The organism is Nocardioides sp. Leaf307, from assembly GCF_001423135.1.
Classification (GTDB): Bacteria; Actinomycetota; Actinomycetes; order Propionibacteriales; family Nocardioidaceae; genus Nocardioides; species Nocardioides kribbensis.
In genome coordinates this window covers 228,112-458,797 of record NZ_LMNY01000002.1, presented here as the reverse complement: position 1 = coordinate 458,797, position 230,686 = coordinate 228,112, and the positions used below count along the sequence as shown (strand labels likewise).

Annotated in this window: 208 protein-coding genes, 1 tRNA gene and 1 pseudogene (2 of these 210 running past the window's edge); 145 read left to right on the top strand and 65 right to left on the bottom strand. The window is 74.6% G+C overall.

Features of this window, described 5'->3' with window-relative positions; all coding sequences use genetic code 11:
* The 3 genes in view from ASF50_RS11405 to ASF50_RS11395 are tightly spaced (at most 1 nt apart) and all read left to right on the top strand, a layout consistent with a single transcriptional unit that may run on beyond the window.
* On the top strand, positions 1-314 hold the end of the coding sequence (locus ASF50_RS11405) for a hypothetical protein (protein WP_056904544.1). 400 nt of this gene lie to the left of the window's left edge; the window shows 314 of its 714 coding nt (coding positions 401-714); its start codon lies beyond the left edge, outside the window; its stop codon occupies positions 312-314.
* The gene (locus ASF50_RS11400) at positions 311-1,252 is read left to right on the top strand and encodes an ROK family glucokinase (protein WP_056862474.1); all 942 of its coding nucleotides are present in this window, start codon (positions 311-313) and stop codon (positions 1,250-1,252) included. Before ASF50_RS11405 ends, ASF50_RS11400 begins: the two co-directional genes overlap by 4 nt.
* A gap of 1 nt (position 1,253) precedes the next feature.
* Positions 1,254-2,240 (top strand): ROK family protein, encoded by a 987-nt coding sequence (locus ASF50_RS11395; protein WP_235557645.1) that lies wholly within the window; start codon positions 1,254-1,256, stop codon positions 2,238-2,240.
* Positions 2,241-2,273: 33 nt separating this feature from the next.
* Here ASF50_RS11395 and ASF50_RS11390 read toward each other — a convergent pair whose 3' ends face one another.
* Positions 2,274-2,783 carry a hypothetical protein gene (locus tag ASF50_RS11390; RefSeq protein WP_056904543.1) on the bottom strand — a complete coding sequence of 170 codons (510 nt, stop codon included), beginning with the start codon at positions 2,781-2,783 and terminating at the stop codon, positions 2,274-2,276.
* Between the two features lie 18 nt (positions 2,784-2,801).
* Positions 2,802-3,596 carry an alpha/beta hydrolase gene (locus ASF50_RS11385; RefSeq protein WP_082503221.1) on the bottom strand — a complete coding sequence of 265 codons (795 nt, stop codon included), beginning with the start codon at positions 3,594-3,596 and terminating at the stop codon, positions 2,802-2,804.
* A gap of 113 nt (positions 3,597-3,709) precedes the next feature.
* Between ASF50_RS11385 and ASF50_RS11380 the strand changes: the two genes are divergently transcribed.
* The 5 genes from ASF50_RS11380 to ASF50_RS11360 all read left to right on the top strand — a co-directional run bounded on the left by ASF50_RS11380 (position 3,710) and on the right by ASF50_RS11360 (position 7,912).
* A complete protein-coding gene (locus ASF50_RS11380; RefSeq protein ID WP_056904542.1) occupies positions 3,710-4,471 on the top strand; it encodes a lysophospholipid acyltransferase family protein in 762 nt (253 codons plus the stop codon).
* 19 nt (positions 4,472-4,490) lie between these two features.
* Positions 4,491-5,675, top strand: a complete 1,185-nt coding sequence (macS, locus tag ASF50_RS11375) for a MacS family sensor histidine kinase (RefSeq protein WP_056904541.1) — start codon at positions 4,491-4,493, stop codon at positions 5,673-5,675.
* Complete coding sequence (locus tag ASF50_RS11370) at positions 5,672-6,178, top strand: flavin reductase family protein (RefSeq protein ID WP_056904540.1); 507 nt, start codon at positions 5,672-5,674, stop codon at positions 6,176-6,178. Before macS ends, ASF50_RS11370 begins: the two co-directional genes overlap by 4 nt.
* A gap of 69 nt (positions 6,179-6,247) precedes the next feature.
* Complete coding sequence (locus tag ASF50_RS11365) at positions 6,248-6,910, top strand: response regulator (protein WP_056904539.1); 663 nt, start codon at positions 6,248-6,250, stop codon at positions 6,908-6,910.
* Between the two features lie 102 nt (positions 6,911-7,012).
* A complete protein-coding gene (locus tag ASF50_RS11360) occupies positions 7,013-7,912 on the top strand; it encodes a hypothetical protein (protein ID WP_056904538.1) in 900 nt (299 codons plus the stop codon).
* On the opposite strand, the gene ASF50_RS11355 is transcribed toward ASF50_RS11360, so the two are convergent.
* Positions 7,890-8,705 carry an FGGY family carbohydrate kinase gene (locus ASF50_RS11355; protein ID WP_056904537.1) on the bottom strand — a complete coding sequence of 272 codons (816 nt, stop codon included), beginning with the start codon at positions 8,703-8,705 and terminating at the stop codon, positions 7,890-7,892. The genes ASF50_RS11360 and ASF50_RS11355 overlap by 23 nt on opposite strands.
* Positions 8,706-8,753: 48 nt before the next feature.
* Entirely contained in the window at positions 8,754-9,575 is an 822-nt protein-coding gene (locus ASF50_RS11350; RefSeq protein WP_056904536.1) for a DUF1028 domain-containing protein, read from the bottom strand.
* A gap of 338 nt (positions 9,576-9,913) precedes the next feature.
* Between ASF50_RS11350 and ASF50_RS11345 the strand changes: the two genes are divergently transcribed.
* The 4 genes from ASF50_RS11345 (at position 9,914) to ASF50_RS11330 (ending at position 15,031) form a co-directional block, all read left to right on the top strand.
* Positions 9,914-10,942: a 6-phosphofructokinase gene (locus ASF50_RS11345; protein WP_056904535.1), complete on the top strand. Its 1,029-nt coding sequence runs from the start codon at positions 9,914-9,916 to the stop codon at positions 10,940-10,942.
* 106 nt (positions 10,943-11,048) lie between these two features.
* The gene (locus tag ASF50_RS11340; protein ID WP_156697698.1) at positions 11,049-12,503 is read left to right on the top strand and encodes an APC family permease; all 1,455 of its coding nucleotides are present in this window, start codon (positions 11,049-11,051) and stop codon (positions 12,501-12,503) included.
* 104 nt (positions 12,504-12,607) lie between these two features.
* On the top strand, positions 12,608-13,945 hold the full coding sequence (locus ASF50_RS11335) for a class II 3-deoxy-7-phosphoheptulonate synthase (RefSeq protein WP_056862484.1): 1,338 nt from the start codon (positions 12,608-12,610) through the stop codon (positions 13,943-13,945).
* 93 nt (positions 13,946-14,038) lie between these two features.
* Complete coding sequence (locus tag ASF50_RS11330) at positions 14,039-15,031, top strand: threonine aldolase family protein (protein ID WP_056862485.1); 993 nt, start codon at positions 14,039-14,041, stop codon at positions 15,029-15,031.
* A 68-nt stretch (positions 15,032-15,099) separates the two neighbouring features.
* On the opposite strand, the gene ASF50_RS11325 is transcribed toward ASF50_RS11330, so the two are convergent.
* The 5 genes from ASF50_RS11325 to ASF50_RS11305 form a co-directional block, all read right to left on the bottom strand.
* Positions 15,100-15,948: a discoidin domain-containing protein gene (locus tag ASF50_RS11325; RefSeq protein WP_056904534.1), complete on the bottom strand. Its 849-nt coding sequence runs from the start codon at positions 15,946-15,948 to the stop codon at positions 15,100-15,102.
* On the bottom strand, positions 15,945-16,982 hold the full coding sequence (gene aroF, locus ASF50_RS11320) for a 3-deoxy-7-phosphoheptulonate synthase (RefSeq protein WP_227489285.1): 1,038 nt from the start codon (positions 16,980-16,982) through the stop codon (positions 15,945-15,947). Before aroF ends, ASF50_RS11325 begins: the two co-directional genes overlap by 4 nt.
* Before the next feature lie 163 nt (positions 16,983-17,145).
* Positions 17,146-18,078 carry a DMT family transporter gene (locus ASF50_RS11315; RefSeq protein ID WP_228942142.1) on the bottom strand — a complete coding sequence of 311 codons (933 nt, stop codon included), beginning with the start codon at positions 18,076-18,078 and terminating at the stop codon, positions 17,146-17,148.
* Positions 18,075-18,998, bottom strand: a complete 924-nt coding sequence (locus ASF50_RS11310; RefSeq protein ID WP_056904532.1) for a deoxyribonuclease IV — start codon at positions 18,996-18,998, stop codon at positions 18,075-18,077. Before ASF50_RS11310 ends, ASF50_RS11315 begins: the two co-directional genes overlap by 4 nt.
* 128 nt (positions 18,999-19,126) lie before the next feature.
* The gene (locus ASF50_RS11305; protein WP_082503128.1) at positions 19,127-21,292 is read right to left on the bottom strand and encodes a PASTA domain-containing protein; all 2,166 of its coding nucleotides are present in this window, start codon (positions 21,290-21,292) and stop codon (positions 19,127-19,129) included.
* A gap of 265 nt (positions 21,293-21,557) precedes the next feature.
* Between ASF50_RS11305 and ASF50_RS11300 the strand changes: the two genes are divergently transcribed.
* Together ASF50_RS11300 and ASF50_RS11295 are read left to right on the top strand one after the other, a co-directional pair.
* A complete protein-coding gene (locus tag ASF50_RS11300) occupies positions 21,558-21,953 on the top strand; it encodes an Rv2175c family DNA-binding protein (RefSeq protein WP_162242256.1) in 396 nt (131 codons plus the stop codon).
* Between the two features lie 18 nt (positions 21,954-21,971).
* Complete coding sequence (locus ASF50_RS11295; RefSeq protein ID WP_056862489.1) at positions 21,972-22,454, top strand: ribonuclease domain-containing protein; 483 nt, start codon at positions 21,972-21,974, stop codon at positions 22,452-22,454.
* 133 nt (positions 22,455-22,587) lie between these two features.
* On the opposite strand, the gene ASF50_RS11290 is transcribed toward ASF50_RS11295, so the two are convergent.
* Entirely contained in the window at positions 22,588-23,781 is a 1,194-nt protein-coding gene (locus ASF50_RS11290) for a polyprenyl synthetase family protein (protein WP_228943487.1), read from the bottom strand.
* 184 nt (positions 23,782-23,965) lie between these two features.
* On the opposite strand from ASF50_RS11290, the gene metF reads away from it, so the two are divergent.
* On the top strand, positions 23,966-24,856 hold the full coding sequence (metF, locus tag ASF50_RS11285) for a methylenetetrahydrofolate reductase [NAD(P)H] (protein ID WP_056904531.1): 891 nt from the start codon (positions 23,966-23,968) through the stop codon (positions 24,854-24,856).
* Here the strand turns inward: metF and ASF50_RS11280 are convergent.
* Genes ASF50_RS11280 through ASF50_RS11270 form a run of 3 tightly spaced genes read right to left on the bottom strand, consistent with a single transcriptional unit; the run spans position 24,846 to position 27,241 of the window.
* On the bottom strand, positions 24,846-26,171 hold the full coding sequence (locus tag ASF50_RS11280) for a phytoene desaturase family protein (protein WP_056904530.1): 1,326 nt from the start codon (positions 26,169-26,171) through the stop codon (positions 24,846-24,848). The two genes, metF and ASF50_RS11280, sit on opposite strands and share 11 nt — an antisense overlap.
* A gap of 9 nt (positions 26,172-26,180) precedes the next feature.
* Positions 26,181-26,762 (bottom strand): MOSC domain-containing protein, encoded by a 582-nt coding sequence (locus ASF50_RS19475; protein WP_200920122.1) that lies wholly within the window; start codon positions 26,760-26,762, stop codon positions 26,181-26,183.
* A complete protein-coding gene (locus ASF50_RS11270) occupies positions 26,759-27,241 on the bottom strand; it encodes a YbaK/EbsC family protein (RefSeq protein ID WP_056904529.1) in 483 nt (160 codons plus the stop codon). The genes ASF50_RS19475 and ASF50_RS11270 overlap by 4 nt, the downstream gene beginning before the upstream one ends.
* 202 nt (positions 27,242-27,443) lie before the next feature.
* On the opposite strand from ASF50_RS11270, the gene ASF50_RS11265 reads away from it, so the two are divergent.
* The 6 genes from ASF50_RS11265 (at position 27,444) to ASF50_RS11240 (ending at position 33,576) form a co-directional block, all read left to right on the top strand.
* On the top strand, positions 27,444-27,938 hold the full coding sequence (locus ASF50_RS11265; RefSeq protein WP_156697700.1) for a hypothetical protein: 495 nt from the start codon (positions 27,444-27,446) through the stop codon (positions 27,936-27,938).
* 621 nt (positions 27,939-28,559) lie between these two features.
* Positions 28,560-29,015: an SAV_6107 family HEPN domain-containing protein gene (locus tag ASF50_RS11260; protein ID WP_056862494.1), complete on the top strand. Its 456-nt coding sequence runs from the start codon at positions 28,560-28,562 to the stop codon at positions 29,013-29,015.
* 228 nt (positions 29,016-29,243) lie between these two features.
* Positions 29,244-30,500, top strand: a complete 1,257-nt coding sequence (locus ASF50_RS11255) for an endonuclease (RefSeq protein WP_082503127.1) — start codon at positions 29,244-29,246, stop codon at positions 30,498-30,500.
* A 311-nt stretch (positions 30,501-30,811) separates the two neighbouring features.
* A complete protein-coding gene (locus ASF50_RS11250) occupies positions 30,812-31,597 on the top strand; it encodes a methyltransferase (protein WP_082499929.1) in 786 nt (261 codons plus the stop codon).
* Between the two features lie 165 nt (positions 31,598-31,762).
* Positions 31,763-32,938 (top strand): DNA polymerase IV, encoded by a 1,176-nt coding sequence (dinB, locus tag ASF50_RS11245; RefSeq protein ID WP_228942901.1) that lies wholly within the window; start codon positions 31,763-31,765, stop codon positions 32,936-32,938.
* A 125-nt stretch (positions 32,939-33,063) separates the two neighbouring features.
* Positions 33,064-33,576, top strand: a complete 513-nt coding sequence (locus ASF50_RS11240) for a DUF3040 domain-containing protein (RefSeq protein ID WP_228942900.1) — start codon at positions 33,064-33,066, stop codon at positions 33,574-33,576.
* Between the two features lie 635 nt (positions 33,577-34,211).
* Here ASF50_RS11240 and ASF50_RS11235 read toward each other — a convergent pair.
* From ASF50_RS11235 to ASF50_RS11225, 3 genes are all read right to left on the bottom strand, one after another.
* The gene (locus tag ASF50_RS11235) at positions 34,212-36,725 is read right to left on the bottom strand and encodes a transglutaminaseTgpA domain-containing protein (protein WP_056904527.1); all 2,514 of its coding nucleotides are present in this window, start codon (positions 36,723-36,725) and stop codon (positions 34,212-34,214) included.
* Positions 36,722-38,053, bottom strand: a complete 1,332-nt coding sequence (locus ASF50_RS11230; protein WP_082503125.1) for a DUF58 domain-containing protein — start codon at positions 38,051-38,053, stop codon at positions 36,722-36,724. Before ASF50_RS11230 ends, ASF50_RS11235 begins: the two co-directional genes overlap by 4 nt.
* Before the next feature lie 98 nt (positions 38,054-38,151).
* Entirely contained in the window at positions 38,152-39,129 is a 978-nt protein-coding gene (locus ASF50_RS11225) for an AAA family ATPase (protein WP_056862497.1), read from the bottom strand.
* Positions 39,130-39,670: 541 nt separating this feature from the next.
* On the opposite strand from ASF50_RS11225, the gene mraZ reads away from it, so the two are divergent.
* The 6 genes from mraZ to ASF50_RS11200 all read left to right on the top strand — a co-directional run bounded on the left by mraZ (position 39,671) and on the right by ASF50_RS11200 (position 45,804).
* Positions 39,671-40,096, top strand: coding sequence for a division/cell wall cluster transcriptional repressor MraZ (gene mraZ / locus ASF50_RS11220; RefSeq protein ID WP_200918925.1), 426 nt, complete (start codon positions 39,671-39,673; stop codon positions 40,094-40,096).
* Positions 40,097-40,370: 274 nt separating this feature from the next.
* Positions 40,371-40,508 carry a hypothetical protein gene (locus tag ASF50_RS19025; protein ID WP_156697701.1) on the top strand — a complete coding sequence of 46 codons (138 nt, stop codon included), beginning with the start codon at positions 40,371-40,373 and terminating at the stop codon, positions 40,506-40,508.
* A 10-nt stretch (positions 40,509-40,518) separates the two neighbouring features.
* Positions 40,519-41,580 carry a 16S rRNA (cytosine(1402)-N(4))-methyltransferase RsmH gene (rsmH, locus tag ASF50_RS11215; protein WP_056904526.1) on the top strand — a complete coding sequence of 354 codons (1,062 nt, stop codon included), beginning with the start codon at positions 40,519-40,521 and terminating at the stop codon, positions 41,578-41,580.
* Entirely contained in the window at positions 41,577-42,299 is a 723-nt protein-coding gene (locus ASF50_RS11210; RefSeq protein ID WP_056904525.1) for a hypothetical protein, read from the top strand. Before rsmH ends, ASF50_RS11210 begins: the two co-directional genes overlap by 4 nt.
* Positions 42,300-42,400: 101 nt before the next feature.
* Positions 42,401-44,197: a peptidoglycan D,D-transpeptidase FtsI family protein gene (locus ASF50_RS11205; protein ID WP_056862500.1), complete on the top strand. Its 1,797-nt coding sequence runs from the start codon at positions 42,401-42,403 to the stop codon at positions 44,195-44,197.
* A 110-nt stretch (positions 44,198-44,307) separates the two neighbouring features.
* Positions 44,308-45,804 carry a UDP-N-acetylmuramoyl-L-alanyl-D-glutamate--2,6-diaminopimelate ligase gene (locus ASF50_RS11200; protein WP_156718312.1) on the top strand — a complete coding sequence of 499 codons (1,497 nt, stop codon included), beginning with the start codon at positions 44,308-44,310 and terminating at the stop codon, positions 45,802-45,804.
* A 63-nt stretch (positions 45,805-45,867) separates the two neighbouring features.
* Here ASF50_RS11200 and ASF50_RS11195 read toward each other — a convergent pair whose 3' ends face one another.
* On the bottom strand, positions 45,868-47,208 hold the full coding sequence (locus ASF50_RS11195; protein WP_056862502.1) for an LLM class flavin-dependent oxidoreductase: 1,341 nt from the start codon (positions 47,206-47,208) through the stop codon (positions 45,868-45,870).
* Between the two features lie 323 nt (positions 47,209-47,531).
* On the opposite strand from ASF50_RS11195, the gene mraY reads away from it, so the two are divergent.
* From mraY to ASF50_RS11095, 19 genes are all read left to right on the top strand, one after another.
* Complete coding sequence (gene mraY, locus ASF50_RS11185; RefSeq protein WP_056904523.1) at positions 47,532-48,620, top strand: phospho-N-acetylmuramoyl-pentapeptide-transferase; 1,089 nt, start codon at positions 47,532-47,534, stop codon at positions 48,618-48,620.
* Positions 48,602-50,122: a UDP-N-acetylmuramoyl-L-alanine--D-glutamate ligase gene (murD, locus tag ASF50_RS11180; protein WP_414855738.1), complete on the top strand. Its 1,521-nt coding sequence runs from the start codon at positions 48,602-48,604 to the stop codon at positions 50,120-50,122. Before mraY ends, murD begins: the two co-directional genes overlap by 19 nt.
* A 42-nt stretch (positions 50,123-50,164) precedes the next feature.
* Entirely contained in the window at positions 50,165-51,523 is a 1,359-nt protein-coding gene (ftsW, locus tag ASF50_RS11175) for a putative lipid II flippase FtsW (protein WP_228942895.1), read from the top strand.
* Between the two features lie 10 nt (positions 51,524-51,533).
* On the top strand, positions 51,534-52,634 hold the full coding sequence (gene murG, locus ASF50_RS11170) for an undecaprenyldiphospho-muramoylpentapeptide beta-N-acetylglucosaminyltransferase (RefSeq protein WP_056904521.1): 1,101 nt from the start codon (positions 51,534-51,536) through the stop codon (positions 52,632-52,634).
* A complete protein-coding gene (gene murC / locus ASF50_RS11165) occupies positions 52,631-54,073 on the top strand; it encodes a UDP-N-acetylmuramate--L-alanine ligase (protein ID WP_056904520.1) in 1,443 nt (480 codons plus the stop codon). The genes murG and murC overlap by 4 nt, the downstream gene beginning before the upstream one ends.
* Complete coding sequence (locus tag ASF50_RS11160; protein ID WP_056904519.1) at positions 54,070-54,819, top strand: cell division protein FtsQ/DivIB; 750 nt, start codon at positions 54,070-54,072, stop codon at positions 54,817-54,819. The genes murC and ASF50_RS11160 overlap by 4 nt, the downstream gene beginning before the upstream one ends.
* Positions 54,820-55,114: 295 nt before the next feature.
* Complete coding sequence (gene ftsZ / locus ASF50_RS11155) at positions 55,115-56,431, top strand: cell division protein FtsZ (protein WP_056904518.1); 1,317 nt, start codon at positions 55,115-55,117, stop codon at positions 56,429-56,431.
* Between the two features lie 11 nt (positions 56,432-56,442).
* Complete coding sequence (gene pgeF / locus ASF50_RS11150; protein WP_056904517.1) at positions 56,443-57,174, top strand: peptidoglycan editing factor PgeF; 732 nt, start codon at positions 56,443-56,445, stop codon at positions 57,172-57,174.
* Positions 57,171-57,932 carry a YggS family pyridoxal phosphate-dependent enzyme gene (locus tag ASF50_RS11145; protein WP_082503124.1) on the top strand — a complete coding sequence of 254 codons (762 nt, stop codon included), beginning with the start codon at positions 57,171-57,173 and terminating at the stop codon, positions 57,930-57,932. Before pgeF ends, ASF50_RS11145 begins: the two co-directional genes overlap by 4 nt.
* Before the next feature lie 76 nt (positions 57,933-58,008).
* The gene (locus ASF50_RS11140; RefSeq protein WP_056904516.1) at positions 58,009-58,518 is read left to right on the top strand and encodes a cell division protein SepF; all 510 of its coding nucleotides are present in this window, start codon (positions 58,009-58,011) and stop codon (positions 58,516-58,518) included.
* A 52-nt stretch (positions 58,519-58,570) separates the two neighbouring features.
* Positions 58,571-58,867, top strand: a complete 297-nt coding sequence (locus ASF50_RS11135; RefSeq protein WP_056862511.1) for a YggT family protein — start codon at positions 58,571-58,573, stop codon at positions 58,865-58,867.
* 160 nt (positions 58,868-59,027) lie between these two features.
* Positions 59,028-59,831, top strand: coding sequence for a DivIVA domain-containing protein (locus ASF50_RS11130; RefSeq protein ID WP_056904967.1), 804 nt, complete (start codon positions 59,028-59,030; stop codon positions 59,829-59,831).
* Positions 59,832-60,044: 213 nt separating this feature from the next.
* Positions 60,045-60,485 carry a TraR/DksA family transcriptional regulator gene (locus ASF50_RS11125; protein ID WP_056862512.1) on the top strand — a complete coding sequence of 147 codons (441 nt, stop codon included), beginning with the start codon at positions 60,045-60,047 and terminating at the stop codon, positions 60,483-60,485.
* Positions 60,458-61,108 (top strand): signal peptidase II, encoded by a 651-nt coding sequence (gene lspA / locus ASF50_RS11120; protein WP_082503122.1) that lies wholly within the window; start codon positions 60,458-60,460, stop codon positions 61,106-61,108. Before ASF50_RS11125 ends, lspA begins: the two co-directional genes overlap by 28 nt.
* On the top strand, positions 61,105-62,043 hold the full coding sequence (locus ASF50_RS11115) for an RluA family pseudouridine synthase (RefSeq protein WP_056904515.1): 939 nt from the start codon (positions 61,105-61,107) through the stop codon (positions 62,041-62,043). The genes lspA and ASF50_RS11115 overlap by 4 nt, the downstream gene beginning before the upstream one ends.
* Positions 62,030-62,758 (top strand): GNAT family N-acetyltransferase, encoded by a 729-nt coding sequence (locus tag ASF50_RS18485; protein WP_156718248.1) that lies wholly within the window; start codon positions 62,030-62,032, stop codon positions 62,756-62,758. The genes ASF50_RS11115 and ASF50_RS18485 overlap by 14 nt, the downstream gene beginning before the upstream one ends.
* A 178-nt stretch (positions 62,759-62,936) precedes the next feature.
* Positions 62,937-66,488, top strand: a complete 3,552-nt coding sequence (gene dnaE, locus ASF50_RS11105; RefSeq protein WP_056904514.1) for a DNA polymerase III subunit alpha — start codon at positions 62,937-62,939, stop codon at positions 66,486-66,488.
* The gene (locus tag ASF50_RS11100) at positions 66,473-67,087 is read left to right on the top strand and encodes a hypothetical protein (RefSeq protein ID WP_056904513.1); all 615 of its coding nucleotides are present in this window, start codon (positions 66,473-66,475) and stop codon (positions 67,085-67,087) included. Before dnaE ends, ASF50_RS11100 begins: the two co-directional genes overlap by 16 nt.
* A gap of 120 nt (positions 67,088-67,207) precedes the next feature.
* Complete coding sequence (locus tag ASF50_RS11095) at positions 67,208-68,986, top strand: hypothetical protein (protein WP_056904512.1); 1,779 nt, start codon at positions 67,208-67,210, stop codon at positions 68,984-68,986.
* Between the two features lie 77 nt (positions 68,987-69,063).
* On the opposite strand, the gene ybaK is transcribed toward ASF50_RS11095, so the two are convergent.
* Together ybaK and ASF50_RS11085 are read right to left on the bottom strand one after the other, a co-directional pair.
* Complete coding sequence (gene ybaK / locus ASF50_RS11090; RefSeq protein ID WP_056862517.1) at positions 69,064-69,552, bottom strand: Cys-tRNA(Pro) deacylase; 489 nt, start codon at positions 69,550-69,552, stop codon at positions 69,064-69,066.
* Between the two features lie 23 nt (positions 69,553-69,575).
* Positions 69,576-70,241, bottom strand: coding sequence for an LON peptidase substrate-binding domain-containing protein (locus ASF50_RS11085; RefSeq protein WP_056862518.1), 666 nt, complete (start codon positions 70,239-70,241; stop codon positions 69,576-69,578).
* A gap of 116 nt (positions 70,242-70,357) precedes the next feature.
* Between ASF50_RS11085 and hisD the strand changes: the two genes are divergently transcribed.
* The 6 genes from hisD (at position 70,358) to hisF (ending at position 75,703) form a co-directional block, all read left to right on the top strand.
* A complete protein-coding gene (gene hisD / locus ASF50_RS11080) occupies positions 70,358-71,683 on the top strand; it encodes a histidinol dehydrogenase (RefSeq protein WP_056904511.1) in 1,326 nt (441 codons plus the stop codon).
* A 6-nt stretch (positions 71,684-71,689) separates the two neighbouring features.
* Entirely contained in the window at positions 71,690-72,805 is a 1,116-nt protein-coding gene (locus tag ASF50_RS11075) for a histidinol-phosphate transaminase (RefSeq protein ID WP_056904510.1), read from the top strand.
* Positions 72,802-73,410: an imidazoleglycerol-phosphate dehydratase HisB gene (gene hisB / locus ASF50_RS11070; RefSeq protein WP_056862521.1), complete on the top strand. Its 609-nt coding sequence runs from the start codon at positions 72,802-72,804 to the stop codon at positions 73,408-73,410. Before ASF50_RS11075 ends, hisB begins: the two co-directional genes overlap by 4 nt.
* Positions 73,411-73,466: 56 nt before the next feature.
* Positions 73,467-74,096 carry an imidazole glycerol phosphate synthase subunit HisH gene (gene hisH / locus ASF50_RS11065; RefSeq protein ID WP_056904509.1) on the top strand — a complete coding sequence of 210 codons (630 nt, stop codon included), beginning with the start codon at positions 73,467-73,469 and terminating at the stop codon, positions 74,094-74,096.
* 108 nt (positions 74,097-74,204) lie between these two features.
* The gene (priA, locus tag ASF50_RS11060; RefSeq protein ID WP_056862522.1) at positions 74,205-74,945 is read left to right on the top strand and encodes a bifunctional 1-(5-phosphoribosyl)-5-((5-phosphoribosylamino)methylideneamino)imidazole-4-carboxamide isomerase/phosphoribosylanthranilate isomerase PriA; all 741 of its coding nucleotides are present in this window, start codon (positions 74,205-74,207) and stop codon (positions 74,943-74,945) included.
* On the top strand, positions 74,942-75,703 hold the full coding sequence (hisF, locus tag ASF50_RS11055) for an imidazole glycerol phosphate synthase subunit HisF (protein WP_056862523.1): 762 nt from the start codon (positions 74,942-74,944) through the stop codon (positions 75,701-75,703). The genes priA and hisF overlap by 4 nt, the downstream gene beginning before the upstream one ends.
* 259 nt (positions 75,704-75,962) lie before the next feature.
* On the opposite strand, the gene ASF50_RS11050 is transcribed toward hisF, so the two are convergent.
* A complete protein-coding gene (locus ASF50_RS11050) occupies positions 75,963-76,598 on the bottom strand; it encodes a TIGR03085 family metal-binding protein (protein WP_056904508.1) in 636 nt (211 codons plus the stop codon).
* Positions 76,599-76,783: 185 nt separating this feature from the next.
* Here ASF50_RS11050 and ASF50_RS11045 point away from each other — a divergent pair, with 185 nt between their 5' ends.
* The 13 genes from ASF50_RS11045 (at position 76,784) to pyk (ending at position 94,567) form a co-directional block, all read left to right on the top strand.
* Complete coding sequence (locus ASF50_RS11045) at positions 76,784-78,679, top strand: ABC transporter transmembrane domain-containing protein (RefSeq protein WP_321163139.1); 1,896 nt, start codon at positions 76,784-76,786, stop codon at positions 78,677-78,679.
* Positions 78,676-80,568, top strand: a complete 1,893-nt coding sequence (locus ASF50_RS11040) for an ABC transporter ATP-binding protein (protein ID WP_082503120.1) — start codon at positions 78,676-78,678, stop codon at positions 80,566-80,568. Before ASF50_RS11045 ends, ASF50_RS11040 begins: the two co-directional genes overlap by 4 nt.
* A gap of 65 nt (positions 80,569-80,633) precedes the next feature.
* Complete coding sequence (hisI, locus tag ASF50_RS11035) at positions 80,634-80,996, top strand: phosphoribosyl-AMP cyclohydrolase (RefSeq protein ID WP_056904964.1); 363 nt, start codon at positions 80,634-80,636, stop codon at positions 80,994-80,996.
* On the top strand, positions 80,989-81,654 hold the full coding sequence (locus ASF50_RS11030) for a Trp biosynthesis-associated membrane protein (RefSeq protein WP_056904507.1): 666 nt from the start codon (positions 80,989-80,991) through the stop codon (positions 81,652-81,654). Before hisI ends, ASF50_RS11030 begins: the two co-directional genes overlap by 8 nt.
* Before the next feature lie 205 nt (positions 81,655-81,859).
* Positions 81,860-82,060 carry an HGxxPAAW family protein gene (locus ASF50_RS11025; protein WP_056862526.1) on the top strand — a complete coding sequence of 67 codons (201 nt, stop codon included), beginning with the start codon at positions 81,860-81,862 and terminating at the stop codon, positions 82,058-82,060.
* A 116-nt stretch (positions 82,061-82,176) separates the two neighbouring features.
* A complete protein-coding gene (locus ASF50_RS11020; protein ID WP_200920120.1) occupies positions 82,177-82,500 on the top strand; it encodes a DUF2752 domain-containing protein in 324 nt (107 codons plus the stop codon).
* 188 nt (positions 82,501-82,688) lie between these two features.
* A complete protein-coding gene (gene trpC / locus ASF50_RS11015) occupies positions 82,689-83,471 on the top strand; it encodes an indole-3-glycerol phosphate synthase TrpC (RefSeq protein ID WP_056904505.1) in 783 nt (260 codons plus the stop codon).
* A complete protein-coding gene (trpB, locus tag ASF50_RS11010) occupies positions 83,468-84,790 on the top strand; it encodes a tryptophan synthase subunit beta (RefSeq protein WP_082503118.1) in 1,323 nt (440 codons plus the stop codon). Before trpC ends, trpB begins: the two co-directional genes overlap by 4 nt.
* Positions 84,787-85,722, top strand: a complete 936-nt coding sequence (gene trpA, locus ASF50_RS11005) for a tryptophan synthase subunit alpha (protein ID WP_082503117.1) — start codon at positions 84,787-84,789, stop codon at positions 85,720-85,722. The genes trpB and trpA overlap by 4 nt, the downstream gene beginning before the upstream one ends.
* Positions 85,712-86,710, top strand: a complete 999-nt coding sequence (gene lgt, locus ASF50_RS11000; RefSeq protein WP_235557644.1) for a prolipoprotein diacylglyceryl transferase — start codon at positions 85,712-85,714, stop codon at positions 86,708-86,710. Before trpA ends, lgt begins: the two co-directional genes overlap by 11 nt.
* Positions 86,711-86,987: 277 nt before the next feature.
* Positions 86,988-91,532: a glutamate synthase large subunit gene (gene gltB, locus ASF50_RS10995; protein ID WP_056904504.1), complete on the top strand. Its 4,545-nt coding sequence runs from the start codon at positions 86,988-86,990 to the stop codon at positions 91,530-91,532.
* Positions 91,525-92,988: a glutamate synthase subunit beta gene (locus ASF50_RS10990; RefSeq protein WP_056904503.1), complete on the top strand. Its 1,464-nt coding sequence runs from the start codon at positions 91,525-91,527 to the stop codon at positions 92,986-92,988. The genes gltB and ASF50_RS10990 overlap by 8 nt, the downstream gene beginning before the upstream one ends.
* A 112-nt stretch (positions 92,989-93,100) precedes the next feature.
* Positions 93,101-94,567: a pyruvate kinase gene (gene pyk / locus ASF50_RS10985; RefSeq protein ID WP_056862531.1), complete on the top strand. Its 1,467-nt coding sequence runs from the start codon at positions 93,101-93,103 to the stop codon at positions 94,565-94,567.
* Between the two features lie 31 nt (positions 94,568-94,598).
* Here the strand turns inward: pyk and ASF50_RS10980 are convergent, their stop codons facing one another.
* Positions 94,599-95,360, bottom strand: coding sequence for a helix-turn-helix domain-containing protein (locus ASF50_RS10980; protein WP_056904502.1), 762 nt, complete (start codon positions 95,358-95,360; stop codon positions 94,599-94,601).
* A 48-nt stretch (positions 95,361-95,408) separates the two neighbouring features.
* Positions 95,409-95,481, bottom strand: a tRNA-Leu gene (locus tag ASF50_RS10975).
* An 81-nt stretch (positions 95,482-95,562) separates the two neighbouring features.
* Between ASF50_RS10975 and ASF50_RS10970 the strand changes: the two genes are divergently transcribed.
* The 7 genes from ASF50_RS10970 (at position 95,563) to ASF50_RS10940 (ending at position 101,739) form a co-directional block, all read left to right on the top strand.
* On the top strand, positions 95,563-95,754 hold the full coding sequence (locus ASF50_RS10970) for a hypothetical protein (protein ID WP_156718247.1): 192 nt from the start codon (positions 95,563-95,565) through the stop codon (positions 95,752-95,754).
* Between the two features lie 127 nt (positions 95,755-95,881).
* Positions 95,882-96,505, top strand: coding sequence for an ANTAR domain-containing response regulator (locus ASF50_RS10965; RefSeq protein ID WP_056862534.1), 624 nt, complete (start codon positions 95,882-95,884; stop codon positions 96,503-96,505).
* Between the two features lie 204 nt (positions 96,506-96,709).
* Positions 96,710-98,116, top strand: coding sequence for an ABC transporter permease subunit (locus ASF50_RS10960; protein ID WP_156697704.1), 1,407 nt, complete (start codon positions 96,710-96,712; stop codon positions 98,114-98,116).
* A gap of 10 nt (positions 98,117-98,126) precedes the next feature.
* Complete coding sequence (locus tag ASF50_RS10955; protein WP_056904500.1) at positions 98,127-99,122, top strand: branched-chain amino acid ABC transporter permease; 996 nt, start codon at positions 98,127-98,129, stop codon at positions 99,120-99,122.
* Positions 99,112-100,014, top strand: coding sequence for an ABC transporter ATP-binding protein (locus ASF50_RS10950; protein ID WP_056904499.1), 903 nt, complete (start codon positions 99,112-99,114; stop codon positions 100,012-100,014). The genes ASF50_RS10955 and ASF50_RS10950 overlap by 11 nt, the downstream gene beginning before the upstream one ends.
* Positions 100,011-100,796, top strand: a complete 786-nt coding sequence (locus ASF50_RS10945) for an ABC transporter ATP-binding protein (protein ID WP_056862538.1) — start codon at positions 100,011-100,013, stop codon at positions 100,794-100,796. Before ASF50_RS10950 ends, ASF50_RS10945 begins: the two co-directional genes overlap by 4 nt.
* A gap of 133 nt (positions 100,797-100,929) precedes the next feature.
* On the top strand, positions 100,930-101,739 hold the full coding sequence (locus tag ASF50_RS10940) for a DUF1963 domain-containing protein (RefSeq protein ID WP_056904498.1): 810 nt from the start codon (positions 100,930-100,932) through the stop codon (positions 101,737-101,739).
* Here ASF50_RS10940 and ASF50_RS10935 read toward each other — a convergent pair.
* A complete protein-coding gene (locus ASF50_RS10935) occupies positions 101,720-102,739 on the bottom strand; it encodes a beta-carotene 15,15'-dioxygenase, Brp/Blh family (protein ID WP_056904497.1) in 1,020 nt (339 codons plus the stop codon). The genes ASF50_RS10940 and ASF50_RS10935 overlap by 20 nt on opposite strands.
* Before the next feature lie 215 nt (positions 102,740-102,954).
* Between ASF50_RS10935 and ASF50_RS10930 the strand changes: the two genes are divergently transcribed.
* Positions 102,955-103,806, top strand: a complete 852-nt coding sequence (locus ASF50_RS10930; RefSeq protein WP_082503114.1) for a bacteriorhodopsin-like — start codon at positions 102,955-102,957, stop codon at positions 103,804-103,806.
* 131 nt (positions 103,807-103,937) lie between these two features.
* Here ASF50_RS10930 and ASF50_RS10925 read toward each other — a convergent pair whose 3' ends face one another.
* A complete protein-coding gene (locus ASF50_RS10925; RefSeq protein WP_056904496.1) occupies positions 103,938-105,233 on the bottom strand; it encodes an ABC transporter substrate-binding protein in 1,296 nt (431 codons plus the stop codon).
* Positions 105,234-105,397: 164 nt separating this feature from the next.
* A complete protein-coding gene (locus tag ASF50_RS10920; protein WP_200920119.1) occupies positions 105,398-106,204 on the bottom strand; it encodes a DUF554 domain-containing protein in 807 nt (268 codons plus the stop codon).
* Between the two features lie 128 nt (positions 106,205-106,332).
* Here ASF50_RS10920 and ASF50_RS10915 point away from each other — a divergent pair, with 128 nt between their 5' ends.
* Positions 106,333-106,911, top strand: a complete 579-nt coding sequence (locus tag ASF50_RS10915; protein WP_056904495.1) for a GNAT family N-acetyltransferase — start codon at positions 106,333-106,335, stop codon at positions 106,909-106,911.
* Between the two features lie 54 nt (positions 106,912-106,965).
* Here ASF50_RS10915 and ASF50_RS10910 read toward each other — a convergent pair whose 3' ends face one another.
* Complete coding sequence (locus ASF50_RS10910) at positions 106,966-107,409, bottom strand: PaaI family thioesterase (RefSeq protein ID WP_056904494.1); 444 nt, start codon at positions 107,407-107,409, stop codon at positions 106,966-106,968.
* 87 nt (positions 107,410-107,496) lie between these two features.
* On the opposite strand from ASF50_RS10910, the gene polA reads away from it, so the two are divergent.
* A complete protein-coding gene (gene polA, locus ASF50_RS10905; protein WP_056862544.1) occupies positions 107,497-110,202 on the top strand; it encodes a DNA polymerase I in 2,706 nt (901 codons plus the stop codon).
* 58 nt (positions 110,203-110,260) lie between these two features.
* Here the strand turns inward: polA and ASF50_RS10900 are convergent, their stop codons facing one another.
* A complete protein-coding gene (locus ASF50_RS10900) occupies positions 110,261-111,514 on the bottom strand; it encodes an oligosaccharide flippase family protein (RefSeq protein WP_235557643.1) in 1,254 nt (417 codons plus the stop codon).
* Between the two features lie 128 nt (positions 111,515-111,642).
* Between ASF50_RS10900 and ASF50_RS10895 the strand changes: the two genes are divergently transcribed.
* Complete coding sequence (locus tag ASF50_RS10895; RefSeq protein ID WP_056904492.1) at positions 111,643-113,409, top strand: hypothetical protein; 1,767 nt, start codon at positions 111,643-111,645, stop codon at positions 113,407-113,409.
* 61 nt (positions 113,410-113,470) lie between these two features.
* Positions 113,471-113,632 (top strand): hypothetical protein, encoded by a 162-nt coding sequence (locus tag ASF50_RS19020; protein ID WP_156697706.1) that lies wholly within the window; start codon positions 113,471-113,473, stop codon positions 113,630-113,632.
* Positions 113,633-113,682: 50 nt separating this feature from the next.
* On the opposite strand, the gene ASF50_RS10890 is transcribed toward ASF50_RS19020, so the two are convergent.
* Entirely contained in the window at positions 113,683-115,008 is a 1,326-nt protein-coding gene (locus ASF50_RS10890; RefSeq protein WP_082503113.1) for a glycosyltransferase family 4 protein, read from the bottom strand.
* 46 nt (positions 115,009-115,054) lie between these two features.
* Between ASF50_RS10890 and ASF50_RS10885 the strand changes: the two genes are divergently transcribed.
* Together ASF50_RS10885 and ASF50_RS19665 are read left to right on the top strand one after the other, a co-directional pair.
* The gene (locus ASF50_RS10885; protein WP_228942400.1) at positions 115,055-115,879 is read left to right on the top strand and encodes a class I SAM-dependent methyltransferase; all 825 of its coding nucleotides are present in this window, start codon (positions 115,055-115,057) and stop codon (positions 115,877-115,879) included.
* A pseudogene (locus tag ASF50_RS19665) lies at positions 115,876-117,963 on the top strand (alpha-(1->3)-arabinofuranosyltransferase family protein); the annotation flags it as partial. The gene ASF50_RS10885 and the pseudogene ASF50_RS19665, both read left to right, overlap by 4 nt.
* A 2,048-nt stretch (positions 117,964-120,011) precedes the next feature.
* Here the strand turns inward: ASF50_RS19665 and ASF50_RS19660 are convergent.
* Together ASF50_RS19660 and ASF50_RS19270 are read right to left on the bottom strand one after the other, a co-directional pair.
* Complete coding sequence (locus ASF50_RS19660; protein WP_162242383.1) at positions 120,012-121,388, bottom strand: acyltransferase family protein; 1,377 nt, start codon at positions 121,386-121,388, stop codon at positions 120,012-120,014.
* Positions 121,385-123,271, bottom strand: a complete 1,887-nt coding sequence (locus tag ASF50_RS19270; RefSeq protein ID WP_162242382.1) for a hypothetical protein — start codon at positions 123,269-123,271, stop codon at positions 121,385-121,387. Before ASF50_RS19270 ends, ASF50_RS19660 begins: the two co-directional genes overlap by 4 nt.
* A gap of 132 nt (positions 123,272-123,403) precedes the next feature.
* Between ASF50_RS19270 and ASF50_RS10865 the strand changes: the two genes are divergently transcribed.
* On the top strand, positions 123,404-124,336 hold the full coding sequence (locus ASF50_RS10865) for a DUF3068 domain-containing protein (protein ID WP_082503112.1): 933 nt from the start codon (positions 123,404-123,406) through the stop codon (positions 124,334-124,336).
* 111 nt (positions 124,337-124,447) lie between these two features.
* On the opposite strand, the gene ASF50_RS10860 is transcribed toward ASF50_RS10865, so the two are convergent.
* Entirely contained in the window at positions 124,448-125,305 is an 858-nt protein-coding gene (locus ASF50_RS10860; RefSeq protein ID WP_321163138.1) for a class I SAM-dependent methyltransferase, read from the bottom strand.
* A complete protein-coding gene (locus ASF50_RS10855; protein WP_056904488.1) occupies positions 125,302-126,219 on the bottom strand; it encodes a hypothetical protein in 918 nt (305 codons plus the stop codon). The genes ASF50_RS10860 and ASF50_RS10855 overlap by 4 nt, the downstream gene beginning before the upstream one ends.
* A gap of 55 nt (positions 126,220-126,274) precedes the next feature.
* Here ASF50_RS10855 and ASF50_RS10850 point away from each other — a divergent pair, with 55 nt between their 5' ends.
* The 5 genes from ASF50_RS10850 to ASF50_RS10830 all read left to right on the top strand — a co-directional run bounded on the left by ASF50_RS10850 (position 126,275) and on the right by ASF50_RS10830 (position 130,755).
* Entirely contained in the window at positions 126,275-127,312 is a 1,038-nt protein-coding gene (locus tag ASF50_RS10850; protein WP_056904487.1) for a phosphotransferase, read from the top strand.
* A 241-nt stretch (positions 127,313-127,553) separates the two neighbouring features.
* A complete protein-coding gene (gene rpsA, locus ASF50_RS10845; RefSeq protein ID WP_056862554.1) occupies positions 127,554-129,029 on the top strand; it encodes a 30S ribosomal protein S1 in 1,476 nt (491 codons plus the stop codon).
* Positions 129,030-129,148: 119 nt separating this feature from the next.
* Entirely contained in the window at positions 129,149-129,778 is a 630-nt protein-coding gene (locus tag ASF50_RS10840) for a sulfotransferase family 2 domain-containing protein (protein WP_056862555.1), read from the top strand.
* A gap of 1 nt (position 129,779) precedes the next feature.
* The gene (gene coaE, locus ASF50_RS10835; protein WP_056904486.1) at positions 129,780-130,367 is read left to right on the top strand and encodes a dephospho-CoA kinase; all 588 of its coding nucleotides are present in this window, start codon (positions 129,780-129,782) and stop codon (positions 130,365-130,367) included.
* Positions 130,368-130,434: 67 nt separating this feature from the next.
* Entirely contained in the window at positions 130,435-130,755 is a 321-nt protein-coding gene (locus tag ASF50_RS10830) for a hypothetical protein (RefSeq protein ID WP_056904485.1), read from the top strand.
* Positions 130,756-130,830: 75 nt separating this feature from the next.
* Here the strand turns inward: ASF50_RS10830 and ASF50_RS10825 are convergent, their stop codons facing one another.
* On the bottom strand, positions 130,831-131,823 hold the full coding sequence (locus ASF50_RS10825; protein WP_056862558.1) for an RNA polymerase sigma factor RpoD/SigA: 993 nt from the start codon (positions 131,821-131,823) through the stop codon (positions 130,831-130,833).
* 249 nt (positions 131,824-132,072) lie between these two features.
* Entirely contained in the window at positions 132,073-134,301 is a 2,229-nt protein-coding gene (locus ASF50_RS10820) for a S9 family peptidase (RefSeq protein WP_056904484.1), read from the bottom strand.
* Between the two features lie 61 nt (positions 134,302-134,362).
* Here ASF50_RS10820 and pxpA point away from each other — a divergent pair, with 61 nt between their 5' ends.
* From pxpA to ASF50_RS10805, 3 genes are all read left to right on the top strand, one after another.
* Positions 134,363-135,127, top strand: a complete 765-nt coding sequence (pxpA, locus tag ASF50_RS10815) for a 5-oxoprolinase subunit PxpA (RefSeq protein WP_056904483.1) — start codon at positions 134,363-134,365, stop codon at positions 135,125-135,127.
* 83 nt (positions 135,128-135,210) lie between these two features.
* Positions 135,211-135,855: a 5-oxoprolinase subunit B family protein gene (locus ASF50_RS10810; RefSeq protein ID WP_082503111.1), complete on the top strand. Its 645-nt coding sequence runs from the start codon at positions 135,211-135,213 to the stop codon at positions 135,853-135,855.
* Between the two features lie 403 nt (positions 135,856-136,258).
* Positions 136,259-137,149, top strand: coding sequence for a biotin-dependent carboxyltransferase family protein (locus ASF50_RS10805; RefSeq protein WP_056904958.1), 891 nt, complete (start codon positions 136,259-136,261; stop codon positions 137,147-137,149).
* Here ASF50_RS10805 and ASF50_RS10800 read toward each other — a convergent pair.
* Positions 137,112-138,614: a DNA polymerase IV gene (locus ASF50_RS10800; protein WP_082503110.1), complete on the bottom strand. Its 1,503-nt coding sequence runs from the start codon at positions 138,612-138,614 to the stop codon at positions 137,112-137,114. The two genes, ASF50_RS10805 and ASF50_RS10800, sit on opposite strands and share 38 nt — an antisense overlap.
* A gap of 245 nt (positions 138,615-138,859) precedes the next feature.
* Here ASF50_RS10800 and ASF50_RS10795 point away from each other — a divergent pair, with 245 nt between their 5' ends.
* Together ASF50_RS10795 and ASF50_RS10790 are read left to right on the top strand one after the other, a co-directional pair.
* Positions 138,860-140,011, top strand: coding sequence for a DUF4192 domain-containing protein (locus ASF50_RS10795; RefSeq protein ID WP_082503109.1), 1,152 nt, complete (start codon positions 138,860-138,862; stop codon positions 140,009-140,011).
* Positions 140,012-140,158: 147 nt separating this feature from the next.
* A complete protein-coding gene (locus ASF50_RS10790; protein ID WP_056904481.1) occupies positions 140,159-141,625 on the top strand; it encodes a hypothetical protein in 1,467 nt (488 codons plus the stop codon).
* 34 nt (positions 141,626-141,659) lie between these two features.
* Here the strand turns inward: ASF50_RS10790 and ASF50_RS10785 are convergent, their stop codons facing one another.
* Positions 141,660-142,178: a hypothetical protein gene (locus tag ASF50_RS10785; RefSeq protein ID WP_235557642.1), complete on the bottom strand. Its 519-nt coding sequence runs from the start codon at positions 142,176-142,178 to the stop codon at positions 141,660-141,662.
* A gap of 137 nt (positions 142,179-142,315) precedes the next feature.
* On the opposite strand from ASF50_RS10785, the gene ASF50_RS10780 reads away from it, so the two are divergent.
* The 8 genes from ASF50_RS10780 (at position 142,316) to egtD (ending at position 151,222) form a co-directional block, all read left to right on the top strand.
* A complete protein-coding gene (locus ASF50_RS10780) occupies positions 142,316-142,717 on the top strand; it encodes a universal stress protein (protein WP_056862564.1) in 402 nt (133 codons plus the stop codon).
* 57 nt (positions 142,718-142,774) lie between these two features.
* Positions 142,775-143,347 carry an HhH-GPD-type base excision DNA repair protein gene (locus ASF50_RS10775; RefSeq protein WP_056904480.1) on the top strand — a complete coding sequence of 191 codons (573 nt, stop codon included), beginning with the start codon at positions 142,775-142,777 and terminating at the stop codon, positions 143,345-143,347.
* Between the two features lie 202 nt (positions 143,348-143,549).
* Positions 143,550-145,058 (top strand): RNA polymerase sigma factor, encoded by a 1,509-nt coding sequence (locus ASF50_RS10770; RefSeq protein ID WP_056904479.1) that lies wholly within the window; start codon positions 143,550-143,552, stop codon positions 145,056-145,058.
* Positions 145,059-145,253: 195 nt separating this feature from the next.
* Positions 145,254-146,501, top strand: coding sequence for an MFS transporter (locus ASF50_RS10765; protein WP_200920118.1), 1,248 nt, complete (start codon positions 145,254-145,256; stop codon positions 146,499-146,501).
* Positions 146,502-146,905: 404 nt separating this feature from the next.
* Positions 146,906-148,192 (top strand): ergothioneine biosynthesis glutamate--cysteine ligase EgtA, encoded by a 1,287-nt coding sequence (egtA, locus tag ASF50_RS10760; RefSeq protein WP_056904478.1) that lies wholly within the window; start codon positions 146,906-146,908, stop codon positions 148,190-148,192.
* Positions 148,185-149,552 carry an ergothioneine biosynthesis protein EgtB gene (gene egtB / locus ASF50_RS10755; protein ID WP_235557641.1) on the top strand — a complete coding sequence of 456 codons (1,368 nt, stop codon included), beginning with the start codon at positions 148,185-148,187 and terminating at the stop codon, positions 149,550-149,552. The genes egtA and egtB overlap by 8 nt, the downstream gene beginning before the upstream one ends.
* Positions 149,553-149,583: 31 nt before the next feature.
* Complete coding sequence (egtC, locus tag ASF50_RS10750; RefSeq protein WP_200918930.1) at positions 149,584-150,237, top strand: ergothioneine biosynthesis protein EgtC; 654 nt, start codon at positions 149,584-149,586, stop codon at positions 150,235-150,237.
* A gap of 1 nt (position 150,238) precedes the next feature.
* The gene (egtD, locus tag ASF50_RS10745; RefSeq protein ID WP_235557640.1) at positions 150,239-151,222 is read left to right on the top strand and encodes an L-histidine N(alpha)-methyltransferase; all 984 of its coding nucleotides are present in this window, start codon (positions 150,239-150,241) and stop codon (positions 151,220-151,222) included.
* 84 nt (positions 151,223-151,306) lie between these two features.
* On the opposite strand, the gene ASF50_RS10740 is transcribed toward egtD, so the two are convergent.
* Complete coding sequence (locus ASF50_RS10740) at positions 151,307-151,525, bottom strand: hypothetical protein (RefSeq protein ID WP_056862569.1); 219 nt, start codon at positions 151,523-151,525, stop codon at positions 151,307-151,309.
* A gap of 347 nt (positions 151,526-151,872) precedes the next feature.
* Between ASF50_RS10740 and ASF50_RS10735 the strand changes: the two genes are divergently transcribed.
* The 4 genes from ASF50_RS10735 (at position 151,873) to ASF50_RS10720 (ending at position 156,170) form a co-directional block, all read left to right on the top strand.
* The gene (locus tag ASF50_RS10735) at positions 151,873-154,059 is read left to right on the top strand and encodes a DNA topoisomerase IV subunit B (protein WP_082503107.1); all 2,187 of its coding nucleotides are present in this window, start codon (positions 151,873-151,875) and stop codon (positions 154,057-154,059) included.
* On the top strand, positions 154,056-154,484 hold the full coding sequence (locus ASF50_RS10730; RefSeq protein WP_056904477.1) for a hypothetical protein: 429 nt from the start codon (positions 154,056-154,058) through the stop codon (positions 154,482-154,484). Before ASF50_RS10735 ends, ASF50_RS10730 begins: the two co-directional genes overlap by 4 nt.
* A gap of 121 nt (positions 154,485-154,605) precedes the next feature.
* Complete coding sequence (locus tag ASF50_RS10725) at positions 154,606-155,073, top strand: hypothetical protein (protein ID WP_056862571.1); 468 nt, start codon at positions 154,606-154,608, stop codon at positions 155,071-155,073.
* A 71-nt stretch (positions 155,074-155,144) separates the two neighbouring features.
* Positions 155,145-156,170, top strand: coding sequence for a GNAT family N-acetyltransferase (locus ASF50_RS10720; RefSeq protein ID WP_056904476.1), 1,026 nt, complete (start codon positions 155,145-155,147; stop codon positions 156,168-156,170).
* A 28-nt stretch (positions 156,171-156,198) separates the two neighbouring features.
* Here ASF50_RS10720 and ASF50_RS10715 read toward each other — a convergent pair whose 3' ends face one another.
* Entirely contained in the window at positions 156,199-156,411 is a 213-nt protein-coding gene (locus ASF50_RS10715; RefSeq protein ID WP_056904475.1) for a hypothetical protein, read from the bottom strand.
* Positions 156,412-156,607: 196 nt separating this feature from the next.
* Positions 156,608-157,102 carry a beta-class carbonic anhydrase gene (locus ASF50_RS10710; RefSeq protein WP_228942381.1) on the bottom strand — a complete coding sequence of 165 codons (495 nt, stop codon included), beginning with the start codon at positions 157,100-157,102 and terminating at the stop codon, positions 156,608-156,610.
* A 113-nt stretch (positions 157,103-157,215) separates the two neighbouring features.
* On the opposite strand from ASF50_RS10710, the gene ASF50_RS10705 reads away from it, so the two are divergent.
* Positions 157,216-158,139, top strand: a complete 924-nt coding sequence (locus ASF50_RS10705) for a class I SAM-dependent methyltransferase (RefSeq protein ID WP_056904474.1) — start codon at positions 157,216-157,218, stop codon at positions 158,137-158,139.
* Between the two features lie 89 nt (positions 158,140-158,228).
* On the opposite strand, the gene ASF50_RS10700 is transcribed toward ASF50_RS10705, so the two are convergent.
* The 3 genes from ASF50_RS10700 to ASF50_RS10690 form a co-directional block, all read right to left on the bottom strand.
* Positions 158,229-159,995, bottom strand: coding sequence for an MFS transporter (locus tag ASF50_RS10700; protein ID WP_056904473.1), 1,767 nt, complete (start codon positions 159,993-159,995; stop codon positions 158,229-158,231).
* Between the two features lie 115 nt (positions 159,996-160,110).
* A complete protein-coding gene (locus ASF50_RS10695) occupies positions 160,111-160,887 on the bottom strand; it encodes an LppX_LprAFG lipoprotein (protein WP_056904472.1) in 777 nt (258 codons plus the stop codon).
* A gap of 4 nt (positions 160,888-160,891) precedes the next feature.
* Positions 160,892-163,453: a DNA topoisomerase (ATP-hydrolyzing) subunit A gene (locus ASF50_RS10690; protein ID WP_082503105.1), complete on the bottom strand. Its 2,562-nt coding sequence runs from the start codon at positions 163,451-163,453 to the stop codon at positions 160,892-160,894.
* 250 nt (positions 163,454-163,703) lie between these two features.
* Between ASF50_RS10690 and ASF50_RS10685 the strand changes: the two genes are divergently transcribed.
* From ASF50_RS10685 to ASF50_RS10665, 5 genes are all read left to right on the top strand, one after another.
* Entirely contained in the window at positions 163,704-163,988 is a 285-nt protein-coding gene (locus ASF50_RS10685) for a GIY-YIG nuclease family protein (RefSeq protein ID WP_056904471.1), read from the top strand.
* Positions 163,989-164,121: 133 nt separating this feature from the next.
* Positions 164,122-166,824, top strand: coding sequence for a GNAT family N-acetyltransferase (locus tag ASF50_RS10680; protein WP_056904470.1), 2,703 nt, complete (start codon positions 164,122-164,124; stop codon positions 166,822-166,824).
* A 60-nt stretch (positions 166,825-166,884) separates the two neighbouring features.
* Positions 166,885-167,499 (top strand): sulfotransferase family 2 domain-containing protein, encoded by a 615-nt coding sequence (locus tag ASF50_RS10675; RefSeq protein WP_056862578.1) that lies wholly within the window; start codon positions 166,885-166,887, stop codon positions 167,497-167,499.
* A 145-nt stretch (positions 167,500-167,644) separates the two neighbouring features.
* A complete protein-coding gene (locus tag ASF50_RS10670) occupies positions 167,645-168,232 on the top strand; it encodes a DUF5998 family protein (RefSeq protein WP_056862957.1) in 588 nt (195 codons plus the stop codon).
* Positions 168,233-168,240: 8 nt separating this feature from the next.
* A complete protein-coding gene (locus ASF50_RS10665) occupies positions 168,241-169,413 on the top strand; it encodes an alkaline phosphatase family protein (RefSeq protein WP_056862579.1) in 1,173 nt (390 codons plus the stop codon).
* Between the two features lie 66 nt (positions 169,414-169,479).
* On the opposite strand, the gene ASF50_RS10660 is transcribed toward ASF50_RS10665, so the two are convergent.
* Complete coding sequence (locus ASF50_RS10660) at positions 169,480-170,166, bottom strand: thymidine kinase (RefSeq protein WP_056904469.1); 687 nt, start codon at positions 170,164-170,166, stop codon at positions 169,480-169,482.
* Between the two features lie 53 nt (positions 170,167-170,219).
* On the opposite strand from ASF50_RS10660, the gene ASF50_RS10655 reads away from it, so the two are divergent.
* The gene (locus ASF50_RS10655) at positions 170,220-171,125 is read left to right on the top strand and encodes a sulfurtransferase (RefSeq protein WP_082503104.1); all 906 of its coding nucleotides are present in this window, start codon (positions 170,220-170,222) and stop codon (positions 171,123-171,125) included.
* Between the two features lie 31 nt (positions 171,126-171,156).
* Here the strand turns inward: ASF50_RS10655 and ASF50_RS10650 are convergent, their stop codons facing one another.
* Both ASF50_RS10650 and sepH read right to left on the bottom strand, forming a co-directional pair.
* Positions 171,157-173,157 (bottom strand): SDR family oxidoreductase, encoded by a 2,001-nt coding sequence (locus ASF50_RS10650; RefSeq protein WP_056904468.1) that lies wholly within the window; start codon positions 173,155-173,157, stop codon positions 171,157-171,159.
* 130 nt (positions 173,158-173,287) lie between these two features.
* Complete coding sequence (sepH, locus tag ASF50_RS10645) at positions 173,288-174,394, bottom strand: septation protein SepH (RefSeq protein ID WP_056904467.1); 1,107 nt, start codon at positions 174,392-174,394, stop codon at positions 173,288-173,290.
* A gap of 231 nt (positions 174,395-174,625) precedes the next feature.
* Here sepH and ASF50_RS10640 point away from each other — a divergent pair, with 231 nt between their 5' ends.
* A complete protein-coding gene (locus ASF50_RS10640) occupies positions 174,626-175,273 on the top strand; it encodes a trimeric intracellular cation channel family protein (protein ID WP_228942373.1) in 648 nt (215 codons plus the stop codon).
* Positions 175,274-176,131: 858 nt separating this feature from the next.
* Here the strand turns inward: ASF50_RS10640 and ASF50_RS10635 are convergent.
* Complete coding sequence (locus tag ASF50_RS10635) at positions 176,132-177,469, bottom strand: MFS transporter (protein WP_156718243.1); 1,338 nt, start codon at positions 177,467-177,469, stop codon at positions 176,132-176,134.
* Between the two features lie 132 nt (positions 177,470-177,601).
* On the opposite strand from ASF50_RS10635, the gene ASF50_RS10630 reads away from it, so the two are divergent.
* The 3 genes from ASF50_RS10630 (at position 177,602) to ASF50_RS10615 (ending at position 180,154) form a co-directional block, all read left to right on the top strand.
* Entirely contained in the window at positions 177,602-178,777 is a 1,176-nt protein-coding gene (locus tag ASF50_RS10630) for a ferrochelatase (protein WP_228942371.1), read from the top strand.
* Positions 178,774-179,667, top strand: a complete 894-nt coding sequence (locus ASF50_RS10625) for an inositol monophosphatase family protein (RefSeq protein ID WP_056904465.1) — start codon at positions 178,774-178,776, stop codon at positions 179,665-179,667. The genes ASF50_RS10630 and ASF50_RS10625 overlap by 4 nt, the downstream gene beginning before the upstream one ends.
* A 196-nt stretch (positions 179,668-179,863) precedes the next feature.
* Positions 179,864-180,154 (top strand): DUF4193 domain-containing protein, encoded by a 291-nt coding sequence (locus ASF50_RS10615; protein WP_056862587.1) that lies wholly within the window; start codon positions 179,864-179,866, stop codon positions 180,152-180,154.
* Between the two features lie 114 nt (positions 180,155-180,268).
* Here ASF50_RS10615 and ASF50_RS10610 read toward each other — a convergent pair whose 3' ends face one another.
* Both ASF50_RS10610 and ASF50_RS10605 read right to left on the bottom strand, forming a co-directional pair.
* Complete coding sequence (locus ASF50_RS10610; RefSeq protein WP_056862588.1) at positions 180,269-180,592, bottom strand: DUF4235 domain-containing protein; 324 nt, start codon at positions 180,590-180,592, stop codon at positions 180,269-180,271.
* Between the two features lie 20 nt (positions 180,593-180,612).
* Complete coding sequence (locus ASF50_RS10605; RefSeq protein ID WP_056904463.1) at positions 180,613-181,122, bottom strand: DUF3093 domain-containing protein; 510 nt, start codon at positions 181,120-181,122, stop codon at positions 180,613-180,615.
* A 125-nt stretch (positions 181,123-181,247) separates the two neighbouring features.
* Between ASF50_RS10605 and dut the strand changes: the two genes are divergently transcribed.
* From dut to ASF50_RS10585, 4 genes are all read left to right on the top strand, one after another.
* A complete protein-coding gene (gene dut, locus ASF50_RS10600) occupies positions 181,248-181,700 on the top strand; it encodes a dUTP diphosphatase (RefSeq protein WP_056862590.1) in 453 nt (150 codons plus the stop codon).
* Between the two features lie 102 nt (positions 181,701-181,802).
* A complete protein-coding gene (locus tag ASF50_RS10595; RefSeq protein ID WP_056904462.1) occupies positions 181,803-182,474 on the top strand; it encodes a DUF3710 domain-containing protein in 672 nt (223 codons plus the stop codon).
* 7 nt (positions 182,475-182,481) lie between these two features.
* Positions 182,482-182,844: an OB-fold nucleic acid binding domain-containing protein gene (locus ASF50_RS10590; protein ID WP_056904461.1), complete on the top strand. Its 363-nt coding sequence runs from the start codon at positions 182,482-182,484 to the stop codon at positions 182,842-182,844.
* The gene (locus tag ASF50_RS10585) at positions 182,841-183,611 is read left to right on the top strand and encodes a DUF3159 domain-containing protein (RefSeq protein WP_200920116.1); all 771 of its coding nucleotides are present in this window, start codon (positions 182,841-182,843) and stop codon (positions 183,609-183,611) included. Before ASF50_RS10590 ends, ASF50_RS10585 begins: the two co-directional genes overlap by 4 nt.
* A 51-nt stretch (positions 183,612-183,662) precedes the next feature.
* Here the strand turns inward: ASF50_RS10585 and ASF50_RS10580 are convergent, their stop codons facing one another.
* Entirely contained in the window at positions 183,663-184,334 is a 672-nt protein-coding gene (locus tag ASF50_RS10580) for a potassium channel family protein (RefSeq protein WP_056862593.1), read from the bottom strand.
* 1 nt (position 184,335) lies between these two features.
* Entirely contained in the window at positions 184,336-184,983 is a 648-nt protein-coding gene (locus ASF50_RS10575) for a potassium channel family protein (protein WP_227489238.1), read from the bottom strand.
* Between the two features lie 70 nt (positions 184,984-185,053).
* Here ASF50_RS10575 and ASF50_RS10570 point away from each other — a divergent pair, with 70 nt between their 5' ends.
* The 3 genes from ASF50_RS10570 (at position 185,054) to heR (ending at position 189,216) form a co-directional block, all read left to right on the top strand.
* A complete protein-coding gene (locus tag ASF50_RS10570) occupies positions 185,054-187,096 on the top strand; it encodes an APC family permease (RefSeq protein WP_056862595.1) in 2,043 nt (680 codons plus the stop codon).
* Positions 187,093-188,319, top strand: a complete 1,227-nt coding sequence (locus ASF50_RS10565) for a class I SAM-dependent RNA methyltransferase (RefSeq protein WP_056904460.1) — start codon at positions 187,093-187,095, stop codon at positions 188,317-188,319. The genes ASF50_RS10570 and ASF50_RS10565 overlap by 4 nt, the downstream gene beginning before the upstream one ends.
* A gap of 99 nt (positions 188,320-188,418) precedes the next feature.
* Positions 188,419-189,216, top strand: a complete 798-nt coding sequence (heR, locus tag ASF50_RS10560; RefSeq protein ID WP_162242381.1) for a heliorhodopsin HeR — start codon at positions 188,419-188,421, stop codon at positions 189,214-189,216.
* A 107-nt stretch (positions 189,217-189,323) separates the two neighbouring features.
* Here heR and ASF50_RS10555 read toward each other — a convergent pair whose 3' ends face one another.
* Genes ASF50_RS10555 through ASF50_RS10545 form a run of 3 tightly spaced genes read right to left on the bottom strand, consistent with a single transcriptional unit; the run spans position 189,324 to position 192,038 of the window.
* Positions 189,324-190,325 carry an ATP-binding cassette domain-containing protein gene (locus ASF50_RS10555; RefSeq protein ID WP_056904459.1) on the bottom strand — a complete coding sequence of 334 codons (1,002 nt, stop codon included), beginning with the start codon at positions 190,323-190,325 and terminating at the stop codon, positions 189,324-189,326.
* Positions 190,322-191,239, bottom strand: a complete 918-nt coding sequence (locus ASF50_RS10550; RefSeq protein ID WP_082503102.1) for an ABC transporter permease — start codon at positions 191,237-191,239, stop codon at positions 190,322-190,324. The genes ASF50_RS10555 and ASF50_RS10550 overlap by 4 nt, the downstream gene beginning before the upstream one ends.
* Complete coding sequence (locus tag ASF50_RS10545; RefSeq protein ID WP_056862606.1) at positions 191,232-192,038, bottom strand: ABC transporter permease; 807 nt, start codon at positions 192,036-192,038, stop codon at positions 191,232-191,234. Before ASF50_RS10545 ends, ASF50_RS10550 begins: the two co-directional genes overlap by 8 nt.
* Before the next feature lie 237 nt (positions 192,039-192,275).
* Between ASF50_RS10545 and ASF50_RS10540 the strand changes: the two genes are divergently transcribed.
* On the top strand, positions 192,276-195,122 hold the full coding sequence (locus ASF50_RS10540; RefSeq protein ID WP_056904458.1) for an aconitate hydratase: 2,847 nt from the start codon (positions 192,276-192,278) through the stop codon (positions 195,120-195,122).
* Between the two features lie 144 nt (positions 195,123-195,266).
* Here the strand turns inward: ASF50_RS10540 and ASF50_RS10535 are convergent, their stop codons facing one another.
* Complete coding sequence (locus ASF50_RS10535; protein WP_056904457.1) at positions 195,267-196,517, bottom strand: alpha/beta fold hydrolase; 1,251 nt, start codon at positions 196,515-196,517, stop codon at positions 195,267-195,269.
* Positions 196,518-196,619: 102 nt separating this feature from the next.
* On the opposite strand from ASF50_RS10535, the gene ASF50_RS10530 reads away from it, so the two are divergent.
* The 16 genes from ASF50_RS10530 to ASF50_RS10455 all read left to right on the top strand — a co-directional run bounded on the left by ASF50_RS10530 (position 196,620) and on the right by ASF50_RS10455 (position 210,312).
* Positions 196,620-197,351, top strand: coding sequence for a phosphatase PAP2 family protein (locus ASF50_RS10530; protein ID WP_056904456.1), 732 nt, complete (start codon positions 196,620-196,622; stop codon positions 197,349-197,351).
* Positions 197,352-197,463: 112 nt separating this feature from the next.
* Positions 197,464-198,831: a hypothetical protein gene (locus ASF50_RS10525; protein WP_056904455.1), complete on the top strand. Its 1,368-nt coding sequence runs from the start codon at positions 197,464-197,466 to the stop codon at positions 198,829-198,831.
* Complete coding sequence (locus ASF50_RS10520; RefSeq protein ID WP_056904454.1) at positions 198,818-199,300, top strand: SigE family RNA polymerase sigma factor; 483 nt, start codon at positions 198,818-198,820, stop codon at positions 199,298-199,300. The genes ASF50_RS10525 and ASF50_RS10520 overlap by 14 nt, the downstream gene beginning before the upstream one ends.
* Positions 199,301-199,529: 229 nt before the next feature.
* Positions 199,530-199,826 (top strand): hypothetical protein, encoded by a 297-nt coding sequence (locus ASF50_RS10515; protein ID WP_056904453.1) that lies wholly within the window; start codon positions 199,530-199,532, stop codon positions 199,824-199,826.
* An 81-nt stretch (positions 199,827-199,907) separates the two neighbouring features.
* Positions 199,908-200,207: an MTH1187 family thiamine-binding protein gene (locus tag ASF50_RS10510; RefSeq protein ID WP_056904452.1), complete on the top strand. Its 300-nt coding sequence runs from the start codon at positions 199,908-199,910 to the stop codon at positions 200,205-200,207.
* On the top strand, positions 200,207-200,923 hold the full coding sequence (locus tag ASF50_RS10505) for a DUF3105 domain-containing protein (protein WP_056904451.1): 717 nt from the start codon (positions 200,207-200,209) through the stop codon (positions 200,921-200,923). Before ASF50_RS10510 ends, ASF50_RS10505 begins: the two co-directional genes overlap by 1 nt.
* A gap of 106 nt (positions 200,924-201,029) precedes the next feature.
* The gene (locus ASF50_RS10500) at positions 201,030-202,955 is read left to right on the top strand and encodes a M3 family metallopeptidase (protein ID WP_056904947.1); all 1,926 of its coding nucleotides are present in this window, start codon (positions 201,030-201,032) and stop codon (positions 202,953-202,955) included.
* Between the two features lie 69 nt (positions 202,956-203,024).
* Positions 203,025-203,432: a secondary thiamine-phosphate synthase enzyme YjbQ gene (locus ASF50_RS10495; RefSeq protein WP_056904450.1), complete on the top strand. Its 408-nt coding sequence runs from the start codon at positions 203,025-203,027 to the stop codon at positions 203,430-203,432.
* Positions 203,429-204,040 (top strand): GNAT family N-acetyltransferase, encoded by a 612-nt coding sequence (locus ASF50_RS10490; protein WP_200920115.1) that lies wholly within the window; start codon positions 203,429-203,431, stop codon positions 204,038-204,040. The genes ASF50_RS10495 and ASF50_RS10490 overlap by 4 nt, the downstream gene beginning before the upstream one ends.
* A 96-nt stretch (positions 204,041-204,136) precedes the next feature.
* Entirely contained in the window at positions 204,137-204,544 is a 408-nt protein-coding gene (locus ASF50_RS10485; RefSeq protein WP_056904449.1) for a hypothetical protein, read from the top strand.
* A 105-nt stretch (positions 204,545-204,649) separates the two neighbouring features.
* Entirely contained in the window at positions 204,650-205,021 is a 372-nt protein-coding gene (locus ASF50_RS10480; RefSeq protein ID WP_056904448.1) for a hypothetical protein, read from the top strand.
* 588 nt (positions 205,022-205,609) lie between these two features.
* Positions 205,610-206,359 carry a hypothetical protein gene (locus ASF50_RS10475; RefSeq protein WP_056904447.1) on the top strand — a complete coding sequence of 250 codons (750 nt, stop codon included), beginning with the start codon at positions 205,610-205,612 and terminating at the stop codon, positions 206,357-206,359.
* A 191-nt stretch (positions 206,360-206,550) separates the two neighbouring features.
* Positions 206,551-208,092, top strand: coding sequence for a PepSY-associated TM helix domain-containing protein (locus tag ASF50_RS10470; RefSeq protein ID WP_235557639.1), 1,542 nt, complete (start codon positions 206,551-206,553; stop codon positions 208,090-208,092).
* A 281-nt stretch (positions 208,093-208,373) separates the two neighbouring features.
* Positions 208,374-209,012: a TasA family protein gene (locus ASF50_RS10465; protein WP_056862619.1), complete on the top strand. Its 639-nt coding sequence runs from the start codon at positions 208,374-208,376 to the stop codon at positions 209,010-209,012.
* A 212-nt stretch (positions 209,013-209,224) separates the two neighbouring features.
* Complete coding sequence (locus ASF50_RS10460) at positions 209,225-209,923, top strand: signal peptidase I (protein WP_082503101.1); 699 nt, start codon at positions 209,225-209,227, stop codon at positions 209,921-209,923.
* On the top strand, positions 209,920-210,312 hold the full coding sequence (locus tag ASF50_RS10455; protein WP_056862620.1) for a hypothetical protein: 393 nt from the start codon (positions 209,920-209,922) through the stop codon (positions 210,310-210,312). Before ASF50_RS10460 ends, ASF50_RS10455 begins: the two co-directional genes overlap by 4 nt.
* Positions 210,313-210,424: 112 nt before the next feature.
* Here the strand turns inward: ASF50_RS10455 and ASF50_RS10450 are convergent, their stop codons facing one another.
* Entirely contained in the window at positions 210,425-211,231 is an 807-nt protein-coding gene (locus ASF50_RS10450) for a response regulator transcription factor (RefSeq protein WP_235557638.1), read from the bottom strand.
* Positions 211,232-211,392: 161 nt separating this feature from the next.
* Here ASF50_RS10450 and ASF50_RS10445 point away from each other — a divergent pair, with 161 nt between their 5' ends.
* Together ASF50_RS10445 and ASF50_RS10440 are read left to right on the top strand one after the other, a co-directional pair.
* Entirely contained in the window at positions 211,393-211,860 is a 468-nt protein-coding gene (locus tag ASF50_RS10445) for a hypothetical protein (RefSeq protein ID WP_056862622.1), read from the top strand.
* Positions 211,861-212,287: 427 nt separating this feature from the next.
* On the top strand, positions 212,288-214,465 hold the full coding sequence (locus tag ASF50_RS10440; protein ID WP_056904445.1) for a glutamine synthetase III: 2,178 nt from the start codon (positions 212,288-212,290) through the stop codon (positions 214,463-214,465).
* On the opposite strand, the gene ASF50_RS10435 is transcribed toward ASF50_RS10440, so the two are convergent.
* Complete coding sequence (locus ASF50_RS10435; RefSeq protein ID WP_162242380.1) at positions 214,453-215,514, bottom strand: LysR family transcriptional regulator; 1,062 nt, start codon at positions 215,512-215,514, stop codon at positions 214,453-214,455. The genes ASF50_RS10440 and ASF50_RS10435 overlap by 13 nt on opposite strands.
* A gap of 64 nt (positions 215,515-215,578) precedes the next feature.
* On the opposite strand from ASF50_RS10435, the gene ASF50_RS10430 reads away from it, so the two are divergent.
* From ASF50_RS10430 to ASF50_RS10420, 3 genes are all read left to right on the top strand, one after another.
* The gene (locus ASF50_RS10430; RefSeq protein WP_056862625.1) at positions 215,579-216,859 is read left to right on the top strand and encodes an MFS transporter; all 1,281 of its coding nucleotides are present in this window, start codon (positions 215,579-215,581) and stop codon (positions 216,857-216,859) included.
* A 162-nt stretch (positions 216,860-217,021) separates the two neighbouring features.
* Entirely contained in the window at positions 217,022-217,687 is a 666-nt protein-coding gene (locus tag ASF50_RS10425; RefSeq protein WP_056862626.1) for an ANTAR domain-containing protein, read from the top strand.
* Between the two features lie 73 nt (positions 217,688-217,760).
* Positions 217,761-218,444 carry a response regulator transcription factor gene (locus ASF50_RS10420; protein WP_056904443.1) on the top strand — a complete coding sequence of 228 codons (684 nt, stop codon included), beginning with the start codon at positions 217,761-217,763 and terminating at the stop codon, positions 218,442-218,444.
* A 188-nt stretch (positions 218,445-218,632) separates the two neighbouring features.
* Here the strand turns inward: ASF50_RS10420 and ASF50_RS10415 are convergent, their stop codons facing one another.
* Positions 218,633-218,857, bottom strand: coding sequence for a hypothetical protein (locus tag ASF50_RS10415; protein WP_056862628.1), 225 nt, complete (start codon positions 218,855-218,857; stop codon positions 218,633-218,635).
* An 8-nt stretch (positions 218,858-218,865) separates the two neighbouring features.
* Complete coding sequence (locus ASF50_RS10410) at positions 218,866-219,081, bottom strand: DUF6458 family protein (RefSeq protein WP_056862629.1); 216 nt, start codon at positions 219,079-219,081, stop codon at positions 218,866-218,868.
* A gap of 220 nt (positions 219,082-219,301) precedes the next feature.
* Here ASF50_RS10410 and ASF50_RS10405 point away from each other — a divergent pair, with 220 nt between their 5' ends.
* Positions 219,302-220,030 (top strand): vitamin K epoxide reductase family protein, encoded by a 729-nt coding sequence (locus ASF50_RS10405; RefSeq protein WP_235557637.1) that lies wholly within the window; start codon positions 219,302-219,304, stop codon positions 220,028-220,030.
* Here the strand turns inward: ASF50_RS10405 and ASF50_RS10400 are convergent.
* On the bottom strand, positions 220,009-220,767 hold the full coding sequence (locus tag ASF50_RS10400) for a TetR/AcrR family transcriptional regulator (RefSeq protein ID WP_056904442.1): 759 nt from the start codon (positions 220,765-220,767) through the stop codon (positions 220,009-220,011). The genes ASF50_RS10405 and ASF50_RS10400 overlap by 22 nt on opposite strands.
* 81 nt (positions 220,768-220,848) lie before the next feature.
* On the opposite strand from ASF50_RS10400, the gene ASF50_RS10395 reads away from it, so the two are divergent.
* The gene (locus tag ASF50_RS10395) at positions 220,849-222,183 is read left to right on the top strand and encodes a cytochrome P450 (RefSeq protein WP_056904441.1); all 1,335 of its coding nucleotides are present in this window, start codon (positions 220,849-220,851) and stop codon (positions 222,181-222,183) included.
* A gap of 25 nt (positions 222,184-222,208) precedes the next feature.
* Here the strand turns inward: ASF50_RS10395 and ASF50_RS10390 are convergent, their stop codons facing one another.
* Both ASF50_RS10390 and ASF50_RS10385 read right to left on the bottom strand, forming a co-directional pair.
* Positions 222,209-223,219 (bottom strand): alpha/beta hydrolase, encoded by a 1,011-nt coding sequence (locus ASF50_RS10390; RefSeq protein WP_056862632.1) that lies wholly within the window; start codon positions 223,217-223,219, stop codon positions 222,209-222,211.
* Positions 223,220-223,332: 113 nt separating this feature from the next.
* Positions 223,333-224,457, bottom strand: a complete 1,125-nt coding sequence (locus ASF50_RS10385; protein ID WP_056904440.1) for an alcohol dehydrogenase catalytic domain-containing protein — start codon at positions 224,455-224,457, stop codon at positions 223,333-223,335.
* Between the two features lie 178 nt (positions 224,458-224,635).
* Between ASF50_RS10385 and ASF50_RS10380 the strand changes: the two genes are divergently transcribed.
* Positions 224,636-225,112 (top strand): DUF2231 domain-containing protein, encoded by a 477-nt coding sequence (locus tag ASF50_RS10380; protein WP_056862634.1) that lies wholly within the window; start codon positions 224,636-224,638, stop codon positions 225,110-225,112.
* Between the two features lie 448 nt (positions 225,113-225,560).
* Here ASF50_RS10380 and ASF50_RS10375 read toward each other — a convergent pair whose 3' ends face one another.
* The 4 genes from ASF50_RS10375 to ASF50_RS10360 form a co-directional block, all read right to left on the bottom strand.
* Positions 225,561-226,634, bottom strand: coding sequence for a 5'-3' exonuclease (locus tag ASF50_RS10375; RefSeq protein ID WP_082503100.1), 1,074 nt, complete (start codon positions 226,632-226,634; stop codon positions 225,561-225,563).
* Between the two features lie 69 nt (positions 226,635-226,703).
* Complete coding sequence (locus tag ASF50_RS10370; RefSeq protein ID WP_156718242.1) at positions 226,704-227,231, bottom strand: hypothetical protein; 528 nt, start codon at positions 227,229-227,231, stop codon at positions 226,704-226,706.
* Between the two features lie 113 nt (positions 227,232-227,344).
* The gene (locus ASF50_RS10365) at positions 227,345-229,723 is read right to left on the bottom strand and encodes an ATP-binding cassette domain-containing protein (protein ID WP_056904438.1); all 2,379 of its coding nucleotides are present in this window, start codon (positions 229,721-229,723) and stop codon (positions 227,345-227,347) included.
* Positions 229,724-229,776: 53 nt separating this feature from the next.
* On the bottom strand, positions 229,777-230,686 hold the 3' portion of the coding sequence (locus ASF50_RS10360) for a sensor histidine kinase (RefSeq protein ID WP_056904437.1). It continues 1,343 nt past the right edge of the window; the window shows 910 of its 2,253 coding nt (coding positions 1,344-2,253); its start codon lies off the right edge, out of view; the stop codon is at positions 229,777-229,779.

Genomic DNA, 230,686 nt, shown 5'->3' with positions numbered 1-230,686 from the left:
CCTCCCTCGTGCAGGCCGCCGCCGGGGTCCTGGCCACCCAGGTGCCCGACGACGCCGGCCCCCGCACCACGGGGGCCGACCGCTCGGAGGCCGACCCGACCGGGGCCGCGGCCGAGCGGCGCACGTCCCGGGTGCAGCACATCGACCTCGACGACGACCCGCCCGACCCGCCCGACCCGGCCCGGCCCCCGCGGGCCGAGCAGCAGCAGGACCAGAACCCGCACAACCAGACCCCGCACGACCAGACCCCGCACGACCAGACCCCGCACGACCAGACCCGGCACCAGACCCAGCACCTCCAGGAGGACCAGTGACGCTCACGTGCGGCATCGACGTCGGCGGCACCAAGATCGCGGGAGGCGTGGTCGACGAGGACGGCAGCATCCTGGAGGAGCTGCGCGTGGTCTCCCCGGCCTCCGACGAGGAGGCCATCGAGCTGGCCATCGCCGGGCTGGTGACCGAGCTGCGCAGCCGCCACGACATCACCCGCGTGGGCGTCGGCGCCGCGGGCTACGTCGACAAGTCGCGCGCGGTGGTGATGTTCGCGCCGAACATCGCCTGGCGCCACGTCGACCTCAAGGCGGAGCTGGAGGCGCGCGTGGACCTGCCGGTGGTGATCGAGAACGACGCCAACGCCGCGGCCTGGGGCGAGTTCCGCTTCGGTGCGGGCCACGACGTCGACGACCTGCTGCTCGTCACCGTCGGCACCGGCGTCGGCGGCGGGCTGGTGCTCGACGGCCACCTGCGGCGCGGTGCCTTCGGTGTCGGCGCCGAGATCGGCCACATGCGGGTCGTGCCGGGCGGGCACCTGTGCGGCTGCGGCAACTACGGCTGCTTCGAGCAGTACGCCAGCGGCTCGGCGCTGGTGCGCGAGACCCGCGGCGCCGCCGCGGGGGGCTCGCTGCTGGCGCGCACCCTGCTCGACCGCGCCGGCGGGGCGGCCGAGGCGATCACCGGCCCCCTCATCACCGAGGCCGCGCGCGAGGGCGACCCCTTCGCCGTGGAGCAGCTGGCCGACCTCGGTCGCTGGCTCGGGGAGGGCATCGCCTCGCTCACCGCCGTGCTCGACCCGGCCGTGGTGGTGATCGGCGGCGGGGTCAGCGAGGCCGGCGAGCTGTTGCTGGGCCCGATCCGCCAGGCCTTCGCGGCCAACCTCACCGGGCGCGGGCACCGCCCCAGCCTGGAGATCCGCAAGGCCCGCCTGGGCAACCGCGCGGGCCTCATCGGCGCCGCCGACCTCGCGCGCTACTGACGTGGCCCCGCCCCACGAGACGGTGTCGCGCGACGGCGCCGGGCTGTTCATCGGCGTCGACGTCGGCGGCACCAAGGTGCTCGCCGCCGAGGTCGCCCCCGACGACTCCCTGCCGCGCATCGCCCGCCGCTCCACCCCGGGCCGCCGCGTCGAGGTGGGTCTGGTGGAGACCGCCCTGGACGAGGCCGTGCGCGAGGTGGCCGACGGACGACCGGTCGCGGGGGTGGGCCTGGCCGCGGCCGGCTTCGTCGACGCGGCGGGGGAGCGGGTGATGTTCGCCCCGCACCTGCCCTGGCGCGGCGAGGACGTGCGCGCCCGGCTGGCCGCGCGCTGGGAGACCGTGGTCGCCCTCGACAACGACGCCAACTGCGCCGCGCTGGCCGAGTGCGTGGCCGGCTCCGCCCGGGGCGCCTCGGAGGCCCTGGTGGTCACGATGGGCACCGGGATCGGGGGTGCGGTCGTGCTGGGCGGGCGGGTGCACCGCGGCACCAACGGCATGGCCGGCGAGTTCGGCCACGCGCAGGTCGTGCCCGACGGTGCGCCGTGCGAGTGCGGGGGCCGGGGCTGCTGGGAGCAGTACTCCAGCGGCAATGCCCTGGTCCGCTTCGCCCGCGACCGCCTCGGCCACGAGCCCACGGTGCTCGAGGAGATGTGCGGCGGCGTGCCGGAGCGGCTGCTCGGCCCGATGGTCACCGAGGCCGCCGAGCACGGCGACCTGCTGGCCCGGCAGGCCTTCGCGTCGGTCGGCGACTGGCTCGGTGTCGGCCTGGCCAACCTCGTGGCCGCCTTCGACCCCGAGGTCGTCGTGGTCGGCGGCGGGGTCTCGGCCGCGGGCGACCGGCTGCTCGAGCCGGCCCGCTCCGCGCTGGCCCGGTCGCTGGTCGGCGCCGCCCACCGCCGCGTGCCTCCGGTGCTGCGGGCCCGCTTCGGCCCCGAGGCCGGTGTCGTCGGTGCGGCGTACCTGGCGCGCGGGGCCGCCGGAGGCTGAGGCCGTCCGGGTGCCGGCGCCCGCGGGTGGGGCTCAGACCTGGGCGCCGTCGTCCCAGGGGTCGCGGGGCTCGCGGGGCATGCGGGCCACGAGGTAGAGGAACCCGCCGATGAAGGCGGCCACCAGCAGCAGCAGCACCCAGCCGGGGAACCCGACGCCGAGCACGGTGGAGAGCAGGAGCAGGGCCACCACGACCACGGGGGCGCCGAGCACACCGACCCACGCCGCCAGGCGGTCGAGCGGCGGGCGGTCCACCGGCGGGGGCTCCGGCGGCACGAAGCGGTCCTCCGGGGTCAGCGCGAACGGGTCGCGGGGTCCCTCGACGGGGGTCTCGGGCTCCAGGCGCCACCGGCCCACGCGCTCGGCGGGAGGCTCCGGTGCGTCACCGGGGCCGGCCGCGGCGTGGTCGTGGCGCGGCCCCGCCCCCGGGAGGTCGTCGGGGTCGAGCTCGGGGCGGTCGCCGTAGTTGTCGACGATCGCGCGCCAGGCGGCGTCGTGGGGGTCGGTCGACCCGTCCTCGGCGTCGTGGGGTTCACGCTGCACCCGGCCCACGGTACGCGGTCAGCGGGCGGGCGCGGTCACCCGCTCGAGGAAGCGCAGCGTCTCCTCCACGATCCGCTGGGCGTCGTTGTCGAGCGTGGCGACGTGGTAGCTGTCCTCGAGCCGGACCAGCGTGCGGTCGGGCGAGGAGATCCGGTCCATCACGAGCGGCTCGGTGGAGTCGTCGACGACGTGGTCGACGGTGGAGCGCAGGTAGAGCAGCGGGACCGAGATGCGGGGCAGGTCGGCCACGACCCCCGGCCAGGCGCGCATCATCGAGTGGGCCGCCTTGAGCGGCGTGCGGTGGTAGCCGTGCTCGTCGGTGCCGGGTCGCTTGATGTCGTTGACGATGCCGGGGAAGGACGGCACGACGTGCTTGAGCACGGGCAGCAGCCTGACGTCGAGACGCTTCGTCGCCAGCGCGGGGTTGACCACGACGACGCCGGCCACCCGGGGGTCGTCGGCGTGGTCGGCGGCCAGGCGCAGCACCAGCGCCCCGCCCATGGAGAGCCCGGCGAGCATGACGGCGTCGCAGCGCGCGGCCAGCTCCTCCAGGGTCTCCTCGAGCGCGTCGCGCCACTGCGACCAGCCGACGGTGTTGAGGTCCTGCCACGACGTGCCGTGCCCGGGCAGGCGCGGCACCTCGACGGCGTAGCCGCGGGCTGCGAGCCGCTCGCCCCACGGTCGCATCGAGGCGGGGGAGCCGGTGAACCCGTGGCTGAGCAGCACCCCCACCCGGCGCCCGCCGGTGAGCTCCGGTCGCGCGGGGATCGAGAGCGGCTGCGCCTGCGGGTGGACCTGCGGCTGGGTCTCCATGGCGGCGATCATGCCCTAGTCTTCGCCTGGCGACCCGGGCCGACGGCCCCTCCAGCTGATCGGCGCTGGCGGTCGTGGTGTGACAGGCGTGCGAGGTCGGGGAGGGTGTCTCGGTGTTCTACTGGTTCCTCAAGTGGGTCGCGATCGGCCCCCTGCTCCGGGTCGTCTTCCGCCCCCAGACCTTCGGCGCCGACAACGTGCCCCCCGAGGGCCCGGCCATCCTGGCCAGCAACCACCTCTCCTACGCCGACTGGCTCTTCATGCCGCTGACCCTGCCGCGGCGGGTGACCTTCGTGGCCAAGGCGGAGTACTTCACCGGCACCGGCCTCAAGGGCTGGCTGCAGAAGACGTTCTTCTCCGGATCCGGCCAGGTCCCCATCGACCGCACCAGCGGCGACGCGGCGGCGGGCGCGCTGGCGTCGGCCAAGCGGGTGCTCGGCGAGGGCGGGCTCTTCGGGATCTACCCCGAGGGCACGCGCTCCCACGACGGCCGGCTCTACCGCGGCAAGACCGGTGTGGCCCGCCTCGCGCTCGAGACCGGGGTGCCGGTGGTCCCGGTCGCCGTCGTCGGCACCGACGTCGTGGCGCCGCCGGGCAAGAAGTTCGGCTCGTTCACCCGACCGATCGTGCGCTTCGGCCGCCCCCTGGACTTCTCGCGCTACGAGGGCCTCGAGAACGACCGCTACATCCTGCGCTCGGTCACCGACGAGATCATGTACGAGATCATGCGGCTCTCCGAGAAGGAGTACGTCGACATGTACGCCACCCGCGCCAAGGACCTGGCCAAGGAGCAGGCCAAGGACCTGGCCAAGGAGCAGGCGAGGGCGCGCGCGGAGGAGAAGGCCGCCGAGGACTCCCGGCGCCAGGCCTCCTGAGACCGGTGGGCTGAGACCGGTGGGTCCTGCGAGCGCGGCCGCGCGGGCGGTCGAGGACCGGCTGTTCCGGGCGCTCGCCGTGCTGCGGGTGGTGGTGCTGGCCAACGCGGTCGGGCTCAACCTCTACCGCGCGGAGAACTTCCAGCACCCGCGGTGGGCCGCGGCGGCGGTCGTCGCCATGGTCGTGTGGACCGGCGTGGCGCTCGCGGCGTACGCCGTGGTCCGGCGGCGCACGGCGCTGCTGCTCGTGGCCGACCTCGGGCTCGCGGTGGGCTCGCTGGCGGTGACGCCGCTGCTCAAGGGCGACGGGTTCAGCGCGTCGCTGCCCGGCTTCTGGGTGATGGGTGCCCTGCTGGCCTGGGCGGTCCACTGGCGCTGGGCCGGCGGCCTGGTCGCCGGGCTGGTGCTGGGCGGCACCGACCTGCTGGTGCGCGAGGACCTCACGCAGAACAACTACGGCAACGTCTTCCTGCTCGTCATCGGCGGCCCGATCGTGGGCTACATGTGCGGCTCGCTGCAGGAGATGGCCACCGAGCGCGACCTCGCCCAGCGCGCGGCCGCGGCCGCGGCCGAGCGCGTGCGCCTGGCGCGCGCCGTGCACGACGGCGTGCTCCAGGTGCTCGCGCTCGTGCAGCGCCGCGGTCGCGAGCTGGGGGGCGACGGCGCGCAGCTGGCCCGGCTCGCCGGGGAGCAGGAGGCGGCGCTGCGCCGGCTCGTGCAGGAGGAGGCCTCCCTGGGGCGCGGTGGTGACGGGAGCGACGGGGCCGACGGGGCGGTGCCGGGCTCCGCTGGCCCCGTGACCGTCGACCTCGCGGTCGCCCTGGCCCGCTTCGAGCAGCGGGCGGGTGTGACCGTGGTGGTGCCGGCCGAGCCGGTGCTGCTGCCCGGTCACGTCGCCGGTGAGGTCGCCGCGGCGGTGGGAGCCTGCCTCGACAACGTGGCGCGCCACGTCGGCGAGGGGGCCCCGGCCTGGGTGCTGCTCGACGACCTCGGCACCCGGGTGGAGGTCTCGGTGCGCGACGAGGGCCCGGGCATCGCCCCCGGCCGGCTGGCGAGCGCCGAGGCCGAGGGCAGGATGGGGGTGAGCGGCTCCGTCGTCGGCCGGATGGTCGACCTGGGCGGCACCGCCACGCTCAGCACCGGCGCGCACGGCACCGAGTGGGAGCTCGTCGTACGTCGCGACGCGGCGCAGGAGAACGCATGACCATCCACGACACCCATCCCTTCGCCGACCCCGATCCCGACCCCGTACGCCGCCTCCGCGGCCGCACCGGCGGCGCGGTCTCGCTGTGGACCACGGGCGCCGGGCCCGCGCGCGCCGGGCTCACCGTCAGCTCGTTCCTGGTGGCCGGGGGCGAGCCCGCCCGCGTGCTCGGGCTGGTCGACCCCGACTCCGACCTCGCCGACTCCGTCGACGTGGGCGACGCCCTCGTGGTGCAGCTGCTGGCCTGGGGCCACCGCGACCTGGCCGACCAGTTCGCCGGCACGGCGCCCGCGCCCGGAGGGCCCTTCCGGCAGGCGGCCTTCACCGAGACCGCCTGGGGGCCGCGGCTGGCCGACGTCACCACGTGGGCCGGGGTGCGGCTGGTCGCGGCGGAGCCGGCCGGCTGGTCGCGGCTGCTGACCTGCCTGGTCGAGCACGTCGAGGTGGGCGACGACGTCGAGCCGCTCGGCCACCGCCGGGGGCGCTACTCGCGGCTGGGCTGACCCTCGCGGCCCGGGGGACCCGCGGCCGACCACGCGTCAGGGCCCGCCGACCTGGGTAGGGTCCGGGCCATGGCGGAGCGAGCGGTGCGGGTGATGGTGGTCGACGACCACCCGATGTGGCGCGACGCGGTCGAGCGCGACCTGCAGGCGGCTGGCTTCGACGTGGTCGCGGTGGCCGGCACCGGGGCGGAGGCGATCGCCCGCTTCCCGGCCGCGCGCCCGCAGGTCGTGGTGCTCGACCTGCGCATCCCGGAGCCCGACGGGGTGGAGGTCACCGCCCGGGTGCTGCGCCACGACCCGTCGGCGCGCGTGCTGATCCTCTCGGCCTCCGGCGAGCAGGCCGACGTGCTCGAGGCGGTGAAGGCGGGGGCCACCGGCTACCTCGTGAAGTCGGCGTCGCGCGAGGAGCTGCTCGAGGCCGTTCGTCGGGTGGCGCGCGGCGACTCGGTCTTCACCCCCGGCCTGGCCGGACTGGTGCTGGGGGAGTTCCGGCGCATGGCCGAGGGGCCCGCCGCGCCCGACCCCTCCCGCGACGCGCTGACCGACCGCGAGACCGAGGTGCTGCGCATGGTCGCCAAGGGGCTGTCCTACAAGCAGATCGCCGAGCGCCTCGTCCTCAGCCACCGCACGGTGCAGAACCACGTGCAGAACACCCTGCGCAAGCTGCAGATGCACAACCGGGTCGAGCTGACCCGCTACGCCATCGAGCAGGGCCTCGACGACGACGGCTGAGCGACCCGTCCGCCGCGGGCCCGCGCCCCGGGCCGCACGCCGGCGACGTCGCGGCCCCGGTGCCCGTGGGAGCCCCCGCGGGCCCCGCCCTATGCTCGCCGGATGGCAGACCCGGTGCTCGAGCTCGCCGACGAGCTCTACGCGCTGCCGCCCGGTGACTTCACCGCCGCGCGGGACGCCCGGGCCAGGGCCCACAAGGGCACCGACCTCGCCGCCGCGCTCAAGGCGCTGCGCAAGCCGTCGACGGCGGCCTGGGTGGTCAACCTCCTGGTGCGTCGCGAGGCCGCCCAGGTCGACCAGGTGCTCAGCGTGGGCTCGGCCCTGCGCGAGGCCCAGGCCGGCATGTCGGCCGACCAGCTGCGGGCCCTCACGCGTCAGCGCCGCCAGCTCACGGCGGCGGTGACCCAGCAGGCGCGGTCCCTGGCCGCCGAGGCGGGGGTGCGGGTGACGCAGGCCGTGGCCGACCAGGTGGAGGCCACGCTCACCGCCGCCGTGCTCGACGAGCGCTGCGGGGCCGCCGTGCGCAGCGGCCTGCTCGTGGGCCCGCTCGCCAGCACCGGCGTCGACGAGGTCGACGTGGCCGCGGCCCTCGCACTGCCGGCGGCGCTCGGCCACGCGGCCGCACCGCGCAAGGCCGCGCCGACGCCGCGACCCGAGCTGCGCGTCGTGCCCGACCCGGAGGCCGACGCGAAGGCCCTGGCCTCGGCCCAGGAGAGCCTCGAGGCGGCCGAGGAGGCGCTGGCGGCGGCGACCGGCGAGCACGAGCAGGCGCAGGCCCACGTGCAGGAGCTCGAGGCCCGCTCGATGCAGCTGCAGGCCGACCTCGACGAGCTGCGTCGCCGCGTGGCCGAGACCGAGGCGCGCGCCGAGCAGGTCGACGACGAGCTCGACGACGCCGAGGACGCCCGCGGCGAGGCGGCCGGCGCCCTCGAGGCCGCACGTGCCGAGCGCGACGCGGCCGCGGCCGCCCGCGACCGGCTCAGGCCGGCGCGAGCGCGCTGACCGGCACGGCCAGCCCGGCGAACGTGCGGGGGTCGGTGCGACCCCAGGCGCCGACCCGCAGGTCGGGTCGGTGGTCGGGCCGGGCGTCGGTCCGGGGAGTCGGCGCGTGCGCGGGCGACGTGGCCTCGACCAGCTCGGGCAGCGCGTCGAGCGGCACGCCGAAGAGGGCGCACAGCTCCTCCGACCAGCCCTCGGCACCCAGCAGCAGCGTCGGCCGGGCGTGGGCGGCGTCGGTGACGTGCTCGAGCCCGCGCGTCATCCGGGCGACGAGGTAGGACTCCACCCCGCCGACGGCGTAGCGGCCGTCCTCCACCAGCGCCCACGTGTGCGGCTCGTGCTCGGCCAGCCAGCGCAGGCGCGGGCCGGCGACCCGGTGGTCCAGCGGCTGGTCGGCGAGCAGCTCGACGTGCGCCGCGGCCCCTTCCGCGCGCAGCTGCTCGCACAGCCCCGTCGTACGACGGTCGCCTGCGGTGATCGCGGGCCGGGGCGCGCCGAGAGTCTCGCGGTCCCAGACCAGCAGCGTGTGGGGGTCGCCGCCGACGGCGACCTCGCCGACCGTCCAGCCCTCGGGCAGCGCCGCGCCCACCTCGGCGACGGCGCTCAGCGTGCCCTGCCAGACCTCCTCGGGGGAGGTCTCGACCTGGTCGGGCGCCGGCCGGTGGTGGCGCAGGGTGAGCGCGGAGGTGGCGATGGTCGCGCCGTTGGGCGCGAGGCCGGCCACGTGGACGGCGGTGGAGGTCACCCGCACGGCCAGCCGCACGCCCGCGCCCTCCGCGGTGGTCGGGCCGCTCATGCCCGGGTCACGGGCCCGGCGCCCACGCGCCCGGGCCGCCGGCGGCGCTCACGCGCCGGTCGAGCGCACGATGTCGAGCACCCGCCGGTCGATCCAGGCCAGCTCGGGGTCGACCCGCATCTCGTAGTTTTCGGTGCCGACCCAGGCGTGGAAGTCGCGCTGGCCCTGGGCCGCGGCGAAGGCGGCGAGCTCGGCCTCGAGCTCGGGCGTGACCGGCACCTTCTCCTCCTCGGTCGAGGCGGTGAGGTAGAGGTCGTTGAGGTCGAGCAGCCGGGCCAGCTCGGCCAGCGGGTCGACGTGGTCGTCGACGCGCAGGTCCACGGCGATGTCGTCGAGCCCGCCGTAGCCGGCGCCGTCGCTCACCACGAGCAGCGCCGCCGACTGCCGGCCGCGCTTGTCGCCGCCCGCGTCGTCGCCGGCCGCGAGGGCGGCGAGCAGGCGCCGCGCCAGGGGAGCCTCGGCGGGGGAGCCCTCCCAGGCCGTGCGCATGGCCTCGACCACGTGCTCCCCGGCGAGCACGTTGCCCTGGATCGCGAAGCCCTCGCCCGTCGCGCCGCCGGCCCAGTCGAGGCACGCGGGGCCGGTGTGGCTGGCCGCGCCGCCGTCGACGTCGACGATGCCGACCTGGCGGTGGTCGCGGCCCGGGTCCTCCTCGAGCAGCCGCTGCAGGGCGACCTCCGCGGTGGCGCCGTCGTCGAGGTGGGAGAGGGCCATGCCCTTGTAGGCGACGTTGGCGTCGGCCTGGGTCGCGAGGGCGCCGACCTGGGCCACGGCGGCCGGCACGGCCGCACCGACCGCGAGGAACTTGGAGGCCACCGCCACGCCCCAGGACTCACCGTCGGCGGAGCGGGCCACGATCGAGAAGGTCATGGCGCGACCCTAGGACACGCCCGCCCCGCCCCGGCCCACCCCGGCGGCTCCACCCCGGCCCACCCGCCCGCCACCCGCCCGCCACCCGCCCGCCACCCGCCCGCCACCCAGCCCGCCACCCAGCCCGCCACCCAGCCCGCCACCCGGCCCGCCACCCGGCCCGCCACCCGGCCCGCCACCCCGGCGGCCCGACGCCGACCCGCTCGGGCGGTGGACAGCACCTGGCCCGACCGTGTGACCGCCACTACAGTCGGGCCCGCCCGCTTCGAACGATCCAAGCCGTCGGCCGGGCCGACCACCGACCACGGCCCTCCCGGGTCACGAGGACAGGAGCGCAGATGCGCGTCGGAGTACTCACCGGAGGCGGGGACTGCCCCGGTCTCAACGCCGTCATCCGCGCGGTCGTGCGGCGCGGCACGCGCGACCACGGCTTCGAGTTCGTCGGCTACCGCGACGGGTGGAAGGGCCCGCTCGAGGGGCTGACCATGCCGCTGGGCGTCGAGCAGTGCCGCGGCATCCTGCCCCGCGGCGGCACCATCCTGGGCTCCAGCCGCACCAACCCGTTCTCGATCGAGGGCGGCGTGGAGCGGATCAAGGACAACCTCGCCGCCGACGGCGTCGACGCCCTCGTCGCGATCGGTGGCGAGGACACCCTCGGGGTCGCCACCAAGCTGGCCGACCTGGGCGTCAAGGTCGTGGGGGTGCCCAAGACGATCGACAACGACCTCTCGGGCACCGACTTCACCTTCGGGTTCGACACCGCGGTCAACATCGCCACCGAGGCCATCGACCGCCTCCACACCACCGCGGAGTCCCACCACCGCGTGCTCGTCGTCGAGGTCATGGGCCGCCACGCCGGCTGGATCGCGCTGCACGCCGGCATCGCCGGCGGTGCCAGCGCCGTGCTCATCCCCGAGCAGCCCTTCGACATCGCCGCGGTCTGCGCCCACGTCGAGACCCGCTTCGAGAGCGAGTACGCCCCCATCGTGGTCGTCTCCGAGGGAGCGGTGCCCGCCGACGGCTCGGGCATGACCCTGGCCTCGGGGGAGAAGGACGCCTTCGGCCACGTTCGCCTCGGCGGCATCGGCGACCGGCTGGCCTCCGAGATCGAGCACCGCACCGGCAAGGAGGCCCGCGCGGTGGTGCTCGGCCACGTGCAGCGCGGCGGCACGCCCACGGCCTTCGACCGCTGGCTGGCCACCCGCTTCGGCCTCCAGGCCGTCGACGCGGTCGCCGACGGCGACTTCGGCACGATGATGGCCCTGCGCGGCACCCGCATCGACCGGGTGCCGCTGGCCGAGGGCACCGCCGAGCTCAAGCTGGTCTCTGCGGAGGAGTACGCCGAGGCCGAGGTGTTCTTCGGCTGAGCCCCGGGCCCGCCGGGAAGGCCTCCTGCCGCGGGGCGAGTAGCCAACGACCCCCCGCCTGGGGTTGGGTAGGCCCACTCGCACGCATCCACCAGGAGGCACCCTGATGAGCACCCACGAGACCGCCGCGGTGGAGACACCCGGGTCCGAGCCCACCCTGAAGCGGGTGATGGGCCCCAAGCTGCTGCTGCTGTTCATCGTCGGCGACATCCTCGGCGCCGGCGTCTACGCCGTGACCGGCCAGATGGCCGGCATCGTCGGCGGCGTCGTCTGGCTGCCGTTCCTGGTCGCGTTCGTCGTCGCGACGCTCACGGCGCTGTCCTACCTCGAGCTGGTCACGAAGTACCCCCAGGCCGCCGGCGCCGCGCTCTACACGCACAAGGCCTTCGGCATCCACTTCGTCACCTTCCTCGTGGCCTTCGCGGTGATCTGCTCGGGCATCACCAGCGCCTCCACCTCGGCCAACGTCCTGGCCCAGAACCTCCTGGCCGGGCTCGACGGCATCGGGCTGGAGACCGGGCTCTCGACCACCGGCACCACGATCATCGCCATGCTCTTCATGGGCCTGCTGGCCGCGATCAACCTGCGCGGGGTCGGCGAGAGCGTGAAGTTCAACGTCGTGCTCACGCTGGTGGAGATGACCGCGCTGGCCATCGTCATCGGCGTCGGCTTCTACGCCATGGCCCAGGGCGAGGGCGACATCAGCCAGATCACGACCTTCGAGTCGCCCGAGGACAAGGGCCTCTTCCTCGCCGTCACCGCGGCCACCTCGGTGGCCTTCTTCGCGATGGTCGGCTTCGAGGACTCCGTCAACATGGTCGAGGAGACCAAGGAGCCCGAGCGGATCTTCCCGAAGATGATGCTCACCGGCCTCGGCATCGCGGTCATCTTCTACATGCTGGTGGCCATCGCGGTGGTCACGGTGCTCACCCCCGACGAGCTCGCGGTCATCAACGAGTCCGAGGGCCGCGCGCTGCTCGAGGTGGTCGGCAAGGGCGCCCCCGACTTCCCGATCGACAAGGTCTTCCCGTTCCTGGCCGTCTTCGCCGTCGCCAACACCGCGCTCATCAACATGCTCATGGCCAGCCGCCTGGTCTACGGCATGGCCCGTCAGGACGTCCTGCCCCGCAGCCTCGGCAAGGTCTCCCCGAACCGCCGCTCGCCCTACGTCGGCATCATCTTCACCACGCTCATCGCCGTGGCCCTGATCTGGTACGTCGCGACGCAGTCGGACTCGAGCATCGTCGCCGCGCTGTCCGGCACGACCTCGCTGCTGCTGCTCGGCGTCTTCACCATCGTCAACGTGGCCTGCCTGATCCTGCGCCGCGACGACAAGCAGGGCACGGGCTTCTTCCGCTCCCCGGGCGTCACCCCGGCCGTGGCCGCGGTGCTCTGCGCCTTCCTCATCGGCCCGTGGGTCGACCGCGACGTCCTGCAGTACCAGATCGCGCTCGTGCTGCTGCTCATCGGCGTGGCGCTGTGGCTGCTCACCTGGTTCGTCAACCGCGGGGTGCGCGCCAAGCGCACCGGCTTCCGCGACATCGAGCACCTCGAGGACTAGAGGCTCCGCCGCGTCGCGCGCACCGTCCGGCACGACCCCGTCCGCATCGCGGGCGGGGTCGCGCTGTTTCGGGGCGCGAGCGGACCCGGCCGTACCCTTGGCCGGTGAGCACCATCCCCGACCTCGCCACCCTGCACGCCCTCGGCCCGGCCCAGCAGCCGACCTACCCCGACCAGGCGGCCGTTGACTCCGCCGTCGCGCAGCTGCGCACGATGCCGCCGCTGGTCTTCGCCGGCGAGTGCGACGAGCTGAAGGGCAAGCTGGCCGCGGTCGCGCGCGGCGAGGCCTTCCTGCTCCAGGGCGGCGACTGCGCCGAGACCCTCGCCGGGGTCACCGCCGACAACGTGCGCAACAAGCTGCGCGTGCTGCTGCAGATGGCGGTCGTGCTCACCTACGCGGCCTCGGTGCCGGTCGTGAAGGTCGGCCGCCTGGCCGGTCAGTACGCCAAGCCGCGCTCCTCCGACCTCGAGACCCGCGAGGGCGTGACCCTGCCGGCCTACCGCGGCGACGCGGTCAACGGCTTCGAGTTCACCCCCGAGGCCCGCGTGCCCGACCCGCAGCGCCTGGTCGACGTCTACAACGCCTCCGCCGCGACCCTCAACCTCGTGCGCGCCTTCACCACCGGCGGCTACGCCGACCTGCGCCAGGTCCACACCTGGAACACCGACTTCGTGCGCGAGTCGCCGGTCGGCCAGCGCTACGAGGAGATGGCCGGCGAGATCGAGCGCGCGCTCACCTTCATGCAGGCCATCGGGGCCGACCCCGACGAGTTCCACCGCGTCGACTTCCACTCCAGCCACGAGGCGCTGGTGCTGGAGTACGAGCACGCGATGACGCGCATCGACTCGCGCACCGACGCGCCGTACGACGTCTCGGGCCACTTCGTCTGGATCGGCGAGCGCACCCGCCAGCTCGACAACGCCCACGTGGAGCTGCTCAGCCGCATCCGCAACCCCATCGGCGTCAAGCTCGGCCCCACCACCACCCCCGACGACGCGATCGCCCTGGCCGCCAAGCTCAACCCCCACAACGAGGCCGGCCGGCTCACCTTCATCACCCGCTTCGGCGCGGGGAGGATCCGCGACGGTCTGCCGCCGCTGGTGGAGAAGGTCAAGGCCGCGGGCCTGGAGGTCGCCTGGGTCTGCGACCCGATGCACGGCAACACCTTCGAGGCCTCCTCGGGCTACAAGACCCGCCGTTTCGACGACGTCATCGACGAGGTCCAGGGCTTCTTCGACGTGCACCGCTCGCTCGGCACCTGGCCCGGCGGCGTCCACGTCGAGCTCACCGGCGACGACGTCACCGAGTGCGTCGGCGGCGGCGAGGAGCTCACCGACATGGACCTCTCCTCGCGCTACGAGTCGGTCTGCGACCCGCGCCTCAACCGCGTGCAGTCCCTCGAGCTGGCCTTCCTCGTCGCCGAGATGCTGCGCAAGGCCTGATCAAGACACGAGGGCGCCCGGGCACGTCGCCGGGCCGCTGTCGTTGCTCGCCCCGCGACCGGCCGGCGGGAGCCGGTGCGGGAGGATGGCCGCGTGATCGACCTGCGCAGTGACACCGTGACCCGCCCGACCGACGCGATGCGCCAGGCCATGGCCCGGGCCGAGGTCGGCGACGACGTCTACGGCGAGGACCCCACCGTCCTGGCGCTCGAGGAGCGGGTGGCCGACCTGCTGGGCCACGAGGCCGCGCTCTTCTGCCCCACGGGGTCGATGGCCAACGTCCTGGCCGTGCGCGCGGTCGTGAAGCCGGGCGAGGAGGTGCTCTGCGAGGCCTCGGCCCACATCGTGCGCGCCGAGCTGGGGGCCCACGGCGCCTACTCCGGCATCACCTCCCGCACCTGGATCCACCCGCGCGGCCAGGTGGACCTGCCGACCGTGCGCTCCATCCTGGCTCCCGACATGGGTCCGTTCTTCGTGCGCACCGCGGCGATCTCGGTGGAGAACACCCACAACTTCGCCGGCGGCACCGTGCTGCCCCTGGCCGACCTGCGCGACCTGCGCGAGCTGGCCACCGGCGCCGGCGTGGCGGTGCACATGGACGGGGCGCGGCTGTGGAACGCCCACGTGGCCACCGGCACCGCGCTGAGCGAGTACGGCGCGATCGCCGACGTCATGGCGGTCTGCCTGTCCAAGGGGCTGGGCGCCCCCGTCGGCTCCCTGGTGGTCGGCTCGGCCGACGTCATCGCCGAGGCCCGCGTGTGGCGCAAGCGCATGGGCGGCGGCATGCGGCAGGTCGGCATCCTCGCCGCGGCCGGCCTGCACGCCCTCGAGCACCACGTGGAGCGGCTGGCCGAGGACCACGAGCACGCCCGGCTGCTCGCCGAGGCCTGCGGCGTCGACCCGGCCGGCGTCGACACCAACATCGTCGCCGTGCCGCGCGGCGACGCCGCCGAGGTCGTCGCGCGCGCCCGGGAGGCCGGCGTGCTCGTCTCGGCGGTCGGCCCCGCCGTCGTGCGGCTGGTCACCCACCTCGGCGTCGGCCGTGCCGACGTCGAGCGGGCCGCCGGGGTGCTCGCGGCCCTCTGACACCACGGCTCCGGGACCACGCCCCCCGCCGCGACCCCCGCGCGCGGGGAGGTGCCGGGCCCCGCGGGTCAGCCGGCGGCCACGGGCGCGCCGAGGAGGGAGACCTCGCTCAGCGCGGTGTAGTCCTTGGCGTCGGGGCCGTCACCGGGCGCCGAGACCGCCACGATGCGCAGCCGCACGCTGCTCGTGACGGCGCCGCCGGCGTCGAGGGTCTGCAGCTCGCGGCTCTCGCCCAGGTCCTGGCGCAGGGTCGTGCCGTCGTCGAGCACCCACTCCACGGCGAGGACGCGGCGGTTGAGGGAGTACCAGTCGTAGGTCGTGCCGCGCGGGTCGGTCGCGGTCTTGGCGTAGCCGTTGACCAGGCCGACCCGGGACAGCGCCACGGGCTCGGCGAGGTCGAGGACGATCTCGGAGCCGCCGGCGTCGCCGCTCGTGCGCCAGCAGGTGGTGGGGTCGCCGTCGACGAGCCGGGTGTCGTCGTAGGAGGTCGTGCTGCCGTCGGCGACGTCGACGCTGCTGGGCGCGGTGGCGGGCACGGTGATCGACGCGGCGGCGGCGACCTCGACCGGGGCGCCGGTCGGGGTCGGGGCGATCTCCTCGCCGGGGGACCCGGAGGGCGACGCCGCGGAGGTGGGGGCCCGGTCGGGGGCGCGACCTGCGCCGCCGCGCGGCACGTCGACCGCCGCGGGCTCCTCGGGGCCCTCGCGCAGCACCAGCAGCGCGCCGCCAGCGGCCAGCAGCACCACGACGAGCGCGCCCACGACCCAGGGCAGCACCCGGGCGGTGCGGCCGGCGCTGGCGCCGGACGGACTCGCGGATCCGGGACCGGCGGCGGGTGAGGCGGCGACCGGGGCACCGCACTCGGCGCAGAAGCGCCCGGTGGGGGTCGCGGCTCCGCAGCGGTGGCAGCTGCTCACGGGTCTCTCCGGGTCGGGGTCGCAGGCACGCGGCCGACCAGGGGCGGGAAGCGGCGTACGGCCTGGGCCAGCTCGCGCAGCTCGGTGTCGACCAGGGCCTGCGGGCCGTCGCACAGTGCGGTCTCGGGGTCGGGGTGCACGTCGACGACGAGCCCGTCGGCGCCGACCGCGACGGCCGCGCGCGACAGCGGCACCACCAGCTCCTTGCGGCCCACGGCGTGGGAGGGGTCGACGACCACGGGGAGGTGGCTGCACGCCTGCACGACCGGCACGGCGGAGAGGTCGAGGGTGCGGCGGGTGGCGCTCTCGAAGGTGCGGATGCCGCCCTCGCACAGCACGATGTCGAGGTTGCCGCGCTGGGCGACGTGCTCGGCGGCCATCAGCCACTCCTCGACCGTGGCGGTGGCGCCGCGCTCCAGGAGCACCGGGAGCCCGGCGTCGCCCACGGCCTGCAGCAGGCCGACGTCGCTCATGTGGCGGGTGCCGACCTGGAGCATGTCGGCGTGCTCGGCGACCACGTCGACGTCTCGGACGTCGACCACCTCGGTGACCACCGGCAGGCCGGTGGCCTCGCCGACGTCGGCGAGGATCCGCAGGGCGGGCACGCCGAGGCCGGCGAAGGCGTAGGGCGAGGTGCGCGGCTTGAAGGCCCCGCCGCGCAGCAGCGTGGCGCCCGCCGAGCGGGCCATCCGCGCCGCCTCCAGGGTCTGGGCGGCGGTCTCGACCGCGCACGGCCCGGCGACGAGGGTGAAGGTGCCGGGCCCCACCGGGACCTGCCGGCCGGGACGCCCGACCCAGACCGTGGAGCGCTCGGGGTGGTGCTGGCGGTTGACCAGCTTGAAGGGGTCGGAGATGCGGTGCACGTCGGCGACGCCGCGCAGCGTGCGCAGGTTGAGGTGGTGGAAGGACGTGATGTCGCCGACCAGCCCGATGACGGTGCGCTCGAGGCCCTTGCTCACGTTGGCGCGGCCGCCCACGCCCTCGACGCGGGCCACGACGGCGGCGACGTCCTCGTCGGTCGCCTCGGGTGACATGACGACGACCATGACGTGCTCCCTCCTCGCCGGCGCGGGACGGTGCCGGTGGTGTGTCGCCGCACCGTGCCGACCCGCGTCGTGCTGACCCGGGCCCGGGCCCGACCCTAGGGCGGTGACGGCGCGCGTCGGGGGCGTTCCCGGCCCCCGAGACACCACCGGGTCACACCACGAGGTGCTGGACCTCGCCCTCGACCGTGCGCCGTGGCACCAGCTCCACGACGAGCATCGCCGCCAGCACCATCGCGCCGCCGCCGAGCATGCGCAGCGTCAGACCCTCGCCGCCGAGGAGCACCGCGAAGAAGGCGGCGAAGACCGGCTCCATGCTCATGATGATCGCGCTGCGCGTGGGCGCGAGGTGGGCCTGCGCCCAGGTCTGGCCGAGCAGGGCGAGGGCGCCGGCGAAGAGGGCCATGTAGACCACCGAGACCCAGTCGCCGGTGGTCGCGGGCAGCACGACGCCGTCGGGCGCGGTGGCGACCAGGCACACCGCCGCGATGACGAGCAGCTGCACGATCGACATGCCGAGCGCCTGACGGGCGTCGGACCAGGCGCCCAGGCCCACGATGTGCAGGGCGTAGAGCACCGCGCTCACCAGGGTGATGGACTCGCCGTAGCCGATGGACAGCCCGTCGAGGGTCAGCACGCCGAGGCCGGCGGTGGCGAGGGCGACCGCGGCCCAGGTGACCGGGGAGGTGCGGGTGCGCAGCAGCAGGGCGGCCAGCACGGGGGTGAGCACGACGTACATGCCGGTGATGAAGCCCGAGACGCTCGCCGGGGTGTGGGCCAGGCCGGCGGTCTGGAGGATCTGGGCCGCGCCGTAGACCAGGCCGAGCACGGCGGCGTGGCGACGCGACTCCGCGCTGAGGCGCGCCACGGCGCGCGGTGCGACCAGCAGCATCACCAGCCCGGCGATCGTGAACCGCACGGCGAGGAAGTCGAGGGTCGGCACCCGCTCGAGCAGGTCCTTGATGAGGAAGAACGTGCTGCCCCAGCAGGCCGTCATGGCCAGCAGCGCGGCCGTCGCGAGCAGGGTCGTACGCCGGTCGACGCCGCTCGCGTCGTGGGCGGGCGTCGCCGGGGCCGGGGCGCTCACCGGGCCTGCTCGGACCCGACGCGGGCCCGCAGCCGCTTGAGCAGCGCGAGGTCGGGGTCGCCCTCCTCGCGCGAGCCCGGGGTCTCGAGCACGAAGGGGACCCCCGCGGTGGCGGGGTGGGCCAGCAGCTCGGCGAAGGCGGTCTCGCCGATGTGGCCCTGGCCGATCTTCTGGTGGCGGTCCTTCAGGGCGCCCCGCACGTCCATGGAGTCGTTGGCGTGCACCAGCCGCAGCCGGCCCGGCCCGCCGATCTCGACGACCCGGTCGAGGGTGGCAGCGGCGCCGCCGGGCTCGTCGAGCGGGGCGCCGGCGGCGAAGACGTGGCAGGTGTCGAGGCAGATGCCGGCCTTGGGGTGGTGGTCGAGGGCGTCGAGGTAGGCGGTGAGGTCCTCCACGCCTGCGCACAGCGAGCGGCCCTGGCCGGCGGTGGGCTCGAGCAGCAGCCACGGCGCGGCGTCGTCCTCGAGGGTCTCCAGCAACGGCAGCAGACCCTCGCGGACCTGCCGCAGGGCGGCGGCGTGCCGCGCGGACCGGGCGGCCTCGGCCTCGGGGCCGTCGACCCCGGCGGGCGTGCCGGTCTCGACGTAGGAGCCGGTGTGCACGACGACGCCCTCGGCGCCGATCTCGACCGCGCGGCGCAGGTTGTGGGCGACCACGGCGACGCTGTTGTCGTAGGTGCTGGCCGTCGGGGAGCCGAGGTTGACCAGGTAGGGGGTGTGGATGAAGGTGCGGATGCCGCGCTCGGCGGTGGCGGTGCGGAAGGCTGCGTCGTCGGCGGGCCTGCCCGGCGAGAGCCGCCAGCCGCGGGGGTTGCCCACGAACACCTGGAGGGTCTCGCAGCCGAGCCGCTCGGCGTCGGCCAGCGCACCGGCCGCGAGGCCCTTGCCGACGAGGACGTGGGTGCCGACGGGGTTGCGCATGGCGCGAGGCTAGGGCGGCGCCCGTCCGCCGGCGAAATCAGGCCAGGACGTCAGGCCAAGGTGTCGGACCAGGGCGTCAGGCCAGGACGTCGGACCAGGACGTCGGACCAGGACGTCGGACCAGGCCGTCAGACCAGGAAGAGGGTGACCGTGCTGCCCTTGGGCACCATGTCGCCGGGGTCGGGGTCGGTGGACAGCACGTAGCCCAGCCCGATGTAGGTGGAGGAGTTCTCGACCCTCACCTCGAAGCCGAGGTCCTCCAGCCGCTCGCGGGCCGCGTCGACGCCGCTGGCGGTCAGACGCGGCATCTCGACGAGCTCGGGGCCCTTCGAGACCACGAAGGTGACGGTCTCGCCGGCGAAGAGCGTGCCGCCGTCGGGGCTCTGGCTGACCACGTCGCCCGCGGCGACCTCGTCGTCGAAGACCTCCTGGTCGCGCACGACGACCAGGCCGCGCTCGGTGAGGGTCTGCTCGGCCTGGTCGGCCGACCGCCCGACCCAGTCGCCCACCTGGAGGGGGCGTCGGCCCTTGCTGACCACGAGGTCGACGGTGGCGCCGGGGCGGCGCACGGCGCCGGTGCCGGGGGTGCTGCGGATCACGACGCCCTCGGGCACGCGCTCGGAGAAGCGCTCGCGCACGCGGCCGGGCACGAGCGTGAGGTCGCGCAGCGCGTCCTCGGCCTCGGCGCGGGTGCGACCGGCCAGGCGCGGCACCTCGTACTCCTCGACGCCGAGGGAGGTGACGAGGGTGACCTCGCGGCCGCTGACCAGCCGCGAGCCGGGATCGGGGTCGGTGGAGACCACGCGGCCCTCGGCCACGTCGTCGCTGTAGACCGGGTCACCCACGACGACCTCGAAGCCGGCCGCCTCGAGCTCGGTGACCGCGCTGGCGCCGGTCTGGTCGAGCACGGCCGGCACGGTGGAGTAGCGGGCCCAGCCGAACCAGTAGGCGCCGCCGCCGACGCCCACGGCGAGCACGAGCGCCACCACCAGGAGCAGCAGGCCACGGCGCGAGCGGCGCGGGCGGGCGCCCGGGGGCGCGCTGCGTGCGCCGGGGTGCCCGGGGGTGCCGACGGTGCCGCCCGGGCCGCCCGTGCCGCCCGCCGGTGCGTCGCGGTCGAGCACCGGCACGGCCACCGTGTCGGGGGAGGCGGTGGGACCGGCGCCCGGGTCGTGGGCGGCCAGGGCCAGGGCGGTCGGGCCGGTGAGACGCACCGGACCGGCCGGTCGCGGGGCCTGCGCGTCGTCGCCCTCGCCCTGCCGGGGCAGCCAGGAGGTGGGCTCGGGCACGGGGCGCGAGCGGTCGGGACCGAGCAGGGCCTCGATCTCCTCGGGGTCCCACACCTCGGGAGCCGTGTCGCCGGGTGCGGCGACGGCGGCCGACGCGACGCCGGGGGCGGGCCGCACGGGGGAGAGGTCCTCGGTCAGGTCGGCGTCGTCGGCGACACCGGCGGCCAGCGCGTGCTGCACGCGGTGCAGCTGGTGCAGCAGGACGCCCGCGTCGGCCGGTCGCTGGCTGCGGTCGCGCGCCGTGGCGCGGGCGACCAGCGCGTCGACGTACGGCGGGATGCCCGGCACCTGGCGCGAGGGGGCGGGCACGTCGGCGTGGACGTGCTTGTAGGCCACCTGGATCGGGGTCTCGCCCTCGTGGGGCTTGCGACCGGTGAGCAGCTCGTGGAGCACCACGCCCACGGCGTAGACGTCGGCGCGCGTGTCGGAGCGGCCGTCGACCACCAGCTCGGGGGCGAGGTAGGACACCGTGCCGATGAGCACCCCGCCGGTGGCGGTGTGCTGGGTGTCGGCGCTGACCGCGCGGGCCAGGCCGAAGTCGGCGACCTTGACGACCTCGGCGCCGGTGTGGGGGTCCTCGGCGATGAGGACGTTCTCCGGCTTGACGTCGCGGTGGATGATCCCGGCGCGGTGGGCCGCGGCGAGGGCCGAGACCACCGGCTCCAGCAGCGCCAGCGCGCGCCCCGGCGGCATCGGGCTCTCCTTGGCGACGGTGTCGCGCAGGGTGTGGCCGGCCACCAGCTCCATGGCCAGGAAGACCACGCCGTCGTCGTCGCCCTGGTCGTGCACGGCCACCACGTGGGGGTGCGAGAGCCGGGCCGCGGCCCGCGCCTCGCGCACGAAGCGGGCGGCGAACTCCTCGTCGTCGCCCAGCCCGGCGTGCATGATCTTGATCGCCACCGTGCGGTCCAGGCGCAGGTCGAGCGCCTCGTAGACGCTGGCCATGCCGCCCCGCGCGATCCGGGCGCCGATGCGGTAGCGACCGTCGAGGACACGGCCGCCCATGGGGTCGCCCGTCGACGCTGACGACGCCGTCGAGCCCGTGGGCACGGGCGCGGCGTCGTGCTGCGGCTGCCGTCGTGTCGGCACAGGCGACCCTCCTGCGGTCCGGACGGGGAAGGATCCGGGCTCCTCATCGTACGGTCTGCCCCGCCGGGGGCCCGGGTGCGCGCCCGGTGCGGCGTGGCGCGACCGCCGGTTCCGGCCCGGTCGTGGCGCGGCGGCGCACGGCGTTTCGCCTCCCCAGGACCCAGGTGGAACCATGGTGGCCATGAGCGAGAGTGCGGGCCCGACCCCGGGCGAGCTGAGGCTGGCCGACCACGACCTGTCGGTGCTGGTGCCCACGTGGTGGGACTGGGCGACCGCCGCCCGCGAGCTGGGCGTCACGGTGGCCAAGGTGCGCACGATGATCCGCGACCACGAGCTGGCCGCCGCGGTGCCCTACCCCGGCGCGGGCCAGCAGGTGCCGGCCGACCTCGTGCAGGACGGCTTCCCCGTCAAGGGCGTGCCCGGCCTGCTCACCGTGCTCCACGACGGTGGCTACGACGACCGCGAGATCATCGCCTGGCTCTTCCTCGACGCCGACCTGCCCGGCCGCCCGATCGACGCGCTGCGTGAGAACCGCGGCTCCGAGGTCAAGCGGCGCGCGCAGGCGATGGCCTTCTAGGGCCGGTCGACCGCCGCCGTGGTCTACCGCATCCCGAAGGTCGAGGAGCACCGCCGGCCCCACCCCACGGGCCTGGCGGCGATGGTGGCCGTCGTGGCGCTCGCCGTCGGCATCTGGCTGCTGGCCGGTCGCGACCCCGGCACCTCCACCGGCGCGGGTCCCGAGACCACCGACCCCGCCAGCGGCCTGCCCTACGTCGACCTCGACCGGCTCCCCGACGAGGCCATCGACACCCTGCGGCTCATCGACGCCGGTGGGCCCTACCCCACGCCCGGCGACGGTCGCACCTACCGCAACCTCGAGGGCCTGCTGCCGCTCGAGGTCGAGGGGTACTACTCCGAGTACGCCGTGCCGCTGCCCGCCGACTCGCCTGAGGTCACGGCCGACGCCGCCGACGGGACGGCCGACGGGGCCAGCCCGCGCCGCATCGTCGTCGGCGAGGGCGGCGAGGAGTACTGGACCCCCGACGGCTTCGAGTCGCTGGCCCGGATCCGCACCTGAGCCGCCGCCGGTCCCGCCGGCGGCCGCGTCCTACTGACCGTTGGGACGACTACCCGACCGTCACGACGGTCAGGCAGTGGGCGCAACGGTCAGTAGGACGCGCCGCCGGGCCGCGCAGCAGGTGCGGTCGGCCTCAGGTGCGCCGCTGGGTCGCGGCCACCGCGAGGTCGCGGAGCACCTCCTGGGCGCGCGGGTCGAGCCCGGAGGCGGCCAACGCGCCGGTCGCACGCTCGGTCAGGTGGCCGATGACCTCCTCGACCTGGTCGTGCGCGCCGGAGTCGGTGATGACCTCGCGCAGCCGCTCGACGGCCGCCGCGTCGAGCGGACGGCCCAGCGAGCGGTCGAGCAGCGCGGCCTCCTCGGGCGCGGCGGCGTCGAGGGCCAGGGCCACGAGCACGGTGCGCTTGCCCTCGACGAGGTCGTCGCCGGCGGGCTTGCCGGTGGTGGCGGGGTCGCCGAAGACCCCGAGCAGGTCGTCGCGCAGCTGGAAGGCCTCGCCCAGCGGCAGCCCGTACGCCGTGAGCGCCGCCAGCTCCTCGGGGCCGGCGCCGGCCAGCGCGGCCCCGACGTGCAGCGGCCGCTCGATGGAGTACTTGGCCGACTTGTAGCGCAGCACGGTCATGGCCGCGTCGACGTCGGCGCGCCCGCGGGCCTGCACCGAGACGTCGAGGAACTGCCCCGCGATGACCTCGGAGCGGCACAGGTCGAAGACCTCGAGGGCCGGCACGACGCGCTCCAGCGGCAGGCCGCAGCGGCGCAGCAGCTCGTCGGCCCAGGTGAGCAGCAGGTCGCCGAGCAGGATCGCGGCGGCGGCGCCGTACTGCTCGGGGTCGCCGGTCCAGCCGGCGCGGCGGTGCTCGGCCTCGAAGGCGCGGTGCGTGGCCGGGCGCCCGCGACGGGTGTCGGAGGCGTCCATGAGGTCGTCGTGGACCAGGGCGCTGGCGTGCAGGAGCTCCAGCGCGGCGCAGGCCCGCAGCACGGCCCGCTCGGTCTCGGGCGAGGGGTCGGGCTCGAGGGCGCGGAAGCCCCACCAGCAGAAGGCCGCGCGCAGCCGCTTGCCGCCGGCGACGAGGGCGCGGGCCTCGTCGAGCAGCCGGGTGGCGTCGGGTCCGACGGGTGCGAGGCGGGTCACCTGCTCCTCGACGTGGGCGTCGAGCGCAGCCTGCACACGGGCCCGGAAGCCGCTGCCGTCCCACGGTGCGCTCTCCAGCGCTGCCTCGGCACCGTCCGTCGACCCGTCGTCGGCCTGGTCGGGGAGCCGGTCGGGTCCCTGGTCGGGTCGCTGGTCGGGTCGGTCGTCGGTCGGGCTGGCCTCGCGCGCGCTCACGCCACGACCCTAGGCGGTGGGTCCAGGTCGCGCGCGCCGGCCCGGCGCGGGGGCCGCAGGGGGTCCGACGGGGCCCTCCACCGGCCCGTCGGGCGGCCGTCCGCCGCCCGTCCGCCGCCTGTCCTGGTCCCGTGGAGGTGGACAGCGCCGGGTCCGCAGACGGGGCGAACCTAGACTGGGCGGCATGACCGACGGCCGTGGACGCTCCCTCGCAGACCTCATCCAGCGGGGCGAGCGGTCGTTCTCCTTCGAGTTCTTCCCGCCCAAGGACGCCGCCGGCGAGGAGCAGCTGTGGCAGGCGGTGGCGACCCTCGAGGCCTACCGTCCCACCTTCGTCTCGGTGACATACGGCGCCGGCGGGGGCACCCGTGACTCCACGGTGCGCATCACCGGCCGCATCGCGCGCGAGACCTCCCTGCTGCCCATGGCCCACCTCACCTGCGTCGGGCACACCCGCGGCGAGCTCGAGTCGATCCTCGACGAGTACGCCGCGGCCGGCGTGCACCACGTCATGGCCCTGCGCGGCGACCCCAGCGACGGGCCCCGGGCGCCGTGGACCCCGACCGAGGGCGGCCTGACCTACGCCACGGAGCTGGTGGAGCTGGCCCGCGCGCGCGGCGACTTCCGCGTCGGCGTGGCGGCCTTCCCCGAGGGCCACCCCTCGGCGGAGTCGCTCGACCACGACGCCGACGTGCTCGTCGCGAAGGCCCGGGCGGGCGCGGAGTTCGCGGTCACGCAGATGTTCTTCCGTGCCGCCGACTACTTCGCGCTGGTGGAGCGGGTCCGCGACCGCGGCGTCGACCTGCCGATCCTGCCCGGCATCATGCCGATCCTGAACCTCAAGGCCATCCGTCGCCAGGGCGAGCTCATCGGCACCGAGGTGCCCGAAGAGGTCGTGGCCCGCATCGCCGCCCACGACGGTGACGCGGTCTCGATGCGCGCCGAGGGCATCGCCGCCGCGGCCGAGCTGTGCGAGGAGCTGCTCGAGGGCGGCGCGCCGGGGCTGCACTTCTACACGTTGAACCGCTCGCGGGCCACGCTGGAGATCTTCGAGAAGCTCGACGTCAGCGTCTGACCCTGACCCCGTCGGCGGGCCCGACCACCTGGGCCACCAGCGCCGCCGAGAGTCCCACGAAGGGCAGCCCCGCGCCCGGTGTGGCGTGGGCGCCCGCGGTGACGAGCCCGGCGACGGGGGTGTCGGGGCCCAGGCGGCGGCGTACGGTCGAGCGGCCCTGCCAGAGCACGCCGAGCGGCGAGCCGCCCCACTCCTGCACCAGCTCGCGGGGTGTGAGGTCGATCCGCGTGACGACGTGGGGCCGGACGTCGATGCCGGCCCGCGCCAGCGCGACGAGCACGTCCTCGGCGAGCCGGCCGCGACCGTGGATCGTCCAGGCGGCGCCACCGTCCGGGGCCGTGCCTCCCGGCCTGACCACGATGACGGGGTCGCCGTGGAGCACGACCTCGTGCGGGAGGTCGGGCAGGTCCGCCGCGGCCCGCAGGCCGACGTGGCACACGGTCGGGGGGATGGCCGGCATGGTGCGCTCGACCAACCGGGCGAGGGCGGGCATGCGCCGTGGGTCGACGGCGAGCACGACGACGTCGGCGTCGACCTCGCCCTGGTCGGTGCGGACCGCGACGGCGCGGCCCCCGCGCACCACCACGTCGCGCACCTCGCAGCCCAGGTCGACCTCGACCCGACGGGTGGCCAGCCGCGCGGTCAGCGCCGTCGTGACCTGGTGCAGGCCGCCGGGCACGGTCCAGGCGCCGAAGCGCTGCTCGAGGTAGGACACCAGCCCGGCCCAGGCCGGCACGTTGCGCAGGTCGTGCCCGTCGGCCGTGAAGGGGTGGCCCGCGACCAGGCGCAGCCGCTCGTCGCGGAAGGTGCGGCGCAGGCGCTTGTGGAGGGTCTCGCGGGAGTCGAGCCGTGCGGCGACCTCGCGGGGCAGGGCCCCACGCTGCCAGGGCACCTCGAGGTAGCCGCGGCGCAGCACCTCCCAGTCATCGGTGAACGACGCCGTCCAGTCGGCCCACTGCCGACCCAGCCCGGGGGAGAGCGCGTCGAAGGCCGCGACCTGGGGCGCGCGGGTGGCGGGGAGCCGCAGCACGGTGCGGTCCTCGAAGCGGTGCTCGCGCACGAGGTCGAGCGGCGCCAGGTCGAGCTCGCGCTCCAGCGGACGGCCCGACTTGCGGAAGAGGTCGCGCAGCACCGCCGGCACGAGGGTGGAGGTGGGCCCGGCGTCCCAGGTGAAGCCGTCCTGCTCGCGGGCCGCGAGGGCGCCGCCGAGGGCGGTCGAGCGCTCGAGGAGCCGCACCTCGTGGCCCAGCTTGGCCAGCCGGACGGCGGCGGCCATCCCGCCGAAGCCCCCACCGACCACCACCACCCGCGACATGCCCGGAGCCTAGGGCGTCGAGGGGCCGGGCCGGCGCGCAGGACCCGCGCCGCGGGAGGGCGTCGGTGCCGTGAGCAGACCCTCCACCGGGTCGCCGACCGCGATGGGACCCGAGGACAGCGCCCGCAGCACCGACCCGCCCCGGCGACGCAGCGCCGCGGCACCGCCCGGGCCCATGCTGCGCTCCATCAGGGCGCACGGGGCCGCCACCCGCACCACCTCCAGCTCGACCCCGCCCACGCTGACCCGCGCGCCCGGGTCGGTCGGCACCACGCCGTGGCTCACGGTGACGGTGCGTCGCGTCGCCGAGGCCGGCACCGGGGAGCCCAGGGCCTCGGCGGCCTCGAGCAGGGCGTCGGCGGACTGGAGGGTGACGTGGCGGTGACGGGTGCCGTGCCAGCGGTCGCCGACCACGCCTGCGCCCGCCTCGACCTCGACGCACCGGCGGGGCTCCATCGGGGCGTGCCGCTCCGGCGCGACCCAGAGCTCGGTGACGCGGGGCACGGTGGTGGCGTCGGCGTCGGAGGTCGTGGAGCCCGGGGCGGTCGGGGCGGTGCTCGGCGACCCCGGGGACGGGTCGGGAGAGGTCACGGCGCCGGCTCGACCTCGACCGGGGTGCCGCCGGTGAGGCGCAGCAGCTCGTCGTGGGTGGTGCTGAAGACCGCCGCGGGGTGGCCGGCGGCCGCCCACACCACCGGGTGGCGGCGCAGCCAGGAGTCGACGTACGTCGGCACCGGCGCGGGGTGCCCGACCGGGGAGACCCCGCCGATCACCTGGCCGGTGTGGGCCCGCACGAACTCCGGGGTGGCCCGGCGCAGGGCGGCGACGCCCACGACGGCGGCGACGTGGGCGGTGTCGACGCGGTGCGCCCCCGAGGTGAGCACCAGCACCGGGGAGCCGCCGGCGTCGAAGAGCAGGCTGTTGGCGATGGCGCCCACCTCGCAGCCCAGCGCCTCGGCGGCCATGGCCGCGGTGTGGACGGCGTCGGGCAGCACGACGACCTCGCCCGTGCCGCCCCGCTCGCGGTGGGCCGCCCGGAAGCGGGCGATGCCGGGGTGCTCCTCGCTCATGGTGCGACCCTAGGCGGTGACGCCGACAGCCGTGGTGCGGTCGCCCGGTCGGGGCGGGTCGTGCCGGCGGCGCGCCGCGCGCAGGGAGCGGTGTGGTGCGCGTCGCCCCCGCGGCGCCCGCCCCGCGTGGTGGTGCGGGACGTCCTCCACCTCGTCTGGGACCATGGCCCGGACAGGACGGCTCGAGACGGAGGAACACAGCATGATGCGGCAGCAGCCCAGGTCGTTGACGGTGGCGATGGCGCTGCTCGGGCTGCTGGTGGCCGTGGGTGCCGTCACCGTCGCGCTCACCGCCCTCATGCGCGACACGCTGATCCTGAACTGGGCCGAGGGGCACCGCTCGGCGCGGGAGATCCTGGAGACCCGGGGCCTGGACTACCTCAAGTCCAACGAGCCGATCGTGATCCCGCAGTTCTTCCCCGTGGCCGCCGTGCTCTTCGTGGTGCTCGCCATGCTCATCGCCGTGCTCGTCGTCTTCCTGCGCGACTCCCACAACTGGGCGCGGGTCAGCCTGACCGTGCTGGTCGTGATGATCGCGGTGGCCACCATCGGTGGCATCCGGATCGACCCGCCCGCCGTCTTCGTGGCCATCTCCTACCTCGCCCTCGCCCTCGACATCGGTCTGCTCGTGGCCCTGTGGCACCGCGACACCAACACCTACATGCGCGGCGTCGAAGAGGCCCCCGCGGCCCTCTGAGCCGCCCGGCCCACCCCGCCCGCTCGTCTGGCTCCCGGTCCCACCCGCCCGGCCCGCCCCGCCCGGCCCCGCCAGGCCCGCCGCGGTCGGGCCCGCTCCGCCCAGCCCGGCCCGGCCCGGCCTGGCTCCCGGTCCCACCCCGCCCGGCCCCGCCAGGCCCGCCGCGGTCGGGCCTGCTCCGCCCAGCCCGGCCCAGCCTGGCCCGGCCCAGTCCCGCAGGCCTCGTCGGCCCCTTGGGCCCCAGCTGTCGGCCCGGACCCGCACCTGTCGGCCTGCGCGCGGGCCGACAGGTGCGGGTGTCACCAGCCGACCGGTGACTCCCGCCAGGGCGGGCCGCAGCCCCTCCGCGACCAGGCGGCCCCGGGGGCGCTCGGGCGACCCTTGACGCACTGTCCGTGGCGGGCGGTATGGTTCACCCGTGTTCGAATACATGTTCGAACGCTGCCGACGGGGGCGACCTCGACCCCCGTCCCCGTCGGCGTTCGATCCCGGGTGGCTCCGCCGGAGCAGGGCCTCGTCGGGAGCAGGTCAGGGGGTCGCACGTGGGGTCGACGACCAGGTGAGGTGGACCATGACAGACGACATCCAGCAGCACGCCCCGCACGGGGCCGAGGTGGAGGCGTGAGCGCGCCGCGGGCGTCGGTGGCCCCGCCCAACCCCTACGCCCTCCCGGCGACCACCCACTCCTACCTCCTGCGGGCCGCGGAGTCGCTCCAGGAGGCCGTCGTGGCCACCGAGGTGCCGGCGCGCTACGCGCTGGCCCACGTCGCCGCGCTCCGCTCGGCGGCCGCGTTGCTCTCGGCGCGGGCCCAGCCGGCGCCGGCGCGGCGTCGACCGCAGAAGAACGCCTGGGTGCTGCTGGCCGAGGTGGCGCCGGAGCTGGCGGAGTGGGCGACCTTCTTCGCAGCGGGGGCCTCGAAGCGCGCCGCCGCGGAGGCGGGGTCGCGGCGCGCGGTCAGCGAGCGCGAGGCCGACGACCTCGTCCGCGACGCCGACCGGTTCCTGGGTGTGGTGGAGCAGGCCCTGGGCCTGGTCCCGCACGCGCCCTCGGCCGAGCGCATCAGCCGCGCCGGCTGAGCCCTCCGCCCCCCTTCGACCGGCCGCCCGGCCGCGCGGCGAGGGCGGTGACACGGCTCGGGGCGGGGCCTCGTCGGTCCGGGTGGCTGGATGGTCGGGGTTGAGTCCATGACGAGGGGTTCCCCGGTCGCGCCGGGCGGTGAGGATCGCCCAGGCTCGACCGGGGGCCGCTGTGGCCCCGCCCGCCCCGACGCCCGCACGGGTGTCCCAGTGATCGGAGTCCCGCGCATGCGGCTTCTCGGGCCGCGCCGCACGGCGCAGCTGGTGTCCCTCCTCCTCGTCCCGGCCACCCTCACGGTGGCCCCCGCCCTCGCGCCCGCCGCCCTCCTCGGCGCGCCCGAGGGATCGACGACCGGCTCGACGACCGGCTCGATGGTGGGCTCGATGGTCGGGTCGGTCCTGCCGGGGGCGGCCACCGCGGCGGCGCCGGTGAGCGTCGCCACCGCGCGCACCGTGCAGGACGGCTCCACGGCCACGGTGCGTGGCTACGTCGTGGGTCAGCCCACCGCCACCAGCACCGTGGTGACCTCGGGGTTCCCCGACGACTACGCCCTCGCCCTGGCCGACGCGCCGGGGGAGACCGCCACGTCGCGGATGGTCTACGTGCAGGTGCCGAGCGCCTTCCGTGCGTCCTGGGGGCTGCGGTCCAACCCCGCGCTGATGGGGCGCCGCATCGACGTGACCGGCACGCTCGGCGCCTACTTCTCGGCACCCGGCGTGCGCAACGCCACCGCCTTCGCCCTCGCCGACGGCGGCGGGGGCGCCACCCCGCCCCCGAGCGGGGGCACCGACGACTACGACAGCACCTACTACGCCGGTGCCGTCGGCAAGACGGGCTCGGCGCTGGAGACGTCGCTGCACACGATCGTCTCGCGCGGTGTCGCGCGGCTCACCTACGACGAGGTCTGGGCCGCCCTGCGCGAGACCGACCAGGATCCCGCCGACGCGAGCCGCGTGATCGAGCTCTACACCGGCGAGAGCCGCCCCGAGACCGACAACGGTGGCGGCGTCGAGCAGTGGAACCGCGAGCACGTCTGGGCCAAGAGCCACGGCGACTTCGGCACGGCCACGGGCCCCGGCACCGACCTGCACCACCTGCGCCCCGCCGACGTGACGGTCAACTCCGCTCGCGGCAACCTCGACTTCGACGAGGGCGGCTCGCAGAACGCCGAGGCTCCGGGCAACTACGCCGACGGCGACTCCTGGGAGCCGCGCGACGCCGACAAGGGCGACGTGGCGCGGATGATCTTCTTCATGTCCGTGCGCTACGAGGGCGGCGACGGCTTCCCCGACCTCGAGGTCAACGACCGGGTCGCCAACGGCACCGCCCCGCTGCACGGCAAGCTGTCGACGCTCCTGCGGTGGAACGCCGAGGACCCGCCGTCGGCCTTCGAGATGCGCCGCAACGACGTCATCTACGAGCGCTTCCAGTTCAACCGCAACCCCTTCATCGACCACCCGGAGTGGGCCGACGCCATCTGGTGACCCGCGCCGGCGGCCGCGGTCGGTGGCGGTGACGAGCGGCCACGGTGCCTGGCGGGTGGCGGTGCGCGACGGGTGGCGGTGACCTGCGACGCGTCGTAGGGTGCAGGGTGTCGAACAGACGTTCGACACACGACGTCCCCGGCGGCCGCAGCACCTGCCACCGGGTCGAGCCCCAGGGAGTCCGCCCCCGTGCCAGGTGATCGACCCCAGCGCGTCCCCACCGCCGCCCCCGTCGCCGCGTCCCTCGCCGGGGGCGGCCCGGCGACGCGGGCGCGGGCCCGACCGCTCGTCGGTCCCCTAGGGTGGGCGCCATGGCAGCAAGCGAGCGCCCTCCCGCCCGGCCCGACGAGCGGTCCCAGGAGCGGCCCAGCGAGCGGCGGGCGGCGGCGCGCACGGCCGTCGTCTGGGCGGCCCTGCAGGAAGCGCTCGGCGCGGGAGGGGCGGGCCGACCGCTCGACGTGCTCGACATCGGCGGCGGCACGGGCGGCCTGGCCGTGCGGGTCGCCGAGCTCGGCCACCGGGTGTCCGTCGTCGACCCCAGCCCCGATGCCCTCGCCTCGCTGGCGCGGCGCGCGCGGGAGCGGGGCGTCGAGGTGTCGGGCCAGCAGGGCGACCTGTCGACCCTGGCCGAGGTGGTGGGCCCCGCCAGCGCCGACGTCGTGCTGTGCCACGGGGTGCTCGAGGTGGTCGACGACCCGGCGGCCGCGCTGGCCAGCCTGCGAGCGGCGATGCGCCCCGAGGCCACCCTCAGCCTGCTCGTCGCCCAGCACCACGCCGCCGTCGTCGCCCGGGCCATGGCCGGACACTTCGGGCAGGCGCTGGCGATGCTCGACGCGCCGAGCGGCGCACCGGTCGCCGGCGGACGCGCCCGCTCGGGGCGACGCTTCACCCGTGACGAGCTCGAGGGGCTGCTGGGCGGCGCGGGGCTCGAGGTGCTCTCGGTGGACGGCGTGCGCGTCTTCGCCGACCTCGTGCCCGGGTCGCTGCTCGACCTCGAGCCCGGCGCCAGTGCCGCGCTGGTCGAGCTCGAGCGGGCCGTCGCACGCCGCTCGGAGTACCTCCCCCTCGCGACGCAGCTGCACGTGCTCGCCCGCTAGCGACCGGCCGGCTCCCGCCGACCGACGCCCTCGCGCCCCTGGGCCGCGGGGGGACCGGTGGTGACCGACCGGGGGGTGGCGGGCCCCGACGACGCCGCGTTCCCGGACGCGGGCCGGAGCGTCGCGCCACGCGCCGATCGGCGACCGGAGGGCACGCCCCGACCGGTGACGCCGATCCTGCACGTCGACATGGACGCGTTCTACGCCTCGGTGGCCCTGCGGGAGCGGCCCGACCTGCGTGACGTGCCCGTCGCCGTCGGCGGCGCCCACCGCGGCGTGGTGCTCGCCGCCAGCTACCCCGCCCGGGCGCACGGCGTGCGCTCGGCGATGCCGATGTCGCGGGCGCGACGGCTCTGCCCCCAGCTGGTCGTGCTGGCCCCCGACTTCGAGCTCATCGGCAGCGTCTCCCGCGCGGTCCACGAGTGCTTCCGCCGGGTCACTCCGCTGGTGGAGGTGCTGTCGGCCGACGAGGCCTTCCTCGACGTCGGCGGCGCCGGGCGGCGGCTCGGGCCGCCCGAGGTCGTCGCCGAGCTGGTCCGCGCCACCGTCCACGACGAGCAGGGCATCACCTGCTCGGTGGGGGTGGCCGCGACGGTGTCGGTGGCCAAGCTGGCCAGCCGGCTGGCCAAACCGGACGGCGTGGTCGTCGTCGCTCCCGAGGACGTCCCCCGCATGCTCCACCCCCTCGACGTCGGCCTGCTCTACGGCGTGGGGGACAAGACCCGCGCCCGCCTCCAGCGACTGGGTCTGCGCACCGTCGGCGACGTCGCCCGCACCCCCCGCGCCGCTCTCCACGAGCTGGTGGGCGCCCGCCAGGCCGACCACCTGCTCGCGCTGGCGTGGGGCACCGACCGCGGCGAGCTCGTCGTGGGGCGTGCCCCCGGCTTCGGCGGCGGCGAGCCCGACTCCTCGATGGGCGCCCAGCACACCTTCGGGCGCGACGTCGTCGACCGCGACGGCGTGCTGCGCGAGCTGCTGCGGCTCACCACCTCGGTGACGGGCCGGATGAGGGGGCGCGACCTGGTCGGACGCACGGTGGCGATCACGGTGCGCTCGACCGACTTCACCACCGTGAGCCGCTCCCGGACGCTCGCGGAGCCCACCGACGTGACGCGCGAGGTCTACGAGACGGCCGTGGCGCTCTTCGACGCGCTGGGTCCGCAGCGGCGCGCCGTACGCCTGGTGGGGGTGCGGGTGGAGGGCCTCGGCCCCCGCGGTGCGGTGCACCACCAGCACGTGCTCGGCGAGAGGGAGCGTGGCTGGTCGGAGGCCGACCGCGCGGTCGACCGCGCCACCCGTCGCTTCGGGGGCGCCGCGGTGCGTCCGGCCAGCCTGCTCTGAGGACCGGCGGCGCGCGACAGAGGTCGTCGTGCCGCCGCCGAGCACGTCCCTCGACCCCCGCCGCGCGAGTAATTTCCCGACGCGCCTACCGTGACGTCGATCGCCTGCCTAGAATTGGCGCGACGGTGAGCCCGCCGATCCGCGTGACCCTGGAGGACCCTGTGCCACTCTCCGAAGAGGAGCTGCGACTGCTCGAGCAGATGGAGCGCGCCCTCTCTGAAGAGGATCCCAAGTTCGCCTCCACCCTGCGCGGCACCTCGCTGCGCCGGGCTGCACGGCGCCGCGCGATCCTGGCCGGCGTCGTCTTCGTCGTCGGCATCTGCGTCCTCATGGGCGGCGTGATCAGCAAGGTCTACGCCGTCGGCATCGTCGGGTTCGTGATCATGCTCGCCTCGGCGACCATCGGTCTCAACGCCCTCAAGGGCCAGCAGGCCGCCGCGGCCGCCGAGACCCAGGGCGCCGCGGCGCACCCGTCGTCGGGCTTCACCGTCATCGACGGCGGCCGCGCAGGTCGCTCCGCGCGCGCCGGCAAGAGCCGCGGCGGGCGGCCGTCGCGTCGCCCCCGCAAGTCCGGCACGTTCATGGAGCGCGCCGAGGAGCGCTGGCGCCGGCGCCGCGAGCAGAACGGCGGCTTCTGAACCCTCGCTCGGCGCTGTCCTCACGCGTGATCGATGGCGGCTCGGACCCGTGCCCGGCGTGCGCGCCTGAGGTGACCGCTGCTCGGTCCTGACCGCTCGGCCTCCGGCGGCCGGCCCTCGACGAGCCGGACGACGGTCCCGGTCGACGGTCCTGGTCGACGGCTCGGTCCGAGGCCTCCGGTCGACGGCACTCGTCGACGGCGGCAGCCGACGGCTACTCGGGCCCGCACCGACCGACATGCCGGCCCCGGTCGGCAGGTCGGTGCGAGGGGCTCGTCGTCCGCGGGGTCCAGCGGCCACCTCGGCCTGCGCCGGCCGATGTGCCCGGCCCCGGTCGTCGGACCGGCGAGGTCGTCGGAGCGGGAGCCGGTGGAGCCACGGGGCGGAGCCCCCGACCGCCCCCACCGGAGCCCGCCGGGAGCGGTGGCACCCGGCCCGCCCGGCGGCCCCGCTCAGCGGCGGCGGCCCCGCTCAGCGGTCGGGCCAGGGCGGCGGCCCGTGCTCAGCCGGTCGGTCGACACCCGGCCCGCCCGGCGGCCCCGCTCAGCGGTCGTCGGGCCAGGGYGGCGGCSCGTGCTCAGCCGATCGGTCGATCCGGTCGCACCGGTGAGGTCACCCGGCCGGAGCCGCAGAGGTCAGCCGACCTCGTCGACCGTCGCGGCGCCGGTGCGCGTGGCACGCACCTCGGCCCGTCGCGCCTGGGCGCCCGACGGTCGCCGGCCGGCGGTGAGCACCGATCGCGGCCACCACCGCGCCGCGCGGCGCTGTCGCGGCGTGACGCCGGCCAGCAGGGCCGCGACGCAGACGCGCCCGTCGTCGCCCACCTGCTCGCTGGCGGCGGGGGAGTCGGGCGCCCCGGCCGGGGCGTAGCGCCGCCGCTCGAGGGCGGTGACGAGCCGACGGGTCGCGGCGGCCGCCTCCGGGGCGGCCGCGGCGCCGCGCTCGGGTCGCTCGACCGGCTCGGCCGCGGGGTCGGCGTACCAGTCGAGGAGCGCGGCGCCGGCGGTGCGCACCGAGCGCTGCTCGGGCCAGGGGTGGCCGAGGTCGAGGGCGGTGGCGCGCAGCTCCTGCCAGACACCCTCGGGACCCGCGGCGAGCCAGCGCTCACGCCGGCGGCCCCGCAGCAGGCGCGGCAGGAGCAGCAGCGCCCCGAGCGCCAGCAGGCCGCCGACGCCCCCAGCGACGGGGGCCCACGGGAAGGTCGTCGCCGTCGTGTCGGTGTCGTCGGGGCCCTGCGCCTGCGGCACCTCGGGCTCCGCGCTCGGCGCCGGCCGGTCGGGCTGCACCGGGGCCTGCGACTGCTCGCTCGGCTGGGCCGAGGGCTGGTCGGGCTCGGAGTCGAGCTGGCCACGGGTGTAGTCGGGCACGGCGGCCGCCCGGTCGGCGGGCGTGGGCTCGAAGCGCACCCACCCGGCGCCGGCGATGAAGAGCTCGGGCCAGGCGTGGAGGTCGTAGGCGCTGAACTGGTACCGGTCGGGACCGATCTCGTCGGGGCGCAGGAAGCCGACGGCGACCCGGGCCGGGATGTCGAGCTCGCGGGCCATCACCGCCATGGCCGAGGCGAACTGCTCGCAGTAGCCGACCCGACCGCCCTCGTCGTCGCGCAGGAAGGCCTCGAGCTTGCTCACGCCGTTGCCCTCCTCGGCACGCGCGAGGTCGTAGGTGAACTCCGAGCGGAACCAGTTCTGCAGGGCCACGGCCTTGGCGTAGCGGGTCGGTGCCTCGGCGGTGACCTCGATGGCCAGGTCGCGCACCAGGTCGGGCAGCGGGGGCAGGTCGACCATCTCCGCGCTGACGGCGCCGGCGGCCGAGGGCGCCGCGGCGAGCTGGGCGGCGGAGAGGTCCAGCTCGACGCCGGTCATCGAGTAGTCGAGCCCGGCGGTGTCGAGGTCGTCCGCGCTGGCCAGGAAGTCCATGGTCGACTCGTCGTAGCGCCAGTCGCCCTCGGCGCGGATGGCGCGGATCGGTGCCCAGGTGGGCAGCCAGCGCGACTGGAAGTCCTCACCGACGCTCACGTCGTAGTCGTAGGAGCGTCGCGCGACGTCGCCCGCGACGCCCTGCAGAGCCGGCACCGCGCCGTCGGGCAGGTTGTCGGTGGGGATCTCGCGGTCCCCGGAGCTCCACGCCTCGCTGGAGAAGCGGTTGAGCACGGCGATGCGCAGGTACGACGGGTCGGGGTCGTCGGTCTGCACCTCGAGCAGGGGGATGTCGCTGCCACGGCGCAGGTCGCGCTGGAGGTCGGTCATGGGGTTGACGATCTGCACGGCGTCGTCGCCGCCCGCACCCCCCGCGCCGAGGGAGAAGACGTCGACGTCGAGGGTCGGCACCCCGAGGGGCACGAGCACGGCCAGCGCCGTCGCCGCGGCACCGACGCTCGCGGCGCCCACCCGCGAGGTCGAGCTGCGGGGGCCCAGGGCGGCCGAGGCGCGCAGGTCGGTGTCGCTGGCCTCGGTCGGGCGGCCGCGCTCGTCGAGCGGACGGCCCCACCGGGCGACCTGCTCGTCCTCCTGGAGGAAGAGCATGACCAGGAAGCCCGCCGCGGTGAGTGCGAAGACCCACCAGGAGAGCCCGGAGTCGACGATGCTCACCGGCACCGCGTAGACCGTGAGGAGGGGCAGGCCCGCCAGCGGCACGCGGCGCACGCCGTTGGCGAGCAGGTCGACCAGGAGCATGCAGGCCAGCCCGCCGCCGACGAGCAGCGGGTCGAGCGGGGCGGCCTCGGGCGGCACGGGGGCGGCGTACTGGCGTGAGGTCGCCACGGCGGCCTCGACGGCGCGCACCAGCTCGCTCCAGCCGGCACCGAGCGGCACCGGGGTGTCGATGAGCAGCTCGGAGGCCAGGGCGACCCCGACCACCGTCTGCGCGAGCAGCACCACGAGGGCGGGGAGGCGGGCGAGGCGGGCCAGGGCACCCGTGCCGGCGACGACCAGGGCCAGCAGCAGCAGGGGCCGCAGGAATCCGCCCGGGGTCTCGGTCAGCCCCCGCCAGGACACCACCGCGGCCCAGGTGGTGAGGGTGGCGGCCAGGGCCGAGAGCAGCAGGCGCCCGGCGCCCCGGGCGCGAGGGTCCTTCGACGCCGACGCTCGCGCGCGGCCGGTGCTCGGGCGGGCCGGGGACCCGGCCGGTGGCACGAGGGTGGGTGCGCTCACGAGGGTCCTCCACGGGTGGTCGCGCCGGTGCCGCCGCCGGTCCTGATCCCGGTGCCGGGCCCGCTGGTCGCCCCGTGCGGTCGGGGGGCGGTGGCGCGGCTGCGGCCGAGGTCCTGCCAGGCGGCGTCGAGGCGGTCGCGCGGGCCGAGCCCGACGCTGCGCCAGCCCTGGCGGGAGAGCACCGCGGCGCCGGAGGCGCCCGGGGCGGTCGGCACGCCGGTGCCCCAGGCGGCCACGTCGAGGGCGACCGCGAGACCGGCGTCGGCGCCGTGGTGCATGCGGCGCAGCACCGGCAGGTCGGCCTGGGTGAGGTCGCCGAGCACGGCGATGACGAGCCCGCCCTGGCCCTGCTCGCGCAGCCAGCCGGTGTCGAGGTGGGTGGCCCGCAGCGGCTGCAGGACGGCGAGGGACTCCAGGATCGGCCCGGTGTCGAGGGTGGCGTCACGCACGTGCCAGGCCGCGGCGGCGTCCTCGCCCGCAGCGGTGACCAGACGTACGGCGAACCCGCGCCGACTCAGGTGCGTGGCGATGGAGGCGGCGGCCACGACGGCGGTCTCCAGCGAGGAGGCGACGCCCTGGCCGCGGTGGCTGCCGGCGCGGTTGTCGATGAAGAGCGTCGCGCGGGCCTGCCACGGCTGCTCCTCGCGGCGCACCATCAGCTCCCCGGTGCGGGCCGAGCTCAGCCAGTGCACGCGCCGCAGGTCGTCGCCGCGGCGGTACTCGCGCACGGTGACGTCCTCGGCGCTTCCGTGGGCGAAGGCGCGGGGCCGGTTGTCGCCCGACCCGGAGGAGCCGCCGCCGATGTTGATGGGCGGCAGCGGCACGACCCGGGGGGTGACGGTCAGCGGCACGCTGGTCTGGAAGGCCCGGCCGAGCTCGACGAGTCCGAAGGGGTCGCTGACCCGCACCGTCATCGGCCCGACGTCGTAGCGCCCCCGGACGTCGCTGCGCACCTGGTAGCTCACCTCGCGGCGCCAGCCCTGGCCGATGCCGTCGAGCACGAAGCGCGGGCGGGTGCCGAGCACGTAGGGCAGCTGGTCCTCCACCAGGAGCACGGCGTGGGGGGTGCGGCCCTGGTTGGTCATGGTGAGCCCGACCCGGGCGGGCTGGCCGGCGGTGACCAGCTGGGGGCTCACCGTGCGCACCAGGGCGAGTCGGTAGCGGTTGCGGCCGACGTAGGCGGCGGTGAGCAGCGGCAGGGCCAGCACCAGCACGCCGACGCGGGTGAGCGCGGGCTGGCCGAGCAGCACGGCGCAGACGACGGCGGTGACGCCCGCGGCGACGAAGGCGCGACCGCGCAGGGTGAGCCCGGCGAGGGCCTCGCGCATCGGTCCTCCCAGGGTCGTCCGGCGGTGTCGGTGAGGTCGGTGGTGTCGGCGTGGGGCGGTGTGGCGCGGCGCGGGGTACCGCGGTGGGGGAGTGGGGCTCAGGCCCGGTCGGGCTCCGGCACCGGCACCCCGGCGAGGATGCGGTCGAGCACGGCCTCGGTGGTGCGACCGTTCATCGCGGCCTCCACGCTGGGCAGCAGCCGGTGGGCCAGCACGGTGCGCGCCAGCAGCTGCAGGTCGTCGGGCACGACGTAGTCGCGGCCCTCGATGGCGGCGTAGGCCTTCGCGGCGCGCACGAGGTGGAGCGTCGCGCGGGGGGAGGCGCCGAGGGTGAGGTCCTCGGTGGTGCGGGTGGCGCTGGTCAGCGCGACGGCGTAGCGCTGCACCGCGTGGGCGACGTGCACCTGCGCCACGATCCCGGTGATCTTGCGCAGCTCGGAGGCGTCGGTGACGGCCTCGAGGTCGTCGAGGGGGTTGGAGCGGGTGTGGGAGTCGAGCATGGCGATCTCCGCGGAGGCGACGGGGTAGCCCATCGAGACCCGGGCCATGAAGCGGTCGCGCTGGGCCTCGGGCAGCGCGTAGGTGCCCTCCATCTCGACGGGGTTCTGGGTCGCGATGACCATGAACGGCGCCTCGAGGTGGTAGGTCGCGTTGTCGACGGTCACCTGGCGCTCCTCCATCGCCTCCAGCAGCGCCGACTGGGTCTTGGGGGAGGCCCGGTTGATCTCGTCGCCGACGACGACGTTGGCGAAGATCCCGCCGGGGCGGAACTCGAACTCGCGGGTGTTCTGGTTGAACACCGAGACCCCGGTGACGTCGGAGGGCAGCAGGTCGGGGGTGAACTGGATGCGGCTCACCGAGCAGTCGATGCTGCGTGCCAGGGCCTTGCTGAGCATGGTCTTGCCGACCCCGGGCACGTCCTCGATGAGCAGGTGGCCCTCGGCGAGCAGCACCACGAGGGCCGCGGAGACGACGTCGGGCTTGCCCTCGATGACCCGCTCGACGTTGCCCCGCACCCGGGAGACGACCCGGGCCACGGTCTCGAGGTCGGCGCCTCCAGGGATCGGAGCAACCACGTCGGGTCCTTTCGGTCGTGCACTCGGCGCCGGCGGGCACGGCGCCCGGGGATGACATCACGGTAGGGCGTCGGTGCAACTCGCGTCGCCTGCCGGCGCGCTCGCGTCAGGTCCGGCCCCGGCGGTCACGGTGGTCGGCTGCGCCCCACCACGCACCCCCGGGGCGCGCCGGGTGCCCCACGCTCCTCCACCCGCGCTCCACCTCCGCGCGGGCCCGCTCCACCGGCCCCCACCGTGCGCCCCGCAGCAGGTCCGCGTCGCCTCGTCGTACGCCGGGAGCGCCCGGCCGATCTCGGTGCCGCAGGCCGCTGACCTGCGACGACAACGGTTCGGCGGGGTGCTCGGCCGCCGCGGCGCGCCGCGCCGGCGCAGGGTCTGCCCCCGCAGGTCGGACGGACAGGGCGACGAGCGGCCGCGGCCCGGTGGAGCGCTCGCGGGCGCAGAACACCGCCCCGGAGTGGTCGGATGTGGTTGACGGTGGAGGAAGGTGGAGTAAGGTGGTGCGAAGTGGAGGAGGCTCCCGGATCAGTGGAGGTGCGACGTGTTCTTCATGGGCACGTACACGCCGAAGCTGGACGAGAAGGGACGTCTCTTCCTGCCGGCCAAGTTCAGGGACCGACTCGCAGAGGGGCTCGTCGTGACACAGGGACAGGAGAAGTGCCTGGTCGTGTGGCCCGAGGACGTCTTCATGCAGGAGGCCCAGCGCGCACAGAGCACGCCGATGACCAACCGCGACGCCCGTGACTACGCCCGCGTGCTCTTCGCGGGCGCCGAGCAGGGCACACCCGACAAGCAGGGGCGCATCGGCATCCCGTCGGTGCTGCGCCAGTACGCCTCGCTCGAGCGCGACGTCGTCGTCATCGGCGTGATGGACCGCATCGAGATCTGGGATCCCGCCCGCTGGCAGGAGTACTCCTCGGGGGCCCAGGAGAAGTTCGCCGAGCTCGACGAGCAGCCGCCCGTCTGACCCGGCACCCCCCGGCTCCACCCCGCACCACCGCAGACGGCTCCACCCGCACCACCGCAGACGGCTCCACCCGCACCACCAGCAGCACCACCCGCACGTCCACCACGGATCCGCCGGTCTCGGTACCGGCCCGCTCCCTCGGCCCTGGGGCACCTTCCCCGGCACCAGGACCGAACGCCACCTCGAGTCTTCTCACGGAGCGGGCCGGGACCCGGCTCGGCGGATCTGCCCTTTCCCCCGCACCGCCCGCACACCACCCGATCTGGGGTCGACGATGAGCATCACCCACGAGCCCGCGCCGCCGCGGGTGCGCCACCAGGCGCGCGACGCGGTGGTGCTGATGGCGTTCTCCGCCGCGGTCTCCCTCGGCGGCGCCGCGACCCTCCTGCTGCTCTCGAGCCTGGGACGCTGAGGTCGCCTCCATGGCTTCCCCCCGCCACGTCCCGGTCCTGCTCGACCGGGTCGTCGACCTGCTGGCGCCCGCGCTCGGCGAGTCCGCCGCCGCCCGGCTGGGCGCGGCTCCCGTGCTCGTCGACTGCACCCTGGGCCTCGGTGGCCACAGCGAGGCCGTCCTCGAGCGGCTGCCCGGCGCCCGCGTCGTGGGCATCGACCGCGACCCCGCCGCGCTCGCGCTTGCCGGCGAGCGCCTGGCGGCCCACGGCGAGCGCTTCACCGGCGTGCACGCCACCTACGACGAGATCGGCGAGGTCGTCGCCGACCTCGGTCTGGGCGAGGTCGCGGGCGTCCTCTTCGACCTCGGGGTCTCCTCCATGCAGCTCGACGTGCGCGAGCGCGGCTTCGCCTACGCCGAGGACGCCCCGCTCGACATGCGCATGGACTCCTCGACCGGGCCGACCGCCGCCGACGTCCTCAACACCTACTCCGCCGCCGACCTGACGCGCGTCCTGCGCGACTACGGCGAGGAGAAGTTCGCCCGCAAGATCGCCGCCGCCGTCGTGCGCCGCCGCGAGAGCGAGCCCTTCACGACGTCCGGGCCGCTCGTCGAGCTGTTGTACGCCGAGATCCCCGCGCCGGCCCGGCGCACCGGCGGCCACCCCGCCAAGCGCACCTTCCAGGCGCTGCGCATGGAGGTCAACGACGAGCTGGCCGTCCTGCGCCGCGCGCTGCCGGCCGCCATCGACGTCCTCGGCGTCGGCGGGAGGGTCGTGGTGGAGTCCTACCACTCGCTGGAGGACCGGCTGGTCAAGCAGGCCTTCACCGCCGCGACCCGCTCGGTCGTGCCCGACGACCTCCCCTTCGTGCCCGAGGGCAGCGAGCCGGCCCTGCGCCTGGTCACCCGCGGCTCGGAGAAGGCCGACGCGGGCGAGATCGAGGCCAACCCGCGCGCCGCCTCCGTGCGCCTGCGCGCCGTCGAGCGGGTCCGACCCTCCGACGGGCCCCAGGACCGGCCCCAGGGCCGGTCGGCCGCCCGCACGCCCCGCACCACCCACCGTCCCGACACCCGAGGGGGAGCAGCCCGATGAGCAGCACGGCACGAGCGATCCAGACCAGACTGCCCCGCCTCGCCGAGGCCGCCGTCGAGCGCGCCCGGCTGACCGTCGTGCCCCGGGGCCGCACGAGGGCGGCCAAGGTGCCGTTCGTGACCCTGCTCAGCCTGCTGATGCTCGGCGGCGTCGTGGGCCTGCTGCTGTTCAACACCTCGATGCAGCAGTCGGCCTTCGCCGCCACCGAGCTCCAGGACCGCGCCACCGTGCTCACCGCGCGCCAGGCCTCGCTGTCGATGCAGCTCGAGCGCCTGCGCGACCCGCAGAACGTCGCGCGCCGGGCCCAGGCCCAGGGCCTGGTGCTCCCGGCCGCACCGCAGTTCCTCGACCTCTCCGACGGCACCGTCACCGGCACCACCGACGCCGCCCTGGCCCCCGGGACGCTCGCGCTCGACCCGCCCCCGGCGCCGCTGCCGGCCGAGCTCCGCCCGCCGGCGCCGACCCAGGCCCCGCCCGAGGGCACCCTCCCCGGCGACCGCGACCGCTCGGGCGACCGTGACGGCTCGGGCGACGGTGACCGCTCGGGCGACCGCGACGGCTCGGCCGACCGCGACGGCTCGGACGCCGGCGACCGGTCCGGCGACCGCGACGGCAGTGGTCGTGAGCGCCAGCAGGACCAGACCGGCGACGACACCGGCGAGGACGCCCCGCGCGGCAACCGCGACGGCGACGCCGGTGGGGGTAGGAACGACCGGTAACACCTGCACCACCCGCACCACGTGCACCACCCGCACCACGGACCGAACCGCCCAGCACCAGCACCACCCGGAGGACGAGCGTGCGACAGACCCGCCAGCCGATGCGCAGGACCGCAGCCCGTGGCCCGGCCCGCCCCGCCGGCGAGCTGAGGGGCTCCCCGCAGCTGCGGCTGCGGATCGGCTTCCTGGTCATCGCGATGGTGCTGTCGGTCTTCGTGGGCCGCCTCGTGCAGCTCCAGGGTCTCGACCCCGCCTCCTACGCCTCGATGGCCGCGGCCGAGGGCCTGGAGGAGATCGTGCTCCCCGCCGAGCGCGGCGACATCCTCGACCGCAACGGCGAGCCGCTGGCGGAGTCGGTCGACGGGCTGATGGTCGTGGCCGACCCGGCGCTGACCGCCGACGACGCCCCGGAGCTCGCGCGCTTCCTCGCCAACCGCCTCGACGTCGACTACTTCACGATCCTGCCCCGCCTGCGGGCCGAGGACAGCCGCTTCCAGTACATCGCCCGCAGCGTGCCCGCCGCCCTCGCCACCTCAGTGGTCGCCAAGGCGCGCGCGCTGGGCTACGACGGTCTCGTGACCGAGCGCGACCCGGTGCGGGAGTACCCCGCGGGCGACGTCGCCGCCAACCTCGTCGGCTTCGTCGGCACCCCCCGCAAGAACGGCACGACCAAGCCGCTGGCCGGCTTCGAGCGCACCTTCGACGACCTCCTCGACGGCGTCGACGGCGAGGCGCGCTACTCCGTGGCCGCCGGCAACCGCGTCCCGCTGGGGGAGAACACCACCGTGCCGGCCGTCGACGGCGAGGACCTGCGCACCACCCTCGACCGCGACCTGCAGTTCTACTCCCAGCGCGTGCTGCGCCAGGCCGTGCGCGACTCCGGAGGCGAGTCGGGCTCGGTCGTCGTGCTCGACAGCCGCACCGGCGACGTGCTGACGCTGGCCGACTACCCCACCTTCGACGCCAACCACCCGCTGGAGTCCGACGAGGCCGACCTCGGCTCGCGCGCGGTCAGCGACGTCTACGAGCCCGGGTCGGTCGAGAAGGTCCTCACCGTCGCGGGCCTGGTCGACGCCGGCAAGGTCACCGCCCGCACGCGGCTCACGGTGCCCGGCGTGCTGCAGCGCGAGGGGGACAACCCGATCAGCGACTGGTTCGACCACGGCACCATCCGGCTCACGCTGGCCGGCGTCATCGCCCAGTCCTCCAACATCGGCACCGTGATGGCCACGGAGAAGTACGACGACGGCGAGCTGCGCTCCTACCTCGACGCCTTCGGCCTCGGGCGCACCACCGGCACGGGCATCCGCGGCGAGTCGGCCGGCATCCTGCCCGACGAGAGCATCTGGTCCGACGCGCTGCAGGACCGCATCGCCTTCGGTCAGTCGGTCTCGGTCAACGCGCTGCAGATGGCGGCCGCGGTCAACACCATCGCCAACGGCGGGGTGCGCATCGACCCCAGCGTCGTGCTCGGCTCGGCCACCACCGACTCCGGCGAGCAGGTCGGCACCGACCACGCCACGGAGCGGCGCGTCATCAGCGAGGACGCGGCGCGCCAGACGACCCACATGATGGAGCGCGTGGTCGACCCCGAGGTCGGCGTCGCCCCGGGCGCGGCCGTCCCGGGCTACCGCGTCGCCGGCAAGACCGGCACGGCGCAGCGGGCCAGCAGCGAGTGCCAGTGCTACGACGGCAGCTACACCGTCTCCTTCGCCGGGTTCGCGCCCGCCGACGACCCCCGCTTCACCATCTACGTCGTGGTGCAGAACCCCACCAACGGCGGCGGGGGCGGCTCGGTCGGCGGTCCGGCCTTCTCCAAGATCATGGGCTACGCGCTGCGCCGCTACGCCGTGCCTCCCACCGGCACCGAGCCCTCGCGCCTGCCCGTCGAGTGGTGAGCCCGGCCGCGCGCTCCTAGGCTGACCCGATCGTGACCTCGACACCTGGCACTCCCGGCACGTCCGGCGACACCCGCCCCTCAGACCCGCCCCGCACGCCCCTCTCGGAGCTGACGGCGTGGGTGCGCCGCGAGCTGGCGCCGGCCCACCGCACCGCGCCCTCGACCGACCCGACGCTGACCGGCATCACGCTGAGCTCCCAGCGCGTCCGGCCGGGCGACCTCTACGCCGCGCTCCCCGGCGCGCGCGCCCACGGCGTCGACTACGCCGCGGCGGCGGTCGGGGCCGGAGCCGTGGCGGTGCTCACCGACCCCGCGGGCGCCGACCGTGTGCCCCCCGGTGTGCCCGCCCTCGTGGTCGACGACCCCCGCCGTGTGCTCGGGCGGGTCAGCGCCCACCTCTACGGCCACCCCGCCGAGCGGCTGACGATGATCGGAGTCACGGGCACCCAGGGCAAGACCACCACCACGCGGCTCCTCGAGGGCGGCCTGGCCGGCGCGGGGGTGCGCTCCGCGGTCATCGGCACGGTCGGCACCCGCATCGCCGGGGTCGACGTACGCACGGCGCTGACGACGCCAGAGGCGCCCGACCTCCACGGTCTCTTCGCGGTCATGGTGGAGCGCGGCGTCGAGGTGTGCGCCATGGAGGTCTCCAGCCACGCGCTCGTGCTGGGCCGCGTCGACGGCGTGGTCTTCGACGTGGCCGTCTTCCTCAACCTGGGGCGCGACCACCTCGACTTCCACGACACCGTGGAGGAGTACTTCCAGGCCAAGGCCGCACTCTTCGGCCCCGACCGCGCGCGTCGCGCGCTGGTCAACCGCGACGACGAGCACGGCCGGCGCCTGGCCCGGGAGACGCCGCTGCCGGTCGCGACCTTCTCCACCACCGGCGGGGGCGCCGACTGGGAGGCGCTCGACCTGCGCCCGGCCCCGAGCCGCACCTCCTTCGAGGTGCGCGGCCCGGCAGGCCCGCCGTTCCCGGCCGAGGTGCCCCTGGCCGGTGCCTTCAACGTCTCCAACGCCCTCGCGGCCGTGGCCGCCGCGGGCGAGGCCGGGCTCGACGCCTCCGGCGTTGCCGACGGGATCGCCGCTCTGGCCGGCGTGCCGGGCCGGCTCGAGAGCGTCGACGCGGGGCAGGACTTCGAGGTCGTCGTCGACTACGCCCACAAGCCCGACGCCGTCGAGGCGGCCGTGGCCGCCCTGCGCCCGCTCACCGCGGGCCGGGTGGTGGTGGTGCTGGGCGCCGGGGGTGACCGCGACACCGGCAAGCGCCCGGTGATGGGGGAGATCGCCGCCCGGCTCGCCGACGTGCTCGTCGTCACCGACGACAACCCCCGCAGCGAGGACCCGGCCGCCATCCGCGCCGCCGTCCTGGCCGGCGCCGCCGCGGTGTCCGAGGCCGAGCGCGCCGAGGTGCGCGAGGTCGGCGACCGGCGTACGGCGATCGCCGCGGCCCTCGCCGTGGCCCGGTCGGGCGACATCGTGCTCGTGGCCGGCAAGGGCCACGAGACCGGCCAGGAGGTCGACGGTGTCGTGCACCCCTTCGACGACCGGCTCGTCGCCCGTGAGCTGCTGCTCGCCCCCCGGGCCGAGCAGCCCGACGCCTGAGGTCCTCCCGCACCCCGCGGGCACCGGCGGCGTGGCACGAGGGCGCCGCCGGTGCCTCGCGGCTCAGCCCGGCACGCGCTCGCGCCGCCCGAGGTCGAGACCGAGGTGCTCGCGCAGGGTGCGACCGGCGTACTCCCGGCGGAAGAGCCCGCGCCGGCGCAGCTCGGGCACGACCTGGTCGACGAAGTCCTCGAAGGTGCCGGGGCTCTGCGCCGCCGAGAGGATGAAGCCGTCGGCCTCGCCCCCGCGGAAGCTCTCCTCGATCTGGTCGGCGACCTCGGAGGCGGTGCCGACGAGCTGCGGCAGCAGGACGCCCTGGGCGTAGAGCCGGCCGATGTCGCGCAGCGTCAGGCTGTCGCGCTCGCTCAGACGGCGGGCGAGGTCGAAGAGTCCCTGCGTGCCCGAGACCTCGACGTGCTCGAGCGGGGCGTCGAGGTCGTAGGCGGAGAAGTCGTGGTCGGTGTGGACCGAGAGGGTCATCAGGCCCGAGACCGGGTCGGCCAGCTCGTTGTGGAAGGCCTGCTTCTCCTCCGCGATCGACCGCGTCTCGCCGACGAAGGGCACGAAGGAGGGGAAGACCTTGACCTGGTCGGGGTCGCGGCCCGCGTCGCTGGCGCGGCTCTTGATGTCGTCGTAGTAGGCGCGCCGCCCCTCCGGCGTCGGGTCGATCTCGAAGATGGCCTCGGCCCACCTCGCGGCGAAGTCGCGCCCCTTGCTCGAGGAGCCGGCCTGGATGAGCACGGGCCGGCCCTGGGGGGAGCGGGGGGTCGTGAGAGGTCCCCTCGTCTTGTAGAAGAGCCCGTCGAAGTGCGCCGGCCGCACCTTGTCGGGGTCGGCGAAGACGCCGGTCGCCTTGTCCTGCACCAGCGCGTCGGCGTCCCAGGTGTCCCACAGGGCCACCGCGGCCTCGACGAACTCCTGGGCGCGGTCGTAGCGCAGGTCGTGGTCGAGGGCCTCGGTGAGGCCGAAGTTCTGGGCCTCGGAGCGGCTGAGCGACGTGACGATGTTCCAGGCCGCGCGACCGCCGCTGAGGTGGTCGAGGCTCGCGAAGGCCCGCGCCACCTCGAAGGGGTGGAAGTAGGTGGTGCTCCTGGTGACCGCGACGCCGAGGTGGCGTGTGACCGCGGCGATGCTGGCCGCCACGAGCGACGGGTCGAGGGTGGCGCTGGCCTGCGTGCCGCGCCGCAGCGCCTCGCGCTCGTCGCCGCCGTAGTTGGTGGGCACGGCCAGCAGGTCGGCGAAGAAGACGAAGTCGAAGGTGCCCCGCTCCAGGGTGCGCCCCACACGGTGCCAGTAGTCGGGGGTCAGGAACGCCGGGTCGGAGCCGGGGTGGCGCCAGGCGGCGTGGGAGTGCGTGACGTGGGAGGCGATCTGGAATCCGCCGAGGTGCAGCTGCCGGCTCATGGAGGTCTGCCTTTCAGGAGTAACTGGAGTCAGTTACTAGAGAATAGATTGCGCCGTGGTCCGTCCGCCCTCGCCGTCCGGCTGCCGGTCGGCGCGGGCCGGGGTGGGCCGGGGTGGGGCCGGGGTGGGTCGGGCGGGCCCGGGGGTCGGCGGCGCACGTGAGGATCGCCACCGGGCGGCGGGGCGCGGAGGCGCCGGCGGCCCTCGTGGGCCAAGATGTCCTGGTTGCCCCGGCGACGTCGGGGATCACCCCGGCGGCGACGCGGGGCGAGGGACGGCGCGGCGACGCGCAGTGACGGCACCGAGGGAGCGGACGTAGTCGGATGAGAGCGATCCTCATGGGAGGTGGCCTGGCGCTGCTGATCTCGCTGCTCGGCACCCGCGTCGCGATCCGGCGCTTCACCGAGTGGGGCTACGGCCAGGAGATCCGCGACGACGGACCCACCAGCCACCACACCAAGCGCGGCACCCCGACGATGGGCGGCGTCGTCATCATCGGCGCGACCGTGGTGGGCTACTTCGTCGCCAAGCTCGTCACCCGCGACCTGCCCAGCGCCTCGGCGCTGCTGCTGCTCTTCCTCTTCGTCGGCACCGGGCTGGTCGGCTTCCTCGACGACTTCATCAAGATCTACAAGCAGCGCAGCCTCGGCCTGCGCAGCAAGGCCAAGATCGTCGGTCAGACCATCGTCGGCCTCACCTTCGCGGTCCTGGCGCTGAGCCCCTGGTTCGCCGACGACCGCGGCCAGCGGCCCGCGTCGTTCTCGCTGTCCTTCATCCGCGACTTCGACAGCTTCGTGCTGCCCGCCGTGGTGGCGGTGGTGCTGATCCTGCTGATCGTCATCGCCACCAGCAACGCGGTCAACCTCACCGACGGCGCCGACGGCCTGGCCACCGGGGCGAGCGTGATGGTGTTCGGCGCCTACACCCTGGTCAACATCTGGCAGAACAACCAGTGGTGCGGCCAGGACGACATCGCCTACGGCAAGTGCTACGAGGTGCGCGACCCCCTCGACCTGGCGATCATCGCCGCGGCCATCACCGGCGCCTGCTTCGGCTTCCTGTGGTGGAACGCCTCGCCGGCCCAGATCTTCATGGGCGACACGGGCTCCCTGGCGCTGGGCGCGGCGCTGGCCGGCTTCGCGGTGCTCAGCCGCACCGAGCTGCTCCTCATCGTGCTCGGCGGCGTCTTCGTCATGGAGACCGTCTCGGTGATGCTCCAGGTGACCTGGTTCAAGGCCACGCGACGCATCACCGGCACGGGCAAGCGGCTCTTCCGCATCGCGCCCATCCACCACCACTTCGAGATGGTCTGGGACGAGATCACGGTGGTCATCCGGTTCTGGATCATCACCGGGCTGTGCGTCGCCGGCGGCCTGGGCATCTTCTACGCCGAGTGGGTGGCCGGCACATGAACGCGCCCCGCGACCTCGACTCCCTGGGCCGGCACACGCCCTGGGACGGCGTGAAGGCCGTCGTCGCCGGCTTCGGCGTCTCCGGCTTCGCCGCCGCTGACAACCTCAACCACCTCGGCGCCGACGTCACCGCCCTCGACGAGTCGGCGGCGGGCAAGGAGGAGAAGGCCGAGCTGCTGGAGGTGCTCGGTGCCTCGATCCGCCTGGGGGAGGGTGCCACGGCGACCCTGCCCCACGACGTCGACGTCCTCGTCACCTCGCCGGGCTGGCGCCCCGACGCGCCGCTGCTCGCGCAGGCGCGGGCCCGCGGGATCCCGGTCTGGGGCGAGGTGGAGCTGGCCTGGCGCCTGCGCGACCCGGCCCACGCCACGCCGTGGCTGGCGGTGACCGGCACCAACGGCAAGACCACCACCGTGCAGATGCTCGACGCGATCCTGCGTGCGGCGGGTCTGCGCAGCGTCGCCGTCGGCAACGTGGGCCTGCCCATCGTCGAGGCCGTCATGGACCCCGAGCCCTACGACGTGCTGGCCGTGGAGCTCTCCAGCTTCCAGCTGCACTACACCGACTCGATGAGCGCCCAGTCGGCGGCGGTGCTCAACCTCGCCGAGGACCACCTCGACTGGTACGCCTCGATGGCCGACTACGCCGCCGACAAGGGGCGCATCTACGAGCGCGTCCAGCGCGCGTGCGTCTACAACGTCGCCGACCCCGAGACCGAGCGCCTGGTGCGTGAGGCCGACGTCGTCGAGGGGGCCCGCGCGGTCGGCTTCACCCTCGGCGTCCCGGGCGTGGGCATGCTCGGCCTGGTCGAGGACATCCTCGTCGACCGCGCCTTCATCGAGCAGCGCGGCACGAGCGCCGCCGAGCTGTGCCACCTCGCCGACCTCGAGGTCGACGGCCACCCGGCCGCACCCCACCAGGTCGCCAACGCCCTGGCCGCCGCGGCCCTGGCCCGCTCGCACGGGGTCTCCCAGCAGGCGGTGCGCGACGGGCTGCGCGGCTTCCGGCCCGACGGCCACCGCATCGCCGTGGTGGCCACCCACGAGGGCGTGACCTGGGTCGACGACTCCAAGGCCACCAACCCCCACGCGGCCGGGGCGTCGCTGCAGGCCTACGACCCCGTGGTCTGGGTCGCCGGCGGCCTGGCCAAGGGCGCCGACTTCGACGACCTCGTGCGCTCCGCCGCACCCCGGCTCCGCGGTGTCGTGCTGCTGGGCCGTGACCGCGACGTGATCGCCCGCGCTCTTGCCCGACACGCGCCCGATGTGCCCGTCAAAGTCGTCGGCGGCGACCAGACTGGCGCCACACACGCACCAGCAGTCACACGCACACCAGACACACCAGAACAGGTCATGCGGCAGGTCGTCGACGCGGCGGCCGGGCTCGCCCGGCCGGGGGACACCGTCCTCCTCGCGCCGGGATGCGCCTCCATGGACATGTTCGCCAGCTACGCCGCTCGTGGTGACGCCTTCACCGCAGCGGTCCGGGAGAGGACCGGCTAGCGGTCCGACCGGGCCCGCAGGGCCCACGCAGGAAGGGACGCCGTGACCACCACCGCCGAGCGGGGCCCCAGCCCCACCCGCACCGCCCGCCCCGCGCCGCAGGGCCTCGACGACACCCGGTCGATGCCCGCCCCCGGCGGCGCCGCCTCGGCGTGGTGGACCCTGCGCGAGCGCGTGCGCACGACCACGGCGACGGTGCACGACGCGCTCGACCGCCCGCTCACGTCGTACTACCTGCTGCTGGGGGCCTCGACCCTGCTGCTGACCATCGGCCTGATCATGGTCCTCAGCGCCTCGAGCGTGTACTCCTTCACCCAGAACGACGGCGACTCCTACGCCATCGTGCGCCGCCAGCTGATGTGGGTGGTGCTCGGGCTGCCGCTCGCCTTCGTGGCCAGCCGGCTGCCCCACCGGCTGCTGCGAGCCCTGGCCTACCCGGGCTACCTCGTCTCGCTGGCGCTGCTGCTGCTCACCGCCTTCATCGGCGTCGCGGTCAACGGCAACCAGAACTGGCTGGCGATCGGGCCGCTGCAGATCCAGCCCTCCGAGATCGCCAAGCTCGCGCTCATCCTGTGGGCCGCGCACATCTACGCCAACAAGGAGCGCCGCCTCGCGAGCCTGCACCAGGTGATGGTGCCGGTGGTCCCCGGCCTGCTGCTGGCCACCGGCCTGGTCGTCTTCGGCCGCGACCTCGGCACGGCGCTCGTGCTGTTCGCGATCATGCTCGGCATGCTGTGGGTGGTCGGCGCGCCGCTGCGCTTCTTCGCCGTCTGCCTCTCGCTGGTGGGCGTCGCCGCCATCGGCCTGGCCGCCAGCGACCCCGAGCGGGTCTCGCGGCTGACCACCTTCGCCGACCCCTTCAAGGACTTCCACGACTCCGGCTGGCAGCCCGCCCACGGGCTCTACGCCCTGTCCAGCGGCGGTTGGTTCGGCCAGGGGATCGGCGCCTCCCAGCAGAAGTGGGGGGACCTGCCCGAGGCCCACACCGACTTCATCTTCGCCGTGCTCGGCGAGGAGCTGGGCCTGGTCGGCACGGTGCTGGTCGTCGCGCTCTTCCTCACCATCGCCTTCGCCGCCCTGCGGGTCGCGCGCCACACCGCCGACCCCTTCGTGCGCTACGCCTCCTTCGGCATCGTGGTCTGGCTGGTCGGGCAGATGGTGATCAACGTCGGCATGGTGCTCGCCCTGCTGCCCGTCATCGGCATCCCGCTGCCCCTGGTCTCCTACGGCGGGTCGGCGCTGCTGCCGTCGCTGATCGCGCTGGGCCTGCTCATCGGCTTCGCCCGCCGCGAGCCCGAGGCGGCCCGGGCCCTCGCCCTGCGCCGGCGCGGACGCTCCAGCGGCGTGGCGGCCGGCCCGCTGGCGGGCCTCACCTCCGGGCGCGGCCGGTCCGATCGCTAGGTTGGTCCGGATGCGCGTACTCCTCGCCGGCGGTGGCACCGCCGGTCACACCTCGCCCCTGCTCGCCACCGCCGACGCCCTGCGTCGGCTCGACCCCGCCACCGAGGTGACCTGCCTCGGCACCCCCCGCGGGCTCGAGACCCGGGTCGTGCCCGAGGCCGGCTACCCCCTCGAGCTGGTGCCGCCGGTGCCGCTGCCGCGGCGCCCCGGCGCCGACCTGCTGCGGGTGCCGGGCCGCCTGCGCGGTGCGGTCACCGAGACCCTCGCCGTGCTCGACCGCGTCCGCCCCGACGTCGTGGTCGGCTACGGCGGCTACGTCTCGGTGCCGGCCTACCTCGCCGCCCGGCGTCGTCACCTCCCGATCGCGCTGCACGAGCAGAACGCCCTGCCCGGCGTCGCCAACCGCCTCGGCGCCCGCCTCGCCGCGCGCGTGGCCGTGAGCTTCCCCGACACCCCGCTGCGCGGCGCCGAGTACGTCGGCCTGCCGATCCGCCGCATGATCTCCCAGCTCGACCGGGCCGCCAGCCGCGCCGAGGCCTGCGCAGCCTTCGGCCTCGACCCCGCACGGCCGACCCTGCTGGTGACCGGGGGGTCGCAGGGCGCGACCCGCCTCAACCAGGCCGTCTCCGCCGCGGCGCCCGCCCTCGCGGCCGCCGGCGTGCAGGTGCTGCACGTGCAGGGCAAGCACGGCGGGGCCGACCCGGCCGCGGCGGGCTCCTCCTACGTCATCGTCGACTACGTCGACCGCATGGACCTCGCCTACGCCGCCGCCGACCTCGTGCTCTGCCGCGCGGGGGCCAACAGCGTCGTGGAGGCGGCCGCCACCGGCCTGCCCGCCATCCTCGTGCCGCTGCCGATCGGCAACGGCGAGCAGGCGCAGAACGCGCGACCCGTGGTCGACGCCGGGGGCGCGCTCCTGGTCGACGACGCCGCGGTCACCCCCGACTGGGTCGCGGCGACCGTGCCGGGCCTGGCCACCGATGCACCCCGGCTGCAGCGGATGAGCGCGGCGGCCGTGGCCCTCGTGCCCCGCGACGCCGACGAGCGCCTGGCACGCCTGGTGCTCGAGCTGGGTGCCACGCGCCGCGACCGCACGGGGGGTGCTCGATGAGGGTGCCCGTGCCGTCGACCCTCCTGCCCGCCGACCGGCTCGGCCGGGTCCACCTCGTCGGGATCGGCGGCGCCGGGCTCTCCGGGATCGCGCGCATCCTCCTCGCCCGCGGCATCACCGTGTCGGGCAGCGACGGCACCGACTCCCCGACGCTGCAGCGGCTGCGCGAGCTGGGCGCCACGGTCCACGTCGGCCACGCCGCCGACCAGCTCGGCGACGCCGACACCGTGGTCGTCTCGACCGCTGTGCGCGAGGACAACCCCGAGGTCGTGGCCGCGCAGGAGCGGGGGCTGCGGCTGCTGCCGCGCTCGGCCGCGCTGGCAGCGGTGATGGCGGGGCGCCGCGTCGTGGCCGTCGCCGGCACCCACGGCAAGACCACCACGACCTCGCTGCTCACGGTCGCCCTCCAGGCGGCCGGCGCCGACCCGACGTACGCCGTCGGGGGCGACCTCGCCCAGACCGGCACCAACGCCGCCGAGGGCGCGGGCGACCTCTTCGTCGCCGAGGCCGACGAGAGCGACGGCGCCTTCCTGGTCTACGAGCCCACCGTCGCGGTCGTCACCAACGTCGAGGCCGACCACCTCGACAACTGGGGCACCGAGGAGGCCTACGCCGCCGCCTTCGAGGAGTTCGTCGGCCGCATCCGCCCCGGCGGCCTCCTGGTGGCTTGTGTCGACGACGACGGCGCGGCCGCCCTGCGCGCCGTCGCGGCCTCCCGCGACCTCGCCTTCGTGGGCGTCGGCGAGGGCGAGGGCGCCGACCTGCGCGCCGTCGACATCGTCTTCGCCGGCACCACCTCCTCCTTCACCGTCGTCGACCGCGGGGTCGAGCTGGGTCGGGTCACCCTGCAGATCCCCGGGCGCCACTACGTGCTCGACGCCCTGGCGGCGCTCGGCGCGGCGCTGCGCCTGGGCCACGACTTCGAGGCCCTCAAGCGGGGCCTGGAGTCCTTCGGCGGCACCCGGCGCCGCATGGAGCGCAAGGGCGAGGCCGCCGGGGTGCGGGTCTACGACTCCTACGCCCACCACCCCGTCGAGATCGCCGGCGACCTCCAGGCCGCCCGCTCGGTGGCGGGGGAGGGGCGCGTCGTCGTGGCCTTCCAGCCCCACCTGGTCTCGCGCACGCGCATCTTCGGCGTGGCCATGGGCCAGGCGCTCGGCGCCGCCGACGAGGTCGTCGTGCTCGACGTCTACCTGGCCCGCGAGGACGCCGACCCCGAGGTGACCGGCGCGCTGGTCGCCGACGCGGTGCCGCTGCCCGACGACCGGGTGGCCTTCGTGCCCGACCTCGCCGACGCCCCGGCCGCCCTCGTCGACCGGGCCCGCGCGGGCGACCTCGTGCTGACCCTCGGCGCCGGCACCGTGACCACCGTCGGCCCGCGCGTGCTCGACCTGCTCGAGCAGCGCGCCGACGGGGTCGAGGCGGGGCCCCGGCCGTGAGCGACCCGGTCGACCCGCGGACCCGGCGCACCCGTCGCCGCTTCGTGCGGCGTCGCTGGGCCCGGCGCTGGTCGACGCTGCGCTACGCCGTCGTGGGCCTCGTGCTGCTCGCGCTCGGAGCCGCTGCGGTGTGGACCGTGTGGTTCTCCGCGATGCTCGACGTCGAGGAGGTCGAGGTCACCGGCGTCGGGCCGCTGGCCGCCGACCAGGTGCGGGCGGCCGCGCAGGTGCCCGACGGCGAGCCGCTGGCCCGGGTCGACCTCGCCGCCGTGCGCGCCCGCGTCGAGTCGCTCTCGCAGGTGGCCTCCGCCGACGTCACCCGGTCGTGGCCCGACGCGGTGACGATCTCGGTCGAGGAGCGGGTGGCCGTGGCCGTGGTCGAGCTCGGCGGCACGCTGCGCGGCCTCGACGCCGAGGGCGTGGCCTTCCGCACCTACACCGCCGCACCGCAGGGTCTCCCGCGCGTCGAGAGCCAGGTCGACACCACCGCGGAGGCGCTGCGCGAGGCGGCCCAGGTCGTCGCCGCGCTGCCGGAGGACCTCGCGGGCCGGCTCGACCACGTGGAGGTCGAGACCGTCGACCGGATCGTCCTGGCGCTGCGCGACGGCCGCACCGTGGCGTGGGGGAGCGCCGACGAGTCCGCGCGCAAGGCCGAGGTGCTGACCGTGCTGCTGTCGCAGCCCGGCACGGCGTACGACGTGAGCGTGCCGGGCCGTCCGACCGTGAGCGGTCCCGCGGTCGGCTGACCTGACCGGGCCTCGTCCGGATCGTCGAGGACGCGCCGGGCGTGTCTGCGCGATCCGGCGCCTCCGTGTGCCTACTGTCGTCGTCACGGTGAGGTTGACATAACTATAACCCTCAGGTTGAGGGTCAGAGTTGAGGCCCGTCGCTTCCCCGCAGCACCATCCGGCACGACCCCAGCACCACATCAGCACCACCACCAGCAGCACGAACGCCGCCCGTCCCGGTGCGGCACCCCAGACCACCCGTGCGCGACGCACGGACCCAGCACCACCACCGATCAGCGAGAGGCGAGCCGCCGTGGCAGCAGCACAGAACTACCTGGCCATCATCAAGGTCGTGGGCATCGGCGGAGGCGGTGTCAACGCCGTCAACCGGATGATCGAGGTGGGGCTCAAGGGAGTCGAGTTCATCGCGATCAACACCGACGCCCAGGCCCTCCTCATGAGCGACGCCGACGTCAAGCTCGACATCGGCCGCGAGCTCACCCGCGGCCTCGGCGCCGGCGCCAACCCCGAGGTCGGCGGCCAGGCCGCCGAGGACCACGCCGACGAGATCGAAGAGGTCATCAAGGGCGCCGACATGGTCTTCGTGACCGCCGGCGAGGGTGGCGGCACCGGCACGGGCGGCGCTCCCGTCGTGGCCCGCATCGCCCGCTCGCTGGGCGCGCTGACCATCGGCGTGGTCACCCGGCCGTTCGCCTTCGAGGGCCGCCGCCGCGCCAACTCCGCCGAGGAGGGCATCGCGCAGCTGCGCGAGGAGGTCGACACCCTCATCGTCATCCCCAACGACCGGCTGCTCTCGATCAGCGACCGCAACGTGTCGGTGCTCGACGCCTTCAAGCAGGCCGACCAGGTGCTGCTCCAGGGTGTCTCGGGCATCACCGACCTCATCACCACCCCCGGCCTGATCAACCTCGACTTCGCCGACGTGAAGTCGGTCATGGCCAACGCCGGCTCCGCCCTCATGGGCATCGGCTCGGCCCGGGGCGAGGACCGCTCCGTCGCCGCCGCCGAGATGGCCGTCTCCAGCCCCCTGCTCGAGGCCTCCATCGACGGCGCCCACGGCGTGCTGCTGTCGATCGCCGGCGGCTCCGACCTCGGCCTGTTCGAGATCAACGAGGCCGCCGCGCTCGTCGCCGAGGCGGTGCACCCCGAGGCCAACATCATCTTCGGTGCCACCATCGACGACGCCCTCGGTGACGAGGTGCGCGTCACGGTCATCGCCGCGGGCTTCGACGGCGGCACGCCCAAGCGGCGCGACGAGGGCACCGTCCTGCGCCGCGAGCCGAAGGCCGAGCCGGCCCAGGAGGCCCGTCAGGCGTCCCCGGCGCCGTCGCTGCGTCGCGGCGAGGAGCGCGAGCCCGTCCCCGCGGGCGCCCGGCAGGGCTTCGGCCAGCCGGCGCCCCAGGGCGGCCAGTCCGGCCAGGCCCCGCAGCAGCCGCCGCGCCAGGCGCCGCAGCAGGCCCCGCACCAGGGCGGCCAGCAGGGCGCTCAGCAGGGTGGCCAGTCCGGTCCCACGGGCCCGGCGCCGACCCAGCCGCCCGCCCCGCGGCCGGCGCCGCGGCAGGTGCAGTTCGACGACGACGAGCTCGACGTGCCCGACTTCCTGAAGTAGGTCCTGCCCCGGTGTACGCCTTCCGCACCACCACCGGCCCCGCCGACTCGCTCGTGGACCTCGCGTTCACCGACCGTGTCGGCGGGGTCAGTGCTGCTCCCTTCGCCGAGCTCAACCTCGCCGTCGAGGGCGACGACGACCCCGGCTCGCGACAGCGCAACCTCGAGCTGCTCCTCGCCGACTTCGCGCCGGGCGACCGGGTCGCCGACCTGCTCCAGGTGCACGGCCGCGAGGTCGTCACCGTCGGCGAGCACCCCGCCGCCGAGCGTCCGCGCGCCGACGCCCTGGTCACCGACAGCCCCGGCGTGGTGCTCGTGGTCCGGGCCGCCGACTGCGTGCCGGTGCTCCTCGCCGACCCGGTCGCCGGCGTCGTCGGTGCGGCCCACGCCGGCCGACCGGGCCTGGTCGCCGGGGTGGTGCCCGCCGTGGTCTCGCGCATGCGGGAGCTCGGGGCGCGGCGGATCGAGGCCTGGGTCGGACCGCACGTCTGCGGGGGGTGCTACGAGGTGCCCGAGCAGATGCGCGACGAGGTCGCGGCCGTCGTGCCGGAGAGCCGCGCCACGACCACCTGGGGCACGCCGGCGCTCGACGTCGGCGCCGGGGTGGTCGCCCAGCTGCGCGGCGAGGACGTCGTCGCTCACGACGTCTCCCGCTGCACCCGCGAGTCGCCCGACCTCTTCTCCTACCGTCGCGACGGCCGGGCGGCCGGGCGGCTGGCCGGCGTCGTACGGCGGCGCGCGTGAGCGCCCACGGCGCCGGGTCCGGTGACCCGCACCGGCCCACGGACGGCTCCGTCGCCACGACGGAGCGCGCCGCGGAACTGACGGCCGCCCTCGGGCGTGCCCGCGAGCGGCTCAGCGACGCGTGCGTGGCGGCGGGGCGTGCACGCGACGACGTCGACCTGGTGGTCGTCACCAAGTTCTTCCCCGCCTCCGACGTGCGCGTCCTGGCCGGGCTCGGGGTCACCGACGTGGGGGAGAACCGGCACCAGGAGGCCGAGGCCAAGGCCGCGGAGCTGGCCGACCTCGACCTGTCGTGGCACTTCATCGGCGGTCTGCAGAGCAACAAGGCTTCGGCGGTCGCGGCGTACTCCGCCGTCGTGGAGTCGGTCGACCGTCCCAAGCTCGTCGGTCCCCTCGACCGGGGCGCCGAGCGGCGTGGGCGACCCCTCGACGTGCTGGTGCAGGTCAGCCTGGACCCGCCCGGGGCCGAGGGGCGCGCCGGCGTCGGACCCGAGGCGCTCCTGGCCCTCGCCGACCGCGTGGCGCAGGCCGAGCACCTGCGCCTGCGGGGCCTGATGGCGGTGGCGCCGCCGGCCGAGGACCCCGCCGTCGCCTTCGAGCGGCTGGCCCGCCTGCACGAGCGGCTGCTCACCCAGCACCCCGCGGCGACCGTGCTGTCCGCCGGCATGAGCGGCGACCTCGAGCAGGCGGTGGCCGCCGGCGCGACACACGTGCGGCTCGGCTCCGCGGTGCTCGGTTCGAGGCCCACGGTCCAGTAGGGTCCGACTACAACGTTGAGCGCCGATCGCCCCCCACCCGGGGACGACGGCGCAGGAGTTCCGGAGGACGACTGTCATGAGCGGCGCGATGCGCAGGATCGGCGAGTACCTCGGCCTGCTCGAGGACACCGGCCGGTACGACGACGAGTACGACGGCGACGACACCACCCGTGAGACCCAGGCGGTCCCGGCCCAGCGTCAGCCCGCCCCGGCGGCGCCCCGTCAGCCCGCGGCGCGAGCCGCGTCCGTGTCCGACCTCGCCGAGCGCCGCCGTCCGGCCGCCGGCCCCACCGGAGTGGTAGCCGAATTGTCCCGCATCACGACCCTGCACCCGAGCACCTACAACGAGGCCCGCACCGTCGGGGAGAACTTCCGCGAGGGCGTGCCGGTGATCATGAACCTCTCGGAGATGGACGACGCCGACGCCAAGCGTCTCGTCGACTTCGCCGCCGGCCTGGTGTTTGCCACCCGTGGCACGATCGAGCGCGTCACCAACAAGGTGTTCCTGCTCTCCCCGCCCAACGTCACGGTCGCCGCCGAGGACAAGGAGCGGATCGCCGAGGGCGGTTTCTTCAACCAGAGCTGAGGCCCGTCGTCACGACGAGCCCGGTCCGGCCCCGACAGGAGCTATCACCGACGTGCAGATCGCCGGTTGGATCATCCACTGGATCCTGTTTTTCTTCATCGCGCTCATGTGGGTGCGCTTCATCGTGGACTGGGTGCAGGTCTTCGCGCGCTCTTGGAGCCCGCGCGGACCGCTGCTGCTGGTCCTGGAGGCGGTCTACTCCGTCACCGACCCGCCCATCCAGTTCCTGCGCCGCTTCATCCCGCCGCTGCGTCTGGGGAGCATCGCGCTCGACCTGAGCTTCCTGCTCGTCCTGGTCATCGCGTGGGTGCTGCTCAACGTCAACGACGCCGTCTTCAACATCGCCTGAGCGCCCTCCGGGGCCCCGGCCGCCCACCGGGACCCGCCTGTCCCACCTGTCCCACGACAGGCGCTATTGTTCCCCGAGAAGTTCGCAGCACGACCTCGCGCACCCGCGCGCGGCACGTCTGGGATCCACTTGAACACCACGACTGAGAATGGGTGAGGTCATGCCACTGACGCCTGAGGACGTGAGCAACAAGCGCTTTACTCCCGTCCGGCTGCGCGAGGGCTACGACATGGGGGAGGTCGACCAGTTCCTCGACGAGGTGGAGGCCGAGCTCGCGAGGCTCACCAAGGAGAACGAGGACCTCCGCTCCAAGCTCGCCTCCGCCCAGTCGGGATCGGGCCCGTCGGGATCGGGTCAGGCAGGCCCGTCCTCGGGTCAGTCCGCCCCGGCGACCACCGCGCCGTCCACGCCCGAGCCGGTCACGCAGCCCGTGCCGGTCGCGAAGCCCGAGCCGACGCCGGCCCCCGTGGCCGCACCGGCCGCGCCCGCCGCCGCGGCCCCCACGGAGACGATCCGCGTCGAGACGGTGCCGCAGGCCTCCAACGCCGCGGCGCGCCTGCTCGAGATCGCCACCCGCAACGCCGACGAGCTCGTCGACGAGGCCAAGAACGACGCCGACAAGATCGTGGGCGAGGCCCGCACCAAGGCCGAGCGTCTCGAGGCCGAGTCGAAGTCGAAGGCCGACCGCATGGAGTCCGACGCGCGCACCCGCGCCTCGATGCTCGACTCCGAGACCGCCGAGCGCCGCCAGCAGATGTTCGGCGACCTCGAGCGCGAGCGCGACAAGCTCAGCAGCGAGGTCGAGAACCTCCGCTCCTTCGAGCGCGAGTACCGCTCGCGCCTGAAGAGCTACTTCACCCAGCAGCTGGAGGCGCTGCAGAACGGCGCCGAGAGCGCCGCTCCGACCGAGGAGGCCCCGGCCCCCAAGCGTCTGCGCTCCATCCTGGGCGACGAGGAGTCCTGAGCGACTGCTCCACCTGGCTCGATCCGGCGCGGCCGGTCCCCTCGGGGGCCGGCCGCTCCGTCGTCTGCGCGGGCCCGTGACGGAGGGGCCCTGGTCGGTTCACCACCGACTGGCTACCCTCCTGCTCACCGTCCTCACCCCTCTCCCGCCCCCCGGACCTCCCTGCTCCGTCCACCCCTGGCGCTGCGGCGCCCCCGCTCGAAGGCTGTGCCCGTGACCAAGGCAGCACCCACCAAGAAGGCCGCCACCGCGGCCCAGGCCCAGGACCTCGTCGTCAAGGAGGGCGAGTCCGACTGGACCGCCGCCGAGCTCGACGAGGTCGTCGCCGAGCTGCACGAGCAGCACGACCACATCGCCCAGGTGATCGCCGACCAGGAGCAGGAGCTGTCGGGACTGATGCGCGACTCCGGTGACGGGGCCGGGCAGGACCAGGCCGACGTCGGGGCGAGCAGCTTCGAGCGCGACCACGAACTCACCGTGCTCAACAACGAGCGCGACAAGCTGGCCCAGATCGAGCGGGCCCTGGCGCGCATCGACGACGGCACCTACGGCGTCTGCGAGTCCTGCGGAGAGCCGATCGGCAAGAATCGGCTGATGGCATTTCCGCGTGCCACACTGTGCATGACATGCAAGCAGCGCGAGGAACGGCGATAGACCCCGAGACCACCGCAGCAGCCCCCGCCGGGCGCTCCCGGGCGCGGGTGTGGGCGCTGTTCGCGACGATCGCGGCCACCGCGTACGCCGTGGACCTGGTCACCAAGGTGCTCGCCCTCGACCGTCTCGAGGGCCGGCCCGACGTGCCCGTCGTCGGTGACCTCCTCACGCTGACGCTGGTCAAGAACCCGGGCGCCGCCTTCAGCACCGGCACCCAGTTCACCGTGGCGCTGAGCTGCATCGCGATCGCCGCCACCGTGGTCGTGCTCGTGCTCAGCCTGCGGGTGCGCTCCCGGCTGTGGGCCGTGGCGCTGGGCCTGCTGCTCGCGGGAGTGACCGGCAACCTCACCGACCGGCTCTTCCGCGACCCCGGGCCGATGCGCGGCCACGTCATCGACTTCCTGATGCTGCCCAACTGGCCGGTCTTCAACGTGGCCGACGTCTGCATCAACGTCGCCGCCGGCCTCATCCTCGTGCAGGCCTTCCGCGGCGTCCGCCTCGACGGCACCCGCGACCACGAGCCCGACGACCACGAGCCCGGCGACCAGTCCGGCGGCCGGCCTGACGTCGAGCCTGACGACGCAGCCACGGCGAGCGGCCCGACCGCGGGGGACCAGCGATGAGCCAGACCTCCGAGCACCGCAGCCTGAGCGTGCCCGAGAGCCTCGCGGGGGAGCGGGTCGACGCCGCCCTGGCCCGCATGTTCGGGCTCTCGCGCACCCGCGCGGCCGACCTGATCGCGCAGGGCCTGGTGCAGGTCGACGGCGCCGGCGTGGGCAAGAGCGACCGGGTGCTGCCCGGCTCGCTGCTCGACGTGGAGATCCCGACTCTGACCGACCCGCTGACGGTGACCCCCGAGATCGTCGAGGGGATCAAGATCGTCCACGACGACGAGTCCATCGTGGTGATCGACAAGCCGGTCGGCGTCGCCGTCCACCCCTCGCCGGGCTGGACCGGCCCCACGGTCGTCGGCCACCTCGCGGGCGCGGGCTTCCGCATCGCCACCAGCGGCGCCTCCGAGCGCCAGGGCATCGTGCAGCGCCTCGACGTCGGCACGTCCGGTGTCATGGTGATCTGCAAGTCCGAGCGGGCCTACTCGGTGCTCAAGAACGCCTTCCGCCACCGCACCGTCGACAAGACCTACCACGCGCTCGTCCAGGGCCACCCCGACCCGCTGGAGGGCACGGTCGACGCCCCGATCGGTCGTCACCCCCGCTCGGACTGGAAGTTCGCCGTGATGGCCGACGGCCGAGCCAGCGTCACGCACTACGAGACGCTCGAGGCGCACCGCTTCGCCAGCCTGCTCGAGGTGCACCTCGAGACCGGCCGCACCCACCAGATCCGGGTGCACATGTCCGCGCTCAAGCACCCCTGCGTCGGCGACCTGACCTACGGCGCCGATCCCGTGCTGGCCAAGCGCGTGGGCCTGGAGCGTCAGTGGCTCCACGCCGTCCGGCTCGGTTTCGAGCACCCCGACACCGGTGAGCACGTCGAGTACGAGACGGAGTACCCCGCCGACCTCGCCCACGCCCTCGAGGTCGTCCGTGACGGGTCCTGACGGACCCCCTGCGCAGCCCGACGTCCTGGTGCGTCCGGGCACGGGCGCCGACCTGGCCGAGGTGGCCGACGTGCACCTGCGCAGCCGCCGCGCGGCGCACCCTGCGATGCCCCCGGGCGCGCACCCCGACACCGAGGTGCGCAGCTGGTTCGCCACCTGGGACCTCTCCGCGCGCGAGCTGTGGGTGGCACAGGAGGGCGGGCGCGTCGTGGCCTACGCCGCCCTGGCCGGCGACTGGCTCGACGACCTCTACGTGCTGCCCGGTGCCGCGGGTCGCGGGCTCGGCTCGCTGCTGCTGGAGACCGTGAAGGCGCAGCGGCCCGACGGCTTCTGCCTGTGGGTCTTCGAGACCAACACCGCGGCGCGCGCGTTCTACGCCCGCCACGGGCTGGTGGAGCTCGAGCGCACCGACGGCTCGGCCAACGAGGAGCGCGCCCCCGACCTGAGGGTGGCCTGGCCCGGCCGCGAGCCCCTCGTCTTCCTGCGCGGGCTCATCGACGAGGTCGACGACCAGCTCGGCGACCTGCTGGCGCGCCGCGCGGCCCTCACCGCCGCCGTGCAGCCGCACAAGGGCCACACCCGTCGCGACCCCGACCGCGAGCGCGCCATCGCCGTCGCGATGGCGCAGCGGGCACCGGCCCTCGGGGTCGAGCGCCTGCACCGCATCGTCGACGTGGTGATCACCGAGAGCCTCGACGCCGCCCGCGAGGGCTGAGCCGCCGGGGAGCCGCCGGTGGTGCCGCCGGTGGTGTCGGCGGCGGCTGGCACGATCCCCGGAGCGGTTGACGTAGGCTGATCCCCTTCCCCCAGAAGGTCGATCGGCGCCCGTCCGAGACCGCTGCACCCTGCTTGACCGCTGCCCGATCTCGACCCGGCGAGGACTTCCACACACGATGTCGACAGGCTCCCAGGACTCCTTCGTCCACCTGCACGTGCACACCGAGTACTCCATGCTCGACGGCGCCGCCCGCCTCGGCGCGCTGGCCGACCGGGCCGCGGAGCTCGGCATGCCGGCGGTGGCGATGACCGACCACGGCAACGTCTTCGGGGCCTACGAGTTCTACTCCAAGGCCAAGGCCGCGGGGGTCAAGCCGATCATCGGCATCGAGGCCTACTTCACGCCCAACATCTCCCGCTTCGAGAAGCGCGGCGTGAACTTCTACGGCGGCGGCCCCGACGACGTCTCCAACCGCGGTGCCTACACCCACATGACGTTGCTCTCGGAGTCCACCGAGGGCATGCACAACCTCTTCCGGCTCTCCACGGGCGCGTGGCGCGACGGGTTCTTCAAGCACCCCCGCATGGACCGCGAGCTGCTCTCCCAGCACGGCAAGGGCATCATCGGCACGACCGGGTGCCCCTCCGGCGAGGTGCAGGTCCACCTGCGTCACGGCAACTACGAGGCCGCCAAGCAGGTCGCGGGCGACTTCCAGGACATCCTCGGCAAGGACAACTACTTCCTCGAGCTGATGGACCACGGCCTCGACATCGAGACCCGGGTCAAGGACGGCCTGCTGCGGCTGGGCAAGGACATGGGCATCCCGCTCCTGGCCACCAACGACTCGCACTACGTGATGCGCGAGGACGCCAAGGCCCAGGAGCACCTGCTCTGCATCAACTCCGGGTCCACCATGGACATCCCCGCGGGCGACGGCCCGGGGCAGCGCTTCGCCTTCAACGGCGACGGCTACTACCTCAAGTCGGCCGCCGAGATGCGCGAGCTGTGGCGCGACTTCCCCGAGGCCTGCGACAACACGCTGCTCATCGCCGAGCGCTGCGACGTGGAGTTCACCGAGGGCAACGGCACCTACATGCCGCGATTCCCCTGCCCGCCGGGGGAGAACGAGGACTCCTGGCTGGTCAAGGAGGTAGAGCGCGGGCTGCACGTGCGCTACCCCTCGGGCATCCCCGACGCGGTGCGCAAGCAGGCCGACTTCGAGATCGGCGTCATCACCCAGATGGGCTTCCCGGGCTACTTCCTGGTGGTCGCCGACTTCATCAACTGGGCCAAGGACAACGGCATCCGCGTCGGACCCGGCCGCGGCTCGGGCGCGGGCTCGATGGTCGCCTACGCGATGCGCATCACCGACCTCGACCCGCTCCAGCACGGCCTGATCTTCGAGCGCTTCCTCAACCCCGACCGCGTCTCGATGCCCGACTTCGACATCGACTTCGACGAGCGTCGGCGCGGCGAGGTCATCCGCTACGTCACCGACAAGTACGGCGACGACCGCGTCTCCTACATCGTCACCTACGGCACCATCAAGGCCAAGCAGGCCGTCAAGGACTCCTCGCGCATCCTGGGCTACCCCTTCGCGATGGGCGACCGGATCACCAAGGCCATGCCGGCGGCGGTCATGGGCAAGGACGTGCCGCTGCAGGAGATCTTCGACCCCGAGCACAAGCGCTACGGCGAGGGCGGGGAGTTCCGCCAGCTCTACGACGCCGACAAGGACGTCCAGCGCGTCGTCGACACCGCCATCGGCATCGAGGGCCTCAAGCGGCAGTGGGGCGTGCACGCCGCCGGGGTGATCATGTCCAGCGAGCCGCTGGTCGACGTGATCCCGCTGCTCAAGCGCCCCGCCGACGGCGCGATGATCACCCAGTTCGACTACCCCACCTGTGAGGGCCTCGGCCTGATCAAGATGGACTTCCTGGGCCTGCGCAACCTCACCGTGCTCGACGACGCGGTCAAGAACATCCAGGCCAACCGCGGCGAGACCGTGGTGCTCGAGGACCTCCCGCTCACCGACGAGGCCACCTACGGCCTGCTCCAGCGCGGCGACACCCTCGGTGTCTTCCAGCTCGACGGCGGTCCGATGCGGGCGCTGCTGCGCTCCATGCGGCCCGACACCTTCGAGGACATCTCCGCGGTCGGCGCGCTCTACCGCCCCGGCCCGATGGGCGCCGACTCCCACAACAAGTACGCCCGCCGCAAGACCGGGCGCGAGCCGGTGGAGGCGATCCACCCCGAGCTGGCCGAGCCGCTCGAGGACATCCTGGGCGAGACCTACGGCCTGATCGTCTACCAGGAGCAGGTCATGGCCATCGCGCAGAAGCTCGCGGGCTACAGCCTGGGCCAGGCCGACATCCTGCGTCGCGCGATGGGCAAGAAGAAGAAGTCGGAGCTGGACAAGCAGTTCGAGGGCTTCTCCCAGGGCATGAAGGAGCGCGGCTACAGCGCCGCCGCGGTGAAGACGCTGTGGGACATCCTGCTGCCCTTCTCCGACTACGCCTTCAACAAGGCCCACTCCGCGGCCTACGGCCTGGTGTCGTACTGGACGGCCTACCTCAAGGCCAACTACCCGGCCGAGTACATGGCCGCGCTGCTGACCTCGACCAAGGACGACAAGGACAAGTCGGCCATCTACCTCAACGAGTGCCGCCGGATGAAGATCCAGGTGCTCCCGCCCGACGTCAACGAGTCCTCCTCCAACTTCACCCCCGTCGGCACCGACATCCGCTTCGGCCTGACGGCGGTGCGCAACGTCGGCGCCAACGTCGTCGACGGCATCGTGGCGGCGCGCGAGGAGAAGGGCCGCTACGCCGACTTCAACGACTTCATGGACAAGGTGCCGGCGCTGGTGTGCAACAAGCGCGTCATCGAGTCGCTGGTCAAGGCCGGCGCCTTCGACGAGATGAAGCACAGGCGGCGCGCGCTGGTCACGATCCACGAGACCGCGGTCGACCAGTACGTCGACATCAAGCGCAACGAGGCGATCGGTCAGGACTCCCTCTTCGGCGGGCTCGACGACGACGCGGGCGGGTCCTTCGGGATCACGGTGACGGTGCCCGAGATCGACGAGTGGGACAAGATGACCCTGCTGGGCCACGAGCGCGACATGCTCGGGCTCTACGTCTCCGACCACCCGCTGCTGGGTCTCGAGCACGTGCTCACCAACTCCAGCGACTGCAGCATCGGTCAGCTCATGCTCGACGAGGAGCGCTCCGACGGCTCGCCCATCACCATCAGCGGCCTGGTGACCACGGTGCAGCGCAAGATCACCAAGCGCGGCGACGCGTGGGCGATGGTCACCCTCGAGGACCTCGACGGCGCGATCGACGTGCTGCTCTTCCCCAGCGCCTACCAGCTGGCCAGCACCCTGCTCATCGAGGACGCCATCCTCACGGTGAAGGGACGGCTGTCGAAGAGCAAGGACCAGCCCGAGATCCACGGCCAGGAGGTCTCGGTGCCCGACATCTCCGACGGCCCCTCGGGTCCGGTCGTCATCAGCATGCCCTCGACACGCTGCACCCCGCCCGTCATCGAGCAGCTGCGCGACGTGCTCTCCACCCACCCGGGCATGACCGAGGTGCGGCTGCGGCTGATGACGCGCGAGGCGACCAAGGTGATGCGGCTCGACGACCGGCTCCGGGTCACCGCCACCCCGGCGCTCTTCGCCGACCTCAAGCAGCTGCTGGGGCCCGGGTGCCTGAGCGTCTGAACCCCTCCGTCGGCGTCCGCGACGGCGGCAGCGCCGCTGACGCGCCCCGGCTGCGCGGGCGCCGCGAGTGGGGCCGGGCCGGGATCCAGGCGCTCCTGGTGGTCGTGGTCTTCGCCGTCGCCGGCCTCGGCGCGGCCTGGCTGTGGCACCTGGTGTGGGAGCCCTCGCGGGGGCTGGCCTTCCAGGGGCGCTTCGTCGTCGTCGACCGTGACGGCTTCTACGACCTCCCGCAGCTGCGCGGGCTGTTCTCGGCCACCGGCCTGCTCGCCGTCGTCGCCTTCCCGACCGCGGTCGCGGTCGGGCTCCTCACGGCACTGGTCCTCGACCGCCACGAGCTCGTGACGCTGGCGGCGGTCGTGGTGGGCGCTGTCGTGGCCGCCGCGCTGATGGCCTGGCTGGGCCAGCAGCTCGGCCCGCCCGACCCCGACGTGCTGGCGCGCTCCGCCGACGACGGCACCACCCTGCTCAGCGCGCTCGAGGTGCCGCGACCGGTGCCGTACCTCGTGTGGACCACCGGCGCCCTCGTGGGCCTGCTGGTGGCCTTCGTCGGGGTGGCCAAGCGCGGCACCCGACGCGCCCCCGCCGACCCCCGCGCCTGAGCGGCGCCGCGGACCGCCCGACGGGTGGGGGAGCGACCGGTTAGGACCGGCCCCGCCGGGGTAGGTTCCCGCGCGAGCGCGGCCGACGGGGCCGGCGCCAGGACACCCACGGGAGCCGTCGTGACGAGCAACCTTCCGCCCGGACCGCCGCCCCAGGGCCCGCCGCCGCAGGGCCCGCCGCCGCAGGGCCCGCCGCCCGAGATGCTCGACAGCAGCGGCGGAGGGCGGCTCCCGCGGGAGCGGCGGCCCCGCCGCACGGGGCTGCTGGTGGGTGGGGGCGTCGCCCTCGTGGCGGTCGTCGGTGCGGGAGCCTTCGGGGCGGCCTGGTGGTTCGCCGACGGCGCCCAGGCCGCGGAGGCGCTGCCGGCCGGCACGATCGGCTACGTCGGCGTCAACCTCGACCCCAGTAGCGGTCAGAAGGTGGAGGCGCTGGAGACCCTCGAGAAGTTCCCGGCCATCCGCGAGGAGTTCGGGCTCGACGGCCCGGTCGGCGACATCGACGTCAAGCAGACCCTGGTCGACTACCTCGCCGAGCAGACCGACTGCGCCCAGGTCACCGAGGCGGCCGACGCCTTCGGCGACCGCGCCGCCTTCGCCGCGGTCGACACCGGCGGCGAGGAGCCGGCGCCGGTCTTCACCATCGAGGTCGCCGACGCCGACGCCGCCGGCCGGGCGCTCGACGACCTGAGCGCGTGCACCGGCAGCGACCCCGCCGAGGGCGGGGGCGGCCCGGCCTACGTCGTGAGCGGCGACTGGATGGTGCTCGCCGAGACCGAGGAGACCGCCCAGGCCGTGGTCGACCAGACCGAGTCCGACGGCAGCCTCGCCGACGACGCCGACTTCCAGCGCTGGACCGACGAGACCGGCGGTGACGGGGTCGTCACCCTCTACGCCGCGCCGGAGGCGGGTGAGTACCTCGCCGAGGCCTTCGGACCCGGCCTCGAGGGCTCCTCCGACCTGCTCGCCCCCGCGGTGCCGGAGATGAGCGTGTCGGCGCCGGCGATGCCCAGCGCGCTCTCCGGTGCGGGCCGCGCGTCGGGCGACGGCGTCGTCGGCGCCAGCGCCGGCCTCCCGAGCGCCGAGACCCCGGCCGAGGCGCTCGAGGACTTCGCCGGCGCCGCCCTGACGCTGCGCTTCGACGACGGGGCGCTGGAGATCGAGGCGGCGGGCGAGGCCGCGGTGTTCGGAGGGTCCGACCTGCTCGTGACCGACCGCGGCGCCGACGTCGTCGAGGAGCTGCCCGCCGACACCGTGGCCGCGGTCGGGGCGGGCTTCGAGGAGGGGTGGTTCGCCGCCGTGCTCGAGCAGCTCGAGACGGCCTCGGAGGGCCTCATCGACGCCGAGGGCCTCGAGGAGCTCGCCGGCGAGACCGGCCTGACGCTGCCCGACGACGTCGAGACGGTCGTCGGCGACGCCGCGGCCGTCTCGCTCGGCAGCGGCTTCGACGTCGAGGAGCTGACGGGCTCCGCCGACCCCGCCGACCTGCCCGTGGCGCTCACCGTGCGCGGCGACGAGGACGACGTGCAGGGCGTGCTCGACCGGCTCGCCGAGGGGCCGCTGGGCTCCGAGGTCGGCACGGTGGGCGTCGCCGGCGGCGACGGCCTCACCGCGATCGGCCTCGACGAGGACTACCTCGCCGACGTGGTCGCGGACGGTGAGGGTCTCGGCGACTCCGAGACCTACCAGAGGGTCGTGCCCGACAGCGACGAGGCCGGCTCGGTCGTCTTCGTCGACCTCGACCAGGTCAGCAGCATCGCCGGGGACTCCTTGCTCCCGCTGCTCGGCGACGACGCCCCCGCGGTCGAGGACAACCTCGACCCGCTGCGCGCCCTCGGCCTCAGCAGCTGGGTCGACGACGACGTCGCCCACCTGGTGCTCCGCGTCTCGACCGACGACTGAGCGCTGTGGCGCGACCCGCCCCCGGGCCGGGTCGTGCCGCAGCGGGGCGCTCCGCCCGGCGGGCCGACGGGGTCGGCTCAGTCGCGGGCGACGGCCGCGGTGACGGCGCCGGTCAGGGCGACGAGGTCGCCCGGGGTCAGGCCGAGGTCGAGCCCGCGCCGCCCGCCCGAGACGTAGACCACGGGGTGGGCGAGGGCGGAGACGTCGACCACGGTGGGCAGGCGCCGTCGCTGGCCCAGGGGGGAGATGCCCCCGACGACGTAGCCGGTGGACCGCTCGGCCGTCGCGGGGTCGGCCATGGCGGCGCGACTGCCGCCGACGGCGCGCGCGAGGGCCTTGAGGTCGAGGCGGCCCGAAACCGGCACCACCCCGACGACCAGTCGGCCGTCGACGTCGGCGAGCAGGGTCTTGAGCACGCAGGCCGGGTCGACCCCGAGGGCGCCGGCCGCCTCGAGCCCGAAGGACTCCGCACGCGGGTCGTGCTCGTAGGGGTGCAGCGTGAAGGCCACGCCGGCGCGCGTCAGCGCCTGCGTCGCCGGGGTCGCGCCCGCACCCTTCCTCGCCACCGCCGCGCTCCGTCGTACGGCGGCTAGTTGGGCGACCAGCGGGTGCGGGCGACCTCGGTGGCCGGCAGCGACGGGATGACGTTCATCGCGCGCAGCTCCGAGCGCAGCAGGTCGGTGACCATGACCAGCCGGCTGCCGGCGTCCTCGGCCTCGAGCAACGCCTGCCGCTCCGGCATCGGCAGCGGAGCGCAGGCCGCGAGCGTCCACGACAGGTAGGACGGGTCGCGCGGCAGGCTGCCGGAGTAGGGGTCGGTGCGGATCTCGGAGAGCGCGGCGCGGTAGGCCGAGAAGGTCGCCCGGGCCCGCTCGAGCACGCCCTCGTCGACGGGGTCGGTGCCCTCGGGCACCGCGTGGACGTGACCCACGGGGAAGGTCTCGCCGCTCTCGAGGCGGTCGAGACCGATGCGGTCGAGTCCGACGGCGACGACGTCGAAGGTGCCGTCGGGGTGGGCCTCCACCTCGGTCAGCTGCAGGCGCACACCGACCCGGTAGAGCGACTGGGCCCCGTGGTCGCCCACCTCGTAGCCCTCGCGGATGGCCACCGAGGCGAAGACCCGCTCCGCCGGGTCGGGCACCCGCAGCAGGTGGTGGACCAGGGCGCGGTAGCGGTCCTCGAAGACGGTCAGCGGCACGCTGACGCCGGGGAAGAGCACCGAGTTCAGCGGGAACATCGGCAGCGTGTCGGTCACGCTGACGACCCTAGACCCCCGGCCCGCACGCCGTGGCCCGGACGGGTGGGTCCGTGCAGGGTCCACGCGGGGTCGCCGGTTCGGGTTGCCGGCACCGGGGCTCGTAGGATTGACCCATGATTCGCCGGATCGACCTGCGAGGGACTGCCGCCGACGGCGCTGCCCCCGTCGACTACCGCGCCGCCGTGCCGCGCGCCGAGTTCGACGTCGAGGCCGCGATGCATGTCGTGCGCCCGATCTGCGACGCGGTGCGCGACCGTGGCGTCGAGGCGATCCTGGAGTTCTCCGAGACCTTCGACGGCGTCCGCAACGACGACATCGTCGTGCCCCCGGCGGCGCTGTCGCAGGCCCTCGAGGAGCTCGACCCGGCCGTCCGGGTCGCCCTGGAGGAGTCGATCCGCCGCCTGCGCGAGACGTGCGTCGCCGAGCTCGAGGAGGACACCTCGGTCGAGCTCGGTCCCGGCGCACGGGTCAGCAAGCGGATGGTGCCGATCACCCGGGTCGGCCTCTACGTGCCCGGCGGCATCGCCCCGCTGGTCTCCAGCGTCGTGATGAACGTCGTGCCCGCGCAGGTCGCCGGCGTCGAGTCCATCGCGCTGACCTCGAGCCCGCAGAAGGAGTTCGGCGGGCTGCCGCACCCCACGATCCTGGCCGCCTGCGCGCTGCTGGGCGTGGAGGAGGTCTACTCCGTCGGCGGCGCCCAGGCCGTAGCGATGTTCGCCCACGGCGCGGGCCCGTGCCGCCGCGTCGACCTGGTCACCGGACCGGGTGCGATCTACACCGTGGCCGCCAAGCGCCTGCTCAAGGGCATCGTCGGCATCGACTCCGAGGCCGGGCCGACCGAGATCGCGGTGCTGGCCGACGACACCGCGGAGCCGGCGTACGTCGCGGCCGACCTGCTGAGCCAGTCCGAGCACGACCCGATGGCCTCCAGCGTGCTGGTCACGACGTCGGTGCAGCTGGCCGACGAGGTCGAGGCCGAGCTCGACAAGCAGGTCTCGGTGACCCGCCACGCCGAGCGCATCCGCACCTCGCTGGGCGGGGAGCAGTCCGGCATCGTGCTGGTCGACGACCTCGAGCAGGGCCTCGCCGTCGTCGACGCCTACGGCGCGGAGCACCTGGAGATCCAGACCCGCGACGCCGCCGCCCTGGCGGCCCGGGTCCGCAACGCGGGCGCCATCTTCGTCGGCCCCCACGCACCGGTCTCGCTGGGCGACTACTGCGCCGGCTCCAACCACGTGCTGCCCACGGGCGGCTGCTCGTGCCACTCCTCGGGGCTCTCGGTGCGCAGCTTCCTCAAGGCGGTGCACGTCGTCGACTACACCCGTGAGGGACTGGCCGCCGTGGCCGACCACGTCGTCAACCTCGCCGAGGCCGAGGACCTGCCCGGTCACGGCGCGGCGGTGCGGGTGCGCTTCGACCGCCCCCTCGCCGACGGGTAGGCGCCGGTGTTCCCGCCCCTGCGCGAGGAGCTGCGCGGCCTCGAGCCCTACGGCGCCCCGCAGCTCGACGTGCCCGTGCAGCTCAACGTCAACGAGAACCCCTACGGCCCCTCGCCCGCGTGCGTGGCCGACATCGCCGACGCCGTGGCCACGGCGGCCACGACGCTCAACCGCTACCCCGACCGCGAGTTCGTGGCGCTGCGCACCGCCCTGGCCGACTACCTCGCCCGCGACACCCCCCACGGGATCGTGCCGGAGCAGGTGTGGGCTGCCAACGGTTCCAACGAGGTCATGCTGCAGCTGCTCCAGGCCTTCGGCGGCCCGGGGCGCACGGCGCTGAGCTTCGCCCCGACGTACTCGATGTACCCCGAGTACGCCCGCGACACGATGACCCGCTGGGTCGCGGGTCGCCGCGCCGAGGACTTCACCCTCGACCTCGACGCCGCCCGCGCCCTCGTCGAGTCCGAGCGCCCCAGCGTCGTGCTGCTGCCCAGCCCCAACAACCCCACCGGCACCGCGCTGCCGCCCGAGGCGGTCGCCCTGCTCTGCGAGGCCGTGGGCGAAGACGGCGTGCTCGTCGTCGACGAGGCCTACGGCGAGTTCCGCCGCACCGGCACGCCGAGCGCGCTCGAGCTGCTGCCGCACCACCGCAACCTGGTGGTCAGCCGCACCATGAGCAAGGCCTTCGCCGGGGCCGGTCTGCGGCTGGGCTACCTCGCCGCCGACCCGGCCATCTGCGACGCGATCCGCGTGGTGCGCCTGCCCTACCACCTCTCCTCGGTGACCCAGGCGACGGCGCTGGCCGCGCTGCGCCACACCGAGGAGCTGCTCGGCCAGGTCGACCGGCTGCGCGAGGAGCGCGACCGCACCGTCGCGTGGCTGCGTGCGCAGGGCCACCAGGTCGCCGACAGCGACGCCAACTTCTGCCTCTTCGGCACCTTCCCCGACCGTCACGCGGTCTGGCAGGGCCTGCTCGACCACGGGGTGCTCGTGCGCGAGGTCGGCCCCGAGGGCTGGCTGCGCGTGTCGATCGGCACCCCCGACGAGATGGCCGCCTTCCGCACCGCCCTGACCCAGGTGACCGGCCAGACGACCCCGCAGGCCCCCAAGGAGACGACATGAGCAGGACCGCACGCGTCGAGCGCCAGACCAGTGAGTCCTCGGTGCTCGTCGAGGTCGACCTCGACGGCACCGGGCGCCACGAGATCGCCACCGGCGTCGGCTTCTACGACCACATGCTCACCGCCTTCGCCCGTCACGCCCTGGTCGACCTGACCGTGCGCACGACCGGCGACGTGCACATCGACGCCCACCACACCGTCGAGGACACCGCGATCGCCCTGGGCCAGGCCCTGCGCCAGGCGCTCGGCGACAAGCGCGGCATCCGCCGCTTCGGCGACGCCACCGTGCCGCTCGACGAGGCGCTCGTGCAGGCCGTCGTCGACGTGTCGGGCCGCCCCTACTGCGTGCACACCGGCGAGCCCGAGGGCCAGCAGTACGTCGCGCTCGGCGGCTCCGGGGTCTCCTACCTCGGGTCGCTGACCCAGCACGTCTTCGAGACCCTCGCCTTCCACGGCCACCTCGCGCTGCACGTGCGGGTGCTGGCCGGGCGCGAGCCCCACCACCTGGTGGAGACCCAGTTCAAGGCCTTCGCCCGCGCCTTCCGCGACGCCGTCGCGCTCGACCCGCGCGAGACCGGCATCCCCTCCACCAAGGGCGCGCTCTGAGCGCCGCGGCGGGGGAGGGCGCCGGTCCGGTCACGGAGGGGGCGGACGGACCCGACGTGGTCGTCCTCGACTACGGCTCGGGCAACCTGCGCTCGGCCGTGCGCGCCGTCGAGCGCGCCGGGGCCCGCGTCACCCTGACCTCCGACTTCGAGACCGCGCTGCACGCCGACGGCCTCGTCGTGCCCGGCGTCGGCGCCTACGCCGCCTGCATGGCCGGCCTGCGCGAGATCAAGGGCGACCGGCTGATCGGGCGCCGCCTCGCCGGCGGACGCCCCGTGCTGGGCATCTGCGTGGGCATGCAGGTGCTGTTCGCCCGCGGCGTCGAGCACGGCGTCGAGACCGAGGGCTGCGACGAGTGGCCCGGCGTGGTCGAGCGGCTCCAGGCCCCGGTCGTGCCCCACATGGGCTGGAACACCGTCGAGGTCGCCGAGGGCAGCACGCTCTTCGCCGGCCTCGCCGACGAGCGCTTCTACTTCGTGCACTCCTACGGCGTGCGCGAGTGGACCCTGGTCACCAACGACCGCACCACCGCACCCCGCGTCACCTGGGCCGAGCACGGCGGCGACCGCTTCGTCGCCGCCGTCGAGAACGGCCCGCTCACCGCCACGCAGTTCCACCCCGAGAAGTCCGGCGACGCCGGCGCGGCCCTGCTGCGCAACTGGGTCGCCACCCTCGGGCGCGGCTGAACCGCCCCCTCCTGCCGCCCCGCCCCCTGCCGCCCCAGCCTCTGCCGCCCCAGCCCGCCGCCACGGTCCCGACGTACGCCGGGAGCGCGCCGACCCGAAGGAACCCTGATGTCCGACCACCTCGAGCTCCTCCCCGCCGTCGACATCGCCGGCGGCCAGGCCGTCCAGCTGGTGCAGGGCGTCGCCGGCTCCGAGAAGCGCTTCGGCGACCCCGTCGAGGCGGCGCTGCGCTGGCAGGAGGCCGGCGCGGAGTGGATCCACCTCGTCGACCTCGACGCCGCCTTCGGGCGCGGGCACAACCGCGAGCTGCAGGCCCGCATCGTCGGCACCCTCGACATCGACGTGGAGATGAGCGGCGGCATCCGCGACGACGAGTCGCTGGCCGCCGCGATGGCCGCCGGCTGCCGCCGCGTCAACATCGGCACCGCCGCCCTCGAGCAGCCCGAGTGGTGCGCCCGGGCCATCGCCGAGCACGGTGACCGGGTCGCGGTCGGCCTCGACGTGCGCGGCCGTACCCTGGCGGCGCGCGGCTGGACCCAGGACGGCGGCGACCTCTACGACGTGCTGACCCGCCTCGACGCCGAGGGCTGCGCGCGCTACGTCGTCACCGACGTGAACAAGGACGGCATGCTCCAGGGCCCCAACCTGCAGCTGCTCCAGGACGTCTGCGCGGCCACCGACCGCCCGGTCGTCGCCTCCGGCGGCATCACCGAGCTGGCCGACCTCGAGGCCCTCATGGGCCTGGTCGGCAGCGGCGTCGAGGGCGCGATCATCGGCACCGCGCTCTACGAGGGCCGCTTCACCCTGGTCGACGCCCTGGCCCTGACCCGGCCGGGAGGCGTGTCGTGACCCTCGCGGTGCGGGTCATCCCGTGCCTCGACGTCGACGGCGGCCGGGTGGTCAAGGGCATCAACTTCACCGAGCTGCGCGACGCCGGCGACCCCGTCGAGCTGGCCCGCACCTACGACGCCGAGGGCGCCGACGAGCTGACCTTCCTCGACATCTCCGCCTCCCACGAGGGCCGTGCGACCACGATGGAGGTGGTCTCGCGCTGCGCCGAGGAGGTCTTCATCCCCCTCACCGTCGGCGGGGGCGTCTCCTCGACCGCCGACGTCGACCGGCTGCTGCGCGCCGGGGCCGACAAGGTCGCGGTCAACACCGCCGCCATCCGCCGCCCCGAGCTCGTCGCCGAGATCGCCGACCGCTTCGGCAACCAGGTGCTCGTGCTGTCGGTCGACGCCCGGCGCGCCGCAGGCACCGACTCGGGCTTCGAGGTCACCACCCACGGCGGGCGGCAGTCCTCGGGCCTCGACGCGCTGGCCTGGGCCGTGCGCGCCGCCGAGCTCGGCGCGGGCGAGATCCTGCTCAACGCCATGGACGCCGACGGCACGCAGGACGGCTTCGACCTCGACCTCATCGCCGCCGTGCGGCGCGAGGTGGCGATCCCGGTGATCGCCTCCGGCGGCGCCGGGCGCCTCGAGCACTTCGCCCCCGCCGTCGACGCCGGCGCCGACGCCGTGCTCGCCGCCACCGTGTTCCACTTCGGCACGCTGCGCGTGGGCGAGGTCAAGAACGCGCTCGCCGCCACCGGTCACCCGGTGCGCTGAGACCCGGCGCCGGGCCCTGGCGCCGGGACCTGCTGCTGGGCCCGGGCGCTGGGACCGGGTGCTGGGACCGGGCGCTGGGACCGGGCGCGGGGACCACGGCGCTGGACCGGGCGCGGGGACCGGTCCGGCGTGCACGCCGCCCCGCCAGCCCCACCCGTCACACCGGTCGGCCCAAACCCCCACCTGTCGGCCGACGCGTGGGCCGACAGGTGCGGGTTTCACCAGCCGGCTGGTGAAACCCGCCGCCCGCCGCCAGCCCTCAGCAGGCGAACCCGGCAGCGCGGAACGCCGCGACCCGGTCGGGCGGGCCGTCGACGGTGACGCCGCGGACCTGGTCGCGCCCCGAGAGCAGCAGGGCCAGCTCGACCGGGGCGCCGGTCACGACCACCGGGTCGGCGCCGGCGCGCAGCGTCGTACGACGCCCGGAGTCGGCGTCGCGGACCTGCACCGGCACACCGGTGGGGCGCACGAGCAGCCGCCCGAGGCCGCCGAGGGAGCCCCACACCACGGCGGCGTCGGCGGGCGGCAGGGCGCGCGGCTGCCAGCCGGGCTGCGCGCGCCGGACGTCCTCGTGGTGGATGAGGAACTCCAGGGTGTTGGCGACCCGCTCCACCGGCCGCAGGCGGTACGGCGTGAGCCCGGGGTCGCGCAGCCGCGCGACCAACTGCGGCAGCGGCCGCCGCCGGGCGCGCGCGACCGCCCGGTCGGCCAGGCCCGACAGCGGCGGGACGACCGCACCCAGCGCCGCGACGGGGTCGGTCTCGCGGACCAGGCAGTGGGCGACCAGGTCGGCCACCGCCCACCCCTCGCACAGCGTGGGCGCCTCGGGGCCGAGCTCGAGGGCGAGGTCGCACAGGGCGTGGCGCTCGCGCCGGGCCAGCAGCAGGTCGCTCATGCCCCGAGCCTAGGCAGCGGCACCCACCGCTCGCCCCGGGGCCGGGGGCGACCGGGATTCGGGGCCTGTCGGCGCCCGGGAATAGCGTGCGTGAGGCGGGAGGTTCTCCTGCGGCCCCCGAGCGCTCCCGCAGGTCCTGCGGAGCGCGGGGCCACCCCGGCACCCGAGCGCAGGACGGACGGCACGTGACGCAGACCCAGGAGCGGATCGACCGCGACGCCGCCGAGATGGCCTCGTCGCGGGCCTCCACGACGCGCGACGGGTTCGGTGTGCTGCTCGTGGCCATCAAGCGCGAGCCGTGGATCTTCACGCTCTCCACCCTGGGCAGCGTGCTCTTCGGGGCGCTCACGGTCGCCGACGCGTGGGTGCTGGGCTGGTCGACCGACCACGTCGTGCTGCCGGCCTTCCGCGACGGCGAGATCGACGGCGGCCTGCTGTGGGCGATCCTCGGGCTCTTCGTCGCGGTGGCGATCCTGCGGGCGGTCGGGATCGTCGCGCGCCGCCTCGGCGCCGGGATCATGCAGTACCGCATGCAGGCCCACACCCGCCGTGCGGTGACACGGCAGTACCTCCAGCTCCCGATGGAGTGGCACCAGCGCCACCCCACCGGCCAGCTGCTCTCCAACGCCAACTCCGACGTCGAGGCCGCGTGGGGCCCGATCGCGCCGCTGCCGATGGCGGTCGGCACCGTGGCGATGATGGTGATCGCGGTGGCCCAGATGCTGGTGGCCGACCTCGTGCTCGCGCTCGTCGGCCTCCTGGTCTTCCCCGCCGTGATCGCGGCCAACCTGGCCTACCAGCGCCTCGCCTCGCCCTTGATGACGCGCGCCCAGCAGCTGCGCGCCGAGGTCAGCGAGATCGCCCACGAGTCCTTCGACGGCGCGATGGTCGTCAAGACCCTGGGCCGCGAGCCCCAGGAGACCGAGCGCTTCGCGGCCAAGGCCCTGGAGCTGCGCGACGTCAACATCCGCGCCGGGCGCATCCGCGCGGCCTTCGACCCGACCCTGGCCGCGCTGCCCAACCTCGGCGTGCTCGTCGTGCTGGCCGTCGGCGTGCAGCGCGTGCTCACCGGGGCCACCGACGCCGGCGACGTGGTCACGGTGGCCTACCTGCTGACCATCGTCTCCTTCCCGATCCGCTCCATCGGCTGGCTGCTCGGGGAGTTCCCCCGCAGCGTGGTCGGCTTCCGTCGGGTCTCCTCGGTGCTCGACGCCACGGGCGAGATGGTCTACGGCGAGCACGCCGTCACGCCCGCGCGCGGCGCCGGCGGTGGCGCCCGCCTCGAGGTCGACGCGCTGGCCTACGCCTACGACCCGGCGCAGCCGCTGCTGCAGGACGTGTCCTTCACCGTGGAGCCCGGCCGCACCGTGGCCCTGGTCGGGGCCACCGCGTCGGGCAAGAGCACCCTCACCTCCCTGGTGACCCGTCTGGTCGACCCCGACGCCGGTCGGGTCCTCCTCGACGGCACCGACGTGCGCGACCTCGCCGCCGGCGAGCTGTCGCGGGCCGTCGCCGTGGTGCCCCAGACCGCCTTCCTCTTCGACGACACGGTGCGCGGCAACGTCGCCCTCGGCGACGACCTCGACGACGAGACCGTCTGGGAGGCGCTGCGCGCGGCGCAGGCCGACGGCTTCGTCGCGGCGCTGCCGCACGGCCTCGACACCCGCCTCGGCGAGCGCGGCACGTCGCTGTCCGGCGGGCAGCGCCAGCGGCTCTCGCTGGCCCGGGCCCTCGTGCGCCGGCCCCGCCTCATGGTGCTCGACGACGCGACCTCCGCGGTCGACCCCGAGGTCGAGGCCCGCATCCTCGCCGCCCTGCGCGACGGCTCCGGCGGCGCGAGCCTCCTCGTCGTCGCCTATCGCAAGGCCACCATCGGCCTGGCCGACGAGGTCGTGCACCTCGAGGGCGGCCGGATCGTGGACCGCGGCACCCACCGCGAGCTCCTGGCCCGCAGTGCCTCCTACGCCCGCCTGGTCAACGCCTACGAGACCGAGGACCACACGCCCTCGGCCAGGACCGACCAGCCGACCGACCAGCCGACCGACCAGCCGACCGACGCCACCACCGGAGGCACCCCGTGAGCCGCACCGAGACCGACGCCGCCACCGGCCCCGGCGGTCCCGCGCGCGACGGGCGACCCGACGCGGCCGGCCGCTCCGACGGGGCCGCCCGTGCCGACGCGCGCGCCGCGACGACCATGGACACCGGCGAGGAGATGAAGGCGCTGGAGACCATCCGGCGCGGCATCCACTTCTCACCCGAGCTCACCGACGGCATCCGCGGCACGCTGCTGCTCGCCGTCCTGGCCTCGGTCGGGCAGGTGATCGTGCCCATCGCGGTGCAGCAGACCCTCGACCGGGGGCTGGGCCGCGCCGGCGGGCCCGACGTGTCCTTCACCGTGTGGATGGGCGTCGCCGCAGCCCTCGCCCTGGTCGTCACCAGCTGGGCCTCCTACGCCATGACGTCGCGGTTGTTCACGACCTCCGAGCGGGGCCTGGCCACGCTGCGGGTCAAGGCCTTCCGCCACGTGCACGACCTGCCCCTGCTGACCCAGAACACCGAGCGACGCGGAGCGCTGGTCTCCCGCGTCACCAGCGACGTCGACCAGGTCAGCCAGTTCCTGGTCTTCGGCGGGCTGCTCTTCGTGGTGAGCGTCGGCCAGGTGCTCATCGCCACCATCGTGATGCTGTTCTACAGCTGGCAGCTCGCGCTGGTCGTGTGGGTCGCCTTCGCGCCCCTGTTCCTCTCGCTGCGCTTCTTCCAGCGCAAGCTCTCCGACGCCTACGGCACCGTGCGCCGCCAGGTCGGCCTGCTGCTCTCGGCCATCGCCGAGCCGGTGGTCGGCGCCGCGGTGGTGCGCTCCTACTCGGTGCAGTCACGCACCCAGCGCCGCATCGACGAGGCCATCGACGCCCACAAGGCGGCCAGCACCCGCGCCCAGGGCTTCACCGCCGTCTCCTTCTCCCTCGGCGGCATCTCCGCGGGCCTGGCCAACGCCGGCGTGCTCATCGTCGGGATCTGGCTGGGCTTCGCCGACGACATCACCGCCGGCGAGGTGCTCGCCTTCGCCTTCCTCGTCACCCTCTTCGTCGGCCCGGTCCAGCTCGGCACGCAGATCCTCACCGACGCCCAGAACGCCATCGCCGGCTGGCGCCGGGTCATCGGCATCCTCGACACGCCGGCCGACCTGGTCGACCCCGGTGCCGACGGCGTCGCGCTCCCGCGCGGCCCGATCGACGTGCGCTTCGACGACGTCACCTTCGCCTACCCCGGCGGGCAGCCCGTGCTGCGCGACGTCGACCTGGCCCTCGACGCCGGCACCCGCGTGGCGATCGTCGGCGAGACCGGCTCCGGCAAGTCCACCTTCGCCAAGCTGCTGACCCGCCTGATGGACCCCTCCGAGGGCCGGGTGCTCCTCGACGGCGTCGACGTACGCCGGATCGCCGAGGCCTCGCTGCGCAGCAGCGTGGTGCTCGTGCCGCAGGAGGGCTTCCTCTTCGACGACACGCTGCTGGCCAACGTCCGCTACGGCCGTCTCGACGCCACCGAGGCCGACGTGCTCGCCAGCGCCGACGAGCTCGGCCTCGGCGACTGGCTCGCGGGCCTGCCGCAGGGCCTGACCACCCGGGTCGGGCAGCGCGGAGAGTCGCTGTCGGCCGGGGAGCGCCAGCTGGTGGCGCTGCTGCGGGCCCACCTGGCCGACCCCGACCTGCTGGTCCTCGACGAGGCCACCAGCGCGGTCGACCCCGCCCTGGAGATGCGCATCGGGCGCGCGCTCGAGCGGCTGATGAGCGGTCGCACGTCGGTGACCATCGCCCACCGTCTCTCCACCGCCGAGAACGCCGACGAGGTCGTGGTCGTCGACCGCGGTCGCGTGGTCCAGCGCGGCCCGCACGACCGGCTGGTCACCGAGGCCGGCTCGGTCTACGCCGGGCTGCACGCCTCCTGGGTCGCCCAGCAGGGCGCCTGAGCCCGGGTGGTCGGGGGCCGCACCTCGATGCGGTCCGGCGCCCGCCGCCGGGCGATACTGGGGTGGTGAGCACCCTCGATCCCGCCGTCGCCGCCCGCCTCAAGCGCACCCCCGACGGACTGGTGCCGGCGGTGGTGCAGCAGCACGACACCGGCGAGGTGCTGATGCTGGGCTGGATGGACGACGAGGCCCTGGCGCGCACGCTGAGCACCGGCCGGGCGACCTACTGGTCGCGCTCCCGGCAGGAGTACTGGATCAAGGGCGACACCTCCGGGCACCTGCAGTGGGTGCGCGAGGTGCGCCTCGACTGCGACGGCGACACCCTCCTGCTCAAGGTCGACCAGGTCGGCGCCGCCTGCCACACCGGCGACCGCACCTGCTTCGACGCCGACCTGCTGCCGGCCGTCGTGGGTGAGCCCCGTGGCTGAGTCCACCGGTGGGCCCACCGGTGGGCCCACCGGCGCGGGCCCCGACGGGGACGCCGGCCGGAGCGCCGCGAGCACGCCGCAGCGCACCCGGGGCCGACGCCTCTTCGCCCCCGTGGTCCTGGCCGGCCTCGCCTCGGCCGGACTCGCGGCCGTGGCGGGAGCCCGGCCGTGGGTGCAGCCCGAGGGCGGGAGCGGGTCCGACGCGGCGATCGGCTACGCCGTCACCGGCACCGACCCGGGGGAGTCGCCGGTGGTGACCTCGCTGGCGCTGGTGCTGCTGGCCTGCTGGGGCGTCGTGCTCGTCGCCCGCGGGCGCGCCCGGCGCGTCGTCGCGGTGCTGGGGGCGCTCGCCTCGCTCGGTGCGGTCGTGGCGGCGGTCTCCGCCTGGCTGACCCTCGACGACGCGGTGGCCGACGCGCTCGGTCCGGCCGGCGGGGGCACCGAGCACACGTGGTGGTCCTACGTCGGCGTCCTGGCCTGCCTCGCCGCGGCCGGCGTCGCGCTGCCCGCCGTACGCCTGGTGCGGGAGTGGCCGGAGATGGGCACGCGCTACGACACCCCCCAGGGCGGCGCCGCCCCGACCCGGGTCTCCACCGAGGACGCCAGCAACCTCGACCTCTGGAAGGCCATCGACGAGGGACGCGACCCGACGGCCTGACCCGACGGCCCGACCCGACGGTCTGACCCGACGGCCCGACCCGGCGGCCCGACCCGGCGCCACGGCTCCTCGGCGTGATGCCGGCCTCGCCGGGCGCGGTGGCGCGGCGAGGCCCCCGACGCCGGTCGGGGACCCGCCCCTACACTGGGCCCGACGTCCTGCGACGAGATCCGACCGCACCCGCCGCACCCCGAGGAGCACCCGCATGTCCAACAACCACGGCAACACCCCCGCAGCCTGGAGCGCGGTCGTGGTGGGTCTCCTCGGCTTCGTCGTCGGCGGGATCGGGCTCATGCTCGACCCGGTCAGCATGACGATCTTCTACGTCGGCCTGGCCATCATCCTGGCCGCGGGCGTCGTCTTCCTCGTCATGGCCAAGATGGGTCTGCACGAGTCATCGCACTGACCGAGGCCGCCGCCCCGACCGGACCGCGCCCGCGGCCCGGTCGCGAGCGTGCCGCCCGGCTCGCGGCCCCACTCGGGACCGCCGCCGGACTGGCCCTGGCGGTCGCCGCGCTGCACGTGCGCGACCCGCACCGCGCCGGCAGCTGGGGGCTGTGCCCCTCGTCGCTGCTGGGGATCTGGTGCCCCGGGTGCGGGGGGCTGCGCGCGGTCAACGACCTGACCCACGGCGACCTCGCGGCCGCCGCGTCGAGCAACCTGCTCCTCGTGCTGCTCGCCCCGGCGGTGCTCGCGCTCCTGGCCGTGTGGACCGTACGCCGATGGCAGGCGCGCCCGCTGCGGGGCGCGGCGACGGTGCCGGGCTGGTCGGTCGGCGCACTCCTCACGCTGGTCGCCGTCTTCACCGTGCTGCGCAACCTGCCCGGAGCGTGGCTGGCGCCCTGAGCCCGCCTGCCCCCGCCCCGCCCGGCGGGGCACCCGCCGCCGCACGGGCACCACGACCGGCCACGACCCGCCACGACCCGCCACGACCGGCCACCACCGGCGGCGCCGCCCGACGCCGCCCGACGACACCCGACGCGGCGCCCCGTGACAGACTCGGGGTGCCGACCCAGACCGACGAAGGACCGCTCATGTCCGTGCTCGACGACATCGTCGACGGCGTGCGCGCCGACCTCGCCGTCCGCGAGACCGCCACGCCCCTGGCCGACCTGCGCGCCGCCCTGGCCGACGTCGACGCGCCGCGCGACCCGATGCCGCACTTCCGCGCCGCCGGCTCGAGCGTGATCGCCGAGGTCAAGCGCCGCAGCCCCAGCAAGGGGGCGCTCGCCGACATCCCCGACCCCACCGTGCTGGCGCGCCACTACGCCGCCGGGGGAGCGGCCGCGATCAGCGTGCTCACCGAGGAGCGGCGCTTCGGCGGCAGCCTCGCCGACCTGCGGGCGGTGCGCGCGGCGGTCGGGACCCCGCTGCTGCGCAAGGACTTCATCGTCACGACCTACCAGCTCGTCGAGGCCCGTGCGGCCGGCGCCGACCTGGCGCTGCTCATCGTCGCCGCCCTCGACCACGACACGCTGCACCGTCTGCACGACGAGGCGCGCGAGCTGGGCCTCACCGTGCTGGTGGAGGTCCACGACGAGGCCGAGACCGAGCGGGCCGTGGAGCTGGGCGCCGAGCTCGTGGGCGTCAACGCCCGCAACCTCAAGACCCTCCAGATCGACAGCGACACCTTCGGGCGCCTCGCGCCGCTGCTGCCCGACGACCGGGTCCTCGTGGCCGAGTCGGGCATCTTCGGCGTCGAGGACGTCCGCCGCTTCGTCGGCGAGGGGGCCCGTGCGGTCCTCGTCGGCGAGGCCCTCGTCAAGGACGGCGACCCCGAGGCCGCCGTCCACCGCCTGACAGGAGTGATGGCATGACCACGCAGGTGCACCGGCCCACGTCCCACGACGCCGACGAGCGCGGCTGGTTCGGCGACCCCGCCGACGGCGGCTTCGGCGGTCGCTTCATGCCCGAGGCGCTCGTCGCGGCCCTCGACGAGCTCACCGTCGCCTGGCACGAGGCGATGGCCGACCCCACCTTCGTGGGGGAGTTCGACGCGATCCTGCGCGACTACGCCGGCCTGCCCAGCCCGCTCTACTTCGCCGAGCGCCTCAGCGAGAAGGTCGGCGCCCGGATCCTGCTCAAGCGCGAGGACCTCAACCACACCGGCGCCCACAAGATCCGCAACGTGCTGGGCCAGGCCCTGCTCACCAAGCGGATGGGCAAGACCCGCGTCATCGCCGAGACCGGCGCCGGCCAGCACGGCGTGGCCAGCGCGACCGCCGCGGCGTACTTCGGCCTGGACTGCACCGTCTACATGGGCGCCGTCGACACCCGCCGCCAGGCGCTCAACGTCGCGCGGATGCACCTGCTCGGCGCCAAGGTCGTGCCCGTGGAGTCGGGCAGCGCGACGCTGAAGGACGCCATCAACGAGGCCCTGCGCGACTGGGTCGCCAGCGTCGACCACACCGCCTACCTCTTCGGCACCGCCGCGGGGCCGCACCCGTTCCCCAGCATGGTGCGCGACTTCACCCGCGGCATCGGCGACGAGGCCCGTGCCCAGTGCCTGGAGCAGTACGGCGCCCTGCCCGACGCCATCGCGGCCTGCGTGGGCGGCGGCTCCAACGCGATCGGGCTCTTCACCGCCTTCCTCGACGACGACGACGTCGCCATCTACGGCTTCGAGCCCGGCGGCGAGGGCGTCGACACCCCCCGCCACGCCGCGACCATCCACGCCGGCGCCCGCGGCGTCCTCCACGGCGCGCGCACCTACGTGCTCCAGGACGACGACGGCCAGACCGTCGAGTCGCACTCCATCTCCGCCGGCCTGGACTACCCCGGCGTGGGCCCCCAGCACGCCCACCTCTCGGCGACGGGACGCGCGACCTACCTCCCGGTCACCGACGACGAGGCGATGCAGGCCATGGCCCTCCTCAGCCGCACCGAGGGCATCATCCCCGCCATCGAGACCGCCCACGCCGTGGCGGGCGCGATCCGCGTCGCCGAGCGGCTGGCGGCCGAGAAGGGACCCGAGGCCACCGTGCTGATCAACCTCTCGGGGCGCGGCGACAAGGACATGGGCACCGCGATCGAGTACTTCGGCCTCGGGGACCCCGAGCAGGTCGCGGCCCACCCCGTCGGCGGCTCGGCGGCCCACGCCGAGGGCCACGGCAGCGGCGAGGGGGAGCAGAAGTGAGCACGCCCGGCCCCTCCGCCGCGACCCCGGGAGCCGGCTCCGGCCCCCGGGTCGACGCACCCCCCACCACGGCCCGCGCGGCCGACGCCGCGGCCGCGGTCACCGGGTCGGGCGCCCCGGCCGGCACCACGGCCGGCTCCGCCTTCGCCGCGGCCCGCGCCGAGGGGCGCGCCGCCCTCGTGGGCTACCTGCCCGCCGGGTTCCCCGACGTGGCCGGCGGGATCGAGGCCCTGCGGGTCATGGTCGACTCCGGCTGCGACGTCATCGAGGTCGGCGCGCCCTACACCGACCCGGTCATGGACGGCCCCACCATCCAGGCCGCGGCCCAGCAGGCGCTCGAGCGCGGCTACCGCACCAGCGACGTCCTGCGCACGGTCGAGGCCGTCGCCGCCACCGGCGTGCCGACCGTGGTGATGACGTACTGGAACCCCGTCGAGCGCTACGGCGTGCCGCGCTTCGCCGCCGACCTCGCCTCGGCCGGTGGGGCCGGGCTGATCACCCCCGACCTCACCCCCGACTTCGCCCCGGAGTGGATCGCCGCCGCCGACCAGCACGGTCTCGACAAGGTCTTCCTCGTGGCGCCGTCGTCGACCGACGAGCGCATCGCGATGACCACCGCGGCGTGCCGCGGCTTCGTCTACGCCACCGCCGTCATGGGCGTGACCGGGGCCCGCACCACCACGAGCGACCTGGCCGGTCCCCTCGTGTCGCGCGCGCGCTCCCTGGCCCCCCAGGGCCTCCCGGTCGGGGTCGGCCTCGGCGTCGGCAGCGGCGACCAGGCCGCGGAGGTCGCCTCCTACGCCGACGGCGTCATCGTCGGCTCGGCGTTCGTGCGCACGCTGCTCGACCACCCCGACGACCGCGCGGCCGGCCTGCGGGCGCTGGCCGCCCTCACCGAGGACCTGGCCGGGGGAGTGCGTCGTGGTCGCTGACCTCCTGCCGCAGCTCGCGGCCACCGGCGTGCCGTGGTCGATCCCGAGCCCGGCCGACGGCACCTGGGACCTCGGCCCCGTGCCGATCCGGGGCTACGCCCTGTCGATCATCCTCGGCATCGTCGCCGCGATCTGGATCGGCGAGCGCCGCTGGGTGGCCCGCGGCGGGCGAGCCGGCGAGATCCAGGACCTCGCGATCTGGGCGGTGCCCTTCGGCCTCGTCGGCGGCCGGCTCTACCACGTCGCCACCGACAGCGGGCTCTACTTCGGCGAGGGCCGCGACCCGTGGGCCGCGCTCTACATCTGGAACGGCGGCCTGGGCGTGTGGGGCGCGGTCGCCCTGGGCGCGGTCGGCGTGCTGATCGGCGCCCGCGTCGCCGGCATCAGGCTGCTCCCCGTGCTCGACGCCATGGCACCCGGGGTGCTGGTGGCCCAGGCCCTCGGCCGCTGGGGCAACTGGTTCAACCAGGAGCTCTTCGGCGGACCGACCGACCTGCCCTGGGCGCTGCGCGTCAGCGACGACGTGGCTGCCGCCGCGGGCTACGCGCCGGGCACGACCTTCCACCCCACGTTCCTCTACGAGTTCGTCTGGAACCTGCTGGTCTTCGCGCTCGTCATCTGGGCCGACCGCCGCTTCCGGCTCGGCCACGGCCGGGTGGTCGCCCTCTACGTCATGGCCTACACCGCCGGGCGCGGCTGGATCGAGATGCTGCGCATCGACGACGTCGAGCTCTCCGACGTGGGCGGCCTGCGCTTCAACGTCTGGGTCTCGATCGTGCTCTTCGTGCTCGCGCTGGCCTACTTCGTGCTCAGCGCCCGGCGTCACCCGGGACGCGAGGAGGAGGTCTACCTCGACGGCCGCGGTCCGGACGCCACCGCCGCCGCCACCAGCACCGACACCGGCACCGGCACCGGCAGATCTGGCCCCGCCGGCCCGGCGGGGGAGACCCCCGGCACCCGGGTCGACGACCCGCCGGGCGCCCGCTGACCCGTCTCACCTGACGTACGCCGCAGCGCTGCCGGCCGGGTGCCGCGAAACGCAGTGGTAACCTGAGCCTGCCGCGAGGGCCAGCGTCGTCCCCTCCACCGCGGTGCCTGGAGCCTCGTAGGATCACCGTGCCGGCCGCGTCCGGCACGACCCTCGCTCGACACCCGCTCCACCCCCTGCCCCACCCCCGGCCGCCTCCTCAGCCCCACCACCTCGGACCTTCCCGGCCCGGCGTGCGTCGAGGAGCCCGGCTCAGACGACGACGGGAGAACGACCGGTGCCCTACCAGCACGCATTCCCGCCGCCCCAAGGGCTCTACGACCCCGCGCACGAGCACGACGCGTGCGGTGTGGCTTTCGTGGCAACCCTGACCGGCGTCGCCAGCCATGACATCGTCCGCAAGGGCATCATCGCCCTGCTGAACCTCGACCACCGTGGTGCCGCCGGTGCCGAGCCGAACTCCGGCGACGGTGCGGGCATCCTGATCCAGGTGCCCGACGCGTTCCTGCGCGAGGTGGTCGACTTCGAGCTGCCGCCGCAGCACGCCTACGCCGTCGGCACGGCCTTCCTGCAGGGTGACGGCGACCAGGTCGCGGCCACCCGCGCCGCGATCGAGGCCATCGCCGCCGAGGAGGGCCTCGACGTCCTCGGCTGGCGCGACGTGCCGGTCGACCCCAGCTCGCTGGGCTCCACCGCCCGCGGGGTCATGCCGACCTTCGCGCAGCTCTTCGTGGCCGGCGCCGGCGCCCGCGTGACCGGCATGGGCCTGGAGCGCCTCGCCTTCGTGCTGCGCAAGCGCGCCGAGCACGAGACCGACGTCTACTTCCCGTCGCTGTCCTCGCGCACGCTGGCCTACAAGGGCATGCTCACCCCGGCGCAGCTCGACGAGGTCTACCCCGACCTCAAGGACGAGCGCGTCGCCTCGGCGATGGCCGTCGTGCACTCGCGCTTCTCCACCAACACCTTCCCGAGCTGGCCGCTGTCGCACCCGTTCCGGTTCATCGCCCACAACGGCGAGATCAACACCGTGATGGGCAACCGCAACTGGATGCGCGCCCGCGAGGCCCTGCTGTCCTCCGACCTCATCCCGGGCGACCTCGAGCGGCTCTACCCGATCTGCACGCCGGGCGCCTCCGACTCCGCGTCGTTCGACGAGGTGCTCGAGCTGCTGCACATGGGCGGCCGCTCGCTGCCCCACTCGGTGCTGATGATGATCCCGGAGGCGTGGGAGAACCACACCGAGATGGACGAGGCGCGCCGCGCCTTCTACTCCTTCCACTCCAACATGATGGAGCCGTGGGACGGGCCCGCCTGCGTCGTCTTCACCGACGGCTCGCAGATCGGCGCGGTGCTCGACCGCAACGGCCTGCGCCCCTCGCGCTACTGGGTCACCGACGACGGTCTGGTCGTCCTGGCCTCCGAGGTCGGCGTGCTCGACCTCGACCCCGCCTCGATCGTGCGCAAGGGCCGGCTCCAGCCGGGCCGGATGTTCCTCGTCGACACCGACGAGCACCGCATCATCGAGGACGAGGAGATCAAGGCCGAGCTCGCCGCCGAGCACCCCTACGACGAGTGGCTCCACGCCGGCCTCATCCACCTCGACGACATCCCCGAGCGCGAGCACGTCGTGCACACGCACGCCTCGGTGACGCGTCGCCAGCAGGTCTTCGGCTACACCGAGGAGCAGCTGCGCGTGCTGCTGACCCCCATGGCCAACACCGGCGCCGAGCCGATCGGCTCCATGGGCACCGACACGCCCATCGCGGCGCTGAGCGAGAAGCCGCGGCTGCTCTTCGACTACTTCGCGCAGCTCTTCGCGCAGGTCACCAACCCGCCGCTCGACGCGATCCGCGAGGAGCTCGTCACCTCCCTCAACGGCACCATCGGCCCGGAGTCCAACCTCCTCGACCCCACGCCGGCCTCCTGCCGGCAGGTCGTGCTGCCCTTCCCGGTCATCTCCAACGACGACCTGGCCAAGATCCGCCACATCAACCGTGACGGCGACATGCCGGGCTTCATCACCCACGTCTCCCGCGGCCTCTACGAGGTCGAGGGCGGCGGCGCGGCGATGGCCGCGCGGATCGAGGAGATCTGCCAGGAGGTGAGCACCGCGATCGCCGACGGCGCCCGCATCATCGTGCTCTCCGACCGCCACTCCACCGCCGAGCTCGCGCCGATCCCGTCGCTGCTGCTCACCGGTGCGGTCCACCACCACCTGGTGCGCGAGAAGACCCGCACCCAGGTCGGCCTGCTCGTCGAGGCCGGCGACGTCCGCGAGGTCCACCACGTGGCGCTCCTGGTCGGCTACGGCGCGGCCGCGGTCAACCCCTACCTGGCCATGGAGTCGGTCGAGGACCTCGCCCGCGAGGGCTACTACGTCACCGCCGACCCCGAGCAGGCCATGGCCAACCTGGTCAAGGCCCTCGGCAAGGGCGTGCTCAAGGTGATGTCGAAGATGGGCGTCTCCACCGTCGCCTCCTACACCGGCGCGCAGATCTTCGAGGCCGTCGGGCTCTCGCAGGCCGTGGTGGACAAGTACTTCACCGGCACGACCTCCAAGCTCGGCGGCATCGAGCTGGACACCATCGCCGAGGAGGTCGCGCGCCGGCACGCCACGGCGTACCCGCGCGGCGGCATCCTCCAGGCCCACCGCGAGCTGGAGACCGGCGGGGAGTACCAGTGGCGCCGCGACGGCGAGCCGCACCTGTTCGACCCCGAGACGGTCTTCCGCCTCCAGCACTCCACGCGGGCCGGTCGCTACGACGTCTTCAAGCAGTACACCCAGCGCGTCGACGAGCAGGCCGAGCGCCTGATGACGCTGCGCGGGCTGTTCCGCTTCAAGGACGGCGGGGCCACCGGACGCACCCCGGTGCCGATCGAGGAGGTCGAGCCGGTCTCGGAGATCGTCAAGCGCTTCTCCACCGGCGCGATGTCCTACGGCTCGATCAGCGGGGAGGCCCACGAGACCCTCGCCATCGCGATGAACCGCCTCGGCGGCAAGTCCAACACCGGCGAGGGCGGCGAGGACCCCGAGCGCCTCTACGACCCCGAGCGCCGCAGCTCGATCAAGCAGGTCGCCAGCGGCCGCTTCGGGGTGACCTCGGAGTACCTCACCAACGCCGACGACATCCAGATCAAGATGGCGCAGGGCGCGAAGCCCGGCGAGGGCGGGCAGCTGCCCGGCCACAAGGTCTACCCGTGGGTGGCCAAGACCCGGTACTCCACGCCGGGCGTGGGCCTCATCAGCCCGCCGCCGCACCACGACATCTACTCCATCGAGGACCTCGCCCAGCTGATCCACGACCTGAAGAACGCCAACCCGCAGGCGCGGGTGCACGTGAAGCTGGTCTCCGAGGTCGGCGTCGGCACGGTCGCGACGGGGGTGTCGAAGGCGCACGCCGACGTGGTGCTCATCTCCGGCCACGACGGCGGCACCGGCGCCTCGCCGCTGACCTCGCTCAAGCACGCCGGCGGTCCCTGGGAGCTCGGCCTGGCCGAGACCCAGCAGACCCTGCTGCTCAACGGTCTGCGCGACCGGATCGTCGTGCAGACCGACGGACAGCTCAAGACCGGTCGCGACGTGGTCATCGCCGCCCTGCTGGGCGCCGAGGAGTACGGCTTCGCCACCGCGCCGCTGGTGGTCTCGGGCTGCATCATGATGCGGGTCTGCCACCTCGACACCTGCCCGGTCGGCGTCGCGACGCAGAACCCCGTGCTGCGCGAGCGCTTCTCGGGCAAGCCGGAGTTCGTGGTGACCTTCTTCGAGTACATCGCCGAGGAGGTGCGCGAGATCCTCGCCGAGCTGGGCTTCCGCTCGCTCGACGAGGCCATCGGCCAGGTCGCCACGCTCGACGTCGAGCAGGCGGTGGAGCACTGGAAGGCCTCGGGTCTCGACCTGGCGCCGATCCTCCACGTGCCCGAGCTGCCCGAGGGCGCCGCGCTGCGCAACACCACCGGTCAGGACCACGGCCTCGACAAGGCGCTCGACGTCATCGAGCTGCTGCCGCTGGCCGAGCCGGCGCTGGAGCGCGGCGAGCCCGTGCGCGCCCAGGTCACGATCCGCAACGTCAACCGCACCGTCGGCACGATCCTGGGCCACGAGGTCACCAAGCGCCACGGCGGCGAGGGGCTGCCCGACGGCACGATCGACCTGACCTTCCTGGGGTCGGCCGGCCAGTCCTTCGGCGCGTTCCTGCCCCGCGGGGTCACGCTGCGGCTGGAGGGCGACGCCAACGACTACGTCGGCAAGGGCCTCTCCGGCGGGCGGATCGTGGTGCGGCCCGACCGCGCGGCGACCTTCCGCTCGCAGGAGCAGATCATCGCCGGCAACACGATCGCCTACGGCGCCACCTCGGGCCAGGTCTACATCCGCGGCGGCGTCGGCGAGCGCTTCGCCGTGCGCAACTCGGGGGCCTGGCTGGTCACCGAGGGCGTGGGCGACCACGCCTGCGAGTACATGACCGGAGGGCGCGTGGCCGTGCTGGGCAAGACCGGGCGCAACTTCGCCGCCGGCATGTCCGGCGGCGTGGCCTGGGTGCTCGACCTCAAGGACTTCCGGGTCAACAAGGAGCTCGTGGAGCTCGGCCCGGTGACCGACGAGGCGGCCGCGGAGCTGCACGAGATGGTCCGCGCCCACCACGAGGAGACCGGGTCGGAGGTGGCCGAGGAGCTGCTCGCCGACTGGGAGACCTCCCTGACCCGCTTCACCGAGGTCATGCCGCGCGACTACCGGATCGTCCTGGAGGCCAAGGCGAAGGCCGAGGCCGACGGGCTCGACGAGAACGACACCGCCAACGCGATGATGGAGGCCCTCCATGGCTGACCCGAAGGGATTCCTCAAGGAGGGGCGCAAGGTCGCGGAGCGACGCCCCGTCGAGGAGCGTGTGCACGACTGGAACGAGGTCTACCCCGACGGGATCGGCCGTGCGCTGCTGCCGATCATCACGCCCCAGGCCGGACGCTGCATGGACTGCGGTATCCCGTTCTGCCACCAGGGCTGCCCGCTGGGCAACATCATCCCGGAGTGGAACGACCTGGTCTGGCGCGACGACTGGGAGGGCGCCATCGAGCGTCTCCACGCGACCAACAACTTCCCGGAGTTCACCGGTCGCCTCTGCCCGGCTCCCTGCGAGACCGCCTGCGTGCTGGGCATCAACCAGGACCCCGTGACGATCAAGAACGTCGAGGTCTCGATCATCGACAAGGCCTGGGAGTCGGGCTTCGTGCGGCCCCAGCCCCCGGAGTGGCTCTCGGGCCGCACGGTCGCGGTCGTCGGCTCGGGCCCCGCAGGCCTGGCCGCCGCCCAGCAGCTCACCCGGGCCGGCCACACGGTCGCGGTCTACGAGCGGGCCGACAAGATCGGCGGGCTGCTGCGCTACGGCATCCCCGAGTTCAAGATGGAGAAGAAGCACCTCGACCGCCGCCTCGACCAGATGCGGCGCGAGGGCACCGTCTTCCGCCCCGGGGTCGACGTGGGCGGCGAGCTCACCGGCGAGAAGCTCAAGGACCGCTACGACGCGGTCGTGCTCGCGATGGGCTCGACCACCGCGCGTGAGCTCGACGTGCCGGGCCGCGACCTCGACGGCATCCACCAGGCCATGGACTTCCTGCCCCAGGCCAACCGGGCCGCGCTGGGGGAGCAGGTCGAGGGCCAGGTCACCGCGACCGACAAGCACGTCGTCATCATCGGCGGCGGCGACACCGGCGCCGACTGCCTCGGCACCTCGACCCGTCACGGCGCGGCCTCGATCACGCAGCTGGAGATCATGCCGGAGCCCCCGGGGGCACGGCCGAGCGGCCAGCCGTGGCCGACCTACCCGATGACGTTCAAGGTGTCCTCGGCCCACGAGGAGGCCGGCGAGCGGGTCTACTCGGTCTCCACGAAGCGCTTCGTCGGCACCGAGGGGCGCGTCACCGGCCTGGTGCTGGTCGACGTCGTCTTCGAGGGCGGCAAGCTCACCGAGATCGAGGGCACCGAGCGCGAGATCCCGGCCGACCTGGTGCTCTTCGCGATGGGCTTCACCGGCCCGGAGACCGCCGGCCTCGTCGAGCAGCTGGGCGTCGACCTCGACCAGCGCGGCAACGTCGCGCGCGACGCGTCGTACATGTCCTCGGTGCCGGGGGTCTTCGTGGCCGGCGACGCCGGTCGCGGCCAGTCGCTCATCGTGTGGGCCATCGCGGAGGGCCGCGCGGCCGCCTCGAAGGTCGACGAGTTCCTGACCGGCTCGACCACGCTGCCGGCGCCGGTGAAGCCCACCGACCGGCCGCTGACGGTCTGACCACCGCCGCTGCGCGCGACACGCCGGCGGGAGCCCCTCGAGCGAGGGGCTCTCGCCGGTTTTGTCCGTGGAAAGTGTTGGAACGTTCCAAGACAGCGCTAGGGTGAGGGACGTGCGTAGAGCCAAGATCGTCTGCACCCTGGGTCCCGCGACCTCGTCGCCGAGGCGCATCCGTGAGCTGGTGTACGCCGGCATGGACGTCGCCCGGCTGAACATGAGCCACGGCAGCCACGCCGACCACGCGGAGAGCTACCGCCTGGTCCGCGAGGCCTCCGACGCCAGCGGCCACGGGGTCGGCATCTTCGCCGACCTGCAGGGCCCCAAGATCCGCCTGGAGCGCTTCGCCGACGGGCCGGTCGTGCTGCGCCGCGGCCAGGTCTGGACGATCACGACCCGCGACGTGCCCGGCGACATCGAGAGCTGCGGCACGACCTACAAGGGCCTGCCGGGCGACGTCGGCGTGGGCGACCCGATCCTCATCGACGACGGCAAGATCCGGCTGCGGGTCACCGGCGTCGACGACACCGACGTGACCACGGAGGTGCTGGTCGGCGGCAAGGTGTCCGACAACAAGGGCATCAACCTGCCCGGTGTCGCGGTCTCGGTGCCGGCGCTGTCGGAGAAGGACGTCGAGGACCTGCGCTTCGCGCTGTCGCTCTCGGTCGACTTCATCGCGCTGTCCTTCGTGCGCGACGCCCAGGACGCCGAGGACGTGCGGGCCATCATGCGCGAGGAGGGCGTCATGGTGCCCGTCATCGCCAAGATCGAGAAGCCGCAGGCCATCGAGAACCTCGACGAGGTGGTCGCGGCCTTCGACGGCATCATGGTCGCCCGCGGCGACCTGGCCGTGGAGTGCCCGCTCGAGGACGTGCCGTTCCTGCAGAAGCAGATCATCCAGAAGGCCCGGCTCAACGCGAAGCCGGTCATCGTGGCGACCCAGATGCTCGAGTCGATGATCTCCAGCCCCTCGCCCACGCGGGCCGAGGCCTCCGACGTCGCCAACGCGGTGCTCGACGGCTCCGACGCCGTCATGCTGTCGGGGGAGACCGGGGTGGGGGAGTACCCCGTCGTCACCGTCGAGACGATGGGCCGCATCATCTCCTCCACCGAGCGCCAGGCCCTGTCGGCCGGCGCCGTCGCCGGGGTCCGAGAGATCGACTGGGACCCCCACACCAACGGCGGCGTGATCGCCAAGGCGGCCGCCGAGGTCGCCGAGCGCGTGGGCGCCAAGTACGTCGTGGCCTTCACCCAGTCCGGTGACTCCGCCCGGCGGATGTCGCGGCTGCGCGGCCCGATCCCGATCCTGGCCTTCACCCCCGAGGCGGTCGTGCGCTCGCAGCTCTCGCTGAGCTGGGGTGTGGAGACCTTCAAGACCGCGCCCGTCGAGCACACCGACGAGATGGTGCGCCAGGTCGACGAGCAGCTGCTGCGCATCGGCCGTGTGCAGGAGGGCGACCTGGTGGTGATCATCGCCGGTGCGCCCCCCGGCATCCCGGGGTCGACCAACGCGCTGCGCATCCACCGGATGGGCGATGCGATCAACGAGGTCGCCCCCGCCTACCGTCGCCCGGAGGCCTGAGGCGGGTCCTGCGGACCTCTCGGGCAGAGGATCAGCCCTTGAGCCCCACCAGCGCGTCGAGGCGGGCCACGCCGGCGCGCGTGGAGACGCTGATCGTGCGGTACGCCGACTGCCGCCAGGCCACCTCCACCAGGTCGAGGGCCCAGCAGCACAGGCCACGGATGTCGGCCGAGGCGTTCACGAACTGCCAGCGGGGGTAGTCGTAGCGGCGCACCGTGCCGTCACGCAGCCACCGCGACGTCCAGTTGGCGCTGCGTGAGCCGTCGGAGTGGAACAGCCCGCGCAGGAAGGCGGCGGGGTGCGCCTCGACCGCCGCGCGCTGCCAGGCCTCGAGCACGATCGGCCGCTCGTGCTTGCGGCCGGGCCCGTGCTGGGGGAACAGGCAGGGCCAGTGGCGCCAGTTGACGTGGACCACCGTCGTTCCGGGTGCGGACACCCGGAACACCCGGGCCCCCGGGCGGACCTGCGCGACCACCGTGGCCACGTCCTCCACGATGCCGGGCAGGGAGGCGTCACAGGCGACCCGCAGCGACACGGTGCGCCTCTGCTGCGAGACGCAGCCGTCGCCGAGGTAGTAGCCGAGGAGGACGGCGTAGGGCTCAGCCGCCAGCGGAGCCTCGCCACACGTCGGGCAGTCGACGTCGCGTCGGCGGTGCCGTTCCTCCCGCCAGCGCCCGAGCCGCCAGTCGCGGACGGTCGTGCGGGCCACACCGAGGCGGCGCCCGATCTCGCTGTCGCTGGCGCCACCCTCGTGCTCCCGCCGGGCGGCGGCGACCAGGTCGTCGGGGTGCATGGCCCCACGGTCCCCTCACGCACCGACATCCCGGGGGAGCCGGACGGGTGCCCCGGGTGGGATTCGAACCCACACTGCATGGTGTTTGAGACCATCGCCTCTGCCGTTGGGCTACCGGGGCCACGACGCGCGCAGACGCTACCCGACGGTGCTCCGGGCTCGACAGTCGACAAAAGTCGACCAGATAACTACAGTTTGAGTCATGGCGAGGGCAGTGATCGGCAGGGGCGGCCACTGGGCGCCGTGGCGGTGGGCGCGCGCCAGCCACGAGCGCGCGGTGCGCAACGCCCGCGAGGGTGCGACCGACGCCGCCCGTCGTCGCCTCGAGCGGGCCGAGGTCGAGCTCTTCCTCGCGACGCCCCGCACGGCGCGGCGCGCACAGCACCCGGCCTGACGACCGCCGCGCCGCCTCCCGACGCCCTCCTGACGCTCCGACCTGGGTGGGACACGTGCGGGCCCCGCCGGTCGGCGCCTCGCGGTCTCGCGCTCGGCCGCGGCGCGGCGGGCGATAGCCTGTCGCCGTGACTGACGCCCCCGCCCCCGCCGCGCCCAGCACCCGGACGGTCGTGATCGCCGAGGACGAGGTGCTCATCCGCATGGACCTCGCCGAGATGCTCACCGAGGAGGGCTGGTCGGTGGTGGGGCAGGCCGGCGACGGCGCCAAGGCCATCGAGCTGGCCGAGCAGCTGCGCCCCGACCTGGTCATCCTCGACGTGAAGATGCCGGTGCTCGACGGCATCGCCGCCGCCGAGTCCATCGCTGGTCAGCGGCTCGCGCCGGTCGTCATCCTCACCGCCTTCTCCCAGCGCGAGCTGGTCGAGCGGGCCCGCGACGCCGGTGCCATGGCCTACCTGGTGAAGCCCTTCACCCAGAGCGACCTGGTGCCGGCCATCGAGATGGCGGTCAGCCGCTTCGCCGAGGTGCAGCAGCTGGAGACCGAGGTCGCCGACCTCACCGAGCGGCTCGAGACCCGCAAGGCCGTCGACCGGGCCAAGGGCATCCTCCAGGAGCAGCTGAAGGTCTCCGAGCCCGAGGCCTTCCGCTGGATCCAGAAGACCGCGATGGACCTGCGGCTCTCGATGCGCCAGGTGGCCGAGGGGGTCGTCACCCACGGCCCCGGCATCGCCTCCGGCCCCGGTTCCTGACCGCGGCGCCGGGCGGCGCCCGTCGGTCCCCGGACGTCCCGCGCCCGTCTGCGCCCGGGTCGGGGGCGCCCGCGTGCCCGGGTGCCTGCATCAGGGTTGTCACCGTTTGGTGTCGGTCCGTCACAGAGCCCTTGCGCGACCCCCGCCGACCCCTACACTCCTCGCAGCCCTCGCCGGAAGTGCGTGGAACGACAGGAGTTGTGTGTGGCTTCGCGATTGATGGCGCTCCTCGCGCTCGTGGCGGCCTCGCTGGTGGCGGTCCTGCTGCCACTGGCCGCCCACGCCGGGACGACGAGCCCCAGCCCCAGCCCGTCCAGCAGTCCGTCGGCGGAGTCCTCGGCCTCTCCCGGGGCGTCGCCCTCGGGTGACGCCGGCGCCCCGCAGCCGACGATCGGTCCTGACGAGACCGGCATCAACGTCCTCCTCACCGACAGCTCCGACCTCGACGCCGAGGGCAACGGCACGCCGATCCCCGACGTCGGCCTGACCGTCACCGACGAGTCCGACCAGGAGGTCGGCGAGGGCGTCACCGACGCCGAGGGACGCGCCATCATCGCCGTCCCGTCGAAGGGCACCTACACCGTGACCCTCGACGAGGCGACGCTGCCGGAGGGGGTGGAGCTCGACTCCGACACGCCCTCCTCGGTGACCGTCGTCGCGCGTCTCGACGGCCCCAACAACTTCGGCGCCTTTCCGATCGGTGTCGTCGCGGCCGACACCGCGACCTTCGCCGACAAGCTGGCCGCGGCCCTGGTCTCCGGGGTGAAGTTCGGCCTCATCGTGGCCCTCGCGGCCCTCGGCCTGTCGCTGATCTTCGGCGCCACCGGCCTGACGAACTTCTCCCACGGCGAGCTGATCACCCTCGGCGGCATCTCGGCCTACGTCGCCAACCGCACCTTCGGCCTGCCCGTCATCGTGGCCGGCATCGTGGCGGTGGTCGTCTGCGCGGCCTTCGGCTGGGCCCAGGACCGCGCGCTGTGGAGACCGCTGCGCGCCCGCGGCACCGGGCTGATCGCGATGATGATCGTCTCGATCGGGTTCGGCCTCTTCCTGCGCAGCCTCTACCAGTACTTCTTCTCCAGCTCGACCAAGTCGCTCTCGGAGTACACCAGCCAGGCGCGCGAGAGCTACGGGCCGATCGCGCTGGCCGACAAGGAGCTCGCGATCATCCTGATCGCGCTCGTGGCGATCGCCGCGGTCTGCGTGGCGCTCATGCGCACCCGCCTCGGCAAGGCCATGCGCGCGGTCTCCGACAACCCCGCCCTGGCCGCCTCCTCCGGCATGCGCGTCGACGGCGTCATCAGCTACGCCTGGATCCTCGGCACCGCACTGTCCGGGCTGTCGGGCGTGCTACTGGCCATCAACAGCCAGGTCAACTTCCTGATGGGCTTCAAGCTGCTGCTGCTGGTCTTCGCGGCGGTCACGCTGGGCGGCCTCGGCACCATCTGGGGCGCGCTGTTCGGCTCGATGGTGATCGGCCTGATGGTCGAGGTCGGCCCCCTCTTCGGGGTGCCCTCGTCGATCAAGGAGGTCGGCGCCCTCGTCGTGCTCATCCTCATCCTGCTGATCAGACCCCAAGGCATCCTGGGTCGTCGCGAGCGGATCGGTTAAGGACCCCGACATGGACTTCACAGACATCTTCTCGACGGCCCTGACCCAGGCCCTGGGTCCCAACGCCATCGTCTACGCCCTGGCCGCGATCGGCCTCAACATCCACTTCGGCTACACCGGCCTGCTCAACTTCGGCCAGGCCGGCTTCATGGCCGTGGGTGCCTACGGCCTCGCCGTCACCGTGGTCGTGGCCGGCCTGCCCTTCGGCGTGGGCCTGGTGATGGCCTTCGCCGCCCCGCTGCTGCTCGCCGTGCTGCTCGGGTTCCCGACCCTGCGGCTGCGGGCCGACTACCTCGCCATCGCCACCATCGCGACGGCGGAGATCCTGCGCCTGGTCTTCGGCTCGGTGGAGATGAAGGACTACTTCGGTGGCTCCAACGGGCTCACCGGCTACTCCAGCGTCTACAAGGGCCTCAACCCCTACTCCGAGGGCATCGACTGGGGCATCGTGCGCTACAGCCGTGACGACCTCTGGTCGGTCACGGTGGGCTGGGTCCTCGTGGCCCTCGGCTGCCTCATCGTGTTCGCGCTGATGCGCAGCCCGTGGGGTCGCGTGCTCCGCTCGATCCGCGAGGACGAGGACGCCGTGCGCTCGCTGGGCAAGAACGTCTTCGCCTACAAGATGCAGGCGCTCATCCTGGGCGGCATGTTCGGTGGCCTGGCCGGTCTGTTCCTGGCCCTGAAGCAGTCCTCGGTCGTGCCGAGCGACTACTCCACCAACATCACCTTCTACGCCTACACCGCGCTGCTGCTCGGTGGTGCGGCCCGGGTGCTCGGTCCCGTGGTGGGCGCGATCATCTTCTGGTTCCTGCTGTCCGGCCTCGGCTCGTTCTTCGGCCAGGCCACCTCGGGCGTCGACCCGCTGATCCCCAGCTGGATCATGGACGACACCCAGTCCAGCCTCGTCCGCTTCATCATCACCGGACTGGCACTGATGCTGCTGATGATCTACCGACCACAGGGGATCTTCGGTGACCGGAGGGAGATCGCGATCGATGGACGCTGACTCGACAGGGCGCGCCGGCCTCGCCGGCGTCCCCACCGACCCCGGGGCCCGCAAGCCCGACCCGCTGATCGTCGGCGACAACATCTCCCGCGCCTTCGGCGGCCTCAAGGCCGTCGACGTGGAGCACCTGGAGATCCAGCGCGGTGTCATCACCGCGCTGATCGGGCCCAACGGCGCCGGCAAGACCACGCTGTTCAACCTGCTCACCGGCTTCGACACCCCCGACACGGGCGACTGGAGCTTCAACGGCAAGCCCCTCAGCGGGGTCGCGGCCTACAAGGTCGCCCGCCGCGGCATGGTGCGCACCTTCCAGCTGACGAAGGTGCTCTCCAAGCTGACCGTCATCGAGAACATGCGCCTGGGGGCGACCGGCCAGCGCGGCGAGCGCTTCTGGTCGGCACCCTTCAAGTCGCTGTGGTCCTCGCAGGAGGACGAGATCACGCGTCGTGCCGACGAGCTGCTGGTGCGCTTCAAGCTCGACGCCAAGCGCGAGGACTTCGCCGGCTCGCTCTCGGGCGGTCAGCGCAAGCTCCTCGAGATGGCGCGCGCGCTGATGGTCGACCCGGAGCTGATCATGCTCGACGAGCCGATGGCGGGTGTGAACCCGGCGCTCAAGCAGTCGCTGCTCGGCCACGTGCAGTCGCTGCGCGACGAGGGTCGCACCGTGCTCTTCGTCGAGCACGACATGGACATGGTGCGTCACATCTCCGACTGGGTCATCGTCATGGCGCAGGGCCAGATCGTCGCCGAGGGCACCCCCGCCTCGGTGATGGCCGACCAGCGCGTCATCGACGCCTACCTCGGCGCCCACCACGACACCGACCTCAGCGAGATGGACGAAGAGGCCATCATGGAAGAGGCCATGGCCGAGATCGAGGGGACCAAGGAATGAGCGGCACCACCGAGCCCGACAGCCCCGAGCGCCGCGCCCACGAGGCCGGCGCCGAGGGCGCCGTCCTGCGGGCCGACAACCTGATCGCGGGCTACCTCCCGGGTGTCAACATCCTCAACGGCGCCGACTTCTACTGCCAGCCCGGTGAGCTGGTCGGCATCATCGGACCCAACGGCGCCGGGAAGTCGACGCTGCTCAAGGCGCTCTTCGGCCTGGTCAAGATCCACACCGGCCAGGTCACGCTCAAGGGCGAGGCGATCACCAACAAGCGGGCCGACCAGCTGGTGGCGCAGGGGATCGGCTTCGTGCCGCAGACCAACAACGTCTTCCCCAGCCTCACCATCGAGGAGAACCTCGAGATGGGCTGCTACCAGGCTCCCAAGACGTTCCAGGACCGCTTCGACTTCGTCACCGACCTCTTCCCGACCCTCGGCACCCGGCGCAAGCAGCGCGCGGGCTCGCTGTCGGGCGGCGAGCGGCAGATGGTGGCGATGGGCCGCGCCCTCATGATGGACCCGTCGGTCCTGCTGCTCGACGAGCCGTCGGCGGGCCTGTCGCCGGTGATGCAGGACGAGGTCTTCGTGCAGACCCGCAAGATCAACCAGGCCGGGGTCTCGGTCGTCATGGTCGAGCAGAACGCCCGTCGCTGCCTGCAGATCTGCGACCGCGGCTACGTCCTCGACCAGGGACGCAGCGCCTACACCGGCACGGGCCGCTCGCTGGCCGACGACCCGAAGGTCATCGAGCTGTACCTCGGCACGCTGGGCAAGCAGGCCTCCTGAGCCGGCCCCACCTCGGCTGCGGGAAGCGGTCCCGCTCCTGCGGGAGCAGGAGCGGGACCGCACCCGTGTCGCTGCCGGGTGTCGTCGACCGGGGGCCGGGTCCTCCTTGGCTGCCCCCTCCACGATGGTGGACATGACCGCACTCGCCAGCGAGCACCTGACCGCCCTCGCCCGGGAGCACCTCGACGAGGCGGGCGCGAGGGCCTGGCTCGGGGTGCTCCGCCCGGCGGTGCTGCTGAGACCCGCCGGGCCGGGGGAGCCGGCGGTGGCGCGGCTCGGTGGGTCGCCCGACCTCCCACCGGGCGCCGACCGCCCGCGGTGGCCGGGTGAGGGTCGGCTGCGCCTCGTCGCCGAGGTGGACCTCGCCGCGGTGGCCGCCGCCGGCCTCGACGCCGGCCTGCGGCTGGCGAGCACCGGACGGCTGCTCGCCTTCTGCTTCGACGACCCCGACGGCACCGGTGCGATCGTCGACGCCGCCGATCCCGGCACCGCGGCGGGGTGGCGACTGCTCCACCTGGAGGGGGTCGGGCCGGCCCTGGGCGCGCACGCCGCGCTCGCCGGCGTCCAGGTCCTCACCTGGCCCGACAGCGAGCACCCGGTGCTCGAGATCGCCGGGGTCGAGCTCCCCGACGCCATGGAGGAGCGTCTGGGGGAGCTGCTCGACGACGCGGTCGGTGAGGACGCGGTCGGTCACCAGCTCGGAGGCTGGGCCCGTCCGGTGCAGGGAGCGGTGGAGTGGGAGGCGGCCGAGGCCCGGCTGGGCGCGGCGACGTGGGACGAGGAGCACCGCCGCGAGGCGCTGCGGTGGCGCCCGCTGCTGCAGGTCGACGGCGGCGCGGACTCCGCCTGGGGCGACGCGGGCTGCCTCTACTGGCTCGCCCGCACCGACGGCACACGACCGCCGGAGCCCTCCGAGCTGGGCTTCACCTGGCAGACCGGCTGAGTCGGCCGGGGTGCCGGGCGCGGTGGTCGCTCCACAGCACGACCAGCATGTGCGGCACCGTCAGGGCCAGCAGGAGCAGCAGCGTCGTGGCGAGCGCGCGGCTCGGGTCGGCGGCGCGCACGGACCCCGCGAGGAGGGCGGCGAGCACGGCCGTGGCCGCGAGGGTGGGCCACGCGGCGCGGCCGGCCAGGACGCGCACCGCTCGGGCGGGGTCACCCGCGGCGACCCAGGAGGCGCAGCGCTGGTCGTCGAGCAGCAGGCGGGCGCAGTGGCGCAGACCGTGCCAGCCGCCGAACCACAGGGCGAAGGCGGCGAGCGGCGGCACGACCGCCCCGAGGAGGCCGAGCACCAGCACGTCGGCGGCGACCTGACGCTGGCCCGCCCGCAGCGCGGCCGTCGTCGCCACCGCTGCGGCCGCGACCCAGGTCGCGGCGAGCGCGGCCCGCACGACGGGCTCGCCCAGGAGCGGCCCGAGCCCGGGGGAGACCGCGGTGCCGACGTCGACCAGGAGCGGCCCGGCGCGGGCCAGCGGCAGCAGCAGGGCGCCGGCTCCCGCGAGAGCGACCGCGACCGACACGACGGGGCCGGGCCGCCACCCGGAGACCTCCCTGACGACCTCGAGCTCGCCGAGGCCGAAGTGCACCACGCTGAGCAGCAGCACCGCGACCAGGGCCACCGGCCCCGCGGTGGCGAGCAGGACCCAGCTCACCGCGGCGACCGCGGCGTACGCGAGGGCGACCACGGGCCACGACCGACGGGCGAGCCGCGCGGCCACGACGTGGTCGACGGCACCGTGCGGCAGACCGAGGAGCAGCCCGGCGCCCGCGACGGCGAGCACGAGGGGACCCGAGACCCCGGCGGGGACCGGCGCCGCCGCCAGCACGACGGCCCCGCCGACGGCCACGACCGCGAGTCGGCGCGACCAGCGGCACGCGGTGCGGAGCACGTCGACGCGCGCCGGCCCGCCGGCGGGGGCGAGTCGGGGCTCGAGGACGGTCACACCGCGAGTATCGACCTCGGCGACGGCCTCGGGGACCCCTGGACGGCAAAATCTCAACAAAGGATTGAAATATCTTGTTGAAGTTCACGTGGAGGTCCACACTGAGGCTGCGTCAGCGGCCCACCACGGCCCGCATCGGCGCAGGTCAGCGCCACTTGTGCTGACCTGAGGGCGCCGTCGCCCTCCTCGGCCACACGTCAACGGAGGTCGTTCCAGTGATTCCCGATCAACTCACCCAGGGCCAGTACGACACGGTCTACAACCTGCTGTCGCTGGTCATCGCGGCCCAGCTGTTCACCGCGCTGTTCCTCGTCGCCGCCCAGCCGCGCGTGCTGCCGCGCTACCGGCAGGCGCTCCTGGTCTCCGCGGTGGTGTGCGGCATCGCCGCCTACCACTACTTCCGCATCTTCAGCTCCTTCAAGGAGGCCTTCGTCACCGACGCGGTCGGGGGTGAGGGCACCTACACCCAGGCCGTCGGTGCGTCGTTCAACGAGGGCTACCGCTACGTCGACTGGCTGCTCACGGTGCCGCTCCTGCTCGTGGAGCTCGTCGTCGTCCTCGCCCTGGCCCGCAAGCTCCAGGCGTCGCTGCTGTGGCGGCTCGTGCCGGCCTCGGCGCTGATGATCGTCCTGGGCTACCCGGGGGAGATCAGCGACAGCGACGCCCTGCGCCACGTGTTCGGGCTGCTGTCGACCCTGCCGTTCCTCTACATCCTCTACGTGCTCTTCGTGGAGCTGACCCGGTCGCTGGACCGCCAGCCGCCCGCGGTGCGCCAGACCATCTCGCGGCTGCGGATCCTCCTCTTCGCCTCGTGGGGGGTCTACCCGATCGCCTACCTGCTGCCCCTGCTCGGTCTCGACGGCTCCGACGCCTGGGTCGGCAAGCAGGCCGGCTACTCCATCGCCGACATCCTGGCCAAGGCGCTCTACGGCCTGCTCATCTACCGCATCGCGCGCCTGAAGTCCTTCGCCGACGACCCGGCCTTCGAGGCCGCGGAGGAGGGCACGGCGCTCGAGCGGCCCGCCTCGACGCGGGACCGCGGGGCGTCCACCACCACGGTGGCCTGAGCGGGGGGACCGGTGCGCGCGTCGCCCGGTCCCTCCCGCTCCCGTCCGGGCGGGACGGCGCAGGGCCCCGGAGCGGTGCTCCGGGGCCCTGCGGATGAAGCGGGTGCTGGTGGTGCGGTGCCGCGGTCGGCTCAGATGTCGCCGCTGATGTAGTCCACCGGCGAGATCTTGTTCTGCGCGTCGTACTCGTAGATGCCGATCGACGCCGAGGTCGGGCTGCCCAGGTCGCTCAGCTCGATGGGGCCGGAGACACCGTCGTAGTCGATGTCCTCGCCGTCGGCCAGCAGGCCGGCGCACTCCTCGAAGGTGGTGCACTTCGTGCCCTCGCGGGTCACGTCGGGGATCTGCTCGGCGATGGCGTCACCGGCGTCGCTGTCGGCCGCGATCGCGGCCAGGGCGGAGACGATGGTGGCGTCGTAGGACTCCGCGGCGTAGGCGTAGTCCTTGAGGTTGTCGTCGACCGTGGCCAGGCGGTCCTTGAAGTCGGCCGCGGTCTCGGCGCCCGGGATCGTGCCCTTGGTGCCCTCGAGGGTGCCGTCGGGCAGCGGTGCGGTGGCCGACTTGTCGTAGTTGGCGGTGTTGCCGTCGACGAAGTAGGTCGGCAGGTCCTGCGGACCGGCGCCGGCCTGGATCAGCTGCGGGATGATCGAGGTGGTCTCCTCGAAGGCGACCAGCACGACGGCGTCGGCGCCGGAGCCCGCGATCTCCTCCACCTGCGAGTCGTAGGACTGGGCCTTCTCGCCGTAGAACACGGTGGCGGCGACCTGGCTGCCGGCGTTCTCCAGGTTGGTGGCGATCTGCTCGGCCAGGGTCTCGCCGTAGGCGTCCTGGCGGGCGAGGATCGCGACGTTCTGGCGACCGTCCTGCAGCAGCAGGTTGGCCATGACCGCACCCTGGAGGATGTCGGAGGGGGCGGTGCGGAAGTAGTTGTCCGGCTCCGCGTAGTCGCCCTCGTCGAAGGCGGTGGAGGTGTTGGCCGGGGAGAACATGACCGCGCCCGAGGACATGATCTTGTCGATCACGGTGAGCGAGACGCCCGAGGACGCGGCACCGACGATGACGTCGGCGCCCCCGTCGAGGAGCTTGTCGGTCTCGGCCGGGGCGATACCGGAGTCGGTGTCGCCCGAGTCGCCGCGGACGCTCTCGACGTCGGCACCGAGGACGCCGCCGGCCTCGTTGATGTCGTTGACGGCCAGGTCGACGCCGGCGAACTCCGGCGGGCCGAGGAAGGCCAGGCTGCCGGTCTGCGGGAGCAGCGTGCCGAACACCAGGGTGCCGTCGCCCTCCGCGGTCGGGGCCGAGGACCCGCTGTCGGAGCTGGTGGAGCTGGGCTCCTCGTCGCCCGAGTCGCTGCCGCAGCCTGCGAGCACCATCGCGCTGGCAGCCGCAACGGCGGCGAGGCGGATCGTGGTGGATCTACGCTTCATCTGTCCTCCGGGATCTCGTGGCACCGTGGTCGGGGTCACGGCACAGGAGGCAACCTAGTGCGCAGGGGCCGCTTTGGTACCCCGCTTGCGCAGGCTGAAACGTTTGTGGCCGATTCGTGACCTTGGGGCCGGATCGGTGCCCCGGGGGGCCCGTCACGCGAGGATCAGCGGTACGCCGCGAGCGCCGTCACCAGCAGCGGGGCCACGAGCAGCGCCGGCAGCAGGTCGGCCACGGCCACCTCGCGGATGCGCAGCAGCCGCAGCGCGACCCCGACGAGCAGCAGCCCGCCGGTGGCCGTGATCGCGGCGAGCTGGGCGTCGGGGAGCACGTCGCCCAGCGCGAGCCCGACCAGGGTGAGCCCGCCCTGCACGGTGACGACGGTGAGCACCGAGGCGGCCACGCCCCACCCGAAGGAGGCCGCGAAGGCGATGGCGGCGAAGAAGTCGAGGGTCGACTTCAGGTAGAGCTGGTCGGCGCCGTTGCCGAGGCCGTCGTTGAGGGAGCCCAGGATGGTCAGCGGCCCGGTGCAGAAGACCAGCGAGGCCACGACGAAGCCCTCGACGAAGCGTCGGCGCCGCTCGCCCGCCGCCGCTCCCGGTCCTGCGGCCTCAGGTGCCGCGGCGTCCGGTGCTGCGTCACCCGGCCCGGAGGCCCCGCCGAGGCGGCGCTGCAGCCAGGCCCCCAGCTGCTCGACGCGCTGCTCCAGGCGCAGCGTGGAGCCGACGATCCCGCCGACCAGCATGGCGCCGAGGACGACGAGCACCGGGGCGCTGCTGCCGACGGCGTCGCTCAGGTCGGGGGAGAGCACCTCCATCGCCGAGGTGGCGGCGATGAGCAGCGTGACGAGGCCGAGGGCGTCGGTGACCAGCTCGCGGGTGCGGGTCGGCAGCCGGTTGCCCAGCAGGACGCCCAGCCCGGAGCCCAGCAGGACCGTCGCGACGTTGACGAGCGTGCCGGCACCGGGGATCACGGGACTCCTCTGACAGTCGATCGGGTGGGAGCGTAGTCTCAACGGCGCGTCACACGCACGAAGGGGGCTCGCCGGGGGGCGCCCACCACGGACGGGCCCTGCCGAGGGCCCAGGGGAGGGTCGGGTCGATGACACGCTCGCAGGTCTCGCTGCGGCCCGCCGAGGTCGCCGACGCCCTGTTCCTGGCCGAGCTGTGGGCCGACTCGCTGCGTCGCACCGACCTGCAGGAGCAGGTCGCGGACCTCGAGGTGGTCATCAAGTCGGCCGCCGACTCGCCCGAGCAGCGGCTGCTGGTGGCCGAGCACGACGGCGAGCCGGCCGGCGCGGTCTACCTCCGCGTGGCCACGGTCAGTCCGATCAACCTCGAGCCGGTCGTGCAGGCGCTCTCGCCCCACGTGCTGCCGGCCTACCGCCGCCGCGGCATCGGCCGCACCCTCATGGAGTCGGCCGTCGCCTACGCCGAGGAGCTCGGCGTCGCCCACGTGATGACCGCGGCCGACTCCGGCTCCCGCGACGCCAACCGCTTCATGGCCCGCCTCGCGCTCGCCCCGCAGGCGACCGTCAGGGTCGCGGCCACCGCGCTGGTGCGCAGCAAGATCGAGGCCCAGCGCCCCGGCGCCGGGCGCGGGCTCACCAGCCGGCAGCGCGGGCAGGTGCTCGCCGCCCGCCGCTCGCTGCGGCGCAAGGAGTCCCAGGCCGAGGCCTGAGCCCGCTCCGTCGACAGGGCCCCGGCCGGTCCGAGGACCACCCGGGGCGCCGGGTCACATGCCCAGCTGCTCCTTGGGCACCAGCGCGCAGGTGATGCGCGCGGTGCAGACCCGCTTGCCGCGCTCGTCGGTGACCACGACCTCGAAGCACGCCGAGGAGCGCCCCAGGTGCACCGGGGTCGCGGTGCCCGTCACCAGGCCCGCGGTCGCCGAGCGGTGGTGGGTGGCGTTGATGTCGACGCCCACCGCGACCTTGCCGAGCGGGTCGGCGTGCAGCGCCGAGCCCATCGAGCCGAGGCTCTCGGCCAGCACGACCGAGGCCCCGCCGTGCAGCAGGCCGTAGGGCTGGGTGTTGCCCTCGACGGGCATGGTCGCCACGACCCTGTCGGCGGAGAACTCGACGAGCTCGATGCCCATCTTCTCGTTCAGCCCACCCATGCCGTGGGGCAGGGAGGCCATCAGGTCGTCGGTGGACCGGGGTGCGGAGGTCTGGCTCATGGGGCTCAACCTAGCGGGGTCGCGGCACCGGCCGGGCCCTCCGGCGGCGCGGGTGGCGGTGTCCCCGGCGACGGATAGAGTCGCCGGGTGCCCGAGACGACGCCCGCTCCCGACGCCTCCGCCCGCCCGCGACTGCTGCTGCTCGACGGCCACTCGCTGGCCTACCGCGCCTTCTTCGCGCTGCCGGTGGAGAACTTCTCGACGACCACGGGGCAGCACACCAACGCCGTCTACGGCTTCACCTCGATGCTCATCAACGTGCTGCGCGACGAGCAGCCGACGCACCTCGCGGTGGCCTTCGACGTCTCCCGGCAGACCTTCCGGCTGGAGGAGTACTCCGAGTACAAGGCCAAGCGCAACAAGACCCCCAGCGAGTTCGGCAGCCAGCTGCCGCTGATCGAGGAGGTCCTCGGGGCGCTGCGGGTGCCGTTCCTGAAGAAGGACGGCTTCGAGGCCGACGACATCATCGCCACGCTGGTGACCCAGGCCCAGGCCGACGGCATGGACGTGCTCGTGCTGACCGGCGACCGCGACTCGCTGCAGCTGGTCACCGAGGCCTGCACGGTGCTCTACCCCATGCGCGGCGTCTCCGACCTGGCCCGGATGACCCCGGAGGCCGTGGAGACCAAGTACGGCGTGCCCCCGCACCGCTACCCCGAGCTGGCCGCGCTGGTCGGCGAGGACTCCGACAACCTCCCCGGCGTGCCCGGGGTCGGCCCGAAGACCGCGGCCAAGTGGATCGCGCAGTACGACGGCCTCGACAACGTCATCACCCACGCCGACGCCATCAAGGGCAAGGCCGGCGACAACCTGCGCGCCCACCTCGGCGACGTGATCCGCAACCGTCGCCTCAACGCCCTCGTGCGCGACCTCGACCTCGAGCTGCTGCCCGCCGACCTCGCGATGCGGCCCTGGGACCGCCAGGAGGTCCACACCCTCTTCGACGGGCTGGAGTTCCGCGTGCTGCGCGACCGGCTCTTCGAGACCCTGACCTCGGAGGAGGAGGTCGACGGTCCCGGCTTCGAGGTCGGCGGCACCACCCTGGGCGCCGATGAGCTGGGCCCGTGGCTGGAGGAGACCGGCGACGGCGTCGTGGGTCTGCACGTGCGGGGCGCGTGGGGCGCCGGCTCCGGTCGCGTCGACGGCCTCGCGCTGGCCGCCCCCGGTGATCGCACGGCCTACGTCGACGCCGCCACCCTGACCCCCGCCGACGACGCCGCCCTCGCGGCGTGGCTCGGCGACGCCGCCCGGCCCAAGGTGCTCCACGACGCCAAGGGCCCTGTGCTGGCGCTGGCCGCCCACGGCTGGACCCTGCGCGGCCTGCAGAGCGACACCGCGATCGCGGCGTACCTCGTGCGGCCCGACCAGCGCTCCTACGACCTGGCCGACCTCACGCTGCGCTACCTGCGCAGGGAGCTGCGCGAGGAGACCGACGGCGACCAGGGCCTGCTCTTCGACGAGGACGAGGCCGTCGCCGACGTCGCGATGCTGCGCGCCCGCGCCGTCGTCGACCTCGCCGAGGCCCTCGACACCGCGGTGGAGGAGCACGGCGGGCGCGAGCTCATGGCGCAGGTCGAGCTGCCGCTGGTGGAGCAGCTGGCCCGCATGGAGCAGGTCGGCATCGCCGTCGACACCGACCACCTGGAGGCGCTGGAGTCCCACTTCGCCGACGAGGTCAAGCAGGCCGCCGACGAGGCCTTCGCCGTCATCGGCAAGGAGATCAACCTCGGCTCGCCCAAGCAGCTGCAGGTGGTGCTCTTCGACGAGCTCGACATGCCCAAGACCAAGCGCACCAAGACCGGCTGGACCACCGACGCCGACGCGCTGCAGGCGCTCTACGTCAAGACCGAGCACCCGTTCCTGCTGCACCTGCTGCGCCACCGCGACGTCATCCGGCTGCGCCAGACCATCGAGGGCCTGCTCAAGACCGTGGCCCCCGACGGGCGCATCCACACCACCTACAACCAGACGATCGCCGCCACCGGCCGGCTCTCCAGCACCGACCCCAACCTGCAGAACATCCCCATCCGCACCGAGGAGGGTCGGCGCATCCGCGAGGCCTTCGTGGTCGGTCGCGAGGCCGACGGCGCCGACTTCGAGTGCCTGATGACCGCCGACTACAGCCAGATCGAGATGCGCATCATGGCCCACCTCTCCGAGGACGCCCTGCTCATCGAGGCCTTCAGGTCGGGTCGCGACTTCCACTCGATCACCGCGGCCCGGGTCTTCGACACCCCGGCCGACGCGGTCACCGTCGAGCAGCGGGCCAAGATCAAGGCCATGAACTACGGCCTGGCCTACGGGCTCTCGGCCTTCGGGCTCTCCCAGCAGCTCGGCATCGAGCCGGGCGAGGCCCGCGGGCTGATGGAGGAGTACTTCGAGACCTTCGGCGGCATCCGCGACTACCTCGAGGGCATCGTCGAGGAGGCCCGTCGCTCGGGCTTCACCGAGACCATCATGGGTCGCCGTCGCTACCTGCCCGACCTCACCAGCGACAACCGTCAGCGCCGCGAGATGGCCGAGCGGATGGCGCTCAACGCCCCCATCCAGGGCTCGGCCGCCGACATCATCAAGGTCGCGATGCTGCGGGTGGAGGAGGCGATCGCCGCCGAGGGGCTGCGCTCGCGGATGCTGCTCCAGGTGCACGACGAGCTCGTGCTCGAGGTCGCCGCCGGTGAGCGGGAGGCCCTCGAGGCCCTCGTGCGCACCCACATGGGCGGCGCCGCCGACCTGGCCGTGCCGCTCGACGTCTCCGTCGGCACCGGCCGCAGCTGGCACGACGCGGCCCACTAGCCGTCCCCGGCCGGACGCACGCTCCCGTCGCCGGTGGTGCCGGAGGGCGCGGGCGGGCTCAGTCGCCGACGCGCGCCGGTGCCGCCTCGGGGGCGACGGCCGGGCGGTCGAGCAGGGCCAGGGTGAGCAGGCACACGAAGAGGCAGGCGTCGATGACGACGACCAGCACGATGAGCGAGCCCACCGACTCCACCGTCAGCGCTCCCGCGACGAGCACGACGAGCCCGGTCCACAGCGCCAGGATCGCGCGGCCCTGGCGACGGGCCAGGGCGGAGTAGAGGAGCAGCTGCAGCATCGCCAGCAGGGTGCCGACGATGGCGAAGAGCCACAGCTCGGACTTGATGTCGTCGAAGTCGGAGCCGCCGACGAAGAGCAGCGCCAGGTCGGGCAGGAGCAGGGTGCCGCCGAGCGCGCACGCCCCGAGGACCGCGGTGGTCGACAGCGACAGCAGCAGGGCGCGACGGCTGGCGCCGTCGGAGGCCATGCTGGGGAAGGCGATGACCACGACGAACTGCGGCAGGAAGAGCACCGCCTTGACCAGGATCAGACCGGCGGCGTAGAGGCCCGCCTGGTCGTCGGGCAGCACGGCGCGGGCGACCAGGATGTCGGCGTTGGAGAGGGCGAAGAAGGCGAAGAGGGCCTGGCTGCTGCGACCGACCTCGCGCAGCAGCTCCACGCCGGGGTGGCCCTCGGGTGTCTCGACCTCGGGGCGGGGACGCCGCAGCGCGACCCAGCCGACCAGCACCGGCAGCCAGGCGCCGAGCGCCACGCCGAGCATCGCGGCGAACTCGGTCGGCCACACCGCCATCAGCCCCAGTCCGCAGGCGACGCGGCCGAGCCCCTGGGTGAGGTAGACCAGGGCCAGCGGCTCCCAGCGGCGCTCGCCCTGGAGCACCCCGGCCTGCGCACCCATGAGGGTCAGCGGCGCCGCCGCGAGGGCGACCAGCATCGCGGTGGGCAGGCTGTGGAGCTGGAGCACGGTGTTGAGCACGGGGGAGGCGAGCAGGCACAGCGCGCCGAGTCCCAGCGCGCTGCGCACCCCGACGCCGAGCACGACCCGCTCGATCTCCTCGGTCTGCGCCGGCGCCGCCGAGATCCGCCGGGCACCCGTGGCCTGGAGGCCCAGCGACAGCACGTTGACCACGAGCAGGACGCCCATGAGGGCGGAGAAGGCGCCGAAGGGCTCGCGGCCGAGCAGGTGCGCCGCGGCCACGGTGTAGCCGTAGGTGGCGACGTTCATGACGCCCATCGCCACGGCGATCGAGGCGCCACCGCGCAGGCGCCGGGTGGTCGGCGCGGTCGTGGAGGTCACGGGCACGAACACTACGACGGGGCGCGCCGCCGGTGGTGCCCGGACGCTCCGGCCGGGGTGGTTGGATCACCGCGACCCCGCGCGCGACGGACGACGAGGGCGTCGACGAGGGGAGGACGAGGGGGACCGTGACCGACACCGGACAGTACGACCCCTCCGAGCGCCGCGTGGTCGACCCCCGGCGCACGCCGCCCTGGCTGGTGCCGCTGTGGTCGCTGCTCCTGGCGGTCCTGCTGCTCGGGCCGGCCCTCGCGCCGGGCTACGTGCTGACCTTCGACATGGTGTGGGTGCCCGACCTGGCCCTGCGACCCGACGTGTGGGGGCTGGGCTCGGGGCTGCCGCGGGCGGTGCCCTCCGACGCGGTGGTCGGGCTGCTCGACGAGGTGGTCGGCGGCATGGTGCTGCAGAAGGTCGTGCTCCTGGGGAGCCTGGTCGCCGGCGGCGTGGGGGCCGCGCGGCTGGCGCCCGGCCCGACCCCGGTGCGGCTGCTCGCCGTCGGGCTGTGGCAGTGGAACCCCTTCGTGGTCGAGCGGCTCGTGCTCGGCGCCTGGCCCGTCCTGGTCGCCTACGCCGCGCTGCCGTGGCTGCTGCTGCTCGCGCGGGAGTGGCGCGTGGTGGGCCGCGCGCCCCGCCGGCTGTGGCTGGTGGTGCCGCTGGCCTGCCTGAGCGCGAGCGCGGGCCTGGCCTCGGCGCTCGTGCTCGTGCTGGCCGCCTGGGGGCGCGGCCGGCGTCGCGCGGTGCTGGCGATGGCGGCGGCCGGCAACGCGCCGTGGCTGGTGGCGGGGGCGCTGCACGCGTCGGTGGCGACCACCGACGCGGCGGGCGCGCGTCTCTTCGCGCTGCAGGGGGAGGGCGCGGTGCCGGGTCCGCTGGCCGCGCTGACCCTGGGTGGGGTGTGGAACGTCGAGGTCGTGCCGCCCAGCCGCCTGGGCGCCACGGGATGGGTGGCGCTGGTCGTGCTCGTGGCGCTGGCCCTGCTCGGCTCACGCGCCTGGTGGCGGGCGACGCCGGCGCGGGAGCGGGGCGTGCTGCTGGCCGCGTGGGCGACCGGGTGGCTGCTCGCCGCGCTCACCTGGGCCGTGCCCGACGCGCTGGGCTCGCTGGCGGCGACCGTGCCAGGGCTGGGCCTGCTGCGCGACGGGTCGCGGCTGCTGCTGCTGTGCGCGCCGCTGCTGGTGCTCCTCGTGGCCCACGGCGCCGGTGTGCTGCTCGCGCTGGCGCGTCGCTCGGCGGCCCCGGTGCTGCCGCTGGCGGTGGCGGGGGCCGCGGTGCTGCTGCCCGTCGCGCTGCTGCCCGACGCGACGTGGGGCGCGGCGGGCCGGCTGGGCGCCGTCGACCTCCCGTCGTCGTGGGCCGCGGCGCGCCCGGTGGTCTCGGCCGCCGCGGCCCCCAGCGGGGGCGACGTGCTCGTCCTGCCCGCCTCGAGCTACCGCCGGCCGGCGTGGAACGGCGACCGGAAGGTGCTCGACCCCCTCGGTCGCTACCTGGCGCCCGACTACGTCGCCGACGACTCCCTCGTGGTCGACGGCACGGCCGTCGCCGGGGAGGACCCCCGCGCCCGCGCGGCGCTGGCCGCGCTCGACGCGGGCACCCCCGGGGCCGCCGCCGCGGAGCTCGCCGCCCTGGGCGTCGCGGTGGTGGTGGTCGACCTCGAGGCCGCCGCCGCCCTCTCCGCTGACGTGCCCGACGTGGCCGGGCAGGTGCTGGTCGACGGGCCCGAGCTCCGGGTCGTGCGTCTCGCCGGGGTCGAGGCGGACCCGTCCCCGCGCGGCTGGGTGGTGGCGCTGGTGCTCGCCTGGACGGCGTACCTGGGGGGACCCGCGGTGGTGGGCGTGCTGGCCCTGCCGACCGGGGTGCGGGCCGCGGCGCGCCGCCTGCGCAGGAAGTCGGCGTGAAGTCCGCCTGAGACCGTCGTCACTGTTAGGCTCTCCCCGAACTCAGGGAGGGGTTTACACAGTGGGAACTATTCTCAGCACGGTCGCGGCCGTCCTCGTCGGCGGCGCCATGGCCACCGCCACCATCGTCGGTGTCGTCTCGTCGCAGACGCAGAAGCCCGATCAGAGCCCGGTGAGCGTCACCGACGCCTCGCAGGTCGTCGGCTACGGCTCGACCAACTGACGCAGCGGCGCAGCGGCGCCGTCACCCAGCGTGCCCGGAGGGGCCGGAGGTCATCGCGACCGCCGGCCCCTCCTGGCGTCCAGGGCCCGCCGGGCCCGTGCGAGCGGGCCGGCGCCCGTGCCCCCGCGCCGCGCCCGCGTGCGGCGGGGCCGCACGTCGGCGACCACCTCGGGGTCCTGGCTCTCGACGTGGCGCCCTTCCACCGCAGCGAGCAGCACGAGGGCGAAGGCCTGCTGGGCGGCCTCCCACGTGTAGGTGCGGCTGACGCGCCGGGCGCCCTCGCCCAGCCGCCCGCGCAGGGCGTCGTCGGTGAGCACGGCCCGCAGGGCGTCGGTGAAGGCGTCCTGGTCGTCGACCAGCAGCCCCGAGTCGCCGTCCTCGACCGACTCCTGGGTGCCCCCGGCGGAGCGGTAGGCGACGGTGGGGGTGGCGTGCATGCCGGCCTCGCCGATCACCAGGCCCCAGCCCTCCTTGAGGGAGGGCAGGGCGAGCACCCAGGCACGCTCGTAGACCTCGTGCTTGCGCTCCTCGGTGACGTGGCCCTCCAGCGTCACCAGGTCGTCGGCGCCGAGGGCCGCGACGTGCTCGGCCAGCTGCGCCTCCCACCAGCCGCTGCCGACGACGCTGAGGTGCAGGCCGGGCACCTCCTCGCGCAGCGCGACGACCGCGTCGACGGCGTGCTCGACCTGCTTGTGGGGCACCACCCTGCCGACGACGGCGACGAGCGGCCGGGGGGAGGGGCCGGGGTCGACCGGCACCCACGGGTCGGTGCCGTTGTGCACCACGGCGACCCGGGGGCCGCGCACCCCGAGCGCCCGCAGCTCGCGGGCGGTGGCGCGCGAGACGGCGACGTACTGGGAGCGGCGGTAGAGCCTCGGTGCGAGGCGCCGCTCGATCCACCAGCCGACCCGGCCCACCAGCCCGGGGTAGACCACGGGCCACTGCTCGCGGTGCACGTGGTGCACGAGCACGACGACGGGGGCACGGGTGACGAGACGGCTGAAGAAGGGCAGGCCGTTCTGCACGTCGACGACCACGTCGGGGTCGCCGAGGTCGCCGCGGCGCAGCGCGCGCATGCCCTCGAGGTAGACCGAGAGCTTCGTGCCGCGCCGCACGAACCGGACGCCGTCGACCACCTGCTCGGGCGGTGCCGCGGCGTGGGCGGCGCAGAAGACGGTGACCTCGCAGCCGCGCGCGACCAGCCCCGCCGCCATCTTCTCCAGGTAGCGCTCCGCGCCCCCGCCCTCGGGGTTGCTGGTGTCGCGCCAGCTGAGGAACACCACCGAGGTGCCGGCCAGCGAGGCGGCCAGCGGGTCGGCCAGCGGGTCGGAGGACGGGTCGGCCGGGCGGTCGGCCGGTGACGGGCGAGCGTGCATCCGGCGGACACTACCAACGCGGCTACCAGCGGGTAGTCTCGCCGCCGTGCGTCGCCCCAGCTCCCTCCTGCCCCGCCGCCGACCCGGCGAGGTCCGAGCCTCCGGACGCGGGCGTGGCCGGGTGTTCCCGACCGGTCCGCGCAGCGCTCGTCGCCGCGCGACCTGGGGGCGGGCGACCCGGCTGCTGGGGGAGTTCCGCCACGAGCAGAGCGATCCCGCGCGCTTCTACACCGCGCTCGCCGACGACTCCGCGACCCAGCTGGGGTCCTACGTCGACCTGCGCGGCGCCACGCTGCTCGACGTGGGCGGCGGCCCCGGCTACTTCCGCGACGCGTTCCGCGCGGCGGGGGCGACGTACTTCTCCCTCGACTCCGACGTCGGCGAGCTCTCCGGCCTCGGCGGCATCGCCGGCGGCACGGTCGTCGGCAGCGGGATGCGGCTGCCCTTCCGCGACGGCGCGGTCGACGTCTGCTACTCCTCCAACGTCCTCGAGCACGTCTCCGACCCGTGGCTGATGTGCGAGGAGATGCTGCGCGTCACCCGGCCCGGCGGCACGACCTTCATCAGCTGGTGCCTGTGGTGGGGCCCGTGGGGCGGCCACGAGACCTCGCCGTGGCACCTCGTGGGCGGCCGCTACGCGCGTCGCCGCTACGCCCGCACGCACGGCCACGAGCCCAAGAACAAGTACGGCGAGTCGCTGTTCGCCGTCACCGTCGCCGCCGGGCTCGACTGGGCGGCGCGCCAGCAGGACGCCGAGGTCGTGGCCGTCCTGCCGCGCTACAACCCCCGCTGGTCGTGGTGGATGCTGCGCGTGCCGGTGCTGCGCGAGGTCGTGACCTGGAACCTCGTGCTGGTGCTGCGCAAGCGATGACCGCCACCTTCCGGCTGCGGCTGCTCGCCGCGTGCCTGGTGGTCGTGGGGGTGGCCTTCGTCCAGGACCCCGGCTACCTCGTCGCCGACACCAAGCTCGACCTCGCCGCCGCGCCCGCCGACTTCCTGGGCCGGGCCCTGCACCTGTGGGACGGCGAGGGCGCCTTCGGCCAGCTGCAGAACCAGGCCTACGGCTACCTGTGGCCGATGGGACCGTTCTTCCTCCTCGGCGGGCTCGTCGACCTGCCCGGCTGGGTGGTGCAGCGGCTGTGGGTGGGCCTGGTCATGGCGGTGGCACTCAGCGGGGCCGCGCGGGTCACCCGGGCGCTGGGGGTGCGCTCCGACCTGGCCTCCCTCACGGCGGGCTTCGCCTTCGCGCTCTCGCCGCGGCTGCTGACCACGCTCGGCCCGATCAGCATCGAGGCGTGGCCCAGCGCCCTGGCGCCCTGGGTGCTGCTGCCGCTGGTGCGCGGTGCCACGGTGGGGTCGCCCCGCCGTGCCGCGGCCCTCTCCGCCCTGGCGGTCGCCATGGTCGGCGGCGTCAACGCGGCCGCGACCTTCGCGGTGCTGCCGCTGGGCGTGGTGTGGCTGCTCACCCGCACCCCCGGACCGCGGCGGCGCGCGCTGATGCTGTGGTGGCCGCTCTTCACGCTCCTCGGCACGCTGTGGTGGCTGGTGCCGCTCTTCGTGATGGGCGCCTACAGCCCGCCGTTCCTCGACTACATCGAGACGACGTCGGTCACGACCTTCCCGACCACGCTCTTCGACGTCCTGCGCGGCACCTCGAACTGGGTGCCCTACGTCGACCCCGCCTCGCGCGCCGGCAACGACCTGATCACCACCGCGACCCTCGTGCTCAACAGCGGTGTGGTGCTGCTGCTCGGCGTGGCCGGGCTGGCCCACCGCCGCACGCCGCACCGCTCCTTCCTCGTGCTCTCGGTGCTCCTCGGCGTGCTCATGGTCGGGGCCGGCCACACCGGGGCGGTCGAGGGCTGGTGGGCCGCGGACGTGCGCGGGCTGCTCGACGGCGCGCTGGCCCCGCTGCGCAACGTGCACAAGTTCGACCCCGTGCTGCGCCTGCCGCTGGTGGTGGGCCTGGCCCTCGTGCTCGACCGGGTGCTGGCGCGTGGTCGCGACGACCGTGCCGACGTGGGTGCCCCGCAGGGGCCCGGCGCCGGTCCGCAGGCGCGCCTGGAGCGGGTCAACCGCGCGGCGGTCGTGGCGATGGCGCTGGCGGTCGTGGCCGGCGCGGCGCTGCCGGCGGCGCTGGGCCGGGTGACCCCGGCCGGCGCGACCCTCGGGGTGCCGTCGTACTGGGAGGAGACCGCGGCCTGGCTGGCGGCCCAGGACGACATGGACCCCGGCGGCACCGACCTGCTGGTGCCGGGCTCGGCCTTCGGGGAGTACGTGTGGGGCGGCCCGCGCGACGAGCCGCTGCAGTGGCTGGCCGACGCGCCCTGGGCGGTGCGCAACGTGATCCCGCTGACCCGCCCGGGCAACATCCGCATGCTCGACGCGATCGAGGACCGGCTGGCCCAGGGCGAGGGGTCGGCGGCGCTGGTGGCCTACCTGCAGCGCGCCGGGGTCGAGCACCTCGTGGTGCGCAACGACCTGGCCCGCGACGGCGACGTGCCCGACCCCGTGCTGGTGCGCGCCGCCCTGGCCGACAGCCCGGGGCTGGAGCGGGTGGCGACCTTCGGGCCCGACGTCGGCGGTGGCTCGCTGCTCGACGAGGTCGACGGCGAGCGGGTGCTCGTCAACGGCGGCTGGCAGTCGCTGCAGGCCGCGGTCGAGGTGTGGGCGGTGCCCGACGGCGGTCGGCTCGCGGTGGGCACCGAGCAGCCCGTGGTCGTGGCCGGCGGCCCCGAGGACCTGCTGGACCTGTCGCGGCTCGGGCTCCTCGGCGACACCCCGACCGTGCTCGCCGCCGACGGTGCGGAGGGCGCCGGTGCCCTGGTCGGCGACGACGGGGGCCTCGAGGCCCCGGTGGTGCTGACCGACGGGCTCCGCGCCCGCGAGCGCGGCTTCGCCCGCCTCCACGACGGCGCCTCGGCCGCGCTGACGCCCGGCGACGTGCGGCGCACCGGCAACCCGGCGCGCGACTACCTGCCCGCCGACGCCGGGCGCTGGTCGACGACGGTCCGGCTCGAGGGCGCGCGCGCCGTCTCGGCGTCCTCCTCGGCCTCCGACGCCACCGCGGTCGGTGGCGCGCGCCGCGGCGCGCTGCCCTACGCCGCGGTCGACGGCGACCCCGCGACGGCCTGGGAGACGGCCCCGCTGTCCTCCTCGTCGGCGTGGTGGCGCCTCGACCTCGAGCAGCCCCTGGCCGGCGGCACCGTGCGGCTCGAGGGCGGGCCCGGCGCCACCGACGACCAGCTCGTGCGGCTGCGCACCGAGGCCGGCGTCGGTGAGGAGCTGCGCCTGGGCCCCGGCGACGTGCGCGAGACGACGCTGCCGGCCGGGGAGACCGCCTGGGTCGGGGTCGAGGACGCCTCCGGGGTGGCCGGCCGCGCGCTGTCGCTGGCGGAGGTCGTGCTGCCCGGCGTCGACGTACGCCGCCGGCTCGTGCTGCCGACCCTGCCCGAGGCGTGGGGCGACCCGGCCGCGGTCGTGCTGCGACGCGACCGCGACGCCCGCCGCGGCTGCGTCGTCGTGGACGGCGACGTGCGCTGCGTGGCCGGCCGCGACCGCGACGACGAGGAGGCCGCCGGCCTGAGCCGCGCGTTCACCCTCGACGCCGCCTCGGCGTGGGACACCCGGCTGAGCCTGGTGCCGCGCGGCGGGCCCGAGCTGGACCGGCTCGCCCTGCGCGACCAGCCGGTCTCGGTCGGCGCCAGCAGCACCGCCGTGCCCGACCCGCGCGGTGGTGCGGTGGCCGCCGTCGACGGCGACCCCGGCACGACCTGGAGCGCCGACCCCGACGACCTGCGCCCGGCGCTCGAGCTCTCCTGGCTCGGCCAGCGCACGCTGCGACGGATCGCGGTCGACGTCGACGAGGACGCCGCGGTGCGTGCCCCGACCCGGCTGCGGCTCACCTGGCCCGACGGCCAGCGCACCGTCGACCTCGACGACGGCCGGGCGCGCCTCGTGCCGATCCGCACCGACCGGCTCCGCGTCGAGGTGCTCGAGGCCGACGACACCACGAGCCTCGACTTCTCCGCCGCCGGCATCGACCTGGGGGTGGGCGTCTCGGAGATCGACCTGGGCGGGGTGGAGTACCTCCCGCTGGCGCTGCCCACCGAGCCGGTGGCCTACCCCTGTGGCACCGGCCCCGACGTCGTCGTCGACAGCGAGGTGCTGCCCACCGCGCTGGATGCCGCGCCCGCCGACCTCGCCCGCGGCGAGGTCGTCGACGGCCGCCTCTGCGGCGGCGCCACCCTCGACCTGCCCGCCGGCGAGGTCCTGGTCGACGCCCCCAGCAGCGCCGCGCTCGGCGTCGACGCGCTCGTGCTCACCGACCCCGCGCAGGCCGCCCTCCCGCTGGGCGCGGGGGAGCAGGCCCTGCCGTGGCGCCGGACCCCGGACACCCGCACGGTGGAGCCCGCCGCCGGCGACGCGCTCGTGGTGCTGCGGCAGAACGCCAACGCCGGCTGGCGCGCCTCGCAGGAGGGGGTCGACCTGACCCCGGTGGTCGTCGACGGCTGGCAGCAGGGCTGGCTGCTCCCCGACGCCGCGGCCCCCTCCGCGACCGCTGGAACGGCCACGGGAACGGCCACGGGAGCGGAGCCCGAGGCCGCCCCGGTCGAGGCGGTGTTCGCACCCGACCGCGCCTACCGCACCGGTCTGCTGGCCGGGCTGGTCGGGCTGGTGGCGCTGCTCGTCCTCGTGCTGCTCGGCCGACGCCGCGGGTGGCCCGACGACGCCGCACCGCTGACCGACCGCCGGGTGCCGGGCGCCCTGCTGGCCGGCGTCGGGCTGCTCGGCGCGGGCGCCGTGGCCGGCTGGCCCGGCGTGGTCGTGGCGGCCGTCGTCACGGTGCTCGTGCGGGGTGCGGCCGGGCTGCTGGAGCGCCGAGGGGCGGGTGACGCGCTCGCCTGGGCGGTCGCCGTGCCCGTCCTCGTCGTCGCCGGCGCCTACGCCGTGACGCCCTGGGGCAGCAGCGACGGGTGGGCCGGCGAGGCGGCGTGGCCGGTCTACCTGATGCTGGTGCCGCTGGTGGGGCTGCTCGTCGCCGGACCGGAGGGGGTGCGGCTCCCCGGCCGGCTGGCCGAGCGGCTCCCCACGAGTCCGCGCAGGCGCATCGCCGGGCGCTCGACGAGGCGGTAGGACGCCTCCGCCGCCACCAGCGACAGCGCGAGGGTCAGCAGCCACAACGGCACGCCGTGGCCCTCGAAGAGCTCCCACGGCGTCGCCCACATCACCAGGTGCAGCAGCGGCAGGTGCAGGCAGAAGATCCCGAAGGAGATCCAGCCCAGCCGCCGGGCGGCGGGGTGGGAGAGCACCCGGGCGTAGCGGCTGGCGGGGTCGGCGAAGACCCCGGTCACCACGACCAGCAGCCCGACCACGGCGTAGAGCAGGCTCTTGGTCAGCGACTGCCCCGGCGTCGGGGCGTCGAGCATCGAGGGTCCGGCCACCGGGGTCGCGGCGACGAGCAGCAGGCCGGCCACCAGGGCCCAGCAGCTCCCCGGCTGGCGGCCCAGCGCGACCAGCGGCGCGGTGAGGCGCTCCCACGCGCCCCGCTCGTGCAGCACGTGGGCCAGCGCGAGCAGCAGGCCGAGCGCGAACCACGACAGGTACGCCGGCAGCCACTGCAGCGGGGCGCCGTCGGTGTGGGGGCCCACCCGGGTCGCGCCGTCGAGGTGCCACCAGGCGGTGACCACGACGAGCGCCGCGATGCCGACCAGGACCCGGGCCGGGCGCAGGCCGCGGGCCGCCCGCACCCGGCGACGGCCCAGCAGCGCGACCATGAGGGCCGGCAGCGCGAGGTAGAAGGTGACCTCGACCGCCAGGCTCCACATGTGGGTCAGCCCGCCCGGCAGCAGCGGGGAGCGGAAGGTGTCGAGCATGAGGAGCGTGGCGACCCGGTCACCCCACGAGAGGTCGGCGTTGCTGCGCACGAACGCCAGGGCGAGGGCCGCGGTCACGACGTAGAGCGGGGCGATCCGCAGGAAGCGCTTCCACAGGTAGTCCGGTGTCGCCGGCGTCGGCCTGCGGTCGGCCGTGGCGGCCAGCCAGGGGCGGGCGAGCAGGAAGCCGGAGAGGACGAAGAAGAGCGCGACGCCGACGTCGAGCCGGGCCAGCAGCGTGCCCCAGAACCCGTTGCCGGTGTAGTCGCCGGACCAGAAGGCGACGTGGGTGGTGAGCACGCACAGCGCGCCCACGGCGCGCAGCGCGTCGAGCGCCGCGAAGTCGGGGCCGCTGCGCGCCGGCGGGGGCACGAGCGAGCCCTGGGGGAGAGCGGCGGCCGCGGTGGTCGCGCTGCGGGCCCCCGTGGCGGCCCCCGTGGCGGCCCCGGAGTCGGCCCCGGAGTCGGCCCCGGGCTCGAGCCGGGCGTGCGACGGTGTGCTCACAACGGACCTCCTGCGACGGCTGTGCCCACCTCCACGACGTCGACGCACATCGTGGTCCCCGGCGACAGCCCGTCCAGGGTGACAGACGACACCGCGGAGGTCACCTCGACGTAGAGGCTGCCCAGGCCGGCGTCGACCGGCGCCTCGACGGTGCGGTCGCCGACCTCGACGGTGACGGTGTCGGCGGCCGACGACAGGTAGCCGACCCGCACCCACCAGGTGTAGTCGAAGGCCGTGTCGTCGAGCGGCACGGTGCGGGAACGACCCTCGCGCACGGCCCACCCGCAGTCGGGCCGCGGCCCCTCCTCGGCCACGGCCACGGGGTCGATGACGGCGCGCCGCGGGCGCCCCTGGGCGTCGAGGGCGACGAGGCGGTCGGTGACCGAGGGGAAGCGCGCGTTGTCGACCACCACGGGCAGCAGCCTGACCGTCGTGTTGAACGGGTAGAGGTAGCCGGGCACCACCTCGTCGGGCACCACGGTGTCGGCCACGTCGACGGCTCCGAGACCGGCGAACTCGGCCTGGGTCGTGCGGAGGTACGTCTCGCCGGGGTTGTCGGTGTGCCAGATGCGGGCGTAGAGCACCGAGCTCACCACCCCGGCCACCACCACCGCGACGGTGGCGACGGTGAGGACCCGTGGCCCCACGCCCACCAGCAGCAGCGGGGTGTCCCGCGGCCGGCTCGAGCCGGGCGCCCCGGCCAGGGGCAGGACGGCGAGACCCAGGCACAGCACGGCGGCGCAGGCCACGTCGCTGAGGTAGCGGTACTCCAGCCCCGCCACCTCTCCGACGACGGGCGCCCGGGTGACCAGCAGCAGCACGTAGGAGGCGGCCGCGTAGGCGGCCAGCAGCGCCCAGGCCCGGGCCGCCCCGATGCGCCGGAGCACGACGAAGAGACCGCCGAGCGCCAGGGCGACCCAGGCGAGGTGCACGAGCAGGTCGGGCGGATCGGCCAGCCCTGCGGGCGGGTTGACGTCGCTCCAGCGCCACGGACCGCCCAGCAGCCCGGCGGACAGCGACCGGCCGAGCATCGTCTCCGCCAGTCCGCCGGCCACCGAGCCCGAGGTCTCCTCGGCCAGCGAGGGCACCCGCAGCAGGTAGTGCACGAGGTAGGCCACCGCCAGGGCGGTGCAGGCGACCAGGGCGGGCCAGAAGCGACGGGCCAGCACGCGCGCACGTCGCGCCGGACCGCCCTCGGCGAACCACCCGAGCGCGTACGCGGCGAGCATCGGCAGCAGGACCAGCGCCTTGACGTAGCCCAGCAGGCCGAAGGACAGCGCCACCAGCGTCACGAGGAGCCAGCGCAGCCGCCCGGTGCGCAGGTAGCAGGTCCAGGCGGCGACCGAGGAGAAGAACGCGACCTGCAGCGGCAGCGCGTTCAGGCTGGCCGCCCACCACATGGCGGCCGGCAGGGTCATGGCGCTGGAGAGGTAGAGGGCGAGCAGGGGCACGACTGCCCAGCGGGCCCCGAAGAGCACGAACAGCATCCAGACGCACGCCGCCGCGGCCAGCAGGTGCAGCAGCAGGGTGGTCGTGGCGGCGAGGGCCCAGTCGACGTCGCCGCCGGTGGTGACCACCCAGGCGAGGAACCGGCCGAGCGGCATGAACTGGCTGTCGTAGGGCTCCAGCAGCAGGCCCGCACCGAGGCCCGAGCGCTCGGCGTCGTCGAGCATCTGGAGGTCGTCGAGGTAGAACCAGCTCGGGTAGAGCGCCCACGCCCGCAGGGCCAGGTGCGCCGCCACCAGGATCGCGCACGCGCCGAGGACGAGGGGGCGCGCGCCGGCGGCCGGCGGCCGGTCGCCGCGCGCGGGAGGTGCGGGAGGTGTCGACACCGCTGCGTCGTCCGAGGTCGTGCGGGTCGACGACGACGGCTGGTCTGGCACGCCGGCGAGTCTCGCACAGGCGCGCCGCGGGCCACCGATTCCTACTGTTCGGTAACAGCCTGTGACGGGAGGCACACTTCGTCCTCCGGATGGGTTACGGTTCGCCGATCGATCTTTCTGGGAGGGAAGTGGATGAAGATTCTGGGACGGGTCCTCGTGGGCCTGGGGGCATTCCTGGTGGTGGCGGCCGTGGTCGCCCTCACGTGGGCACCGGGGGCCGTGAAGCGCACCCCCGTCGACGTCGACTCGGTGACGGTGCTGAGCGGTGAGGCGGCGCGCCTCGACACGGCCACCAACGAGCTGGGCGCGGCGGAGCCGATCTACGCCCTCAGCATCACCAAGAGCGACAGCGAGGCCTCGAGCGACGACACCGCGGTGTTCTTCAACCGCTCCTGCGCCGTCTACGGCACCGAGGCCACCGAGGAGTGCCCGGCCTTCGACGACGAGTCGGTGCTGTCGGGTGCCGACGACTTCTTCGCCACCGACCGCACGACCGCCGAGTCGGTCGAGTCCGACGAGCTGCCGGCGCAGGCCGCGGCCCACGAGGGCGTCGTCAACAAGTGGCCCTTCGACGCGGAGAAGACCACCTACACCTACTTCGACAGCGTGACCGGCGAGGGCGTCGACGCGGTCTACGACCGCACCGAGGACGTCATGGGCCTCGAGACCTACGTCTACCGCGTGGAGATCCAGGACGCGCCGATCGTGGTCAGCGCGCTGCTCGAGCTCAACGGCACCTACGACGACGTCAAGGAGATCTACGTCGACCCGCGCACGGGCGCGATCATCCACCAGACCGACGACCAGCAGCGCTACCTCGACGACGGCACGCAGGCCCTCGACCTGCAGCTGGCCTTCACCGAGGACCAGCAGGCGACCAACGTCGCCGAGGCCGAGGAGAACATCGCGAGCCTCGACCTCATCACCCGCACCGTGCCGATCGTCGGCTTCGTCGGCGGCGGCCTGCTGCTCGTCGCCGGCGCCGTGCTCCTGCTGCGCGCGCGCCCGCGCACCGCGGGCACGGCCAGCACGACGCACCGCGACAGGACGCCCGCCGGTCGCTGACCGGTCTCGCGGACCCGTCGCGGGCCGCACCCGCACCACCAGCAGGCCCCGGACCACGCGGTCCGGGGCCTGTCGGCGTCACGGGCCGTCACGGGCCTCGACGGTGCGGGCTCAGCGCAGGTCGCAGGCGAAGATCGCGGTGCCCGGGGTCCAGCGGCCGCGGGTGGCCGACCAGCCGCCCCAGACCCGGTCGTGGTGCTCGGGCCACTCCGGCTCCACGAGCCGCACGATCGCGAAGCCGTGACCGGCCAGCACCCCCACCCAGTCGCCGAGGGTGCGGTGGTGCTCGACGTACGACACCTCGCCGCTGGCGTCGTCGACCTCGACGTAGGGCGTGCGGTCCCAGTAGGACTGCGACGCGACCAGGCCGGCCTCGCCGGGGTCGTCGGGGAACATCCAGCGCGTCGGGTGGGTGATGGAGAAGGCGAAGCGGCCCCCCGGTCGCAGCACCCGCGCGGTCTCGGCCACGGCCCGGTCGAGGTCGCGCACGAACTGCAGCGCCCCGAAGGAGGAGAACACGGCGTCGAAGGAGGCGTCGGCGAAGGGGAGGTGGGTGGCGGTCGCCTGCACCGAGGGCACGTCCACGCCGGTGCCCTCGTCGATGCGCCGCGAGTGCTGGAGCTGGCGGTAGGACAGGTCGACGCCGAAGGAGCGTCCGCCCTGGTCGCGCACCCAGCGGCTGCACTGCCCGGCGCCCGAGCCGACCTCGAGCACGTCGCGGCCCGCCACCGGGCCGAGCACGCCGACCTCGGCCTCGGTCAGGCCCTCCGGACCCCACACGAAGCCGGCGTCGCCGAGGAACTCCCCGTGGGTGGCCTGGTAGTCGTCGGCGTAGCGGTCCCAGTCGGGGCCGTTGGCGCGCCGCGACTCCTCCTCGCCGACGTCGCGGCGCTCCACCCGCACCGGCGGGAGGGGCGGGTGGGAGCGGGAGTCGGGCGCCTGGTCGGGCTGCGGCGGCAGGGCGCTCACGGTGCGAGCGGCATCGGCTTGCGCCGCCCGGGCAGGCGGCCGGCCAGGTCGCCCAGCGGGCCGACGGCCCGCCCGAGCGCGTCGGCCGACTCGGCCAGCGCCGGCACGATCCGGGCGAGCTCCACCAGGCGCGGCTGGATCCCCTCGAGCGTGGCGCCGAGCGCCACGAGCTGGTCGAGGGTGCCGCCGTCGGCGATGAGCTTCTCGACGAAGCCGTCCTCGGTGAGCATCCGGTCGGCCAGCCCGCCCGGTCGCAGCACCTGGTCGAGCACCCCGTCGGCGGCGGTGAGGCGGTCGAGCGCGCCGCCGGTCTGCAGCAGCCGGTCGAGCACGCCCTCGTGGGCGATGAGCTGGTCGAGCGCGCCGCCCTCGGCGAGCAGCCGCTCGAGCGCCCCGTCGGGGGCCAGCAGCCGCTCGACCGGGCCCTCGGGTCCGAGCAGCCGCTCCAGCCCGCCGTCGGCGGCGGTGAGCCGGGCCAGCGGGCCCTCGTCGGCCAGCAGCCGGTCGAGCAGGCCGTCGCGCTCGAGCAGCCGGGCGACCGGGCGACCGGGCTCCATCAGCTCGTTGACGGTGCGGGCCAGCCGCATCGGGCCGTCCTCGTCGGTGAGCAGCTCCACCAGCTGCTGGGCGTAGCCGTGCTCGCCGATGACCCGCAGCACCAGGTCGGCGTAGCCACCCGGGCGGCGCACGGGCCCGTCGGGAGCCGCGAGACGACCCAGCTGGAGCGTGGTCTGGGTGGCGGCCACCCCGACCCGCACGGGGAGCATGGCCGCCCCGCCGAGCACGCCCAGCACGCCGCCGAGGTCGCGGGGCACCTCCCGCGGCAGGCCCGCGGGCCAGCCCGGCGTCGGCCGACCCGGCGCCGGTCGGCGCGGGGAGCGGGGGGCGGGGCGGTCGGGCACGTCGGGACTCACGGGTTCACCGTACGGCGCAGCGCCGTCGCGCGGAGGCCGTGGCAGCATCCTGGCCATGACGGTGCCCCCCTCCGAGCACGCCCCCGAGCACGCCACCGAGCACGCCGGCGCCCCCGGCGATCTCGCGGCGGGTCTCCGACCGCTCGAGGGCGGCTTCTCCGGGGAGACCTTCCTGGCCGAGACCGGGGGTGAGCGCTCGGTCGTGCGGATCTACGCCGGCGGCCGGGGTCCGGTCGCGCCGTCGGTCGACGCGGCGGTGCTGCGGCTGGCGCGCGGCACGGTGCCGGTGCCGCAGGTGCTCGAGGTCAGGCACGGCGACCCCGACCGCGGGCTGCCGGGCCTGCTGGTCACCTCCTTCCTGCCGGGCACGCGGGGCGACCTGGTCCTGCGCCGCGCCGACCCGCTGGCCGACCTGCTGGCCGACCCGCTGGCCGGGTCAGCGGGTGCGGGCGCCGAGGTCGCCTCCGACGAGGCGCTGGCCGCCCTGGGCGAGGAGCTCGGTGGGGCGCTGGCTCGGCTGGCGGGGATCCGGATGCTGCGCTGGGGCCCCTTCGTCGACGCCGACCTCAGCGTCGGGGTGCACGCGCCGCCCTACGACGTCGACGGCCTGCCGGCGCTGGTGGAGGTCTACGCCGACCGCCTCGACCACCTCACGCCGGGGGAGTGGACGGGCCTGCGCGCCGCCGCCGTCGACGCCCAGGCGGCGCTCGACGCCGTCGAGGGGGTGTGTCTCGTCCACAGCGACGCCAACCCCAAGAACCTGCTCCTCGACCCCGCCCGCCCGGCCGGCGAGCGGCTCACCGGCCTCGTCGACTGGGAGTACGCCCACGCGGGGCTGCCCTTCACCGACCTGGGCAACCTCGTGCGCCACCACCGGGCCCCGGTCTTCCAGGACGCCGCCGTCGCGACGTACGCCGACGCCCTGGGCGTCGGCGTGCAGGAGGCCCTGGTGCTCGCCCGGGCCGCCGACCTCGGTGCGCTGGTCGACCTCGCCTCGCGACGCGGCGACAACCCCGCCGCCGCGCGCGCCGACGTCCTGCTCCGCGCGATCGCCCGAGCCGGCGACGCGGCGGCCGACGAGCCCGCGGGCTGAGCCCCGCCGAGGGCGTGTCGGCACAGGGGTGCGGGTTGGACTGCCACGCGCGCCGCGGCGTAGTCTGGCAAGGCGCCTGAAGTCTGCCTGCGTCCCAGACGGAGTGGACCCTCGCTCGCTACCACGCCCAGCCGCCTCGCCCACCGCGTCGCGATCGCCCCGGGCACCGATCCACCGGTAGTGAAACCCGACCTCGGGCGTGCCCGCACGACTTCTGCCCATCCAAGGAAACACTTCCCTTATGACGAGCACCATCTCCATTCTTCCCGACTACGACGCGCCTCAGGTCGCGATCAACGACATCGGGTCGGAAGAGGACTTCCTCGCCGCCATCGACGCGACGATCAAGTACTTCAACGACGGCGACATCGTCGCCGGCACCATCGTGAAGGTCGACCGCGACGAGGTCCTGCTGGACATCGGCTACAAGACCGAGGGCGTCATCCCCTCGCGTGAGCTGTCGATCAAGCACGACGTCGACCCCGCCGAGGTCGTCTCGGTCGGCGACGAGGTCGAGGCCCTGGTCCTCCAGAAGGAGGACAAGGAAGGCCGCCTGATCCTGTCCAAGAAGCGCGCCCAGTACGAGCGCGCCTGGGGCACCATCGAGCAGGTCAAGGAGGAGGACGGCGTCGTCGAGGGCACCGTCATCGAGGTCGTCAAGGGCGGCCTCATCCTCGACATCGGCCTGCGCGGCTTCCTGCCGGCCTCCCTCGTGGAGATGCGTCGCGTCCGCGACCTGCAGCCCTACGTCGGCCAGACCCTCGAGGCCAAGATCATCGAGCTCGACAAGAACCGCAACAACGTGGTCCTGTCGCGCCGTGCCTGGCTCGAGCAGACCCAGTCGGAGGTCCGCCACGGCTTCCTGACCCAGCTGCAGAAGGGTCAGATCCGCAAGGGCGTCGTCTCCTCGATCGTCAACTTCGGTGCGTTCGTGGACCTCGGCGGCGTCGACGGTCTGGTGCACGTCTCGGAGCTGTCCTGGAAGCACATCGACCACCCCTCCGAGGTCGTGGCCGTGGGCGACGAGGTCACCGTCGAGGTGCTCGACGTCGACATGGACCGCGAGCGTGTCTCCCTGTCGCTCAAGGCGACGCAGGAGGACCCGTGGCAGCACTTCGCCCGGACCCACCAGATCGGTCAGATCGTGCCCGGCAAGGTCACCAAGCTGGTGCCCTTCGGCTCGTTCGTCCGCGTCGAGGAGGGCATCGAGGGCCTGGTGCACATCTCCGAGCTCGCCGAGCGTCACGTCGAGATCCCCGAGCAGGTCGTCCAGGTCAACGACGACGTCATGGTCAAGATCATCGACATCGACCTCGAGCGTCGTCGCATCTCGCTGTCGCTCAAGCAGGCCAACGAGACCGCCGCGGCCGCCGACGTGGAGGAGTTCGACCCGACCCTCTACGGCATGACCGCGACCTACGACGAGCAGGGCAACTACGTCTACCCCGAGGGCTTCGACCCCGAGACGGGCGAGTGGCTCGAGGGCTTCGACGAGCAGCGCGCGGTCTGGGAGGAGCAGTACGCCAAGGCGCACGCTCGCTGGGAGGCCCACGTCAAGCAGCAGGCCGAGGCCAAGGTGGCCGAGGTCGAGGCCGGCGAGGCCACGTCGTACTCCTCGGGCTCGACCGAGGACGAGACGGAGTCCGAGGGCGGTTCGCTGGCCTCCGACGAGGCGCTCCAGGCCCTGCGCGAGAAGCTCACCGGCGGCGCGAGCTGACCTGCAGCACCCCGTAGCACCCGCACCACGCAGCACCCGCACGACGCCCGAGGGCCCGGTCACCGAGAGGTGGCCGGGCCCTCGTGGCGTCGGCGGGCGGGGCTGGTACTTTGCCGCCCATGATGGTCTCCCACGAGGCGCGCGTGCTCTTCGTCCACGTGCAGAAGACCGGCGGGTCGACCATCGACTCGATGCTCCAGGCGGTGCTGCCCGACGTCGCCTACGTGCGCGACCTGCCGCAGGGCCGCCACGCCCAGCTGGGTCCGGCGCTCAGGCAGCACCCCGAGCTCGCCGACTACTGGATCTTCGGGTTCGTGCGCAACCCGTGGGCCCGGCTGCTGTCGTGGCACTCCATGATCAAGCGCAACGAGCGGTACGTCGCCGAGGGCAACGCCAAGGCCGCCGAGCGGCTCGCGGGCAACCGGCTGTGGCGCCTGGTGCAGGAGCGCTACCCCGACTTCGAGTCGTTCGTGATGGAGGGACTCGACCGGCAGGGGCAGCTCAACAGCCCCCAGATCGCCTACCTGCGCACCAAGCAGCGCACGGCCGACTTCATCGGTCGCCAGGAGAGCTTCGAGGCCGACCTGCGCACCGTGCTCGACCGTCTCGGCGCCGAGTGGCCCACCGAGATCCCGCGGTTGAACTCCGGCACCCCCACCGACTACCGCGAGCGCTACACCGACGCGATGCGCGACAAGGTCGCCGAGGTCTTCGCCCGCGACCTCAAGCGCTTCGGCTACGAGTTCTGAGGTGCGCGTCGGACTGACCGGGGGCGTGGCCTCGGGCAAGAGCACGGTCTCCGGCCTGCTGCGCGAGCTGGGCGCCGTCGTCATCGACGCCGACCAGCTCGCCCGCGAGGTGGTCGAGCGGGGCACCCCGGGGCTGGCCCGGGTGGTCGAGGAGTTCGGCGAGGGACTGCTGACCCCCGAGGGCGACCTCGACCGGCCGGCGATGGGGCGGCTGGTGTTCGGCGACGAGCAGGCGCGGCGTCGTCTCGAGGCGATCGTGCACCCGCTGGTCTTCGAGCGCTACGCCGAGGCCGAGGCGGCCGCGGGGCCCGACGACCTGGTCGTCCACGACATCCCGCTGCTGGTGGAGTCGGGGCGCGCCGGCGACTTCGACGCCGTGGTCGTCGTCGACGCCCCGCGTGAGCTCCAGCTCGAGCGCATGGTCGGCGACCGCGGCTGGACCCGGGAGGACGCCGAGTCGCGCATCGCCGCCCAGGCCACCCGCGAGCAGCGGCGCGCGGTGGCGACGTACGTCGTGGACAACACCGGCTCGCTGGAGGACCTGCGCGCCCGGGTGGCCGAGGTGCACGCGCGTCTGGTCGCCGGGTGAGACGCCGCGCTGCGGGGACGCGGCCGGCGCGGCGGTAGCCTCGCAGGTCGACGACGAGGAGGTCGACATGGTGGCGAGCCGATCGGCGCGCGAGCGCAAGGCCAGCGCGGAGGGTGGTGCCCTGGCGCTGGTGAGGATCGAGGTGGGAGCCGACGAGGCCTTCGTCTACAAGATCAGCTGCGTGCGCTGCTCGACCACGACGGCGAAGGGCACCCGGGCCTGGTGGACCTTCCGTCCCGGCGAGGACAACGGCTACCTCACGGCCATGGACCGCTGGACCTTCCACCTCACCGAGCGTCACCCCGAGGCCGAGGCGCCCTGCCTGGCCTACCTGGAGGCCGCGCAGCAGCGGCTCCAGGAGCGTCGCGACGCCCGCGGCGGCTCCTAGCGGGCCCGCGGCACCTCCGGGACGCACGAGAGCCCCCGCCCGAGGGGCGGGGGCTCTCGTGGGTCGTGCGTGCGGTCAGGCGGCCGAGCCGGCGGCCAGGTCGGGGTCGGCGAAGCGGCGCAGCTTCTGCAGCGCCTCCCGCTCCAGCTGGCGGACCCGCTCGGCGGAGATGCCGTGCTTGGCGCCGATGTCGGCCAGCTTGTGCTGGCGTCCGTCGGTGAGGCCGTAGCGCGAGCGGATGATGTCGGCGGCCCGGTCGTCCAGGTGCCCGACGAGGGCGTTGAGACGGTCGCGCGACTCGGTGTCGAGGACGGTCAGGTCGGGACCGGGGGAGGTCTCCTGGGCCATCAGGTCACCGAGGCTGGTGTCGCCGTCCTCGTCGACGGGGGTGTCGAGGCTGACGTGCTCGCGGCCCCACGACATGAGGTCGAGCACGCGGTCGACGTCCATGCCGAGCTCGGCGGCGATCTCCGCCGGCTCGGGGTCGCGGCCCAGCTGGCGCTCCAGGGTGCGGCGCGCGCCACCGACCTGGTTGAGCTCCTCCACGACGTGCACGGGCAGGCGCACGACGCGGGCCTGCTGCGCGATGCCGCGGGTGATGGCCTGGCGCACCCACCACGTGGCGTAGGTCGAGAACTTGTAGCCCTTGGTGTAGTCGAACTTCTCGACCGCCCGGATGAGGCCGGTGTTGCCCTCCTGGATCAGGTCGAGCATCGGCATCTGGGCCCGGCCGTACTTGCGGGCGATCGACACGACGAGACGCAGGTTGGCGGTGATGAAGGTGTCCACCGCCTTGCGGCCCTCCTCGGCCAGCCACTCCAGCTCCTCGGCGTTGGCCGAGAGGGGGGCGCCGCCCTTGCGACGGCCGATGCGGCCCTGAGCGAGGAGGTGCTCGGCCATCAACCCCGCCTCGATCGTCTTCGACAGCTCCACCTCCGTGGCGGCGTCGAGGAGCGCGTTCCGGGCGATCTCGTCGAGGTAGAGGCCCACGCTGTCGCGGCCCTCGATCTCTCGGGTGGTCGATGTGGCCCGGGTGCGGGTGGCGGTGCTGCCGGTGCTGCTAGCCATCGGGACCCTCTCCTTCTGCTCGTGGGCGCAGTCGGTGCGTCTCACGTCGTGTTCAACGCCCACCGTGGCCGGAGGATTCCGGTCCTTCGCGGTGGGCCTTCACCCAGCACGACGCTCGGCGACCACCGAGAGTTGCGTGACCAGTCAACTCTCAGCCACTTCTCAGAACCTCACCCCCAAGGACCGGTCGGCCGCCGGTCCGGGCGCCGTCCGGCGGCCCACCGCGCCCGGACGGCGCCCCTCACCCGCTCACCGGGGTGTGGTGCCGGCCAGCCCCATCCGGTCCAGGATCCACGCCAGGGTGAAGGCCCGGTCGTGCCACGACTTGTAGCGCCCGGAGACCCCGCCGTGGCCCCCGGCCATCTCGGTGCGCAGCAGCACGTGGGGGCGGGAGTCGGGCCCGGTGGCCCGCAGCTTGGCCACCCACTTGGCGGGCTCGACGTAGAGCACCCGGGTGTCGTGCAGCGAGGTCTCGGCGAGGATCGGGGGGTAGGCCTGGTCGCCCACATTGTCGTAGGGCGCGTAGGAGGCCATGTAGGCGTAGACCTCCGGGTCGGCCTCGGGGTTGCCCCACTCGTCGTACTCGGTGACCGTCAGCGGCAGGGTGGCGTCGAGCATCGTGGTGAGGGCGTCGACGAAGGGCACGCCCGCGACGATGCCGCCGAAGAGCTCGGGGGCCTGGTTGGCCACGGCGCCCATGAGCATGCCGCCGGCGCTGGCACCCTCCGCGACCAGGGTGTCGGGGGTGGCCCAGCCGGTGTCGACCAGGTGGCGGGCGCAGGCCACGAAGTCGGAGAAGGTGTTCTTCTTCGTGGTCGTCTTGCCCTGGTCGTACCACCGCCGGCCCATCTCGCCGCCGCCGCGCACGTGGGCGATGGCGAAGGCCGCGCCCCGGTCCAGCAGCGAGAGGCGCGCCACCGAGAAGTAGGGGTCGATGGAGGCCTCGTAGGAGCCGTAGCCGTAGAGCAGGGTCGGCACCGGTCGGGTGCCGCCGCCGTCGTCCTCACGCGCGCCGATGCGGCACACGACCGAGATCGGCACCTGCTCGCCGTCGTCGGCGGTGGCCCACAGCCGGTGCTCCTCGTAGTCGGCGGGGTCGTAGCCCCCGAGCACCGGGGTACGGCGCAGCAGGGTGAGCTCGCGGGTGCGCACGTCGTAGTCGTAGACCGACGACGGCACGGCCAGGGTGGTGTAGCCGATGCGCACGACCGGCTGGGCGAAGCCGGGGTTGCCGCCCGAGCCGACGGTGTAGACCGGCTCGTCGAACTCCACGAGGTAGTCCTCGCCCACGCCCCCGGGGCCGAGCTCGAGGATGCGCAGCTGGGTCAGGCCGTTGCTGCGCTGGTGGACCACGAGGTGGCCGGCGAAGGCGTCGACGTCCTCCAGGCGCACGCTCGGGTCGTGGGCGATGAGCGGGGTCCAGCCGCTGGCGGGCGTCGGGGCCAGGGGCGCGGTGGCCAGCTCGAAGTCGGGGCCGGTGGCGTTGTGGGTGACCAGGAAGAGGTCCTCACCGGCGATGACGGCGTGGTCGAGGGAGTACTCCACGTCCTCGACGCGCTCGGCGAAGACCTGCCAGGCGGCCTCGGGCGTGCCGGGCTCGGCGTGGGTGTCGAGGTAGCGGTACTCGCTGGTGGTCTTCGAGCCCACCGCGACCACCAGGAAGCGCTCGGAGCGGGTGCGCCCGACCCCGGTGAAGAAGCGCCCGTCGGTCTCGTGGTGGACCAGCTCGTCGTCGGCCTGGGCCGTGCCGAGGCGGTGGCGCCACACCTTGTCGGGGCGCCAGGACTCGTCGACGGTGGAGTAGAGGCAGTCGACGCCGTTGGGGTGCCAGGTCACCCCGCCCATGACACCGGTCAGCTCGTCGTCGAGCAGGTCGCCGGTCGTGAGGTCCTTGAAGCGCACCGTGTAGCGCTCGTCGCCGACGGTGTCGACGGCGTAGCCGAGCAGGCGCCCGTCGAGGCTGACGGCCGAGCCGCCGAGGGAGAAGAACTCGTGGCCCTCCGCGAGCGCGTTGAGGTCGAGCAGCACCTCCTCGCCGGGCAGGGCCGGCTCGTCGGGGGCGCAGTCCTCGGCCGGCTGCGGCGGCGTCCAGTCGTCGGGGTCGGTGACCGGCACGCGGCAGCTCGCGCCGTACTCACGGCCCTCGAAGGAGCGGGCGTAGTACCAGTGACCCCGGTTGCGGGTGGGCACCGACAGGTCGGTCTCGCGGGTGCGCGCCTTGATCTCGTCGAAGACCTGCTGCCGCAGGTCGCCCAGGTGGGCCGTGCGCGCCCGGGTCCAGGCGTTCTCCGCCTCGAGGTAGCCGGTGACGTCGTCGGACTCCTTCTCCCGCAGCCACTCGTAGTCGTCGGTGCGCGTGAGCCCGTGGATCTCGCGGCTCGTGGGGCGTCGGTCGGCCACCGGCGGGGCCGAGGGGGCCGCCGGGGCCTCGGCGTCGGGGGTGGCGGTGCCGGACGGTGCGGCGGAGGACTCAGACATGCAGCCGACCCTAGCCAGCGCTCCGGCGGCGCGACCGGCCACGGGTCGGTAGCGTCGCGACGTGCCCGTGGACCTGAACGCCGACCTCGGCGAGGAGATCACCGACGACGCCGCGCTGCTGGGCGTCGTGACCAGCGCCAACGTCGCCTGCGGCTACCACGCCGGCTCCGCCGCGATCATGCGCGCCGTGTGCGAGCAGGCCGTGGCCGCCGGGGTGGCGGTGGGGGCCCAGGTGTCGTACGACGACCGGGCCCGCTTCGGGCGCGTGGCCCTCGACGTCGAGCCCGACGTGCTGCGCGAGCAGGTCGCCGACCAGGTGGGGCTGCTGGCGGGGATCGCCCGGGCCGCCGGCACCCGGGTCACCTACGTCAAGCCCCACGGCGCGCTCTACCACCGCACCCTCGACGACGCCGCGCAGGCCGCGGCGGTGCTGGCGGGGTCGGTCACCGACGACGGGGCCCTGCCCGTGCTCGGCATGCCCGGGGTGCTGCTCGACCTCGCGCGCGACGGCGGGCGGCGTACCGTGCTCGAGGGCTTCCCCGACCGCGGCTACACCCCCGCCGGGCGGCTGGTGCCGCGCTCCGAGCTGGGGGCGGTGCTCGACGACGACGCCCTCGTGGCGGCGCGGGCGGTCACGCTCGCGACCCGGGGGAGCGGCGCGCTCGTGGGGCGGCCGGTCGCACGCGGGGTGGAGTCGGTGTGCGTGCACGGGGACCACCCCGGGGCGGTCGAGCGGGCCCGGCGGGTCCGTGCGGCCCTGGAGGCGGCCGGTCTCGTCCTGCGACCCTTCGCCCCGCCGGGCGCCGTCGAGGGGCGGACCGGGTGAGCCGGCGGGGCGACGGGCGGGGAGACGGGCGGGGACACGGCGCGGCGGGGGGCTCCGCCACCGAGGGTGCGGTCGGCGACGGAGTGCTCGGTGACCCCGGGAGCGACCTCGTGGGTGCGCGCCGGGTGCTGCCCTACGGCCCGCACGCCCTCCTCGTGGAGGTGGGCGGCGCCGGTGCCGCAGCCGCGCTGGCCTCGTGGCTGCGGGCGCTGCGCCTGCCCGTGGCCGACGTGGTGCCGGCCGCTGCCACCGTGCTCGTCGACGGGCTGGCCGACGCCGCCGCCCACGCCGCGGTGCGCGACGCGGTCGCGCGCTGGCGCCCCACGGGCCGGGCGACCGACGGGCGGCTCGTGGTCCTGGAGGTCGACTACGACGGCGAGGACCTCGCCGACGTCGCCGCCCTGTGGGGCTGCTCGGTGCAGGAGGCGGTCGCGCGCTACTCCGCCCTCGAGCTCACGGCCGCCTTCTGCGGCTTCGCCCCGGGCTTCTCCTACCTCGTCGGACTGCCCGCCGAGCTCGAGGTGCCGCGCCTGGCCACCCCCCGCACCCGGGTGCCGGCCGGGTCGGTGGCGCTGGCCGACCGCTGGTGCGGGGTCTACCCCACCGCCTCGCCGGGCGGCTGGCGGCTGATCGGTCGCACCGACGCCGTGCTGTGGGACCCCGACCGGCTCGACCCGGGCCCGGCGCTGCTGGCCCCGGGCACGCGGGTGAGGTTCGTGGCGCGGTGAGGGGTGGGGCGGTCGGCGTGGGTCCGGGGCGGACGTCATGCGAGTGGTGGATGCGCATCCACCTTCTGCATGACGTCTGCTGGCATGACCTCTCGTGSCACGACGTCCCCGGGCACGCGGGTGGGCTTCGCGGCGCGGTGAGGGGTGGCGCGGTGGGCGTGGGTCCGGGGCGGACGTCATGCGAGTGGTGGATGCGCATCCACCTTCCGCATGACGTCTSCKGGCATGACCTCTCCTGCCACGACGTCCCCGGGCACGCGGGTGGGCTTCGTGGCGCGGTGAGGGGTGGCGCGGTGGGCGTGGGTCCGGGGTGGACGTCATGCCAATCGTGGATGCGCATCCACCCTTCGCATGACACTCCGGGGCGCGACGTCCCCGGGCGTCGCGGCCGCAGCGGGTGCGCGTGACCGGGGCCGTCACGGCGCCGGCGGCCGGGGGTCCCGCGGGTCACGCGGAGGTGCTCGACCCCGGGCCGCTGACCCTGGTGCAGGACCGCGGCCGTCCCGGGCACGCTCATCTCGGGGTGCCGCGCGCCGGGGCCCTCGACCCCGCGGCCGCCGCGCTCGCCGGGCGATTGGTGGGCAACGGGCCCGACGACGCCGTGCTCGAGGTGCTGCTCGGCGGCCTGGTGCTGCGGTGGGGCCCGGTCGGGGCGTGGGTGGCCGTCACCGGCGCCCCCGTCACGGTCTCGGTCGACGGCCGCGCCCGGTCGACCGGCCGCGCGGAGTGGGTGCCGGCGGGCGCGACGCTGCGCCTGGGCCCGCCGCCGGTCGGGCTGCGCTCGTGGGTGGCCGTCGCCGGCGGGATCGCGGTCGACCCCGTGCTCGGCTCACGCTCGCGCGACACCCTGGCCGGGGTCGGTCCGGCCCCGCTGGCGCCCGGCGACGTGCTGCCGCTCGGTCCGCGGCAGGCCCCTCCGGCCCCGGTGGTGGTGCCGCCCGGTCCGGCGTACGACGGGGCGCTGGGGGTCTCCGCGGGGCCGCGGGCCGACTGGCTCGGCGGCTCGGGGTGGGAGCGGCTGCTGGCCACGCCGTGGCGGGTCGGCGGTGGGTCCGACCGGGTGGGGCTGCGGCTGGAGGGCGAGCCGCTCGCGCGGGCGCGCGGGGGCGAGCTGGCCAGCGAGGGGGTGGTGCTCGGCGCGGTGCAGCTGCCGCCCGACGGCCGGCCGGTGGTGTTCCTGGCCGACCACCCGACGACCGGTGGCTACCCGGTGGTCGCCGTGGTGGTGGCCGAGCACGTGGCCCGCTGCGCCCAGCTCAGGCCCGGGGACCCGGTGCGTCTGGTGGCGAGCTGAGGCCGCCGGCCTCATCGCCTGTGTCCGCCCCGTCGTCCCCGTCGTCGCCCGTGCCGTCGGCGGCACTCTCGCCCGCGACGTCGGTGCTCCCGTCCGCGTCGGTCGCCGTGTCGCGCCCGGCGGGTCCCACGGGCTCGGCGGGCTCGGCGGGCTCGGGCGGCAGCCAGGCGTGCAGCTGCGGGTCGTCGGCGGCGTAGGAGCGCACCGGGCCGGCGGGGGTCTCGGCGGTCTCGAAGCGCACGGTGACGACGCCGCGCCCCGAGCCCCACACCCAGCCGCGACCCATCTCGTCGTGCTCGACGTCGAGCCCCGGCGGCCAGGTCTCGCGGCGCCGCATGGTCGGCAGGTCGACGGGCACCTCGGGCTCGGGCTCGGCGTCGGTGCCGCCGAAGAGGTCCTCCTGCACCCAGTCGGCCAGTCCGGAGACTCCGACGCCGAGCAGGCGCACGCCGCCGCTGAGGTCGGCGCTGGCGAGCAGGTCGCCGAGCAGGGCACGGGCGACCCGGGCGATGGTGCCGGCGGTGTCGGTGGGGGAGGGCAGGGTGCTCGACCGGTTGACCGTGGTGAAGTCGTGCAGCCTCACCTTGATCGTGATCGTGCGACCCGACAGCCCGTGCTTGACCAGCCGGGCGGCCACCTCGCCGGCCTGGCGGGTGAGCAGCCCCTCCATCAGCCGGCGGTCGGTGAGGTCGGTGTCGTAGGTGCCCTCGACGCTGACCGACTTGGCCTCGCGCTCCGCGACCACGGGGCGGTCGTCGAGGGCCCTGGCCAGGTGCCACAGGCCGGTCCCGTGGGAGCGGCCCACGATCCGCACGAGCTCCTCGGCGCTGACCGCCTCGAGGTCGGCGACGGTGACGATGCCGGCGCGGCGCAGCCGCTCCGCCGTGGCCGGCCCGACGCCCGGGATCACCGTGGCCTTCATCGGTCGCAGCAGCTCCTGCTCGGTGCCGGGCGCCACCACCGTCAGCCCGTCGGGCTTGTCGAGGTCGCTGGCGACCTTGGCGATGAACTTGCTGGTGCCCAGCCCCACCGAGGCCGTCAGGCCGCCGGTCGCCGCCGAGACCTCCCGGCGCAGCCGCTGGGCGAAGGCGGTGACGGTGGGCGTCTCGAGGTCGGGCAGGTCGGCGCGCTCGAGGTCGACGAAGGCCTCGTCGAGCGAGAGCGGCTCCACCAGCGGGGACACCGCGCGCAGCAGGCCCATGACCACGCCGCTGGCCTCGCGGTAGGCGTGGAAGCGCCCGGTGAGGAAGGCGGCGTGCGGGCACCGCGAACGCGCCTCGCGGGTCGACATCGCCGAGTGCACCCCGAAGACCCGGGCCTCGTAGGACGCGGTCGACACCACGCCCCGGCCGCCGACGCCGCCGACCACGACGGGCTTGCCGCGCAGGGACGGCTTGTCGCGCTGCTCGACCGAGGCGAAGAAGGCGTCGAGGTCCAGGTGGAGGACCGAGGCCTGGGCACGCACGTCGGCAACGTACCCGCCGGCCCCGTCCTCGCCCGCGACGACACGGGAGCAGGGGCACCGCGCCGGCCGCCGCTCGTGCGCCCCGGCGCGCCCGGGCCCCGAGTGCTCCCTCCCCGGAGGCGGCCCCGGTCGGGGATCCCGCACCGAGGACCACGAGTCGTCCACCGCGACCCGTGCGCCTGACCCTCTCCACAGGCCTCGCGGTGCGCCCGGCGCGTGCGGCTGCGGCGGGGGAGCGTCGTGCCATGACCACGACTCCCGGTGCTACCGGCTCCCCCCGCCCCGTCCCGTCCACACCGCGCGCCCCGGCCGCCACGGCCCCGCTGGTGGCCCGCACCCCCGAGGACGTCCTCGCCATGGTGCCGGCGGTGCTCGGCTTCACCCCGACGCAGTCGGTCGCCATGCTCACGCTCGGGGCCGCGCGGGCCTTCCACGCGCGCGTCGACCTGCCCACCGCGGCCCAGCTGGCCCAGGAGCCGGACGGCCTGACCGAGATGGTCGACCTGCTCCGGCAGCCGTGCGTGCGCCACCGGGTGCGTGCCGTGCTGCTGGTCGTCTTCAGCGACGACGAGCACACCGCGCTCGCCGCGCGTCGCGCCCTCGTGCCGGCCTTCCGGGGGAGCGGCATGGAGGTGGTCGACGTGCTGCGCGCCGACGGCCGCCGCTGGTGGCCGATGCTGCGCCGTCACCCGGGAGCGCCGCCCTGGGGAGTGCCGTACGACGTCAGCGAGCACCCGTTCGTGGCGCAGACCGTGCTCGCGGGCAAGGTCACCCACCCCACCCGCGAGGACCTCGACCGCTCCCTCGACCCCGGCCCGGCCGAGGTCGCGGCCCACGCCCGGGTCGCGTGCCTGGTGGCCCAGGGGCCGCTCGCCCCGCGGGGCGACACCCCGGCAGAGCTGGTCGAGGCGATGGCGCTGCGCGACCTGCTGCTCGACCACCACGTCGACGGCACGCTGCCCGACCCCGAGGAGGTCGCCAGGCTGCTGCTCGCGCTGCGCAGCCCGCGGCTGCGCGACCTGGCCTGCGCGCTGGTCGAGCGCCGCGAGGCCGCCGCGTGGGCCGAGCTGTGGCGCGGGGTCCTGCGGCTCACGCCGCCCGAGCTCGTCCTCGGTCCCGCCACCGTCACTGCGTTCTGCGCCTGGCTCGCGGGGGAGGGGGCGCTGGCCTGGTGCGCCCTCGACCGTGCGCTGGCCGTCGACCCCGACCACTCCTTCGCCGGTCTGGTCGGCGGGCTGCTGACGGCAGCGGTGCCGCCGGCGGCGTGGGACGCGCCGGGCGGCCCGGGCCGCTCCGACCTGGTCGCCCTCCTCGAGGAGATCGAGGAGCTCGAGGAGCTCGACCGACGGGGGGAGCTCGACGACGACCCCGACGCGGGCCGCGACCACGGCTGGTAGGACGGGACCGGCCGCAGGCGGCCGGAGCCGTGGTCCCCTGCGCCATCCGCGTCCTCCCGGCGACGCGCGCGGCTGCGGGCCGACGACGTGGGCGGGCGCCGTCGGCGGGGTGAGGCGGCCGGCCGCCGGGGGCCCTAGGGTCGCGGCATGGGCGAAGAGGTGGAGGCGCAGGAGTTCTCGCGCGCAGACCGGACCAGGCACCGCGAGAAGGTGCGCCGCTGCCTCGACGTGTTCGCACGCATGCTGCGCGAGGCGCGCTTCGACACCGACGACCCGATGACCGGGCTCGAGGTCGAGCTCAACCTCGTCGACGACCGCGGCGACCCGGCGCTGAAGAACGCCGAGGCTCTCGAGGCGATCGCCGACCCCGACTTCCAGACCGAGCTGGGCCAGTTCAACATCGAGATCAACGTGCCCCCGGCCCGGCTGCGCGAGGGCGGGCTGCGCACCTTCGAGGACACCCTGCGCACCAGCCTCAACGAGGCCGAGCGCCGCTCCTCGCAGGTGGGGGCCCACCTGGTGATGATCGGCATCCTGCCCACCCTGGCCGAGGGCCACATGGGCATGCACAGCATCAGCTCCAACCCCCGCTACCGCCTGCTCAGCGACCAGATCCTCCACGCCCGCGGCGAGGACCTGACCATCGAGATCGCCGGGGTCACCGAGCGGCTCGACACCACCTCCGACTCGATCCTCCCGGAGGCGGCCTGCACCTCCACGCAGTTCCACGTGCAGACCTCGCCCGACCAGTTCGCGGCCTACTGGAACGCCTCGCAGGCCATCGCCGGCGTGCAGGTGGCGACCGCGGCCAACGCGCCCTACCTGCTGGGCAAGGAGCTGTGGCGCGAGACCCGCATCCCCCTCTTCGAGCAGGCCACCGACACCCGCAGCGAGGAGCTCAAGGCCCAGGGGGTGCGCCCGCGCGTGTGGTTCGGCGAGCGGTGGATCACCACGGTCTTCGACCTCTTCGAGGAGAACGTCCGCTACTTCCCGGCCCTGCTCCCCGTCACCGAGGAGGAGGACCCGCTCGAGGTGCTCGAGGCCGGCGGCACCCCCGCCCTCGCCGAGCTGCGGCTGCACAACGGCACCATCTACCGGTGGAACCGTCCGGTCTACGACGTCGCCGACGGGGTGCCGCACCTGCGCGTCGAGAACCGGCTGCTCGCGGCCGGGCCCACCGTCGCCGACACCGTCGCCAATGCCGCCTTCTACTTCGGTCTCGTGCGCGCCCTCGCCGAGAGCGAGCGGCCGCTGTGGTCGCAGATGTCGTTCAGCGCCGCGGAGGAGAACTTCCACGCCGCCGCCCAGCAGGGCATCGACGCCCAGATCTACTGGCCCGGCGTCGGACAGGTGCAGGCCACCGAGCTCGTGCTGCGCCGGCTGCTCCCGCTGGCCCACCAGGGCCTCGAGGCGTGGGGGGTGGAGGCCGCCGACCGCGACCGCTTCCTCGGGATCATCGAGCAGCGCTGCCTGACCGGCGTCAACGGCGCGCAGTGGTTCGCCGCGCGCATGGCCGAGCGCGCGGGGGAGGACCGCTACGACGCGCTGCGCGCGGTGCTCCTCGACTACACCGAGCGGATGCACACCAACGAGCCGGTGCACACCTGGACCTGAGCGCGGCCCGGTCGGGTGTCGCGCCGCCCGTGCCTCACCGCACCCGCAGGCGCCGCCAGCTCCGCCCCACCCCGCTGCGGGGGTCGCGCCAGGCGGTGCGGCTGACCACCACCATCACCAGCGGCAGCTCCGCCTCCGCGTAGGCCGCCCGGGCCGCGGCCAGCCACGCGAGGTCGACGTCCTGGAGGGCGAGGTCGCCCAGCCGCACCAGCCACACCACCGGCGCCGTGGGGGCCGTGGGGGCCGCCTCGCCCCGGCCGTGCCGCGTCCGGCCCGCCGCGGCCATGAGGTCCGCGCGGCGCACCATGGCCGCCACCACGTCGGAGCGCAGCGCCGGGTCGAGGTCGGGGTCGTCGGTCTGCGGCACGAAGACCGCGGTCGGCCCGCCCGGCACGCCCACGTGCAGGACGGGTGGGCGCACCCGGGTCGGGCCCGAGAGCGCCACGTCGAGCACGGCGCGTCGCAGCAGGGCCTCCAGCCCGGGCGCGAGCGGCTCGGTGAGACCGCACGCGTCGCCGGGGCCGAGGGCGCGACGTACGGGTGGGTGGGGCACCGCCCCAGGGTGCCCGCCGGGATCGCCCGGCGCGCCTCGTCGTCCACAGGCTCCCGGAGCGCGCGCGGATCGGTTAAGTTGCCCGGAGACGATCGACCCGACGACGAGTCGGTCGAGCCGACGACGAAGGAGTGCCGATGGGGACCGTGGTGGTCGGATACGTGGCGAAGGCCGAGGGCGAGGCCGCCCTCGACAAGGCGATCGAGGAGGCCACGCTGCGCGGCAAGAAGCTCGTGGTGGTCAACTCCCACCGCGGCGGCGCCGAGTTCGACGAGCACGCCTCCACCAAGGCCGAGGCCGACATGGACGCCGTGCGCGCGCGCCTGGAGGCCTCCGGCGTGGAGTTCGACCTGCGCCAGCTGGTGCGCGGGTTCGAGCCCGCCGAGGACCTCATCAGCATCGCCGAGGCCAACGACGCCGAGCTGCTGGTCATCGGCCTGCGCCGCCGCTCGCCCGTGGGCAAGCTGATCCTGGGCAGCAACGCCCAGCGGATCCTGCTCGACGCCCACTGCCCGGTGCTCGCGGTCAAGGCCGACTGAGCCGGCTCCCCGCCGGCGCGGCTGGCCCGTCGCGGGGCCCTGGGACAGGATGGCGCCATGGCCATCCACATCACCGGCGACGACGCCGCCGACCAGGTGCTCTCCGACGACCCCTTCGCGCTGCTCGTGGGCATGATGCTCGACCAGCAGTACCCGATGGAGCACGCCTTCCGGGGCCCGGCGAAGGTGCTGGAGCGCTTCGGCAGCCTCGACCCGTCGCGCATCGCCGCGGCCGACCCGGAGGAGTTCGCGGCGCTGTGCGCCCAGCCGCCGGCCATCCACCGCTTCCCCGGGTCCATGGCCTCGCGGCTGCAGGAGCTGGCCCGCATCGTCGAGGACACCTACGACGGCCACGCCGAGCGGCTGTGGACCGAGGCCGCCGACGGACGCGACTTCCTCAAGCGGATGACCGCCCTGCCGGGCTTCGGCAAGCAGAAGGCGCAGATCTTCGTCGCACTCGTGGCCAAGCAGCTCGACGTGCGCCCCGAGGGGTGGGAGAAGGTCGTGGGCGACTACGCCCACGAGGGCTACCGCTCCGTCGCCGACGTCGTCGACCCCGCCTCCCTGCAGAAGGTGCGCGAGCACAAGAAGGAGATGAAGGCCGCGGCCAAGGCGAAGGCCGGCGGCTGACGGCCCTCGCGCCGCGGTCTGAGAGCCCCGTTCATCTCCCGGCCACCCGCCGGTCGTCGTGCCGTACGCCGCCCCGGGCCGACCCGCCCGGGGCGCTCCGGGCCCGGCCGGATGCGGTGTGCTCAGGGCCCCCGTGGCAGAATGACAGCGCGGCTCTTGACGACACCGGGCCTCGCCGCGCCCCCACGCCAGTTGACGAGAGGTGTTCGTGTCCTCGAACGCACGCAAGATCCCTGCCGAGGTGCTCGCCCACCCGGCTGTCGCGTCCCTCATCGAGCAGGGCACCCCCTCCGGGAGCGTCAGTCCTGAGGAGGTGCGCCAGGCCAGCGAGGACGCAGCGGTCGAGCCGCGCCACCTCAAGGCGCTGCTGGCCCACCTCAGCGAGATGGGTATCTCGGTGAACGTGCCGGCCGCCTCGCTGCGCGCCGTCGCCGCCACGTCGACCCGCAAGACCACCACCGCCAAGACGGCCAAGAAGGCGCCGGCCAAGGCCGCCGCCACCAAGGCCGCTCCGGCCAAGGCCGCCGCCACCAAGACGGCGGCCAAGACCACCGCCGCAAAGACGACCGCGGCCAAGACCGCCGCCGCGAAGAAGGCCGCCGCCGCCGAGGTGCCGGTCGTGGCCGAGGAGCCGGTGCTCGGCGCCGACGGCAAGAAGATCCTGCCCGACGTGCCCGACGAGCAGTTCGAGAAGGACGTCAAGGCCGACCCGACGATCGTCGAGGACGAGAAGCAGGCCTCCTTCGTCGTCTCCGCCGCCGACGACACCGACGAGCCCGAGCAGCAGGTCATGGTCGCGGGCGCGACCGCCGACCCGGTGAAGGACTACCTCAAGCAGATCGGCAAGGTCCCGCTGCTCAACGCCGAGATGGAGGTCGAGCTGGCCAAGCGCATCGAGGCCGGCCTGTTCTCGGAGGAGAAGCTGGCCAAGGGCGGCAAGATCAGCGCCAAGCTCCTCGAGGAGCTGGAGTGGATCGCCGAGGACGGCCGTCGCGCCAAGAACCACCTCCTCGAGGCCAACCTGCGCCTCGTGGTCAGCCTGGCCAAGCGCTACACCGGCCGCGGCATGCTCTTCCTCGACCTGATCCAGGAGGGCAACCTCGGTCTGATCCGCGCGGTCGAGAAGTTCGACTACACCAAGGGCTACAAGTTCTCGACCTACGCCACCTGGTGGATCCGTCAGGCCATCACCCGCGCGATGGCCGACCAGGCCCGCACCATCCGCATCCCGGTGCACATGGTCGAGGTCATCAACAAGCTCGCCCGCGTGCAGCGCCAGATGCTCCAGGACCTGGGCCGCGAGCCCACGCCGGAGGAGCTGGCCAAGGAGCTCGACATGACCCCCGAGAAGGTCATCGAGGTCCAGAAGTACGGCCGCGAGCCGATCTCGCTGCACACGCCCCTGGGTGAGGACGGCGACTCGGAGTTCGGTGACCTCATCGAGGACTCCGAGGCCATCGTGCCCGCCGACGCGGTGTCCTTCACGCTGCTCCAGGAGCAGCTGCACGCCGTGCTCGACACGCTCTCCGAGCGTGAGGCCGGCGTGGTCTCGATGCGCTTCGGCCTCACCGACGGCCAGCCCAAGACCCTCGACGAGATCGGCAAGGTCTACGGCGTGACCCGCGAGCGGATCCGCCAGATCGAGTCGAAGACGATGTCGAAGCTGCGTCACCCCTCGCGCTCGCAGGTCCTGCGCGACTACCTCGACTGAGGTCCACCCGGCGCACCGACGCCTCCCGGACGCCCCGTCCGCGCCACCCGGCGCAGGCGGGGCGTCCGTCGTCGCGCTCCGCCGCCCGAACCACCGACCCCTCCGCCGGTGTTGCCCGGCGGTTCCTGTCGGGCCTCCGGCGCCGGTCGGGGGAGCGCTCAGGAATGCCGGGGGCGGGACCGGCCTTGGACCCCTGTGACCTCCCGGAGCACCCCGACCACCCCGACGACCTCCACCGCACCGACGGCGGCGGGGCGCGGTGGCCCCCGCGCCGGGGCGGCCGGCGTCGCCTTCGCCTTCCTGGTGGTGATGCTCGGCGCGACCCTCCCGACGCCCCTCTACCCGCTCTACGAGGCCGACCTCGGCTTCGGCCAGGCCACGGTGACCCTGGTGTTCGCGGCCTACGCCGTGGGGGTGCTCGCCGCGCTGCTGCTGCTGGGACGCGCCTCCGACGCGCTGGGACGCCGACGGCTACTGCTGGTCGCCGTGGCGGTCTCGGCGCTCAGCACGCTGCTCTTCGCCACCACCCCCGACCTCTCGGGCCTCTACCTCGGGCGCGTGCTCTCCGGCCTCAGTGCCGGCATCGCCACGACCACGGGCACCGTCTACCTCGTCGAGCTCGCACCCGAGGGCGGCCAGGCCCGCGCGTCGCTGCTGGCCACGGTGGTCAACATGACCGGCCTCGGCCTCGGCCCGCCGCTGGCCGGGCTGGTCTCCGAGCTGGCCCCGGCCCCGCTGGTCACGGCGTACGTCGTGCACCTGGTGCTGCTGGCCCTGGCGGTGCCGGCGCTGCTGCTGGCGCGCGAGGTGGTCGTGGCCCCGGGCGCCTCCCTGCGACCGGAGCGACCGAGCGTGGCCGCCGAGGCCCGCGCGGTGTTCGTGCCGGCCTCGCTGGCCGCCTTCGCGGCCTTCGCCGCGCTCGGGCTGGTCACCGGCGCCACGGCCGGCATCCTGGGCCAGGTGCTCGGGGTGAGCGACCGGGCCGCGGTCGGGTTCGTCGTGCTGACCCTCTTCGCCGCCTCCGCCCTGGCCCAGGTGGGCCTGCGCGGCGTCGCGACCCGGACCGCCTTCACCTCCGGCTGCCTGGTGCTCGTGCTGGGCGCCGGGGTGCTGGCCGCGGCGCTGCTGGCCGAGTCGGTAGCCGTGCTGGTCGCGGCGCTGGCGGTGATCGGCGTCGGGCAGGCCCTGGCCTTCCGTGCCGGCACCGCGGCGATCACCGCGGCCGCACCGGCCGCCGAGCGCGCGCGCACGGTCACCAGCTTCTTCCTCGTGGCCTACCTCGCCATCTCCCTGCCCGTCGTGCTGCTCGGCGCGGCGTCGCTGCGCTGGGGGCTGCGCGACGCCACCCTCGGCTTCGCCGGCGGGGTCGCCCTGATCGCGCTGGCCTCCTTCGTCGCCCAGCTCGTCGTCGAGCGCCGCGGCACCGCCGGGGCCCGAGGCTGACGTCATGCGGGGGGTGGATGCGCCTCCTCGGAGCGCATGACGTCCCGTGGTGCGGGGCGGGGGGTGGCTCGCGCACCGCGGCCGGTGCTGTGGCGTCATGCGGGGGGTGGATGCGCATCCACGGAACGCATGACGTCCCGTGGTGCGCGCGGGGGCGGCTCGCGCGGGCGCCGAGGCTGACGTCATGCGGGGGGTGGATGCGCATCCACGCAGCGCATGACGTCCCGCAGGAGGCAGCGGCGCCCACGTCCGGGGCCGGCCCCGCCGACTCACCCACCCGAGGGGGTGCAGAAGTTGGGTCGGTGAGGTTGAGTGGGGCCAGAGGACGGTCGCAGCCAGGCCGCCCCAACACCGACCCGCGGTCGATCCGACCGGTCCGGACCAGGAGGGGGCCCGTTTCCGTCATGACCACCCACACCTCGCACCTCGCGCCACCCGAGCCGAGCCTGCAGACCCTCGCCGACGCCGACGTCCTCAGCGGACGCGACGCGGTGGCCGCCGCGGCGGCCTACGTCGCGGCCCAGGCGCTCGCCGACGGCCCGGTGGGCCGCGTCGGGCTCGAGCTGGAGCTGCACCTGGTCGACCTGGCGCGCCCCGCGGAGCGGGTCGCCTGGGCCGACGTGATGGCGCTGGTGGCCGCGATGCCCGCCATGCCGTCGGGCAGCTCGGTCACCCTCGAGCCCGGGGGACAGCTGGAGCTCTCCACCCCGCCCCACGCCGACGTCGTCAGCTCCGTGGCCGCGCTGCGGGCCGACCGCGACGTGCTGCGCGCAGCCCTGGCCGCCCGCGGCTACGCCGCCGTGCCGCTGGGCGCCGACCCCGTGCGCCCGCCGCGCCGGGTCAACCCCCACGCGCGCTACGACGCCATGGAGCGCCACTTCGCCGCGCGCTCCTGCGCCGGCGCCGGGCTGGCCATGATGACGGCCACCGCCGCCCTGCAGGTCAACCTCGACGCGGGTCCCGCCGCGGGCTGGTCTGACCGGCTCGCGCTGCTGCGCTCGCTCGTGCCGGTGCTGGTGGCGGCCTCGGCGGGCTCGCCGTACCTCGGTGGGCGCAGCTCGGGCTGGAGCTCGATGCGCCAGGAGACCTGGCAGGGCATCGACTCCGGGCGCAGCGACCCGGTCACCTCCGGCGAGCCGGGCGTGGCCTGGGCGCTCTACGCCCTCGACGCCCCCGTGATGCTGGTGCGTGAGGGTGCGGCGATGCGCGCGATCACCGAGCGGGTCACCTTCGCGGCCTGGCTGCGCGACCCCGCGCTCATCGGTCGGCCGGCCACGCTCACCGACCTCGACTACCACCTGACCACGCTCTTCCCGCCGGTGCGCCCGCGTGGGTACGTCGAGATCCGCTGCGTCGACGCCCTGCCCGACCGCTGGTGGCCCGCGGTGGCCGCCCTGGTCGTCGGCCTCGTCGACGACCCCGTGGCCGCCGACCTCGCCGCGGAGCTGTGCGAGCCCGTGGCCGGTGCCTGGGAGCGCGCCGCCCGCGACGGCGTGACCGACCCCGACCTGCGCCGCGCCGTCGCCGGCTGCACCGACCTGGCCGCCCGCCGCGCCCCCGCGGGACTGCGCACCGAGCTCGAGGCCCTCGCGACGCTGGTCGCCGACGGATCCTCGCCGGGCCAGGAGCTGCGCGCGGTCGCCGACACCCGGGGCCCGCTGGCCCTGCTCGAGGAGGAAGCCCGTGCCTGACCCCACCCCCGACACCACCCCTGCCACCACTCCTGCCACCACTCCTGCCACCACTCCTGCCACCACCCCTGGCACCGCGCTGGACCTCCGCGAGCGCGCCGCCCGCGGCCTGGAGGCCTCGCGCGAGCGCACCCTGGGCCTCACCGACCTCGACGAGCCGGAGCTGACGGCGCAGCACAGCCCCTTGATGAGCCCGCTGGTCTGGGACCTCGCCCACATCGGACAGCAGGAGGACCTCTGGCTGCTGCGCGGTGGGCGCACCGAGGCCCAGGGCCTCCTGCCCGCGCGCATCGAGAAGCTCTACGACGCCTTCGAGCACCCCCGTGCGACGCGCGTGGGCCTGCCGCTGCTCACGCCGCGCGAGGCGCGGTCCTACCTCGCCGACGTGCGCGGGCGCGTGCTCGACGGGCTCGAGGCCGCCGCCGTCGACGACGCCGAGGCGCTCTTCGCCTTCGCGATGGTCGAGCAGCACGAGCAGCAGCACGTCGAGACCATGCTCGCCACCCACCAGCTGCGCGACGGCACCCCGCTGCTGGGCGCGGGTGCGCCCCTGCCGCCGGGCCGCCCGCTGCCGGCCGACGCCGTGCCCGTGCCCGCCGGGCCCTTCGTGCTCGGCGTCGACGGCACCGCGGAGCCCGACTCCCTCGACAACGAGCGCCCGGCCCACGTGGTCGACCTGCCGGCCTTCTCGATCGCGCGGCGCCCGGTCACCAACGCCGAGTGGGCCGCGTTCATGGCCGCGGGGGGCTACGACGACCCCGCCTGGTGGTCCGAGCGCGGCTGGGCCCACCGGCTCGAGGCGGGCCTGGAGCGGCCGCAGTTCTGGTCGCCCGACGGCTCGCGGCGCCGCTTCGGCGTGGTCGAGGACGTGCCGCCCGACGAGCCCGTGCAGCACGTGTGCTTCTTCGAGGCCGAGGCCTACGCCGCCTGGGCCGGCGCCCGCCTGCCCACCGAGCAGGAGTGGGAGAAGGCCTGCGTCTGGGACCCCGCCCTGGGCCGGCGGCGCCGCTGGCCGTGGGGCGACAGCGAGTGGACCCCCGCCCTGGCCAACCTCGGCGGCGACGCGCTGCGCCCCGCCCCGGTCGGTGCCTACCCCGCCGGTGCCTCGGCCTACGGCGTGGAGCAGATGGTCGGCGAGGTGTGGGAGTGGACCACCTCGGGCTTCGAGCCCTGGCCGGGCTTCGCCCCGATGCTGTACGCCGACTACAGCGCCCCCTTCTTCGGCGGCGACTACCGCGTGCTGCGCGGCGGGTCGTGGGCCGTCGGCGGGGCGAGCATCCGCCCGTCCTTCCGCAACTGGGACCACCCGCAGCGGCGGCAGATCTTCAGCGGCCTGCGACTGGCGTGGGACGGTGTGTAGGCACCTGGCGTGGCTGGGGGAGCCTCGGAGCGTGGCCGACCTCGTGCTGCGCCCGCCGCACGGCCTGCTCACCCAGTCCTACGCGCCGCGCCGCCAGGCCCGCGGCCTGATGAACGCCGACGGCTGGGGCGTCGGCTTCTTCGCCCCCGACCGGGGGGAGCCGGTGCGCTGGCGCTCCTCGCGCCCGCTGTGGGCCGACCCGTCCTTCGCCTCGGTCGCGCCGGTGCTGACCTCCGGGGCCGTGGTCGCGGCGGTGCGCTCGGCGACCGTGGGGATGCCGGCCGACGAGACCGCCGCCGCGCCCTTCACCGACGGTCGCTGGCTGCTCTCGCACAACGGGTCGGTCGACCGCGCCGCGCTGCCGGCGACCCACGCGGCCGAGTCGGTCTGCGACTCGGCCGTGCTCGCCGCCCACGTGCTCGCCGAGGGGCCCGACCGGCTGGCCGCCACCGTGCTCGCCGTGGCCGAGCGGGCGCCTGCGGCGTACCTCAACCTGCTGCTGGGCGACGGCGAGCGCGTGCTCGCCACGACCTGGGGCGACCCGCTGTCCTACCTGGTCGAGCCCGACGGGGTGGCCGTGGCCAGCGAGCCCTGGGACGACGACCCGCGCTGGGTCGACGTGCCCGACCGACACCTGATCGAGGTGACCTCGTCCGGGGTCGCCGTGACCCCCCTGGAGAGCTGACATGCCCGCCCCCGAGACCCCCGGCGCCATGGGCGTCCACCTCGACCCCGGCGCCCTGGCCCGGCAGATGGCCGACGACGTGCGCGACGGGCTGGCCCGCAGCCCCAAGGTGCTGCCGCCGAAGTACTTCTACGACGGTCGCGGCAGCGAGCTCTTCGACCAGATCACGCGGCTGCCGGAGTACTACCCGACCCGCACCGAGCGCGCCATCCTGGAGACGCAGGCCCGTGCGGTCGCCGCGGCCGCCGGAGCCGAGACCCTGCTGGAGCTGGGCAGCGGCACCTCGGAGAAGACCCGTCTGCTGCTCGAGGCCATGACCGAGGCCGGCACGCTGCGCCGCTTCGTGCCCTTCGACGTCGACCCGGTGGTGCTCGAGGAGGCCAGCCTCGCCGTGCACACCGACTTCCCGGGCCTGGCCGTCGAGCCCGAGGTGGGCGACTTCGAGAAGCACCTCGGCGAGCTGCCCCGCCACCCGCGCACCGCGGTCGCCTTCCTCGGGTCCACCATCGGCAACCTCGACCCCGACCAGCGCCGCTCCTTCCTCGCCGGTGTGCGGGGCGTGCTCGGCGAGGACGGCTGCTTCCTGCTCGGCACCGACCTGGTCAAGCCGGTCGAGCGGCTCGAGCGGGCCTACGACGACGCCGCGGGCGTCACCGCCGCCTTCAACCAGAACGTGCTGCACGTGATCAACCGCAGCCTGGGCGCCGACTTCGACGTCGACGCCTTCGCCCACCGCGCGGTCTGGGTGCCCGAGCACGAGTGGGTCGAGATGCGCCTGGAGTCGCTGCGCGAGCAGACGGTGCGCCTGGTGGCCCTCGACCTGGAGGTCCGCTTCGCCGCCGGGGAGCAGATGCGCACCGAGATCTCCACGAAGTTCCGCCGCGAGGGCGTCGAGGCCGAGCTGGCCGCCGCGGGCCTGCGGGTCGAGGAGTGGTGGACCGACCCGGCCGGCGACTTCGCGCTCTCGCTGTCGCGCCCGGCCTGAGTCCGGGAACGCCGACGGCCCCGGACGTGGAGTCCGGGGCCGTCGGGGCGTAGGTGGGGTGGGACCGTGTGGGTCGGTGTCAGCTCAGGAGCCGGCGGCGGGGGAGCCGCTGAGTTTGTGGGTCTCGTCGACGACGTTCGCCGCGACCTCCTTGAGCTTGTCACCGTGCTCCCGGGCGTGGTGGGCGCAGAAGAGCAGCTCACCGCCCGACTGGAGCTCCACACGGAGGTAGGCCTGGGCGCCGCAACGGTCGCAGCGGTCTGCGGCAGTCAGCGCAGAGCTGGGGGCAAGTGCAGTAGTCACATCGGCCTCATTTCTAGATCATCCGGTGTTGATCTCAACGTAGCGGCGGGGGCCAAGATTCCCGGAGCCGTGTGGCCCCGGACACGTGGTCCTCGTGCTGCCTCGGTGGTGCCTGAGTCGTGCGGTGCGTCTCCCCGGCCGGGGCTGCTGGTGCGCCGCGACGTCGGTGTCGCGGGCCCGGTCTGCTGCGGCCCTCGAGAAGGGGTTCGGCGGTGGAGCGTCGGTGCTGAGGTGTTGTCGGCCTCTGGATCGGATCTTGTCCCAGATACCGTCCCGACAGTCTCACCCCTGCGGGCGCCTCCCGGGCGGACCGGCCGATATCCGGTCGTGTTCGTGTCCACATCGTGATGGACCCGGGGAGGGGCGAGCCTGCGGAGACTGTCGGTGCCTCACCGGTAGATTCGGCACCGACACCACCCCGGATTGCCGACCCCGGACCGCGCAGGAGCCCCACGATCGCCGACAACACCTACAACGCCGCCCACCTGCTGGTCCTCGAGGGGCTGGAGGCGGTGCGCAAGCGACCGGGCATGTACATCGGCTCCACCGACACGCGGGGGCTCATGCACTGCCTGTGGGAGATCATCGACAACGGCGTCGACGAGGCCCTGGCGGGTGCGGCGCACCGGGTCGAGGTCACCCTGCACCCCGACGGCTCCGCCGAGGTCCACGACGACGGGCGCGGCATCCCGACCGACAAGGAGCCCAAGACGGGGCTGCCCGGGGTCGAGGTGGTGGCCACCAAGCTCCACGCGGGCGGCAAGTTCGGCGGCGGGTCCTACGTCGCGACCGGCGGCCTGCACGGCGTGGGGCTCTCGGTGGTCAACGCGCTGTCCTCGCGCATGGACGTCGACGTCGAGCGCTCCCCGGCGGTCCAGGGCATCTCCTTCCAGCGCGGCGTGCCCGGCGTCTTCGACGCCGACGGGCTGGGTCCGAGCGGTCGCGGCGCGGGCTTCGAGCCCCGCTCGGGGCTGACCCGCAAGGGCGCCCGGGTGGCCAAGGGCCGCTCCGGCACCCGCATCCGCTTCTGGCCCGACCGGCAGATCTTCACCAAGGAGGCGCAGTTCGTCTACGACGAGCTGGTCACCCGCGCGCGCCAGACCTCCTTCATCGTCCCGGGCCTCGAGCTGGTGCTGCGCGACCTGCGCGGCGCCGAGCCGGTGGAGGAGTCCTTCCGCCACGACGGCGGCATCTCGGAGTTCACCGAGTTCCTCGCCGCCGACGAGGCGGTCACCTCGGTGCTGCGGCTGCAGGGCATGGACACCTTCACCGAGACCGTGCCGCTGCTCGACGAGCACGGCCACATGACGCCGCAGGAGATCGAGCGCGAGCTGCACGTCGACGTCGCGGTGCGGTGGGGCACGGGCTACGACACCGAGCTGCGCTCCTTCGTCAACGTCATCGCCACCCCCAAGGGCGGCACGCACCTCAGCGGCTTCGAGCAGGCCGTGACCAAGACCTTCAACGACGTCATGCGCGCCACCAAGGCGCTCAAGGTCAACGACGCCGACGTCATCAAGGACGACGTGCTCGAGGGCCTCACCGGCGTCGTCACCGTGCGCCTGGCCGAGCCGCAGTTCGAGGGCCAGACCAAGGAGATCCTCGGCACGCCGGCAGCGCGCTCGGTGGTGCGCAAGGTCGTGGCCGCCGAGCTCAAGACCTTCCTCACCTCGACCAGGCGCGAGGAGAAGGCCCAGGCCAAGCTGGTGATGGAGAAGGTGGTCGGGGCGTCCAGGACCCGCATCGCCGCGCGCCAGCACAAGGAGACCCAGCGCCGCAAGAACGCCCTGGAGTCCTCGGCCCTGCCCTCCAAGCTCGCCGACTGCCGGGCCAACGACAACGACCGCACCGAGCTGTTCATCGTCGAGGGCGACTCCGCCCTCGGCACGGCCAAGCTGGCCCGCAACTCCGAGTTCCAGGCGCTGCTGCCGATCCGCGGCAAGATCCTCAACGTGCAGAAGGCCTCGGTCGGCGACATGCTGAAGAACACCGAGTGCGCCTCGATCATCCAGGTGGTCGGCGCCGGCTCGGGCCGCACCTTCGAGATGGAGGCGCGGCGCTACGGGCGGATCATCTTCATGGCCGACGCCGACTCCGACGGCGCCCACATCCGCTGCCTCCTCGCCACCCTCTTCTTCAAGTACATGCCCGACCTGATCGCGGAGGGGAGGGTCTACTCCGCGGTGCCGCCCCTGCACCGCATCGAGCTGTCGAACCCGAAGAAGGGCATGGACAAGTACGTCTACACCTATTCCGACGACGAGCTGCAGCGCAAGCTCGCGGAGCTGTCCAAGAAGAACGTGCGGTGGAAGGACCCCGTCCAGCGCTACAAGGGGCTGGGCGAGATGGACGCCGACCAGCTGGCCGAGACCACCATGGACCCGCGCCACCGCACGCTGCGCCGCATCACCGTCGACGACGCCGACGTCGCCTCCCAGGTCTTCGAGCTCCTCATGGGCTCCGAGGTCGCCCCACGCAAGGAGTTCATCGTGCAAGGTGCCTACGACGTCGACGTGGAAGCGCTGGACGCATGAGCGCGCCGTGGCGCGACGCGGCCTCCGAGCCGGTCCGTGACGACCTCGACTCCCTGGCCGGCGAGGCCGTCACCCGGGCCCAGGCCCTGCTGGAGGAGTCGGGGGAGTTCTACCCCTTCGGCCTCAGCGCCGACGCCGAGGGGCTCGCGCTCGTCGGCGCCGACGACGTCGGCTCGCACCCGCAGGCCGGCGAGGTGCTCGACGTGCTGGTGGCCGGCCTGCACGCCTCGCGCGACACGCTGCGGGCCACGGCGCTGGTCTACCCGGTGAGCGTCGACGGCTCCGAGGCCGTGCGCGTCGAGCTCGAGCACCGCGACGGTCCGGCGCTGGAGGTGCTGGTGCCCTACACCCTCGACCGGCGGCGCACGAAGGTGACCCTCGGCTCCTCCTCGGTCGCGGAGGGCCCGCGACAGATCTGGGTGTGACTGCGGTCCGGGTGTGACTCCGGTCTAGGTGTGACGCCGGGACGACCCGGTGGCGGCAGCCTGAGTCGCGGCCGGGGCGCGGGGTGCGTGGCCGGCGGCGCGCCGTCGTAGGGTCGGGGCCATGGAGAACGACGCACCCACCGTGGCGTGGCGAGAGACCACCCCAGCGCCCGTGCAGGGCGACCTCGACGCGATGGTCGTGCTCGCCGTCCGCACCGCGAGCGACGCCCTCGCCAAGCGGGAGGGGTTCCAGCCCTTCGCGGTGCTCCTCGGCGACGACCGCCGCCCGCAGCTGTCGTGGGTCGACCCCCGCGTCAGCGGCCCCCGCCCGAAGGCCTCCGACCTGCTGCCGCTGCTGGTGTCGGCGGCCAGGGAGCAGCGCGGGTCCCTCCTGGGCGCAGGCGTCGTGGTCGACACGAGCGTCGACGGCGGCGACGCGATCCGCGTGGAGCTGGAGCACCGTGACGGCGGCCCGGCCCTCGTCGTGGTCGTGCCCTACCGCCCGAGCTGGGTGGAGGGCGAGCTGAGCCTGGGCGAGCAGCGCGTGGCCCTCGGCACCCGTCGGGTGTGGGAGCAGCCCACGGGCTGACGCCCCGCGGCAGCGCCGTCGAAGCGCCCTGAGGGTGGCGCCCGGCCGTCGGCTCTGCTGAGGTGGGCGTCGTGCACGTCGTGGTGAGCGGCCCACCGGCCGTCGGCAAGTCCTCCTTCGCATCCCGGCTGGCTCGCGAGCTGGGTCTGCCGCTGCTGGCCAAGGACGTCCTCAAGCACGCCCTCAGGCGCAGCCTCGACCCCGACGGCGGCGACGACGTCGAGGCGTCGCGACGCCTCGGCCGGGCCTCGGTGCGGGCCCTGGTGGACCTCGCCGAGGCCTCCGTGGCCGAGGGCGGCGCCACCGGCACGGTGCTCGACAGCGTCTGGGTCGACCAGGACTGGGCCAGGGCCCGTCTCGCCGCGCTCCCGGGGGCGGTGGTGGAGGTGCACCTGTCGGCCCCCACGGCGGTGCTGCGGCGTCGCTACGCCGAGCGTGCCGCCGCCTCGACCGACCCCGCCGTGGGCCGCGACGAGGACGAGCTGTGGGGCGGTCGGGCGCTGGAGCCGGTCGCGGGCGGCTGGCCGGTGGTCGAGGTCGACGCGACGGGGCCGGTGGACGTGGTCGCCGTGGCGGGCGCGGTGCGGTCGGCTCGTGGCGTGCGGGTGACGGCCGAGCCCGGACCAGGGGTCGGGCGGGAGGTGTGGGCGCTCTACCAGCAGGTCTTCGGCGACGCCCAGGACCACGCGGCGTGGCTCCGGGACGTCTGGCTGCGGCACCGGTCGCGCGAGGACTTCCGTGTGGCCCGTGCCCACGACGGGGACACCCTGGTCGGTGCGGCCCACGCCTACACGGGTGAGCGTGGGCAGTGGTGGACCGACGAGGTCGAGCGGCGGCTCCCGCGGTCCACGGCCGCGACGTGGCTCGGCGGGCACCTGGAGGTGGTGAGCCTGGCGGTGTCCGCGCACGCGCGTCGGCGCGGCCTCGGCACGGCGCTGCTGCGTGCCCTCGTGGACTCCACCGAGCACGAGCGGCTGCTGCTCATGACCACGGCGGACCCCGGGGACCCTGCGCGCCGGTTGTACGAGCGCGAGGGCTGGCGGGTCCTGGGTGCCGGGGTGCGCGACGACCAGGTGGTGCTCGGGCGGCTGCGGTGACGGCCGGTCCGGCCGCCGGGCGGAGCGCCTAGGCCGCGGCCGTGGGGTGCGGCCGGGCCGGGGGCACGACGTACCAGGAGCGGCCGGGGCGCTCGGTGCCGAGCGTGACGACCCCGGGCAGGGTGACGGCGGTGTCGCCGTCCCCGGGGCCGCCGCCGCCCGGAGCGCTCCGGGTCTCGGCGAGCGAGGACGCCGGGTCGGCGACGGGCTGGTCGGGGGCGGTGGTGCTGACGATGTCCATGCCCCCAGGCAACGCCCGTCGGCTGTGCCGGGGCTGTGCCGGGCCGAAACGCTCGCTGAGCGTCGCACCGCGGAGACCGACGGGGTGCTCAGCCTCCTGGGGCCGTCCGTGGGTTGATCGAACGTTCGATCAACCCACGGATGCCTGCGGGGCCCGCCGGTGCGTCCGGGGCGGGCAGGGGAGGGGCAGGGGAGGGTCAGACCTTCTGCTCGAGCAGCCCGGAGTCGACGTCGTAGAGGAAGCCGCCGACCAGCACGGAGTCGGGCACGAGCGGGTGGCTGCGGACCTTGGCGACGTCCTCGGCCAGCGCGGCGACCTGGTCCTCGACCACGTGGAACTGCTGCCACGAGGCGTCCTGGCCCGCGGAGGCCGCCACGCGCTCGCGGAGCTCGGCCTCGGAGTTGCTGGCCACGGCACAGCGGGTGTGGGGCACCACGAGCACGCGCTGCACGTTGAGCAGGTGCACGCCCAGCACGAGGGCCTCCAGGGCTTGCGGGGTCACCCGCCCGCCGGGGTTGCGGAAGATCTTGGCGTCGCCGGGGACGAGGCCGATCATGCCGAGGGGGTCGATGCGCGAGTCCATGCACGTCACGAGAGCCACACCGGCTGCGGCGACGCCGTCGAACCCGCCGTAGCGGAAGTCCTCGGCGAAGGTGCGGTTGGCGCTCATCAGGTCGTCGAAGTCAGCCACACCCCGAAACTAGCGGAGGACGCCACGGTGGGGGAGGGCGCTGTCGCACCGTGGACCGCGACACAGGTCACACCGACGCCGCTCACCGCGCCGGGCGCCGCTAGCCTCGCCCGGTGCCCCACCAGCCCGGCCAGCCCGCCCCCCACCGCCCCGCACCCTCCGACGGCGGGCCGCTGCGTGACCCGGCCACGGGGGTCGGCTGGTCCGACGTGGCCGCGACCTACGCCCAGACCTTCGCCCTGCTCTGCGCCGGTGCCGTGGAGCCGCTGCTCGACGCCGCCGGCGTCGGTCGCGACGACCTGTCGCCGCGGCGTGCTGCGAGCGGGCCGGCGGCACCGGTCACCGGCACCGGCGGTCGTGGTCGCCCGCGGCTGCTCGACGTCGGCACCGGCACCGGGTCGGTGGCGGCCGCAGCCGTCGCCCGTGGCGCGCAGGTCACCGCGGTCGACCCCGACGCGGCCATGGTGGCGTGGACCGAGCGGGCGGTGCCCGAGGCCGACGTGGCGCGGGCGGGCCTGCCCGGTCTGCCGTACGACGAGGGCGCCTTCGACGTCGTCGTGGCGGGCTTCGTGGTCAACCACCTCGCCGATCCGCGCGCCGGCGTGGCCGAGCTCGCGGGGCTGGTGGCGCCCGGTGGGCGCCTCGCGGTGACGATCTGGCCCTCGGGGCAGAACACGCAGTCGCGGCTCTGGGCCGCCGTGCTCGCCGAGGCCGGGGTGGTGACCCCGCCCTCGGTGGGGCTGCCGCCCGACCGCGACTTCCCTCGCACGCTCGACGGCCTCGCCGACCTGGTGGCCGCGACGGGTCTCGAGGTGGCGGTCGAGGCGGTGCGGTGGACCCACCGGGGCGACCCGGCGTCGCTGTGGGAGGGCGCCAGCGCGGGCATCGGCGGCATCGGCGCCACCGTGTGCGCCCAGGACGACGCGACCCGCCTCCGGCTGCGCGCCGCCTACGACCACCACGTGGCGGCCCTCGTGCACGACGGGGAGCTCGCCTTCGAGACCGAGGCCCTGCTGGCGGTCGGTCGTCGGGGCTGAGGCGACCGCCGCCGCCCACGGGGGACGTCGTGCGAAGGGTGGATGCGACTCCACGATGCGCATGACGTGCGCGTCCGGGGCGGGCGGAGTCAGGCCCCGCGGGGCGGCAGCGTGGCGGCGTCGACCGAGCGGGTGTCGGCGGTGCGGAGGACCACCAGGGCGAGCACGCCGGCGATCGCGGCGCACACCGCGGCGCCGAGGAACACCGTCTGCTCCTGGGCGATGCCCGCCAGGCGCAGCAGGTCGCTGAACTCCTGGCACCGCCCCACGCCTTCGCCGCAGACCTCCACGATGGAGGGGATGGACTCCTCCTCGGCGTAGTAGCGGCGCAGGCCGATCGTGGTGAGGGCGGAGATGCCGACCAGCATGCCGACCATGCGGGCCACGACGACCATGGCGCTGGCCAGGCCGTGCACCGCGTCGTCGGTGGCGGCGAGCACGGCGGCGTTGACGGGGGCCAGCGCGAGGCCGAAGCCGAGCCCCGCGACGACGAGCGCGACCGTGTAGGACCAGCCCTCGAGGGTGTCGAGGTCCCAGCGCGACATCAGCACGAAGCCGATCGCCGCCAGCGCCATGCCGCCGGCGGTGACGACGCCCGCCGGCACGCTGCGGGTGAGGTAGCCGCCGAGCACCGCCCCGACCGGGAGCGCGACGAGGAAGCGCAGCAGCACCAGCGCGGCCATCAGCTGGGAGTCGGGGTAGGCCGTGGTGCGCGCGAAGAGCGGCACGTCGATGAGGGCGGCGATGAGCGCCGCGCCCACGAAGAAGGAGACCAGCACCGCGCCCCACGCGGGGGTGCGGCGCAGCGCACCGCGCGGCACGAGCGGGGCCGGGCTGCGGCGCAGGTGCACGACCAGCGCGAGGGCCGCGACGCCGGCCCCGAGGAGGTACCACAGCCCCTGGTCGGAGAAGACCTGGATCTTGGGGTCGGCCGTGGCGAAGGCGAGGATGACCCCGCCGAGCGCCGCGGCGAGGAACAGCGCGCCGACGACGTCGGCCTCCCGCAGGCTCCGCGTCCACGCGCGCAGGTCGACCAGCGGGTGGCGGGCCGTCGCGCAGCGCACGACGAGGAGCAGCAGGGCCACCATGGTCCCCACGCCGGCCGGGGTCAGCCAGCGGCCGTCACCGGCGTAGGGGATGAAGACCTGACCCCAGGTGACGTCGCGCAGCACCTGGGTGGGCCGCAGGAACACCAGCGCCCCCAGGGCGAGCACGGCCAGCGCCAGCACCACCCCGAGCGGGTCCGGCAGCCGTCGTCCTACGTCGCGCCCTCCGCTCGCGCCGGGGCCGGGCCCCGGGTCGGCGAGACCACCGGTGCGGGTCGCGACCACCCGCACCGCCGCGGCCAGGACCAGCCCGACGGCGAGGTTGAGCAGGAAGATGGCGCGCCAGTCGGCCACGGCGAGCACGGCGGCGCCCAGCAGCGGGCCGAGCACGCTGCCGATCTCCTGCACCGCCGAGACCAGTCCGAGCGGCACGGCCCGGCGGTCCTTGGGGTAGAGGTCGGCCACCAGGGCCAGCGTGGCCGGCACGAGACCGCCGCCGCCGACGCCCTGCAGGAAGCGGCCGGCGACCATGCTGGGCAGGTCGTAGGCCAGCGCGGTGACCAGCGAGCCCAGGGCGAAGAGCACCAGGCAGGCCACCAGCACCGGCACCCGCCCGCGCAGGTCGGCGATGCGGCCGATGAGGGGCAGCATCGCGACGTAGCCGAGCAGGAAGCCGGAGATGATCGGCGCCGCCCGCTGCAGCTGGTCGGGGGAGAGGCCGACCCCGCGCATCATGTCGACCAGGGCGAGCACCACGACGTAGGTGTCGGCGGCCGCGAAGGCCACCGCGACCGCGGCGACGGTGAGCATGACGCGCGTCGCGCGCCCGGGGTGGCCCGCTCCCTCTGCCGGCCCGGCCGCCCCCGCAGACCCCGCCGACCCGGCCGACCCGGCCGGCCCCGCCGACCCGGCGCTCACGCCGGCCTCACGGGGCGGTGATCTCCTGCTCGATGCCGTACTGGTCGAAGTCGACGGTGTAGGTCACCTGGTCGTCGCCACCGTAGAAGGCTCCGGTGACGACCATCTGGCGCAGCTCGCCGTCGTCGGTGACGGTGTAGGCGACGTCGAAGTCGCCCTCGGCGGTGGGCAGGATGTTGGCGGCGGCGGTGCCCGGCACGGTGCCGGTGTACTCGGTGAGCACCTCGGTGTTGTCCTCGCCGCCGCGCACCTGGTCACCGGCCTCGACGTCGGTGGTCTGCGTCAGCAGCGACGAGAACCCGGCGTCGGTCGACAGCAGCTGCGCGGGGTCGGCGGGCGCGCCGTAGTCCGACGGGTCGACGACCTGGTAGTCGGAGGTCAGCGGCAGCTGGGCGTAGGTCTCGCCGTCGACCGCCACGATCGGCACGACCGGCTCGATGCCGCTGAGGCGCACGGTGATGGTGCCCTCCAGGGCCAGCGACGGCTCGTGGGTGCCGACCACGTCGGCGCCCACCAGGCCGGTCTCGCCCTCGGGCAGGCCGTCGGAGGTCAGGACCACGTGCACGCCCGGGGTGGAGTCGAGCTGCTCCTTGGCCTGGGCCAGCACCTCCTCGGGGGTCGCGTCGTCGTCGCCGGCGGCCCCCGAGCCCCCGCCACCGGTGCAGGCGCTCAGCGCGGTCAGCAGGAGGGCGCCGGCGGCGAGCCCGGCCGAGCGGCGGGCCGAGGCCGCGCGGGCCGGGTGGGGGGCGGGGGTGCCGACGCGGGCACGACGGGGCAGACGCATGGGATCAGCCTTCCACACCGTCGGGAGCCGACGGCCCGACTCCCGCACCGTCGTCGGCGCCGTCCCCCGGCCCGTCCGTCCCGCGACCGGTCGAGCCGCCCGTCGGGGCGACCCGCGCACCGACGGGGCCCGCCACGGCCGCCACCGGCTGGGCCACCGGCACCCCGGAGCCGTCGCGGCGACCGGTGGCCTCGGGCAGGTCGACCGGGGCGCCGCTGGCCGCCGCGGCGCGGGCGGGGGCCGTGCCGGCCCAGGCGAGCACCAGGGTGTCCTCGCCCTTGAGGAAGCGGTGGCAGCGCACGCCGCCGGTGGCGCGGCCCTTGGTCGGGAACTCGGTGAACGGCGCGACCTTGACCGAGCCGGGCTCGGTGCCCGGCAGCGCCGTGGAGGAGCCCGACGCGGTGACCACCACGGAGCCCTCGGGCGCCGCGGGGTCGACCACGCCGAACCACGCGACCGTCTGCCCCGGGGTCAGCCGGATGCCCGCGATCCCCCCGCCGGTGCGGCCCTGGGGCCGCACCGCCTCGGCGGGGAAGTGGAGCAGCTGGGCGTCGGTGCTGACGAAGCAGAGCGTCTCCTCGCCGGTGGAGAGCTCGGCGGCCCCGACGACCTCGTCGCCGTCGGCGAGCCGCACGACGTCCCACTCGTCGCGGTTGAGCACCTCGGGGTTGACCCGCTTGACCACGCCCTGGCGCGTGCCGAGGGCGAGCCCCGGGCCGTCGGTGGCCAGGGTGCACAGCGCGAGGGGCCGCTCGCCGGAGGCGAGCTGGAGCATCTCGCTCACCGGCAGGCCGCCCTGGAGGTTGGGGTCGTTGGCCGAGGCGGGGATCACCGGCAGGTCGAGCACGCCCAGGCGCAGCAGCCGGCCCTGCGAGGTCAGCACGCCGACCTCGCCGCGGGCGCTGGTGGCCACGGCCGAGACCACGACGTCGTGGTTGGTGCGCCCACCGCCGACGCCCGGGGGCTCGGCGTTGCTCGAGCGGGCCAGCAGGCCGCTGGAGGACAGGAAGGCGAAGCAGGGGTCGTCGGCGACCTCCAGCGGCACGCTCGCGGCGGTGACGGTCGTGCCGGCCGACTCCAGCAGCACGGTGCGGCGCGGGGTGCCGTAGGTCGTGGCCACCTCCGCCAGCTCCTCGGAGACCACCCGGCGCAGCATGGCCTCGTCGCCGAGGATCGCGTCGAGGTCCTCGATCTCGCGGCGCAGCTCCTCGCTCTCCTTCTCCAGCTCGATGCGGCTGAAGCGGGTGAGCCGGCGCAGCTGCATCTCGAGGATGTAGTCGGTCTGGGCCAGGCTCAGGTCGAAGACCTCCATCAGCCGGGCCCGCGCGGCGGCGGTGTCGTCGCTGGTGCGGATGACCTGGATGACCTCGTCGATGTCGAGCAGGGCCACGAGCAGGCCCTCGACCAGGTGCAGCCGCTCGGCCTTCTTGTTCCGGCGGAACTGCGAGCGGCGCCGCACGACCTCGTAGCGGTGGGCGAGGAAGACCTCGAGCATCTGCTTGAGACCGAGCGTGCGGGGCTGGCCGTCGACGAGCGCCACGTTGTTGATGCCGAAGCTGTCCTCCATCGGCGTCATCTTGTAGAGCTGCTCGAGCAGCGCCTCGGGGTGGAAGCCGTTCTTGACCTCGATCACCAGGCGCAGGCCGTTGTCGCGGTCGGTGAGGTCTTTGATGTCGGAGATGCCCTGCAGCTTCTTGCCCTGCACGAGCACCTTGATCCGCTCGACGACCTTCTCGGTGCCCACGCCGTAGGGCAGCTCGGTGACCACGATCCCCTTGCGGCGCCCGATGGTCTCGATGCGGGCCGTCGCACGCATCTTGAAGGTGCCGCGCCCGGTCTCGTAGGCGTCGCGGACCCCGTCGAGACCCACGATCTTGCCGCCGGTGGGCAGGTCGGGGCCGGGCACGAAGCGCATCAGGTCGTCGACGCCGGCCTGGGGGTGGGTGATGAGGTGGCGCAGCGCCTGCACGACCTCGACCAGGTTGTGCGGGGCGCAGTTGGTGGCCATGCCGACCGCGATGCCGGTGGTGCCGTTGACCACCAGGTGCGGGATCGCCGCGGGCAGCACCGACGGCTCCATCTCGCGGCTGTCGTAGTTGGGCCGGAAGTCGACGGTGTCCTCGTCGATGCTCGCCGTCATCGCCACCGCGGCCGAGGCCATCCGGCACTCGGTGTAGCGCATGGCGGCGGGGGAGTCGTCGGGCGAGCCGAAGTTGCCGTGCCCGTCGACGGTCGGCACGCGCATCGACCACGGCTGGGTCATGCGCACCAGCGCGTCGTAGATGGCGCTGTCGCCGTGCGGGTGCAGCCGGCCCATGACCTCGCCCACGACGCGGGCGCTCTTGACGTGGCCGCGGTCGGGGCGCAGGCCCATGTCGTTCATCGTGTAGAGGATCCGGCGCTGCACCGGCTTGAGGCCGTCGCGGGCGTCGGGCAGCGCGCGGGAGTAGATGACGGAGTAGGCGTACTCCAGGAAGCTGCTGCGCATCTCGTCGCCGACGTCGATGTCGAGGATGTGCTCCTCGAAGTCGTCGGAGGGCGGGGGAGGAGCGGTACGCCTGGCCATGCGGCCCATTGTCCCGGTCGCCGCCGACGATCCGCGCACCCCCACGCCGCGCGCCGTCCCGGGGGTTGAGGAGCGAGCCCGTCACCGGTGGTTGAGGAGCGAGCCCTGGCGAGCGTCTCGAAACCACGATTGCCGCCCCGGTGGTTGAGGAGCGAGCCCTGGCGAGCGTCTCGAAACCACGGCCGCGGTTCTCCACAGGCGCGCCCCGAGCCGGTTGTCGGCGTCCCGAGTCTGAACGAGGGTCGAGTCATTGGGCTGGACCTACATCCTCGAGTGCGCCGACGGTTCCTTCTACGTCGGCAGCACCGTCGACCTCGAGCGCCGCGTCGGTGAGCACGACGCAGGGGTCGGTGCGGCCTACACACGGCGCCGGCGGCCGGTGCGGCTCGTCTGGTCGGCGCAGTACGCCTCGATCGAGGAGGCGTTCCGCTACGAGAAGCAGATCCAGGGGTGGCGCCGCGCGAAGCGCGAGGCGCTCATCAGAGGCGAGTTCGAGCTGCTGCCGCGACTGGCGAGCCGCGCGCGTCGCGGGTGAGGGACGAGGGCGGTTTCGAGACGGTCGCTGGCGCTCCCTCCTCAACCACCGTGGTCGGGGGGTGGTTTCGAGACGGTCGCTGGCGCTCCCTCCTCAACCACCGTGGGAGGCGGGACCCGGTAGATTTCGGGGCGTGGACACCTCCTCGGCACCGATCCCCGCACCCCCGCGGCACTGGGAGGCCGACGTCCTGCTGCGCGACGGCCGATCGGCCCACATCCGGCCGATCACGCCCGACGACGCCGAGCTGCTGGTGGAGTTCTACTCCCGGGTCTCCGACCAGTCGAAGTACTACCGGTTCTTCTCCCCGATGCCGCAGCTCTCGCCGCGCGACGTGGAGCGCTTCACCCGGGTCGACCACCAGGACCGCGTCGCCTTCGTGCTGCTGCTCCAGCAGCGGATGATCGCCGTGGGTCGCTACGACCTGGTGCGCCCGGGGGAGGCCGAGGTCGCCTTCCTCGTCGAGGACGCCCACCAGGGCCGCGGCATCGCGCAGCTGCTGCTCGAGCACCTGGCCCAGGCCGGGCGCGAGCGCGGGCTGGAGAAGTTCGTCGCCGAGATCCTCCCCGACAACAGCCGCATGATCCAGACCTTCCGCGACGCCGGCTACCGCGTGGCCAGCGAGTACGAGGACGGCGTGCTGCAGCTGGAGTTCCCCATCGCGCCCACCGACACGGCGGTCGGCGTGATGCACGGGCGCGAGCACCGCGCCGAGGCCGCCTCGATCGAGCGCTTCTTCAACCCCCGCTCCGTGGCCATCGTCGGGGCCAGCCGCCGCCAGGACACGATCGGCCAGACCCTGGTGCGCAACCTCGTCAACGGCGACTTCACCGGGCGCGTCTACGCCGTCAACCCCACCGCCGGCGCCGTGTCGGGGCTGCCGGCCTACAAGTCGGTCTCCGACATCCCCGACGACGTCGACGTGGCCATCGTGGCCGTGCCCGCCGACGCGGTGCAGGACGTCGTGCTCGACTGCGCGGCCAAGGGCGTGCACGGGCTCGTGGTCATCTCCTCGGGCTTCGCCGAGACCGGCGAGGAGGGCCGCCAGCGCCAGCGTCGCCTGGTGGGGCTCTCGCGCTCCTACGGCCTGCGCCTCATCGGCCCCAACTGCCTGGGCGTCATCAACACCGACCCGGCGGTCTCGGTCAACGCCTCGCTGTCCTCGGTGATGCCGCCGCGCGGTCGCGCGGGCTTCTTCTGCCAGTCCGGTGCGCTCGGCTCGGCCATCCTGGAGAAGGTGCAGAACCGCGGCCTGGGCCTGTCGACCTTCGTCAGCGCGGGCAACCGCGCCGACGTCTCGGGCAACGACCTCCTGCAGTACTGGGAGGAGGACGACTCCACCGAGGTCGTGATGATGTACCTGGAGTCCATCGGCAACCCGCGCAAGTTCTCGCGCATCGCCCGGCGGGTCTCGCTGCGCAAGCCGATCGTGGCCGTGCGCTCGGGCCGCACCACCCAGGGCGTGCCCATGGGCCACGCCGTGCGCAAGATCGCCGCGCCCCCGCAGGCCGTCGACGCGATGTTCCGCCAGGCCGGGGTGATCCAGGTCGACGCCTTGGAGGAGATGTTCGACGTCGCCCAGCTGCTGGCCCACCAGCCGCTGCCGCGCGGGCGCCGGGTGGCCATCGTCGGCAACTCCGACGCCCTGGGGCTGCTCGCCGCCGACGCCGCCGCCGCGGTCGGGCTGGTCGTCAACAAGTCGGTCGCGCTGGGCGCCGAGGCCGGCGCCGACGACTTCGAGGACGCCCTCGACGCCGCCATCGACGACCCCGACGTCGACTCGGTCGTCGCGGTCTACATCCCCCCGCTCAACGTCTCGGGCGAGGAGGTCGCCAACGTGCTCGCCGCCATCGGCGAGCAGTCCGACAAGCCGCTCGTCTCGACCTTCCTCGGCGTCGAGGGCGTGCCCGAGCTGCTGCGCGTGCCCGACGTCGCCGGCTCGACGGCCGGGCGCGGCTCGGTGCCGTCCTACCCCGCCGTCGAGGCGGCCGTGCGGGCCCTGGCCCACGTCGTCGAGTACGCCGTGTGGCTGCGCACCCCCGACGGGGTGCCGCCGGACCCCGACGCCGTCGACCAGATCGGTGCGCGCAACCTGCTCAACGAGCTGCTCGCCGAGCACCCCGACGGGCTCGAGGTGCCGACCCCGGCCCTGCGCGAGCTGCTGGCGGCCTACGGCATCGACCTGTGGACCGCCCACCCGGTGCACACCCTGGACGAGGCGACCGCGGCCGCCGACGAGCTGGGCTGGGACGTCGTGCTCAAGGCCACCGCCGAGCACCTGCGCGAGCGCCCCGACCTCTCCCACGTGTGGCGCAACATCGACGACCGGCGCGAGATGGCCGACGCCTGGCAGTCGCTCACCACCCTCATCGGCGACCCGGTCGAGTCGGGCTTCGTGGTGCAGAAGACCTCGCCGGTCGGCGTGCCGGTGGCCGTGCGCAGCATCGAGGACCCGCTCTTCGGCCCGGTGGTCTCCTTCGGCATCTCCGGGCCGATCATCGAGCTGCTCGGCGACAAGGCCTACCGCATCCCGCCGCTGGGGGAGCGCGACGCAGCGGCCATGGTGCGCGAGGTGAAGTCCTCCCCGATGCTCTTCGGCTACCGCGGCAGCGAGGTGGTCGACATCGGGGAGGTCGAGTGGCTCATCCGGCGGGTGGCCCAGCTGCAGAACGACCACCCGCAGATCAGCTCGCTGGAGCTGCCGCTGGTGCTCGCCGGGCCCCACGGCGCCTCGGTGCTGACCGGCCACGCCCGCATCGACCCGGTGGCCGACGCCCGCTCCGACTGGTTCGTGCGGCGCCTGCCCAGCGCCCCCGGCGACACCATCCCGAGCTGACCGTGCGCCGCCGCGGGGCGCGTGGCGGGCCGGGCCCCGTCACGCCGTAGGATCCCGGCCATGGTGATCTCCGACAGTGCGCGCCTGCTCTTCGTGCACGTGCAGAAGACGGGCGGCTCGACCATCCAGCGTGCGCTCGAGCCGGCGCTCCCCGACGCCCGCCAGGTCAAGGGGATCGACCGCCACGCGATGCTCGGCGGCATCCTGCGCGCCGAGCCCGACCTCACGCCGTACTGGACCGTCGGCTTCGTGCGCAACCCGTGGGCGCGGATGCTGTCGTGGTTCCGCATGGTCGAGCGCTTCCGCGACACCGAGCGCGACGGCACCCAGGTCATCGAGCGCAAGAACCAGTTCATGCAGGGCGTCGCCGAGAGCTGCCCCGACTTCGAGACCTTCATCATGAAGGGCCTCGACGAGTGGACCCGGCTCCAGACGCCGCAGGTGCGCTACCTCACCACCCGCACCCGCCGCGCCGACATGATCGGGCGCCAGGAGACCCTCGAGGCCGACCTGCGAGCCGTCTTCGCCCGCTTCGACCTGCCCTGGACCCCGCTCAAGAGCGTCAACGTCGACAAGTCCCGCCCCGACTACCACGACGAGTACACCGACGCGATGCGCCGGCGCGTGGAGTCGGTGTTCGCCAAGGACATCGCCGTCTTCGGCTACTCCTTCTGACGCCGTGCCCGACCGGCAGCCCGACCGGCAGCCCGACCACCGGGACCCCGCGCGCCGACGGGGTCCGCGGCGCTGGTCGCGCGCGGCCGCGACGCCCGCGGCGCCCGCGGCGGGGTCCGCAGCCGCCCGTGACACACTGACGACCATGCGCGCTGCCCGGACCGACGACCGCGACCGCACCCGGGAGCTGAGGGCGGCCATCGACCGCACGGGCTACTACCCCGAGGTCGTCTCCGACGGGGTCGCCACCGCCGTGGCCGGCGAGCAGGTGCTCGCCTTCTTCGTCCACCACGAGCCGACCTTCGAGCACGACGAGGTGCGCCGTCACCTCAGCGTCATCGTGCTCACGCCCTCGCGCCTGGTGCTGGCCCACACCGACGAGCACGCCGGCGACGACCTGCTGCCAGAGCCCTACACCTCGACCTCCACCGAGGCCGTGCGGCTCTCCTCGGTCACCTCGGTGGTCGTCACCCGCATGGTCGCCAACCCCACGTCGGGGCCCAGCCACCCGGCGGAGGCCGTCATGACCATCGGCTGGGGCGGCGTGAGCCGCCTCGACCTCGAGCCGGCCGGCTGCTCCGACCCCCAGTGCGACGCCGACCACGGCTACACCGGCGTCCTCGCCTCCGACGACTTCTCGCTGCGCGTCTCGGCCGCGGCCGACGGCGGCGAGGCCGTCGCCGGCCTGCTCGCCTTCGCCGAGGAGCTCTCGGCGCGCACCCACCTGGCCTGAGGCCCGACGTGCCCCCCGCCCCCGACGGGACCACCCCGCCCGGACCCCGCGACGCGCGCTTCCTGGAGCCGGCGTACGGCGTGGGCTCGCTGGGCGACGTCGTGCCGGCCGTCGCCGGCGCCCTGGGGCTGCCGGGCGACCTCTTCGCGGGTGGGCGGCCCGCGGGGCTGCTGCTGCCCGACGCGCCGGCCTACGTCGTCTTCCTGGTCGACGGCCTCGGCGCTCGTCTGCTGGAGCGGCACGCGCACGCCGCGCCGTACCTCTCCGCGCTGGCCCAGGGCCACGCCGCCGCGACCTGCGGGGTGCCGTCGACCACCGCCACGAGCCTGACCTCGCTCGGCACCGCGCTCGTGCCCGGCGCGCACGGCGTCGTCGGGTTCACCTCCCGCGTGCCCGGCACCGACCGGCTGCTCAACGCGCTGCAGTGGTCGAAGCAGGTCGACCCCACCGAGTGGCAGCCGCAGCGCACCGCCTTCGCACGCCTCGGCGCCGCGGGGGCCTCGGTGACGGTGGTCAACAAGCGCGAGTTCGCCGGCAGCGGCCTGACCGTCGCCGCCCACCGCGGGGCCGACTACGTGGGCGCCGACAAGGTCGGCGAGCGGATCGCCGCCGCGGTCACGGCCTCGGCGCAGCGCCCGTCGCTGACCTACCTCTACGACGGCGACCTCGACTGGACCGGGCACCGCCACGGTGTCGCCTCCAGCCAGTGGCTCCAGCAGCTGGCCATGATCGACGCCGAGGCCGAGCAGCTGCGCGAGGCGCTGCCCACCCACGTGCGGCTGCTGGTCGTCGCCGACCACGGCATGGTCGACGCCCCCGACGACACCCGCGTCGACGTCGACGTCGTCGACGCGCTGCGCGACGGGGTGGCCCTGCTGGGCGGGGAGGCCCGCTTCCGCCAGCTCTACTGCCAGCGCGGCGCCGTCGACGACGTCGTGGCCGCCTGGCGCGGTGTGCTCGGCGACCGGGCCGAGGTGCTGGCCCGTGAGGACGCCGTGGCGCGGGGCTGGTTCGGTGAGGTGTCGTCGTCGGTGCTGCCGCGCTACGGCGACGTCGTCGTGGCCTGCCACGGCGACACCGTGGTGCTCTCGTCGACCGACTTCCCCTACGAGACCGGCCTGGTGGGCTTCCACGGGTCGCTCACGCCCGACGAGATGCTCATCCCGGTGCTGATCGACTGACCCCGTGCGGGCGGTCCCGACTCCGGGGGTCCCGGCTCCGGCCGGGCCGGCCCGGGTCGCGTCGGGTCAGCCGAAGGGCAGCGGCTCGGGGGCCAGCGAGACCGCCTTGGCGCGCGCCGCGGTGAGGCGACGGCGGTGGTGCTGGCGGCACAGCACCTCGTAGGCGACGTCGGCGTCGGACTCGGGGGCCGCGGTGACCGGCGTGCCGTCCTCGGCCGCGGTCTGCTCGACGTCACCGACCACGATCACCTCGCCCTCGGTGACCATCACGCCGTTCTCGGTGCGGGCGTTGTGGGTGGCGCGCTTGCCGCACCAGCACAGCGCCTCGACCTGCAGCACGTTCATCCGGTCGGCGAGCTCCACCAGGCGGGCCGAGCCCGGGAAGAGCTGGGTGCGGAAGTCGGTGAGGATGCCGAAGGCGAAGACGTCGATCTGGAGCTCGTCGACGACCTTGGCCAGCTGGTCGATCTGGTCGCCGGTGTAGAACTGCGCCTCGTCGCAGATGAGGTAGTCGATGCGCCCGCCCTGGGTCAGCGAGGTGACGACGTAGCGCCAGAAGTCGAAGTCGGGGTCGACCTCGAGAGCGGCGTGCACCAGGCCCAGCCGGCTGGAGACCTGGCCGTTGCCGGCCCGGTCGCGGGTGACGAAGATGCGGCCCTGACGGCCGCGTGCGGCGTGGTTGTGGTTGGTCTGGAGCGCGAGGGTGCTCTTGCCGGAGTCCATCGTGCCGGTGAAGAAGTGCAGTTCGGCCACGAGGGGTGATCCTGTCACGCCGCGTCCGGGCCGCACGCGGCAGGATGGGCGCCATGAGCGACCACCAGACCGGCCGGGGGAGCGACCTGCCCGGCCACCTGCCCGGCCACCTGCCCGGCGACCGGGGGAGCGATCGGGTCCAGGCCCCGCTGATCGGCGTCGAGGAGCTGCGCGCGCGGCTCGGGGAGGTCACGGTGCTCGACGTGCGCTGGCGCCTCGGCGGTCCGCCGGGCCGCCAGGAGCACGCCGCCGGCCACGTGCCCGGGGCGGCGTACGTCGACCTCGACACCGACCTGGCCGGCCCCCCGGAGACCGGGCCGGCTGGCGGTGGGCGCCACCCGCTGCCCGGTCCCGAGGCCTTCGCGGCCGCGATGCGCCGGGTCGGGGTGTCGCGGGACCGGCCGGTGGTCGTGGCCGACGACTGGTCGGGTCGGGCCGCGGCCCGCGCCTGGTGGCTGCTGCGGTTCCACGGCCACCCCGACGTGCGGGTGCTCGACGGCGGCTGGTCGGCCTGGGTCGCGGCGGGCGGCCCGGTCGAGACCGGGCCCGTGACGCCCGTCCCCGGCGACCTGGCGGCCGACCCGGGGCACCTGGCCGTCGTGGGTCCGCAGGACGTGCCGGACGTGGCCGTGCTCCTCGACGCCCGCGCCCCCGAGCGCTACCGCGGCGAGGTGGAGCCGGTCGACCCGGTGGCCGGCCACGTGCCCGGCGCGGTCAACGTGCCGACGAGCGAGAACCTCCGCCCCGACGGCCGCTTCCGCCCGCCGGCGGAGCTGGCCGAGGTCTACGCCGCCGCGGGCGCGGTGCCGGGCGCCGAGGTGGCGGCGTACTGCGGCTCCGGGGTCACCGCCGCCCACGACGTGCTCGCCCTGGAGCTGGCCGGGGTGCGCGCGGCGCTCTACCCCGGCAGCTGGAGCGGCTGGGTCACCGACCCGACCCGTCCGGTCGAGCGCGGCTGAGCCGCGCCCGGGGCGCCCCCGGGCCCCGAGGTCACCAGTGCACGCCCCTGAAGAGCCGCGCCAGCATGATCTGCTCCGACTCCCGGGCGGTGCCGTCGCCGCGGGCCGCGGCGGAGTCGGGGAAGACGTGGTAGGCCATGTTGAGCACCCGGAAGGCGAGCTTGGGGGCCAGCGTGTGGACCACGGCCCCGGCGTTGCCGAGGGCGGTGTTGATCTCGTGGGGGCGCTCCACCATCGCGGTGACGACCAGGTCGGCGGCCTGCGCCGGTGAGATGGTGGGGAACTTGTCGTAGATCTTGGTCGGCGCGATCATCGGCGTGCGCACCAGCGGCATGTGGATGCCGGTGAAGGTGACCCCGTCGCCCACCAGCTCGGAGCTGACGACGTTGCTCCAGGAGTCGAGCGCCGCCTTGGAGGCGACGTAGGCCGAGAAGCGCGGCGGGTTGGTCTGCACGCCGATCGAGGAGACGTTGACGACGTGGCCGCGGCCCTGCTCGCGCATGGTCGGCAGCAGGCCCATCACCAGCCTGATCGCGCCGAAGTAGTTGAGCTGCATCGTGCGCTCGAAGTCGTGGAAGCGGTCCTGCGACAGCGCCAGCGAGCGACGGATGGAGCGGCCGGCGTTGTTGATGACGAAGTCGACCGAGGGCAGGTCGGCCACCAGCTGGGCGCACAGCGCGTCGATGGCCTCGAGGTCGGAGAGGTCGCAGGGGTAGACGTGGGCGCTGCCGCCGCGCCGCTCGATGACCGCGCGCGTCTCCTCCAGCTTGTCCTTGCCGCGGGCCACGAGCACGGGCACCCCGCCGGCCTGGGCGACCTTGAGGGCGGTGACCTGGCCGATGCCGGAGGAGGCGCCGGTGATGACCACGTGCTTGCCCTGCAGCGCCTGGCGCGCTGCGCGGTCGCGGCCGGTGGTCTCGTCGAGGTGCTCCTCCCAGTAGCCCCACAGCGTGCGGGCGTAGGACTCCAGGTCGGGCACGGCGATGCCGGAGCCGGCCAGCGCGCGCTCGGTGCGGCGGGAGTCGAAGACCGCGCTGAAGCTGGTGTGGGCCAGCACCTCGGCCGGCACGCCGGCACGCGAGGTGACCGGGTCCAGCACGGCCTGCACCAGGCCGTTGCCGACCACCTTGCCCAGCAGCGCGGTGGGACGCAGGGCGCCGGGCAGCCGGCCCAGGGGGCCCGCCGTGGTGACCCGCCGGTCGAGCGGGGTCGCGAAGGTCGGGGCCCCGGCTGCGGCGCAGAAGGCGTTGACCATGTCGACGACGGGCTGCGGCTCGGGGTTGACAAGGTGGAAGGCCTCCCCGTCGTGGCCGGGCAGGTGGGCGAGGTGGTCCATGGCGGCCGCGACGTAGTCGACCGGCACCACGTTGGTGTCGCCCAGGTCGACGCCGACCAGGGGGAGCCACGACGGCAGGGCGTCGCGCAGCCGCTTCATCAGCGGGAAGAAGTAGTAGGGGCCGTCGACCTTGTCCATCTCGCCGGTCTGGGAGTGGCCGACCACGATCGCGGGGCGGTAGACCCGCCACGGCACGGTCGCCTCCTCGCGCACGATCCGCTCCGACTCGTGCTTGGTGCGGTGGTAGGCCGAGGGCAGGTGCTGGCCCTCGTCGAACATCGTCTCGTCGAAGCGCCCGCGGTGCTCCCCGGCCGCGGCCACCGAGGAGACCTGGTGGAAGCAGCCGACGCGCAGGGCCGAGGCCAGCTCGAGGGCGTGGCGGGTGCCGCCGACGTTGAGCGCCTCGTTGGTGGCGTCGTCGGCGGTCATGTCGTAGATCGCGGCGAGGTGGAAGAGGTGGTCGACCTCGCCGGCGTGCTCGGCCACCCAGGACGCCGCGACGCCCAGGCCGGGCTCGCCGAGGTCGCCGACGACGGGCACCACGCGCTCGGAGCCCCAGCGGCGCACCAGCGCCTCCATGCGCCCCATCGAGCCGGCCCGCACCAGCACGAACACCGTGCCCTCGCGGTGGTCGAGGAGCTCCTGGACGAGGTGGCGGCCGATGAACCCTGTGGCGCCGGTCACGAAGTACGACATGGCGGGAGGGTACTCGCTGGCAGGCCCCTGTGCCGCGGGTCGACGGCGTCGTCCGGCGCTCCGCCGGCGCGGCCCCGGGTGGGGGCCCGGTGACGTCGCGACCGGCTCGGACGAGGGGGTGGCGAGCCGCTCAGTCCTGCTTGCCGCCGCCGAACATGATCTCGTCCCAGCTGGGCACCGAGGCGCGGCCGCGGCTCTTCTTCACCGGTCGCCGCACCGGCGCGGGCTCGGGCTCGGGGGTGGGCTCCGGAGCCGGCTCGACGGGTGCGTCGTCGAGGGCCGCGGCGTCGGCGGCCTCCTCGCGCTCGGAGGCGTCGAGGTCGGGGGCGTCGGGGCGCGCGCGGGGTGCGGCGGTGTCGAGGAAGGCCTCCAGCGGCGCCTCCGACCCGAGGTCGGCGGCGCGCGCGGCGGGCCGCCCGGCGGCCGGGGTCTCGGCGGGTGCCGCGGCGGGTGCGTCGGTGGGGGAGACCATCTCGATCGCGTCGTCGCCGAGCGGGAGCTCCTGGTCGGCGTGGTCGACGCGGGTGCGCGGCGCGCGGGCGCCGGGAGCCGGGTCGGTGTCGCCCGCAGCCGGGGCCCCGGGGGAGTCGGGCGCGGCGGTGAGGCGGCGCTGGCGGGCGCGCTCGAGGTCGTCGTGGGCCTCGGGGGCGGGGGTCGTGGCGACGGCCTCGCCGACGACCCAGCGGGCGTCGTCGTTGTCGAGCAGCACGTAGTTGCCCGGCAGGTCGAAGGTGAACTCAGCGGTGCCCTGGCGCTCGGCGGCGGTGTACTGCGCCACGAGCGACCACCGGCCGTCCTCGCGGCGCCAGGAGTCCCACTCGACCTGGTCGGGGTCGACGTTGTGGGCGCGCAGGTGGGTGGCCACGGCGTCGCCGAGGGTCCGCGCGGTGGAGCCGTCGCCGCCGCGGCGGCGTACGGAGGAGCGCTGGGCGCGCTGGGCGACGTGCTCGCGCTCGGCGAGGACGGGGCCGGCGTAGGCCATGATCCGGTCGAGGCTGGTGCGGGCGGCCTCGGCGACGGCCTCGGGGGTCTCCCCGGCCCGGATCCGGGCCTGGATGTCGCGAGGGCGGAGGGCGCTGTCCATGGTGTTCTCCAACTGACCGGTGCGTGAGGTCTCTGCGCGCAGTGCGGCTCGCAGGGGTGCGTCGTTGTCGAGGGTGAACTCGACCCCGGCGTCACTGACCAGGAGCAGGTGCCTCCCGTCCTCGCTCACGCCGGCGAGGGTCAGGTGCACCATGGACCGAGCCTACGCCAGCACCACCCCGCGGGCGCGGACTGGCTCGGCGCGCCCGCCGGGACCGGTACGACGGACGCCGCCGCACCGGGGGCGGCCCGGCCGTCGTGCCGCGCGCACCCGCCGCCGCGGGGCGGCCCGCCCCGCCCCGGTGCCCGGTCGACGCACCTGACCTGCGGTGACGGCGTCCGCGCGCTTTCCGCGCAACCGGTCGCGCGTCGGTAGCCTCCGGGCGTGAGCACGTCGGACCCCAGCAGCACGCTGGCCGCCACCCTGGTGGTCCTCGACCTGCTGGGCATCTTCGTCTTCGCCATCTCCGGGGCCCTCGTGGCGGTGCGCAAGGACCTCGACGTCTTCGGCGTGATCGTGCTGGCCGGGGTCACCGGGCTCGGCGGCGGCTTCCTGCGCGACGTGCTGATCGGGGCGGTGCCGCCCGCGGCCCTGGCCGACTGGCGGTACCTCCTGGTGCCGCTGGCCGCCGGGCTGGTCACCTTCGTCCACCACCCCGCGCTGGGCCGCATGGAGCGCCTGGTGACGGTCTTCGACGCCTTCGGGCTCTCGCTCTTCTGCGTGGCGGGTGCGCTGAAGGCCCTCGACTACGGCCTCGGTCCGCTGCCCGCCGCGCTGCTGGGCATGGCCACCGGGGTGGGCGGCGGCATGGTGCGCGACGTGCTGGCCGGGCGCGTGCCGGTGGTGTTCCGCGGCGAGCTCTACGCCATCCCGGCGCTGGCGGGCGGCGCCGTGGCCGTGGTCGGTGTGCGCGCCGACCTGCCGACCGTGGCCGTCTCGGTCGCCGGGGCCGCGGTCTGCCTGGCCTGGCGGCTGCTCGCGGTGTGGCGCGGGTGGCAGGCGCCGCTGCCGCGCGGCTCGGCCAGCGTCTAGGCCAGCGTCCAGGCCCGGCCAGCCGACCAGCCAGCCGTCGGGCTCCACGACGAGGAGGACCGCAGCGTCGAGCCACGCCCCAGCGGCTCGCTCGGCCGGGTGCGGCGTACCCCTGTTCTCCCGGTGGTGCGAGAAGTGGCGGCAGACGACGGGTCGGAGGGCCGCGGGGCTGTCGTTCGCCGCCACTTCCCGGTCCTGGGTCACTCGCCCGACCGGCGGTCCGGTCCGGACGGCGAGGCCCGCCGGACCGCGGCGTCGAGCCACGCGCCTGCGGTTCGCTCGGCCGGGTGCGGCGCACCGCTGTCCTCCCGGTGGGGCGAGAAGTGGCGGCGAACGACGGGTCGGAGGGCCCCGAGGGTGTCGTTCGCCGCCACTTCCCGGTCCTGGGTCACTCGCCCGACGGGCGGTCCGGTCCGGACGGCGAGGCCCGCCGGATCGCGGCGTCGAGCCACGCCCCTGCGGTCCGCTCGGCCGGGTGCGTCGCACCCCTGTCCTCCCGGTGGGGCGAGCAGTGGCGGCGAATGACGGGTCGGAGGGCCGCGGGGCTGTCGTTCGCCGCCACTTCTCGGTCCTGGCTGGCTGGCCCGACCGGCGGTCCGGTCCGGACGGCGAGGCCCGCCGGACCGCGGCGTCGAGCCACGCGCCCGCGGTCCGCTCGGCCGCTCGGCCGGGTGCGGCGCACCCCTGCCCTCCCGGTGGGGCGAGAAGTGGCGGCAGACGACGGGTCGGAGGGCCCCGAGGGTGTCGTTCGCCGCCACTTCCCGGTCCTGGCTGGCTGGCCCGGCCGGTCCGGACTTTGATGCCCACCGGACCGCGGCACGGTCGGGCCCCTTCGGCTGGATCCCTCGGCCGGGCCCCTCAGCCGGGCGGCCGCAGCGGGTCGGGCTCGACGGGGGCGCCGCTCGGCACGGCGCGACCACCGGGGTCGGTCGCGGCGGCCGTCGCGGCACCGGCGGTGGTGTCACCGCGGGTGACATCGTCGTGGGGGGCGTCGCCCGCCGACGCGGCGGCGGGCTCCGCGTCGTCGCCGCGGGGCAGCAGCTGGGCGGCCACGGCGGCGAGCAGCCCGGCCACCACCGGCACGAGGTAGGCGGCGGAGGCCCCGCGGGCGTCGACGACCACGCCGCTGAGCGTCGCACCGGGCGCGACGCCGGCCACGAGGCCGGTCTGCATGATGGCCATGCCCTCGGTGAGGCGTCCGGGCGGCACCGTGCGCTCGGTGAGCGAGAGGGTGGCGACCAGCGTGGGGGCGATCGCCACGCCGCCCACGAGCAGCAGCAGGCCCATCGCGACCATCGAGTCGACGAACAGCAGCGGCACCATGGCCGCCGCCATCGCCAGCGACCCCCACCGCACCCGCACGGCGGGCCCGCGGCGCCAGGTGATGGCCCCGGTGACGACGCCCGAGAGCAGGCTGCCCAGCGCCCACAGCGCGAGCAGCGCGCCCGCCCAGGCCTTGGCGTCCTGCTCCTCGGAGAAGGCGACGGTGGTGACCTCGGCGGCGCCGAAGAGCACCCCGAGCGCCGCGCTGACGACCGCGAGCGGGGCCACCGTGCGCCACGGCATGGCGGGGCGGGGCCCGGTGGCGGCGTCGTGGCGCTGCCGGGGCGGCTCGGTGGCGCGCTGCGAGGCGAAGAAGAGACCGCCGGCGACACCGGCGACGACCGCGACGGCCAGGCCGGCCACCGGGTGCACCGCGGTGGCCAGCAGGGTCACGGTGATCGGACCGAGGATGAAGCAGGCCTCGTCAACGACCGCCTCGAGGGCGAAGGCGGTCTGCACGTCGGCGGGCCGGGAGAGCACGTGGGACCAGCGGGCACGCACGCAGGAGCCGATCTGGGGCAGCGTTCCGCCCGCGACCGCCGCCGCGGCGTAGGTGGTGGCCATCGGCCAGCCGTCCTGCACCGACCAGACCAGCAGCACCATGGCGACGCCGAAGAGCACGCTGGCGGTGCTGAGTATCAGGCCCTGGCCGAGCCGGTCGACCAGGCGGCCCTGGGCGATCGCCAGCAGCGCGTTGGCGACCATGTAGGCCGCCGAGACCGCACCGGCCACGCCGTAGGAGCCGGTAGAGGCCTCGACCAGCAGCACGATGCCCAGGCCGGCCATCGAGATGGGCAGGCGAGCGACCAGACCGGTCAGGGAGAAGAGCAGGGCGCCCGGCTCGCGCAGCACCCGCTGGTAGGACGACAGCATCACCGCGAGCCTAGGTCGCGCCGGGGACGCGGGACCAATCCCAGCCGGGGCGTGACACGGGTCGCACGCCCCGGCGCCGAGGCGAGCCCGAGGGGTGAGGGACGCCGGGGCCGCGCACCTACGATGAAGGGCGTGAGCAACGACCCCGCGGATGTCCTGACCGACGTCGACGTGACCCCGTACGACGCCCTCCTGCTGGTCTCCTTCGGCGGCCCGGAGGGCCCCGACGACGTCGTGCCCTTCCTGGAGAACGTCACCCGGGGGCGCGGCATCCCCCGCGAGCGCCTCGAGGAGGTCGGCAAGCACTACCACCTCTTCGGCGGTCGCTCGCCGATCAACGACCAGAACCGTGACTTCCTGACCGCGCTGCGCGCCGACCTGGCCGAGGCCGGCATCGACCTGCCGGTCTACTGGGGCAACCGCAACTGGGACCCCTACCTCAAGGACACCCTGGCCCGGATGGCCGCCGACGGCGTGACCCGCGCGGCCTGCTTCGTGACCAGCGCCTACTCCTCGTGGAGCAGCTGCCGGCAGTACCGCGAGAACCTCTGGGACGCCGTGGAGGGCCTCGAGGGGGCGCCGCGCCTGGACAAGCTGCGCCACTACTTCAACCACCCCGGCTTCGTGGAGCCCAACGTCGACGCCGTGCTGGCCGCGCTGGCCGACCTCCCCGACGACGTCCGCGACGGCGCTCACCTGGCCTTCGTGACCCACTCGATCCCGCTGTCGATGAACGACGCCAGCGGTCCGCCCGAGCAGGGCGGTGGCGCCTACGTGCGCCAGCACCTCGACGTCGCCGACGTGATCACCCGCCGCGTCGCCGAGGAGACCGGCCGCACCCACCCCCACGAGCTGGTCTTCTGCTCGCGCTCGGGCGCCCCGCACATCCCGTGGCTCGAGCCCGACGTCAACGACCACCTCGAGAAGCTGCACGGCGACGGCGTCCCGGCGGTCGTGATGGTGCCGGTCGGCTTCGTCTCCGACCACATGGAGGTCATCTACGACCTCGACACCGAGGCCATGGAGACCGCCGCCGAGCTCGGCCTGCCGGCGCGGCGCGCCGCCACCGCCGGCACCGACCCGCGCTTCGTGGCCGCCGTGCGCGACCTGCTGGTCGAGCGCGCCACCGTCGAGCGCGGCGGCGAGGTCGCCCGTGCGGCGGTCGGCTCGACCGGACCGATGTGGGACCGCTGCCCCCGCACCTGCTGCTCCAACCCCCGCGCCGAGCGCCCCGCCCTGTGCGGCTCCGACCCGGTGCCGGCCGACGCCGCGGCCACCGTGCCGGGCCAGGCCGTGGTCGTCGCGTGAGCGGTCCCGCGGACCGCTCCGCACCGGCCGCTCCCGCCGACCTCGCCGCGATCGCCCTCGCGGTGGCCCGGGAGGCCGCCGAGCTGGTGCGCGAGCGTCGGGCGCGCGGGGTCGAGGTCGCCGCGACCAAGACCAGCGACATCGACATCGTCACCGAGGTCGACCGCGCCAGCGAGGTGCTCATCCGCCGGCGCCTGCTGGAGCACCGCCCCGACGACGCGATCCTGGGTGAGGAGGGCGACGACCACGCCGGCAGCTCCGGGGTGCGCTGGGTCGTGGACCCCATCGACGGCACGGTCAACTTCCTCTACGGCATCCGGCAGTACGCCGTCTCCATCGCGGCCGAGCGCGACGGGGAGGTGGTCGCCGGGGTGGTGCTCAACGTGGCCGACGGGCACACCTACCTCGCCCACACCGGGCCGGCCGGTGCCGACGACCGCACGGGCGCGGTGGCGACCCGCGACGGCGAGCCGATCGCGGTGCGCGCCGCCCAGCCCCTCGCGGAGATGCTCGTGGGCACGGGCTTCTCCTACGACCGTGGCGTGCGGGTGCTCCAGGCGCGGGCCCTCGTCGAGCTGCTGCCGCGCGTGCGCGACGTACGCCGCCTGGGCTCGGCCGCGCTCGACCTGTGCGCCGTGGCCGAGGGCAGCCTCGACGCCTACGTCGAGGAGGGCGTGCAGCCCTGGGACCACGCCGCCGGCGGGCTCGTCGCCCGGCTGGCGGGCGCGCGCACTGAGCTGCTCACCGGGGTCGGTGGCCTGCCGCTCATGGTCGCCGCGGGCGCTGAGACCTTCGACACCTTCCGCGACGCCGTGCACGGCGCCGGGTTCGCCGTGGGCGGGCCCACCGCCCCCGCCACGCCCCCCACCGCCACCGGAGCAGGGCTGTGACCTGCGACGACGCGGCCGGGACGAGCCGGTCGGCCGGCGCCACGACGGGGAACCGGTGGGCGGACACCAGGAATAGCGTGACGTCACCGGATGTTCACGCGTCGCCACACCAGACCGGTGTGCGCGAGCCGGACCCGATGGTGCACAATCTGGCGCCGACGAGGACCGACCGGCAGGACGAGGGGAGTGACTGACGATGGCGACTGACTACGACGCACCGCGCAAGAACGAGGAAGACCAGTCCGAGGAGAGCATCGAAGAGCTCAAGGCGCGTCGCCACGACAAGAACTCCGGCAAGGTCGACGAGGACGAGGCCGAGGCCGCAGAGGCCTTCGAGCTCCCCGGCGCCGACCTGTCGCACGAGGAGCTCGCGGTCGAGGTGAAGCCCAAGCAGGACGACGAGTTCACCTGCATGAGCTGCTTCCTGGTGCACCACCGCTCGCAGCTGGCCGACAGCAAGAAGATGATCTGCTTCGACTGCGAGTGAGCACGCCCGCGCCGCGCACGGCCTGCGCTGCGCCGCACGACACGACGAGGGCCGCACCCCCAGGGTGCGGCCCTCGTGTCGTTCCGGCCGTGCGGAGCTGGTCCCAGGCCGGGGTCAGCTGGTGGGCGTGGACGCCTTGGAGGCGTCCTGGCCGTCCTTCTGCAGCTCGGCGGGCAGGTGGCCGGTCGACTTGGCGTAGTAGTGCGCGGCCTTGCGGGCGGCCAGCATGCGCGCGATCTGGATGAAGGTGCCGCTCGCGGCCGCCCAGGCGACGGCCTCCCAGATCTCCACGTCGGGGTCGGCGGGGTTGGCGGGCGGGTTCTTGCCCGTCGCGGCCTTCCACGAGGTGTTGAGGGTCTTCTTGGCCACCGTCGCCGCGCCGATCGCCGCGGCGAGGGAGAAGACGGACCAGATCTTGGAGGAGCCACCAGATGCCATGACGCCGACCCTACCGTCGCTCAGCCGGCGTGCTGCTCACCCTGCGCGGTGGTCGGGCCCGCCCCGCCCGTCCCGCGGGGCGACGCCGTCGCCGCGGTGAGCGCGGCGGCCAGGGCGTCGGGACGCCGGGTGCTGAGCAGCCAGTACGGCGTCGGGTCGGCCGGGTCGGTGAGGTGCACCCGCACCGCGCGCTTGCGGTAGGGCCGCAGCAGCAGGAAGGCGCGGGCGTCGGCGTCGCGACCGGCCGCGAGGCGGGCCGCCTCGGGGGTGAGCGGCTCCACGGCACCGACGTGCTCCAGTCCGATGCGGGCGCGGCCCGCAAGCAGCTCGCCGTCGGCGACGCTGATGACGGCGTTGCCGTAGGCGAGCAGGAGGGCGGCCATGAGGGCCACCGAGAGGCCCGCGACGACCCAGGCCACCACGCCCGGCACGGCGACGACCACGGCCAGCCAGAGCGAGGCCACGAGCATCGTGCCCTGCACCCACCAGCGCAGGGGCACGGCGAGTCGCTCGCGGTAGGTCGGGGTCACGGGGCCCAGTTTCCCACTCCCGCCCGCCCCGCGACGACCTGGGGCGGGTGCGAGCCGCGCGGGGGCCGACCGGGGAGGGCCGTGCGCGGCGCGGCCCGGCGCAGCGCGGGGCTAGGGTCCGGGCCATGAGTGACCTCGAGCTGCCCGTGGTGCGCCTCGACGCCGACCTGGCGCTCCCGGCGTACGCCCGTCCCGGTGACGCGGGCGCCGACCTGCTGACCACCGTCGACGTGACGCTGGCGCCCGGCGAGCGCGCGCTCGTGCCCACGGGCATCGCGCTGGCGCTGCCGGAGGGCTACGTCGGGCTCGTGCACCCCCGCTCGGGGCTCGCGGCGCGCCACGGCCTGTCCATCGTCAACAGCCCGGGCACCGTCGACGCGGGCTACCGGGGCGAGGTCAAGGTGCTCCTCGTCAACCTCGACCCGGGCGAGCCGATCCTGCTGCGACGCGGCGACCGGGTGGCGCAGCTGGTCGTGCAACGCGTCGAGCGGGTGCGTTTCGTCGAGGTCGACCGGCTCCCCGACAGCGAGCGCGGCCAGGGGGGTTACGGTTCTACCGGAGGCTTCGGCCAGGGCTGACCCCAGGGCCGCACCTCCGCAGCGCGCCCACCGCGCAGCCGCACCCGTCCGGGGCGGTGCCGGGTGGGCCGACCCAGACGATCCACCGAGGAGCAGGCTCTCGTGAAGTTCCGCCGCAAGTCCCAGGTCACCGCCGAGGAGCTCGACGACGCGTCGCAGCCCCAGGAGCCGGCCCGCGGCCCCTTCGACGCCGAGGACCTCCCCGACGACGGCGTCACCCGCGCCGACCTCGGCTCGCTGCTCATCGAGCCGAGCGCCGACCGCGAGCTGCGCCTGCAGGTCGAGGAGTCCACCGGCAAGGTGCAGGCGGTCATGCTGGCCGGCCCCGACGGGGCGCTGGAGCTGCGCGCCTTCGCCGCCCCCCGCAACGGCGACCTGTGGAGCGAGGTCAGGCCCCAGATCGCCGCCGACATGACCCGCCGCGGCGGCACCGCCACCGAGGTCGAGGGTCCCTTCGGCGTGGAGCTGCAGTGCCAGCTGGCCACCCAGCTGCCCGACGGCCGCAGCGGCACGCAGCACTCGCGCATCATCGGCGTCAACGGCTCGCGGTGGCTGCTGCGCGCCACCCTCATCGGGGGCCCCGCCCGCGAGCCGGAGACGGCGGCCGACTGGGAGCACGTCATCACCCGGGTCGCGGTGCGCCGCGGCGAGGGCGCCATGCCCGTCGGGGAGGCGCTGCCGGTCTCGCTGCCCGACAACGCGCGCAAGGTGCAGCCCGCCCAGCGCACGGCCCAGGAGACCGGCCAGCAGCTCACCCAGCCGACGGGGGAGTAGACCGCCCGTGGGTGAGAAGAGCCGGCTGCGTCGCAGCATCAGCAAGTGGGCCAACAGCTCCGACCAGCACGCCCGCGACCTGCGCAAGACCTACTGCGAGCCCGGCCACGACACGATCGCCGCCGCACCCGACCGTGAGCGCGTCGTGCTGCGCGGCACGCTGCGCACCGTGACGCTGCGCCCGCGCGGCGGGGTGCCGGCCCTGGAGGCCGAGCTGTTCGACGGCTCCGGGGTCATCACCATCGTGTGGCTCGGCCGCCGCCGCATCGTCGGGATCTCCCCGGGGGTGTCCATGCAGGTGCAGGGTCGCATCGGCTGCCACGACGACGTGCGCGTCATGTACAACCCGCGCTACGAGCTGATCCCGTGAGCGACCCGCTCCGTCCCGCCGGCGACCACCCGGCCCGGTCCGCCGACCAGCCCGGCCCGCCCGTCGACCAGCCCGAGCACGACCCCGGGGTCGAGAGCGTCGAGGCCGTGGTGCGCGCGCAGCTGGCCAAGGCCCTCGGTGGGCGTCGCGGCATGGTCGAGGCCGCCGTGCCCACCCTCCTCTTCACCGTCCTGTGGCTGACCACGCGCGAGCTGAACCTGGCCATCGCGGTCGGCGGCGCGGCCGCCGCCCTGGCCCTGGTGGTGCGGCTCGTGCAGCGCTCCACGGTGCAGTTCGCCGTCAACGCGCTGGTCGGCATCGGCATCGGCTGGTTCTTCGTCGCTCTCTCGGCGCGCAACGGCGGCAGCGCCGACGAGCAGGCGCTGGCCTACTTCCTGCCGGGCCTGATCTACAACGGCGTCTACGCCGTCGCGATGGGGCTGACCTGCCTGATCCGCTGGCCCCTGGTGGGCTTCATGGTCGGCAGCGTCACCGGCGACCCCACGGCCTGGCACGCCGACAGGCAGGTCGTGCGGCTGTGCACCACGCTGACGTGGCTGCTGGCCGTGCCGTGCGTCGTGCGGGTCGCCCTCCAGCTGCCGCTGTGGCTGGCCGGCCAGTCCGGTGCCATGGACGTCGACACCGTCGTCGCCGCGCTCGGCGTGCTCAAGATCGCGCTGGGCTGGCCGCTGCAGCTGCTCGCCCTCGGCGCGATGATGTGGGTGCTGGGCCGCAACCGCACGCCCGTCTCGCCCGCCGTGGCCTGAGCCCCGCCCGGCACCCCGGGCGCCGCGCGGCCCCGGCGTACGCCGGTCGGCTCAGCCGCCGTGGGAGGAGGGCGCGAGCAGCCGCTCGAGCTCGTCCTCCTTCTCGGCCGGCACGACCAGCAGCAGCTCGTCGCCCGACTCCACCGGCTGCTCCGGGGTCGGCACGTAGACCTGGCCGTCGCGCAGGATGGTGACGAGCGCGCAGTTGTCGGGCAGCGGGATGAGGCCCGAGGGCTTGCCGACGTAGGGCGAGTCGCTGGGCAGCGTCATCTCGACCAGGTTGGCGTTGCCCTGGCGGAAGGTGAAGAGCCGCACGAGGTCGCCGACGCTCACCGCCTCCTCGACCAGGGCCGACATGATGCGCGGGGTCGAGACGCTGACGTCGACGCCCCACGCCTCGCTGAAGAGCCACTCGTTGTTGGGGTGGTTGACCCGACCGACGGTGCGCGGCACCCCGAACTCGGTCTTGGCCAGCAGCGAGGCGACCAGGTTGGCCTTGTCGTCGCCGGTGGCGCAGATGAGCACGTCGCAGCGCTCCAGCCCGGCCTCCTCCAGCGAGGACATCTCGCAGCAGTCGGCCAGCAGCCACTCGGCGTCGGGCACCCGCTCGGGCTTGATGGAGCCGGCGTTCTTGTCGATCAGCAGGACCTGGTGGCCGTTGCCGATCAGCTCGCGGGCGATGGAGCGGCCCACGGCGCCGGCTCCTGCGATGGCGACTCGCACGTCAGTGCTCCTCAGGTCCTCGGTCGAGCACGGCGTAGGCGTGGGCCGCGTTGTCCTCGCGGATCACCAGGTGGAGCATGTCGCCCTCCTGCAGGATCGTCTCGCGCGAGGGCAGCATGCCCTCGCCGAGCCGGTCGATCCACGCGATGCGGCTGCGGCTCTGCTCCTGCATGGCCACGGTGCGGTGGCCGATCCACGACTCGGGCACTGTGACGTGGTCGACGCGGATGGTGCCGCTGGGGTCGCGGAAGTCGGGCTCCGCGCCGGCGGGCAGGATCCGGCGCAGCACCTGGTCGGCGGTCCACTTCACGGTCGCGACGGTGGTGATGCCCAGGCGCTGGTAGACCTCGGCGCGGCCGGGGTCGTAGATGCGGGCGACGACCTGCTGGAGGCCGAAGGTCTCGCGGGCGACCCGCGCGGCGATGATGTTGGAGTTGTCGCCGCTGGAGACCGCGGCGAAGGCGTCGGCGCGACGGATGCCGGCCTTCTCCAGGACCTCCTGGTCGAAGCCGTAGCCGGTGACCTTGTCGCCGTTGAACCCCGGGCCGAGGCGCCGGAAGGCGTCCGGCTCGCTGTCGATGATGGACACGGTGTGGTTCCGGTCCTCGAGACTGCGCGCGAGCGTCGAGCCGACGCGGCCGCAGCCCATGATCACAACGTGCACGCCGTCACCGTATCGCCTAGGGCTCCGGGCCGTGCGTGCCGTAGCGTTCCGTCGCGTGGGAGTTGGCGACGTCTCGAAACGGATCCTGCTGGGACGCAAGCTGCGCAGCTCCCAGCTGGGGGAGACGCTGCTCCCCAAGCGCATTGCGCTGCCGGTCTTCGCCAGCGACGCGCTCTCCTCGGTGGCCTACGCCCCCGACGAGGTCTTCATCATGCTCTCGCTGGCCGGCGCCTCGGCCTACATGTGGTCGTGGAAGATCGCGATCGCCGTCGCGATCGTGATGGCGGCGGTGATCGCCTCCTACCGCCAGACCGTCCACGCCTACCCCAGCGGTGGCGGCGACTACGAGGTCGCCACCGTCAACCTGGGCCCGAAGGCCGGCACGACCGTGGCCAGCGCCCTGCTGGTCGACTACATCCTCACCGTGGCCGTCTCGATCTCCTCTGGCGCCCAGTACGCCGCGTCGGCCATCCCGGCGCTCAGCGGGCACGAGGCGACCTTCGGCTCGCTGCTGGTGCTGCTGCTGATGGCGATGAACCTGCGCGGCATCCGGGAGTCGGGCAGCTTCTTCGCGGCGCCGACGTACCTGTTCATGGTCGCGATCCTCGGCATGTGCGGCATCGGGCTCTTCCAGCTCTTCACGGGCAACCTGCCCCGCGTCGAGAGCGCCGACCTCACCATCACCCCCGAGCCGGGCCTCGAGGGCCCGCTCACCACCTTCGCGCTGCTCTTCCTGCTCGCCCGGGCCTTCTCCTCGGGCTGTGCCGCGCTGACCGGCGTCGAGGCGATCTCCAACGGCGTGCCGGCGTTCAAGCGGCCCAAGAGCAAGAACGCCGCCACGACGCTGCTGCTGCTCGGCATGATCGCGATCTCGATGATGGTCAGCGTCATCGTGCTGGCCCGCCAGATGGGGCTGAAGTACGTCGACCCCCACGACCTCGACCGGCTCACCCGCGACGGGCAGGCGCTGCCGGCCGACTACGACCAGCACACCGTCATCGCCCAGATCGCCGAGGCGGTCTTCCGCGACTTCCCGCCGGGCTTCTACCTCGTGGTCACGGTCACCGGCATCATCCTGGTGCTGGCCGCCAACACCGCCTTCAACGGCTTCCCGGTGCTGGGCTCGATCCTGGCCAACGACGGCTTCGCCCCCCGCGCGCTCGGCTCGCGCGGCGACCGGCTGGCCTACAGCAACGGCATCGTCTTCCTGGCGGTGATGGCCATCGTGCTGATCCTGGCCTTCGACGCCGAGACGACCCGGCTGATCCAGCTCTACATCGTGGGCGTCTTCGTGTCCTTCAACCTCAGCCAGCTCGGCATGATCCGCCACTGGACGCGGCTGCTGCAGACCGAGCGCGACCCCGCCGAGCGGCGCCGCATGGTGCGCTCGCGCCTGATCAACGCCATCGGGCTCAGCTTCACCGCCGTGGTGCTCGTGATCGTGCTGGTCACCAAGTTCCTCGCCGGCGCCTGGATCACGATCCTGGCGATGATCTTCTTCTACGCCCTCATGCGCGGCATCCGCGGCCACTACGACAAGGTCTCCGCGGAGCTGGCCGCCGACGAGGAGGACCGGGTCATGCCGACCCGCGTCCACGCGATCGTGCTGGTCTCCAAGCTGCACAAGCCCACGCTGCGCGCGCTGGCCTTCGCCAAGGCGACCCGGCCCAACGTGCTGGAGGGCATCTACGTCTCCGTCGACCCCGTGGCCACCGACAAGCTGCTCGCCGAGTGGGACGAGCGGAAGATGGACGTGCCGCTCAAGGTGCTCCACTCGCCCTACCGCGAGCTGGTGCGCCCGATCGTGGAGTACGCCACCGAGATCCGCCGCTCCAACCCGCGCGGGGTGGTCGCCGTCTACATCCCCGAGTACGTCGTGGGACGCTGGTGGGAGCAGTTGCTGCACAACCAGACCGCGCTCGTGCTCAAGGGCCGCCTGCTCTTCACCCCGGGGGTCATGGTGACCTCCGTGCCCTACCAGCTGCGCTCCTCGCAGATCGCCCGCGAGCGCCAGCTGTCCGACGACTTCCGCGTGCGACCCGGAGACCTGCGCCGAGGCCAGGTCGACGAGCGCCACCCCGACGAGCTGAGACGATGACCCGACACCCCCGCGCCCGCGCCGCCCGCCCCCGAGCCGCCCGTGGACGCTCCCGCGTCGGCGAGCGCTTCGAGGTCGAGGTCGGCCCCGTCGCCCACGGCGGTCACTGCGTGGCCCGTGTGCCCGACGGCGAGGACCTGCGGGTCGTCTTCGTGCGCCACGCACTGCCCGGCGAGCAGGTCGTGCTCGCGATCACCGAGGGCACCGACGGCGACCGCTTCTGGCGCGGCGACGCCGTCGAGGTGCTCACCGCCTCCCCCGACCGCGTCACCGCGCCCTGCGTCTACTCCGGCCCCGGCGGCTGCGGTGGCTGCGACTTCCAGCACGTCGAGCTGGGCGCCCAGCGCGGGCTCAAGGCGGCCGTGGTCGCCGAGCAGCTGCGCCGCCTCGCCGGCCTCGACCTGACCGTCGAGGTCGAGGCCGTGCCCGGCGACGACCACGGCCTGCGCTGGCGCACGCGCATGCAGTACGTCGACCTGGGCCAGGCCGACGACGGCGCACGCCGCGTGGGCATGCGCAAGCACCGCTCCAGCGAGGTCGTCGCGATCGACGACTGCCTCATCGCGCACCCCGAGGCCCGCGAGCCGGGCCCCGGCACCCTGAGCGAGACCGTCAGCGCCACGACCGCCGCCGGACCGGTCGGGCCGCACGACTTCACCGTCGCCGCCGACGGCTTCTGGCAGGTGCACCCCGGGGCGCCGGCCGCCCTCGTCGGCGCCGTGCTCGACGCGCTCGCCCCGCGGGCGGGGGAGTCGGTGCTCGACCTCTACTCCGGCGTGGGCCTCTTCGCCCGCTTCCTCGGCGAGGCCGTCGGCGCCGACGGCCGGGTCGCCTCGGTCGAGGCCGACCGCACCGCCTCGGGCCACGCCCGCAGCAACCTGGCCCCGCTGCTCGAGCGCGGCACCGGCGTGGAGATCGTGTGCGGGCCGGTGGAGAAGGTGCTGGCCCTGCGCGCTCAGGAGGGCCCTGACAGCGTCGACCTCGTCGTGCTCGACCCGCCGCGCACCGGCGCCAAGCGGGTCGTGGTGGAGCAGGTCGTCTCCCGCTCGCCGCGCGCGGTGGCCTACGTCGCCTGCGACCCCGCCGCCCTCGCCCGCGACGTCGCCATCTTCGCCGAGCACGGCTACCACCTCACCTCGCTGCGCGCCTTCGACCTCTTCCCGATGACCCACCACGTGGAGTGCGTCGCCCTGCTGGAGCGAGCGGGCGCCGACCCGCGCTGAGGCGCTCGGGCTCCCGTGGTCGACGCCACGGACCGGCCTCAGGGCCCACAGGCGGCCGTGGGAGCCGCACGCCGCTCCCACGGCCGCCATACTGGACGCGTGACGAGCCGCAAGCGTTCCTCCCGCACCTCGCAGGCCCCGGCTGCGGAGCTCGACGAGGCCAGGCTGACCAACCTTCGGCGGTGGAACGTCGGCCTGACGGTGCTCCACGCCGCCCAGGCGATCGCGGTGCTGGTGCTCGCCTCGGACTTCGCGATCGACGTGTCGACGGCCTACCCGGAAGGCCCCCCAGGTAGCCGTGTCCCTGCTCCGAGCGTCGCCTTCGGCGTGCCGATCGGCCTCGCCGTCGCCGCGTTCCTCGCCCTGGCCGCGCTGGACCACGGTCTGACCGCGACGGTGCTCCGCACCCGTTACGAGCGCGACCTGAGGCGGGGGATCAACGTCTTCCGCTGGGTCGAGTACTCGGTGAGCGCCACGATCATGATCCTGCTCATCGCCTTCTACGCCGGCATCACGCAGGTCAACGCCGCGATCGCCATCATCGGCGCCAACGTGGCGATGATCCTGTTCGGCTGGCTCCAGGAGACGATGAACCCGCCCGGCCGGTCGTCGACGACCATGCTGCCGTTCTGGTTCGGCTGCATCGCGGGCGCCGCGCCGTGGGTCGCGATCACCGTCAACATCGTCGGGTCCGAGACCGTCCCCGGGTTCGTGTACGGCATCTTCGTCTCGCTCTTCGTGTTCTTCACGTCGTTCGCGCTCAACCAGTACCTGCAGTACCGCGAGGTCGGGCCGTGGCGCAGCTATGCGTTCGGGGAGAAGGTCTACCTGGCGCTGAGTCTCGGCGCGAAGTCCGCGCTGGCCTGGCAGATCTTCGCGGGGTCCCTGGCCGGCTGAGGCCACCGGGAGCACCGGCGGCCCGCGAGCCCGGCTGTGGGGACCTGCGCGGTCGGGTCGAGGCCGACCGACTCGTCGTCGGCCTCTCCCTGACCGGCCGCGCCGCCTCAGCGGCGGGCGGCGTAGACCCGGCGCACGACGTCCTCGACGTCGGGCTCCTCGATCGACAGGTCGAGCACCTCGGCGTGCTCGGAGACGGCGGCGAGCACGCGCGCGGCGGTGGTGGTGTCGGGGTCGAAGGACAGCCGCTGGCGCAGACCGCCGCCCTCGCTGCCCAGGTGGCGCACGTCGGGCAGGCCGGTCAGGTCGGGGGTCGCCCCCGCGAGGTCGACGACCATGACCCGCTCGGCGCCGACGGTGCGCGAGAGCCCGGCCAGGTCGCCGTCGAAGACCAGCGCGCCGCGGTCGACCAGCAGCACGCGGTCGCAGAGCCGCTCGACGTCGCCCATGTCGTGGGTGGTCAGCAGCAGGGTCGTGCCGTGGGTGCGGCGCTCGGCGACCAGGAACTCGCGCAGCCGCTGCTTGGAGAGCACGTCGAGGCCGATGGTGGGCTCGTCGAGCACGACCAGCGCGGGGGAGTGCAGCAGCGCCGCGGCCACCTCGGCGCGCATCCGCTGGCCCAGCGAGAGCTGGCGCACCGGGGTGCCGAGGAAGTCGCCCATCTCCAGGCGCTCCACCAGCTCCTCGGTGCGGGCGCGCTCGGCGGCGGCGTCGAGGGAGTGGATCGCGGCCAGGATCCGGAACGACTCGCGCACCGGGAGGTCCCACCACAGCTGCGAGCGCTGCCCGAAGACCACGCCGACGCGACGCGCCAGGCGGCGCCGGTCCTCGACCGGCCGCAGCCCGCAGGTGCGCACCGTGCCGGAGGTCGGCACGAGGATGCCGGTGAGCATCTTGATGGTGGTCGACTTGCCCGCGCCGTTGGCGCCGATGTAGCCCACCGCCTCCCCGGCACCGACGGTGACGGTGAGGTCGTCGACGGCCCTCACGCGGCGGCGGCGCAGCCCGTCGCGCACCGTGAACTCCCGCGTCAGCCCGTGGGTCTCGATCACGGGCCCGGTCTCGCCCGGGCCGCCCGGCAGGGTGCCGGGTGTCGTGGGACCGCTCATCCGCCGCCTCCTCGGTAGTGGCGCACGCCCGTGCGCCAGCTCAGTGTGGCCAGGGCCCAGGCCCACACCGCGGCCAGCGGTGCGCACCAGCCCAGCCAGCCCGGGAGCCAGTCCGACCCGGGCAGGTCGAGCAGGGCGAGGGCGGGCAGGTAGGCGGTGAAGGCCATGGGGAAGAAGAAGCCGAAGACGACCACCAGCGGCCGCGACCACACGCTGGCCGGCTGCGAGGCGGCGTAGCGCCCGCCGTAGACGAAGGCGTTGGTCAGCTCGGCGCCGTCGAGGAGGAAGAACTGCAGCCCGGCCGCGGTGACGAAGAGCGCGGCGAAGGTGGCGATCCCGCTGACGACGGCCACGAGCAGCAGCGCGACGGTGGCCGGCGACCACGCCACGTCGTTGACCACGAGCCCCGCCACCAGGGCGGCCAGCCCGACGGCCGCACGGGCCAGGCGCCGCAGGCTGAGGTCGCTGGTGACGAGCTGGAGCAGCAGCGGCTGGGGGCGCAGGTAGAAGACGTCGAGGGTGCCGGCGCGCACGTAGGTCGGCAGCGTGTCGCAGTGGCCGAAGGCGAGGTCGGCCAGCGAGAAGCAGAGGTCGGCGAGGCCGAAGACCAGCAGCACCTGCGCGAAGTCGATGCCCCCGAGCCGGTCGACGTTGTGGAAGAGCACCCACACCTCGGCCAGCTCCACTACCCCGACCAGCAGCGAGCTGGCCAGGTCGACGCCGAAGCCGACGCGGTAGGAGCGCTGCGAGCGCGCCCGCGACCCCAGCACCGCGAGGTACGGCGCAGCAGCGCGCCGCCCGCGCGCGAGCGGTCCGCGGCGGGTCCCGGCGGCGGGCGCGGACTCGGGTGCGGTCCCGGGCCCGGGCTCGGACTCGGTCCCGGTCGCGGACCGGGCCCGGGTCGGCTCAGCCACCCTGCACCTCCAGGCGGACCCGCCCGGCGCGGGTGAGGAGGTGGCCCGCGAGCAGCACGAGGGCCAGCCACCCGACCTGGGCGGCGACCATCGCGAGCGCGCCGAGGCCCTCCACGCGCCCCGACAGCACGTCGACGGGGTACATCAGCATCGCCGGGAAGGGGGTGGCCTGGGCGAGTGCGACCAGCCAGGAGGGGAAGAGCCAGATCGGCACGAAGAGGCCGGCCAGGAAGCCCGAGACCACCATGTAGAGCACCTGGAGCCCGCGGGCGTCGACCAGCCAGAAGCCGGCGGTGGCCACGACGTAGACCGTGGCCCACGAGAGCACGATGCCGAGCAGCACGCTGAGCGCGCCGAGGGCGTAGGACGCCGGGTGGTCGGGGGTGGCCATGCCCACCACGAGGGCACCGAGCACCACCGAGGGCACGCCGCGGGGGAGCAGCGCGAAGAGTGCCTGGCCCACGGCGGTGGTGATCGTGGCGGCCTGCACGTCGAGAGGGCGCAGGAAGTCGACGGCGATGTCGCCGGTCTTGATCCGCTCGGCCACGTCGGTGCGTCCGAACAGGTTGACCGAGCCGAGCAGACCCTGGGAGAGCCAGATGTAGGCGCTCATCTGCGCCGCGTCGTAGCCGGCCAGCTCGCCGCCGGCGGCCTCGACGGTGGCGAGCAGCACGGCCACCTTGAGCAGCCCGAAGGTGGCGTTGGCGACCAGCCCGCCGAGGGCGGCCAGGCGGTAGGTCGAGCCGCGCCGGAAGCCGGCGACCAGCAGTCGCCAGTAGGTCCGCCCCGAGCCACGCACAAGCGCGAGAACCTACCCGCCCCGGCCAGGGGGCGCAATCGACCCGGGTGTCCGACGCGGCGCGGCGTACCGCGATCACTCGACATGATGTATCTTGACATCAAGACAAACTGCGGTGACCGGTCGCTCGGTGTTAGGGCAGCCTTCCTTTTGAGGGGGTGCGTCCCGACGGCAAGATGGCAGCGGCGAACCAGAGACGGCGACGCGCACGCGTCGCACCAGAGGAGATGAAGGCGCATGCCCAGTCAGGACAGCTTCGGTGCCAAGAGCACCCTGGACGTGGACGGGAAGTCCTACGAGATCTTCCGCCTCGACGCGGTCGAGGGAGAGGGCCTCGACGTCGCGAGCCTGCCCTTCAGCCTCAAGGTGCTGCTGGAGAACCTCCTGCGCACCGAGGACGGCGCCGACATCACCGCCGACGACATCCGCGCGATCGCGGGCTGGGACGCCGACGCCGACCCCAGCAAGGAGATCCAGTTCACGCCGGCGCGCGTGATCATGCAGGACTTCACCGGCGTGCCCTGCGTCGTCGACCTGGCCACGATGCGCGAGGCGATGGCCGAGCTCGGCGGCGACGCCAGCAAGATCAACCCCCTGGCCCCGGCCGAGATGGTCATCGACCACTCCGTGATCGCCGACGTCTTCGGCACCCCCGAGGCCTTCGAGCGCAACGTCGAGATCGAGTACGAGCGCAACCGCGAGCGCTACCAGTTCCTGCGCTGGGGCCAGGGCGCCTTCGACGACTTCAAGGTCGTCCCCCCGGGCACCGGCATCGTGCACCAGGTCAACATCGAGCACCTCGCCCGCACGATCTTCACCCGCGAGGTCGACGGCGAGTTGCAGGCCTACCCCGACACCTGCGTCGGCACCGACTCCCACACCACCATGGTCAACGGCATCGGCGTCGTCGGCTGGGGCGTGGGCGGCATCGAGGCCGAGGCGGCCATGCTCGGCCAGCCCGTCTCTATGCTCATCCCGCGCGTGGTCGGCTTCAAGCTCAACGGCGACCTGCCCGAGGGCACCACCGCCACCGACCTCGTGCTCACCATCACCGAGATGCTGCGCAAGCACGGCGTGGTCGGCAAGTTCGTCGAGTTCTACGGCCCCGGCGTCTCCGCGCTGCCCCTGGCCAACCGCGCCACGATCGGCAACATGAGCCCCGAGTTCGGCTCGACCATCGCGGTCTTCCCGATCGACGAGGAGACCACGAAGTACCTCAAGCTCACCGGCCGCTCCGAGGAGCAGCTCGCGCTGGTCGAGGCCTACGCCAAGGCCCAGGGCCTGTGGCACGACCCGTCGGCCGAGCCGCGCTACTCCGAGCGCCTCGAGCTCGACGTCTCCACCGTCGTGCCGTCGCTGGCCGGGCCCAAGCGCCCCCAGGACCGCGTCGAGGTCACCTCGGCCAAGGCCGCCTTCCGCGGAGCGCTGAGCGAGTACGTCGACGAGGGCGACAACGACCCCGACGACGCCGCGGGCGCCACCGGCTACGACGAGACCGTCGAGGAGACCTTCCCGGCCTCCGACGCCCCCTCCCACGAGGGCAACGGCTCGGCCCCGCCGCGCGACTACGTCTCGGCCGCCCCGGCCGACGGCGGTCGCCCGAGCAACCCCGCCCTGGTCACGCTGGCCGACGGCACGCAGTTCGAGCTCGACCACGGCGCCGTCACCATCGCCGCGATCACCTCGTGCACCAACACCTCCAACCCCTCGGTGATGATCGGCGCGGCCCTGCTGGCCAAGAAGGCCGTCGAGAAGGGCCTGCAGCGCAAGCCCTGGGTCAAGACCACCCTCGCGCCCGGCTCGAAGGTCGTCTCGGACTACTACGAGAAGTCCGGCCTCACGCCGTACCTCGACAAGCTCGGCTTCAACCTCGTCGGCTACGGCTGCACGACCTGCATCGGCAACTCGGGCCCGCTCATCCCCGAGGTCAGCCAGGCCGTCAACGACAACGACCTCGCCGTCGTCTCGGTGCTCTCGGGCAACCGCAACTTCGAGGGTCGCATCAACCCCGACATCAAGATGAACTACCTGGCCTCCCCGCCGCTGGTCGTGGCCTACGCCCTGGCCGGATCGATGGACGTCGACCTGTTCACCGACCCGCTGGGTCAGGACACCGACGGCAACGACGTGTTCCTCAAGGACATCTGGCCCAGCGCCGCCGAGGTCGAGGACGTCATCGCCGACGCCATCACCTCGGAGATGTTCACCAAGGACTACGCCGACGTCTTCGCCGGCGACGAGCAGTGGCAGTCGCTGCCCACGCCCGAGGGCAAGACCTTCGCCTGGGACCCCGAGTCCACCTACGTCCGCAAGCCTCCTTACTTCGACGGCATGCCCGACGAGCCGGCCCCGGTCACCGACGTCGAGGGCGCCCGCGTGCTCCTCAAGCTCGGCGACTCGGTCACCACCGACCACATCAGCCCGGCGGGTGCGATCAAGAAGGACTCGCCGGCCGGCCGGTACCTCGCCGAGCACGGCGTCGAGCAGCGCGAGTTCAACTCCTACGGCTCGCGCCGCGGCAACCACGAGGTCATGATCCGCGGCACCTTCGCCAACATCCGCCTGCGCAACCAGATCGCCCCCGGCACCGAGGGCGGCTTCACGCGCGACTTCTCCGCCGACGGCTCCGGCGACGTCACCACCGTCTTCGAGGCCTCGGAGAAGTACATCGCCGAGGGCACCCCGCTGGTCGTGCTGTCGGGCAAGGAGTACGGCTCCGGCTCCTCGCGCGACTGGGCGGCCAAGGGCACCGCGCTCCTGGGCGTCAAGGTCGTCATCGCCGAGTCCTACGAGCGCATCCACCGCTCCAACCTCATCGGCATGGGCGTGCTGCCGCTGCAGTACCCCGAGGGCCAGAGCGCCGAGTCGCTCGGCCTGACCGGCGAGGAGACCTTCTCGGTCACCGGCGTCACCGCCCTCAACGAGGGCACCACCCCGAGGACCGTCAAGGTGGTCGCCACCGGTGGCGGCCACGACGACGTCGAGTTCGACGCCGTCGTGCGCATCGACACCCCCGGTGAGGCGAACTACTACCGCAACGGCGGCATCATGCAGTTCGTCCTGCGCAACCTGCTCAAGGCCTGACCGAGCCGGGCCCGTCCGGGCCCGGTCCGACCTGCTCCACCACCGGTGCCCCGGACCGCAGCAGCGGTCCGGGGCACCGGTGCGTCCGGGTGCGTCCGGGTGCGTCCGGGTGCGTCCGGGTGCGTCCGAGCGCGTGCGGGTGTCTCAGGCCGGCGGCGGGGCCAGCGCGAAGAGGTGGTCGAGGACGACCTCGGGGGAGGTGCGCAGGCCGTCGTGCTCGTGCTCGTCGGTGACCCAGGTGCTCAGCGTCGGCACCAGGGCGGCGGTCTCCAGCGACAGCGTCGCGTCGACGTAGGGGTCACGGGCGTAGACCGCGGCCGCGCAGGGCACGTCGACCTCGCCCAGCGCGTCGGCGTCGTAGAGCCGCGGCCAGGCGCGGTGGGCCAGCAGGTCGGCGGCCCCGGCCAGCGGCGCCAGCTCGGAGTCGTCGGCGAGGGTCTCGGGGAAGACGTGCTCGCCGACGAAGAGCGTGGGGTCGGCGCGGAACTCCTCGGGCAGGGTGCGCGCCGCGGCCCAGCCCGTCGTGGTGCCGTCGGCGTAGCAGGCCTCCTGGAGCAGCGTGTAGAGCGGGTTGCGACCGCCCCACGGCACGAGGTGGGCCAGGTCGTGGCGGAAGGCGCGGGAGAGCGGGTCGAGCTCGAGCAGGTGGTGCATCGTCTCCGCGCCGTAGGACATGCCGAGCACGCTGCCGGCGTTGCGGAGGCGGGCGGGGGTCAGCCGGTCGCCGCCGGGCAGGACGATGCGGCCCTCGGCGGCCAGGTCGTGCACGCGTCGCACGCGGTCGCGGTCGGCGGGGTAGCGCTCGTGGAAGAGCCGGTTGCGCTCCAGGACGGTCGGGTAGGTCGCGGCGTAGACGTCGTCGACCGGGCGGGCGACCGGCGGCAGCCCGCCGGTGAAGTAGCCCGCGGCCAGCGACCCCGGCGCCACGCTGAGGTAGTGCAGCAGGCAGAAGCCGCCGAAGGACTGGCCCAGCACCGACCAGCGCTCCACGCCGAGGTGGGCACGCAGCAGCTCGGCGTCGGCGACGATCGCGTCGGCGCGGAAGAGCGCGAGCCGGTCGGCCTGCTCCTGCGGGGTGGCACCGAGGTCGGCGGGCTCGCCGACCGGCGTGGAGCGGCCGGTGCCGCGCTGGTCGAGCAGCACGACGCGGAAGTGGCGCAGGGCGTGCGCCACCCAGCCGGGCGCGGTGGGGCCGAAGGTGGGCCGGGTCGCCTCCGAGCCCGGACCGCCCTGGAGGAAGACCAGGTGGGGCCGGTGCTCCCCGCCCGGCGCGACGACCTCGCGGGCGAAGACCGTGAGGGTGCCCCGCGAGGGGTCGGCGTGGTCCAGCGGCACCTCCAGCTCGTGCTCGAGGGTGGTCGTGCCGTCGGGGAAGGTCGTGCGCTGGGGGGTCACGGCCCCAGTCTGCTCCCGCCGCCACCTCGGCGTGCCGGGCGAGCGCCTGCGTCGGCGCGGCGGAGCGGGGCGACCGGGCACCGGGTGCACCAGACTGGCCCGATGCCCTCCACCACGACCACCCCGGCCGAGCCCGCGTCGCGCGCCCGGGCCCTGCTGGCCACCGCCGGCCGCCTCGTCCTGACCTGGGTGGTGCTGGTCGCCGTGGTGCTCGGCGTCGGCTGGCTGCTCACCCACACGCTCGCCTCCTCGGTGGGCGGGTGGGACGACGACGTCTCGCGCGGCATCGCCGACGAGCGCACCCCGGGGCTGGGGGAGGTGGCCGACGTCGGCACCCTGCTGGCCGACACCCCGGTCGGCATGGCCGTCGCGGCGCTCTCGGCGCTGGCCTTCGCCGCCTGGCGTCGCACCTGGCGCCCGCTGGTCTTCGTGGCGCTCGTCGTGGCCGGCACCGGCGGGATCTACGCCGTCGGCACCCACCTGATCTCGCGTGACCGGCCCCCGGTGCCGATCCTCGACCCGGGGCTCGTGCCCGACCACAGCTTCCCGTCGGGCCACGTCGGCACCGCGGTCACGGCGTACGGCGCCCTGGCCCTGCTCGCCCTCGCCTACTCCGCCGCCGCGCGCCCGTGGGCGCTGGCCATCCTCCTCGTGCCGGTGCTCGTGCTGGCCGCCCGGCTCTACCAGGGCGCCCACCACGTCACCGACGTCGTCACCAGCGTCGGCTACGCCGGCACGTGGCTGCTCGTCGTCGCCCGCGCGGTGCTGCCCTCGCCGGTGGCACGCACGGGGACCGGGGCCGCTCGTGCCGACGGGCCGGGCCGGGCCTCCTGACCGGGTCCGATGAGCCGCGGGCCCCGGTGGCAGGAGGAAGTCCGTCGCCGGACCCCTCCTTCCCCGGGGCCCGCGACGTGTGGGTGGATGAGGACAGGAAGGACCCCCACCCATGAGCGACGACCTGCGCGAGACGATGAGCCTGCTCGCCGACCGGGCCGACCCGAGCGGCGCGCCCCCCGCCCCCGACGAGCTGTGGGCGCGCGGTGCGGCGTACCGCCGTCGGCGCCGAGCGGTGGGTGCAGCGGGGGTGGCGGCGGTGCTGGTGCTGCTGGCCGCCCTGGGCGGGCTGGCCTGGGACCGGGGGCGCGCCGAGGTGCAGCCGGCGGGTGCGGTCGACCCGGGGGTCGGCGGCGGGCTGCGGCTGCCCGACACCTTCTTCACGCCGAACGACTGGCTGCCCGCCGCCGAGGCGCCGACGGGCCCGCTCGTGGCCACCGTGCCGTGGAGCGACACCGGCTGGCTCGGCAGCCGACCAGGGCTGGTCGGGGTGTCGGCGACGGGGGAGTACGCGTTCCTCCCGCTCGTCGACGCCGCGCACGGCGACCTCGCCACCGCGCTGTCGGCGGACGGTCGGTGGCTGGCCTGGTGGACCAGCGGCGTTGCGATCACGGGTGCGCCCGTCGACCCCGCGGCCTCGGGCACCGACGCGCCGGTGACGGGCCTGGCGGTGATGGACACGACGACCGGGGAGGTCCGGCGGCGCGAGGTGGTCAGCGAGCACGGGCTGCAGCCCGAGGGCCTGGCCTGGGCCGGCGACACGCTGTGGTGGTCGACCTTCGCCTACACCGACGTCGGGAGCGCCTCGGGGAGCACCTCCTCCTTCCTGAGCGCGGCGGCCTGGGACCTGACCAACGGCACCAGCATCAGCCTGGGGGTCGCGGACCCTCCGGCCTACGTGCCGGGGATGGGCGCCGTCGACAGCGGCTCGCTGGTGGCGACCTCCGGGCGGAGGGTGGTGCGCTTCCCGGGCCCCGGCGCCCGGGACGTCCTCCGGGGCGACCGGCAGCTCCTCGGGGCGGCGTACGCCTCCCCCGAGGGCCCCACCGTCGTGACCACCGCCTACGCCCGCGGCACCGGGCGCTTCACCGACCGGCCCACCGAGCCGGTGCTGGCGACCCCGGCGACGGACGGACGGCTCACGGTGCGGCCGCTGCGGGTGGAGGGCTACGCCCCCGAGACCCTGACGCCCGTGGGGTGGCGCGACGCGACCCACGTCGTGCTCGCGGCGAGCGACCTCGAGACCGCCTTCGTCTCTGTCGACGTCGCGACGGGGGAGGCGGAGGTGGTCAGCCGCGCGGAGCTGCCGGTCGCGTCGGCGCAGGTCTCGTTCGCCCAGGGCGTCTGGTCGGCGCCCGAGCGCGACGTCCTCGCGCCGCCCGACCCCTTCGACCCGCGGGCGGTCGCCGCGCTCGGCGTCGTCGTGGTGCTGCTCGGCGCGGCCGGAGTGGGGCTGTGGAGGCGACGTGTCCGCCCCTGACAGCTTCACCTCCTACGTGCTGGCCCGCCGCGGGGCGCTGCTGCGCACGGCCTACCTGCTCACCGGTGACGCCGACGACGCGGACGACCTCGTGCAGGTCGCGCTGGTCAAGGCCAGCGGCGCGTGGCGCAGGATCGAGGACGACCCGGAGCCCTACGTGCGCCGGATCCTGGTCAACGAGAACGTCTCGCGGTGGCGGCGGCGTCGGTGGCGGGAGGTGTCCACCGACCGGCTGCCCGAGGTGGGCCACGACCCCGTCGGTCGACACGACCAGGCCCTGGTGCTCCGGGCGGCCCTGCAGGCCCTGGCGCCGCGGCAGCGCGCCGTGGTGGTGTTGCGCTACTTCGACGACCTCACCGAGCGCCAGACCGCCGAGCTGCTCGGTGTCTCGGTCGGCACGGTGAAGTCCCAGGCCCGTGACGGCCTGGCCCGTCTGCGCGAGGCGCTGCCGGCCCCGGCGGTGCCGTGAGGCGGTCGGAGGGCGACCGGCGCGGTGGGAGGAACAGCCCGTCACCGAGGCCCCGGCCTGGCACACTGCCGTCGTGAGCAGACCCGGCCCCGGCGTCCCGCAGTCCGTCCCGCAGTCCGTCCCGCGGCCCGCAGCGTCGTCCGCGGCGCCGTCCGCGACCGCTGGGTCCGCCGCTGGGCACCGCGCGCCGGGGTGGGCGCGACGCCGGCTGCTCGCGACGGGCGCGCTGGTGGTGGTCGCGGCAGGGCTCGGCTTCGCCGTGGGCCGTGACGCCCGGGTCGTGGAGGAGGACGTCAGCTGCCTCTCGGCGCAGGGCACCATCAGCTGCGAGCTCGAGGACGGGTGGACCGTCTCCGTGCCACGCGACGTCGCCTGGACCGACCGGCGCGGTGCCTTCCACCAGAGTGGTCGGCCGACCTGCCTCCCGCCCACCGGGATCGGCCTCGAGGGCCCCGTGCGCGTGTGGTGGGTCGCCGTCGACGAGCAGGGAGTGGGCCAGAGGCAGGTCGTCAGGGTCGCCTGCTGACCCCACCCGCCGAGCCCGTCGGCAGGGCCGCTCCCGGGCGGTGCTCACGGTCGAGGACGGCGGCGCGGCTACGGTGGGCCCATGATCGTGGCCTTCAGCATCACCCCCACCAGCGGTGACGACACCGGCGGCGTCTCCGAGGCCGTCGCGGCCGCCGTGCGCGTCGTGCGCGAGTCGGGGCTGCCGTGCGAGACCAACGCGATGTTCACCAACATCGAGGGGGAGTGGGACGAGGTGATGGCCGTGGTCAAGCGCGCCGTCGACGTCGTGGCCGCCGTGTCCCCGCGCGTCGGGCTCGTGCTCAAGGCCGACATCCGCCCCGGGTGGGAGGGCCAGCTCAGCGCCAAGGTCGAGCGCGTCGAGCGGATCCTGGAGGGCTGATGAGCAGCCTCCCGCCGCCGGGCCCGCCCCCGGCCGGTCCGCCCCCCGGACCGCCGGGCCCGCCGCCGGCCGGCCCGCCCCCGCAGGCGCCGCCGGGCTGGTCGCCGTACCCGGTCGGCCCGGAGGGCCCCCCTCCGCCCGCGCCGCGCCGCACGGCCCGGCTCGCGCTGGCCCTGGTCGGCGCCGTCGTGGTGGTCGCCGCGGCCGTGGTCGTGCCGATCCTCGTGACCCGCTCGGAGGAGCCGGTCGAGCAGCAGGCGACGCTCGCGGCCATCGAGCAGTACGCCGACCTGCGCCGCGACCACGTCGAGGGGTCGGTGGACTACCCGCAGTCGCCGCCCGTCGGCGGCCCGCACGCCCAGGAGTGGCTCGACTGCGGGGCCTACGACACCCAGGTGCCGGCGGAGAACCTCGTGCACGACCTCGAGCACGGCACGGTGGTGCTCACCTACGAGCCCGGCCTGCCCGCCGACGACGTGGCCGCCCTCGCCGACGCGCTGCCCGCCAACGGGATCCTCTCGCCCTGGGAGGGCCAGGCCGCCCCGGTCGTCGTCACCGTGTGGGGCGTGCAGCTGGAGCTCGAGGGCGCCGACGACCCGCGCCTGGCGATGTTCCTGCAGGAGTTCGGCCACGGCGAGACCGCCCCGGAGTTCGGCGCCTCCTGCGAGGGCGGCATCGACCCGGCCGACGCCGCCGGGGCCGGCACCCCGGTCTGAGGCCCTCGGGTCCCTCCGCGCCCGACCGCCCCAGCGCCCGGTCCCGGCTGCGGTGTCGGTAGTGGTGTCGGTAGCGGTGTCGGCCCGCGGCGCTACCCTCGCCGGCGTGACCCAGGACGCCCTCGCCCCGCTCGCCCTGCCCGCCGTCGACGACCGCGACGGGTGGCGCGCGCTGCTCGAGACGCGCAGCACCGGCGGGCTGGAGGCGGCCCGCGCGCTGGCCGACGGGCTGCGCGCCCTCGAGCCGGGCGACCCGGCCGCGCTGCAGCGGTGGAACGACCTCTTCGTCGAGCTCTCCAACGCCTTCGCCGTCTGCTCGCTGCTCGCGCAAGTGCACCCCCACGCCCCGCTGCGCGAGGCGGCCGAGGCTCGCGAGCAGGAGCTGCACCGCTTCCGCACCGCCCTGCTGCTCGACGCCTCAGTCTTCGAGCGTCTCGCCGCCGTGCCCACCGAGGGCCTCGACGACGGCGCACGGCGCGTGCTGGCCGACGCGCTGCGCGACTTCCGCCGCTCCGGCGTCGACCGTGACGAGGCCACCCGGGCCCGTCTCACCGAGCTCTCCGAGCGGGCCAGCGACCTGGCCCAGACCTTCTCGCGCAACATCCGCGACGGTGCCGCGGTCACCCGCGTGCCGGCGGCGGCGCTGGCCGGTCTGCCCGCCGACTACGTCGCGGCCCACCCGGCCGACGCCGAGGGCCGGGTCGCGATCACCACCGACTACCCCGACACCCACCCCTTCCTGGCCTTCTCCACCGACCGGGAGGCCCGCCACGCCGTCGCGCGCACCTTCTTCACCCTCGCCCCCGACAACGACGGGGTGCTGCGCGAGCTCTTCGACGTGCGCCACGAGCAGGCCACCACGCTCGGGTTCCCCGGCTGGCCCGACCTCGACGCGGAGGTCAAGATGATCGGCACGGGCGAGGCGATCGGGGAGTTCGTCGACCGGATCGCCGCCGACGCCCTCGCCGCCTCCGACCGCGACGTCGCCGTCCTCCTGGAGCGCGCGCGCCGCGACCACCCCGACCTCGAGCGGGTCGACGTGGCCGACAGTCGCCACTACGGCGAGCTCGTGCGCCGCGAGCAGTACGACGTCGACGCCCAGGCCGTGCGGGAGTACTTCGACTTCACCCGCGTGCGACAGGGCCTGCTCGAGGTCACCGGGCGACTCTTCGGCCTCACCTACACCGCGGTGCCCGACGCCCCGACCTGGCACGAGGAGGTCAGCGTGCACGACGTGTCCCTCGACGGGCAGCTGCTCGGGCGCATCTACCTCGACCTCCACCCGCGCCCGGGCAAGTACAACCACGCCGCGCAGTTCGACCTGGTCAGCGGGGTCGCCGGTCGCCAGCTGCCCGAGGGCGTGCTAGTGTGCAACTTCGGGCGGGGCCGCATGGAGCACTCCGAGGTCGTGACGCTCTTCCACGAGTTCGGTCACCTCATGCACCACGTGCTCGCCGGTCGCCACCCGTGGGTGCGCTTCTCGGGCGTGGCCACCGAGTGGGACTTCGTCGAGGCGCCGAGCCAGATGCTCGAGGAGTGGGCCTGGGACGCCGACGTGCTCGCCACCTTCGCCACCGACGACGCCGGCACCCCGATCCCCGCCGCGCTGGTGGAGCGGATGCGCGCCGCGGAGGAGTTCGGTAAGGGCTACTACGCGCGCACCCAGATGTTCTACGCCGCCGTCTCCTACCAGTTCCACCGCGACCGGCCCGCCGACCTGGGCGCGCGCCTGCACGAGCTGTCGCAGGAGTACGCCGCCTTCGCCGCGCTGCCCGGCACCCACTTCCACACCGGCTTCGGCCACCTCGGCGGCTACACGTCGGCCTACTACACCTACATGTGGAGCCTGGTGATCGCCAAGGACCTCTTCTCGGCCTTCGACCCCGACGACCTCTTCGCCCCCGACGTCGCCACCCGCTACCGCGACACGGTCCTGGCCGCCGGGGGCAGCAAGGACGCCGCCGACCTGGTCGCCGACTTCCTCGGCCGTCCCTACGACGCCCGTGCCTTCCGGGCCTGGCTCGAGGGCTGAAGACCCGCCGCGGGGAGTCGACCGGCGGGGTGTGGGTCGGGGCCGCACGCGGCTGGCACGATCGGCGCCATGGACTCAGAGACCCGGACCTTCCACACCGGTGACCGCGAGCGCGTGCTCGACCTCACAGCCGAGGTGGCCGACTTCTGCGCCGGCCGCGGCAGTGGGCTCGTGCACGTCTTCGTGCCCCACGCCACCGCGGGCATCGCGATCCTCGAGACCGGCGCCGGCAGCGACGACGACCTGCTCGCCGCGCTCTCCGACCTGCTGCCGGCCGACGACCGGTGGCGCCACCGCCACGGCTCGCCGGGCCACGGCCGGTCCCACGTGATGCCTGCGCTGGTGCCGCCGTACGCCACGGTGCCCGTGCTGGAGGGTCGGCTGGCCCTCGGCACGTGGCAGAGCATCTGCCTGGTCGACCTCAACGTCGACAACCCCGAGCGCCAGGTGCGGCTGAGCTTCCTGGGGGCGGCGTGAGCGCGGGCCCGAGCGGGCGCGACCTGGTCGTGCGCCCGGTGCACCCCCAGGACCGGGAGTCGATCACCCGGGTCGTGACCGCCGCCTTCGGCGAGGAGGGCGAGGTCGTCGCCCGCCTGGTGGAGCGGCTGGAGGCCTCGCGGGCGGTGGCGCTGGGCCTGGTCGCCGAGGTCGGCGGCGCCGTCGTCGGCCACGTGATGCTCACCCAGTGCTGGGTCGACACGCGTGAGCGGCTGCGCCAGGTGCTGGTGCTCAGCCCGCTGTCGGTCGCGCCCGACCACCAGCGTGGCGGCGTGGGCGGCGCGCTGCTGGCGGCCGCGCTCGACGCCGCCGAGGCCGACGGGTGGCCGGCGGTGTTCCTGGAGGGATCGCCGGCCTACTACTCCGCGCGTGGCTTCGTCCCGGCCGGCGACCACGGCTTCGAGCGACCCTCGCCCCGCATCCCGCACGCCGCCTTCCAGGTCGCCCTGCTCTCGACCCACGACGACACGCTGACCGGGCCGCTGGTCTACCGCGACGCCTTCTGGCAGCTCGACTGCGTGGGGCTGCGCGACCCGCTCCTGGCCGAGCTGGAGTCCGAGCCGGGCGGCCGGTCGGAGCGCCAGTAGGCGGGAAGGGGCACCGGGCGCGGCGCGGGCCGGGTCTGAGTCACGCCCACGGCAGGGGTGCAGGCGCAGGCGCCCGGAGTCGGGCACGATGGGACGGTGACTCGTCCCGCCGCCCCGGGCCCGTCCGGTCGGAGCTCGTCGTACCGGACCGCGTCCGAGAAGAGCGCCGCCGACCGCAGCGCGGCCGACCTGCGCCGCGCCGGCGGTGCGCCCCGCGACCTCCGGGTCGGCCTGGTGGCCGCGGTGGGGGTCAACCTCGTCGTGGCGGTCGCCTTCTGGGCCGCCGCGGTGCTGGAGGTCGGCTACGACGGGGTGGCCTACGACCTCGGGCTGTGGTCGGACCCGGCCTGCCTCTTCCTCGCCGTCTCCTCCGCGGCGGCGCTCGTCTGCCTCTGCCTCACGGAGTGGCGGCGCCTGGGCTTCGGGCTGCTGGCGGGCACGCTGCTCGTCCTCCTCCTCGACGCGACCTGGCTGTTCGTCCACGTGGCGCTCCTCGGGTCCTGAGGTCGGTCGAGTCGGCCGGAGTCGGCGGCTCGCCGGAGCCGGGGGCCGGCCGTCAGGTCGCGTGACTGATCGAACAGATGTTCGATCATGGAGTAGTGTGGCGTCGTGAGCCTCCCCGTCGCCCCGCCCGGCTGGCCCGCCGAGGTGCGCGCCCCAGGGGCGCCCGAGTGGGAGGCCAGCGCCGAGGCCTGGCTGCTCGACCTGTGCCCGCCCGACCACCGCTCCTACCCCGTGCTGCGTCGCCACCTCGTGGTGCTGGCACGCTTCGCGGTGCTCCACGTCGAGGCGGGTCAGCTGGCGTGCCGCCGGGGTCTGAGCGAGGCCCGCGCCGAGCTGCGCGGGCTGGTCGAGCCGGAGGTCGTCGACGCCGTCGTCGACACCTGGCTGCGTGAGGACGCCCGCCTGGCCGGGGCGCGCCGCGCGGTGGGGCTGGTGGAGGAGGCCGTGCGGGGACGCCGCTTCCGTCCGCGGCTCTGACCCCTTCCACCCTCCGCGACCGGCCGGCCGGCCGAACGGGCGCGGCGGGCGCGGCGGGCCTCGCCTGCGGTGCCGGGTGCGGGCCGAGGCGGTCAAGTGTGCCGGGGTCGGCGCGGGTCGCGGGGCGTCATGCGGAGGGTGGATGCGCATCCACGCGGTGCATGACGTCCGGGGGCGGGCCGCGCCTGCGGTGCCGGGTGCGGGCCGAGGCGGTCAACCGTGCCGGGGTCGACGCGGGTCGCGGGGCGTCATGCGGAGGGTGGATGCGCATCCACGCGGTGCATGACGTCCGGGGGCGGGCCGCGCCTGCGGTGCCGGGTGCGGGCCGAGGCGGTCAACCGTGCCGGGGTCGACGCGGGTCGCGGGGCGTCATGCGGAGGGTGGATGCGCATCCACGCGGCGCATGACGTCCGGGGGCGGGCCGCGCCTGCGGTGCCGGTCGCGGGACGTCATGCGGAGGGTGGATGCGCCTCCACGCGGCGCATGACGTCCGCAGCCGCGAGTCGGTCGGCCCACCACGAGCGCGCCGGGGCGGGGCCGGGTCCGCGCGGCCGAAAGTCGACCGGGCCGTGCGACAATCGCCGGGTCATGTCCCACGGCTCCGCCCTCCCGTCGACCCCGGCCGCCGAGCCGCGGGTCGACCCGGTCGTGCTCTGGCTCCGCGCCAGTCTGCTGGCCACGGTGACCCTCTTCCTGGGAGCCGCCGGCCACGTCACCGCGGACGGCCTGCTGCCCGGCCCGGTGGTGATGACGCTGCTCACGGCCGTGACTCTCGTGCTGAGCGCGGCGCTCCTCGCCCGGCCGGCCTCGACGCTGCGCCTGGTCACCCTGCTGGTGGGCGGTCAGGCCGCCGTCCACGTGGTGCTCAGCGCCACCGCGGGTCACGTCGGCGACGCCCCGACCACCGCCACGCCGGCCGGGGGAGCGGCGCACGCCGCCTCCGCGTCGCTGCCGCAGGTCGACGGTCGACGGGTGGGCTCGCTGCTCGACGCCTACACCGGCCCCGCCGGCGACCTCGCCTCCGGACCCTCGCTGACCCTCGGCCACCTGGTCGAGGACCTGGCCGCCCACGCCCCGATGATGGCCGCCCACCTGCTGGCGGCCGCCCTCGTGGGCCTGTGGCTCGCCGTCGGCGAGCACGCGCTGTGGGCCCTCGTGGCCCTCGCCGGTGCCGTGCTCGCCGCGCCGTGGCGCCTGCTCGCGGCCTGGGCCCGCACGCGGTCGCTGCCGGCCCCCGCCCGCGGCCGCCTCGTGCCGACCTCCCACCACCCCGCGCCGGTCGTGGCGCACCTGGCGCGCAGCGTCATACGCCGGGGACCGCCGGCCCTCCTCGCCTGACCGCACCCCGGTCCGACCGCACGAGGCGGTCGGCCCTCGTCAGCATCGTCCGACGCGACGGCCCCGCCGTCGCGCGTCCCTGCGTCCGCACCCACCGCTGCCGCGCCGCGCCCCGGCCCCGGCCCGCCACCACAGGCCCGCCGGGGCTCGGCCCACGCGGTCGCCCTGCGGCGCCGTCTCGAGGAGAGACCGTGACCGACTCCATCGCCCGCCCCGGCGCGCCCACGCGCGCCACCCCCACCCGCCCGCCCACCGACCCGCCCACCGACCCGCCCACCGACCCGCCCACCGACCAGGGGGCCCCCACCGCCACCCCGGCGCGCCGCCCGCGACCACCGCGCGACGAGCGCGCCCGCAAGAAGGGCGGGTCGGGCCTCTTCCGCGCGATGTGGCGCTGGCACTTCTTCGCCAGCTTCCTCGTGGTGCCCGTGCTGCTCGTGCTGTCGGTGACGGGGCTGATCTACCTCTTCCGCTTCCAGATCGAGCCGCTCATGCACGGCGACCTCATGCACATCGACACCCCCGCGGCCACCGAGGTCCGCCAGTCCTACGCCGCCCAGCAGACCGCGCTCGAGCGGGTCTACCCCGACGTCACCGTGGTCTCGATGCGCGAGCCGCTCGAGGCCGACGACGCCACGGCCTTCTCCGTGGTCGAGGCCGACGGCAGTCCGCGCGACGTCTACGTCGACCCCTACGGCCCCGACGTGCTCGGCTCCCTCGACCCCGACACGACCCTGTCGGGCACAGCGGTGAGACTGCACGCCGACCTGATGGCCGGCCGCTTCGGCGACCACCTCATGGAGCTCGGCGCCTGCTGGGCGATCGTGATGGCGCTGACCGGCTACTACCTCTTCGTCCGCGGCGCCAAGGCCCGTCGCCGTGCCCGGGCCAAGGACCGCCCCGGCGCCCGGCTGCGCTCGCGGCACGGGTGGCTCGGCGCCGGCGTCGGGGTCGGGCTGCTCTTCCTGCTCGTCTCGGGCCTGCCCTGGACCGGGGTGTGGGGCGAGACCGTGCAGAAGCTCGCCACCGACCGTGGCAGCTCGCTGTGGAGCACCGACCCGGGCGCCCTGTCCGACCCCACCTCCAGCCTCGACGAGTCGCTGCCGCACAGCCACGTGCAGGACGTGCCGTGGGGCATGGGCGCCTCCGAGGTGCCCCGCTCGACCGGCGACCCCGAAGGCAGCGTGGCCAACATCGACACCGCCGTCGAGGTGGCCGAGGCCGAGGGCCTGCGCCACCCCTTCACCGTCGCGGTGCCCGACACCAGCACCGACGAGGCGGGGGTCTACTCCGTCATCGGCTACGCCTTCGACGCACCCTCCGACGAGCGCACCGTGCACGTCGACCGCTTCGGCGGCGCGGTGGTCTCCACCTACGGCTTCGACGACTACCCCACGCTGGCCAAGGTGGTCTCGCAGGGCATCGGGCTGCACGAGGGACGCAGCCTCGGGCTGTGGTCGTTCTGGGGTGCGGCGCTGATGTGCGTGGGCATCATCGCGGCCTGCGTCACCGGCCCGCTCATGTGGTGGCGCCGCCGCCCGCGGGGTGCGGCACGCATCGGCGCCCCGCGCGGACGCATGCCGCTGCGCGGCAGCCCCGTGCTGCTCGTCGGCCTGGTCGCCCTCGGGATCGTCCTGCCCCTCTTCGGTCTGTCGCTGCTGGTGGTGCTGGCCCTCGACCAGCTCGTGCTGCGACGGGTGCCGGCGCTGGCGGGGTGGTTCGACACCGTGTGACCCGCACGGCGGGACGTCGTACGGGTGGTGGGGCCGCCCCCACCTCTCGCACGACGTCACCGCCGGGCCGCCACGTGCGATCGCGGCCAGACCGAGCGCCGCACGGCGGCAGCGCACCCCGAGCCGGGGCGAACCTCAAGAGGGTCGCCCCGGCTTGCGCGTTCCTTGAGGCAACGTCGTGGATCTGCCGCGTCGTGGCTTGAGGCTGGAGCGACAGAGTCCTGGTCATCAAGCAACAGCGACCGGCGCAGGGCTGGTCCACCCGACTCGAAGGACTCCCGATGCGCACTGCACACCGCAAGGCCACCACCCGCAAGGTCTCCAAGGGCGCCACCCGCCTGGCCGCCTCGGTCGCCCTCGTCGCCGGTGCGGCATCGGTCGCCGGTCTCGGCACGTTCGGTTCCTTCACCTCCACCACCAGCGCCACCGAGGCCACCACCACCGGCACCGTCGTGCTGACCGCCAGCAACCCGGCGCGCGGCTTCGACGTCGCCATCCCCAAGCTGGTGCCGACCGACACCGTGCAGCGGGCCCTGACGCTGACCCGCGGCTCGGCCGACGAGACCTTCGGCTCGGTCGCGCTGACCACGACCAGCTCCACCGCCAACGTCCTCACCGGCGACGCCACCAAGGGTCTGCAGATGCGGATCGACCAGTGCTCGCAGGCCTACACCCAGGTCGGCTCCACCAACGCCCTGACCTGCGGCGGCACGGAGACCCCCGTCCTGGCCAGCGGTCGCGTCCTCCAGGCCAACACGATGCTGCCGGTGGTCACCACGGCCCTCAACGCCGCGGCGAAGACCTCCTTCCTCCGCGTCACCCTCACGCTGCCCGAGGCCGCCGACAACACCTTCCAGAACCTCACCAGCACCATCAACTACTCCTTCCTCGCCACGCAGCGCGCCGGCGACTTCCAGTGACCCCCTCCCGCGCGGCCGCGGACGCCGCTGCCGGCCGCGCGGGAGGCTCGACCCCGGGTCGCCGGGCGACCTGACCCTCCTCTCCCGTGCGGCCAGGGGTGCCCTCGTGGCCGCACGGGTCACCACCGCCCCGCCCGCCCCGCCAGCCCGACCCACCCCAGCCCAGCCCGACCCAGCCCAGCCCAGACCGGACCAGCGACCAGGAGGACACGATGAGCAGCTCCACCTCCACCACCGCGGCGACCGAGTCCTGCGCCAGGCACCGCGGCGACGGGTCGAGCAGGGTCGTCACCCGACCCACGGCCGGCGGGGCGCTGCACGTGCTCGGCAACGTCGTGACCAGCCTGGTGCTGGTGGCGTGCCTGGCGGCCTTCCTGCTGCTCGCGGTGGGCCCTCACGTCTTCGGCTACCGCACGGCCACGATGCTCACCGGGAGCATGGAGCCGGGGATCAGCCCCGGTGACGTCGTGGTGACGGTGCCGCGCCCGGCAGCCGACGTCGAGGTCGGCGACGTGATCAGCTACCACATCCCGATCGAGGACCACCGCGTCGAGACCCACCGGGTCACGAAGGTCGTCCGGGGCGACGACGGCAGCATCGCGGTGCAGACCCAGGGCGACGCCAACGAGGGCGTCGACCCCTGGACCGCCACGCTCGAGGGCGACACCGTGTGGCAGATGACCGCGGTCGTGCCTCACGTCGGCAAGGCCATCCAGTGGCTGCGCGCGCCCGTCGTGCAGCACGGCGTGCTGTGGGGCGCGCTGGGCCTGCTGGTCGTGCTCGGCCTGGTGCGCATCTGGGCCCGCGACGAGGACGAGGAGCCCGGGACCAGGAGCCCCGGGACCGGGACCCCCGAGACCGCCGACGGCACCGACGAGGTCCTCCGGGAGCCCGCCGGGTCCGAGCGGTGAGCACCGAGGACCTCTGCGGTGGCGTGGCCGTGCTCGACGAGTCGGTCCTGGGTGAGCTCGCGCTCGACCTCTGCCCCGCCTCGGCCCTGACCTTCGCCCGGACCTACCGCCGCATGCTGCCCGGGCGCGTGACCCGGGTGACCAGCGTGCTCGCCCCGCCCGCGGCGGCGGCCACCGAGGCCGCCGACGTCGACGTGCTCGACGCGGTGCTCAGCCTCGGCACCTCGGCCGCAGCCGTCGGCGCCTGCTGCCTGGCCGAGGTCGCGCAGGGCCTCGCGCGCGACGTACGCCGGGGCGACCGCGAGGCCGCCCGCTGCCGTCTGGCCCGGTTGCGCGCCGTCACCGGGTGCACCGAGCGCGCGCTCGACGGCTACCTCGCACGCAGCTGACCCGCACGACCCGCACGACCCGCACGACCCGCACGACCCGCACGACCCACTGACCACCGGCCGCCCGCGGGCCGGGGGAGACAGCCCTCTGAGGCGCCTGGGGGGAGGCGCCTCAGAGGGCCTCCATGCGGTAGCCCACCCCTCGCACGGTGTGGATGAGCCGGCCGGCGCCGAGCTTGCGGCGCAGGTTGCCCATGTGCACCTCCACCAGGTGCGTGTCGGTGGCCCACTCGGTGCCCCACACCGAGCGCAGCAGCGACTCGCGGCTCCACACCCGCGCCGGGCTGCGCATCAGCTCGGTGAGCAGGTCGAACTCCGTGCGCGTCAGCGTCAGCTCCGTGTCGTCGCGGAAGGCGCGCCGCCCGTCGACGTCGACGCGGAGCGGGCCGTGGTCGAGCACCTCGTGCGATGCGGGTGCCGTGGGTGCCGTGGGTGCCGTGGGTGCCGGTGTCGTCGCGCCGGCGTCGTGGGTCGCCGGGGGGCCGCCCGCGCCGTCCGCCGCCGGGAGGCGGCGGGGGCGTCGGAAGAGCACGTTGACCCGGGCCTTGAGCTCGCGCACCGAGAAGGGCTTGGCCAGGAAGTCGTCGGCACCGGTCTCGAGGCCGAGGAGCTTGTCGATCTCCTCGTCGCGGGCGGTGATCATGATGACGTAGGCGTCGGTGAGCTCGCGCATGCGACGGCAGGTCTCGATCCCGTCGATCCCGGGCAGCCCGAGGTCGAGGGTCACCAGGTCGGGGTCGAGGGTGCGGATGGTCTCCACCCCGGCCAGGCCGTTGTCGACGGTGGTGACCGCGAAGCCCTGCGACTGCAGGGAGAGCTCGATGAGCGCGCGGATGTCCTCGTCGTCCTCCACCACGAGGGCGCGCCGCTCCTCGGTGGTGGTGCCGCTGCCGTTGGTCATGCTCCCCGTGACTGACATCGAGACGATCCTCTCAGACCTTGAGGATTCCTTGAGGCAAGTCGGCGGATCGGTTGAGACCCTCCGGACAGACTCGTCCTGTCGCCCACCCGTGGGCGACGACCCGACCCCGAGCCAGCCGACCGCGCCACCCGACCGCGCCACCCCGCCGAGAGGACGCCATGAGCCACAGCCTGCGTCGCCGCGTGCTGGTGCTGGTCACGCTCACGGCGTTCCTGGTGTGCCTGCCGCAGCTGGCCTCGGCCCGCTTCTCCGGCCAGCAGCAGGCCTCGCTGAGCGTCGGCACAGCGGGCATGGCCATGCCGACGGGCGTCACCGGCACCTGGACGTGCACCCGCTTCAGCATCCTGACGATCGGCTACGAGGCGATCGACGTCGACGTCGACTCCTTCACCGACGCCGGGCCGAGCGGGGCCACCTACGCCTACCGGCTCTCCCGCGCCGGGGTCACCCGCGACGCGGTCGACTCCACGTCCCGCTCGGCCGCCCTGCGCTACGAGACCGGGCTCATCGCCGGTGCGCAGACCTACCGCCTCACCATCACCTCGACCCTCAAGGGCTGGACCGGTGAGCCCTACGTCCGCGACCTCACCTGCCCGGGCAGCAGCAGGGCCAGCGGCACGCTCTGAGCCCGCCGGACACGGGACCCGGCCCAGGACGCGGTCGAGGACCCCTCGTGTGATCGGGTCGGCCCCGGTCTAGTCCGCCGGCACGGAAAAGGCGACACGTTCGCGTGATCGCGTGTTTTACCGATGCCGGCGCGTCACACTGGGGGAGCCAGGTCGCGACTGATGCCCCCCAGAAGCCGCGGCCTGGCCCACACGTCCTCGTCGAGCCCCGCTCCGAGACCCGTCCTCGCCCCGCTCGCCCCGCTCGGTCCGCCGTCCTCCCGGCCCCTCCACCCGGCCCCTCCACCTGGCCCCTCCACTTGGCCCAGCCACCGAGCACGTGACGCGCGTCGCGTCGCCCCGGCGGCCCACGTGACCCGGGCGAAACACCCCCGACACGCGCGCCCCCTACGGTCCGGCTACCGCCCCGCCGTCCGAGGAGACACCGATGAGCGCCAATCCCGTCCGCCTGCAGGCCATGAGGGCCGTCGAGGCCACCGTCGCTCCGCCGATCAGCTTCGACCCCGGCGAGGAGCCCGGCGCCATCTTCGGGCAGAACGTCTTCAGCCTCACCGTGATGCAGAAGCGGCTGCCCAAGAGCGTCTACAAGTCGGTCGTCTCCACCATCGAGCGGTCGACGCCGCTCGACCCCGACGTCGCCGACGCGGTGGCCTCGGCCATGAAGGACTGGGCGATGGAGAAGGGCGCCACGCACTACGCCCACGTCTTCTACCCCCTCACCGGCCTGACCGCGGAGAAGCACGACAGCTTCCTCGACCCGGTCGGCGACGGCACGGCCTTCGCGTCCTTCTCCGGCAAGACCCTGGTGCAGGGTGAGCCCGACGCCTCGAGCTTCCCCAACGGCGGGCTGCGCAACACCTTCGAGGCGCGCGGCTACACCGGGTGGGACGTCATGAGCCCGGCGTACGTGCTGGAGAACCCGAACGGCAACACGCTGTGCATCCCCACCGTCTTCATCTCGATGACCGGCGAGGCGCTCGACCACAAGACCCCCGTGCTGCGCTCGCAGCAGGCGATGTCGGTCCACGCCAAGCGGGTGCTCACGCTCTTCGGCCACGACGACCCCGACAACGTCGTGGCCTACTGCGGCCCCGAGCAGGAGTACTTCCTGGTCGACAGCCACTTCTTCATGGCCCGCCCCGACCTGCTCAACGCCGGGCGCACGCTCTTCGGCGCCAGGCCGCCCAAGGGCCAGGAGTTCGACGACCACTACTTCGGCGCGATCCCCGAGCGCGTGCTCGGCTTCATGATGGACACCGAGCGCGAGCTCTTCAAGCTCGGCATCCCGGCCAAGACCCGCCACAACGAGGTCGCGCCGGGCCAGTTCGAGGTGGCGCCGATGTTCGAGCGGGCCAACGAGGCCTCCGACCACCAGCAGCTGCTCATGACCACCTTCAAGTCGGTCGCGCGCAAGCACGGCATGGAGTGCCTCTTCCACGAGAAGCCCTTCGACGGCGTCAACGGCTCGGGCAAGCACGTCAACTTCTCCCTGGGCAACGCCGAGCTCGGCAGCCTCCTCGTGCCGGGGGAGACCCCGCACGACAACGCGCAGTTCCTCGTCTTCTGCGCCGCGGTCATCCGCGGCGTCCGCCAGTACGGCGGGCTGCTGCGGGCCTCGGTCGCCTCGGCCTCCAACGACCACCGCCTCGGCGCCAACGAGGCCCCGCCCGCGATCATCTCGGTCTTCCTCGGCGACCAGCTCGCCGACGTCTTCGACCAGATCGCCAAGGGCGGTGCCACCCGCTCCAAGGAGCGCGGCACGCTGACCATCGGCGTCGACACGCTGCCCAACCTCACCAAGGACCCGGGCGACCGCAACCGCACCAGCCCCTTCGCCTTCACCGGCAACCGCTTCGAGTTCCGCGCACCGGGGTCCAACCAGACGGTGGCGGGCCCGATGGTGGTGCTCAACACGATCATGGCCGAGGCCCTCGACCACTGCGCGAGCTTCCTCGAGGACGCCGTCGCGGCCGGCACCGACTTCAACGAGGCCGTGCAGGCGCTGCTGACCCAGGTCATCAGCGACCACGGTGCGGTGATCTTCAACGGCAACGGCTACTCCGAGGAGTGGCCGGTCGAGGCCGAGCAGCGGGGGCTGAAGAACCTGCGCACCACCGTCGACGCCCTGCCCGAGCTGATCGCCCCCGAGGCTCTCGCGCTGTTCTCGGCCTACGGCGTCTTCAACGAGCGCGAGATGCACAGCCGCTACGAGATCGGCCTGGAGCAGTACGTGCTCAGCGTCGGCGTCGAGGCCAACCTCACCCTGGAGATGGGCACGACGATCGTCCTGCCGGCGGCGCTGCGCTACCAGACCGAGCTGGCCGGCAACGTCGCGGCGCTCAAGGCGGCCGGCGTCGAGGCCGACACCTCCACGCTGCTGTCGGTCTCCGAGCCGCTGGCCGCGCTGCGCGCCGGTCTGGCCGACCTCGGCGCCGCGCTCGCCCACGAGCACCCCGCCGACGCCCTGGCGGCGGCGACCGCGGTGCGCGACGGGGTGCTGCCCGCGATGGCGGCCGTGCGTGCGGCCGCCGACACCCTCGAGGGCCTCGTGGCCGACGACCTGTGGTCGCTGCCGACCTACCAGGAGATGCTCTACGTCCTGTGACCCGCACCGTGTTCTGCACCGTGACCCGCGCGGGGCCCCGCGTCGTGGCCTGCGGTGCGGCCCGCGCGGTCGTCGCGGGGCGGTGACGCCCCGAGGAGGCCCGGGAGGGTCTCCTCGAGGACGTCGCGCAGCGCGGTCACGGGGGCCGGCGGCCCGGCGCTCGACCACACCAGCTGCACGACGCGCTCCGCGCGCCGCGCCCCGGCGTCGAGGGCGACCTCGACCGTGCCGGGGTAGTCGACACCGGCCGGCACGACGGTGAAGCCCAGGCCCGCCGCGACCAGCCCGCCGGCGGTCGCGAGGTCCTCGCACTCGTACGCCGGGCGCCGCGGTGCGCCCGCCTCGCGCATCATCGCGTCGGTGATGGTGCGCAGCCCGTAGCCGGTCGCCATCGCCACGAAGGGCTCCTCGGCGAGGTCGGCGAGAGCCACCGGCCCCGCGCGGCCGTCCTCGGCCCCCCGCGAGCCACGCCCCGACGCCCCGCGCTCGCCCGGACCCGCCAGGTGGTGACCGCGGGGGAGCAGCACGCGCAGCGGCTGCGTGCCGAGCACGAGCGAGGCCAGCCCCGTCCCGGTCGAGGGCTCGAGCACGGCCACGAGCGCGAGGTCGAGGCGGCCGCCGGCCACGTCGGCGACGAGGTGCTCGGCGCCGCCCTCGGCCAGCTGCAGGGTCACCCGTGGGTGACGGTCGTGGAAGACCCGCAGCGCCCGCGGCACCAGGTCGGCGCCGAGGGCGTGCTGGAAGCCGAGCCGCACCCGGCCGGCCCCGGGGTCGACCTCGGCCCGGATGGCGCGCAGGGCCTCCTCGACCTCCGCCACGGCCCGCTCGGCGGCGTCGGCCAGCAGCCGCCCGTGACGGCTCAGCGCGATCCCGCGTCCCCGGCGCAGCAGGAGGGGGGCGCCGACCTCGGCCGACAGTCGCGCCAGGGAGCGGCTCAGGGTCGGCTGCGGCACGCCCAGCTCGGCGGCGGCATCGGTGACGTGGCCGGTGCGCGCCACGGCGAGCAGCTCCTCGAGCGGTCGCAGGAAGCCGGCGGAGTCATGCTGCACGTGCATGAGTCTAGGTCGACCGGTGCATTGGAGTCATCAGCGACGGCGGGAGAGACTGGGTCACGTGAGACGCCCGAGCGACCTGGACCCCACGGCCACCCGCGCCGGCGCGCCCCTCGCGCCTGCGCCGGCGGGTCCCGCGGGGCACCTCCCGGGCTCGCGCGACTTCCGCCGCCTCAACCTCGCGATGGGCGCAGCGGGGCTGGCCGCCTTCGGCATGCTCTACGCCACCCAGCCGCTGCTGCCGGAGATCGGCGACGACTTCGGCGTCGACGCCACCCGGGCCAGCCTCACCATCTCGGTGACCACCGGCCTGCTGGCGCTGCTGGTCATCCCCGCCACCCGCATCGGCGCCCAGCGCGGACGTGTCGCCACGATGCGGCTCGGCCTGCTCGTCGCCGCGGTGCTGACGCTGCTGAGCGCGGTGGCGCCGACGTACCCCCTGCTCCTCGTGGCGCGCGGCCTCACCGGCGCGGCCCTGGCGCTGGTGGTGGGCGTGGCGATGGGCCACGTCGCGGCCGAGGTCCACCCGCGCGGCCTGGCGACGGCGATGGGGCTCTACGTCGCCGGCAACTCCCTCGGCGGTGTCGGCGGACGCGTGGTGACCTCCGCGGTCGTCGACCTCGCCGGCAGCTGGCGCTGGGCCGTGGTGGCGCTGGGCGTCTGCGCCCTGATCGCGACCCTGGCCTTCCAGCGCCTCGTGCCGGGGCCCGCGGCGGGCGTGGCCAGCGCCATCGGCGTGCCGCCGCCCCCGGGGCGGGTGGTCGACCTGCTGCGCGACCCGGCGGTGCTGGCGGTGCTCGCCCTGCCGTTCCTGCTCATGGGCGGCTTCGTGGCCACCTACAACTACCTCACCTACCGCCTCACCGGTCCGGGCTTCGAGCTGCCCGCGGCCGTCGTGGGCCTGGTCTTCCTGGCCTACCTCGCCGGCACCGCGGCCTCCGCGGTCGCGGGTCGCGCCGCCGACCGGGTCGGGCGAGCGGTCGTGCTGGTGGTGTCGGTCGCGGTGATGGGCGCCGGTCTGCTGCTCACGCTGCCCGACGTGCTGTGGCTGGTGGTCGTCGGCCTGGTCGTGCTGACCTCCGGCTTCTTCGGCGCCCACTCGGTGGCCAGCGGCTGGGCCCCGGTGGTCGGCTCGGCCCAGCCGGCGCGCACCAGCGCGCTCTACGTCGCCTCCTACTACGTCGGCTCGTCGGTCTTCGGCGCCCTGGTCGGGCTCGGCTGGCGCGCCGGCGGCTGGCCGCTCACGGTGGCCTGCGTCGGCGCCCTGGTCGCCCTCGCCGGCGTCGCGACCGCGGTGCTCCTGGCCCGCACCGCCCGCTCCTCGCGGCCCTCGGCCGCCTGAGAGGACCGCGGCCCCGCACGCTGTCCCGCTCGGTCCCGCCCGCCGTGGCAGACCCGTCTGCCCCCCGCACGGACCGGGCGGGGCGGGGAGGCACCCCGAGGGGTGGTTCGTCCCCCGCGGCGCCGGCCGCACCATGGAGGCAGATGAGGCGGGAGGTGCACCGTGCAGCCCATCCCCGAGTCCGTGGCCGCGGTCGACAACCTCGACGCCGCCTCGGTGGACGACGACGTCCTGCGCTGGCTCTGCCTGCTGGGCGAGCGCGCCCGCGAGGTCGTGCCGGACTGCGTCGGGCTGACCTGGGAGCACGCCGACCTCGACCTCGTGCTGACCGTGGAGGCGACGGCCGCCGAGCGCGCCGCCACCTCGAGCGCCGAGCTGCCCATCATGGCGGCGACCGCGGCCTCCGACGACCCGTGCCAGGAGCAGTCCTGGAGCTCCTCGGGGCGCGCCTCGGCCGCCCTCGGCGTCGGCAGCACGCTGACGCTGCCGATCATGCACGGCCAACGCGTCGTCGGCACCGTCGACCTCTACGCCGCGACCCCGGGCGCCTTCGCGGGTAGGCACGACGAGCTCGCGCGTCTCTTCGACGCGTGGGCGCCCGGCGCCGTGACCGACGCCGACCTGGGCTTCGCCCGCCGTGACGACGCCTGTGAGGCGCCGCGCCGCGCCGAGGACCGCGCGGCCGTCGACACCGCCACGGGCGTGTGGGCCGCGCTGCTCGACGTCGACGTGGTGACAGCGCGTGAGCGGCTGCGCGAGACCGCCCTCGGGCTCGGGCTCACCGAGGCGGAGCTGGCGCGGGCCGTGATCGGCCGCGCCTCACCCTGACCCCGCACGCGGATCACCTCCCCACGGGTGGGACGGCTCGCCCCCGGGGTGCGGCGTGAGTAGGGTCGGGCTCGTGTCGACCGATTCCCCCATCCGCCTCGCGATCGTCAACGACTATGAGCTGGTCGTGAAGGGCCTCGCGGGTGCCTTGGCGCCCTTCGCCGACCGGGTCGAGGTCGTCGAGCTGGCCGTCAACGTGCCGGTCGAGAGCGACGTCGACGTGGTGCTCTTCGACAGCTTCGCCCAGACCCAGGGCGCCTGCACCGAGCTGCGCGACCTGGTCCACGAGGTGGGCTCCGCCGGTGCCCGCCTGGCCGTCTACAGCTGGAACGTCGACGAGGCCCTGGTCCAGGACAGCCTCAAGGCGGGCGCGTCGGGCTACCTCGCCAAGTCGATGTCGTCGGCCGACCTGGTGGAGTCGATCGAGCGCGTGCACGCGGGCGCCCGGGTCGTGCCGCCGACGGGCAGCGGCGGCGACGACGAGGGCGCCGAGGACGACGCCACCGGCGACGCCGTCAGCTGGCCCGGCCGCGACCTGGGCCTCTCGGGCCGCGAGAGCGAGATGCTCGCGCTGATCGTGCAGGGCCTGACCAACCAGGAGATCGCCGAGCGCACCTACCTCAGCATCAACTCGGTCAAGACCTACATCCGCACCGCCTACCGCAAGCTCGAGGTCACCAGCCGCTCCCAGGCCGTGGCCTACGGCATGTCCCACGGCTTCGAGCCCGACCGCTCGCGGATGCTGCAGCGCGACTGACGCCCGACCCGCCGGTCGGGCCGCGGGCGGTCGCACCGGCCGAGCCGGCGCCGGCACCGCGGCGACCGGCCCTGACGGCACGGCGACGACGGGACGAGAGCCCCGACGGCGACGGCCGGCGGGGCTCTCGTGCGGTGCTGTCGAGCAGTGTGGTCGTGCGGGGTCGAGCGGCCCCGCAGCGCGACGGCTCAGCGGAAGAGCACGTCGGTGCAGCCCGTGCACTCGTAGGAGCGCACGGTCAGGCCGTCCTCGAACTCCACGCCGCGCAGGTCCCACAGGTGCTGGTGGGTGCGGGGCAGGTCGAGACGGAACCCCTCGGCCCCCAGCGGCTCAGGAGCCGGGAGCGGGGCCGCGGTGGCCAGGTGGAGGACGGGCGTGTGGGTCGGACCCTCCAGCGAGTGGGCGGCGCTCACGCGGCTGCTCAGCGCGGGGGGAGGGTGTCGCGGCGCTCGGTCACGTGCACGCTGCGGGTGCGCTGCTGGTTGACGACGAGCGACACGACGATGGCGAGCACGCCGGCCGCGAGCAGGACCCACCCGAGGGTGGTGTCCTCCACGTTGGCGAGGTCGAGGGTGATGACGTCGAGGACGAAGACGAGTCCGACGACGATGAGGACGATGCCCAGGCCGATGACCATGAGATGACTCCTTCTGAGACTCCGTGGAGCGGAGGTGGTGCGCGTGGGGTGGGGCTGACGGCGGAAGCCGTCCGATCCACGATGTCGGAGCGCCCCGGTCCTCACAAGGACCCCTCAGGGTGAACTCAGGTGCGTGCGGCCGGGGTCGCCTACCATCCTGGTGGGCGCCGACGCGCCCGTCGGGCCCCGGGCCCGATCCGACGTGGCAGGAGGGTGCCCCGTGTCGCAGCGTGCCGAGGTCGTCGACCCGCAGGGGTCGGTCCCGCCCGACCACCTCCACGACCCGGACCACGACCCGGACCACGACCCGGACCACTCCCCGGACCACGACGGCGGCGCCGCGGCCGGTGGCGGCGGTGCGGCGTACGCCGACCGCGCGCTGGGCTGGCTGCTGCTGGTCGGCGGGCTGGTCGGCGGGCTGGCGGCCTTCACCCTCGCGGTGGAGAAGATCAAGCTGCTCACCGATCCCTCCTACGTGCCCAGCTGCAGCATCAACCCCGTGCTGAGCTGCGGCTCGGTGATGGCGACCGACCAGGCCTCGCTGCTGGGCTTCCCCAACCCGCTGATCGGCATCGCGGCCTTCCCCGTGCTCGTCGTGACGGGGGCGCTGGTGCTGGCCCGGGTGCGGCTGCCCCGCTGGTGGTGGCTGGGGCTGCAGGCCGGGGCCACCGTGGGCCTGGTCTTCGTGGCCTGGCTGATCGACCAGAGCCTCTACAGCATCGGCGCGCTGTGCCCCTACTGCATGGTCGTGTGGAGCGTGGTCGTGCCGGTCTTCTGGTACGTCACGCTGCGCAACCTCAGCAGCGGCGTGCTGGGGGAGCGGGCCCGCGACTCCTCGCTCACCGCGCTGCTGCGCGACGCCCACGCGCTGGTGCTGCTCCTCGCGCTCGTCGTGGTGGTGGGTCTCATCGGCGTGCGCTTCTGGGACTACTGGTCCACGCTGCTCTGAGCCGCGCCCCGGGTCTGCTCGCGCGCCACGTCAGCGGGTCGTCCCGCCGGGGGAGCCGCACCCATCAGCACCACCAGCACCCGCCCCAGCAGGTCGTCGGCGACCGAGCCGGGGTCGGCGTGCCGCTCGATGGCCAGGCCGTTGGAGAGCGCCATGAGCACCGTGGCCAGTTCCTCGGCCGGCAGCGGGGCGGCGACCCCGGCGGCGTCGACGTGCTCGGCGATGGCGGAGGTGACCGCCCGGTGCAGGTCGCGACGGCGCTCGCGGAAGGCCTGCGAGCCCTCGCCGCGCACCGCGCGCTGCCACAGCTCGAGGAAGAGCAGGTGCCAGTCGCGCTGCTCCTCGGCGGCGGCGCTGAGCCGGTCGCCCAGGTCGCGGGCCTGCTGCTCCAGGGGCACCGCCACGTCGCTGACGGCGGCCAGGCCCAGGTCGAGGTAGGCCGAGATCCGGTCCTCGGCCAGGGCGTCGACCAGACCGTCCTTGCTGCCGAAGTTGGAGTAGACGGCGCCCTTGGTGAAGCCCGCCGCGCGGGCCACGTCGTCGAGGCTGGTGGCGTCGATGCCACCGCGGGCGAAGAGCTCGGCCGCGGCGTCGAGCAGGGCACGACGGACCGCGTCGCGCGGGGGTCGACGACGCACGGCGGGATCGGGAACGCCGTCGGTGCCGTCGCTGGTGCCGTCGCTGGTGCCGTCGGCGGCGCCGTCGGTGGTGGGGCGGGGCTCGGGGGAGGTTGACATCGGTGGCTACGATACTCACCAGTACTCGATACCGATCGGTATCCCTGGTCGTGGCCGGTGTCGGCGAGGAGAGGTGGGCCCATGAGCATCCAGGAGCAGGTCGGCGGCCGGGCGGCCTCGGCGGTGCGGTGGGGCTTCGGCCACGCGCTGCCGGCCACGGCGATCCGCAGCGCGGCCAAGCAGGGCGACCTGCACGGGCGCCTGATCGAGGCGACCCGCGACGGGGAGACCGTGCCGCTGGAGCTCTTCGAGGCGATCCGGGCCGACGGCCCGCTGCACCGCTCGAAGTTCGCCTTCGTCACCGCCTCCCAGCCGGTGGTCAAAGAGGTGCTCACCAGCGCCGACGTGCGGGCCGGGGTGGAGTTCTCACCCGGCGGCGTGCTCGGTCGCATCGGCCACTGGGCCGCCCGGCAGGCGCCGATCGGTCCGCTGACCCCACCCTCGCTGCTGGTGACCGAGCCGCCCGACCACACCCGCTACCGCAAGCTCGTCACGCGGGTCTTCTCGGTCAAGGCCGTGCAGGGCCTGCGCGAGCGCACCGAGCAGATCGCCGCCGGGCTGCTCGACGACCTCGAGGCGCGGGCGCGCCGCGAGCCGGGGGCCGCGGTGGACCTCGTCGAGACCTACTGCGCCCAGCTCCCGGTCACCGTCATCGCCGAGATCCTCGGGGTGCCCGCCGCCGACCGCGGCCGGGTGCTCGACTTCGGCACGGGCGCGGCGCCCAGCCTCGACCTGGGGCTGACGTGGGGCGGCTTCCGGCGCGTGGAGTCGTCGCTGACCGACTTCGAGGCGTGGCTCAGCGACCACATCGACCAGGTGCGCCGCAGCCCCGGTGACGACCTGCTCAGCCAGCTCGTCACCGCCCGCTCCGACGACGGCGTGGCCCTCACCGACGCCGAGCTCAAGGCCACCGCCGGTCTCGTGCTCGCCGCAGGCTTCGAGACCACGGTCAACCTCCTCGGCAACGGCGTCGCCCTGCTGCTCCAGCACCCCGACCAGCTCGCCCGGCTGCGCTCCGAGCCCGAGCTGTGGCCCAACGCCGTCGACGAGGTCCTGCGCTACGACCCGCCCGTGCTGCTCACGGGGCGGATGACGCTGCGCGACACGACGTTCTCCGGGGTCCCGGTGCCGCGCGGCGCCGCCGTCACCACGCTGCTCGCGGCCGCCAACCGCGACCCCGACGTCTTCGCCGACCCCGACACCTTCGACGTGGCCCGTGAGAACGCCGCCGACCACGTGTCGTTCTCCTCCGGGCGCCACTACTGCCTGGGCGCCGCCCTGGCGCGGATGGAGGGTGAGGTCGGCCTGCGCGCGGTCGTCGAGCGCTTCCCCGACCTCGCGCTCGCCCCCGGCGCCCGGCGCCGCACCACCCGCATCCTGCGCGGCTTCGACCGGCTCCCGGTCACGCTGGGCTGACGCGGCCCGCCGTACGCCCGGGGCCTCAGCCGGCCAGGTCGTGGGTGCGCAGCCAGGTGTCGACGGCGGCGTAGGCGGCCGCGCGGGGCTCGGCGAGGGAGAGGAAGACGTCGTGGCGGGCGTCGACGACGGGCACGACCGTGGTCTCGGAGCCCAGGCAGCCCGACCAGCGGGCGATCTGGCGCACGTCGAGCACGGTGTCGGCGCGGTCGCTGCGCTCGGAGTAGCGCGAGGAGTAGTAGGTCTTGTCGGAGCGCAGCACCAGTGAGGGCACGCCCACGTCGAGCCCGCGGTGGAGCCGCGCGTGGCCGCGGCGCACGGCGTTGAGCCAGCCCACGGTGACGGGGAAGCCCTCGAGCGGCTTCATGACGGTGTCGAACTCCCACTCCCCGGTGCCGCTGACGTGGAGCGTCTCGCCGTAGGTGCCCTCGGGCAGGTCGAGGGCGCGCAGCGGGCGGACCTTCGACAGCGCCCGCACCGCCCAGGTGACCGGGCCGCGCATGACCGGCTTGCCCTGGAGGTCGAGCCAGGGGCTGTTGAGCACCAGCCCGGCGATCGGCGCGAGCCGGCCCGCGCGGCGGCGCCGGTCGAGCCACAGCGGGGCGATGAGGCCCCCGGTGGAGTGCGCGACCACGGTGACCGGCACGCCCGGGTGCGCCGCGGCCACCAGCTCCAGAGAGCGGTCGAGCTCGGCGTCGTACTGCGCCAGGTCGGAGACGAAGTGGGCCGTCTGCCCCTCACGGCGCGCGCGACCGCACTTGCGCAGGTCGAGGCCGTAGAAGGCCTGGCCGCGCTCGGCGAAGAAGTCGGCCAGCTCGGTCTGGAAGAAGTAGTCGGAGAAGCCGTGGACGTAGAGGGTCGCGCCGCGCACGGACTCGCCCTCGCGCACGCCGCGCCGCACGAGCACCGCCGCGACCTCGCCCTCGCCGTCGGGGTCCTCCCCGAGGTCCATCACGTGCTGCTCGTACCCCTCGCCGAGCAGGTCGGGGGTCCAGGTGACCCCGGTGGCGGTGGCGTCGGCGCTGTCGGTGCTCATGGCTCCGATGATGGCAGGGCCGGCCCGTGCCGCGGGAGGCTTCCCCCTCTCCGGACGCCGCGCGGGGCCCTGCGGCCCTGCGGGGGTACGCCGGCAGCGCCGGCAGCGCCGGCTCAGCCGCGGGCCGGCAGGCGCGGGTCGATCACGGTGATGCCGGCCGGCGACGCGGTGGCGACGCCGGGCAGCAGCCTCGCGCCCTCGTCGAGGTCGACGACCCGCTCGAGCAGGTCCTGGGGGCGCAGCGCGCCGCGCTCGACCTCGGCGAGCAGGGCGGGGTAGTCGGCCGCGGCCATGCCGTGGCTGCCGAGCACGTCGATCTCCCAGGCCACCACCCGGTCCATCGGCACCGGCGGGTGGCCGTCGACGGCGGGCAGGAGGCCGACCTGCACGTGGCGCCCGCGGCGCCGCAGGCTGTGGATCGCGTCGGCGCAGGTGGCCGCGCTGCCCACGGCGTCGAGGGCCACGTGGCTGCCGCCGCCGGTGAGGTCGTGCACCTCCTCGGCGACCCGGCTCGGCCCGGGGCCGACGTCGTGACCCGCCGGCCGCCCGGCGGGCGTGCCGGCCGGGTCGGCCGTGTCGGCCCGGTCGGCGGCGAGCACGGTGTGCTCGGCGCCGAGGCGGCGGGCCAGGTCGAGGGCGGCGGGGGAGCGGTCGACGGCCACGACCCGCGCCCCCCGGGCCACGGCGATCATCACCGCGCTCAGGCCGACCCCGCCGGCGCCCACGACGGTGACCCACTCACCGGGGCGGAGGTCGGCGCGGGCGCTCAGGGCGCGGTAGGCGGTGGCGAAGCGACAGCCCAGGCTGGCCGCCGCGGCGTCGCCGACCGCGTCGGGCACGGCCACGAGGTTGGTGTCGGCGGCCCGGAGCGCGACCAGCTCCGCGAAGGAGCCGTCGTGGGTGAAGCCCGGCTGGGTCTGGTCGGGGCAGACCTGCGCCTGACCGCTCGTGCACCACGCGCAGCGCCCGCAGCCGCAGACGAAGGGCGTGGTCACGCGGGCGCCCACGCGCCAGCGGCGTACGTCGGGGGCCACGGCCACCACCGTGCCCGCCAGCTCGTGGCCCGGCACGAGCGGCAGGGTGACGCCGTCGTCGTGGCCGGCCCACGCGTGCCAGTCGCTGCGGCACAGCCCGGTGGCGTGCACGCGCACCACCACCCCGCCCGGGGGCGGCTCGGGGTCGGCGACCTCCCGCACGACCGGTGCCTGCCCGTACTGCTCGACGACGACTGCTCGCACCGGTGCTCCCCTGGGTGTCGCGACGGTCCGCGGCGCCGTGGTCGGCGCCGCGCGCGGATGCTACCGAGGCGGCGGCGCGCCGGATCAGGCGCTCCTCAGGTGGCTGCGCCATGATCGGTCCACGCCCACGGGCCGACCGCTCCAATCCCCGGACGGCCACAGACTCCGGAGGTCCTCCATGTTCGACCTGATCGACGGGTTGCCCGTCCACCCGCTCGTGGTGCACGCCGTCGTCGTGCTGCTGCCGCTCGCGGTGCTCGGCACGATCGCGATCGCCGCCCGGCCGCGCTGGCGCGTGACCTTCGGGCCGCTGGTCGTCGGCGTCGCCGCGGTCGCCACCGTGCTGGTGCCGGTGGCGACCTCGAGCGGCGAGGCACTCGAGCAGCGGGTGGGCGACCCGGGTGAGCACGCCGAGCTCGGCGAGCAGCTGCTGTGGTTCGCGATCCCGCTCCTGGTGCTCACCCTGGTCATGGTGGTGCTCGCGCGCCGCTCGGCCGCGGGCAAGCCGGCCCCGGGGCCCTCGTGGCTGACGACCGTCGTGGCGGTGCTCGCCGTCGTGGCGGCGCTGGCCACCGCGGTGCAGGTCTACCGCGTGGGCGACTCGGGCGCGGAGGCGGTCTGGGGCGACCGGGTCAGCGCCTCCGCGCTGCGCTGATCCGCGACCGGGCCCAGGACACGCCACCGCAGACCGCATCGGGATAGGCGAGGACCAGGAGAGATCCGCAAGGTGCTCGTGCGGTCTGCACAGGCCGCTCACGACGTGGTGGCCGCCCACGACGGCGGGGAGGCCCTACGCCTCTTCGCCGACGACACCGCCCTGGCGCAATTGCGTGGGTGGGGTGGGGCTGCCGGGGTGGGTTTGCGCCGCTGGTGCGGTTGCCGGGGCGGCCGGGTTGCTGGAGTGGCGCAATTGCGTGGGTGGGGTGGGGTGGCCGGGGTGGGTGTGCGCCGCTGGTGCGGTTGCCGGGGCGGGCCGACTGCTGAAGTGGCGCAATTGCGCGGGACGGACGTACGAGACGTGCAGGACGGACGTGCGAGACGTGCGGGCGGGTCGGCCCCACCGGTGCAGCCGGCGACGACCGCGACGCACCCGGTCAGGGCCCTCAGCCCCAGGTCGGTGCGGCCAGCCGCGAGCCCGGCGGCTCGGTGAGCACGCGCAGCGCCAGCTGGGTGGTGGCGGGCACGCCGAGGTAGCCGACCACGCGCGAGACGCGGTCGGGGTCGAGCGGCAGCAGGCCCGGGGTGCCGGGCGCGTCGGGGGTCAGTCCCAGGTCGACCGGGCGGCCCGACATGATCGCGAGGTTGAAGTCGAAGCGCTCCCGGGCGCCCGGTGCGGTGAGCCGCTTGAGCAGCCCGGCGCCGATGCGGCGCTGGCCGGTCTCCTCGCAGTAGGAGTCGAGCGCAGCGACGAGGTTGGCGCCGTCGCAGTGCTCGATGTCGGCCCACACCGAGCGCATCGAGCCCATCTGGGAGAGCAGCACCGGCGCGGTCTTCTCCCCGATGCCGGGCACGCCGGGCAGGTTGTCGCTGGCGTCGCCGCGCAGGGCGGCGTACTCGAGGTAGTGCTCGGCGGCGATGCCGTAGAGCGCGAAGAGCCGCGCGGGGTTGAGCAGCGGGGAGGCGTTGATGCCGCCGTTGATCAGCCGCAGCACGCGGGTGTGCTCGCTGATGTGGGCGAAGGAGTCGCGGTCGGAGGTGATGATGACGCACTCCCACCCGTGGGTCTCGGCCCACACCGCGGCCGAGGCGCTCACGTCGTCGGCCTCGAGCCCGGCCGGTGTGACGGTCTGCAGGCCCAGGGCGTCGAGGAGCGCCGCGGCCCGCTCGAGCTGGTCGACGAGGGTGGCGTCCTTGGCGGCGCGTCCGGCCTTGTACGCCGGGTACATCCGCTCCCGCACCGAGTCGCGGCGGTCGTCGAGCCCGAAGACGACCGCGTCGGGGGCGAACTGGTCGATGGCCTCGAGGATCTGGCGCAGCATGCCGTGCAGCGCCCACGCCGGGCGACCGCCCTGGTCGAGCAGCGCCGACTCCGCCCGCGCGTGGTGGTTGCGGTGCAGCAGCGACGGCGCGTCGACGGCGAGCAGCAGCTTGCGGCTCTGGGCAGGCGGGGCGGTCACGGGCAGGGCGCTCCCAGGGGAGGCGCTCGCGGGGGAGGCGTCGGTCGGTTCGGTGGTCATGGCGGTGAGGACACCGTACGCATCCCACCGGCCCCCGGGCAGCGAGGGCCGGTGGGCGGCAGACGCTGCTCAGGCCAGCTGGCCGGGCGGCTCGCTCTGCACGGGGCGTCCGGCGCCGGCGGCGGCGCACTGGCCCAGGGTGATCTCCTTGTAGCGCGCGAAGTCGGGCGAGGTGGCGGCGGCCTCGAGGTAGTCCTCGGGGGCCAGCTCGGCGTAGTACTCCACCGCCTCCAGCAGGTCGGCGGCGTCGGTGGTGGGGTCGTCGTCCACGGCCTCCCGGGCCAGGGGCACGGCCTCCTCGAAGCGGCGCACCGTCTCCTCGTAGTCGCCGAGGTTGAAGGCGTCGATGCCCAGCACCACCTGGCGGCACGCGCCCGGCACGGCGGCGTCGGGGTCGCCCGGCGCGGGCGCGGAGTCCTGCGAGGGGGCGCCCTCGTCGTTCCCGGAGGGCGTGCCGGGGTCCGACGGGGCGGGCGTCGCGCTCGTCGTCGCGCCTCCGCGGGCGGCGGCCCCGTCGCCGGCCGGGTCGTCGTCGCTGCACCCGACGAGCAGGGCGAGCAGCGTCACGGGGGCGGCGAGGGCGGCGGAGCGTCTCATGCCGAGGAGCCTAGGCCGGTGCTGCGCGGGCGTGGTCGGATCGGCGCGGGGCCGGGTGACCGGGCCGGGTGCCCGGGCCGGGTGACCGGGTGGGGCGCCCGGGTGGGGCGGCGTCAGGCGTCGACGTAGGCGGCGAGGTGCTGCCCGGTCAGCGTGCTGCGGGCGGCGACCAGGTCGGCCGGGGTGCCCTCGAAGACGACGCGGCCGCCGTCGTGGCCGGCGCCGGGGCCGAGGTCGATGACCCAGTCGGCGTGGGCCATGACGGCCTGGTGGTGCTCGATCACCACCACCGAGCGGCCGGAGTCGACGAGGCGGTCGAGGAGGGCGAGCAGGTGGCGCACGTCGGCGAGGTGCAGCCCGGTGGTCGGCTCGTCGAGCACGTAGACCTCGCCCTTCTCGGCCATCTGCACCGCGAGCTTGAGGCGCTGGCGCTCGCCGCCGGAGAGCGTGGTGAGGGGCTGGCCGAGGCTGAGGTAGCCCAGGCCGACGTCGCGCAGCCGCTCGAGCACGGCGTGGGCGGCCGGCACCCGCGACTCGCCCTCGGCGAAGAAGGCCAGGGCCTCCTCGACCGGCATCGCGAGCACCTGCGCGATGTCGCGCCCGCCCAGGGTGTGCTCGAGCACGGCGGCCTGGAAGCGTCGGCCCTCGCACTCCTCGCAGGGCGACTCGACGGTGGCCATCACCCCGAGCTCGGTGAAGACGGCCCCGGCGCCGTTGCAGGTGGGGCAGGCGCCCTCGGAGTTGGAGCTGAAGAGCGCGGGCTTGACGCCGTTGGCCTTCGCGAAGGCCTTGCGCACGGGCTCGAGGAGACCGGTGTAGGTGGCGGGGTTGCTGCGTCGCGAGCCCTTGATGGCGCCCTGGTCGACGACGACCACGCCCTCGCGACCGGCGATCGAGCCGTGCACCAGCGAGCTCTTGCCCGACCCGGCCACGCCGGTGACCACGCAGAGCACGCCGAGGGGCACCTCGACGCTGACGTCGCGCAGGTTGTGGGTGGCCGCACCGCTCACCGCGAGGGTGCCGGTGGGGGTGCGTGGCGTCGCCTTGAGCGCCACCCTCTCGTCGAGGTGGCGCCCGGTGAGGGTGTCGCTGGCGCGCAGCCCCTCGACCGTGCCCTCGAACACGATCTCGCCGCCGGCCGCGCCGGCGCGGGGGCCGAGGTCGACGACGTGGTCGGCCACCGCGATGGTCTCGGGCTTGTGCTCGACGACCAGCACGGTGTTGCCCTTGTCGCGCAGCTCGAGCAGCAGGTCGTTCATCCGCTCGATGTCGTGGGGGTGCAGCCCGATGGTGGGCTCGTCGAAGACGTAGGTGACGTCGGTCAGCGAGGAGCCGAGGTGACGGATCATCTTGGTGCGCTGGGCCTCCCCGCCCGAGAGCGTGCCCGCGGGGCGGTCGAGGGAGAGGTAGCCCAGCCCGATCGCGGTGAAGGAGTCGAGCAGGTGCTGCAGGCCCACGAGCAGCGGCGCGACCTCCGGGGCGTCGAGGGCGCGCACCCAGTCGGCGAGGTCGCTGATCTGCAGCGCGCACAGCTCGGCGATGTTGCGGCCCTCGATGCGCGAGGCGAGCACCTCGGTGGTCAGCCGCGTGCCCTCGCAGGCCGGGCAGGTCTGGAAGGTGACCGCCCGGTCGACGAAGCGACGCACGTGGGGCTGCATCGCATCGGGGTCCTTGGAGAGCATCGACTTCTGGATCTTCGGGATGATCCCCTCGAAGGTCAGGTTGACGCCCTCGACCTTGATCTTGGTCGGCTCCGCGTGGAGCATCGTGTCGAGCTGCTTCGCGGTGAAGGTCGAGATCGGGGCGTCCATCGGCAGCCCCATCCCGGCGAAGAGGCGGCCGTACCACCCGTCCATGGAGTAGCCGGGCACGTTCAGCGCCCCGTCGGCCAGCGACAGCGTGTCGTCGTAGAGCGCCGTCAGGTCGATGTCCTTGACGCTGCCCGTGCCCTCGCAGCGCGGGCACATGCCGCCGAGGTAGACCGCGCCCTTCACGACGCTCTTCTCGGTGCGCCCCGCCCGCTCGGTCGACATCACGCCGCTGGCCCGTCGGGTGGGCACGTTGAAGGAGAACGCCGTCGGCGGTCCGACGTACGGCGAGCCGAGCCGGCTGAACAGGATGCGCAGCATCGCGTGGGCGTCGGTGGCGGTGCCGACGGTCGAGCGGGGGTTGGCGCCCATGCGCTCCTGGTCGACGATGATCGCCGTGGTGAGGCCCTCCAGCCGGTCGACTTCGGGGCGTGCCAGCGAGGGCATGAAGCCCTGCACGAAGGCGCTGTAGGTCTCGTTGATCATCCGCTGCGACTCCGCGGCGATGGTGGCGAAGACCAGCGAGCTCTTGCCCGACCCCGAGACGCCGGTGAAGACCGTGAGCCGCCGCTTGGGCAGCTCGACGCTCACGTCCTTGAGGTTGTTCTCCCGGGCGCCCTGCACCCGGATCAGGTCGTGGCCGTCGGCGGGGTGCCCCGCAGGAGGCGCCGTGGTCTCGGTCATGGTCTCTCCTCGCGGTGTGGGTGCCACAGGGTAGTGAGGGGCTCCGACAGCGCTCAGCGAACGGGAGCGGGGCTCGCCGCCGTGCGGCCGACGCCGGCGCCACCCGCCGCGGGGCCTCCGGCAGGGTGCTCGGCCGAGTCTTGCGTCGAGCCGCCCGCGGCGCCACCCTCCGAGGCTCCCGGGACGGGCGCCGACGCGCTCGCGGCGAGCGGCACGGTGAAGCGGAAGCTGGCCCCGTGGCCGGGCTCGCTGTCGACCCAGATCCGCCCGCCCTGGTGCTCGACCAGGGAGCGGCTGATGGCCAGGCCCAGGCCCGAGCCGTCGCGCTGCCTGACGTCGCTCTCGTCGAGCTGGCGGAACCGCTCGAAGACCGTCTCCTGCGCCTCGCGGGGGATGCCGGGGCCGGTGTCGGTCACGCTCACCTCGGCGGCCCGGTCGCGCACGACCGCCTCGACGCGCACGAGCCCGCCGCGGGGGGTGAACTTGACGGCGTTGCCGACCAGGTTGGTCAGCACCTGGGTGAACCGGTCGGCGTCGACCCTGACCCGCGCCTCGACCGGGCCGGCCTCGAGGGCGATGCCGGCGGCGTCGGCGACGGGCTCGAGCGCGGCGAGCACCCCGGCCACGAGGGGAGCGGCGTCGTGGTCGGCGAGGTCGAGCGGCAGGCGTCCCGACTCCAGCCGGTCGACGACCAGGATGTCGTTGATCAGCCGGGTGAGCCGGTCGGTGCCGCGCAGGGCGACGTCGACGACCCGCTCGGCGGCGGGCGACAGCTCGCCGACGTCACCGTCGTGCAGCAGGTGGAGCGCGCCGTGGATCGAGGTCAGCGGGGTCCGCAGCTCGTGGCTGACCACCGAGATGAACTCCGACTTCAGCCGGTCGGCGGCGCGGCGCTCGGTGGCGTCGCGGAAGACGACCACGGCCCCCCTGCCCCGTCCGCCGGGCCCGGGTCGGGCGCCGTCG

Coding starts and splice junctions, on each gene's coding strand:
- ASF50_RS11385 (WP_082503221.1), bottom strand. CDS start 3,596: ATGGAGACCCAGCCGCAGGTCCACCCGCAGGCGCAGCCGCTCTCGATC.
- ASF50_RS11370 (WP_056904540.1), top strand. CDS start 5,672: ATGACCATCCACGACACCCATCCCTTCGCCGACCCCGATCCCGACCCC.
- ASF50_RS11365 (WP_056904539.1), top strand. CDS start 6,248: ATGGCGGAGCGAGCGGTGCGGGTGATGGTGGTCGACGACCACCCGATG.
- ASF50_RS11360 (WP_056904538.1), top strand. CDS start 7,013: ATGGCAGACCCGGTGCTCGAGCTCGCCGACGAGCTCTACGCGCTGCCG.
- ASF50_RS11355 (WP_056904537.1), bottom strand. CDS start 8,705: ATGAGCGGCCCGACCACCGCGGAGGGCGCGGGCGTGCGGCTGGCCGTG.
- ASF50_RS11350 (WP_056904536.1), bottom strand. CDS start 9,575: ATGACCTTCTCGATCGTGGCCCGCTCCGCCGACGGTGAGTCCTGGGGC.
- ASF50_RS11345 (WP_056904535.1), top strand. CDS start 9,914: ATGCGCGTCGGAGTACTCACCGGAGGCGGGGACTGCCCCGGTCTCAAC.
- ASF50_RS11340 (WP_156697698.1), top strand. CDS start 11,049: ATGAGCACCCACGAGACCGCCGCGGTGGAGACACCCGGGTCCGAGCCC.
- aroF (WP_227489285.1), bottom strand. CDS start 16,982: ATGTCACCCGAGGCGACCGACGAGGACGTCGCCGCCGTCGTGGCCCGC.
- ASF50_RS11310 (WP_056904532.1), bottom strand. CDS start 18,998: ATGCGCAACCCCGTCGGCACCCACGTCCTCGTCGGCAAGGGCCTCGCG.
- ASF50_RS11305 (WP_082503128.1), bottom strand. CDS start 21,292: ATGGGCGGCCGTGTCCTCGACGGTCGCTACCGCATCGGCGCCCGGATC.
- ASF50_RS11300 (WP_162242256.1), top strand. CDS start 21,558: ATGAGCGAGAGTGCGGGCCCGACCCCGGGCGAGCTGAGGCTGGCCGAC.
- metF (WP_056904531.1), top strand. CDS start 23,966: ATGACCGACGGCCGTGGACGCTCCCTCGCAGACCTCATCCAGCGGGGC.
- ASF50_RS11280 (WP_056904530.1), bottom strand. CDS start 26,171: ATGTCGCGGGTGGTGGTGGTCGGTGGGGGCTTCGGCGGGATGGCCGCC.
- ASF50_RS11270 (WP_056904529.1), bottom strand. CDS start 27,241: ATGAGCGAGGAGCACCCCGGCATCGCCCGCTTCCGGGCGGCCCACCGC.
- ASF50_RS11265 (WP_156697700.1), top strand. CDS start 27,444: ATGATGCGGCAGCAGCCCAGGTCGTTGACGGTGGCGATGGCGCTGCTC.
- ASF50_RS11255 (WP_082503127.1), top strand. CDS start 29,244: ATGCGGCTTCTCGGGCCGCGCCGCACGGCGCAGCTGGTGTCCCTCCTC.
- ASF50_RS11250 (WP_082499929.1), top strand. CDS start 30,812: ATGGCAGCAAGCGAGCGCCCTCCCGCCCGGCCCGACGAGCGGTCCCAG.
- ASF50_RS11230 (WP_082503125.1), bottom strand. CDS start 38,053: ATGCGCGAGGCCCTCGCCGGGCTCACCCTGCGCGGTCGCGCCTTCGTC.
- ASF50_RS19025 (WP_156697701.1), top strand. CDS start 40,371: ATGAGCATCACCCACGAGCCCGCGCCGCCGCGGGTGCGCCACCAGGCG.
- rsmH (WP_056904526.1), top strand. CDS start 40,519: ATGGCTTCCCCCCGCCACGTCCCGGTCCTGCTCGACCGGGTCGTCGAC.
- ASF50_RS11210 (WP_056904525.1), top strand. CDS start 41,577: ATGAGCAGCACGGCACGAGCGATCCAGACCAGACTGCCCCGCCTCGCC.
- ASF50_RS11205 (WP_056862500.1), top strand. CDS start 42,401: ATGCGCAGGACCGCAGCCCGTGGCCCGGCCCGCCCCGCCGGCGAGCTG.
- ASF50_RS11195 (WP_056862502.1), bottom strand. CDS start 47,208: ATGAGCCGGCAGCTGCACCTCGGCGGATTCCAGATCGCCTCCCACGTC.
- mraY (WP_056904523.1), top strand. CDS start 47,532: ATGAGAGCGATCCTCATGGGAGGTGGCCTGGCGCTGCTGATCTCGCTG.
- murG (WP_056904521.1), top strand. CDS start 51,534: ATGCGCGTACTCCTCGCCGGCGGTGGCACCGCCGGTCACACCTCGCCC.
- murC (WP_056904520.1), top strand. CDS start 52,631: ATGAGGGTGCCCGTGCCGTCGACCCTCCTGCCCGCCGACCGGCTCGGC.
- ASF50_RS11140 (WP_056904516.1), top strand. CDS start 58,009: ATGAGCGGCGCGATGCGCAGGATCGGCGAGTACCTCGGCCTGCTCGAG.
- ASF50_RS11130 (WP_056904967.1), top strand. CDS start 59,028: ATGCCACTGACGCCTGAGGACGTGAGCAACAAGCGCTTTACTCCCGTC.
- lspA (WP_082503122.1), top strand. CDS start 60,458: ATGCAAGCAGCGCGAGGAACGGCGATAGACCCCGAGACCACCGCAGCA.
- ASF50_RS11115 (WP_056904515.1), top strand. CDS start 61,105: ATGAGCCAGACCTCCGAGCACCGCAGCCTGAGCGTGCCCGAGAGCCTC.
- dnaE (WP_056904514.1), top strand. CDS start 62,937: ATGTCGACAGGCTCCCAGGACTCCTTCGTCCACCTGCACGTGCACACC.
- hisD (WP_056904511.1), top strand. CDS start 70,358: ATGATTCGCCGGATCGACCTGCGAGGGACTGCCGCCGACGGCGCTGCC.
- hisB (WP_056862521.1), top strand. CDS start 72,802: ATGAGCAGGACCGCACGCGTCGAGCGCCAGACCAGTGAGTCCTCGGTG.
- priA (WP_056862522.1), top strand. CDS start 74,205: ATGTCCGACCACCTCGAGCTCCTCCCCGCCGTCGACATCGCCGGCGGC.
- ASF50_RS11050 (WP_056904508.1), bottom strand. CDS start 76,598: ATGAGCGACCTGCTGCTGGCCCGGCGCGAGCGCCACGCCCTGTGCGAC.
- ASF50_RS11025 (WP_056862526.1), top strand. CDS start 81,860: ATGTCCAACAACCACGGCAACACCCCCGCAGCCTGGAGCGCGGTCGTG.
- trpC (WP_056904505.1), top strand. CDS start 82,689: ATGTCCGTGCTCGACGACATCGTCGACGGCGTGCGCGCCGACCTCGCC.
- trpB (WP_082503118.1), top strand. CDS start 83,468: ATGACCACGCAGGTGCACCGGCCCACGTCCCACGACGCCGACGAGCGC.
- ASF50_RS10990 (WP_056904503.1), top strand. CDS start 91,525: ATGGCTGACCCGAAGGGATTCCTCAAGGAGGGGCGCAAGGTCGCGGAG.
- ASF50_RS10980 (WP_056904502.1), bottom strand. CDS start 95,360: ATGCACCCCGACGACCTGGTCGCCGCCGCCCGGCGGGAGCACGAGGGT.
- ASF50_RS10970 (WP_156718247.1), top strand. CDS start 95,563: ATGGCGAGGGCAGTGATCGGCAGGGGCGGCCACTGGGCGCCGTGGCGG.
- ASF50_RS10955 (WP_056904500.1), top strand. CDS start 98,127: ATGGACTTCACAGACATCTTCTCGACGGCCCTGACCCAGGCCCTGGGT.
- ASF50_RS10950 (WP_056904499.1), top strand. CDS start 99,112: ATGGACGCTGACTCGACAGGGCGCGCCGGCCTCGCCGGCGTCCCCACC.
- ASF50_RS10945 (WP_056862538.1), top strand. CDS start 100,011: ATGAGCGGCACCACCGAGCCCGACAGCCCCGAGCGCCGCGCCCACGAG.
- ASF50_RS10940 (WP_056904498.1), top strand. CDS start 100,930: ATGACCGCACTCGCCAGCGAGCACCTGACCGCCCTCGCCCGGGAGCAC.
- ASF50_RS10925 (WP_056904496.1), bottom strand. CDS start 105,233: ATGAAGCGTAGATCCACCACGATCCGCCTCGCCGCCGTTGCGGCTGCC.
- ASF50_RS10915 (WP_056904495.1), top strand. CDS start 106,333: ATGACACGCTCGCAGGTCTCGCTGCGGCCCGCCGAGGTCGCCGACGCC.
- ASF50_RS10910 (WP_056904494.1), bottom strand. CDS start 107,409: ATGAGCCAGACCTCCGCACCCCGGTCCACCGACGACCTGATGGCCTCC.
- ASF50_RS10890 (WP_082503113.1), bottom strand. CDS start 115,008: ATGCACGCTCGCCCGTCACCGGCCGACCGCCCGGCCGACCCGTCCTCC.
- ASF50_RS10865 (WP_082503112.1), top strand. CDS start 123,404: ATGAAGATTCTGGGACGGGTCCTCGTGGGCCTGGGGGCATTCCTGGTG.
- ASF50_RS10850 (WP_056904487.1), top strand. CDS start 126,275: ATGACGGTGCCCCCCTCCGAGCACGCCCCCGAGCACGCCACCGAGCAC.
- rpsA (WP_056862554.1), top strand. CDS start 127,554: ATGACGAGCACCATCTCCATTCTTCCCGACTACGACGCGCCTCAGGTC.
- ASF50_RS10840 (WP_056862555.1), top strand. CDS start 129,149: ATGATGGTCTCCCACGAGGCGCGCGTGCTCTTCGTCCACGTGCAGAAG.
- ASF50_RS10830 (WP_056904485.1), top strand. CDS start 130,435: ATGGTGGCGAGCCGATCGGCGCGCGAGCGCAAGGCCAGCGCGGAGGGT.
- ASF50_RS10825 (WP_056862558.1), bottom strand. CDS start 131,823: ATGGCTAGCAGCACCGGCAGCACCGCCACCCGCACCCGGGCCACATCG.
- ASF50_RS10820 (WP_056904484.1), bottom strand. CDS start 134,301: ATGTCTGAGTCCTCCGCCGCACCGTCCGGCACCGCCACCCCCGACGCC.
- ASF50_RS10795 (WP_082503109.1), top strand. CDS start 138,860: ATGACCACGACTCCCGGTGCTACCGGCTCCCCCCGCCCCGTCCCGTCC.
- ASF50_RS10790 (WP_056904481.1), top strand. CDS start 140,159: ATGGGCGAAGAGGTGGAGGCGCAGGAGTTCTCGCGCGCAGACCGGACC.
- ASF50_RS10780 (WP_056862564.1), top strand. CDS start 142,316: ATGGGGACCGTGGTGGTCGGATACGTGGCGAAGGCCGAGGGCGAGGCC.
- ASF50_RS10775 (WP_056904480.1), top strand. CDS start 142,775: ATGGCCATCCACATCACCGGCGACGACGCCGCCGACCAGGTGCTCTCC.
- egtA (WP_056904478.1), top strand. CDS start 146,906: ATGACCACCCACACCTCGCACCTCGCGCCACCCGAGCCGAGCCTGCAG.
- egtD (WP_235557640.1), top strand. CDS start 150,239: ATGCCCGCCCCCGAGACCCCCGGCGCCATGGGCGTCCACCTCGACCCC.
- ASF50_RS10735 (WP_082503107.1), top strand. CDS start 151,873: ATGGACCCGGGGAGGGGCGAGCCTGCGGAGACTGTCGGTGCCTCACCG.
- ASF50_RS10730 (WP_056904477.1), top strand. CDS start 154,056: ATGAGCGCGCCGTGGCGCGACGCGGCCTCCGAGCCGGTCCGTGACGAC.
- ASF50_RS10725 (WP_056862571.1), top strand. CDS start 154,606: ATGGAGAACGACGCACCCACCGTGGCGTGGCGAGAGACCACCCCAGCG.
- ASF50_RS10715 (WP_056904475.1), bottom strand. CDS start 156,411: ATGGACATCGTCAGCACCACCGCCCCCGACCAGCCCGTCGCCGACCCG.
- ASF50_RS10700 (WP_056904473.1), bottom strand. CDS start 159,995: ATGCTCACCGTCGCCGCGGTCGCGGTGGCCTTCGCGGCCGCCGACACC.
- ASF50_RS10695 (WP_056904472.1), bottom strand. CDS start 160,887: ATGCGTCTGCCCCGTCGTGCCCGCGTCGGCACCCCCGCCCCCCACCCG.
- ASF50_RS10690 (WP_082503105.1), bottom strand. CDS start 163,453: ATGGCCAGGCGTACCGCTCCTCCCCCGCCCTCCGACGACTTCGAGGAG.
- ASF50_RS10675 (WP_056862578.1), top strand. CDS start 166,885: ATGGTGATCTCCGACAGTGCGCGCCTGCTCTTCGTGCACGTGCAGAAG.
- ASF50_RS10670 (WP_056862957.1), top strand. CDS start 167,645: ATGCGCGCTGCCCGGACCGACGACCGCGACCGCACCCGGGAGCTGAGG.
- ASF50_RS10655 (WP_082503104.1), top strand. CDS start 170,220: ATGAGCGACCACCAGACCGGCCGGGGGAGCGACCTGCCCGGCCACCTG.
- ASF50_RS10650 (WP_056904468.1), bottom strand. CDS start 173,157: ATGTCGTACTTCGTGACCGGCGCCACAGGGTTCATCGGCCGCCACCTC.
- sepH (WP_056904467.1), bottom strand. CDS start 174,394: ATGGTGCACCTGACCCTCGCCGGCGTGAGCGAGGACGGGAGGCACCTG.
- ASF50_RS10635 (WP_156718243.1), bottom strand. CDS start 177,469: ATGCTGTCGTCCTACCAGCGGGTGCTGCGCGAGCCGGGCGCCCTGCTC.
- ASF50_RS10615 (WP_056862587.1), top strand. CDS start 179,864: ATGGCGACTGACTACGACGCACCGCGCAAGAACGAGGAAGACCAGTCC.
- ASF50_RS10610 (WP_056862588.1), bottom strand. CDS start 180,592: ATGGCATCTGGTGGCTCCTCCAAGATCTGGTCCGTCTTCTCCCTCGCC.
- dut (WP_056862590.1), top strand. CDS start 181,248: ATGAGTGACCTCGAGCTGCCCGTGGTGCGCCTCGACGCCGACCTGGCG.
- ASF50_RS10575 (WP_227489238.1), bottom strand. CDS start 184,983: ATGGGCTGCGGCCGCGTCGGCTCGACGCTCGCGCGCAGTCTCGAGGAC.
- ASF50_RS10565 (WP_056904460.1), top strand. CDS start 187,093: ATGACCCGACACCCCCGCGCCCGCGCCGCCCGCCCCCGAGCCGCCCGT.
- ASF50_RS10555 (WP_056904459.1), bottom strand. CDS start 190,325: ATGAGCGGTCCCACGACACCCGGCACCCTGCCGGGCGGCCCGGGCGAG.
- ASF50_RS10540 (WP_056904458.1), top strand. CDS start 192,276: ATGCCCAGTCAGGACAGCTTCGGTGCCAAGAGCACCCTGGACGTGGAC.
- ASF50_RS10530 (WP_056904456.1), top strand. CDS start 196,620: ATGCCCTCCACCACGACCACCCCGGCCGAGCCCGCGTCGCGCGCCCGG.
- ASF50_RS10525 (WP_056904455.1), top strand. CDS start 197,464: ATGAGCGACGACCTGCGCGAGACGATGAGCCTGCTCGCCGACCGGGCC.
- ASF50_RS10510 (WP_056904452.1), top strand. CDS start 199,908: ATGATCGTGGCCTTCAGCATCACCCCCACCAGCGGTGACGACACCGGC.
- ASF50_RS10505 (WP_056904451.1), top strand. CDS start 200,207: ATGAGCAGCCTCCCGCCGCCGGGCCCGCCCCCGGCCGGTCCGCCCCCC.
- ASF50_RS10495 (WP_056904450.1), top strand. CDS start 203,025: ATGGACTCAGAGACCCGGACCTTCCACACCGGTGACCGCGAGCGCGTG.
- ASF50_RS10475 (WP_056904447.1), top strand. CDS start 205,610: ATGTCCCACGGCTCCGCCCTCCCGTCGACCCCGGCCGCCGAGCCGCGG.
- ASF50_RS10465 (WP_056862619.1), top strand. CDS start 208,374: ATGCGCACTGCACACCGCAAGGCCACCACCCGCAAGGTCTCCAAGGGC.
- ASF50_RS10460 (WP_082503101.1), top strand. CDS start 209,225: ATGAGCAGCTCCACCTCCACCACCGCGGCGACCGAGTCCTGCGCCAGG.
- ASF50_RS10450 (WP_235557638.1), bottom strand. CDS start 211,231: ATGTCAGTCACGGGGAGCATGACCAACGGCAGCGGCACCACCACCGAG.
- ASF50_RS10445 (WP_056862622.1), top strand. CDS start 211,393: ATGAGCCACAGCCTGCGTCGCCGCGTGCTGGTGCTGGTCACGCTCACG.
- ASF50_RS10440 (WP_056904445.1), top strand. CDS start 212,288: ATGAGCGCCAATCCCGTCCGCCTGCAGGCCATGAGGGCCGTCGAGGCC.
- ASF50_RS10410 (WP_056862629.1), bottom strand. CDS start 219,081: ATGGTCATCGGCCTGGGCATCGTCCTCATCGTCGTCGGACTCGTCTTC.
- ASF50_RS10400 (WP_056904442.1), bottom strand. CDS start 220,767: ATGTCAACCTCCCCCGAGCCCCGCCCCACCACCGACGGCGCCGCCGAC.
- ASF50_RS10395 (WP_056904441.1), top strand. CDS start 220,849: ATGAGCATCCAGGAGCAGGTCGGCGGCCGGGCGGCCTCGGCGGTGCGG.
- ASF50_RS10390 (WP_056862632.1), bottom strand. CDS start 223,219: ATGAGCACCGACAGCGCCGACGCCACCGCCACCGGGGTCACCTGGACC.
- ASF50_RS10380 (WP_056862634.1), top strand. CDS start 224,636: ATGTTCGACCTGATCGACGGGTTGCCCGTCCACCCGCTCGTGGTGCAC.
- ASF50_RS10375 (WP_082503100.1), bottom strand. CDS start 226,634: ATGACCACCGAACCGACCGACGCCTCCCCCGCGAGCGCCTCCCCTGGG.
- ASF50_RS10370 (WP_156718242.1), bottom strand. CDS start 227,231: ATGAGACGCTCCGCCGCCCTCGCCGCCCCCGTGACGCTGCTCGCCCTG.
- ASF50_RS10365 (WP_056904438.1), bottom strand. CDS start 229,723: ATGACCGAGACCACGGCGCCTCCTGCGGGGCACCCCGCCGACGGCCAC.